Raw genomic sequence first — 230686 nt, forward strand, 5'->3', positions numbered from 1 at the left:
ACATCATCGCACTCTTCTCTGTCACTGAATGCCGAAACTTCTTCAAAGCCGCAGGATATGAGGCTGAATAAATGCGATGCGCTTTTAGCCCTGCATATGACGCCGCGATCTGGCAGTCATTGCCTCCCCTGTTCGCAGCAGGTGGCCCGGACGGTGGAGTTTGTCCGGGCCCTGAACCGGAGTCTTTCGATTACCAGTTGGTCACCGATCCGTCCCGTCGCTTCAGGTGCGGGGCCTCCCAATATTCGAATTCCTGCCGGGCAAGCAGTTCCTCGTTGACCTCGATGCCGAGGCCGGGGGCGTCGGAGACGGGATAGAAGGCTCCTTCGAGCCGGGGCTGAACCGGGAAGAAGTCGGAGTTGTCGAACCCGAGATGGGTTTCCGCCGGACTACTGCGCGTCTCGAGCCAGGAGAAATTCGCCACGGCCGCGCAGAAATGTACGGTGGCTGCGGTGCAGACGGGCCCGAGCGGATTGTGCGGCATCATGTCGACGTAATGCGTCTCGCTCCAGGCCGCCACCTTCATGGATTCCGTCAGGCCGCCGACATTGCACACGTCAAGCCGGTTGAACTGGTGGATGTCGCGCTCGATATAGGGCTGGAACTGCCATTTCGAGGCGAACTCCTCGCCGATCGCGAAGGGAATGTCTGTCATCCGCCGCAGCGCTTCGTAGGCGCCGGGGCTTTCGTCCCGGATCGGCTCCTCGAGGAAATCGAGCGTGCCCTTCGGCATCTTCTGGCAGAAGCTGGCGGCCTCCGCCACGCTGAGGCGATGGTGGTAATCGATGCCGAGCACGATGTCGTCGCCGAGCGTTTCCCGCGCCTTCACCAGCCATTTCGCCGTCGTGGCGATGTGTTCGCGCGGCTCGTAGATCTCCTTTTCCTCGTGACCGGCCGGCGACAGGCGCATCGCCGTCCAGCCATGCTCGACAAGCATCTGCGCCTGCTCGATCATGGCCGGGCCGGGTTCCGCAAAGGTTGTCGCAAAGGTCGGGATGCGGTCGCGCTGCTTGCCGCCGAGCAGATCGTAGACGGGAACGCCGAGCGCCTTGCCCTTGATGTCATGGAGCGCGATGTCGATGGCGGAGATGGCCGCCTGCAGAACGCGTCCGCCTTCGAAATACTGGCTGCGGTACATTTCCTGCCAGAGCGAGCCGATCTTGAACGGGTCGCGGCCCTTGAGGAATTCGGCGTAATGGTCGAGTGCCCCGGCCACCGCCTTCTCGCGACCGGACAGGCCGCTTTCGCCCCATCCGAAAATGCCGTCATCGGTTTCCACCTTGACGAGGAGCTGGTTGCGGATGCCGACCTTCACGGCATAGGTCTTGATCGCTGTGATCTTCATGGCTGTTCCTCCCTTTGCCGCTCGTCTACCAATGCCACAGGGTGCCGTCTTCCAGGCGGTTCACCGGAAGATAGGCGCGCTGATAGGGATATTTGGCCGCCAGCTCCTCATCGATATCGACCCCGTGGCCGATGGCATCGCCCGGATGCAGATAGCCGTCGGTGAGGCTCCAGGCGCCGGGGAAGACGTCGAGGATTTCCGGCAGGTAGCCGGAATATTCCTGAATGCCGAAATTGGGGGCCCACAGGTCGAGATGCAGGTTGGCGCCGAGGCAGATCGGCGACATGTCCATGGCGCCATGGCAGGCGGTGCGGACATTGTAGACGCCGGCAAAATCCATGATCCGGCGCAGCGCCGTCACGCCGCCCGCATGCACGCAGGTGGTGCGGATATAGTCGATCAGCTGCTCTTCCATCAGAAGGCGCGCGTCCCAGATGGTGTTGAACACTTCGCCGACGGCGAGCGGCGTCGTCGTGTGCTTGCGGATCAGGCGAAAGCCTTCCTGGTGTTCGGCAGCAACCGTATCTTCCAGCCAGAACAGCCGGGCAAATTCCAGATCCTTGCCGACACGCGCGGCTTCGATCGGCGTCAGCCGGTGATGGGCATCGTGCAGCAGTTCGACGTCAAAGCCGTAGGCCTCGCGCACCGCCTGAAACAGTTTCGGGATATGGCGCATGTATTTGGATGTCGACCAGACCTCCTCATGCGGCACGGCATCGTCTGCGGCATTGTTGGTGATGGACTTGGCGCCGGTGCCGTAGACATCGGGCAGGCCCGGAATGCCGACCTGCACCCGCACGGCCTTGTAACCCTCTTCGATCCGGCGGCCGACGGCATCCACCGCTTCGGCGATCGTGGTGCCTTGCGCATGGGTGTAGCACAGCACCTTTTCGCGGCTTGCACCGCCCAGCAGCTGGTAGAGCGGCATGTTGGCGGCCTTGGCCTTGATGTCCCAGAGCGCCGTGTCGATGCCGGCGATCGCCGCCATCGTCACCGGGCCGCGGCGCCAGTAGGCACCCTTGTAGAAATACTGCCAGATATCCTCGATGCGGCCTGGATCGCGGCCGATGAGAAGCGGCGCGATATGCTCCTCCAGATAGGCGACCACGGCCTTCTCGCGCCCGTTCAGCGTCGCATCGCCGACCCCTGTCAGGCCCTCGTCCGTGAAGATCTTGACCGTGACGAAATTTCGGCCGGGAGAGCAGACAATGACTTTTACATCGGTGATTTTCATCGACTTATCCGTTTGCTGGAACTGTGGGCGCGACATACCGGAAACGGTTCTGGATGCGGCGGTCGCGGGGATCGGGATGGGGAATGGCGGACAGAAGCGCCCGCGTGTAGTCATGGGTCGGCCGGTTGACGACCTGGTCGGTGTCGCCGGCTTCCACGATGCGGCCGCGATACATCACCGCCACGCGGTCGCACATGTAGCGGATGACCGACATGTCGTGGCTGATGAAGACATAGGAGAGGCCAAGCTCGTCCTGCAGCTTCATCATCAGGTCGAGCACCTGCGAGCGCAGCGATACGTCGAGCGCCGAGGTCGCCTCGTCGGCGACGATCAGCCGCGGCTTGACGGCAATCGCCCGGGCAATGCCGATGCGCTGGCGCTGGCCGCCGGAAAAGGCATGAGGATAGCGTTCGCGCCAGGCGGGTTCCAGCCCCACCTGCTGCATCAGTTCGGCAACCCGGTCGTCAAGCTCGGCGCCGCGCATGCCCGCCAGTTTCAGCGGCTCGGCAATGATCTGGCCGACCGTCTTGCGCGGGCTCAGCGATCCGACCGGGTCCTGAAAGATCATCCGCACCTCGCGGCGCAGTTCCTTCAACTGCGGCTTGTCGGCAAGACGCAGATCGATGCTGCTGCCATCGGCGCGGCGATAGTTGATCTCGCCCGCCTGCGGATCGTAGATGCGCAGGAGGCAGCGCCCCATCGTCGTCTTGCCGGAGCCGCTTTCGCCGACGATGCCGAGCGTTTCACCCGGACGGACGATGAGCGACACGTCGTCCACCGCCTTCAGGCCGGATGGAAAGGTCAGCGACAGGTTGCGCACATCGAGCAGCGGTGGCGCATCGGCGGCGATGTCTGCCCGTTTCAGCCGGATCTCGGCCTTGTGTTCCAGCCGCACGACCGAGCCGATCAGCCGCTTGGTATAGTCGTCCTTTGGCGCGTGAAAAACCGCGTCGACGCTGCCATGCTCCATCACCCGGCCGCGATACATCACCAGCACCTCGTCGGCGATTTCGGCAACCACGCCCATGTCGTGGGTAATGAAGAGCACGGCCATGCCGTGGCTCTGCTGCAGCCGCTTGATGAGGTCGAGGATTTCCGCCTGCGTCGTCACGTCGAGCGCCGTCGTCGGCTCGTCGGCGATCAGAACCTGCGGATTGCAGGCGAGCGCCATGGCGATCATCACCCGCTGGCGCATGCCGCCGGAAAACTCGAAGGTATAGCGGTCGATGGCGGTTTCGGGCCGCGGAATTTCCACCTGGCGCAGAAGGTCCAGTACCCGTTCGCGGCGCTCGGCCTTCGGCGTGCCGAAATGGATGCGCAGCGCCTCGCCGATCTGCTCGCCGATGCGATGCACCGGTGACAGCGAACTCATCGGCTCCTGGAAGATCATGGCGATCTCGCGGCCGCGCACCCGGCGGATTTCTTCGCCGCGCGGATTAAGCTTTGCGAGATCGACCGTGGTGCCGTCCGCCCGGTTGAGCCAGATCGCGCCGCCCGCGATCTTTCCGGGCTTGTCGACGATCTGCAGGATCGAGCGGGCGGTCACCGACTTGCCCGAGCCGCTTTCGCCGACGACGCAGAGCGTCTTGCCCCGCTGCAGGTCAAACGACACGCCGTCGACGGCCTTGAAAAGCCCGGTGCGGGTCTTGAAGAAGGTCTGCAGATTTTCGACCTTCAGAATGGTATCGCGGGTCATGCTCATCAGACGGACTCATACGGGTCGGCGGCGTCGCGCAGTCCGTCGCCGAGGAAGTTGAGGGAAAGCACGGCAATCACGATGGCGGCCGCCGGCGTGAACAGCAGCCAGGGCGCCTGCGCCACGGCGCGGATGTTCTGCGCCTCCTGCAGCAGCACGCCCCAGGAGATGATCGGTGGCTGCAGGCCGATGCCGAGGAAGGACAGCGCCGTCTCAGCCAAGATCATCGTTGGGATGGCGAGCGTGACGGTTGCGATGATGTGGCTCATGAAGGACGGCACGAGATGGTTGAAGATGATGCCGATCTCGCTCATGCCATCGAGGCGTGCGGCGGTGACGAAATCCTCGCCGCGCAGCGAGAGAAATTTTCCGCGCACTTCGCGTGCGAGGTTCGTCCAGCCAAGCAGCGAGACGATGAGGGTGATGACGAAATAGGTGCGAAGCGGCGGCCAGCCGACCGGGATCGCGGCTGCAAGCCCCATCCACAACGGGATCGTCGGGATCGACCGCAAAAGCTCGATCACACGCTGGATCGCCAGATCGACCCAGCCACCGAAGAAGCCGGAAATGCCGCCGATGGTCACGCCGAGCAGAAGGCTCATCAGCACGCCGACAAGGCCGATGGAGAGCGAGATGCGTGCGCCATGGACGACGCGCGAAAAGATGTCGCGGCCGAGCCGGTCGGCGCCGAGCACGTAGAGGCTGTCGCCGGGCTTTGCATTGACGAGCCCGAACAGCTTGGTCTCCATCGGGATGAAGCCGAGCATGTTGTAGGGCGCCGAGGGAACGAGAAAGCCGACGGCGAGCGGCTTTGCCGGATCCGGTTCGAATTCGCGTCGCATGCTTTCTGTATTCAGTGTCATCTTCAGCTGATTGACGTGCGGCATGAAGCTGCCCTCGTGCATCAGCGACAGCCCCTGCGGCGGCGCATAGGTGAAGCGCGCATTGGTGGCATTGGGATCGAGCGGCGCGATGAAATCGGCAAAGGCGGCGATCAGATACATGCAGCAGATCACCACGAGACTGACGAGGGCGATCTTGTGCTTCTTGAACTTCAGCCAGAACAGGCGCCACTGGCCGGCAACGGCGATATTGCTGTCGCGCAGGTCGATGTCGGTTTCGGTCGCGGGAGGGAGCTGGGCAATGTCGGTCATGTCAGTCGAATCCGCGGATCGGTCATGGCAAGCAGGATGTCGGAAATCAGCGTGCCGATGATGGTGAGAACGGAGATGAGGAGGATCAGCGAGCCGGCGAGATACATGTCCTGCGCCAGAAGCGCGCGCAGAAGAAGCGGCCCTGTCGTCGGCAGGCTCATCACCACTGAAACGATGATCTCGCCGGAGATGACGGCCGGCAGGATCCAGCCGAGCGTCGAGATGAGCGGATTGAGCGCCAGCCGGACCGGATAGCGGATGAGCAGCTCGAACTCGGACATGCCCTTGGCGCGGGCGGTGGTGACATAGGGCTTCGACAACTCGTCCAGCAGGTTGGCCCGCATGATGCGCACGAGGGCGGCAAGCGAGCCGAGGCCAATGACGATGACCGGCAGCCAGACGTGGTTGGCAAGATCCAGAAGCTTGGCGAAGCTCCAGGGAGCATCGACATAATCCGGCGAGAACAGTCCGCCGACACTCTGGCCGAACCAGACCGACATCACATACATGGCGCCAAGCGCCATCAGGAAGTCGGGCACGGCGAGGAAGAAGAAGGCAAGGAAGGTCGCTGCGTAATCCGAGATGGAATACTGGCGCACGGCCGACAGGATGCCGATCGGGATGGCGACCGCCCAGACGAAGCAGAGCGTCAGCAGGGACAGCATCAGCGAGAAGCCGAGGCGGCTCCAGATCAGTTCGGTCACCGGCTTGCCGAGTTCGAACGAAATGCCGAAATCGCCGTGCAGCAGAATGCCGGCCATCCATTTGTAGTACTGGAAGTACATCGGCTGATCGAGACCGTAGCGCTCGCGCATGGCGGCGACAGTGCCCGCCTCGACAGCGCCGCCCTGGCTTGCCCAGTCGGCCATCAGCGTCGTCAGGTAGTCGCCCGGCGGCAGCTGGATGATGATGAAGGCGATGATCGAAACGGCAAGCAGTGTCGGGATGGCAAACACCAGCCGCCTTGCGATATAGCGAAGCATGTCAATGACCGTTGATTGGAAGGAGGTCCGGCCGGAGGCATTCGCGCCCCCGGCGTCGGGAGGAGCCTTATTTCGCGGTGTCGAAATACCACTGCGAGAGCGTTGGTGCCGGGTGCCAGAGATTGCCGGTGATCGGAATGCCGTCGACGACATTCTTCAGGCGCTTCGACACCATCATGTATTTCGGCATGGGCCGCGAAATGCCGATATTGAGGAAGTTGTCCGCCGAGGCGGTCAGGAATTCCTTCATCTTGGCCTTGCGATCCTCGTCGGTGACGGCAGCGTTCACCTTGTCATAGGCTGCCATCAGCGCCTTGATGTTTTCCGGCGGCTCTTCGCCCGTCTCATGGTTGGCGTACCATTCCGCCCAGCGCACGGCAAAGAAGATGTCCGCCTTCTGGAACGGCATGTAGCAGCGCGGATCGGTGTAGACCTCGGAAAGCCCGCCGACGCAGTTCCAGATATAGGCGTCCTGTTCGTTGGCGCTCCACATCGTGTTGAGGCGCGCCCGGTCGGTCGTGCGGATCTGGATGTCGATGCCGACGTCCTTGGCATATTGCTGCACCATCTGCATGACGTCCGGATAGGACAGGCCGAAGACATCGGCGACCATGAAGTTGATGGTGAAGCGCTTGCCGGTCTCATCGAGGCGGAAGCCTTCGGCGTCCTTTTTCGGCATCAGCTTGTCGAGTTCGGCATTGGCAGCGGCCGGATCGTATTCGGTATACTGCGTTGCCTCCTTCTCGTTGAACAGCTCATGCTCCGGCTGCACCGCCACCTGTGCCGGCGCGCCCTGCCCCACATAGACGAGATCGATGATCTCCTGCCGGTTGATCGCGCGGCTGAGCGCGATGCGGAAATCCTTGTTCTGGAAGACCTTCTTCTTCACCGGATCGGTGGAGTTGAGGTTGAGCAGGATGACCGCGTCATTGGCCGGCAGGTCCTTGACGTCGATGAAGCGGTACTTGCCGCTTTCCTGACCATCGAAGAGCACGGATTTGAAGGTGGAGTTGTTGATATGGCGGAAGGCGAAGTCGAATTCGCCCGAGGTCATCTTCAGCGCCATCAACTGCGGATCGTCGAGCTTTGCCCAGGTGACGTTGTCGATATAGGGCAGCTGGTTGCCGGCCGTGTCGACCTTCCAGTAGAACGGATTGCGCTTTGCCACGACCCGCTCGCCATCGGCATAGGGAACGGTCAGCACCCAGGGGTTCATGGTCGGCAGATCGAGATTCTGCCAATAGGCGGGCTGGAAGGTCATCGAGACCTTCGAGTTGAACAGCGCCACCCAATCGCCGGCGGCCGGATTGGCTTTCAAGAGCGCGGGAATGCCGTCCTTGTTATACTTCTCGTGGAACTGGCTGAGGTAATGCTTCGGGTAGATCACCGGCAGGTGGCCCTGGCCATAGGCGAGCTGCTGCAGGAACAGGCCGTAAGGCGCGTCGAACTTGAACTCAACCGTCTGCTCGTCGACCTTGCGCACCTTCACCGGCTTGCCGGCGACGGTGAAGGTCGGGTTCTTCGCCGGCGACAGCGCCGGGTTCATGAACACGTCCTCGTACCAGAACATGATGTCGTCCACGGTGAACGGCTGGCCGTCGCTCCACTTCAGTCCCTTGCGCAGGGTGAACGTGTAGGTGGTGGCGTCGTCGGATGCGGTGAACTTTTCAGCCAGCGACGGCTCGACCTTGCTCCACTTCGGGTCCCAGCGCACCAGAAGCTCGTTGGCGATGGTGCGGGTGAGGTTGTACTGGTCGCCATTGGCGAGAATCGTGGTCCGCAGCGTGCCGCCGTATTTGCCAACGCCGTCGACCATGGTTTCAACGAAAGGCTGCTGCGGCAGGCGTTCGGTGACCGCCGGCAGCTTGCCTGCCTTGACCTGTTCATCGAGTGCCGGAGCCTGGTGATAGTCCTGCGCGAAGGACGCGCCGGCCAGTCCGAAGACAAACACCCCAATCAGCCCCGTCGACGCAACGAGGTTACGCAGCTTGTGCTGGTAGCACATATGAAATCCTCCACTTGGTAAGCGCCCGCTCCTCAGGCGCGTCCAGTCGTCCCAGCCAACCGGATGCACGGAAACTTTCAGATCGTACATTATTTGTCAACAACGGTGTGCAAAGTGATGTATTTTGCACTTGGCAGATGGCGGGGCCATCCGCTAGAAATAGCGCATGAACACGATCGTCCCCCTCCTGCAGGTTGAAGAGACCGACCACGCCGAAGCCTCGATCTACGAGCGCATTCGCGACGACATCATCCAGGGGCGCCTTGCTGCCAACGAGCGGCTGAAGGTGGCGGAACTTGCCGAGCGCATGGGCACATCCACCAACCCGGTTCGCGAGGCCCTGCAGCAGCTGCGCGGCGAAGGTTTCGTTGTGATGATGCCGAACCGCGGCGCGCGCGTGCGACCGATCGACGAAACCTTCGTGCGCGATATTTTCGAGATCGAGGTGCTGATCGAGCCGGCGCTGACCCGCTGGTTCGTCGGCCTTGCCACCAAGGCGGATCTTGACCGCCTGGAGGAACTGCAGGGGCAGATGGAGGCGCTGAACTTTGCCGATCCACATGCCCATTCGAAGCTCGACATGACGTTCCACCAGGTCATGTACGACCGGCACTACAATCGCCACGCCGTCGATCTGTGGTGGCGCCACCGCGAGATCCTGTCGGCGATCAGCCGCAACTTCCAGACATCGCTCAGCCGCCAGACGAGCGTGCTCAACGAACATCGCGAACTGCTGCGCTGCATTGCCGCGCAGGATGCCGACGGTGCCGCCCGGATCATCGCCCAGCATGTCGAAGGCTCAGGACGCCACATCATCGAACACCTCCGGCTGATCAAGAACCGGCGCGACAGCGGGCGCCGGTCCTGAAGGACTGACGTTCGTCAGGTGACGGTCGGCACGTAAACGCGGGATGCCAGCCCCTTGCGGATGACGGCCGATCGGTGGTCGATCCGGCAGGCAAACCGCTCCGGCGGCAGCGCATTCTGTGCGTTATAATCAAAACATCTAGAAACTGTCGTCTGATTGTCATGGAGGAGACGCATACGGTGCGCCGCAAAGGAGCGCCGCATGCAGCCGCAATCGCTAGAACTTCAGGGTGTCGAAAAAAGCTTCGGGGCGGACAACGTTCTGAAATCGATCGACCTTTCCATTCGCCCCGGCGAATTCCTGTCGCTGGTCGGCATGTCCGGCTGTGGAAAATCCACGCTCTTGCGGATTATCGCCGGTCTTGAGACGCCCGATCGGGGCACGGTCTCGATCAGCGACCGGGACGTGACGGACGTCGATCCGAGCGAGCGCAACCTGGCCATGGTGTTCCAGTCCTACGCGCTCTATCCGCACATGACGGTGCGCGAGAACATTGCAACGCCGCTGCGCATGCGCCGCCTGTCCTTTGCCGCCCGGTTGCCGTTGATCGGCCGGATGATTGCCCCCGCCGAGACGCTTCAGGAGATTGCGGCATCGGTCAAGGAGGCGGCGGACACCCTGCAGATCGGCCATCTCCTGGACCGCAAGCCGGCGCAACTGTCCGGCGGCCAGCGCCAGCGCGTCGCCCTTGCCCGCGCCCTGGTGCGCCAGCCGGCCGCCTTCCTCATGGACGAGCCGCTGTCCAACCTCGATGCCAAGCTGCGCGCCCATATGCGCGAGGAACTGACCGGCCTTCACCGCCGCCTCGGCGCCACCTTCATCTATGTCACCCATGACCAGATCGAGGCGATGACCATGTCCGACCGCATCGCGCTGATGTCGGACGGCGGCATCGAGCAGCTTGGCACGCCGGACGAACTTTATCAGCGCCCGGCATCCTTGACCGTTGCCCGGTTCATCGGCACGCCGACGATCAATCTCCTGCCCGTGGAAATCGGCAAGACCGGCCGCATCTCCGCTTTTGGCCAGGAATTCGGCCTTGAAGCGGCAGCACAGGCGGCTGGCCCCGCAACGCTTGGCATTCGTGCCGAAGATCTTCGCCCGGCCGCAGAGGGCCTTGCCGCCCGCGTCGTGCGCAGCGAGACCTATGGGGCCGATCGCTTCGTCACCTGCGAACTCGTCCAGGACCCGGCGGTCCGGATCGTCATGCGCCAGCATGCCGGCGAAGGCCTGCCGGGCGGTGCCGACGCCACGCTGCGGCTCGGCTTTGATGCACAGCGCGCCCATCTCTTCGGCGCCGATGGCCGGCGCCTCGACGTTTCTGCCCGCGCACGGGTGCCAGCATGACGCTTGTCGATGCAACGCTTGCCAAACCTGAGGCAGCGGCCCGCGCCAAACGCTCGCCGGCCGAGCGCCGGATGGCGCGGCTGGGCCTCCTGTTTGCCGCTCCCTCTGCCATCCTGCTTGCGGCCTTCTACATCATCCCGATCGTCGTTCTCTGCGTCTTCTCGCTCACCGATTATCAGCTCGGCGCGCTGTCGATGCGTTTCGTCGGGCTCGACAATTTCGCAAAAGCCTTCAGCGATCCGGTGTTTCTGCGCTCGCTGTGGAATACCGTCCTCTATGCGGTGATCGTCATCCCGTTCGGCGTTCTTCTGGCGCTTGGCGTGGCGCTTCTGGTCTATAACCGCAAGAAAAGCCGCGCCTTCTGGGAAATCGCCTATTTCCTGCCGGTCACGGCGACGCTCGTGGCCATGGCAACGGTCTGGCAGTTCCTGCTGCATCCGTCGCTCGGGCCGGTCAATGCCGCCATCAAGGCCTTCGGCTTCGAGCCCGTGGCCTTCCTGTCCAACCCCACCCTGCTGATCCCGACCATGGCGCTGATCGGCATCTGGCAGGTTCTGGGCTTCAACATGGTGCTGTTTCTGGCCGGTCTCACCGCCATTCCGAAGGATCTGCACGAGGCCGCCCGCCTCGATGGCGCAAAACATCCGATCGACCGTTTCCTCACCGTCACCTGGCCGATGCTCGGGCCAACCACGCTGTTCGTCGTCGTCACCACCTCGATTTCCGCCTTCAAGGTGTTCGAGACGGTAGCCGTTCTGACCAAGGGCCGGTTCGGGTCCGAAACCCTGCTGTTCGAGCTTTATCTCGAAGGCTTCGAATATTCCAACACCGGCTATGCGGCAGCGCTCACCCTGCTGTTCCTCGTGATCGTGCTCATCCTGTCGATCGGCCAGATGGTGCATATGGACCGGAAGGTGCATTACTGATGGCCGTCTTGCGCAAATATCTGCCGCATCTGGTGCTGGCACTCGGCGCCGTGCCGATGCTTCTGCCCTTCTACTGGATGTTCCTCACCTCGATCCGCTCGCCGTCGGAAATTTTTGACGTCTCGCTCTGGCCGATCCCGCAGCATCTGGATGCGGCGCAAAATTACGCACGCGCGGCCTCGCAGGTGCCGATGCTGCGCTTCATGCTGAACGGCGTCATCGTCTGCGGCGGCATCCTCATCGTCCAGGTGCTGACGGCCGTGCCGGCCGCCTATGCGCTGGCAAAGCTCAAATTTCCCGCCCGCCGGCTGATGATGACGCTGATCATCGCGGCGCTTTGCGTGCCGATGCAGGCGCTGGCGCTGCCGCTGTTCGTCGGGCTTGCCAAGACGAACCTGCTCAACACCTATTTTGCCATGATGGCACCGTTCTTTCTCTCGGTGTTTGCGATCTTCCTGTTTCACCAGTCCTTCCGCAGCTATCCGGACGAGGTGATCGAAGCCGCCCGCATGGACGGATTTTCCGAAATGGAAATCTGCTGGCGGCTGGTGCTGCGCGGGTCCTTGCCGTCGCTTGCCGCCTTTGCCGTCTTCTCGCTGGTGGCGCACTGGAACGATCTCTACTGGCCGATGATCGTCGTCACCGACACAAATCTCGCGCCGCCGCCGCTCGGCATGCTGTTCTTCGCCGATGTCGAATCCGGCGCGAACTACGGCGCCCTGATGGCCGGTGCCGCCATCATCACCGCGCCGATGGTCATCTGCTTCCTCTTTGCCCGCAGGCATTTCATCGCCGGCATCACGATGACGGGGGTCAAGTGACCGCGCCCCGGTCAACGCCCCTCCTCCCTTCCCTTCTCCTCCCCCTCCTCCTCCTCCCCGCCACAATCCTCATGGAGACCGATCATGAACATCACCCGACGCACCGCCACCGGCGGGCTTGTGCTCTCCCTTGCGCTTGCCGGCCTTGCCAAGCCCGGCTTTGCCGCCGACGTCACGCTGGAAGTTCTCTACAACCTTCCCGGCTTCACGAAATTCCATCAGCCGCTCGCCGATGAGTTCATGAAGAAGAACCCGGATATCAAGATCAACTTCCTCGCCCCTGCCCCCGGCTATAACGAAGGCCAGCAGCAGGTGCTGCGGTCGGCCGTGACAGGAAACCTGCCGGACGTGTATTTCTCCGGCTATAACCTGACGGCCGAACTCGTCCACACGCTCGCTCCCCGCAAGCAGATCACCGACCTTGGCCCGTTCATTCAGGCCGAAGGCGGCCAGGCCTTTCTCGACAAGAACTACAGCCCGAAAATGGCAGCGCTCGGCCAGGTCGACGGCAAGCAGTACGGCCTGCCGGTCAATGCCTCCTCGCCGATCCTCTACGTCAATGCCGACCTCGTGAAGAAGGCCGGCGGCGATCCGGAAAATATGCCGAAGACTTTCAAGGAACTGGTGGCGCTCGCCGCCAAGATCCATGCGCTCGATCCGAAGATCGCCGGCATGGGCTATGACATCAACGGCTGGCCGGACGACTGGCTGTGGCAGTCGCTGATCTTCCAGCAGGGCGGCACGCTGGTCGATACGGCCACCAAGAAGGTGGCCTTCGACAACGAGATCGGCCTTAACGCGCTGAAGCTTGCCCGCCAGTTCGTCACCGAAGGCGGCCAGACCCTGCTCGACTGGGACCAGTCGCGCCAGCAGTTCGGCGCAGGTCTCACCGGCTTCATCTTCTCCACGCCCGCCCATGTGCAGACGATCGAAAGCCTCGTCGGCGATCGCTTCAAGCTTGTCACCGCGACCTTCCCGCTCGACAACAAGGAAAAGGGCGGCGTGCCGACCGGCGGCAACTCGGCCGTGATCCTCACGCAGGACAAGGCCAAGCAGGACGCAGCCTGGAAATACCTGAAGTGGATCACCGGGCCGGAAGCGCAGAACGTCATCGTGCGCATCACCGGCTACCTGCCCACCAACAAGCTTGCCACCGGTCCGGATTTCCTGGCGCCCTATTACGCCGAGCATCCGAACGTCAAGACGGCCTCGCTGCAGGCCGATCGTTCGCTGCCGTGGGCCGGCTATCCGGGCGGTGACTCCGTTCGCATCTGGCGCACCCAGCGCGACATCATCGGTACCGTCATGCGCGGCGAAGTCACGCCGGAAGCCGGTCTGAAGCAGATCGTCGAGCAGACGAACGCCCTGATGTCGAAGTAAGCGGGATCATCCCTCTGTCAAAGGCTGCGGGGGAAACATCCCCGCAGCCGCACTCTTGTTCTGCAGAAAGACCGTCATGAAAATCATTCAGCTGACCGACACCCACCTGATGCCCTCGGGTATTGTGGTGAACGGCGTCGACCCGGAAAAGCAGCTGCGCGCTGCCATTGCCGACATCATCGAAAAACATGCCGATGCCGACCTTCTGGTGATGACGGGCGATTTGTGCAACCACGGCGATCCGGCGGCCTATGCGCTGCTGAAGGACATTCTGGCGCCGGTGCCGTTTCCGACGCGCCTCATGCTCGGCAATCACGACGACCGCCCGAATTTCATCGACGCCTTTCCGGGCCAGCCGCGTGACGAAAACGGCTTCATCCAGTCGTTCCTCGACACCGATGCCGGCAGTCTCCTCTTTCTCGACAGCCACGAGGCCGGCGTGATCGGCGGCATCTATGGCGATGACCGCATGGTCTGGCTCGACCAGGCGCTGGAAGGCGCCGGCGATCTTCCCGTCACCGTCTTCATCCATCACCCGCCGATGGACACGAAGATTGCCCACTTCGAAAAAATCGGCATGCACGATGGCGGTGCCGTCATGAAGCGCCTCGCCCGTCATGCGCCGGGCGTGCGCCACATCATCTTCGGCCATATCCATATTCCACTTTCCGGCACGAGTGCCGAAGGCATCGCCTACAGTTCCGGCCAGGCCTGCGCGCATCGTTTCATCACCGATGTCGATACGCCGAACCCGCTGTGGACCGGCGGTAATCCCTGCTACCGGATCATCGACCTCGATCAGCAGGGTCTTCGCGCCTACAGCGCCGAGGTGGGCGAGATCGCCACCGACCGCGCCCCGATCTGCGAAGGCCCGTGAGAACGCTGGCTTAACGGGGTTCTCCAAGCGGCACCCCAACGGACATTGTCATCAATCAAAAACGGCGCCCCTGAAGGCGCCGTTTCTGCATGTCTCAACCATGGGCCTCGGTGGCCTGCGGGATCTCGTCATCCTTGTTGCGCGGGATGCGGAACCAGGCGACGTAGAGGGCCGGCAGGAAGAGCAGCGTCAACACCGTTCCGACCACGATCCCGCCCATCATGGCATAGGCCATCGGGCCCCAGAAGACTTCGCGGGAGATCGGGATGAGCGCGAGCGTCGCGGCGGCCGCGGTGAGAAGAATGGGCCGCATGCGGTGTTCCGTCGCCTCGATCACCGCCCGCCACGGCGGCACGCCCTCGCTGCGCAGATGCTCGATCTGCACCACGAGGATGACCGAGTTTCGGATGAGGATGCCGATGAGCGCGAGGATGCCGAGGATGGCAACGAAGCCCATTGGCGCGTTGCTGAGCAGAAGCGCTGCCACGACCCCGATGAGGGCAAGCGGGGCCACCGCAAACACCAGGAAGAGCCGGCTGAAGCTTTGCAGCTGGATCATCAGGATGGTCGCCATGACGAACAGCATCATCGGGGCGACGGCGGCGATCGGGCCCTGCGAATCCGCGCTCGATTCAACCGAACCACCCACCTTGACGAAATAGCCGGGCGGCAGCGTGGCGGTGAATTTTTCGACCTCGGGCGCAAGCTGCGACACGATCGTCGCCGGCTGCGTTGTTCCGGTTACCGCGGCTTTCACGATGATTGTCGGAATACGGTCGCGGCGGCCGATCTTCGGCTGTTCCAGTTCGTACCGGAACTTGGCGACGGCCGAGAGCGGCACCGACTTGCCGCTGCTGCTCGGAAGCTGGAGGTTCTTCAGCGTTTCGATGGCGCCGCGCTCGCTGTCCTGCGCCCTACCGATCACGTCGATCAGATAGATGGAATCGCGCACCTTGGTGGTGGAAGAACCCTCGACGATGCCGTTGAGGCGGGTTGCGATATCCTGCGAGGAAATGCCGAGCTGGCGCGCCTTGTCCTGCAGCACATCCACCTTCACGACGCGCGACGGTTCGTTCCAGTCGTAGGTCATGTTGGTCAGAAGCGGGTTCTGGTTGACGATGCCGCCCAGTTGCTGCGCCAGCTGGCGGACCTTCTGGATATCTGGACCGCTGATGCGATACTGCACGGGCTTGCCGACCGGCGGGCCGATGTCGAGCAGCTTCACGAAGGCATCCGTGCCCGGGAAGGTCTTGTTGACATAGGCCTGCAGCTGGGCGCGCAGACGGTTTCTCGCCTCCAGGTTCTTGGTGACGATGACGATCTGGCCGAACCAGGCCGCCGGCGTCTGGACATCGTAGGACAGGATGAAGCGCGGCGCGCCCTGACCCACATAGGTCGACCAGTGGTCGATATCCGGGCTGCCGGCGAGCTGTTCCTTCTCGATCTGCGCCATCTGCCGGTTCGTCTCGGCAATGGTGCTGTTGTTGGGCATGTTCCAGTCGATGATGAGTTCGACGCGGTCTGACGAGGGGAAGAACTGCTGCTGCACAAGCCCCATGCCGCCGACGGAGGCGACAAAGGCAAGCACGGTCAACAGGATCGTTGCCCAGCGCCAGCGCATGGCAAGGCGCAGGATAGAGGCAAAGCCGCGCGTCACGCGTCCCTTGTTCTCGTGGTGCGATTTCATCGTCTTGGGCAGGATGGTCACCCCGAGAAGCGGCGTAAACAGCACCGCCACGATCCAGGAGACGAGCAGCGAGACGGCAATGACGACGAAGAGCGTGAAGGTGAATTCGCCGGCGGCGCTGTTGTTGAGGCCGATCGGGATGAAGCCGGCAACCGTCACCAGCGTGCCTGTCAGCATCGGAAACGCGGTCGAGGTGTAGACATGGGTTGCGGCCTTGCGCAGCGTATCACCCGCCTCCAGCCGCGACACCATCATCTCGACGGCGATCATGGCGTCATCGACCAGAAGGCCGAGCGCGATGATGAGCGCGCCGAGCGAAATGCGCTGCAGCGAGATGCCGCTATATTCCATGACGACGAAGGTGATGGCGAGCACAAGCGGAATGGAAACCGCAACCACCATGCCGGCGCGCACGCCAAGGCTGATGAAGCTGATGGCAAGAACGATGACGATGGCCTCGAAAAGCGCCCGTGTAAAACCGGAGACGGCCTCATCGACCACCGCCGGCTGATCGGAGACACGCTCCACATCCACGCCGATCGGCAGGTCGGAGACGACCCGCTTCATCTGCGCATCCAGCTGTTCGCCGAACTTCAGGAGATTGGAGCCGGTCTTCATGCCGATGGCAAGGCCGATGGCAGGCTCGCCCTTGAAGCGGAAGAGCGCCGAGGGCGGGTCGACATAGCCGCGCCGGATGGTGGCGATATCGGTCAGCGGAAAATAGCGGTCGTTGATGCGCAGGTTGATGGCGCGAAGGCTCTCTTCCGAGGTGAACTGGCCGCTGACGCGCAGCGCAATCCGCTCGGAACCGGCTTCGACCACGCCCGATTGCGTGACCGCATTCTGCGCCTGCAGGGTATCGATGACCGCCTGCTGGTCGATGCCGAGCGCTGCGATCTTGCGGGTGGAGAATTCCAGATAGATCGCCTCGTCTTGGGCGCCGATGATGTCGATCTTGCCGACATTGGGAACCGTCAGCAGCTTGGCGCGGGCATCCTCGACGAGGTCGCGCATCTGGCGCTGCGTCAGGCCATCCGAGAGAAAGGCATAGATATTGCCATACACGTCGCCGAAGGAATCGTTGAAGGCGGGGCCGACAACGCCGCTTGGGAAATCGCTCTGGATATCGGCGATCATGTTGCGGATGCGGATCCAGTTGCCCGGCACGTCCTTGGCCTTGGTGGTGGGCAGAAGTTCAACGAAGATCGTCGTCTGGCCGGCCGTGGTTTCGCTGCGGGTATAATCGAGCGCGTCGAGTTCCTCGAGCTTCTTCTCGATGCGGTCGGTCACCTGGCGCGTCATGTCCTCGGCAGAAGCGCCGGGCCATTGCGCATTGATGATCATCGTCTTGATGGTGAAGGCCGGGTCTTCCTCACGCCCGAGATTGGCGTAGGAAAAGGCGCCGACAGCCAGGAAGACGATCATGAAATACCAGACGAGCGAGCGGTGCTCGAGGGCCCAGTCGGAGAGGTTGAAGGATTTCACTTGGTCATCTCCTGATCGAGGCGGACAGTCTGGCCTTCCTGAAGTTTGTGAACGCCGGCGGTGACGATGCGCTCACCCGGCTTTAAGCCCTCGGCGACCGTGACCATGCCCCCGGGCTGTGGCGGACTGGCGAGCGTGACCGCCCGCGATGTCACCTTCTTTTCGGCTTCCGACACGACCCAGACGAGGGCGCGCGTTCCGTCCATCTTGATGGCGGAGGACGGAAGGCGGATGGACGCCCCATCCTTGTCGAGAGCGGTGGCGGTGATGACCGAGCCGAGGCGCAAGGCCGCCGGCGGATCGGTGAGGCTGAGCTTGGTGCGGCGCGTGCGCGTGGCATCGTCCGCCTCCGGCGCAATCTCGCGCACGACGCCCTTGGCGTGCACGCTCGGATCGAGCTGCAGCGCGACGTCGAAGGCCGATCCCGGCCGCACCTTGTCAGCGACGGTTTCCGGCACGTCGATGACGGCATCCTTGATGTCGGGGCGGGCAACGGTTGCCACGGTCTGGCCGGCAGAGACGACCTGGCCCACTTCGGCGGCGGTGCTGGTCACCACGCCGTCGAATTCGGCCAGAAGGCGGGCATAGCTCAGCTGTTCCTTCGCCTTGTCGAGATTGGCCTGGGCCTTGTCGACGGAGGCTTCGGCCGTCTTGCGGTCAAGCTCCGCCGTCTCGAATGCGGACTTGGCGCCCGATTGTTTTTCGTAGAGCGTCTTCTGTCTCTGCTCGGTGGTCAGCGCATTGGCAAGCTGGGCCTGGCTGTTGACGAGATCCGACTGCGAACTCTTGACGGCAAGCTCCAGCGCCAGCGGATCGATGGCGGCAAGGACATCGCCTTTCTTGACGAGATCGCCCACATGGACATTGCGCGCCACGATGCGGCCAAGGACGCGGAAACTGAAATCGGTGGTGATGCGGGCTTCGACGGTTCCGGGAAGCGCAAGCTCGGCGGCCGGCTGCTCCTCAGCCACCACCGACAGGACCGGACGCGGCGGTTCGGGCTGGCTTGCTTCCTCTTTCTGGCAGCCCGTCAGGAAGGTCGCGGCCAGAAGCAGCGCCGAAAGGCTTGAGGGGGCGGTCTTCATTGTGCGGTTCCTTCGATAGCCACGACTTCTCCCTGGTTCAGGAAATTGGCGCCGGTCGCCACCACGATCTCACCCGGCTTGACGCCCGAGCGGATGGAGAAGCGGTCGCTGTGATAGGTGATGACATCGACCGGCCGGATCGACACGGCGTGGCTGGCCGGATCGACCACCCAGACCGCCGGCTTGCCGTTCAGGGATGCCATCGACGACCAGGGCAGTTCGATTGCGGTCTGCGGCTTGAACGAGGCGGTGGCGACAACCGGGCTTCCAAGCTTGGCCTGCGGCACATCCTCAAGACCAAGCTTGACGCGGATGGTGGCCGAGCTCGAATCGATCGTCGGCGACACTTCGCGCACCTCGGCCTTGATCGGGGCGCCGCCCGACAGAAGGCGCACCTCGATGTCATCGGCCAGTTCACGGCCGAGAAGAAGCGATTCATCGACATTGACCACGGCATCGCGGGGACCGTCATGGGCAAGCGTGAAGATCACCTGGGCGGCCTGGGCCACCTGCCCCACTTCGGCATTGCGCGCCGTAATGACCCCGTCGGCATCGGCGGTCAGGTCTGTCTGCGCGAGCGTGTCGCGGGCGGTGTCGAGTTGGGCCTGCTCGGATTCCACCGTCGCCTGCGCGCGCAGCAGCGTTTCACGCGCCGAATCCAGATCGGCCCGCGTGGTCACGCCCGTGCTGAACAGGCTCTGCTGGCGATCGAAGGCCTGCTGTGCCTGGGTTTGCTGGGCCTCCGCGGAGGCAAGCGTTGCCACGGCCACCTGCAGGTCGGCCTTCTGCTCCTGCGCATCGATGCGGGCGAGCACCTGCCCTGCCTTCACCCGGTCTCCCACCTCGACGAAGCGATCTGTGATGCGGCCGCTGACCCGGAACGACAGATCCGACTGGACGCGGGCACTGATTTCCCCGGTCGTGGAAATCCTTTCCGCGACCTGCGCTTCAGCCACGGTGACCGTGCCGACATATCGCGGCGCCTTCGGGGGCGTTTCCTCCTGCGGCGCACAGCCTGCAAGCGTTACGAATGAAAACGCCAGAAGTGCGTTTGTAGCTAGTCGTCGCATGGTTGCCCCTTGAACAATTGCCAGACTACGGTAATTTTGAATGACTGGTTAGTCAATGAGTTTGTAGACGAGGAGAATGCGCATGGCGATTGACGGTGAAAGGAAGCTGAACAGGGCTGAACAGAAGGCTCTGCGGCCCATCCAGATTCTCGATGCGGCATTCGAGGAATTCATCGCCCACGGGTATGGCATGACCCGCGTGGAGGATATCGCCGAGCGTATCGGCGTCACCAAAGGCACGATCTATGTCTACTTCCCGACGAAGGAAAACCTCTTCTCGGCTATGATTGCACATATTGCCACCCCTCTTGAAGAGCTGCTGCGGGGCGTCGGAGACCTGTCCGGCAATTGCGCGGAGCGTCTTGAAGCACTGCTTCTGATGTCTTACGAGAAAGTCCTTAAAAACAGGCATACGCGGGAACTCATCCGTCTCGTCGTATCCGAGGGCTCGCGCTTTCCCGAGATCATCAAGAGGCATCAGGAGGAGTTGATCGACCCCCTGTTCAACCACGTCCAGGCCTTGCTCGATGAAGGCATTGCGGCGGGCGAATTTCGCGCAGGCCCGGCTGCCCTTGCATCGGTCATCGTCGGGCCGGTGATTGCCCTTGTCGTGGACCACCTGGTGTTCGGCGAAACGCCGCAGGAGGAGTGCGACGCCTATATCCGCGCCCATCTCGATCTTATCACGCGCGGGCTTGCCGTGGCGGACCAGTAAGTTTCAAAAAGCAGCCGCCGGGCACACCAGACTTCACTGAACGGCAAGCACGGCAAGCGACAGCGCGAGCGCCGGGATCATCACCACGACACCGAGCTTCAGGAAGGCGAAGACACCGATCTGAAGCCCTTCGCGACGCAGCGCCGACAGCCAGAGGATCGTCGCAAGCGACCCGGTGACGGAAAGGTTCGGCCCCAGATCGACGCCGATCAGCACGGCGGCTGCGATCTTGTCCGGCACATGTGCCGCCTGGACGGCGCTGCCGGCGACAAGGCCCGCGGGCAGATTGTTGACGAGGTTGGAGACGAAGGCGACCACGGTGCCGGCAAGCGCTGCCGTCTGGGCCGGATGGCTCTCGGCGCCGGAAGACAGCCAGCGCGCCAGCGTATCGGCAAGTCCGGTGCCGTTCAGCGCCTCGACCACGACGAAGAGGCCAGCCACCAGCGGCAGCACGCTCCACGACACGCCCTTCAACGTCGCAACCGGGCTCTGCCGGGTCACCGCCATGATGATGGCGGTGGTAAGACCGCCGGCGAGAAAGGTCGGCAGGCCGAGATCGAGGTCGAGAGCGGAGGCGACAAGCAGGAGAAGGGCCGTCAGCACCAGGCCTGCCCCGGCAAGCCGGGCGCTGTGCGACAGGGGCATCTGCTCGACCTCGCGGCTGATCGTATCGGCAGCCAGCGCCTGACGCTGCGTCAGGTAGAGCGCGGCAAAGGTTGCCGCGATCGCCACGATCGAGGGCAGCGTGAAGGTCGAAAGCCAATGGCCGAGCGGCGGCATCTCGCCACCGCCGAAAATCACCAGATTGGCCGGATTGGAGATCGGCAGGACAAAGCTTGCCGCATTGGCGATGAAGGCGCAGATCAGCAGATAGGGCATGGGATCGCGCACGCGCGCCGCCCGGCACGCCGCATAGACGGCAGGGGTGAGCACGACCGCCGTCGCATCGTTGGACAGGAAGGCCGTGACGACAATGCCGACGCCGAAGATGAGGGCAAAGAGCCGGCGCGGTGACCCCTTGGCATGGGCGGTCGCCACCGAGGCCAGCCAGTCGAACAGACCCTCCCGGCGGGCGAGTTCCGACAGAAGCATCATGCCGATCAGAAACAGATAGACGTCGAGCCCCTTGGAGACGCCGAGCCAGGCATCGGACACGCCGATCAGCCCGAGCGCGACGAGAAGGACGGCGCCGATAACGGCCCAGATCGCCTCCGGCCAGCCGAAGGGGCGGGTGATCACGCCGAGCGCCGTGAGGCCCGCTATCGTCCACGTCATCGTCAATGCCTGCATGGTCATCTGCTTTTCAAGGGTTGGAAGAGGCGTCCGGCAAGCTTGCTACTGTGGAATCGGACGGGGCGCCAGTCTCTTCGTGATGCGGCGGGGCGATGGATGTACGCCCGGCAAGAAACGCTGCAACCGCAAGCAGCGCCACGCCACCATGGACGAAATAGGCGAGCGAATAGCCGCCGAGATCGGTGAGCCAGCCGGCCACGACGTTGCTCAGCGACGCGCCGATGCCCTGCACCGTCATCACCGCGGCAAAGCCGACATTGAAGCGGCCGGTGCCGGACAAGATCCGTTCGGCTGCGATCGGCGTTGCGATGCCGATCAGGCCGGCCGCCACCCCGTCAAGGATCTGCACCGGATAGATGGCGGCAAAGCTTGTGAACGAACCGGCAATCGCGCCGCGCAGCGGCAGTGACAGAAGCGCGATCAGAAAGACGGTCGAAAGCCCGAAGCGCCGCAGCAGGAAAGGCGTGGCGAGCGCCACGACAATCATCGACAGCTGCGAGACGCCGGTGGTGATCGCTGTGGTGCGGAAGGGCGTGCCGAGCTGGATCGAAAAGTTCTGGGCGATCAGACGGCTGATCGGCGCATTGCCGAAATGGAAGATCATCAGCGTCACGGCAAGCAGGATGAGCCCCCGGCTGCCGACGAGCACCTTGTAGCCGGAAGGGCCCGGCGCGCCATCGTCATGGGAAAGCCCGCGCGCCACCTGGTGGTCGATCTCGCGCGGGTTGATGGCAAGCGTTGCCACGATGGTGGCGATGGCTGTTGCGATCATCAGCCCGACAATGCCGCTCACGCCGAAATAGAGGGTCGCGACATAGATCCCGGCGAGGGAGACGACATTGCCGGCGTGGTTCCAGAATTCGTTGCGTGACACCTGGCGGGAAAAGGCGCGTTCGCCGACCAGACCGAGCGTGAGGCCCATCAGCGCCGGACCGACCACCGCGCCGACCACCGCCGTCATCGACAGGCCACCGAAGACAGCGGCATTGCCGGGGCTTGCAAGCGTCCATAGCGCACTTGCCGTCACCAGGATCACGGGCACGATGATCAGCATGCGCTTGCGCGTGGAGGCATCCACATAGGCGCCAAGCAGCGGCGTCGAGACCATCCCCAGCACGCCGCCGAGCGTTGCGACGATGCCGAGCGTCATCGGCGACCAGCCATGGGTCGCCAGAAAGCCGTCGAGAAACGGCCCCAGCCCGTCGCGCGCATCGGCGAGGAAGAAATTGAGAACGGCAAGGGCCGCAAGCGAGCGGCCGCTGAGATGCTTGGGCAAAGGCTGTGACATGCCGGTCATCCTTGTTCCGCGGCGCGTTCGTGGCGGGCGGAAACGACGTCCTGCAGCATTTGTTCCAGGCGCCCGAAAACAAATAATCCGGCCGATCCAGCCGACATTGCGCGGGTAAAAACCTGCAGCTGCGCCGCCCGGCAAGGCTCAACTCACGGCTTTCAACCGCACGATGGCGCCGGCCGGCGCCTCGCTTTGCCGCGCCACATCTCCTGCGCGAGGCATCAAGGGCACGTGCGCCCGGAAAGGTGGCGGGCTTTCTGCATCCTGCGGCACAAGGTTCTGGTCAGCGCCGTCGGAAACGTGCAGAAGGGCGTCATCATGGTGCTGCCCGGTCAGCGGTTCGGATGACGCCGACCCTGCCTTCGGAACGCGCCCGGGAGAGCTGCGGTCGCTCTGCCCTCGCCCACCTCGATCGCCGCCACCGATCATCGCTCTGGAGCAGACATGTCAGCATCCCCTTCCCGCCGCAGCGCACCGGCCAAAGTCTTTGCCGGGCCTGCCATCATGCTCTTCGGCATGCTGTTGTTTTCGCTGAACGACGCCATGGGCAAGTGGCTGATGGGAAGCTACGGGCTTGGCCAGGTCATCCTCATCCGCTCGATTGCCGCGCTCATCATTCTGGCCCCCTTCCTATGGATTTCCGGCCGCAAGCCGATCCTGGAGGTGGAGCGGCCGGGCCTGCAGGCGGCGCGCGTCGTCTTTTCGACGCTCGAACTCTTCTGCTTCTATTATGCAGTAATGTCGCTGCCGCTTGCCGACGTGATGACCTACTGGCTGGCAGCGCCGATCTATGTGGCCGCCGCCGCCCCCTTTCTTCTGGGGGAAAAGGTCGGCTGGCGGCGCTGGACGGCGATCGGCATCGGCTTTGTCGGCGTCATCGTGACGCTTGAGCCGTCGAGTGCCATGTTTACCCTGCCGGCGCTGATCTCGGTTGTCGGCACGGCCGCTTTTGCCTTCATGCTGCTGTCGGGCCGCAGCCTGCGCGCCACGCCGGACAAGACGCTGGTTCTTTTCCAGATGCTGGGAACGGCGATTGCGGGCCTCGTTTCGGCTCCCTTCGACTGGGTACCGCTGGCATCGGCCACGGAACTCCTGGCGCTCGGCCTCCTCGGTATCGTTGCCATGAGCGCCCATATGCTGGTCAATCGGGCGCTCAAGATTTCCGACGCGGCATCGGTTGCGCCGCTGCAATATACGCTGCTTGTCTGGGCGATCGTCTTCGGCTGGTGGTTCTTCGGCGAGGTGCCGCGCACTAGCATGGTGATCGGGGCGACGCTCATCGTCGGGTCCGGCCTGTTCATCTTCTTCCGCGAAAAACAGCTGAAGACGCGCGACACGGTGCTGCCGGCCATTCCGGAATAGCGGCACGCCGCGAGCGGCGAAGCCGGCGTCCGCTCGGACGCCGGTACGCTTTTTGGAGTTAGACTGCCTTAGAGAAGACCGCGACGGGCGAGGTTTTCAAACAGCGCCCGCGTGCCAAAGGTCCATTCCGGGCAGGCATCGCAGCGGTCGACGATATTGACCAGGCGACCGAGCTTCGGGGTGGAGATCTCCACCCGGTCACCGATCTCATGGGTAAAGCCGAGGCCGACGCCACGACGATCCTTGACCGGCGCAAACATCGTGCCGAGAAACAGAACGGCGCCATCGGGATACTGGTGATTGCGGTTGCGCAATTGCGCTGCGAGATTTTCCGGCGTGCGGCTGATTGCCTCCATCGGGCTTTCGCCGGTCATCTCGAAATCGTCCTCGCCGCGCACCAGAAGCGAGACGCGCACCTTGCGAAGGACGTCGAGCGTGAAATCGCCGTCGAAGAGGCGGATGAACGGGCCGATGGCGCAGGAGGCGTTGTTGTCCTTGGCCTTGCCGAGCAGAAGCGCCGAGCGGCCCTCGACATCGCGCAGGTTGACGTCGTTGCCAAGCGTTGCCCCGACGATCGTGCCATCGGAGCGCACGGCCAGCACCACTTCAGGTTCCGGGTTGTTCCACTGCGAAATCGGGTGGATGCCCACACGGTCGCCGCAGCCGACCGACGACATGGGCTGCGCCTTGGTGAAGATTTCCGCATCCGGCCCAATGCCGACTTCCAGATATTGCGACCAGAGGCCCATGTCCTGCAGCAGCGTCTTGACCTTGGCGGCCTGTTCTGACCCGGCAACCAGACCGCGCAGGCTGTCGCCGAGAACCGGTGCGAGCTTGCCGCGGATTTCCTGCGCCCGCCCCGCATCGCCCTTGGCCTGTTCCTCGATCACCCGCTCCAGCATGCTGTCGGCGAAGGTGACGCCGGCGGCCTTGACCGCCTGCAGGTCGACCGGCGCCAGAAGATGGCCTGCCTCGCCCGACAGATAGGCGTCAAGGCTGCCGAGATCGGCAAGATCGGTTGCTGCGGCGAGTTGCTCTGCAAGCCCCTCGATCTCCAGAAGGCCGGACATGGTGGGCGAAAGGCTGCTGAGGTCGAACACGCGACCGGCCTTCACAAGAACCGGGCACGGGCCTGCGGCCGCATTCGACCAGACACGCCCGACGAGCAGCGCCTTGTCGGCGTCTTCCGGCAGGATTTCCACGGATTTCAGGCTGTTTTGCAAGGCCACGACGGCTATTCCCTTCTCCTCCGGGCCGGGACGCGTTGCGCTCACCAAGCCCTATTGTCATGATGTCTGACAACCTCCGGTCCGTTACATAGGGACAGTTTTAGAAGCTGTCCACCCTGTGGCGGGTATCGCAATCCGGCGATTACAGATGTGTCCAGTCTCTCCCATCTGGCAGCGAAACCGCCAAGAGCCCCGCGCGCCCGGCGCTCTGTCTTACGGCCACTGGGCACCGGTCGTCGTGACGTAGATAGCGTAAAGCGAGGTCGTCGCCGTGATGTAGAGCCGGTTGCGCCTCTCCCCGCCGAAGGTCAGATTGGCGACCGTCTGCGGCACGAGGATCTTGCCAAGGAGCGTGCCGTCGGGCGCAAAGCAGTGCACGCCGTCTGCCGCACTCGTCCACAGATTGCCGGCAAGATCGAGGCGGAACCCGTCCGGTAGCCCCTTGTCGATTTCGGCAAACACGCGCCCGTTGGCAAGCCTGCCCTCCTCCGTTACGTCGAAGACGCGGATATGGCTCGGCCAGGTCTCGTCATGGCTCGAGGCGGAATCGGCCACATAAAGCCGCTTCTCGTCTGGCGAGAAGGCAAGTCCGTTCGGCTGGCCGAAATCATCGACGACCACCGACAGCTCTCCTGTTGCCGGATCGAGCCGGAAGACATTGTGCGTGTCGAGCTCGGGCTCTGCCTGGTAGCCCTCGTAGTCGGAGAGGATGCCGTAGGTCGGATCGGTAAACCAGATGCTGCCATCGGATCTGACCACGACATCATTGGGGGCATTGAGGCGCTTGCCCTCGAAGCGGTCGGCAAGCACCGTGATGCGTCCGTCGGCCTCGGTGCGCGTCACCCGCCGCCCGCCATGCTCGCAGGTGATCAGCCGGCCGGCGCGGTCGCGGGTATTGCCATTGGCGAAATTGGAGGGGCTGCGGAAGGTCGAGACGCCGGCACCCGGCACATAGCGCAGCATCCGCTGGTTCGGGATATCGCTGAAGATCAGGCAATTGTGGTCGCCGAACCAGACCGGGCCTTCGGCCCAGCGGCAGCCGCTGTAAAGTTCCTCGAGGGCAGCGCTCGAGACGATCAGGTTGCGGAAGCGGGGATCGTGGATCTCGTAGATCCCGGTGCGGGCGTGCGACATGGGCTATCCGGTTGGCTGGTGTGAGTGTCTGAAGGTCAGCGCGCCGACCCGGCAGGTCGGCTTGCCGCCACGATGACGCAGATGATGATGAGGCCGGTCATGATGAGCCGCACGCCAGCCCCGAAGCCATAGGTGTTGAGCATGGAAACGACGAGGAACATGAAGAGCGATGCCCCCCAGATGCCCGGCACGTTGGAATTGCCGCCCGCCACCGCCGAGCCGCCGATGACGACGACGGCAATCGACATCAGCAGATATTCGGCGCCCATGTTGAGCGCGGCGCCGCCGGAAAAGCTTGCCAGAAGATAGCCGCAGACCGAGGCCAGTACCGCGCAGAGCACATAGGTCGCAAGCCGGCAGCCATCGACGGCGATGCCGGCCATGCGGGCGGAAAAGGCATTCTGGCCGATGGCCGAGATCCAGCGTCCGAAGATTGCCCGGTCGAGCAGCCACCAGACGGCAAGCGACAGAAGGAGGGCGACAAGCGCCGTGTTCGGCACGCCGAAGGTGGAAGAGGTGGTAAAGCTTGCCAGCGCCTCCGGCGGCTTCACGCGCAGGCCGCGATTATACCAGATCGCCGTGGACTGGACGAGAAAGCTCATCGACAGCGTGGCGATGATCGGCGGAATGCGCAGGAACTTGATCATCGCGTAGTTGACGATGCCGATGGCAAGACCGATGGCGATGGAGACGGCAAGGCCCGCCAGGATCATGCCGTCCTGCCCGTCCATCAGCTTCAGCGCCACCGTTCCCGACAGCGTGATGGTGGCCGGCACCGACAGATCGACATTGCCCGGCCCGAGCGTGATGACCAGCATCTGGCCAAGACCGACGATCACCGAAAAGGCGGCAAAGGTGAGCGTCGCCTGCGTGAGGCTTGCGGTGCTGGCGCCGCCGGTAAACAGGATCGTCACGACCCAGGTGGCAAGCGCTGCGACGAAGGACCAGGTCCAGGGTTTGCGGGAAAGAAGGCTCAGGCGGTTCATGATGTCTTCTCCTGCGGGCTGCGGCGGTTGATCACGAGCCGCAGGGCCAGCACGATGATGAGAATGCCGCCCTGCGCGCCGATCTGCCAGTCGGGCGAGATGCGCAGGAAGGACAGGAAGGAGCCGGCAAGCGTCAGCGTCAGCGCGCCGATGACCGCGCCGATGGGCGACACCTTGCCGCCGACGAATTCACCGCCGCCCAGAATGACGCCGGCAATCGACAGAAGCGTATAGCGCAGCGCGATATTGGCATCCGCAGAGGTGGTGAGCCCGACCAGCGCCATGCCGGACAGCACCGCAAACACGCCGGCCGTGGCATAGGCGGCGCCTTTGAGCGTCAGAACCGACCAGCCGGCGCGCGCCACCGACCGGCTGTTGCCGCCGACGCCGCGCAGAAGCACACCAAAGGTGGAGCGCATGATGAGGAGATGCGCCAGAACCGCAATCACCACGCTGGCAACGATCGCCATCGGCACGAGCGGCGGCTTCGACACCATCAGCGCGCGCAGCCAGACCGGTGCCTGCCCGCCGGGGGCCGGAAGGATCAGCACCGCAAGCCCGCCCCAGACGAAACTCATGCCGAGCGTGACGACGATGGATGGCAGGTCGCGCAGCGTGATGACAATGCCGAGCAGCGCATAGATGCCGACGGCACCGGCCAGAATGAGGATCGCGACGGCCGGCTGGTTCGGCATGTAGACGGCCGTCACGCAGGCGGCAAAGCTTACGAAGGTGCCGATCGACAGATCGAGATCGTTGACCGCCATGATGATCATCTGCGCAATGGTCGCAAGCGCGATGGGCACGGCAAGGTTGAACAGCAGATTGAGCCCCGTATAGCTCATGGCGCGCGGCTGCATGTAGAAGACGGCGGCGAGAAGCACGGCAAGCGAGACGGCCGGGATGAGGATCGGCAGCAGGTTGGAGACGGTCTTTCTCATGCCGCTTCTCCCGAAAAGGAGGCCGCCAGAATATTTTCCTCGCTCACCGCATCGCCGGAGAGTTCGGCAACGATGGCGCCGTCGCGGAAGACATAGACGCGGTCGCAGAGCCGCACCTCGTCCATTTCGGTCGAATACCAGATGAAGGTGCGCCCGGCAGACGCCTCGCGCCGCAGCGTCGCATAGACCTCTTGCTTGGTGCCGATATCGACGCCGCGCATCGGATCGTCCATCAGGACGATGGTGGCGTCGCTCGCCAGCGCGCGGGCAAACAGCACCTTCTGCTGGTTGCCGCCGGAAAGCGACAGGATGGGATTGTTCATGTCCGGTGTGCGGATCCCCATGCGGGCTTTCCAGTCTTCGCCATGCGCGGTTTCGCGGGCTGTGTGGACCGCAGCAAGCCGCGCAAGCTGCGGCAGGTTGCCGATCGAGAGGTTGCGCAGGATGCTCCACTGCGAAAACGTGCCGTTCAGCGCGCGGTCGCCCGCCACGAAGGCCATCCGCTTGGCGGCGGTCGGAAACCACTTGCTGCTGCTCTCGGCAAAGAGGTCGAGCAGCATGCGCGTCTGGCCATGGCCGCCAAGGCCGGCAAGACCGATGATCTCGCCTCTTGCGGCATGAAACGGCGTCGCCGAGCCGCCTTGCGGCGCAAGCGCGATGACCTTTTCGGCAGACGCCGTGCCTGACGAGGCCGTGCGCGCGGTTTCCTTCACCACGCTTCCCATCGCCTCCACCAGGGTTTTCACGGAAAATTCGCCCGCCGGGCGCGAGGTGACGACGCGACCGTCCTTCATCACCACGATGCGGCTGGAGGTGGACAGGATCTCGCCCAGAATGTGCGAGATGAGCAGAACTGAGCCGCCCTCTCTCACGAAACGGCGCACATAGGTCATCAGCTGCTCGGCAAGGCTTGCATCGAGCGAAGAGGTCGGCTCGTCGAGGATGACGAGCTTGGGATCTTCGGTGACGGTCAGGAAGTTGATGGCGATCTCCACCATCTGGCGCTCGGCAATCGACAGCGATCCGACGGTTGCGAGCGGATCGATGCCATGGCCGGGAAAGACTTCGTCCATGCGGGCGCGGATGAGGGTTGCCGCCCTCTTTCGCCAGCCGAGACCCTTCAGGCCCGCATGCATGAGGCGGGTGTTTTCCACCACGGTCAGATTGGGGCAGAGCGACAGTTCCTGGAAGACGCAGCGCACGCCATGCGCTCGCGCCCTGGAAATTCCGCCGCCGGGCTCGCCTTCATAGAGGATCTCGCCCTGATGCGGCGACAGCCCGCCATTGATGACATTGACGATCGTCGACTTGCCGGCGCCGTTATGGCCGACCAGGCCGACCGCCTCGCCGGGACGCACCTCGAAATCCACGCCATCCAGCGCCTTCACCGCACCGAATTCGACGCGCACCTGACGGATGGACACCACCGCTTCGGTTTCTGACACTTCAGTCATTCCACACTTGCCCACGCTGCCGGCTTATCAGTTCAAACCACGATAGATGGCTGCTCCACCCGGAAAACCGGTTCCCGGATGAAGCTGCGGGAGGAACGCCTTGTCGGCGATCACGTTTGCCTTGCGTTACTTCGCCGAAGCGATGACGGCCTTGGCGTCTTCGAGCGAATACTCGACATTGGCAACGCCGCCCTTCTGCGTCGTCTCGAGGTTCTTTTCGAGATTAGCCTGGTCGATGCGCAGGAAGGGAACGGTCAAATCCTTCTTCACCTGCTTGCCGTCCAGGATCTGCTGGGCCACCCAGAAGGCGAGCGTCGAGACGCCGGGTGCGATCGAGACAGACATGGTCTCGTAGCCGCTGGCATCCTTCTGCTTCTTCCACCACTGCAGCTCGTCCTCACGGTTGCCCATGACGATGACGGGTGTCGGACGCTTGGCCGCTTCGAAGGCCTGGGCGGCACCATAGCCGTCACCGCCCTGGGTCACCACGGCTGCGATCTCGGGAAGGCTCGGCAGGAGGCCTGCCACCGCGCGCTGGGCGACATCCTGCGCCCAGTCGCCATGCACGGAGCCGACGATCTTGAACTGCGGGTATTTCTCGACACCGGCATGGATGCCGGCGGAAATCTCGTCATCGACGAAGACCCCGGCGAGGCCGCGGATTTCGAGAAGATTGCCGCCCTTCGGCAATTTCTTCGCCAGATATTCGATCTGGCTTGCGCCCATTTCCTTGAAGTTGACGGCGATGCGCCAGGCGCAGGGTTCCGTCACGATGCCGTCGAACGACACCACGGTAATGCCGGCATCGCAGGCTTCCTTGATCGCGCCGTTCAGCGCCGTCGGCGAGGCCGCGTTGATGACGATCGCATCATAGCCCTGCAGGATCATGTTCTGGATCTGGGCTGCCTGCTCGGTCGCCTGGTTTTCCGCCGTGGTGAACGGATCGGCGGCCGCCACGATGCCGGATTTCACCGCTTCCTTGGTCACCTTGTCCCAGCTGGTCAGCATGGCCTGACGCCAGGAATTGCCGGCGTAGTTGTTGGACAGGGCAATTTTCTTCGAAGACGTTTCGGCATGGGCCGAAAACGCAACGGTGCTCAGCATCGCGGCAGCGGTTGCCGCAAGAACGAATTTCATGGTCATGTCTCTCTCCCTCGATGCCGGGTCCTGCCGGCCACTTTCAGCGCCGCTCCTCAACGACGTGCCCCGAAAGCTTTTCCCTGGAGCAGTTCTCCAGTAGCTGTGATGATGCGGCAATTGTGAAATGCTGTACAGGCGGATTGGAGCAAACCACCTGCGGGTTACCGCAGATCAGGTGCGGGTTCCCGCAGGACACACGATCTGCCATGAGGAAAGAATAGAAAGAAGCGATGCGCCGTCCGGGAGGGGATTTCGCGCATCCGGGAGGAAGACATGCTTGAAGATGCATCCGCCTCGTCGTTCAGGCAGTATCTGACGATTGCGCGCCTGCTTGCCGGCCAGCTGGATTTCCGCTCGGCCATCCGGGCGGTGGCCAAGGAGATCGCGCTGATCATTCCGCACGATCACATGGATGTCTGCATCATCACGCCCGGCAGCACCTTCCATACGGCCTATGAGAGCGGGCTGGAAACCGACTGGAGCAAGCGGCCGCCGGCGCTCATTGAGCACAGTCCCATCCGCGCCCTCCTCGTCGGCGAGACCGACAGCTACATCACGCCGGATGCCTCGCGCGATCCGCGCTTTCACTTCGAGGGCTCGTTTTCCGATCCCATCCGTGCGCACGGGCTGAAAAGCCGGCTGCATGTGGCGCTGAAAGTGCATGGCGAAACGATCGGCGCGCTGTCCTTTTCGAGCCTGTCGACGGATTTCTACACCCCCCGCGATCTGTCGCATGCGCAGTCGATCGGCGATCTGCTGGCCCCCTATTTCTTCGCCATCCGGGCGGCCGAACAGGCCAAGCAATCGGCCATCGTGGAGGAGGCGGCACGCGTGCGCGAGGAGGCGCTGCGCCAGGGGGCGGCCCGGCTGACCGAGCTTCTGGAGGCCGAGCGCCAGCGCATCGGCATGGACCTGCACGACCAGACGCTGGGCGATCTCACCCGGTTTGCAAGGCGTCTGGAACGCTTGAGCCTGATGGACAGCGTGCCGGGCGACAAGCTGGAGCCGCTGTTTCGCAGCCTGCAGCAATCCATGCAGGACCTTCGCCAGATCATCGAGCAGGCGCGCCCTTCCGTGCTGCAGCTGTTCGGGCTGGTGGATGCGATCGAAAACCACCTGGAACGTTCGATCCGCGACAGCGGGCTTGTGATTGCCGCAGAGCTTGCCGACGACAGTTGCGGGGCAAGCGGCAGGCTGTCTCCCAATGTCGCCATCACCCTCTTTCGCATTGCCCAGGAGGCGATCAACAATGCCGTGCGCCACGCGCAGGCAAGCCGCATCACCGTTGCCTTTTCCCGCAAGAGCGACAGGCTTCTGCTGGAAATTTCTGACGACGGCATCGGCATGGGCAAGGCGGAAAAATCCGGCGGCAGCGGGCTCGACAACATGCGCGTGCGCGCCCGCCTGATCGGCGGACGGTTTTCCTGCGGAACCGAAGACGGCCGGACCTTCGTGCGGGTGAGCTTGCGCATGGACGAGACGGGAGACGGCCGATGAAGGTTCTGATCGTTGAGGACGACCCCCTGCACCGCTCCTACCTTCACGAGGCGGTGCGGGCAGCCCTTCCCGAATGCGATCTCGTGCTGGAGGCCGGCGACGGCGCCATGGGCGAGAAGCTCGCGCGCGACCATCGCTTCGAATCGATCGTGATGGATCTGCAGATGAGCCCGCGCAACGGCATCGAGGCGGCCCGCACCATCTGGCGGGAGCGACCGGACACGCGCATCCTGTTCTGGTCCAACTATGCCGACGAGGCCAATGTGCGCGGCATTTCGCGCATCGTGCCGGATGGCGCCGCCTATGGCTATGTCTTGAAATCGGCCTCCGACGAGCGGCTTCGGCTGGCGCTGCGGGCGATCTTCATCGAGGCGCAATGCGTGATCGACCGCGAGGTGCGCGGCATGCAGCAAAAGAGCCTCGGACACCTGCAGGGGTTCAGCGAGACCGAATACGAAGTGCTTGTCGATATCGCGCTTGGCCTCACCGACAGGCTCATCGCAAAGCGGCGGAACCTCTCGCTGCGCAGCGTGCAGAACCGCCTGCAACAGATCTACGAGAAGCTCGGCGTTTATGATCGCACCCAAAGCGACGGCGAGGCGCGCTACAATTTCCGCTCGCGCGCCGTCACCGAAGCCTTCCTGCGCAAGCTGCTCAACCAGGCAACGCTGGAACGCGCCGAACAGGACCTGCAGGAATGGCTTCGCCGCCATGCGCGGTTGACCGGCAGCGCGTGAGCCGTGCCGCGGCCTGTTGCTACACGGGTCTTGCCGTTCGGCTCAGCCCGTTTGCTCGTTCGGCTGCCACGGTCACGGAAAGACGTGGGCCGGTCCGTTGATCTCGATTGAGACGCGGTTGCCTTTTTCGAGGAGGTGCCGGCTTGCCATGGCAAGGCGGACGGTGAAATCCGGCGCGGCATCCGGCACGATGGCAAGCTCCGAACTTGGCCCGCAGAAATCGAGGTCGACCACGGTGCCGGTGACGGTGCTTTCGCCGGTCCCCTCAGCGGGCAGGATCGAAAACTGTTCGGGGCGCAGCAGGATCCGCACCGAACCGGAGCGTTCATTCGCGTTGACGGCGATGTCGCCCAAAATTGTGGTGGCGCGTCCGTCCTTCAGCGTGGCGTCGAGCACGATGGCGTCGCCGAGAAAGGCTGCCGTTTCGGCATCGTTCGGACGCATATAGACCTCGCGCGGCGTGCCGACCTGCGCAAAACGCCCGGCGCGCATGACCACAACCTGATCGGCAAAGGCGAGCGCTTCGGCCTGGTCATGCGTGACGAGAACCGTCGTGATGCCGGCCGCCGACAGAACGGACCCGACCGCCTTTCTCGTTGCGACGCGAAGCCCGGTGTCGAGTGCCGAAAACGGCTCGTCGAGCAGGATGACGCGCGGACGCCGGGCAAGCGCACGCGCCAGCGCCACGCGCTGCTGCTGGCCGCCGGACAGCTGGTCCGGGCGGCGCGTCAGCATGGCGCGGTCGAGTTCCACCATGTCCATCAGGGTCTCGATGCGCGTCTTGCGGTCTTCCCCGTCGTCCTTCAGGCCAAAGCCGATATTCTGCTCGACGCTCAAATGCGGAAACAGCGCGCCGTCCTGCGAGACGATGCCGACGCCGCGCTTGTGCGCCGGGATCTGCGCGCGCGCATCGGCGATCAACCCGCCATCGAAGCGGATCGTGCCGCCATCGGGCGCCTCGAAACCGGCAATCAGCCGCAACAGCGTGGTCTTGCCGCAGCCGGAGGGACCGACGATGGCCGTGCGGCTGCCGCTTTCAATCGCAAGGCTGACGCCATCGACGGCATTGACCGGCCCGTAATGCTTCTTGAGCGTCGAGATCTCGAGCAGTGTCATCGTCCGGCGATCTTCTTTGACTGTTGATAGAGGAGCCAGGTGAGCGGCAGCGAAAACACCACCATGAGGACGGCATAGGGCGCCGCACCGGCATAGTCGATTTCGCCGGTCAGCGCCCAGAAGGCCATGGCGAGCGTGCGCGTGCCGTTTGGCGCCAGCATCTGGGTTGCCGTCAGCTCGTTCATGATGCCGAGCGAGGAGAGCGCAAGGCCGGCGGCGGCACCGGGTGCCGCAAGCCTGACCGTGGTGGCGAGAAGTGCCTGCGCCGGCGAGCGGCCGAGGCTTTCGGCCGCCTGTTCCAGTTCCTTCGGCACCTGCGCGATACTGGCGCGCAGGCTCACCAGCGCGCGCGGCAGAAACATGATCACATAGGCAAAGGTGATCGTGGCAAGCGTCTGGTAGAGGGTGGCAACCTTGACCGTCATGGTGACGAGCGCGAGCGCCACGACCACGCCCGGCATGGCGCTCGCGAGATAATAGCAGCCCTCGACCAGGCGGTTCTGCCGGCTCGGGCGGCGCACCGACAGCCAGGCGATGGGAATGGCGGCCGCCGTGGTGGCCAGTCCGCCGATGAGGCAGATGCGCAGCGTCTGCCAGAGGGCAAGGCCAATGGCATCGAAGCGCCAGATCGCAGCACCGCCCGCCACCAGCCAGTGACCGAGGGTGAGTGCCGGAATGCCGAGCGAGAAGGCGCAGGTGACAATAGGCAGAAGAAGGGCCGGATAGCGCAGGGCCCCGAGCCGCGTCACGGTTGCCCGCCGCGCGACGCCCGATCCCAGCCGTGCATAGCGGCGCCTGCCGCGAATGGCGGCATCCAGCCCGAGGAAGACGAGGCAGCACAAGACCAGCACCACTGCCAGCATATTGGCCGCCACGCCATTATAGGTCGACTGGAACTGATCGATGATCGCGGTGGTGAAGGTGTCGAAGCGGATCATCGCAAAGAGACCGTATTCCGAGAGCAGATGCAGCGAAATCAGAAGCGCGCCGCCCAGGATCGCCAGCCGCAGCTGCGGCAGGACCACACGGAAGAAGACGGAAAGCGGCGAAAGCCCAAGCGATGCCGCCTGATCCTCGAGCCCCGGATCGAGAAGCCTGAGTGCGGCTGCGACCGGCAGGTAGAGAAACGGGAAATAGGCGACGATCGAGATCGGCACGCCGGCCGAAAGACCGTTGAGGCCCGGCCAGACGCCGATCCAGGCATAGCTGTGAACGAAGGCCGGCACGGCAAGGGGGGCGACGCACAGCCAGGCAAACAGCCGTGCGCCGGGAAGGTCCGTGCGCTCCGTCAGAAAGGCAAGCGCGACGGCAAGCACCGCACAGGCCGGCACGGTCAGCAGGATGAGAAAGACGGTGTTGAGCAGAAGGCCGGCGACGCGAGGCCGAAAGATCAGCGCGACCGCCGTCTCATATCCCGTGGCAAGCGTTGCCCAGAGCACGAAACAGAGCGGCACCAGCGCCAGGCAGGCAAAGAACACGGCAATGACGGACACCCAGGACAGGCAAAACGACCGCAGCGGTCGCGGTTGCGTGAGGGAGGCTGTCGCGCTGATCGGGGTCATTCTGTGCTCGAAATCGTCAAACGCCGCAGATACGCGCTGCGGCGCCGTGAAGCAACCGGATTGCCGGCTAAAATCAGAGGATTCCGGCCGCCGTCATCAGATCCGTGACCTTGGCATTGTTGAGATGCGCCGGATCGACCTTGGGGGCATTGAGATCGGCAAGTGGCACCAGCGCCTTGTTGGAGGCTGCGTCGCGACCCACGGCATATTCGAAGGAGGTGCCGGTGCGCAGGATGTCCTGGCCGCCCTTCGCCGTCAGCCACTTCAGGAAGGCCTGGGCCTGCTGCTTGTGCTTGCTGGAGGCCAGAATTCCGCCGCCCGATACGCTGACGAAGGCGCCCGGATCCTGATTGCGGAAATAATGCAGGGCGACGTTCTTGCTGTTTTCGCCGGTGCGGGCCTGATCACCGAAATAATAGTAGTGATAGATCAGCGCGCCTTCGACCTGACCGGCATTGACGGCCTTCATGGCGGTGGAATTGCCGCGGTAGGGGGCGAAGTTTTCCTTCATGCCCTTCAGCCATGCGGCCGTTGCCGCTTCGCCCTTCAGCTCCAGGAAGGCGCCAACGATGGCCTGGAAATCGGCGCCCGATGGCGAGGCGGCCCAGCGGCCCTTCCAGGCCGGCTCGGCAAGCTCGGCCATGGTCTTCGGCAGCTTGTCTTCGGAAAGCTTCGTCTTGTCATAGGCAAAGACGGTGGAGCGGGCGGCAATGCCGACCCAATGGCCGTTGGAGGGCTTGAAGCCGTCCGGCACCTGCGCAAGCGTTGCCGCATCCACCGGTTCGAACAGCCCTGCCCCGTCCACCAGGGTCATGGCCGGGGAATTTTCGGTGAGGAAGAGGTCTGCCGGCGAATTGGCGCCTTCCTGCACGATCTGGTTGGCAAACTCCATGTCCGATCCGTTGCGCACGGTCACCGCAATGCCCGTCTCTTCGGTAAACGCCTTCACCCATTCCTGGGTCAGGCCCTCGTGCTGCGCATTGTAGATGGTGAGGCTGTCTGCCACCTGCGCATGCCCGACCGTTGCGATCGAGGACAGGGACAGCGCAAGCGCGATGCGGCTCATGGCGTTTCGATAGGAAATCAAGTTTGCCTCCATGGCGGGTCTCATCAGGATGTCGGATGAGCGTTATATAAAGCGGATAGTGACAGTCAACATTGATCGGCTTTGCCCCCGCACGATTGCGTGATCGAAAGAGCCATCAATACAAGGAGTTGCAGGCGCGTTTGCTGACACGTTGGCGGCCTGTGTCACAAAACTCTCATCACTGCGGGTTTAAGGAGTGCGCCATCCCGTGCCACCCGCATGGACCCCCAGGAGAGCTTAGCCATGAGCGGCGCATCAAATGCGATTGTCGATGAAGAAACCCTTTTTGCAGAACCACTTAAGCCTTTCCTTGCGGCGGATGTGAAAGCCCTGTCCTCACGCCGCAACCCGGCAATTCTGACGATTGCCCATCGCGGCTTCTGGCGGGAAACGGCGGAAAATTCGCTGGCTTCCGTGCGTGCCGCCATCGCAGCCGGCGTCGACATGATCGAGATCGACACGCAGGCGACGCTTGATGGCCGGCTGGTGGTGATCCACGATGCGACGCTTGACCGCACCACGACTGGCACCGGCACCGTCGCCCAATTGCCGTTCGAGACGGTGCGCCGCGCCATGCTGAAGACCGGCGCCGGCGGCGCGGATGCCGCTCTCACTCAGGAAGGCGTGCCGACGCTCGAAGAGATTCTGGAAGAGGCGCGCGGAAAAATCACCGTCAACATCGACACGAAATTTGCCCGCGACCTGCCCCAGGTGATGGAGACGGTGCTGCGCCTGGGCATCGCCGATCAGGTGCTGGTGAAGACCGATATCGATCTTGATGCGCAGCATTTTGACATTCTCGACGCCGACTGGTTTGGCAGGATCCCGCATATGCCGATGTTTGCCGTTCGCCCCGGCCGGTTCGCCGAGGATCTTGCCCGCATCGCGCCGCTTTCAGCCCCGATGATCGAGGTGAAGTTCAAGGACATCGCCGATCTTGAGACGGGCCATGCGGAACTCGAGCGCCAGAACATCCGCCTCTGGATCAACACGCTTGACGTTTCCCATTGTCTCGATTTCAACGATACGCGGGCTCTGGCCGAGCCGGATGCGGTATGGGGTGCGCTGGTCGATGCCGGCGTCGGCGCCATCCAGACGGACGAGGTCGCAGCTTTCAGGACATGGCTCAACGGGCGCTTTGGCGCAGAAGGCAAGTGATGACGATTTCCCATGAACGGCTGGAGCGTGCCTCCAAGGTGATTGCAGAGGCCATGGAACTGGCGCTCAGGTTTCACAGGGACCGCACCAGCATTGCCACCCGCGCCAAGGGGTTCCAGGATTTCGTCTCCGAGGCCGATACGGCCGTCGAGCAGCTGGTGCGCGACCGGTTGGCAGAGGCTTTTCCGGGCGAAACGGTGCTCGGCGAGGAAATGGGCGGCGTTGCCGACGACGCCTACTGGATCGTCGATCCGATCGACGGCACGACGAATTTCCTGCGCGGCTCGCCGCTCTGGGGCATTTCGCTCGGCTTCGTGCGCCATGGCAGGCCGGAACTCGGCGTCGTTGCCATGCCGGCGATGGGCGAGATCTATGCGGCGGCCGATGGCACCGGCCTCTTCCTCAACGGAACGCCTTTCGTGCGCGATACCACCTTTGAAGACGTGCGCATGATGTCGCTCGGCGACAGTGCTGCCGCCGAGGCCGAAGGCGTGGCGGCGCTGACGGTCGGCCTTCGCCATGCCGGCTGGGTGGTGCAGTCGATCCGCTCCACCTCGATGGGCCTCGTGTTTTCCGCCCGTGGCACCTATGACGGCCACCTGCAGAAGTACACGACCATGTGGGACATTGCCGGCGGCGCGGTTCTGGCGCGCGAGGCAGGCCTTGACGTGCGCATCGGCACCCGCGACGGCATTCCCTATATCGCCGCGGCAACGCCGGCCCTCATGGCAGCCACCGAGCCCTTCTGGCCGGAGCTCCGTGAGCCGGAACTGCTTGCCGCAGCCGGTTGAGATCCCCACGCTTCACGCCGCAGACATCAGCGAGCGGCGGAAGCGCAGGAGCGCCAGGGCAAAGAAACCGCAGCCGACGACGGCGAGCGCCAGCATCTGCGGCCAGACGATGAAAAAGTCTGCGCCGCGATAGAGGATCGCCTGCGACAGGGCGACGAAATGCGTCGAGGGCGAGATCTGCATGACGGTCTGCAGGAAGACCGGCATGCTTTCCATCGGCGTCGTGCTGCCCGACAGAAGGTTCATCGCGATCAGCACCGGGATTGCGATGAGGCCGAACTGCGCCATGGAAGTGGAGGCGGTGGCAATCAGGATGCCGAGCGAGGTCACCGAGAACTGGTAGAGTACGGCGGATGCGATGAAGAGACCGAGCGAGCCGGCAATGGGGACATGCAGCACCCGCTCCACCACCACCACGAGCGACAGCACGGCGGCCACGACGATCACCAGCCCGTTCGCCCAGATCTTCGACAGCATGATCTCGCCGGGCGTCACCGGCATCACCAGAAGATGCTCGATTGTGCCATGTTCGCGCTCGCGGATGAGGGCGGCTCCCGTGAGGATCACCGACAGCATGGTGACATTGTTGATGACCTGCATCACCGCGTTGAACCATGTCGACATCAGGTTGGGGTTGAAGCGGGCGCTGATGACGAGGTTGATCGGGGAGGCTGTGACCTGTTTCGGCAGGGCGGCGGCGACTTCCTGGCGAATGATGCTCTGGATATAGGTGGCGCCGGTGCCGGCAAGCGACATGGCGGTGGCATCGACGGCGATCTGCACCGAAGGCCGTCTGCCGGCGATGACGTCGCGTTCGAAATTCGGCGGAATTTCCAGGACGAAGGTGTAGGTGCCGCCATCCATGGCCGGATCGACATCCGGCGCCTCGATCAGCACCGGCGTCTGGAAGAAGGGTTGCATCAGCCCGTCGCGCAGTCGCGCCGACAGCATGGAGCGGTCTTCGTCAACCACTGCAACGGAGGCGTTTTCCACCTCCGACTTTGCCCCTGTCGCCACCGTATAGATGGCGATGGTGAAGGCATAGAGGATGAGGATTATCATCACCGGATCGGCCTTCAGGCTGTACAGCTCCTTGATGCCGAGACGCATGATGCGGGCAAGCTTCTGTTTCATCTCAGGCACTCCGCTTGCGCAGCGCCACAAGCGCGATCAGGATGTAAAGGACGGCGAAACCCGCCAGCACCAGAATGTTCGTCCACAGTTGCGCAAGCCCCAGCCCCTTGGTGATGACGCCGACGGTGATCGGCTGGTACCAGGCAGAGGGAAAACTGAAACCCATCAGCCGCCCGCCCCCCGACAGAGACGACACCGGCACCAGAAGGCCTGAAAAATTGACCGCCGGGATCATGGCAACGATGGCGGTCGCAAAGATCGCCGCCACCTGGCTGCGCACGAAACTCGACACCACGAGACCAAACCCCGTGGCGGCGCTGACATAGAGCAGCGACCCCACCATCAGCACCGGCAGCGACCCCTTGATCGGCACCGCAAAGACAAAGCGCGTGAGAAGGATGAGGATGAGGAAGCTGACGAAGGCGATGGCGACATAGGGCAATTGCTTGCCGAGCAGAAACTCAAGCCGCGTGACCGGTGTCGCCTGGAAATTGGCGATCGATCCTGTCTCCTTTTCCTTGACGATGCCGAGCGCCGTCATGATGGCGGGAATGAGAATGAGAACCAGAACGAGCACGCTCGGCACGATGGCATTGGTGCTCTTGAAGGACTGGTTGTAGCGAAAGCGGGTTTCCAGATTGACCGTCTCGGTCGCATTCGTCCGGCCCGTCTGGCGGGCTTTCGCATCGGCAATCGACCCGGCCACCAGGCCGTTGACGTAGCCGCGCGCGGTCTCGGCGCGAAACGGCATGGCGCCATCGAGCCAGACGGAAACTTCCGGCGTCAGCTGCCGCTGCAGGTCGCGGCCGAAATTTGGCGGGATTTCCACCGCAACGGCAAGTTCCCCGGTGCGCAGGCGCCTCTGCAGCGCGTCTTGCGACACGATGGCGGCGCGCTCCTCGAAATAACGCGAGCCCTGAAAGCTTTCGACCAGCTGCCGGCTCTCGGCCGACTGGTCCTGGTCATAGATGGCAAAGGGCAGGTTTTCCACGTCGAACGAGATGCCGTAACCAAAGGTGACGAGCAGCAGCGCCGGGCCGACCAGCGCAAAGATCAGGCGCGCCCGATCCCTCAGCACTTCCAGTGTCTCGCGCCGCGCATAGGCGAAAAGCCGCCCGACATCGAAACGGCGGATGCGCTCCCGGGACGGGCCTTGCGCATCGACGCCTGCTGTTTCGGCCGGCCGGGAGGTCGCATCGGCTGCATCCGGCGCTTCGCTGAGCGTGCCCATGCCGGCCTCGCTCAAGACATCGATGAAGGTTTCCTCAAGCGTCGCCTTCCCACGTTCGGCACAGAGCGCCTTCGGAGCGCCGACGGCAAGCACCCGTCCCTGGTGCATCAGCGAAATGCGGTCGCAGCGCTCCGCTTCGTTCATGAAATGCGTCGACAGGAAGATCGTCACGCCCCCTTTGCGCGACAGCGAGATCAGCGAGCGCCAGAAGGCATCGCGGGCAACCGGATCGACGCCGGACGTCGGTTCATCGAGAATGAGGATTTCCGGGCGGTGCAGCACGGCGGCGGCCAGCTGCAGGCGCTGGCGGATGCCAAGCGGCAGCGCGTCCGGCGCCTTGTCGGCCACCTCCGTCAGATCGTATTCGGACAGCATGACTTCGACGCGCGGAGCAATCTCGTCGGCCGGAAGCCCGAACAGGCGCGCATGCAGCTCAAGGTTCTGGCGCACGCTGAGCTCGCCATAGAGCGAGAAGGCCTGCGACATGTAGCCGACGCGCTTGCGGGTTTCGATGTCGCGCGACAGAAGCGGCTGGCCGAACAGCCTTGCCACCCCTTCGGTTGCGGGCAGGAGACCGGTCAACATCTTCATCGTGGTGCTCTTGCCCGAGCCATTGGAGCCGAGAAAGCCGAAGATCTCGCCTTTCGGAATGCGGAAACTGACGTGATCGACGGCGGTGAAATCGCCGAAACGGCAGGTCAGTCCTTCCGCCTCGATGGCTGGTGGGCCATCCGTCACGATGCGGGGGGAGAGCGTCAGGGGCGCGAGAACCTTGCCCTCCGCCGATGGCATCAGCGCGGCAAAGGCCTCGTCCAGCGTCGGCTTTGCCGTCTGCGCAAGAATTTCGGCGGGTCTTCCGGTCGCAATCACGCGGCCTGCATGCAGTGCTGCCAGCCATTCAAAACCTTCCGCCTCTTCCATGTAGGCGGTGGCGACGATGACGCTCATGCTCGGGCGCCGGGCGCGGATGCGCTCGATCAGCTGCCAGAACTGCCGGCGTGACAGCGGATCGATGCCGGTCGTCGGCTCGTCAAGGATCAGGAGGTCCGGATCGTGCAGCAGCGAGGCGCAGATGCCGAGCTTCTGCTTCATGCCGCCAGACAGCTTGCCGGCGGGGCGGTCGCGGTAGGGCAGAAGCCCGGTCACGGCAAGCAGCTCGTCCATGTGGCGCCGCCGCTCGTCGGCCTTCAGGCGAAACAGCCGGCCGAAGAAATCGAGGTTTTCCGCAACGCTCAGCGTCGGATAGAGATTGCGGCCGAGCCCCTGCGGCATGAAGGCAAGGCGCATGCAGACGGCGCGCCGGTGGGCGGCCTCGTCCATATCGCCGGCGAGCACGCTGATGTGGCCGGTCTGCAGCCGGGTAACGCCCGCGACGAGGCCGAGCAGCGTCGACTTGCCAACGCCATCCGGTCCGATCAGCCCCACCATGCAGCCGGCGGGAATGTCGAGCGTCACGTCATCGAGTGCGGCCACCTCGCCATAGCGATGCGTGACGGACTGAAGCTGCACGACGGGCTCGCTCATTGCGGAAGCTTCGTCTGGAGCGCGTCCGGCCAGGCCGCACCGGCATGGCTGCGCACATAGCCGATGCCGCGAATGCCGGTCTTGACGCGGCTTTCATACTCTTTCAGCAGGTCGGGCGCGATCTTCAGCTTGACGCGGAACATCAGCTTTTCGCGTTCCTCGGCGGTCTCCACCGTCTTCGGCGTGAACTGCGCCTCGGAGGCGACGAAGGAAATGCTGGCCGGCATGACATATTGCGGAGCGGCATCGAGAATGATGCGCGCCTCGTCGCCGATGGCAAGCTCGGCTGCCACCCGGGCGGGCACGAAAATCGTCATGGTGACATCGGCCAGATCGAGCATGGTGGCAATCGGCGCGCCGGCGGCCACCACCTCGCCCTTCTGCACGAGCTTGTATTCGATGCGTCCGCGCGTCGGCGCCTTCAGCACCGCATCATCGAGCTGCGACTGGATGCGGGCAATTTCGGCTTCTTCCGCTTCGGAGGACGCGGCGGCCTCCTCCCGGGCGGCATTGGCGGCGCGAAGGGAGGCTTCGGCGACCTGCAGCTGGCTTTCGCGCATGTCGCGCTGCTGCACCGTGCCGCTGCCCTTTTCGCTCATGGTGCGGGCGCGGTCATATTCCTGGCGGGCCAGAACCAGCTCGCTCTGACGCTGCGCAATGGCGGCCTCCGCCTCCACTTCCGCCGTGGCGCTGCGGCGGGCCTTGGCGCGGGCGCCGGCCATTTCCGCCTCGAGATCCGCCGTGTCCATGCGCGCCAGCACCGTGCCGGCATCGACGATGGTGCCCTCGGTCGCCAGAACCTCGGCAAGCCGCCCGGCAAGCTTTGTCGAAACGAGGATCTGCTGCGCCTCGATGCGGCCATTGGAGGTGGCAATGCCCGGCATCGTATCCTTGCCCGTCAGGCGGTTCCACAGCGCCTCGAAGCGGGTCTTCAACGCCGCCGGATTGTTGGTGTCTGCCGCCGCAACAGGTTGCGTCAATGCCAGCGCTAGCAGAGTGGTCTGGCTCAAAGCCGCCCATCGTCTCATCAGGAAAACCTCCGTCCAAACCGTCGTGCCTGAAGGCATCGGCCAGCGGATGGTTACGCCTCAGCGGCAGGCGCTCCTTGATTTATGTCATCGTCCGGCAAAAGGGGCTGCCGCGTTGGCCATTGAAGGAGCGGATGCGTGGGGATCAAAGGCGGTGCCAAACGGCTGGGGCCGGAGACGCGTCTGCGTCCCCGGCCCCAAGCTTTCGTGTATCAGGACGGTGTGAGCCATCCCTGCGGATCAGCTGCGCACCACGCCCTTTTTCAGAATGATATTGCCATAGAGGCGGGATTCGCCGGTCTGGACGATGGCAAAGCAGCCCTTGGCGCGCTCATAAAAGGCAAAGCGCTCCAGCGTGCCGCACTGGCCGCGATCGCCGACGACGGCGCGCAGTTCGGCAACGGCCGGCGGCACTTCGTCGGGATTGCCGACCACTTCCATGGTGACGACCGGCACATCGACGAACTCGTCGAGCGGCATGACGCTGACAACGGCCTGCGTTGCCCGCGTTACCGAAACGCCATCGAGGCGGATGAGACGTTTTGCGGTGCTGGTGCCTGGAAAATTGGCGTCGACCACGGCGATTTCATCGCCATGACCCATGGCCCGCAGCGTGTGCAGAAGGTCCGGCGACAGAAGCGGGTCGATATTGATGAGCATGTGTTGTCCTCCCTGAAGGCGTGTTCGCAGCGCAAGCCGCTCTGCGTTCAAAAACCGCTGCGACGGCTTTAAGACGTTTCGGAGGCGTGCACAATTTGCCGTCGCCGCAGCGCACGCATTTTTGGTGCCCTGTTGCCATTGCATCAGCCGCGGCGAAGCGGCCCCGCTCAGTCCCGGCCAAGGGCGCGGATGTTGGACAGAAGCTCGTGCGCCCGCCGCAGCGACGCGCCGGTTGCAACCGCCATCAGTGGCAGAAGCATCCATTCAAGCGTCCAGGCAGCGCCCGAACGTTCCTGCTCATGCACCATGGCGTGATGCATGCCCGACAGCTGCACGGCGTTGAAGCGGGCAAGCGAGACCAGAACTTCGGCCGCCACCGGGTTCTGCTTGTGGGCCATGGCAGACGAGCCGCCACCGCCGGCAAGCGTCATCTCGCCCCCCATTTCGGCAAGAAGCGCGATGTCCTGCCCGAATTTTCCAAGACTTCCGGAGATCAGCGCAAAGAGATCGCAGATCTCCACCAGCCGGTCACGCTGGCTCTGCCACTGGATCACGTCGGCAAGGCCGAGTTCTTTGGCAAGACGGGCGCGCACGGCGCCGGCCTTGTCGCCCAGCGCATCGAGCGTTCCGGCAGCGCCGCCGAACTGTACCGGCAGGCCAGCTTGCGAAAGCCCCTTCAGGCGCTCCGCATGGCGCGCAAGCGGTTCCGCCCAGCTGCGGATACGGTCCGAGACGGTGATCGGGATTGCTGCCTGCATGCGCGTATGGCCCATCAGGGCGCGTTTTCCGTGGGCCTTGTCCAGGGCGGCAAAGGCCTTGAGAAGCAGGTCGAGCCGCTTGGAAAACAGCGCAAGGACGCCGGAGAGCCTCAGCATCAGGCTGGTGTCGATGACATCCTGGCTGGTGGCGCCCTTGTGGACGAAGGGGGCGTCATCGGGGCTCACGGTCGCGCGCAGCTGGCGCACGAGATCGGCCACCACCACGCCATCGCGGCTCACGCCGGCGCGAAGGGCTGCAATATCCGGCTCGAACGTCAAAACAGCCGCGGCGATGCGCTGTGCGGCGTCCATGGGAATGACACCCGCCTGCCCTTCGGACAGTGCAAGCGCCCGCTCGAAGGACAGCATGGCGGCGATATCGGCCGCGGTTTCAAAAAAGGCTCCGGTCTCCTCGTCACCGAGGAGACCGGACAGGATGGGATGATCGAATGCGGAAATGCTCAACGATCTGCCTCAGATGTCGAAGAAGATGGTTTCGTTTTCGCCCTGCAGGTGGATGTCGAAGGTGACGACATCACCCTCCCGCTTGCCGATGAGGGTTGGCACACGCACGCGATGCTCGATGCGGGCCAGTACCGGATCCTTTGCATTGGCCTCTTCCTCGTCGGAGAAATACATGCGGGTCTGCAGGCCGATATTGATGCCGCGCGCCACGATCCACAAGGTCACATGCGGTGCCATCGGCCGGCCGTCGTTGAAGGGCACGGATCCGGGCTTGATCGTCTCGAAGGAAAACTCGCCCGTTACCATGTCGGCCGGGCAGCGGCCCCAGCCGAAGAAGTTCGGATCGGCCGTGCCGCGCGTCTCCGACGGGCTGTTGTAGAAGCCGTCGGCATCGGCCTGCCAGATCTCGATCATCGCATCGCGCAGCGGCGTGCCGGAGCCGTCGATGACGCGGCCCTTGATAGTGATGCGCTCGCCGCGCGTCTTGTCGCTCGCCATCGGGCCGGAGCCGAGATCGGTGTCATAGACGCCGGTAATGCCGGTGAAATTCGGCGTGCAGCCGATATGCACGTAGGGCCCGGCGGTCTGCGACGGCGATTCCTTCAGGTAATTCAGCGGCTGGACCATGTCAGTTGCCCTCCTTGCGGTTTTCAAAGAAGGTGGAGCGGCGGCCGCGCAGAACAATGTCAAACTTGTAGGCGCGCATGTCCATGGGAACGGTGTTGTTCATGTCGAGCGGTGCCACAAGGCGCTTGATGGCCTCCTCGTCCGGGATCGTCTTGACGATCGGGCAGATCCAGATCAGGGGATCGCCCTCGAAATACATCTGGGTGATCAGGCGCTGGGCAAAGCCATGGCCGAAGATGGAGAAATGGATATGCGCCGGGCGCCAGTCGTTGACGCCGTTCGGCCAGGGATAGGCGCCGGGCTTGATGGTGCGGAAGGCATAATAACCGTTCTCATCGGTGATGCAGCGGCCAAAGCCGCCGAAATTCGGATCGATGGCGGCGAGATAGGTTTCCTTCTTGTGGCGATAGCGGCCGCCGGCATTGGCCTGCCAGAATTCGACCAGCGCGCCGGCGACGCCCACGCCCCGCTCGTCCAGCACCCGGCCATGCACCATGATGCGCTGGCCGATCGCCATCTCGCCGGGCTTTGCGTAATTGACGATGAGATCATTGTCGAACTCGCCGATCATGTTGTGGCCAAAGACCGGGCCGGTGATCTCGCTCTTGGTCCCTTCCAGGGAGATCAGGGCGCGCTGGGGGGCGCGCAGCACCGATGTCTTGTAACCCGGCGTATAGGCTGGCGGATGGATCTCCCGGTCGCGGGCAAAAAATCCACCTGTTTCAGGCACTGTATTCTTCATCTCGTCTCCTCCTCGGCGTGGTTCACCGCTTGCCCTTCGGCATAGACTGATTTTGCGATCTTGAAGGCATGGTTGGCTGCCGGTACGCCGGCATAGATGGCAACATGGAGGAGCGCCTCGCGGATATCCTCTTCAGTTGCCCCGGTATTCGCCGTGGCACGAATATGCATCGCCACCTCCTCGTCCTGTCCGAGGGCGGCCAGAAGCGCGATGGTAACGATCGACCGCTCGCGCTTGGTAAAATGGGGTCTCGACCAGACGGTGCCCCAGGCACCTTCGGTGATCAGCTCCTGAAACGGCTGGTCGAACGGCGTTTCCTGGGCGCTTGCCCGGTCGACATGGGCATTGCCGAGCACGGCGCGGCGCGTCGCCATGCCCTGGCGGTAACGGTCGGTGCGGGGCGTCTGGTCGGCCATGAAGTCAGTCTCCGGGAAGATCCGCGACAAAGCCGCGAAGAAGGGCAAGGAAAAGTTCGGGCGTTTCGACGCACGGAATGTGCGCCGCGCCGGGAATGATTTCGAACCGTGCGCCGGGGACAAGATCGGCAAGCGAGCGCACTACGTCCGGCGGCGTCGAGCCATCCTCTTCGCCGACCACGCAGAGGGCTGGCACGGCGATGGTTCGGGCAACCGCGGTAAAATCGGCATCACGGATGGCCGCACAGGTCCCGGCATAGCCTTCGGGCGGCTGGCGCAGCAGCATGGTGCAATAGCCGCGGTAATCGGCATTGTCGGCCACGCGATAGGGCGCTGTGAACCAGCGCGTCATGACCGGTTCCAGAATGCTGGCAATGCCGTTTTGCCGCACCGCATTGATGCGGGCTGCCCAGAATTCGGCCGTGCCGATCTTGTGGGCCGTATCGGCAAAGACGATGGCGCGCACGAGATCCGGGCGCGTGTCGTAGAGCGACAGGGCAATCAGCCCGCCGACCGACAGCCCGCAGACGATGACGTTGGAAAGCCCGTAATGATCGATGAGGCCTGCCAGATCGGCGGAAAAATCCTCGATCCGATAGGGCGGTTCCCCAAGGTCCGACAGGCCATGGCCACGCTTGTCGAAGGTGAGGATGGTGAAATCGCCGGCAAGCTCTGCAACGACCCTGTCCCAGATACGACGGTCGGTGCCCAGCGAATTGATGAAGACGAGTGCCGGCTTGCCGCTGCCGAGGCCATGCACGTCATGGCTCAGAACCAGATCGCCGATCCGCATAAATTTCATGATCGCATCCTCCGCAGGTTTTATTGCATCCGACAAATGGTTAGGTAAAATGACATTTATACCCCCTAACCCTAACCTGTGAGTTATGAATTGATCGGATCGCGCGTCAAGTATCGCCATCTGCATACGTTCGTGGAAGTCGCCCGGCTGAAAAGCGTGGTCAAGGCGGCAGACAGCCTCAACATCAGCCAGCCGGCGGTCACGAAAACCATCCGGGAACTCGAGGAATTGCTGGGGGTGGCGCTGTTCGAGCGCGACGGGCGCGGCATCCGCATCACGCGGCCGGGAGACGTGTTCCTGCGCCATGCGGCCGCCTCCCTGACCGCTCTTCGCCAGGGCGTTGATTCGGTCTCGCAGGAGCTTCTCGACAATGTGCCACCGGTGCGCATCGGCGCACTGCCGACGGTTTCGACCCGCATCATGCCGCGCGCCATGACGCTGTTTCTGGAGGAGCGGACGGCAAGCCGCATCAAGATCGTCACCGGCGAAAACGCCGTCCTGCTGGAGCAATTGCGTGTCGGCGAACTGGATCTCGTCGTCGGGAGGCTGGCGGCGCCGGAAAAGATGGCCGGTTTTTCCTTCGAGCACCTCTATTCCGAGCAGGTGCTGTTTACGGTGCGTGCCGGCCATCCGCTGCTCGGCGGCGGCTCGGTCTTTGCCGGGCTTGCCGCCTATCCCGTGCTGATGCCGACGCGCGGCTCGATCATCCGGCCGGTCGTTGAGCAGTTCCTCATTGCAAACGGCGTGGCGGCGCTGCCGACGCAGGTGGAAACCGTGTCGGATGCCTTTGGCCGCGCCTTCGTGCGACAAAGCGATGCGATCTGGATCATTTCCAGCGGCGTGGTGGCGGGCGATATCGCAGCCGGCATGCTGGCATCGCTTCCCATCGATACCAGCGAGACGAAGGGTCCGGTCGGGCTGACGCTGCGCACCGACGCGCCTCCATCGCTGCCGCTCTCCATCCTCATCCAGACCATACGACAGGCCGCCGGCGAGGTTCTGCCTGTGTGATGCAGCGTCTGGTCCGGTCCTCCGCCTTCGCTTTTGCGCCTGCCGGTATCGCAAACCGATGCGCATGGGGCTTCGCCATGGTTTAGGGGTGGGAACCGTCTTCCGCCCTTCAAGGCTTGATATCTGGCCCATCTTGGCTATTGCGGCAGACAGAGATTTTGAAGGGCAGCGGGCGCCACGGTTCGCACCGCCCACACAGGACAGACGGCCCCAAAAGGCCCAAACGGAGAACGATGACGATGAAGAGCTATGTGCTGACCGTTTCCTGCCCCACCTCGCGCGGCATCGTCGCGGCGCTGTCCGGCTATCTCGCCGAAAAGGGCTGCAATATCGTCGATTCGTCGCAGTTCGATGATTTCGACACGCAAAAATTCTTCATGCGCATCTCGTTCATTTCCGAAGAAGGCGAAAGCCGTGAGGCGCTTCTCTCAGGCCTTGCGCCGATCATCGCGAAATTCTCGATGGAGGCCGACATTTTCGATGCCGCCGAGCGCATGAAAGTGCTGCTGATGGTGTCGCGCTTCGGCCATTGCCTGAACGACCTTCTCTATCGCTGGAAGATCGGCGCGCTGCCCATCGATATCGTCGGCGTCGTCTCCAACCATTTCGATTACCAGAAGGTCATCGTCAACCACGACATCCCCTTCCACCACATCAAGGTGACGAAGGAAAACAAGCCGGAAGCGGAAGCCCGGCTGATGGACGTGGTGGAGCAGACCGGCACGGAACTGATCGTGCTTGCCCGCTATATGCAGGTTTTGTCGGACCCGCTCTGCCAGAAGATGTCGGGCCGCATCATCAACATCCACCACTCCTTCCTGCCAAGCTTCAAGGGTGCAAACCCCTACAAGCAGGCTTACGAGCGCGGCGTAAAGCTGATCGGCGCAACCGCCCATTACGTGACGGCAGACCTCGACGAAGGTCCGATCATCGAGCAGGATACGGTGCGCGTGACCCATGCGCAAAGCCCGGAAGACTATGTCTCGATGGGTCGCGACGTGGAAGCGCAGGTGCTCGCCCGCGCCGTCCACGCCCATATCCATCACCGCACCTTCATCAACGGCAACCGCACCATCGTATTTCCGCCAAGCCCGGGAAGCTATGCCTCGGAACGGATGGGGTGAGAGGGCGACGGCGGTCGGCCAGTCACTGATCCTTTGATACGATCTTGAGATTTTCCACGTTCAGCGTGCCGACGGAAAGCCTGTCGATCCGTGCGTGACGGATCCTCAGACGTCCGATGGCAAGCGCACCGATGGCAAGCGCTCCAATAGCAAGTGCGCCCATGGCAACCGCACCAAGCGCCACGGCCGGCGAGGCCTGCGCTCGGCTGGCCTTTGACGGCTGCCCTGCCTCAATGTGCTGAATGGGCGCATTGGAATGCGTCATAGCTGGCCTCCCCTTCGTCACCGGGTCGTCAACATAGGCGACAAGGCTCGGTTCCATCAACGCAATTTGTGAAGTCGGTTCCCAGAGGTCAAACAAAAAAAGCCGCGAACTCCTTGCGGAATTCGCGGCTCGATCAGGTCGCAATGCTTGGGAGGATCAACGACGCTGGTTGTAGACGTCCACGCAGACGGCGCCGAGCAGAACCAGGCCCTTGATGACCTGCTGGTAATCGATGCCGATGCCGAGAATGGACATGCCGTTGTTCATGACACCCATCAGGAAGGCGCCGATGACGGCACCCGTGACCTTGCCGACGCCGCCGTAGGCCGAGGCGCCGCCGATGAAGCAGGCTGCAATCACGTCCAGCTCGAAGCCGGCGCCGGCCTTCGGCGTGGCGCTGTTGAGGCGTGCGGCAACCACGAGGCCGCCGAGCGCTGCCAGAACGCCCATGTTGACGAAGGTGAAGAAGGTCAGACGGGCGGTCTTGATGCCCGACAGTTCGGCCGCGCGGATGTTACCGCCGACGGCATAGATCTGGCGACCGATGATCGTGCGGTTGGTGAAGAAACCGTAGCCGGCCACCAGAAGCGCCATGATGATCAGTACGTTCGGCATGCCGCGATGCGACGAGATCAGGTAGGCGATGTAGCCGATGGCAGCGAGAACCAGGATGTTCTTGCCGACGAAGAAGCCGAAGGGCTCGCTCTCGACACCATGCGACTGGCGACGGGCGCGGCTGCGGATGTTCTGCCAGACGAGCAGCAGCGCAAGCGCAAGGCCCAGGATCATCGAGGTGATGTAGAGGCCGCCTTCCGAGGAGAAGAATTCCGGGATGAAGCCGGAGGACAGCTTCTGGAAGGTCGGGTCGAACGGGCCGATGGAGCGGCCGCTCAGCACCGCGATCATGAAGCCGCGGAAGACAAGCATGCCGGCCAGCGTCACGATGAAGGACGGGATCTTGAAATAGGCAACGAAATAACCCTGCACCGCGCCGATCACGCCGCCGATGATGAGGCAGACGATGCTCGCCGTGACGAAGTCGAAATTATACTGCACCATCATCATCGCCGCGACCGCGCCGACGAAGCCGGCGACCGAGCCGACCGACAGGTCGATATGGCCGGCGACGATGATCATCAGCATGCCGAGCGCCATGATGACGATATAGCTGTTCTGCAGGATGATGTTCGTGAGGTTCAGCGGCTTCAGAAGAATGCCGCCGGTGGCGAACTGGAAGAACAGGACGATCACCACGAGCGACAGCAGCATGCCGTAATCGCGCAGGTTATCTTTCAGGAACGCTGCGGCGGACTGCCGAACGGCGGGGGCTGTGGTTTCGGGCGTGCTCATTCTTCTCTCCCCTTGCGGCGCATGATGGCGCGCATGATGTTCTCCTGGGTGGCGCCTTCGCCGGCGACTTCGCCGACAAATTCGCCCTCATGCATGACCATGATGCGATCGCAGATGCCGATCAGCTCGGGCATTTCGGAGGAGATCACCACGACCGCTTTTCCAGCGTCCGCGAGTTCGTTGATGATGGAATAGATTTCGTACTTGGCGCCGACATCGATGCCGCGGGTCGGCTCGTCGAGGATCAGCAGATCTGGATTGGTAAACAGCCATTTCGACAGGACAACCTTCTGCTGGTTGCCGCCCGAAAGCTTTCCCGTTTCCTGATAGACATTGTGGCTGCGGATGCGCATGCGGGCGCGAAATTCCTGCGCCACCTTCATCTCGGAAATATCGTCGATGACATTGCGGCGCGACACGCCCGGAAGGTTGGCAAGCGAGATATTCTTGCGAATGTCTTCGGCAAGGATGAGGCCGAGATGCTTGCGGTCTTCCGTCACATAGGCAAGGCCCGCGTCGATGGCGCGGTTGACGTTCGAGACATCGACGTCCTTGCCGTGCATGCGCACGGTGCCGGTGATGTTGCGGCCCCAGGAGCGGCCGAAGACACTCATGGCGAATTCGGTGCGTCCGGCGCCCATCAGGCCCGAAATGCCCACCACTTCGCCGGCACGCACCGACATGGAGACATTCTTGACGACGCGACGGCCCACATGCTGGGGATGATCGACGCACCAGTTCTCCACCTCGAAGATGACCTCGCCGATCTTCGGCTCGCGCTTGGGGTAGCGGCTTTCCAGATCGCGGTCGACCATCTTGCGGATGATCTCGTCTTCCTCGATGACGCCGGCATGGCAATCCATCGTATCGACGGTGCGGCCGTCGCGCAGCACCGTGATGCGGTCGGCGACTTCCGAAATTTCGTTCAGCTTGTGGCTGATGAGGATCGAAGTGATGCCCTGGCGGCGGAACTCCTTGAGGAGTTCGAGAAGGGCGGCACTGTCGGTTTCGTTGAGCGAGGCGGTCGGCTCGTCGAGGATCAGCAGGCGCACGTCCTTCGACAGCGCCTTGGCGATTTCCACCAGCTGCTGCTTGCCGACGCCCAGATTGGTGATCAGCTGATCGGGTGCCTCGCGCGAAAGGCCGACCTTGGCCAGAAGCGCCTTGGTGCGCTCATGCACGGCCGAACGGTCGATGACGCCGAAACGCGACGGCGCATTGGCAAGAAAGATGTTCTCGGCAATCGACATCAGCGGGATGAGCGCAAGCTCCTGGTGAATGATGATGATGCCAAGTGCTTCGGTATCGTTGATATTGCGGAAATTGCGTTCCACGCCATCATAAAGAATGGAGCCTTCGTAGGAGCCGTGCGGATAAACGCCGGACAGCACCTTCATGAGGGTCGACTTGCCGGCGCCATTTTCGCCGACCAGCGCGTGGATTTCGCCTTCGCGCACGGTAAAACTGACGTCTGACAGCGCCTTGACCGCGCCGAAGGACTTGGAGATGCCGCGCATTTCCAAAATCGGGGTGCGTTCGGCCGCAGGGACGGGATCGAGCATGCCATCTTCTCCGATGGGGAACGGAAGAGTGCGGCGGCTTTCACCGCCGCACCGGTGCAGACTTACTTGATCTGGGCTTCGGTGTAGTAACCGGAACCGATCAGGACTTCCTTCCAGTTGGTCTTGTCGACGGCAACCGGCTTCAGCAGGTAGGACGGAACGACCTTCTTGCCGTTGTCATAGGTCTTGGTGTCGTTGACGGTCGGCTCCTTGCCGGTCATGACGGCATCAACCATGTCGACGGTGACCTTGGCCAGTTCGCGCGTATCCTTGAAGATCGTCGAATACTGTTCGCCGGCAATGATCGACTTGACGGACGGCACTTCGGCGTCCTGACCCGATACGAACGGCATGGCCTGGCCGCCGGAACCGTAGCCGACGCCCTTCAGCGACGACAGGATGCCGATGGAGATACCGTCATAGGGCGACAGAACAGCGTTCAGCTTCTTGTCGTTGTAGTAAGCCGACAGGATGGCGTCCATACGAGCCTGGGCGGTTGCACCGTCCCAGCGCAGCGTGGAAACCTTGTCCATGCCAACCTGGCCGGAACCGACCTTCAGCACGCCCTTGTCGATGAGCGGCTGCAGAACGCTCATGGCGCCGTTGTAGAAGAAGAAGGCGTTGTTGTCGTCCGGCGAACCGCCGAACAGTTCGATGTTGAACGGGCCCTTCTCGGTGTCGGCCTTCAGAGCCTTGACGAGCGTGGTGGCCTGCAGAACGCCGACCTGGAAGTTGTCGAAGGTCGCATAGTAGCTGACATTCGGCGTGTCGCGGATCAGGCGGTCATAGGCGATGACCTTGATCTTCTGGTCGGCAGCCTGCTGGAGAACGTCCGACAGGGTGGTGCCGTCGATGGCAGCGATGACCAGGACCTTGGCGCCCTTGGTGATCATGTTCTCGATCTGGGAGAGCTGGTTCGGAATGTCGTCTTCCGCATACTGCAGATCGACGGTATAGCCGCGTTCCTTCAGAACCTTGACCATGTTGTCGCCGTCGGCGATCCAGCGGGCCGAAGACTTGGTCGGCATGGCAACGCCGACAGTGCCCTTGTCGGCAGCGCCGGCCGGAGCTGCGATGGCCATGGCTGCGAACATGGCAGCCGTGGTGAGGTACTTCATCAGTTTCATAAGTTACTCCTCCTGAACGACGGGTCTCCCTTCGAGCCCGCCAAGACCCCCGCGGGCGACGCGTGCCGCCGCCCACACGTTTTTCGAAAATGCGTTCCACAGGTCTGCCGGACAAATCCGGGACTGCCAGGGGTGGGCCGCGTCAGACGCAATGCCCGCCTTGCTGCAACAGCGTCAGCCCGACGCAGACCGGGCCTTATGCCTTGCGGCTTGCCCGATCTTCGCGAGGAACAGCGTGTCCTCAGTGGTTGTCGCGCGGAATACCTTCCGTCTGCGCGATCCGCTGATACTTGACGGCCGGTTCGAGAACCGCGCCGGTTTCCATCTGACCGACGATGCCGCGCTGGATTTCCTGCCACGGCGTCTGGTGCTTGGGATATTTGTAGCCGCCCGAGGCTTGAAGCTCGGCCTGGCGGGCCGCCAGCTCCTCGGGCGAAATCAGGATGTCTGCCTTGCCCTGGCCCACGTCGATGCGCACGCGGTCACCGGTCTTCAGGATGGCAAGGCCACCACCGGCTGCCGCTTCCGGCGAAGCGTTGAGGATCGACGGGCTGCCGGACGTGCCGGACTGGCGGCCGTCACCGATGCAGGGAAGCGAGGTGACGCCCTTGTTGAGCAGGTAGTTCGGCGCACGCATGTTGACGACTTCGGCCGCACCCGGATAGCCGATCGGGCCGGCACCGCGCATGAAGAGAACCGTGTTCTCGTCGATTTCCAGCGACGGATCGTCGATGCGGTGGTGGTAGTCCTCCGGACCGTCGAACACCACGGCACGGCCCTCGAAGGCTTCCGGATCGTTCGGGTTCGAGAGGTAACGGTCGCGGAACTCCTTGGAGATCACGCTCGTCTTCATGATGGCCGAGGAGAAGAGGTTGCCGCGCAGCACGCGGAAGCCGGCATGGGCCTTCAGCGGCTGGTCGTAAGGCCGGATGACCTTTTCGTCCTCGATGATGGCGCCACGGCAGTTCTCGCCGATGGTCTTGCCGTTCACCGTCAGGGCGTCCTCATGGATGAGGCCCTTCGACATCAGCTGGTTGACGACAGCGGGAACGCCGCCGGCATGGTAATAGTCTTCGCCGAGATATTCGCCGGCCGGCTGCAGGTTGACGAGAAGCGGGATTTCCTCGCCATAGGTCTGCCAGTCATCGACGGTCAACTCGACGCCCAGATGGCGGGCAAGGCCGTTCAGGTGGATCGGCGCATTGGTGGAGCCGCCGATCGCGGAATTGACGCGGATGGCGTTGATGAAGGCTTCCTTCGTCATGATGTCGGACGGCTTCAGGTCTTCCTTGACCATGTCGACGATGCGAAGGCCGGTGAGGTAGGAAATTTCCTGGCGATCACGATACGGGGCCGGAATGGCGGCCGAGCCCGGAAGCTGCATGCCGAGCGCTTCGGCAAGCGAATTCATCGTGGTGGCCGTGCCCATGGTGTTGCAGTAACCGGTGGAGGGCGCCGAGGAGGCAACCAGCTTGACGAAGCCGGCATAGTCGATCTCGCCCTTCGCCAGCAGTTCGCGGGCCTTCCAGACGATGGTGCCGGAGCCGGTGCGCTCGCCGCGGAACCAGCCGTTCAGCATCGGGCCGACCGACAGCGCGATCGCCGGGATGTTGACGGTGGCTGCGGCCATCAGACAGGCCGGCGTCGTCTTGTCACAGCCGATGGTGAGCACGACGCCATCGAGCGGATAGCCGTAGAGCACTTCCACGAGGCCGAGATAGGCGAGGTTGCGGTCAAGGCCCGCCGTCGGGCGCTTGCCGGTTTCCTGGATCGGATGCACCGGGAATTCGATGGCGATGCCGCCGGCTTCGCGAATGCCTTCACGCAGGCGGTTGGCGAGTTCCAGATGGTGGCGGTTGCACGGAGAAAGGTCCGAACCGGTCTGGGCAATGCCGATGATCGGGCGATCGGACTGCAGCTCGGCCTGGCTGAGGCCGAAGTTCATGTAGCGCTCCAGATACAGCGCCGTCATGTCCGCATTGTCGGGATTGTCGAACCAGGCGCGCGAGCGAAGCTTGCGGTTTTCGCCGGCCTTGGCGACGGCGGTGGCGATCGGGTTGTCCGAATTGCTCATGATCTTCTTCTTCTGCGAAAGGCGTTAAAAGGTGCGGCCGGCCTTGCGGTCAGTCTTCGAAAGCATCCACCACATGGCGGCGGCCCAGCATGAAGGCGTCGGCCACATGGACGAGAGGCGAGAAATCCGTATCCGACTGGCCCGTTTTTACCAGAGCCACGAAATGCCTGTAAAGATTGCGGTACTCGCGATCTTCCTCGACGATCTGGGCCTCGCCGTCGACGAGCAGGCGGCTGCCGCCATGCGTCAGAACGACAGGACCCTCTTGCGTCTCCACGCGGATGTCCCAGGTCTGCGGGCCGGTCTGGCGCCAGTCGAACTCGGCCGTCAGCGCAAGGCCGCTTGCCGACTTGAAGGCGAGATTGGCCGCAATCGGGGCGGCGCGGTTTGCCGGGAAGGAAAGATCCGAGGCTTCCAGATGGAAGGGCTCCGGCATGATTCGGGTGACGATCGAGAGCGCATTGATGCCCGGATCGAAGACGCCGAGCCCGCCCGGCTCCCAGATCCAGTCCTGGCCCGGATGCCAATGGCGCACGTCTTCCTTCCACTCCACATGCACAGAGCGCAGCGTGCGCTCGGCCAGAAGCTTGCGCGCCGGCTCGACGGCGGCTGCTTCGCGCGAATGCCAGGTGGCATACAGCGTCACGCCCTGCTTCTTGGCCAGTTCATCCAGCGCAAAGACTTCGGCAATCGTGGCGCCCGGCGGCTTTTCCAGCATCACGTGCTTGCCGGCCAGAAGCGCGGCGCGCGCCTGGGCGAAACGCCCCTGCGGCGGCGTGCAGAGCGAAATCGCATCCACGTCGATACCGGACGCCAGAAGCGCATCGATATCGGCAAAACAGTGGATGTTCTCAAGCTTGGCATTGCGGCTGGCAACGGCCACCAGATCGATGCCGTCAGTCGCCGCGATGGCACCCAGATGCTGGTCGCGGGCGATCTTTCCAAGGCCGACAATGGCAAGGCGGATAGAGGACATGCGCACGACCCTTACAGCTTGGCGATGCTGACCGGCGCCTCGGCGGCGACAGCAAGGCGGTTGACAAGCGTCAACTTGAAGGGGGCAGCCGAAATCTCGAACTGGTCGCCGGGTTCGGTCTTGATGCCGTCGGAGAAGGACAGCGTCGCCGTGCCGAAGAAGTGCACATGCAGGTCGCCCGGACGGCGGAACAGGTCATACTTGAAGTTATGATGCTCGAGGTTGGCAATCGTGTGCGACATGTTCGCTTCGCCGGACAGGAACGGCTTTTCGAAGATCACCTCGTCGCCACGGCGCACCAGCGAGGTGCCCTCGACGTGGTCCGGCAGGTCGCCGACCAGGAGTTCCGGACCAAGCGCTGCTTCGCGCAGCTTGGAATGGGCAAGCCAGAGGTAATTGCCCTTTTCCGTCACGTGGTCGGAAAATTCGTTGGCAAGGCAGAAACCGAGGCGGAAGGGCGTGCCGTCGGGGCCGATCAGGTAAATGCCGGCAAGCTCCGGCTCCTCACCGCCATCGAGCGCAAAGGCGGGCGAGACGAGATCCTCGCCGGTTGCCTTCAGCTGCGAGCCGTCGCCCTTGTAGAACCATTCCGGCTGGACGCCCGTTTCGCCATCCTTCGGCTTGCCGCCTTCGACGCCCATCAGGAACATGCGCATCGAATCGGTCGGCTTTTCTTCCGACTGGGCGGCCTTGTGCATCTTGTCGCGGCCGGAGGCGGAACCGAGATGGGTCAGGCCCGTGCCGGCAACGATCAGGTGGGCGGGGTCTGCATGGGTGATCGGCAGGCCAAGGCGCTTTTCGGCAACGGCGGCATCCAGATCCACCACGGCGCCCTTTTCGAGGCCGGCAAGCGCCTGCTCGAAGGTCTGCCCGGCGGCAATGGCCTTTTCAGCCAGTTCATAGGTCGAGGACACGCCTTCGACGATCCGGGCCTCGCCTTCGCCATCCCAAGCAACAACGCGCAACTGCCCACCAACGGTGACCTGCAAAAGTCTCAACATATTCTTACGCACCTATTTCAAGCCTGACATGGCAAGTGGCCATGCCCTCCTCCCGCGCCCGTGACGCGGCTGTGTGAATAATATGACTATTTAACCGCAATGCCTGTTGTCAAGCAGCCAACTGCGGTTTCCCCGCGCCGCACAACAACAATGCACTGCAATAATTTGAGGCGGGCTGCACCAATTAAATCGTTGTAATTGGCGGGTGTGTCACATTTTTTTGCGTTACCGTTAAAATTGCGCTTTTCAAAAGTATTATAATATGATCAGTTCGCGTCGTTCATAACTGGCATCATCTCTGGGAGGATATAGATGAGACAGGTACTTGCGACGATCGCCGTCGCCTTCACTCTCTCTTTGGCATCGAGCGTTTCGGCGCAATCTCTGACGGTCGGCTTCTCGCAGATCGGTTCGGAATCCGGCTGGCGTGCCGCTGAGACGACCGTGACCAAGCAGGAGGCTGAAAAGCGTGGCATCACGCTGAAATTCGCCGATGCGCAGCAGAAGCAGGAAAACCAGATCAAGGCCGTTCGCGGCTTTATCGCGCAGGGTGTCAGTGCCATCCTGATCGCGCCGGTCGTCGCCACCGGCTGGGATGCGGTGCTGAAGGAGGCCAAGGAAGAAAAGATCCCGGTCATTCTGCTCGACCGCCAGATCGATGCGCCCGACAGCCTTTATCTCACCGCCGTCACCTCCGACCAGGTGCACGAAGGCAAGGTTGCCGGCGACTGGCTGGTGAAGGATGTCGGCTCCAAGGACTGCAAGGTGGTCGAGCTTCAGGGCACCACCGGCTCCTCGCCGGCCATCAACCGCAAGAAGGGCTTCGAAGAAGCCATCGCTTCGCACGCCAATATCAAGATCGTGCGCTCGCAGACGGGTGATTTCACCCGCACCAAGGGCAAGGAAGTGATGGAAAGCTTCATCAAGGCCGAAGGCGGCGGCAAGGGAATCTGTGCCGTATACGCCCACAACGACGACATGGCCGTCGGCGCCATCCAGGCGATCAAGGAAGCCGGCCTGAAGCCGGGCACCGACATCAAGGTCGTCTCCATCGACGCCGTACCGGATATCTTCAAGGCCATGGCCGCCGGCGAAGCCAATGCCACCGTGGAACTGACACCGAACATGGCCGGTCCCGCCTTCGACATCCTTGCGGCCTACCTCAAGGACAAGAAGGAACCCAAGAAGTGGGTCCAGACCGAATCGAAGCTCTACACGGCCAAGGATGACCCGATGAAGGTCTACGAAGCCAAGAAGGGCCTCGGCTACTAAGCCTTAAAAAGCCGGCGCGGTCGAACAGGCCGCGCCGCAGGCTCAAGGCCATGGCCGCGCCGGAAACGGTGCGCCTCGGCCCCTCCCGGACGTTGTGAGACGCCGCCCGCGCCACCGTCCGCTCTCTCCCCGTAAAGCTTCCGGAAGCCCGTATCGTCCGGAGCGCAAGCGTCGCGGAACCTTAGCCATGTCCAGCCAGATCCCCCTTCTCGAAGCCCGCAATATCGGCAAGAGCTTCCTTGGCATCGCAGCCCTTGACGGGGTCGATTTCACCCTCGAGCGCGGCGAGATCCACGCGCTTCTCGGCGAAAACGGTGCGGGAAAATCCACGCTGATCAAGATCCTCACCGGCGTTTACCGGCGCGACCGCGGCAGCATCCAGCTGGAAGGCACCGAAATCCTTCCCGAAACGGTGGCCGACGCCCAGGCGCTCGGCATCGGCACCGTCTATCAGGAGGTGAACCTTCTCGAAAACCTCACCGTTGCTGAAAACCTCTATCTCGGCCGCCAGCCGCGCCGCTTCGGTCTTCTCGACCGCAAGGCGATGACCGCCGGCGCCCGCGCGCTTCTGGCGCGCTACGGGCTCGACATCGACGTGAATGCGCTTCTCTCCAGCTATTCGGTGGCCATTTGCCAGATCGTGGCGATCGCGCGCGCCGTCGATCTCTCCGGCAAGGTGCTTATACTCGACGAGCCGACGGCAAGCCTGGACGGCCAGGAGGTCGAGATGCTGTTTCAGGTGCTGCGTCAGCTGAAGGCAGAAGGGCTCGGCATCGTCATCATCACGCATTTTCTGGCGCAGGTTTATGCGGTCGCCGACCGCGCCACCGTGCTGCGCAATGGACGCCTCGTCGGCACCCGCGCGCTGTCCGGCCTGCCGCGCATGGAACTGATCTCCATGATGCTCGGCCGCGAGCTTCTGGAAATCGAAAGCGAGCATGCGAGTGACCGTGCATCCGCAGGTTCTGCGGGCGAAGCACCGATTCGCTTTGAGAATTACGGTCGCCGCGGCAGCATTGCGCCCTTCGATCTATCGATCCAGCCCGGTGAAGTGGTGGGCATTGCGGGCCTTCTCGGCTCCGGCCGCACCGAAACCGCCTTCCTGATGTTCGGTATCGACCGTCCCGACAGCGGTGAGGCCAAGATCGACGGACGGGCGGTGGCGCTCAATTCGCCGCAGGCGGCGATTGCGAACGGCTTTGGCTTCTGCCCGGAAGAGCGCAAGACCGATGGCATTATCGGCGAGTTTTCGGTTGCCGAAAACATCGCCCTTGCGCTTCAGGCCCGCGACGGCTGGGCGCGCCCGATCTCCGCAAAGGCGCAGAGGGCGCTCGCGCAGGAGTTCATCCGCTCCCTCGATATCCGCCCGCCGGATCCCGACCGGCCGATCAAGTTCCTGTCCGGCGGCAATCAGCAGAAGGCGATCCTTGCCCGCTGGCTGGTCACCGGACCGCGCCTCCTCATCCTCGACGAGCCGACACGCGGCATCGATATCGGTGCGCATGCGGAAATCCTGAAGATGATCGAGAAGCTCTGCGCCGATGGCATGGCGCTGGTGGTAATCTCGTCTGAACTGGAAGAACTGACCGCCGTTGCCCACCGCGTCATCGTGCTTTCCGACCGCGCCCATGTGGCCGAACTAAAGGGCGCCGAGGTGACGGCCGACAACATCATGCGCGCCATTGCCGCGCCCGCAACGACGGAGGCCGCGTGATGCAGACCACGCCGATTTCAGCCGCCCTCACCCGCAAGCTGCGCCGCCTTGGGCCCCAGCTTGCCGCGCTTTTCGCCATCCTTGCGCTGATCACCCTGATCTCCCCTGGCTTCCTCAGCATCACCGTGCAGAACGGCCGTCTCTACGGCAGCCTCATCGATGTTCTGGTGCGCGCCGCGCCGGTGGCGCTTCTGACCATCGGCATGACGCTGGTGATTGCGACACGCGGCATTGACCTTTCGATCGGCGCCGTCATCGCCATCTGCGGGGCGGTTGCCGCAAGCCTTGTGGCGGATGGTTATCCGCTGGTGGCCGTGCTTGTCGCCGTCACCGCCGTCGGTCTCGTCTGCGGCCTGTGGAACGCCGTGCTCGTCGCCTTTCTCGATATCCAGCCGATCATTGCGACCCTTATCCTGATGGTGGCCGGGCGCGGCATTGCCCAGCTCATCACCGAAGGCGTGATCCTTACCTTCAACAATGATGATTTTGCCGATATCGGCTCGGGCGCGCTGTTTGGCATTCCGGTGCCGGTGCTGCTCTGGCTTGCCGCCGGCCTTCTCGTCGGACTTCTGGTGCGCCGCACGGCGCTTGGCTTTCTCATCGAAGCCACCGGCATCAACCGGCGCGCCGCCATGCTCGCCGGCGTCCAGGCGCGCTTCCTGCTGATCTTCGTCTATGCGGTCTCCGGCGTCATGGCCGCGATTGCCGGCCTGATCATCACCGCCGATATCCGCGGGGCAGACGCCAACAATGCCGGCCTCTGGCTGGAACTCGATGCCATCCTCGCGGTCGTCATCGGTGGCACGTCGCTGAACGGCGGGCGCTTTTCCATTACCGCCTCGCTCATCGGTGCCTTGATCATCCAGTCGATCAATACCGGCATTCTCGTGTCCGGCTTTCCGCCGGAATTCAACCTCATCATCAAGGCGAGCATCATCATCGTCGTTCTGACGCTGCAATCGCCGGCGCTTGGCTTTATCGGCGGCTTCTTCCGTCCGCCGGGAAATGCCGGGCAGAAGATCGGCCGGCAGATCGGCAAGCCATCTGGTGAGACCCGCGCGGCCGACAAGACGGGCTCGACCCGCACCGACCGCGCGTCGACGACCCTCTCCACGCAAGAGCGCACCTCATGAAAAACGCCCGTAACCTGCCATTCCTGGCGACGCTGATCGTCTTCCTGATTGCCTATGCGCTCTGCACGCTGCAGTTTCCCAACATGCTGTCGACGCGCGTGGTGGCAAACCTGCTCTCCGACAATGCCTTTCTCGGCATTGCAGCGGTCGGCATGACGTTCGTCATCCTGTCGGGCGGCATCGATCTGTCGGTCGGCTCCGTGATCGCCTTTACCAGCGTCTTCGTGGCGGTTCTGGTCGGCTCGGCCGGCCTGCATCCGATGACGGCCTTTACGCTGTCGCTCGTGCTGTCGACGCTGTTTGGCGCCGGCATGGGGCTGATGATCCGCTATCTTGCCATTCCGCCCTTCGTCGTCACCCTTGCCGGCATGTTTCTGGCGCGCGGCGCGGCCTATCTCGTCTCCACCCAGTCGGTTCCGATCACGCATCCCTTCTTTGAAACCATCCAGACGGTATCGGTGCGTCTTCCGGGCGGCGGACGGCTGACGGCGATCGCCATGCTGATGCTTCTGGTGTTTGCGATAGGCGCCCTGGTCGCCAGCCGCACCCGCTTCGGCGCCAATGTCTATGCCCTTGGCGGCAATGAACAATCGGCCGCGCTGATGGGCGTACCGGTCGGGCGCACGATTATCGGAATTTATGCCCTTTCCGGCTTTCTGTCGGGCTTGTCAGGTATTGCCTACACGATCTACACGTCATCGGGCTATTCGCTCGCGACCGTCGGCATCGAGCTCGACGCGATTGCCGCCGTGGTGATCGGCGGCACGCTGTTGACCGGTGGCACCGGGCTTGTGGCAGGAACGCTGGTCGGCATTCTCATCCAGGGGCTGATCCAGACCTATATCGTCTTCGACGGCACGCTGTCGTCGTGGTGGACCAAGATCGTGATCGGCATCCTGCTGTTTGCCTTCATCGCGCTGCAGCGTGCCATCATCTGGTATTCAAACAGGCGCCTGGCCGATGGCGCTGCAAGAGGAGAATTGCGTGGGGCTGCTTGAGACGACGATCACCGGCAAGAAGCGCGGCAGCAGCCATGCGCATGTGGTGGCGGAACTGGGCAGCGCAATCGTTTCGGGCGCCATCGCAGAAGGCGAGATCCTGCCCGGCGATGCCGATCTGTCCCTGCGATTCGGCGTCTCGCGCACCGTCTTGCGCGAGGCGATGAAGACGCTGTCGGCCAAGCGGCTGATCGAGCCGAAGGCCAAGGTCGGAACCCGCGTGCTGCCGCGATCCAACTGGAATTTCTTTGATCCCGATGTGCTCGGCTGGCGCTGCGATGCGGGCATGGATCTCACCTTCATCGAATATCTGGCAGAAATGCGCATGGCGCTGGAGCCGGCGGCAGCCGCCGCCGCCGCCGAACGGGCGACCAGCGACGATATCGTGGCGCTTTATGCCATCGCGGCGAAGTTCGATGATCTCAATCACACGCCCGAAACCATCGCCAAGGTGGACCTGGAATTCCACCTCGCCATCGCGCGCATCTCGGGCAATCCGTTCATGCGCTCGGCAAGCGCGCTGATCGAAGCCGCCCTTGCCATTTCCTTCCGCCTCTCCTCGCCGGCCTCGTCGCCGGAAATGATCGACGAGGTAGCGACGAACCACCTGCGCATCGCCCATGCGATTGCCTCGCGCGATCCGGAAAAGGCCATTGCCGCCATGCGCCACGTCATCGATGTCGGCCGCGGCCGCATCCAGAAGTCTTTTGACGGCTAAAGGCCGGAAGCGACCGCCTGACCGCGCCCTTGGCCCCTGCCGCACAGGCCAGACGCGCGCCGCCCCAACGGAGGACGCTCGCGGAACATTCCCCTCTCCTGCCGGTTGCGTGCAAAGGGTCGCCACGACGCGGCACGTGTCACAAGGAGAGTACGGCCATGGACGCAGAAAATCACCGCCTACAGGACCAGCCTTCCGAAGGCGATCGCGACACGGTGGAGCGCGAACTGAAACGCCAGGACGACAAGCTCAAGCAGGAAAAAGCCGCCAAGGCCGCCAAGGATCAGGCAAAGCCCGCCTGACCAGCGGTGCCATTGAAGCCGGCACGGCCACGACCGCTGGGCGAAAAGGCGTGAGGTAAAGCTATGAGGTTTACTTTCACGCCTGTTGTGTCGTACCGCGAGGGCAACTGGCAAAATATCAAGTATATATCCCGGACGCACTGGTATTTCTGGATACGTAAATTTCGGTAAGTATAAATTTTCCCATCGCGATTTTTAATAATGAATATCTCGGCAAATATATAGTTATCAACTGAATACCCCTTGATATAATACTCGTTTCCCGTCACTCTGCCAAGATGAAGGCAGGGGGGCGCGGCGATGCATCTTTGTGTGTTCAGTGACGGGACGTGGAACACGCCCGACCAGATGGATGCCGGCCTGCCGGCGCCGACCAATGTCGTCAAACTGCGCAATGCGCTGGCCGAAAAAGGCACGGACGGCGCAGAGCAGCGGGTCTATTATCATCCGGGCGTCGGCACCGATGGAAGCTGGTGGAACCGGGTGGTCGGCGGCGGCCTTGGCGAGGGGCTCGATCGCAATATCATGAGCGCCTATGCCTGGCTCTGCCGCAATTACCAGAGGGAGGCCCGCATCTGGTTGTTTGGCTTCAGCCGCGGCGCCTATACGGCGCGCAGTCTTGGCGGCATGATTTCACGCTGCGGGCTGATCGATCCCGAAGCATCCGAGCTTGACGATGCCGCACTGTGGAGCGCCGTCAAGGAGACCTTCGGCCATTATCGCACACCTGCCGACCAGGTGCCGGACCTCGTGGCGAGCGACGAGCTGCATTTCCATGGCGTCGCCACCGGCTCTTCCACACGCCACAGCATCAGGATCCACTTCATCGGCGTGTGGGATACGGTGGGTGCGCTGGGCGTGCCCGATGACATGGGCCTCCTCAACCTCATCGACAATCCCGACAACTTCCGGTTCCACGATACCGATCTGAGCCCTGTGGTGCAGAACGCACGCCATGCCCTCGCGATTGACGAGATGCGGCAAAGTTTTACCCCGACGCTGTGGACGAATGTTGAGGATGATCCGCGGGTGAAGCAGGTCTGGTTTCCCGGCGTCCATGCGGATGTGGGCGGCGGTTATGGCCGGTGCGAGCTGAGCGACGGAGCGCTCGGTTGGATGATGGATGAGGCGCATCCGCTTGGTCTTGGCCTCCGCCCGACCGTTCGCGCCAAACTTGCGCCCCCGAAAGGGCAGGGCTTCCTGCATGATTCCGCCACCGGCATCTTCCAGTCGTTAAAGACACGGCCGCGCGATGTGCCCCTGTTTGACACCGTCAGTCGGAACCTGCATGTTTCGGCCCTTGCGCGTCATGACGATCCGCCGCTGTCGCAGGGGCCCTATTGGAAAACCCGATTGGTGGTGGCCGGCGCGTCCGAAAGCGTCGATATTTTCGCCCGGCCGCACTGGAATTTTACCGGCCTATATCTCGAAGCCGGGGTGCCTTACACCTTTTCCGCGCAGGGACAGTGGCTCGATTCCAGCCTGAAAAGCGGACCGGCCGGCACGCAGGACGGCCAGTTTCACCTCGGCGAAATTGCCCATGTCGCCTCCTCGCTGATCGGCAAGGGCGAGGCACTGTTTGCCCGCCTCTCCGGCAACCCACAGGTGGATTTCTGGTATACGAAACGCCAGGAAGCGATGCCGTGGTTCGCCTTGATCGGCTTGGTGGCAAATGGCGTCCACGTGCCGCCGGCCGGCACGAAGGTTCCTGACTTTCCGACCCACGAGGTCTTCCTCATCGGCAATGCGGCGCAATTTACGCCCTCGCGCAGCGGCTATCTCTATGCCTTCGCCAATGATGCCTGGCAGGCCTATGACAACAATGCCGGCAGTGTGAGGCTCACCGTCAGCCGATAGCGTGCCCACCTGTTGCCCCGGCCGGGCCCTTGCCCGACTCGGTCCGTTTTGCGCGCCGAGCGGCGGGCCTTCAGCCGGCCGGCTTGGGCTCCTCCTGCGGTTCGGCCATCTTGCGATGGGCCTTGGCCAGCGCGGCGGCCGGGGTGACATTGGCAAGGGAGGATTGCAGTTTGTTTTTCCAGCCGGTCACCACATCGCCGTCGCCCTCCAGCATTGCCTTGTAGCCCAGCTCGGCAACCATGGCGGGATCGTCCTTCTTCATCTGGCCAATCCGCGTGTCCTAGAGTTCGGCGTGGTCGAAGAATTCGGTATCCGTGGGGCCCGGCATCAGGCAGGTCACGGTGACGCCTGTATCCTTTATCTCCTCGCGCAGCGCAAAGGAGAAGCTGTTGATGAAGGCCTTGCTGGCATTGTAGACCGCCTGGAAACTGCCGGGCATGAAGCCGGCAATCGGGCCCGTGAGCAAGATGCGGCCTTCCTCTTCGATGTCACCGCTGCGGGTGTCGGATCCGCGCTTACGGCTTCAGCACCACCTTGATGCAGCCGTCCTTCTTGTCGCGGAACGTCTTGTAGAGGTCCGGGCCGTCTTCCAGTGTTCCGCGGTGGGTGATGACGAAGGACGGATCTATCTGGCCTTCCAGGATGCGCTGCATCAGCTCCGGCAGGTAACGCTGCACCGGCGTCTGGGCCATGCGGAAGGTGAGGCCGCGGTTGATAGCCGAGCCCATCGGCATCTTGTCGACAAAGCCGCCATACACGCCGACGATCGAGACGCTGCCGAAATTTCGGCAGCAATGCACCGCCTGGCGCAGCACATGCGGGCGGTCCGTGCCCATGAAGGCGGCCACCTTGATGCGGTCCCAGCGGCTATCCCAGCTCGCCGATGCATCCGCTTCTGTGCCCACCGCATCGATACAGGCGTCGGCGCCACGCCCGCCGGTGAGCTCCATGATCTCTTCATAGATGTCGTCTTCGAGGAAATCGAGTGTCTGGGCGCCGGAGGCCTGCGCCATGGTGAGCCGTTCCGGCACGGTATCGATGGCAATCACCCGCTCGGCCCCCAGCATGAAGGCCGATTTGATCGCCATCTGCCCGACCGGCCCGCATCCCCAGATGGCGATCGTATCGCCCGGCTGGATGTTGCAGAAGTCAGCTGCCATGTAGCCGGTCGGAAAGATGTCGGAGAGAAACAGAACCTGTTCGTCGGAAAGGCCATCCGGCACCTTGATCGGGCCGACATCGGCATAGGGCACGCGCAGATACTCCGCCTGGCCGCCGGCATAGCCGCCGAGCAGGTGCGAATAGCCGAACAGGCCTGCCGGCGAATTGCCCCAGAGCTTGGAGACCTTGTCACGGTCCGGGTTCGAGCGCTCGCAACCGGAAAAGAAGCCGCGCTTGCAGAAGAAGCACTCGCCGCAGGAAATGGTAAAGGGCACGACCACCCTGTCGCCAACCTTCAGCGCCTTGTTGTCTGCCCCCACTTCCACCACTTCGCCCATGGTTTCATGGCCCATCACGTCGCATTTGTGCATCTCGGGCATGACGCCGTCATACAGATGCAGGTCCGAACCGCAGATGGCGCAGGCCGTCACCTTGATGATGGCATCGCGACCATCGAGGATCTTGGGGTCATCGACACTTTCGCAGCGGATATCGTGCTTTCCATGCCAGGTGAGTGCTTTCATGGGGGCGGCTCCTTGTTGATCTCGAGAGTGGATCGAACAGGGGGCAGGAGGGATTGTTCCGAGAAAGATGGCGCGGGATTTTTTCGGGCGTGCGCGGGAATGGTCATGGCGCGCGCCGCATCTGCGTGCAGACAGCACCGTCTGGCGCCGCAGCTGACAAGAAATCTTAAGGACCGGGCTGGTCGAGAAAATGCAGCCCGAGTTCCGTCAGCTCCCGGCGCGCCACCCGGCACTCGCGCCGCGTACCATCGCCAAACAGCAAGGTGAGCGTATCGGGCACGTTGAGCGAGTTCTCCACGCTCACCCGCGCCCCTGTCTGCGAAATGTCCCGCAGCAGGCCATTCATCGTGCTGCGCCCTGCATTGAAGGCCAGCCGAACCCCCTTGAGGACGCGCCGGCGCGGCGCGGGCATCTGCTCTTCGTGCATTTCGGGTCCGTTCGGGCTCTGCATCGGGCCTTTCTAGCGCTGGCAGTTGTCATTGGCCAGAACGATAGGAAACCACGCTTTACCGAAGCTTAATTGGCGAGGGCAGCCAAGGGCGGCGGATCAAACCAATGCGGGCAAGGACTTATCCCGGCGCAGGGTCTCGGGTGCCCCCGGGGATCACAGCAGGCCCTCGGCGATCTTGACCAACTGGGCAACCGATGTGGCCTTCATCTTTCGCATCATGTGGCCGCGGTGGAGCTTCACCGTCGGCTCGGCAAGATGAAGTTCTGCGGCGATCTGCTTGTTCAGTTTGCCGGCGATCACCAGGGCCATGATCTGCCGTTCTCGCTCCGTCAGCGTCAGATAGCGCGATTGGGTGAGGCCCTTGGCGGTTCGTTCCTCCCGGCGCGCCGCATCGCTTGCGATCGCCCGGTTGACGGCTTCCAAAAGGTCCTGTTCCCGGACCGGCTTGCTCAGGACATCGATGGCGCCGGCCTTCATGGCCCGCACGGCCATCGGCACGTCGACATGCGCGCTGATCAGCACGACGGACCTTGGGCTGTTGCTTCTGGCCAGCACTTCCTGAAATTCCAGCCCACTCTGGCCCGGCAGCCGGATGTCGAGAACGATGCATCCGGCCTTTTCCGGATCGTCCGCGGCGATGAACTCTTTGACCGAGCCATGGGTCTCGGCGCTCAACCCCACCGATTCGAACAATCCCTTCAGCGCCTCGCGCACGCTTTGATCGTCATCGATGACGATCACCGTCGGCCGCCTGTTCTTCCTGTCATCAATCAACGGCCATGTCCTTCAAGGTCGAGAGGGTGAAATGGATCGAGGTTCCGCAAGGCTGGTTGGCCGCAACCCAGATACGGCCGCCATGCGCTTCGACGATGGAGCGGCAGATGGAAAGGCCCATGCCCATTCCATCCGATTTCGTCGTGTAGAAGGGCTCAAAGACCCGGTCTGCCTGTTCGGCCGGGATCCCGTGCCCCATATCGGATACGCTGATCTCGATGTCGCCGGTGGGACCATACGCGCAGCGGACGGTGATGATCGCCTGCGCATCATGCCCGCTCGCCTCGGCGCTGTTCATGATGAGATTGAGAAGAACCTGCTGGAGCTGCGTGCGATCCCCCAGAACCTCGACCGGTTCCGGCGTCAGGTCGGTGACGACCTGCACGCCACGCGTCTGCATCTCTGCCTGGAGAAGAAAGAGCACGTCGCGAAGTGCCTTTTTGACATCTGTTCTCTCCATCTGGAGCGGCGATCTCTGGGCCATGGCGCGAATGCTCGAGACGATGTCGCCGGCGCGGTGGCCGTCCTGCACGACGCGCTCGGCGGCGAGGCGAGCCTGCTCCAGATCGAGATTGCCGTCCTTCAGCCAGCGCAGGCATGTTCCGGCATTGGTCACGATGGCCATGAGTGGCTGGTTGATCTCATGCGCGATGGAGACCGCAAGCTCGCCAATGGTCGTCAGACGCGTCACCTGCGCCAGCTGGCTGCGGCTCTGGCGCAGGGATTCCTCGGCGCGTTTGCGATCCTCGATATCGACAACAACGCCATACCAGCGAACGACATTGCCGTCTGCGTCCAGAAGCGGGCTTTGCTGGAGATTGAACCATCGGTATTCGCCATCGTGCCGTCTGATCCGGGCATCCACCGGATTCGGCCGTTTGGTGATGACGATCTCCTCCCAGGTCACGCGCATTCGCTCGACGTCGTCGGGATGAAACACCCGGTAAAAGCCAAACCCTTCGATGTCTTTTATCTTGAGGCCGACGAAGTCGATCAGGTTCTTGTTCCAGTATTCCAGCTGCCCGTCGGGGGTGCAGGACCAGGCCATCGCAGGGATCGTGTTGATGATGAGGTTCAGTCTCTGCTCGCTGGCTCTAAGTTCCGCCTCGCTTGCCCGCAGCCGGTTTTCGGCCCGCTGCAGGTTTTCGATATCGATATTGCAGCCAAACCAGCGGACCACGCCATGGGCGTCGGTGAGCTTGCGACCGGAAAAGTAGAACCAGCGATAGTTTCCATCCGCCCCGCGAATGCGGCCCTTCAGCTGGGTATGGTCGGAGTGTTCGAGATCGCGCTTCCAGGTCTCGACCATCTCCGGGATGTCGTCGGGATGATACAGGTCCAGAAACCCCCATTCGAGGATCCGCTCGGCGGGCAGGCCGACGTAATCGAGCCAGCTCTGGTTGACGAAATCCGCGGCTCCATCGGGGCGCGCCGACCAGACGAGCACGGGAAGCGAATTGATGATGAGCCTTATATTTTCCTCGCTTGCCGCAAGAGCCGACTTCGTCTTCCTGAGCGCCTGCTCGGCCTGCTTGCGGTCTTCGATGTCGAGGACGATCCCGTACCATTTGAGCACATTGCCCGCCTCATCCATCTGCGGCTTTTGCCGCAGGGTGCACCAGCGATACTCGCCATCGGCGCGCCTGATCCTGCCGTCGACCTCCCGTCCCGTCTTGGAGGCCATGATGATCCGCCATTCGCACCCCAGATACTCCACGTCGTCCGGATGGAAGAGACGGTAGAAGTTTTCGCCGGCAATGTCGCAGAGGGAAAGGCCGATATAGTCCAGAAAGTGCTGGTTGGCGAAATCGAGCATTCCATCGGACGTTGTGGACCATGCCATGGCCGGGATGAGGTCGATGATGGCGTCGGAATTTCGCTGCTGTTCCAAGTCGATCCGCCTCCGCTCCCTGTCTGTGAAACGGTCCTAGAATTACGCCTTTTCGCGGCCGGGCGTTAGCCAAGATTGCTAGACCAAGGTCTATTCGAGCAGTTCCTTCGTCTAGATCGGCGGCACCTAGATCGCAATTGAGCGCAAGCGCAAACCGCCTTACCCATGATGATGAAGCCAGGGGTTGAGTGCCGGGGTGGCCCTGAAGACGCTCCGGACCCGGCCGATACGTTCACCAGCACCCTCATCATCGACCCATCGGGAGGAAACGATCATGCCGCAACTTTCACGTCGTGCCTTTACCGGCGCCCTGCCGCTTGGCCTCCTCGGAGGCGGCCTTTTCACAACGGCGCTCACCGCAGCGACCCCTGCAACAGCTGCGGTGCAGCCGGCCGCCGCCGCGCCGGCCGGGATCACGCCGCTTGCGCAGATCCGCATTGGCCGCTTCACCGTGACGGCCTTGACGGACGGCTATGCCGATATGCCCTACGACTACTTTCCGGGGCGCAGCCCGGCCGAGGTGGAAAAGGCCGCCACCGCGCAGTTTACCGCCCGTAAGAGCGGCGTGCGGTTCCTCTTCAACCAGTATCTGGTCGAGGATGGGGAACGCCGTATCCTGATCGATGCCGGTGCTGCGGGCTCGATCGGACAGACCGGAAAGTTGCCACAGGCACTGCAAAGCCTCGGCCTCACGCCGGACAAGATCGATGCCGTCATCGTCACCCACCTGCATCAGGACCACATGGGTGGCCTGATCCTCGGCGGCAAGACCATCTATCCCACGGCGGAGCTCTACATCGATCGCCGGGACGTGAAGCACTGGACCGATCCGGCCAAGCGCAGTGGCGCCCCCGATTATCTGCAGACCAGTTTCAAGATGGCGGAAGACGTGGTGCGGCTTTATCCGCGGCTGCAGGCGATCGACGGCGAGCGCGAGATCATCCGTGGCGTATCGATCGTCGACCTCACCGGCCATACGCCGGGCCATATCGGCGTGCGTGTCGAGGATGGTGGGGAGAGCCTGATCATGGTGTCGGACATGATCTTTCCGGTCGTCCATCCCGGCGCAACCGACGTGTTCTTCCTCTTCGAACAGGATCCGGCTGCCGCCAAGGCGATGCGTGACCGCTTCTTCCCCCGCGCTGCCTCCGAAGGTGCGCTGATCGCCGCCACGCACATGCCTTTCCCAGGGCTCGGGCGCGTCGTCAAGGACCGGGGAGACCTGCGCTGGCAGGTCGCGGACTGGGCGCTTCAGGAATAGGGCCTGCCTTCGACCGCCACGGATGTTTTAGCCAGCGCGTGCAAAGCGGACTGGACGGGGCCGGGCTTGCATTGCACTGTGGTGCAAGCCGCCGGCAAGGGAGATCGGACATGCCTTATCATTTTCTCGAGGTCGCCGTGACACCGAGCGTCAGGGCCGCGCAGGCGGAGATGGGGGTCGAGCAAATCTGGCTGGGCCCGCATGACCGCCCCTCCGACGCGCTGACGGATGCCGAGGTGGCCTTCATCGCGTCGCGGGACAGTTTCTACATGGCGTCCGTCTCCGAAACCGGCTGGCCCTATGTGCAACACCGCGGAGGAAAGGCCGGCTTTCTGAAGGTGGTCGATAAGCAAACCCTCGCCTTTGCCGATTACCGCGGCAACCGTCAGTATATCAGCGCCGGCAATATTGCCGCCAATGACCGGGCATGCCTGTTTCTGATGGATTATCCCCGGCGCGCCCGGCTCAAGATCTATGCGCATGTCGAGCGACTGACACTCGATGCCGACGAGGCGCTGACGGATCTAGTATCCGACGAGACCTACAAAGGCCGGGCAGAGCGCATCTTCAAGCTTCGGCTCGAAGCCTTCGACTGGAATTGCCCGCAGCACATCACCCCGCGTTACACTGAGGATGAGGTCGAGCGCGCGATCGTTCCGCTTCGCCAGCGTCTGGCGGAACTGGAAGCAGACAATGCGGCCTTGCGTGCACGGCTGGGGGAACAGGTTCATGACGGAAGCTGACGCCGGATCGATGGGCATCACAGCTCGTCGAGGCTGTCGTTCAGGAATTCGATGCGGCTGAGGCGCCTGCGACCTTGGGCGCCGGCCTTTTCGATGCAGCGGGTGATGAGGAGATGCGTGAGCGCCATGACGGCGGTGTGGTTGAACAGCGGTCCCGGCGCCTGCGTGTAGCAGGACAGATGCCAGGTGGCGCGCTTGTCGAACGGGGCGCCTTCGTCGCTGATATAAAGAAGCGCCGCCTTTGCGCGCACGATCTGCTCGACCAGCGGCTCGAAACTGGTGGTCCGGCGGCGCAGGCCAAACAGGATCACCACGTCCTCGGGTCTCAGGCTTGCCAGATGTTCGCCCATCGTTTCGCCGCTTCCCGGAATGGCGCGGATGTCTTCGATCACCTGCGTCAGCTGCCATTGCAGATAGGCGGCAAACGGGTGGCTGCTGCGAAAGCCGATGACCCAGACCTTGCGGGCTTTCAGTAGCGCCTGCGCAATGAGATCGACCTGTGCGTCGCTGATGGCACGGAAGGTTTCCTCGATATTGCGCTGACCCTGTGCGGCATGGGCACTCACCGAGCGGCGCAGGCCGGCATCCTGTGCGGTGTCGAGAAAGAGCCGTGAGCCGGTCTGGCCTTCCATCCGTGCATGGCGGCGCGCGGCCTCGTAATTCTCATAGCCCAGCCGTTGCACGAAGCGCGAGACGGTGGCCTTGGAGACATGCGCAAGGGCTGCCAGCTCCTGGGCCGAATAGCTCGCAAGCTCGCCTGGAAAATCGGCGATCAGTTCACCGAGCCGCCGCTCGGCCGGATGAAGCTCCGGCAGCAGCTGGCGCACCCGCGTCAGAAATGATTTCTCCCTCGGCACATCCCCCTCCCCGTCTGCAGCCGGCCGGCCACTCCTCGGTGCCCACCGTCCTCAAGCGCCCGTACAAGCAACAAGCGCTGCCATCCGTTCCGCCGCGGCGCGAAGCGGCGCAATGACCGGACGCGCGAAGCGGGCCGACAGCGCTTCGGCCGCCTGCCCGAGCGGCCCTCCCCCGATGATGACCGCATCGGCCTGATCAAGATCGAAGCACTCACGCACGGCCTGTTCCAGAGCCTGTTGCAAGACATGCGGGTCGGATGCAAGCCTCCTTGGGTCGCCTGAGGTCAGGCGCGTGCCGAGATAGCGGTCGGATAGGCCAAGTTCCGCGGCCTTTGCGGCAAAATCATTGACCAGATCGGGCGTGACGGTGGCAATGGCAAAGCGCCGGCCGCCGGCCGTCGCCGCCTGCATGCCCGCTTCGCAGAGCCCGAGGACCGGAACATTCACAATGGCGCGAAGCTCTTTTACGCCCGGATCGCCGAAGGCTGCAACGAGGAAGCCCTGGGCCGTGGCGGAACATTCGATTGCCAGCTCCACGACGCCCGCGGCCGAATCCTTCAGTTCCCGGCTGTTGACGATCATCGGCACTCCTTGCCGTGCCGTCTTTGGCAGAAGCGCCAGAGAGGCCGGAAGGGAGGCGCGCACGATGCTCGCCATCATCTGCGTCGTGGCGGCGGACGTGTTGGGATTGATGAGCACGATCTCAGTCATCCGGCAGAAGCCGCCGCGATGCGCACGGCCTGCATCCGCCTTGCCGATCGTCTCTGCGCCACTCTAGGCATAGTGCAGGCAGGCCACCTGGCCTGTCTCTCCCTTGCCGATGAGCGGCGGCACGGTGTTTCCACAGACATCCATCACCCGGACGCAGCGCGGCGCAAAGGCGCAGCCCTTCGGCATGTCGGTAAGATCCGGCGGAGCGCCCGGAATGGTCACCAGCCGGTCGCGCTCGCCGGCAAGCTCGACGCGCGCACCGAGCAGGCCTTGCGTATAGGGGTGTTTCGGATCGCGGATGATGTCGGCCACAGCCCCCTCTTCGACGATCCGTCCCGCATACATCACCGCGATACGGTCGGCGACTTCGGCCGCAACGCCGATATCATGGGTGACGAAGATGACGGAGAGCCCGTATTCGGCCTGCAGTTCGCGGATCAGAAGCAGGATCTGGATCTGGACGGTCGCATCGAGCGCCGTGGTCGGTTCGTCGGCCAGAAGTACTTTCGGATTGCAGGCAAGCGCCATGGCAATCATTGCCCGCTGCAGCATGCCGCCGGACATTTCATGCGGATAGGTTTTGAGGCGCCGTTCCGGCGAGGGAATGCGTACCTTCTCAAACAGCTTCAGCGCCCGTTCGAACGCCGCCTGCCGACCGATCTTCTCATGGCGCATGATCGTCTCGGTGATCTGCTGTCCGAGCGTATAGACCGGATCGAGCGCAAGCCGCGGCTCCTGGAACACCATGGAGGTGACGGCGCCGCGAAAATCGGCGATCTGGCGCGCCGACAGCTCCGTCACGTCCTGGCCCGCCACCCGCATGCGGCCGGTAATCGTCGTGCCCTTCGGGTGAAGGCGCAGGAGCGAGCGCATTGTGACGCTTTTTCCCGAACCGGATTCGCCGAGAAGCGCCACCACCTCGCCGGCCTTGACCTTGAGGCTGACGCCGTTCACCGCCTTCACCGGCTTGCGGCCCCGGTTGAAGGTAACGCTCAGATTGTCGATATCGATCATCGGGTCTGCCACGATCAGGCCTCCTCAAGGGCTGGGGCGCGGCTGTGCAGCGCGCCCGGGTCTCGCATGAGACAGGCTGCGGCGTGCTGACGCTGCCCGGTTCCGAGCCCTGTGACGAGCCTTGGGGTTACCCGCGTACAGATGTCCTCGGAAAAGCTGCAGCGCGGATGGAAGCGACAGCCCTGCGGCGGGTCGATGGGATTGGGCGGATCGCCCGACAGCGGCGGCACCAGGGTGCGCTCGCTGGGGTCCATCTTGGGCATGGAGGCGAGAAGCGCCGCCGTATAGGGATGGCCCGGCGCGTCGAAGATCGCATCGCGCGGGCCGATCTCGCAGACTTTTCCGAGATACATCACCATGACGCGGTCGCACATGAAGCGCACGACGTTCAGATCATGCGAGATGAACATATAGGTGAGGCCGAAATCGCGTTTGAGGTCGAGCAGCAGGTTGAGCACCTGCGCTTCCACCGATTTGTCGAGCGCCGACACTGCCTCGTCGAGGATGACAAGCCGCGGCTCGAGCGCGAGAGCCCGGGCAATATTGATGCGCTGGCGCTGGCCGCCGGAGAGCTCATGCGGATAACGCCCGGCAAAACGGCCGGGCTCCAGTCCGACGCGGTGCAGTAGATCATGGGCGCGCCCGATCGCCACCTTGGCCGACACACCGTGCACGCGCGGACCGAAGGCAATGGAATCCTCGATGGTGAGACGCGGGTTCAAGGAGGCGTAGCTGTCCTGGAACACCATCTGCACCTGGCGGCGATATTCGCGCAGCGGCAGCGTCTCGCCGACGCTTTCGCCGTCGAACAGCAGTTCGCCGCGGTCGGGCCGCATGAGTTGCATCAGAAGCCGGGCCGTGGTCGACTTGCCGCAGCCGCTTTCGCCGACGACGCCGAGCGTTTCGCCCTTCAGGATATCGAAATCCACGCCGTCGACGGCGGAGACCACCTTCTTCGGCTTCAGGAAGCCGCTGCCCTTGACGGGGAAATGCCGCACGAGACCTCTCACGGAGACCAGCGGCTGGGCGGGGCCGCCGCGATCGCGCGGGTCGTCCGGCGCAAGCGGCAGGGGTGTGGCAGCATCCATCATGATTTCACATCCATGGCTGAGCGGAGACCGTCGGAAAACAGGTTGAAGCAGATCGAGGTGAGGAAGATCATCACGCCCGGAAGCGCCGCGACCAGCGGATTGACGTAGATCGCGGTGCGCAGCGTGTTCAGCATCAGCCCCCATTCCGCATCCGGCGGGCGAACGCCAAGGCCCAGAAAAGACAGGCCGGACGCCAGGATCATCGACACGGAAATCAGGCTGGTGGCAAAGACGAAGATCGGCCCCAGAACATTGCCCAGCACATGGACGAGGATGATCGTGTGGCCTTTCGCACCCGAAGCGCGGGCGGCATCGACGTAATCGAGGCGGCGCACCTGGGTCGTGACACTTTCGGCAACGCGGGCGATCTGCGGAATGAAAACCACCGTCAGCGATACGAGCGCATTGCCAAGCCCTGACCCCAGCGTGCCCGACAGGGCCACGGCCAGAAGGACGGAGGGAAAGGCATAGAACACATCCACCGTGCGCATGATCAGCGTGTTGGTGATGCCGCCGAGATAGCCGGCGATGATGCCGATGGCCGAGCCGATGACGAAGGCGATCGGCACCGGGACGACGCCCATGATGAGCGACAGGCGCGCGCCATAAATGAGGCGCGAGAGCATGTCGCGGCCGAGTTCGTCTGTGCCGAGGAGGTAACCGGGCGTGCCGACGGGCTTCAGCCTGCGGATCATGCTCGCCTTGGTCGGATCGTAGGGGGCGAGATATGGCGCAAGGATGGCCATCGCCACCAGAAGCACGATGAGGCCAAGGGCGATGAGGGCGACGGGATCGCGCGACAGGCGGCGCGCGACGCCGCTCCAGTAGCCCGGCGAGCGTGCGATGCTGGCGCGGGGAAGTGCCGTTTCCTGCGTGATGATGGCGGCCATCGGTTCAGCTCCTCTGGATGCGCGGATCGATGGTGCCCTGCACGACATCGACGATGAGGTTGACCAGGACGAAGAACATGGCAAGCACCAGGATCGTGCCCTGCAGCACCGGCAGGTCGCGGGTGAAGATGGCGCCGTTCAGCAGAAAGCCGGTGCCCGGCCAGGAAAACACCGTCTCGATGAGGATCGAGCCGCCGAGCAGGTAGCCGAGCTGCAGGCCCATGACGGAAATCGCGGTCGGCGCGGCATTGCGGATGACGTGGCGCAGGATCTGGCGCGTCATCAGGCCCTTGGCGGCGAGCGCCTGGGTAAAGTCCTGCGACAGGATATCGGCGACCAGCGAGCGGATGGTGCGGGCAATGATGCCCATCGGAATGACCGACATGGTGATCGCCGGCAGCACGAGGTAGCGGATATAGTCCCAGCCGACGGCACGGCCGTCCGAGCCGCCCGGCCCACCGCCCATGGCCGGCAGCCAGCCGAGATGGACGGAAAAGACGATGACGAGCACCATGCCCAGCCAGTAATGCGGCACGCTGACGCCGAGCATGGAAAGGCCCGAGGCGATGCGGTCGATGAACCCGCCGCGAAAAATGCCGGCGAGGAAGCCGAGGAGCGAACCGAGCGTGAAGCCGATGAGGGTGGCTGCGAGCGCAAGGATGATCGAATTGAGCGAGGCTGCGGCAATCTCGCCGCTGACGGACCGGCCGGTTGCGATGGAGACCCCGAGATCGCCGTGCAGCGCCCGCCAGATCCAGAGCCCGTATTGCACCACGAGCGGACGGTCGAGCCCGTAGAAGCTGCGCATCTGCGCCTGCAGTTCGGCAGAGGCATCCGAGGGAAGGATCGCCGCCAGCGGATCTCCGGGCGCGATATGGATCAGCATGAAACAGACGACGCTGACCCCGAAGGCGACGGGAATGACGTGCAGCAGTCGCTTCAGGCCATAAACGAGCATGGGTGTCTATCCGTTCCGGTGATTGAGGATGGCGGTTGGACGCCTGCGCCGGACAATCCGGCGCAGGCATTGTGTTAGGAGGAACGTTCCGGATCAGGGATCCATGGTGATCTGCGAAAAGTCCTGGAACCAGTTTTGCGCCTGGACATAGCCCTTGACCTTCGCCGACATGGCGCGCGGAGCAACGTCATGGGTGACCATCAGGAACAGCGCGTCGTTGACGTATTTCTCGTGGATCGCTTGCAGAACCTTGTCCTGTTCGGCGGCATCAAAAGTGTTGCGCACCTTGTCGAACAGCGCGTCCATGTCCGGATCGCAGTAATAGCCCCAGTTGGTGCCGGCCGGCGGTGCGAGGTTGCACTGCAGGTGACGGATGAGGCCGGTAAAGGGATCCTGGATGAAATAGGAATAGTTGATGGCCGTCGCACCCTTGGCGCTCGCATCCTTGGCACCGGCGCGCCAGATGTTGATCACCGTGTTCCAGTCGGCCACCTCATACTCCACGTCGATGCCGATTTCGGCGAGCGTCTGCTGGATATATTCGTTCATGGCAAGCGGCAGCATCTGGCCCGAACCGGACGAGGAGATGATGACCTTCGTCTTCATGCGCTTGTCCGGCCCGTAGCCGGCTTCCGCCATCAGCTTCTTTGCGGCCTCGATATTGTAGTCGAGCTTGAAGGCCGGCTTGCCGAACCACTGGTGGCCGGGCGGCAAAAAACCTTCGGCGGGAATGGACAGGCCGCCGAGCAGCTCGTTGATGCCCTGGCGATCGACGGCGAGGTTGGCGGCCTTGCGCACGCGGATATCGTTCCACGGCGAGCCTTCGACCCGTGAAAAATGCCAGGTCCAGTTATGCGGATAGGCATTGGTGACGATGTTGAAGCCGGCTTCCTTCAGCGAGGCGACCGAATCCGGCGCCGGCGCCTCGATCCAGTCGACCTGGCCGGACCGCAGCGCCGCGACGCGCGTGTTCGGCTCCGGCAGCGGAATGAGGACGAGCTTGTCGAGCTTGGGCACGCGTTTGGTGTCCCAATAGGCCTTGTTCGGCGTCATCTCGACGCGTTCGCGCGGGGTAAAGCCGCTTTCGATCATCCAGGGGCCGGTGCCCGACGGCTTCTGCGCCACCGCATCCCAGTTCTTGCCCTGGGCTTCCCAATTGGCCTGCGAGGACATGAGGATCCAGCTCAGCTGGTAGGGCAGCGTCGCGTCGGGAACCTTGGTGACGATTTCGACCGTCAGCGGATCGATCGCCTTGTAGCTGGCAACGGCGGGAATACGGGACTTGCCCTGCGCCGACTGGCGCTTGTCGAACTGCGGCGCGTCCTGCTTCAGAAGCTTGTCGAGGTTCCACACCACCGATTCGGCATTGAAGGCGCTGCCATCGTGGAATTTCACGCCGTCGCGCAGCTTGAAGGTCCATTTCGTCTTGTCCGTGGCATCCACCGCCCAGGACGTGGCAAGGCCCGGAACGAGGCCGGAGGGCTTGTCGGCGCTGGTGAGGTCCCATTCCACGAGCGCGTCATAGACCGTATAGCCCATGAAGCGCTGCCCCTCGCCGCCCTGGTCGGTCTGGCCGGTTGTCAGAGGAATGTCGGATGCGGTCATGCCGATGCGCAGCGTTCCGGCGGCAAGCGCTGTGCCGACGCTCAAGGCTGCCAGTGTGAATGCCGTTGCCCCGATGCGCAGTGTCCGCTTCAGGCGCGGCACGGCACCCTTCCATGGAAACACCTGTTTTGAAGTCGCAGTCATCTCGTTCCCTCTTCTGGATGCTGCTGGGTTGATCCCAGTCGCAGGAAGAGACGCAGATTTCGTGCCAGTTTTGGTGAAACTGAAATTTCACAAGGAAACTAGCCGCCACAGGCTCCATCTGCCCACGCCGACTGCATTCTTGCGCATTGTCAAGACATTTCAGCCCGCAGGGAGGTCAGTTTTTATGCATTCGGAGGGGCAGGTGCGTTCCGCAAGCCCCCTCCAGCGAATCGCGCGCAACCGCAGGTCTTGCAAGTGCGAAAGGCATTCGGCGGGAGGCCAAGGGTGCATCCCCCAGGTGTAGCGTAGACAAGCTGAAGCAGTATCTTCCCTCGACCGGGCATCAAAACTCCCGCGTCCGGAGATTGTGGCCGTGGGTCGGGTTGTTTTTGTGCAACGGGGCAAAGGAATTAAATAACAGACGCTTGAACGCTGTTGATGTGGCAGGTTGCATTTGTTAGCCCGGTGCAAACGGAATGTAATACAATTTCCGATTTTGGAATATGAATTACACTATATAAAATGGGAGAGGACCTTGGGGAGCATGCCTAAGTTAAACGCGAAATATGCCCGGTGCACAGTATCGTCGCTCGTGCTGGCGGTGATGTGGAGTGGCGATGCTTTTGCCGCATCGTTGGAAATCAATGAGCTGGGCGGCTTGAGCGGCGATGGCTCCGCCTATCTGGTGTATGACAGCGGGTATGACTACGCCAGGACCGATGGCCCTATCCCTGCCAGCATCCGTCTGGTGTCCACCATCACTGGTGAGGTGATCGAGATCCCGCTGCCAGAGACTGCCTATAGCGCTTCTGCGCGTCTGAGCGACGACGGCAAGACCGTTGCCGGCGAATATTACGACCAGGAGGTAGATAAACACTACGTTTTCAGCTGGACCGCCCAAGGTGGCATGGTCAAGTACGAAACGGAGAACAGTGCGTCGATTGTGGGTGTCAGTGATAATGGCATCGTTGCGGGAACCCATCACAACGATGCATTGTCCGCGTCTTTCGCATCCACATGGACAACTGCGGGTCAAACGGAATCGCCCTTGGACGCGGGGTACATTTCAAGCCGCGCGGGGGCCATCAGTCGGGATGGGTCGACCGTAGTCGGGGCCGTGTACGACATCGACTATATTGCCCACGCCATGGTTTGGGACCTGGCGAGCAACCAGGTTCAGGATATCAACTCGATTTACAACGGGTCCTTTGCGACGCATGTCAGCGCCGATGGCTCCGTTGTTGCGGGATATTCGATTTCGGAGTTGACGGATAATGTCTTCCGTTGGACATCGGCCGGCGGAATGAAGGACATCGGGCACCTCAGCGTCAATGGCAACACATATCTCGGGGCCATGTCGGACGATGGCAATGTCCTGGTCGGTAGCAGCGAGGTCCGTGTCGGCGAGTATCACGCCTATCGTTATGTTGCGTCTGCGGCGACGGACAATATGACGGATCTCGGCGTTCTGTCCGGCGATGTTAGATCCCAGGCGCTGAATGTCAGCGCCGATGGTCGCTACGTGGTTGGCATCTCTCAAAACGCTGACTATGTCGATCACGGTTTCCGCTGGTCGCAAGAAACCGGCATGCTGTCGATCGAGGCCTGGCTTGCAGAAGGCGGCGTGACGGCGGATTATACCACGACATCGGCTGAATATATCTCCGATGATGGCTCCGTGGTGATCGGAAAGACCGACGACGATGCTGTCTACGTCGCACGCGCCGGCGGCATCATCAAGGAAGAAGAATTCTATCCGACCCTTGTCCAGGTTGGGAGCAACACCGTGCAGAACAGTGTGTCGAGCGCCAACACCATCATGTTTGGCGCGCAGGGCAATCCGATGCGCAACCTGCTCGGCGTCGGCGAGCGCTCCGCCTGGGGCACGGTGGACAGCGGCTATGACAATGGCGATACGGCAAAGGGTGGTCTGGCGCTTGGCGAGTTCGGCCTTGCCTATGGCATTGCCGATGGCGTCACCGCCCGCTTCTCCGTCGGCGGCACCTATTCCAATCAGGATCTCGATGCCGGCGGCTCGGTCCGGCAGACGGGCTATTACCTGTCGCCGGAAGTGTCGGCCAATATGGGCTCCAACCTCTACCTCACCGTCGGCGGCTATTTCAGCCACGCCAGCATCGATACGGCGCGCGGCTATCTCAACGGGTCTGCCCAGGATTACTCCAATGGCAGCACCAATGCCGATACCTGGGGCGCCAAGATCCGTGTCGACTGGCTGAACGCCGCAACGCTCGCCGAGACCGACATCACGCCTTATGCGGGCCTCTCCTACGCGCGCACCAAGGTCGATGCCTATACGGAAGAGAACGGATCCTTCCCGGTGAGCTATGACGCCACGAGCGATCATTCGACGATCCTGCGCCTGGGTGCCGATTTCGTTCGCCCGATGAGCGATACGGTTCGCCTTCTGGCCAAGAGCGAAGTGAGCTACCAGTTCGAGGATCACGCCGCTGCCACCAGCGGCACGCTGATCGGTGTCAGCGACTTTTCCATTGATGGCCAGGACCTGAAGCAGCTTTGGGTTCGCGGCGGCATCGGCGCCGAATTCGACGTTGCCGGCGGCACCGCCTCCTTCATGGTCAATGCGACCACGCAGGGCCAGGACCCGACGGTCTGGCTGCGGTCGAACTTCACCGTGAAGTTCTGATCCACACAAATTTCCTTGGACCCAAAAAAGAGCCGCCGGACCCAAAAGTTCGGCGGCTTGTTTTTTGACGGGTCGACGTGAACCGTAACCGGCTCTTATTCCACGCTTCGGATTGGATCCTTCGGCGCCGGGTTGAAGCCGACGAGGTCCGTGGTGATCTTGGCGTAGGTGCCGTCTGCGACGATTTCGGCGAGCGTCTTGTTGATGGCCTTGACCAGTTCCGGCTTGCCCTTCTTGATGGCAAAACCCTTTTGAACGTGGCTCACATACTCCGGCAGCATTTCGAAGGGCAGTTTCGACTGCTTGATGGCATAGCCGGCGGCAATGGCATCCGTGATGACGAGGTCGAGATTGCCGTTCGCCATGTCCTGCAGCGCGTCGGATTCGGCCTTGTAGCCCTTCACGACGGCGCCCTTGTCTTCACCGATCTTGGCGAAGGTGGACGAGACCAGCGCACCGGCGCGCTTGCCCTTCACGTCATCGACGGACTTGATGGTCGAGCCCTTCGGCACCAGGATGACGCCGCCCGATTCCAGCCAGCCATCGGCGAAGGTCACCTTCTTCTGGCGCTCTGCCGTGATGTCCATGGAATCGCTCGTCATGTCGTACTGGTCGGCCTGAAGACCGATCAGAAGCGAATCCCACTTGATGAGCACCGGCTCGTATTTCAGGCCGAGGCGCTTGCAGATCTCGGTCATCAGCCGGATTTCCAGCCCGTCAAGCTCGCCATTGGGGGCGCGCATGTTGAACGGCGGGAACGTGCCCTCCGTTGCCACCATGAGCTTTCCCGGATGAAGCAATTCCAGCTCGGCGGCCGATGCCGGAACATGTGTGACCAGCGTGGCAAATGCCGCGAAAGCCAGACCCAAAAAACTGCTGCGTTTCATTGTCAGTTCCCTTTGTTATGAGAGTGTATTGCCTGCCCGTTAAGGCCGGAATGGACGGGTGGAGGTGCAGTCCTTGAGTGGTTTCCTGTCAGGATTGCATCTTGTAGTGGCGCTCCAGCCAGGAGGCCAATTGGGTAAGCACGGTCGTCAGCGCGAGATAGATCAGCGCAACCGCGATGTAGAAGTCGAAGGGCCGGAACGTCATGGCGATCAGCGTCTGCGCATAGAGCGTCAGCTCGACCACGGTGATGGCGGAGAGAAGCGAGGTGTTCTTCAGCGTCGAGATCGCCTCGTTGGTGAGCGAGGGCAGAATGATCCGCACCACCTGGGGCAGGATGATGCTGCGCATGGTTTCTCCCGGGCTGAAGCCGAGGGCGAGCGCGGATTCTGCCTGGCCCTTCGGAATGGCCGACAGACCGCTTCGGATGATTTCGGCGATATAGGCGCCGCTGTTGATGCCAAGCGCCAGAACGCCGGCGGTGAAGGGCGAGAGCCGGATGCCGATCTGCGGCAGGCCGAAATAGATGATGAACACCTGGATCAGCAGGGGCGTACCGCGGATGAACCAGATGTAGAAGGCGGACGTGGCCCGCACGGCCCGCCATTTCGACCTTTGCCCGAGCGCGGCCAAAAGGCCGCAGATCCAGCTGACGACGATCGTCAGGATCGTCAGCCCGAAGACGGTCAGGGCCGCGTCCCAGAAGCCGGGTCCGTAGGTTTGCAGATCCTCGAGAAACCCGTTCATTGCGTCAAACCTTTGCTGTCGCTTTCGCCCGAGCGGGGAAGTTCGTCGTGAAGAATGCGGTGGAGAAACTGGCGCAAGCGATCGCTTTCGGGGTGCCGCAGAATATCCGGCGAGCCGGTTTCAGCCATCACACCCTTGTCGAAGAAGACGACGCGGGACGAGACGTCGCGGGCAAAGGCAATCTCGTGCGTGACCAGCAGCATGGTCATCCCATCGGCGGCAAGCGAGGCCATCAGAACCAGCACCTCATGCACCAGCTCCGGGTCGAGCGCCGAGGTGACTTCATCAAACAGCATGAGCCGCGGCTTCATGGCGAGCGCGCGGATGATGGCGACGCGCTGCTGCTGGCCGCCGGAAAGCCTGCCCGGATAGCTGTGGCGCTTTTCGAACAGGCCGATGCGCGCCAGAAGCGCCTCCGCCTCCTCGATGGCCTGGGCGCGCGGGATTTTGAGGAGCTTGACCGGCGCGTGCACGACGTTTTCGAGCACTGTCATGTGCGGCCAGAGATTATAGCTCTGGAACACCATGCCGACGCGCGCCCGCAGCGCCTGCAACTGCGCCTGGCTGGGGAAGAAGCGCGATTCCGGGCGGAAGTCGAAGGACATGTCCTCGAAATCCATGAAACCCGACTGCGGCATTTCGAGCGCATTGATCGAGCGCAGGAAGGTGCTCTTGCCCGAGCCGCTGGCGCCGATGATCGAGACCACCTCGCCGGCCGTCACGTCGAGCGAAACGCCCTTCAGCACCTCGTTGTCGCCGAAACTCTTGCGGATCTCCCGCAAGCTCAGAAGCGGTGCGCTCATCGGGCATGTTCCTCATCATAGGCGTCTGTGATGACGACCGCGACATCCTTCGGGGTGCGGGCGGCGCCATTGATCGGGGTGAGGTCCTGCGGGCAGGCCGACAGAACCAGCGTAAGGTCCATCTCGGCGCGCAGGACGACCATGTCGCCTGCCGTCGTTGCCGGCGGCAGGCGGTCCACGGTGCCATCAGCCTCGACCGGTACGTTCATGAAGAGATTGAGGGAGGCGGGCGTGAACGGCACGGCAAGATCGAGCTCCGCCAGCGCCTCATGGAAATTGTCGGTGCAGCTGCGGTGCGGCTCCGTGCAGCCGAGCTGCTCGTAGAGTTCGCGGCTGCAGGGGCACAGAAGCGTATCGTGCCGCGCGCCGGCGCTGTCTGCCACCATCGTGAGCATTGGCCGGCGGCGCGAGGACATGATGCGCATGCCTTGCGTCACGAAGATATTGCTGTTCACCGAGCGCGTATGATCCATCGCCGAGGTCTCGGTGACATCGTTTTCGGCCACCGCCCAGGTGTCGACCACCTGGTTGCCATGCGTGTTGACGATCCGGGCATATTGCCCCGCCTTCATCGGAAAGGCCCGCCCATGGCTTGCAGCGACAGTCTTTGTATCGAGATCCATATCCATCGTCTTCCTGGTGCCGGGCGCCGAATGGTCGGCGTCTGCACGTCAAAAGCTCCGTCATCAATTTCGGTACACCAAGCCTATTCAGTATACCACTGGAGTTCAAGTAGCATTTTCAACAAATTAACGGTCAAATAATGGACGAAGAGCGCAGGGATTAAACACCGGAAGCCTAAATTTTAAGCGAAAAGGCCGTCGCGCGCTTTCCGTGACAGAAACTGCGTTGGGGCGGTGCCAATCGCGATTGACGGAAGGATACAGCCGGTGTACCGAAATACGAAGTGCGTCCACCCCTTCAATAAGCCAAGCTGCAGGGGCGCGGGCGCGATCCACGAGGCAACGCCTTGGCCAGCATCCTGGCCGGGCTGAAGCCCGCCATCAGGCCGCATTCGGAGTGACGCATGCAACCCTATTTTCCCCTTGAAGAGTATGAAACGCGCTGGGCCCGGGTCCAGGAGGAGATCGAACGGCGCGGCTTCGAGACGGCCGTGGTGTTCGGTCGCGGTGGCGGCACCACGGACAATTGCGGCGACGTTCTCTATCTCTCCAATCACTATGCGATCAGCGGCGGAATGGATTCGCTGATCTGGACCGCCCGCTCCTTCGCCGGCGTCATCCTGCAGCCGGGCCGCGCGCCGCAGCTGCATATCGACGAGCCGGAAGTCCGCCATGACCTCGTTGCCATCGAGGATGTGGTGACGAGCAACCATCCCTTCGAAAGCGTGGCAAAAGCGCTTGTCGCACGCGGTGTCACGGGCCGCGTGGCGCTGGTCGGCACGAATTTCATCCCGGTCAAGTATTACCGGCAGCTGGAAGCCATCGCGCCGGGGATCGAATGGATACCGGCCGACGACCTCGTGCGCAGCGTGCGCCGCATCAAGAGCACGCGCGAGCTGGACTGTTATCGCTATGCCGGCGAGACCGCGACGCTCGGCATCAATGCGCTGATGGAGGGCTTGGTCGGCGGCTTGTCGGAGCGCGAGGCGGCCGGCGAAGCGGCCCGCGTCGTTGTCGCCCGCGGCGGACGCATCCAGATGATCGGCACCAATCACGGCGACACGCTGGGCTTCGACCAGCGGTTTCCGCTGGCCGGCTATAGCGAGGACGTGCCGGCCATGGGCGACATGGTGACCGGCACGCTGCATGGTCCGCTCTACCAGGGCTATTACCTCGATCCCGGCCGCACCGGTGTCAGGGGGCCGGCCAATGGCGAGCAGAAGCGGTTGATCGAGGCGGCAAGCGGCATCGTGCACCGCCTGTCGGACATGCTGCGCCCCGGCGCAAGGCTGCTCGACGTTGCCGCCGAAGGCGACCGGATGACTGCAGCCTTTGGCGGGTCGATTTCGCCGATCATGAAGAATTTCCCGTTTTACGGCCACGGGGTCGGCCTCGGTTTCGAGCTGCCGCGCATTTCCACCACCATGTCCCTGGCCGACGACGTGGTTGAGGAAAACATGGTCTTCGGCGTCGAGGCCTTCCTGTCGCTCGACGGCGTCGGAGCGGCCTTCTACGAGGACATCATCATCATCGGCGACAAGGGCAACGAGCTCATCACCACCTCGCCCTCAATGTTCTGAAAGCTGAAAAATCCTCTGAGCGTCCAGATGGGCTGCGCGTTTCCCCGGTGCCCCTTCGCCCCGTGTTGACGGGGAGAAGGTCGCGGCAGCGGGATGAGGGGAAAATGCACTTTCGTTATCAATGATTTAGAGCCCCTCACCCCAGCCCTCTCCCCGCAGGCGGGGAGAGGGGGAAGGAGCGCCGAGGATGACGTCTTGCTGGGCGCTTTGCCGCCTCAGCGGGCAAACACGCCGTCGAAATCCTTAAAACCCTTGACCTCGATTGGGTTGCCGCTCGGATCGAAGAAGAACATGGTGCGCTGTTCGCCCGGCTCGCCTTCAAAGCGTACGACCGGCGGGATGTCGAAGGCGATGCCGCCCTTTTCGAGACGCTCGGCCAGCGAAAACCAGTCGTCGAGCGGCAGGATGACGCCGAGATGCGGCATCATCACCATATGGTCGCCAACCTTGCCGGTGCGGGTAACCTCGAAGGGCTTGCCCAGATGCAGCGAGATCTGGTGGCCGAAGAAATCGAAATCGACCCAGGTGTCGGTCGAGCGGCCTTCCTCGCAGCCGAGGATGTCGCCGTAGAAGCGGCGTGACGCATCGAGATCCGTCACATGGTAGGCAAGGTGAAAGAGGGAACGCATGGCATGCTCCGTTTGTCGGGGTGGATGGAAAATCAGCGAATGGTGAGGTGGCGCGGCAGGGTGGAGAGCGGTTCGGCGCCGGTTTCGGTCACGATGACCGTTTCGGAGGCGCCGACGGTCCAGTGCCCGTAGCTGCGCAAGGTGGCCGGCAGGTGGAAGACCATGCCCGGTTCGATGATGCGGGTGACGTTGGAAAACAGGCTGAGGATTGCCCCCTCGCCCCAGTCGGGCGCAAAGGCAACGCCCATCGAATAGCCGATGCGCTTGCGAAAGGCGGCCGTATAGCCGGCAGCGTCGATCACCGCCTGCGCCGTATCGTGAATGTGGGCGCAGGTCGCCCCCGGCCTGATCTTGGCAATCGCCGCATCCAGTGCCCGGAGCGAACAATCCATCATGCGCTGCGCCTCGTCGGGGGCTGAGCCCATCCAGACGGTGCGCATGAGCGCCGCATGATAGCGCGCATGACTGCCGGCAAGTTCAAGGAAGATCGGATCGCCCGCCTGCAGGACCCGGCGGCGCCAGGTCATGTGCGGCAGGCCGCTGCGCGGTCCCGACGACACGAGCGGCTCCATGGCCATCACTTCCGAGCCGGCGCGGGTCGCCGCCTGCAGCATGTCGGCGGCGATGGCATTTTCATCGGCGCCAAGCGCACAGGCTTCGATGCCGGCGATCATGCCCGCCTGCGCATAGCGCGCCGCGTGGCGGATCGCCTCAAGTTCGGCCGGCGACTTGATCATCCGCAGTGGCGGCAGGATCTGCGAGCCGTCGGCAAGGGCCGCAACGCCCAGCCGCTCGGCAATCTCGCCGGCAAGTTTGGGCGACAGGAACCAGCCGGAAAGCTCGATGGCCGGATGTGCGATGCCGCGCCGCTCTAGCAGCGAAACCAGCGCTTCGGCCGGATTGTCGGCATCCTGGTAGGTCACGATATCGGGGAGGAACGTATTGGCAAGCGTGCCGAACAGTTCGAGCTGGCGCACCAGCAGCACCGGCTCGCCGACCGCCGGTAGGACGAGCGCCTGAAAGGCGAAATAGCCGGCCGTCTGGCGGCCCGTCAGCCAGTAGATGGTTTCCGGGCCGATGACGATGAGCGCCTCGTGACCGCTTTCCGCGATGGCGGCGCGGGCGCGCGCCTGCCTTTCGGCAAACTCTTCGGCCGGAAACGCCGCCTCGATGCCGCGCTCTGCGGTTTCGATGTCGAATGTCGGGTGGAGTGTCATGCGATCAAAATCTCAATTGCGCGTCAGCCAGCCGAGAAAGCGGGTCCTGACGCTGTCGAAATGCACCTCGACAGCCGCGCGGGCGGCCGCGCCGTCCCGCGCCTCGATGGCATCGATGATGGCGATATGTTCCAGCGCCTGCTGGTCGAAGCGATCGTGGGTGCGGGTGATGGTGCAGCGGCGCGCGATACTGCGCATCTCGGTCAGCATGGTGGCGAGAAGCGGCATGTCGGCGGCATGGGCAAGCGCATTGTGAAAGGCGTCGTCGTCGATCCAGAAGAGGTCGAATTCGATATTGTCGCCGCTCACGAATTCGCGCATCCGCGCCCGCGATCGTGCAAGTTCCTCGGTAAACGGCAGGCTTGCCGCCTTTTCGGCAGCAGCACCCTCGAGAAGCCGGCGCACCTGCACGATCTCCAGCAATTGCTCGATGGTGACGGGGCGCACCATCAGCGCGCCGTTGGGCAGGCGCGAGATGACGTTTTCCTTCTCAAGCCGCGAGATGGCCGCGCGCAGCGGCGTGCGCGAAATGCCCGATTCCAGGGCAAGTGTACGTTCCGTCAGCACTTCGTCCGAAGACAGCTGTCCTTCGAGGATGCGCTGCTTGAGGTCGCGATAGACCTGCTGTGCAAGGGTTTCCCTGTCGCTCAATGACCGCCTCCTTTGCCGCCATCGCGGATCGCTGCGTGAAGCACCTCGACGGCTGCGGCAAGATCGGCCGGATCCATGCCCTCGTCGGGATTGTGACTGCCGTTCCAGTTGCGCAGGAACACCATGACGCTGTCCCAGCCGGCCTGGGCAAAGGCTGCCGCATCATGGCCGCCGCCCGACAGCATCCGGCGCGGGCTGTAGCCGAGCCTTGCCGCGCCGGCCGCGATCTGGTCGCCGAGCGCGACCGACAGTTTCGTCGGCTGGCTGCGCGATTGCGGGCCGAGATCGAAACGCACGCCGCGCGCTGCCTCGATGCCTACAATCTGCGCCTTGAACAGGCCATCCAGTTCGTCGAGAACGCCGACGGTGTCGCTTCTCAGATCAACGCAGAAATCCACTCGGCCCGGCACCTTGGCGAAGGCATGTTCCGACGAGGCCGCATCGACACGGCCGAAGGTGACGGCAAGATCCTGCCCGCGGTCGAGCGCGTCCTGCCACTCTTTGTCCATGCCGACGATGAGGTCGGCGAGCGCAAAGACCGCATCGGACCGCTCCGAGCGTGCCGGCCCGCCGGAATGGGCCCAGGTGCCATCGATCCGCGCCTCGCGGTACCGCAACCCGCCGCGCACGCCCGTGACGATGCCGAAGGGTTCCTTGGCATTGTCGAGCACATTGCCCTGTTCGATATGCAGCTCGATGAAGCGGGCGGGCGCAAGGGCGGGCCCGGACAGGATATCGTCCGGCCGGCCGCCCTCTTCGAGGATATGGTCATAGAGCGTGCGGCCGGTGTCGGAACGCTTTGCCTGCAGTTCTGCCGCCGTCAGCCGGCCAAGGGCTGCGCGCGCGCCTGCATAGGAGACCGGAAACCAGACGCTTTCTTCGGCGCGCGTCACTGTCACGACAAGGTCGACAGGCGGCGGCTCGCCGCTTTCGACGAAGGCTGCGGCGAGCGCCATGGCGCCCGCCACACCGGCCTGGCCGTCATAGGCGCCGCCCATGGCAACCGTATCGAGATGGGAGCCCATATGGATGGCTGGTGCGTCGCGGTCGCGGCCCGGCAGGCGGGCAAAGAGGTTGAGGCCGGCATCGCGCGTCACGGCAAGGCCAAGCGCGTGGGCTTCTTCGGCAATCACCGCATGCGCCTGGCTTTCCAGCGGGCTGTAGGACGGGCGGGTGAAGCCCGGGCCGACATCGCTGATGGCGTTGATGCGCTGGAGCAGTCTGTCGATCGTATCCCTGATGACGGTGCTCATGCGCTCACCCCTTCCATCGCTTGCAATTCTATAGTCGTTTCTGGCCGGCGGCCGGACAGCGCCGTCAGCACATGGGAGGCGGCGGCGACCGCCACGCGCTCCAGCGCTTCCCCGGTCGTGCCGCCGAGATGCGGCGTGAAGATCACGCGGCCGCTTTCCCCGAGCGGGCCTTGCGCAGCACCCGGCGAATAGACGTCGAGGCCGGCGCCGAAAATGGTTCCACTGGCGATGGCGGCGGCAAGGGCTGCCTCTTCGATGAGGCCGGCGCGGGCCGTATTGACGAGGATCGCGCCGCGTTTGACCGCGCCAAACGCGGCCGCGTCGAACAGGTTGCGGGTTTCCTCGCGAAGCGGCGTGTGGATGGAAACGAGATCGGCGGCCGCAAGCCCCTCGTGAAGCGTCGTCACACGCTCATAGGGCAGTTCACCGCGGCTGCGGGGCGAATGAACGAGAATGCGCATGCCGAAGGCAATATCGAGCATCCGCGCCAGATCTCTCGCAATCGCGCCCCAGCCGACGACGAGCGCCGTCTTGCCGAACAGCTCGCGGAAATTGGCCGTCTCGCGAAAGCCCGGCGTGCCGGAGCGCACCGCCCGATCGGCGGCCGGGATCAACCGGGCAACGGAGAGCGCAAGCCCGAGCGCCAGTTCACTCACCGAGCGCGCATTGGCGCCGGGCGTGTTGCAGACGAGAATGCCGCGTCGGCCCGCCGCCACCTTGTCGATGGAATCGTGACCGGCGCCATGCGAGACGATCACCTTCAACGGACCGGCCGCAGCAATCGCTTCACCGCCAAGGCCCGCATCGCGAGTGATGACCGCCTGACAGTCGCCGATCAACCGCTTCACCGTTTCAAGGCTGCTGTCGGGGCACAGGACGGCGTCGATGCCGGCCTGTTCTAGAAGGGCGATGCCGGCTTTATGAATGGGCTGGACGATCAGGCATTTCATCGGGATGGTCTCTGTAAAGGCGCGGCAAGGCGGGCGAGAATCGCGTCGCGGGCATGCGCGATATGTGCCGCCATCAGCAGGCCTGCCTCTTCGCCTTCGCCGGCGCGAAGGGCGGCAAGGATGTCCAAATGTTCCTGGCAGCTCACCGTAAAGCGGGCCGGAACCTGGGTGTGGTCGAACATGCAGGTGCGCCGGCGCAGATCTCCGATGGCGCGCACCATCATCTGGTTGCCCGCCGCCCGCGCCAGCGCATGATGCAGGTCGTCATCGAGACTGCGCTGTTCATCCTCGTCGCCCGGCCCCTCCTTCTGCAGGATCAGGACGCGACGTTCCAGATCATCCAGGATGTGGGAGGAGATGCCGGTCGCATGGCGCGCGCAATGGCTTTCCAGCTGCTGGCGCAGGAAGAAGATTTCCTCGACTTCGGGGATGGTCAGCGTCCTCACCTTGAGGAAGCGGCCTTCCTGAACGGCAAGCCCTTCCGCCTCAATGCGCTTGATCGCCTCGCGCACCGGCGTGCGCGACATGGCAAGCTCGTCGCCGAGCTTGGCTTCCTGCAGGAGGTCGCCGGGTTTCAGCGCCCCGGCAAGGATCATTTCGATAATCTTGCCATAGGCCTGCTTGGCGAGCGGCTTGTTCAAGGCATGCCTCCTTCACTGATCGTGGCACCGGCCTCATGATCGAGGCTCGTGAGAACCTCGTCGAGCGCGCGGGTGTGAGCGATCCACAGATCTTCCGCATGGTCCCGGCTGACAAGCTTGAAGCGGATCTGGCAACCGGTCAGCGCCTGTGCGAGCCGCGGCAGATCGACGGAGGCGACGGTTGCGATCTTCGCATAGCCGCCGCTCGTCTGGCGCTCGGCCATCAGGACGATCGGGCGCCCGGAGGCGGGCACCTGGATCGATCCCATCACCGTTCCGTCGGAGACGACGTCATGGCCGGCGACAGCCGTAATTTTGGGGCCGTCGAGCATCTGCGCCATGCGGTCGCGGCTGGCGGAGACGGTGAAGGGCCCGCGCAGGAACTGCTGCCAGGCGGCCTCATCGAAATGCCCGGCCTGCGGCCCCTCGATCACCCGGATCGGCCCCGCCGAGCGGGACAGCGGCTTGCGCAGGATTTTGCGCGGGGCTGAAAGCGCCGTCTCATCCGTTGCGCCAAGCGGCAGCACGTCGCCGGCCGAAAGGCGCCGGCCTTCGAGCCCGCCGATTGCCGAGCGCAGATGCGTCGAACGCGCGCCAAGCACCGGTTCGGTGCGGATGCCGCCGGACAATGCCAGATAGCCCCAGACGGCATTGGTAAGCGCGCCGATCCGCAGCGTCTGGCCGGGATCCAGCCGGTAGCTCTCCCAGGTGGCGACGGGTGTCCCGTCGATGGTGACGGACACGGCGCCGCCGGTGACGGCAAGGAGCACGGGCTCGCTTACCTCGAACTGGCCGCCGACATGGGCAAACTCGATCAGCGCATCGCCCTCGTCATTGCCGACGAGGCGATTGGCGATCCGCATGGCGGTGACATCCATCGGTCCGCAGCCCGAAACCCCCATCTGCAGGAGGCCGCTTCGGCCGCGATCCTGCACCGACATCATCGGGCCGGCCTGTTTGACGATCAGGCGTGTCATGCCTCCTCCCATTCGATCGGTGGCGCACCGTCCGCGACGGCCGCATCGAGTGCTGCGGCTTCGTCCGCCTCGATGGCGCGAAAGCGGACATGGTCGCCTGCTCTCAAGAGAAAGGGGTCCTTGCGGGCGGGATCGAAAACGCGGATCGGCGTGCGGCCGATAAAGCGCCAGCCGCTCGGCCCCGGCACGGAATTGATGCTGGCCTGCTTGCCGCCGATGCCGATGACGCTCGCCTCGATCCTCTGGCGCGGTGCCGGAAGCCGCGGCGTATGCAATTTTTCCGGCAGGCCGCCGAGATAGGCAAAGCCCGGCGCAAAGCCGATCATGTGGACACGGTAATCCGCCGATCCGTGCAGCGCGACGAGGTCTGCAACACTCATGTCCTTCATCTCGGCCAGTTCCGACAGATCCATGCCGGCATCGCCGCCATACAGCACCGGCACGACAAGCCGGCGGGAGCCGGCCGCGTCGATACGGATCGTCGACAGCCGCTCGAGGAGACGGATAGAGAGATCGCGCCCTCGCACGATCAGAGGATCGTAGCACACCAGCAGAGACCGGTAGGTCGGCACGGTCTCGACGATACCGTCGATCGGATCGGCGTCCAGGGCCGCTGCAAGCGCCACGACACGCCTGTTCGTTTCGTCGCAGATCTGGTCGGACAGTTCGACGACAACCGCACGGTCGCCGCTTGCGGCGATGCGCGGATAGGTCAGGTGCGCGTGATCGGGCACGGTCATTCTTCGTTCCAATTCCGCCGGCACCCTTGGCCTGTCTGCAATCAAAGCGAGCGGCGTTACACCTTGTGTCTTGTCTTCTCATCTGTTCAGTCTGCGCAAATTCGCAGAGCAAACAACGTCCTTGTCATTTCAGTACACCGACTGTATGTCAAGACTGCCGCGCGATTAAGGTTGGCGATATCGCCCTTGGCGACGCGATTGCCGACGACAGGATAAGGATGGGCCGCATGCCTCAGATCGACCTCAACTGCGACATGGGTGAAAGTTTTGGCGCCTACACGATCGGCGACGATGCGGCGATGATGGACATCATCACCACGGCAAACATCGCCTGCGGCTTTCATGCCGGCGATCCGAGCGTCATGCGCGATACCATTCTTTCGGCGCGGGAAAAGGGCGTGGCGATCGGCGCCCACCCCTCTTTCATGGATCTTTACGGCTTTGGCCGGCGCCGCATCTATGGTGAGCGGCCGGAGGATGTCGAGGCGCAGATCATCTACCAGATCGCCGCGATCCAGGGCATGGCGGCGGCACTCGGCTGGCCGATCACCCATGTGAAGACCCATGGTTCGCTCGGCAATATTGCCGCCGAAGACGAAACGCTGGCGCGTGTCTGCGTGAACGCCATCAAGGCGGTCGATCCGCGCCTCGTCTTCATCACCCTCCCCTATTCGCAGACGATGCGCGCGGCGGAAGCCGCCGGCCTTGCCGTTGCCTGCGAAGTCTATGCGGACCGCCGATACCTCGAAAACGGCATGCTGGCGCCGCGCCAGATGGAGGGCTCGGTGATCCACGATCTTTCGCAAAGCGTCGATCAGGTCCTCTCCATGGTCTGCGAGAACCGGATCCCGACGCTGAACGGCGGCCATCTCGCCGTCGAAGCGGCGACCGTCTGCATTCACGGCGACACGCCGGGCGCGCCAGTGACCGCACGGGCGCTGCGCGACAAGCTCACCGACGCCGGCATCACCATTGCCCCCTTTACCAAACCCGCACCCTGAAAGGCTCCTCCCTTGTCTCGTATTGTCTATCTCAACGGCGCGTGGTTGCCGGAAGCGGATGCCAAGGTCTCGATCTTCGATCGCGGCTTTCTCTTTGCCGATGCGATCTATGAGGTCACCGGCGTCGTCGGCGGCAAGCTGCTCGAATATGAAGGCCATGCGGCCCGCCTGCAGCGCTCCATGACGGAACTCGGCATCACCTGCCCGCTGTCGCCGGACGATCTGCTCGAGGTCCATCGCGAGATCGTTCGCCGCAACGCTCTCAACGAAGGCCTGATCTACCTGCAGATCTCGCGCGGCACGGCCGACCGCGATTTCGCCTACCCCAAGGATCCCACGCCGACGCTGACGCTCTTTACCCAGGCAAAGCCGGTACTCGACAATCCGAAGGTCGCGACCGGCATTTCGGTGGCCCTGCTGCCGGATCAGCGCTGGGCGCGCCGCGACATCAAGACCGTGCAGCTGCTTTATCCGTCCATGGCCAAGATGGAAGCGGCCTCCAGGGGCGCCGACGACGCCTGGCTGGTGGAAGACGGTTTCGTGACCGAGGCAAGCTCGGCAACCGCGCATATCATCAGCAAGGACGGCAGGCTGATCACCCGGCCGCTGTCGCATGCGATCCTGCACGGCATTACCCGTGCAAGCGTTCTCGACATCGCCGAAGAGGCGGGCATCGCTTTTGAAGAGCGCGCCTTTACGCCCGATGAAGCTAAGGATGCGGCCGAAGCCTTCATCACCTCGGCCACCAATTTTGTGCTGCCGGTGGTGTCGATCGACGGCCAGCCGGTCGGCGATGGTAAGCCCGGTCCGCTGACGCTGAAGTTGCGCGCGCTTTACATCGCCCGCAAGACGGCAAGCGCCATCTGAACGCAGCGGTGCTTTGCCTGGTCCTCCCCTCTGCCTATTTCGCGTGAGGGGAGCCCGAACTAGGTCCGGGGCGGGAGGCATGCTGCTTTCCCTTCAAAAAATTTGCCGCAGAGCCTGTTCTGCGGCCTTGTTGAGGTCTACCGGGCAGTGTTTTAAGGGGGAATGGCTTTCACATTCCGCCAGCTGCAGTTCTTCATCGCCGTCGCCGAACAGGGCTCGATCACCCGTGCGGCGCAGAACCTCTCCATCTCGCAATCCTCCGTTACCGAAGCGATCAAGGAGCTGGAGGCCGATCTTGGGGTGGAACTGTTCGAGCGCCATCCGCGCGGGCTGACGATGACGCATAACGGCCATCAGTTCCTGCGTCATGCCACGAAAATCCATGCCAGCGTCTCGGATGCCCGCAACGCCTTTTCCGGCGCAACGCAGATCGAGGGCGGAACGCTGAACATCGGCGTCACCTCCCTCGTGGCCGGCTATGTCCTCTCCGACCTTCTGGCGCGGTATCGGCGCGCCTGCCCCGGTGTCGAGGTTTCGGCGGTCGAGGACAACGGCTCCTATCTGGAACATCTGCTGGTCGGCGGGGAACTGGATGTGGCGGTGATGGTGATCTCCAACCTGCGTGACCGCATGGCGCTGCAGGCGGAAATCCTGGAGACTTCGCCGTACCGACTGTGGCTTCCCATGGGCCATCCGCTGGTCTCGGCCGACATCATTACGCCGACCGACGTGGCGCGCGAGCCGCTGATCATGCTGACGGTGGATGAAATCGAGGAAAATACCGGCAAACTTCTCTCGGCGCTCGGCGCGCGCCCTCATGTGGCGTTTCGCACCCGCTCGGTGGAAGCGGTGCGCAGCCTGGTGGCGACCGGCGCCGGCATCGCGCTTCTGCCGGATCTGGTCTATCGCCCCTGGTCGCTGGAAGGCGACCGCATCGAAAGCCGCGATGTCTCCGGCTCGCTGCCGGTGGTGCAGGTGGGCATGGTCTGGCGCAAGGGGTCGAGCCTGCCCCAGTCGGCGCGCGATTTCATCGGCATTGCCGAGGCCATGCGCAGCGGACGCGGGCGTTAGGCTTCAGGTATCGGAAAATCCGATATCGACGTTCTGCCAAATGAATTTGCGAAGGCTCGCATTTCGTCGCAGGTTTCGTTCGGGAACAAAAGTCGAAAAATCGACATCGAACGGGAGCCTTCCATGACATCCTTCCTGAAGACGTGCACGACCCTTTCCGTATTCCTGAGCTTTACCACCGCATCGATTGCGCAAGAGCCGCTGAAGGCCGTCGGCGCCGGCGAAGGCGCGCTCTCCATCGTCGCCTGGGCCGGCTATATCGAGCGCGGCGATACCGACAAGAACTATGACTGGGTGACGAAATTCGAAACAGAGACGGGCTGCAAGGTGTCCGTGAAGACCGCAGCCACCTCGGATGAAATGGTGTCGCTGATGAACGAAGGCGGCTTCGACCTCGTCACCGCCTCGGGCGACGCTTCATTGCGCCTCATCGCTGGCAAGCGCGTACAGCCGATCAACACCGCCCTCATCCCCAGCTGGAAGACGCTGGACGAGCGTCTGCAGAATGCGCCGTGGCATACGGTGAAGGGCGTTCATTACGGCGTCCCCTATGTCTGGGGTCCCAATGTCCTCATGTACAATACCGATGCCTTCAAGGGCGAAGCGCCGAAAAGCTGGAAGGTCGTCTTCGAGGAAATGACCCTGCCGGACGGCAAGTCCAACAAGGGCCGCGTTCAGGCCTATGACGGCCCGATCTATGTGGCCGATGCCGCGCTGTATCTGAAGGCGCACAAGCCGGACCTCGGCATCAAGGATCCCTACGAGCTCAACGAAGACCAGTACAAGGCGGCCCTCGAACTCCTGCGCGGCCAGCGCAAGCTGGTCGGCCGCTACTGGCACGATGCCATGATCCAGACCGACGATTTCAAGAATGAAGGCGTCGTCGCCTCCGGGTCCTGGCCGTTCCAGGTGAACCTCCTGCAGGCGGAAAAGGCAAAGATCGCTTCCACCTTCCCGGAGGAGGGAACCACCGGCTGGGCCGATACGACCATGCTGCATGCCGACGCCGCGCACCCCAACTGCGCCTATAAATGGATGGAACACTCGCTGTCGGCCAAGGTGCAGGGCGATGTGTCGGCCTGGTTCGGCGCCAATCCCTCCGTTCCCGCCGCCTGCAAGGGCAATGCGCTGCTGACCGACGAAGGCTGCGCGACCAATGGCTACGACAATTTTGCCAAAATCAGCTTCTGGAAGACGCCGATCAGCAAATGCGAAAGCCAGGGCGAGTGCGTGCCCTATCACCGCTGGGTGTCCGATTATATCGGCGTGATCGGCGGCCGCTGAGGCATTGCCCGCGGGTGCAATGCCCGCCAGCCTCTTCCCGTCAACGGGAGGAGGCACCCTGCCCTGACGCCTCCGCGCCCGATGTCGACGCTGAGCGCCGCTGGAGAGGCCGGCGCGCAACGCCGTCTCTTCGTCGGGGGGCGGACGGCGGCGGAGGTCGGGCAAAGGATCCGCAAACAGAACTGGAGCTTCCATGACCGCAGCCGTTTCCTTTTCCGGCGTCTCGCGCCATTTCGGCAAGGTCCAGGCCGTCGATCGGGTGGATCTTGTCGTCGAGCCGGGCGAGTTCTTCGCCATGCTCGGCCCGTCCGGTTCCGGCAAGACCACCTGTCTGCGCCTGATTGCCGGTTTCGAGCAGCCCGATAGCGGCCATATCGAGATTTTTGACGAGACCGCCGAGGGCGTGCCGCCCTATCGCCGCAACGTCAACACCGTCTTCCAGGACTATGCGCTGTTTCCGCACTTCAGCATTCTCGACAATGTCGCCTATGGCCTGATGGTCAAGGGCATCGGCAAGGCCGAGCGTCACCGGCAGGCTGAGGAGGCGCTGGAACTGGTGAAACTGCCGGATTACGGGGCGAGAAAGCCCGGCCAGCTCTCCGGCGGCCAGCGCCAGCGCGTCGCCCTTGCCCGCGCGCTCGTCAACCGTCCGCGCGTTCTCCTCCTCGATGAACCGCTCGGCGCGCTGGACCTCAAGCTGCGCGAAAGCATGCAGGAGGAGCTGAAAAGCCTGCAGCGCAGCCTGGGCATTACCTTCATCTTCGTCACGCATGACCAGGGGGAAGCGCTGTCCATGGCCGACCGCGTGGCGGTGTTCAACAAGGGCCGGATCGTCCAGGCCGGCACGCCGCAGGAGATCTACAATCGTCCGAAGACGCGTTTCGTGGCGGATTTCGTCGGCTCCTCCAATGTCATCGATCCGGACGTCATGCGGCACTTCGGCGGCGAGGCGCGCTGTGCAAGCCTGCGCCCGGAAGCCATATCTCTGGTGCGCGAGGGGGGCGTCCGTGCCCATGTGCGCTCGGCCGCCTTTCTCGGCGCCGCGACCCGCCTTGGCGTCACGGCAGGTGATGTCAGCCTCAGCGTGATGCTGCCGGCCGGCCAGCCGGTGCCGGAACAAGGCACGGAAGTCGGGCTCACCTGGGCGCCCGGCGATGTGCATTACATGGACGATGCGGCATGACCGAAGCGTTTTCTCAAGGCGTCATCAGCGCGCGGCGCGCGGGCCTCTCGCGCCGCCTTTCGGATCTCTTCTGGCGGCGGCCGCAGCTTCTGCTCATCCTGATGCTGACCCCGCCGCTTCTCTGGCTCGGCATCATCTATGTCGGATCGCTTCTGGCGCTTCTGGCGCAGAGCTTCTTTGCCATCGACGATTTTTCCGGTCTGGTGACCTATGAGCTGACGCTGGACACCTATCGGCAGCTGCTGAACCCGGCCAATCTCGACATCATCCTGCGCACGCTCGTGATGGCGGTCGCGGTCACGGTGGCCTCGGCCTTCATCGCCTTCCCGATCGCCTATTACGCGGCGCGTTATGCGAAGGGCCGCTGGAAAGCCTTCTTCTATCTCGGCGTGATGATGCCGCTCTGGTCGAGCTATCTGGTCAAGGTCTATGCCTGGAAGCTGATTCTGGCCAAGGAAGGCATCCTCACCTGGATCTTTGCCAGGCTACACCTCTCCTCTCTTCTGGACAGCGTGCTGGCACTGCCGGTGATCGGCGGCAATTCGCTCTCGGTCAGCTACATCGGCACCTTCATCGTCTTCGTCTATATCTGGCTGCCCTACATGATCCTGCCGACGCAGGCGGCACTCGAGCGGGTGCCGAAGACGCTGGTGGAAGCCTCTGGCGACCTCGGTGCCACGCCGCGCCAGACGTTTTTCACCGTCCTTCTGCCGCTTGCGCTGCCGGGACTGGTGGCCGGATCGATCTTCACCTTCTCGCTGACGCTTGGCGATTACATCATTCCGCAGATCATCGGATCGTCGCGCCTGTTCATCGGCCAGGCCGTCTATGCGCAGCAGGGAACGGCCGGCAATGTGCCGCTGGCGGCGGCCTTTTCCGTGGTGCCCATCGTCATCATGGGCATCTATCTGGCGATAGCCAAACGCATGGGAGCTTTCGATGCGCTCTGATACAGAAGCCACGGCAAGCTGGCCGCTGAAGATTGCCGCCGGCGCCGGCATCGCCTTCCTGCATCTGCCGATCCTGCTCATCTTCGTCTATGCCTTCACCACGGAAGAAAAAAGCTTCCAGTGGCCGCCGCCGGGCCTGACGCTCAACTGGTTTTCGGTGGCCTGGAACCGGCCCGACGTGTGGCAGGCGCTTTCCCTTTCGGTGAAGGTCGCAAGCGTTGCGACCGCGATTGCACTTCTCCTCGGCACGCTTGCCGCAGCGGCCGTCTCGCAGACCCGTTTCTTTGGCCGCGAGGCGATTTCGCTCCTGGTCATCCTGCCGATTGCGCTTCCCGGCATCATCACCGGCATTGCGCTGCGGTCGGCCTTTTCGCTGGCCGATATTCCCTATTCGCTCTGGACGATCATTCTCGGCCACGGCACCTTTTGCGTCGTGGTCGTCTACAACAATGCAGTCGCCCGGTTCCGGCGCACATCCGGCTCGCTGATCGAGGCCTCGATGGATCTGGGCGCCGACGGGTTCCAGACCTTCCGCCACATCATCCTGCCCAATATCGCAACGGCGCTTCTGGCCGGCGGCATGCTGGCCTTTGCGCTCTCCTTCGATGAGGTGATCGTGACGACCTTTACCGGCGGCCAGCAAGCCACCCTGCCGATCTGGATGCTGCAGGAACTGATCCGCCCGCGCCAGCGCCCGGTGACCAATGTGGTGGCCGTCGTGGTGGTGCTGGTCACCTTCCTGCCCATCCTTGCCGCCTATTACCTGACCCGCGACACCGACGAGATTGCCGGCAGCGGGAAATGACGGGACAGTCTGCGTCACTATCAACACCATACAAAAAGGGAGCGCATCATGAACACGGACATGCTGATCGGGGCATCCTTCGTCGCAGGCACGGAGGTGGAGGAAAAGATCCTCAACCCGCGCACCGGGCAAACCATTCTGGAGCTGCCGGAGGCCTCGCTGACGCAGATCGATGCGGCTGTCGATGCGGCCGAAAAGGCCTTCGATCGCTTTGCCACCACGACGCCTGCCGAGCGTTCGGCCTATCTTCTGGCCATCGCCGACGCCATCGAGCGGGATGCCGACGCCTTTGCAGCGCTTGAAGCGCTCAATTGCGGCAAGCCGATCCATGCGGTGCGCAATGACGAAATTCCAGCGGTGGTGGATTGCTACCGTTTCTTTGCCGGCGCGATCCGCACGCTGCAGGCGCCGGTCTCGGGCGAATATCTGCCGGGGCACACGTCGATGATCCGCCGCGATCCGGTCGGCATCATCGGCTCGATCGCGCCATGGAACTATCCGCTGATGATGATGGCCTGGAAGCTGGCACCGGCTCTTGCCGGTGGCAATACGGTGGTGTTCAAGCCCTCCGAACAGACGCCGCTGACCGCGCTCAAAATGGCAAAACTTCTGGCCGAGATTCTTCCGGAAGGCGTGGTGAACGTTGTTCTGGGACGGGGAGAAAGTGCCGGCAACGCGCTGATCAACCACCCGAAGATCAACATGGTGTCGATCACCGGCGATATTGCGACGGGCAAGAAAGTGCTGGTCGCAGCCTCGAAGACCGTCAAGCGCACGCATCTGGAACTCGGCGGCAAGGCGCCGGTCATCATCTATGACGATGCCGACATCGAGGCCGCCGTCGCAGCCATCCGCACCTTCGGCTACTACAATGCCGGCCAGGACTGCACGGCTGCCTGCCGCATCTATGCCGCCGACAAGATTTACGACAAGTTCGTCGCCGATCTCTCAAGCGCGGTTTCCACCATCCGCTACAATCTGGGCGATGACACCCAGAACGAGATCGGCCCGCTGATTTCCAAGCGCCAGCGCGACCGGGTGGAAAGTTTTGTGGCGCGTGCGGCCGAACACAGCCATATCGAGGTGGTGACCGGCGGGACGGTGGCGAGCGAGAACGGCTTCTACTATGCGCCGACCGTGGTGGCCGGCGCCACGCAGGACGATGAAATCGTGCGCCGGGAAGTGTTTGGCCCGGTCGTGTCCGTCACCCGCTTCAAGGAGCAGGAGGAGGCGGTCAGATGGGCCAATGACAGCGATTACGGCCTTGCCTCATCCGTCTGGACCAAGGACATTTCCCGCGCCATGACCACTGCCACGCGGCTGCGCTACGGCTGCACCTGGATCAACACGCATTTCATGCTGTGCAACGAGATGCCCCATGGCGGCTTGAAGCAGTCCGGCTACGGCAAGGATCTCTCGCTCTACGCGCTTGAAGATTATACGGCCGTCCGCCATCTGATGATTGCGCACTGAGCCACAGCGCTGAAGGATGTCGCCCGGTGGGCGGCATCCCCGGATGATCGACCAACCCAGGCCGATGGCAATCGCCAGGGGTCAGCCCCGGCGATTTCCCCGTTGTTCCAGCAGGAACAGCACCACGCCCAGTACCCCGAGCAGGCTGCCGAAGGCGGCGGTGCCGGTCCAGCCGGCGGCGTGATAGGTGAGCGTGCCGAGCGTCGAGCCGATGGCGCCGCCGATGAAGGCAGAGGTCATGTAGATGGCGTTGAGGCGGCCGCGCTTTTCCGGCGCGATGGCAAAGATGATGCGCTGGCTGACGATCTGGTTGGCCTGTACGCCGGCATCGATGAGGACGGCGCAGACCCCGAGAAGAACCAGGGCACCGGCGGCGACTGCATAGCCGCTGGCTGCAAAGAAGGCGGCAAGTCCGACCATGGCCGTCAGCGACAGAAGCCGTCCGAGGCCGCGATCGGCAAGCCGCCCGACGATGGGGGCGGCAAGCGCGCCGCCGGCGCCGGCAAGCGCAAAGAGGCCGATCTGGTGCTGGCCAAGGCCGAAGCGCTCGGACAGCGCAAACGGAATGGCCGTCCAGAACAGGTTGAAGGCGCAGAACACGATGGCCTGGTAGAGCGAGCGCCAGCGCAGAACCGGCGTCTCCCGGATGAGGCTTCCCATGGAGCCCAGGATCTGCGGATAGGTCATGCCGCTTTGCGGCTGCTGGCGCGGCATCATGCGGGCAAGCGACAGGCCGATCACCGCCATGAGGGCGGCTGATACGAAGAAAATGGCGCGCCAGCCAAAGCTTGCGGCGACAAACAGCGAAACCGGCCGCGCCAGCATGATGCCGGTGAGGACCGCTGCCATGACATTGCCAACGACGCGGCCGCGCCGCGCAATCGGCACCCGGTGGGCGATGAAGGGGATCAGCACCTGCGCGCCAGTGGAGCAGACACCGATGAGGAAGGAGGCCAGCACGAAGGGCAGAACGGTGTTTGAGAGCCCCATGGCGACAAGGCCGAGCATGGTGATGGTCAGCGTGATCAGCACCAGCCGCTTGTTTTCGACGAGATCGGCAAGCGACACGAGGAAGAACAGGCCGACGCCATAGCCGATCTGGGTGACGGAGGTAAGCGCGCCGGCAAGATCGGCATTGATGCCGAGATCGGCGGCAATCTCGCTCACCAGCGGCTGGGCGTAATAGATATTGGCGACGAGCGAGCCCGCCGCCAATCCGATGACGGAGATCAACGCCGCCGAAGGGGCCTCGGGCTCCGCCTCCACCGTTTTGGGGCGGGGCGACATCCCGTTCAAACCTTCGGAGCGTTGGTCCATCATCTGTTTCAGGCCTTCGGCAGCGTTGCCATGTCGATCACGAAGCGGTAGCGCACGTCGCTCTTGATGACGCGCTCATAGGCTTCGTTGATGTCCTTGATGTCGATCAGTTCGATTTCCGGCAAGATGTCGTGCTTTCCGCAAAAGTCTAGCATCTCCTGCGTTTCCTTGATCGAGCCGATCATGGAGCCGGCAAGTGTGCGACGCCCACCGATCAGCGCGAAGGCATGAACCGGCACCGGATTTTCCGGAACGCCGAGCAGGACCATCGTGCCATCGACCTTCAGGAGCGACAGATAGGCGTTCCAGTCGATCCCGGCACTGACGGTGCACAGGATGAGATCGAAGGTGCCGGCCAAAGTCTTGAAGGTTTCGGCGTCCGAGGTCGCGTAATAGGCCTTGGCGCCAAAGGCAAGGCCGTCATCCTTCTTCGACAGGCTCTGCGAGAGCACGGTGACATCGGCGCCCATGGCCGCACCGATCTTGACGCCCATATGGCCAAGGCCGCCCATGCCGATGACGGCGACCTTCTTGCCGGGGCCGGCCTTCCAGTGGGCAAGCGGCGAATAGAGCGTAATGCCGGCGCACAGCAGCGGCGCTGCCCGATCCAGCGGCAGGTTGTCCGGGATGGACAGGACATAGCCTTCCTTGACCACCATGCTATCGGAGTAACCGCCATAGGTCGGCGTCGTGCCGTCGGCTTCATAGGCATTGTAAGTGCCGACAAGACCCGGCTGATACTGTTCGGTGTCCAGGTCGCGGCTGGCGCAATGGACGCAGGAATCGACAAAGCAGCCGACGCCGACGTGATCGCCGACCTTGAAGCGGGTAACGCCCGAGCCAACCGCGGTCACGATGCCGGCGACCTCATGGCCCGGAACCATCGGATAGATCGAGCCGCCCCATTCGTTGCGGGCCTGGTGGATATCCGAGTGGCAGACACCGCAATATTTGATGGAGATGACGACATCGTCCTCGCGTGGCTCGCGGCGTTCGAAGGTGAACGGTTCGAGCGGCTTGGACGCATCCGTTGCCGCATAGCCTCGTGCAATAGCCATGGTGATGACCTTTCGGTAGAAGTGATCTCAGTCGTTGAAACGACAACGGCTCCACAGGGCGGGAGCCGTTGTCCTTCATAACGCCCGGGCGCGTCATTCGGTTTGTTTGATCCACCGGAATTCTTGCACGATCCTCCGGCAGTCGTGCCACCGTCCCCTCAGTAGGGCAGGCCGACGTAATTTTCCGCCATGGCGGTGGAGGCGGCCGTGGAATGGGTAAGATAATCCAGCTCTGCCTCCTGGATCTTCTGGCCGAATTCCAGGGTGTCGGGAAAGCGGTGCATCAGCGTCGTCATCGACCAGGAGAAGCGCACGGACTTCCATACCCGCTTCAGCGCGCGCTTAGAATAGACATCGATGCCGGCGGATGATCCTTCGCCATAGTGTTCGCGCAGGCCTTCAAACAGATAGAAGACGTCGCTCGCGGCAAGGTTCAGCCCCTTGGCGCCGGTCGGTGGCACGATATGGGCGGCATCGCCGACGAGGAACAGGCGCCCGAAGCGCATCGGTTCGGCGACGAAGGAGCGCAGCGGCGCGATCGACTTTTCAAACGACGGGCCCGTTACCATCGCCTCGGCATGTTCCGCCGGAAGCCGGCGGCGCAACTCGTCGAAGAAGCGTTCGTCCGACCAGTTCTCGACCTTGTCGGTCAGTTCGCATTGCACATAATACCGGCTGCGGGTGGGCGAGCGCATGGAGCAGAGCGCAAAGCCGCGCGGATGGTTGGCATAGATCAGCTCATGGCTGACGGGCGGAATTTCGGCGAGAACGCCGAGCCAGCCAAAGGGGTAGATTTTCTCGAAATTCTGGATGGCATTCTCCGGCACGGCCTTGCGGCTTGCGCCATGAAAGCCGTCGCAACCGGCGATGAAGTCGCAGTCGATGCGATGGGTCACGCCATCCATCTCATAGGTGACGTAAGGGGCGGCGCCATCAAAATCGTGTGGCTGGACATTATGCGCGTCGTAGAGGGTGACGGCGCCTGAGGCCTCGCGTGCCTCCATGAGGTCACGCGTCACTTCCGTCTGGCCATAGACCATGACCTTCTTGCCGGTGAGGCCGTAAAGGTCGATGCGATGATCGCGCCCGTCAAAGGCGAGCGAGAAACCATCATGCGGCAGGCCTTCGGCATGCATGCGCCGGCCGGCGCCCGCCTCGTCGATCAGCCCGACCGTTCCCCATTCCAGAACGCCGGCGCGCACGCGGCCCAGGATATAATCCTTGCCCACCCGGTCGAGGATGATGTTGTCGATGCCGGCCTTCGTCAGAAGCTGTCCGAGCAGAAGACCGGAGGGTCCGGAGCCGATGATGAGAACCTGAGTACGCATTGCTGAATTCCTCCCGAATTTGCATTTGTCAGGAGAATTGCCCGCGCAAGGGCCCTCAAACAATGGACATTCCCGGCGCGTTCTGGAACAAATCGAACATTGCGAGGGGAGGTGCAAGCGCGTGTCCACGATCCCGACCTACCGGCTCTATGGCGAGCAGCCCGCCGATCCGCGCGAGTTTTGGGTGCATTGCGAAACGATCGTCTCGCGCAGCAGCGGATATCGCTTCGAAATCGGCCTTCATCGGCATGAGAGTTTTCTGCAGTTCTTGTACATTCGAAACGGGTCCGGCGATGCCCTCCTGCCCTCGGGCACGGTAGTGCTGAAGCCGCCCTGCGTGATTGCCGTGCCGCCCGGCCCGGTTCACGGCTTCCGCTTTTCGCAGGATATCGACGGGCTGGTTCTGACGCTGGTGCCGGAGCGCATGGGCGCGGATCTGGCGGGCCCGCAGAACCCGCTGTCGGATGCCATGGTGATTGCGCTTTCGCCGGAAAGCGCCGATACGGCCTATCTGGAAGCCACCTTTTTTCGCATCGCCGCCGAATACGAGGCGCAGCGCCCGGCCCGGGACGAACTCCTGGAAGCCCATGTCGCAACCGTCATCCTGATGCTGGGGCGGCTGCTTGCGCCATCGCCGCGCGATTCGGTGCCGGATCTTGCCTTGAGACGGGTGCGGGCGCTGAAGGAGCTGATCCTGTCGCATCACCGCGAGCAACTGACTGTCGAGACCTATGCGCGCATGCTCGGCATTACCTCCACCCATCTCAACCGCGTGGTGAAGGAGGTGACCGGCAAGACGGCGCATGACCTGATCATGGACCGGTCGATCGAAGAGGCGCGTCGTGCGCTGGTCTTTACCGGCCACAGCATCCAGCACATCGCTGAAAGTCTCGGCTATTCCGATCCCGCCTACTTTTCCCGCTGCTTTCGTCGCTGCACCGGGCAGACGCCGCGCGGCTTTCGCGACGAGGAACGCCAGCGCCTAAGGAACAAAGACGAGCACGCTTCGGTTTAAGCTGCAGATCCCTTTGACCGAAACGGAGAATGTCCGATGAGCGAACACCTACAGGAAGCCTCCAGCAACGGAACGCTGGAAGTCGGCGGCGGCCAGTCGAATGTCGGCTACAAGCTTGTCGCCACCCGAGAGCATGATGAGGCCGTGCGCGTGAAGATTTCCGTCATGGCGCCGCGCGACTGGCTGCTGAAGCAGGGCTTCAAGCATGACGCGACGCTGGTGCGCAAGGGCGGTGCAAGGCTTCCAATCATCTTCGACGGCACGCTCGACGTGGGCGACAATATTTCCGTCGAGCTCGACGCCAGCGATACCATCTGCCCGTCGATCGATGAGGCGCGCAAGACATTTCCCGAGCTTGGCCTGATGGCCGGCTGAGCCTCAGGGCTCGGCAAAACCCGTCGGCCGGACCGTCAGCGTTCCGGCGGCGGGATCGCCTTCAAACAGCAGCCCGCCTTTGGTGCTGGAATGGGCCGGCGCATAATCGAACGTCACGTCCGACCTCTCCGGCTCCGCCCCTTCGCGCCGCAAAACACCTTCCACTCTGACGGCGGCGGCGGTGGAATCCGAGCGGTTGGCCAGTTCGAAATCGACGCGGAAATAGCGCCCGGCCTTTTCGATGCCCGTGATCTCGATGTCTAGCTGCGGCGGCGGGCTTTCCTGCATGATCGCCTCGCGCGCCATCCAGGCGATCAGGACGACGATCAGGAGGGCCGAGACGAGCCCGACCAGCCATTCGATGGCGCCGGGCGTCTGCTGTTCGCGGTGGCTGTGATCCTTGCGGCTGGTAATGGTCACGTGGTCGCTTCCTTATAAAACCAGCCGGGCCGATGCGGCGCCAACGGCGCCCGGGAAATTGAGCACGACCATCGACATCATCACCTGGGTCCAGCCCGTGTCGTCGAGACGGCCGAACGTCCACAGCACGTAGAGGCTGATCAGTGACGTTACGACATAGCCCGGCAGCGTGAAGCGCACGAGCGCATGCCAGTTCGGCGTCTTCTCATCCAGCTGGTGCGTTCCGCGAAAGGCGACCGCATAGACGAAGCCGTGCATGAGCGCGATGGAGACGAGAATGGCGGCCAGGCTGTGCCATGGGGTCATCTTGTAGGAAATGAGAATGATTTCTTCCGTCGGCGCCACGTTGAGGCCGAGAAACAACGCTCCGATGCCCATCATGAAGAGCTCGCCGAAATAGCCCGTGGTAAGCTCGGGTTCCGGCTCCTCGTCCCCTTCCTCGTCTTCATCCGGATCCGATCCACCGAGCTGCGAGCGGCCGAGCATGGCGCCGATGCTCGCCGGCACCGATTGCAGCGCCACCTTGCCCAGCCACTCATTGGCCGGCATGTCGACCGTGAGGATGCCGAGAAGCGACAGCACGGCCGCGCTGGTGACGATGCCGAGCCCATAGGCGATAGTTGCATCGCGCACGGCCTCGCGCAGGGTAAAGGTGCGTTCAAAGCCGATGCGATGCGCAAGCACCACGAGAAGCGGGATATTGACGAGAAGCAGAAGCAGAAGTCGCTGGCGCGACATGCTGAAGCCCAGGAACCAGAGTTCCATGGTCATCAGCATGGGAATGCCGAAAATCAGTGCGCCCGCAGCACCCCGCAGCAGGCCGATGGTAAATTTCTGCGTGGGCGATCCGGACACGGACAGTTGCATAAGGGCTCACTGGGTCGATGGGATGAGCGGCGCTGGCTCCACGGCGTAATGTCGGTCAGATTTTTGTAAAAGGTAGACCTCCCGTTCCGGATGTTCGACGATTTTAAATCCCGACGAGCGCAGCATCGCCTCCATGGCGGCTGTATTGGGAATGAACCAGTTGCTCGGATCGCCGGCATAGCGCTCTTCCACGAAGAACAGCTTTGGAAAATCCGGCCTGTCGAACACGCCCCATTCGCTGAAGTCGTAATTTTCCGCAAGATCCGGAACGCGCTCGTCGCCGCGCTGCAGGCACTGAAACAGCATCTGGTCGCCAACTGCATGCTCCCATAAGAGATCGAGCGCCAGAAGCGGATGGCGCAAATGGTAGAAGACGCCCATGAAGATCACGAGATCGAAACGCTGTCCGAGACGTGCCACGTCATAGACCGACATCTGCTGGAATTGAATGTCGAGGCCCGACTGTTCCGCGGCAAAGCGCGCCTGCGCCAGATAGTGCGGATCGCTGTCGACACCTACGACGCGGCCGGCATTGCGCCGTTTCATTTCCAGCGAATAGAAGCCGGCATTGCAGCCGACGTCCAGCACGCTGCGCCCCTCCAGATCCTCCGGCAGAACATGGGAAAAACCCTTCCACTTGAAGGCCGGGTAATCGCCGAGAAAATGGTCCGGCGCCGTCTTGATGCCGCCGATCTCCATGTTGTGGAACCACGGCCCCAGTTCTTCGATCCGCCGGCGGATTTCCGCCGACGGCGCGCGTCTTGCATCCATCGGTCAGGCTCCAAGGCTCAAGGGTGCATCTGTCCGCGGCCGTGATGGGACGATCGGCGGCAGTCCGGCGCGGCGGCGGATCTCCGGAGGCATGGTGGAGGAAAACCAGTCCACCGTCTGGCGCAGGCCCTCTGCCAGTGCCACGCGCGGCTCCCAGCCGAGCAGTTCCTTGGCCCGGTCGATATCGGGACGCCGGCGCTGCGGATCATCCATCGGCAGCGGGTGGTGAACGATGCGCGAGCGCGTCGGCACCATGGCCAACACCATGTCGGCCAGTTCGTTGATGGTGAACTCGCCGGGATTGCCGATATTGACCGGCTGGCCGGGATTGGGGTTCACCTCCATCAGCTTGACGAGGCCCGCCACCAGATCACTCACGAAGCAGAAGGAGCGGGTCTGCTCGCCTGTGCCATAGATGGTGAGCGGCTCGCCCGAGAGCGCCTGCACGACGAGGTTGGAGACGATGCGGCCATCGTCTGGCGCCATGCGCGGGCCATAGGTGTTGAAGATGCGCACGACCCGCGCATCGACGCGGCCGGCGCGCAGCATGTCGAAGCACAGGGCTTCGGCGGCGCGCTTGCCCTCGTCATAGCAGGCGCGCGGGCCGGTGCAGCTGACATTGCCGCGATAATCCTCGCGCTGAGGATGCTCTTCCGGATCGCCGTAGACCTCGCTGGTCGAGGCCTGCAGGAAGGAGGCGCCGTTCGCCTGCGCAATCGCCAGAAGATTGCCGGTGCCCACCACGCAGGTCATCATGGTGTGGACGGGATCGGCCTGATAGGCCGGCGGAGAGGCGGCGCAGGCGAGATTGTAGATCTCCTCCACCGGCTCATCGATCACCTTCAGGTCACAGATATCCTTCTCGATCATCCGGAAATTCGGATGGTTCTTCAGCGGCCGGATATTGGCCTCCGAGCCGGTCAGATAGCAGTCGACGGCGATCACCCGGCACCCCTTGGCCAGCAGCGCATCGCAAAGATGGGAACCGACAAAGCCGGCACCTCCAGCCACCAGGACCGTCTTCGATTGTCCGCGTTCTGTTCGTTGCAGCATTCTGGTTTCCTCTCTCCTCATGCCGAAATTTTTTCTGGCGCACGATCAGCGCTCGACCTCGTGGACGCAGGCAGTGCCCGCAGCGCGGCTGCGAGTTCGCGCGCGCGCGCAACACCGGTGTGGCCTTCCAGAACCCGGGTCCGGGCAGCCTCTGCAATGGCAAGGCGCCGGCCCTCGTCCATGCCGGACAGGGCTGCGATGACATCCTCGCTGTCGCGGGCAATCAGCAGCGCCTCGCCATCCGGCAAAAGATCCGAAAGCCCCGGCCATTCGTCGCTGATGATGGGCGAAGCGCAGGCTGCTGCCTCAAACAGCCGCACGCTCGGCGACCAGCCGGCCGCAACCATGTCGGCGCGGGTGACGTTCAGCGTAAACCGCTGGCGGCTGTAGAACGAGGCATGTTCGGTCGGCGGCAGATGGTCGATGCGCTCGACATTGTCCGGCCACTCTATGGTGTCGGGATATTGCGGGCCGGCGACGACAAACCGCATCTGCGGCAAGCGCCGGGCCGGCTCGATCAGCAGTTTTTCAAGCGTCGGCTGCCGGTCGGGGCTATAGGTGCCGAGATAGCCGAGATCCCAGACGGGTGCCTCGCGGGTCGGGCCATAGCGGTCGGCGTCCACCGAGCAATACAGCGGCAGCGCCTTCTTCGCCCCGAACCGCCGTTCCAGCTGGGTAAGTATCGGGCCACCGGTAAAGGAAAAATAGGCGTCGAACAGCGGGATCTGCCGTTTTGCCAGAAATTCCTCCTCGCCGCGCTCCAGCATGGAAAGCGTAACGGGCGTGTCGATGTCATAGAAGCCGAGGAGTTTCGGCTGGAGCGCCACGACCTTGTCGATCAGTTCCCGGCCGGAGGGGACATAGGAGCCGATGATCACGGCATCGGCTTTTCTGATGCGCGCGCCGTACTGCGCAAGCATGGCGTCGATATCGCTGTAATAGATGAGCTCGCAGAAGTCGGGCTCGGGCAGGTCGCGGTGGTCCGCATACCAGGGCACGTCGCGCTCCAGAAACAGCACCCGGTGGCCTTCTGCGCCAAGCCCGCGCAACAGGGCACGGTAGGTGGTGGCGTGGCCATTGCCCCAGGAGGAGGAGAACGCAAGGCCGAGAATGACGATATCCAGCGGTTTCGTGCTCATTCGGCAGCCTCCAGTCGTGCGGCATGGCGCTTGAAGATGCGGTCGGCATCTTCGGCGCGGTGGCTATAGGTGTGTTCGGCCAGAACGCGCGCCAGCGCGGCGCGGCCGATGGCGGTGGCCCGTTCCGGCGTGAGAGCGGCCATGATCTCGGCGACATCCTGTCCGTCGCGGGCGACCAGCACTTCCGCATCCGGTTTCAGGAAGAGATCGATGCCCTCCCAGTGATCGGTGATCAGGCAGGCGCCGGCGCCGGCTGCCTCAAACACGCGGGTCGCCGGTGAAAATCCGTTCTGCGCCATGCTCTCGCGCGAAATGTTGAGCACTGCCTTCGGCGTCACGTTGAAGGCGTTGTGGTCGCGCGTCGGCACATGGCCGACGGCGCGGATATTGCCGGCCATCGGCTTTCCCTCCCAGCCGGAGCCGCCGAGCAGAAAGCGCTCGCGCGGCAAACCGGAGGCTGGCTCCAGGAAGAAATGCTCGACACGGGCTTCCCGGTCCGGCAGGCGGTTGCCGAGAAAGCCGAGATCGGCGGCAAAGCGCGGATCGGGCGCCACCGGATGATGGGTGTCCGGGTCAAGCGCGTTGTAGATCGGCACGCAGTCTTTCGCGCCAAGAGCGCGATAGGCCGACACGACCGGATCGCCGCCGCCGTAGGTCAGCACCATGTCGAGGTTCGCAAGCGCGGCATGCAGCGGATGCGACGGGTCGGCCTTCAACTCGCCAAGCGTTGCCGGGGCATCCACATCCCAGAAGATCTTGAGCGCGTCGGGCCGGGCATGACGCAGGATTTCAGACAGGAGAAGATTGTCCTCAAAGCCGACGCCGCTTGCCTTGACGACGATATCGGCCTTACCCGCCTCTGCCGTCACCCGTTTCAGCGCCTCCACGGTTCCGTCATAGACGACGACGCGGGCCCAGTCCGGCGGGTCCATGTCGCGGTTCTTCTGGCGGTCATAGACGTCTGGCTCGTAAAAGGTGATGTCGTAGCCCTTGAGCGAGAGCGCCCGCAGCAGGCCGCGATAATAGGTGGCGGCGCCGTTCCAGTAGGCGGAAACGAGGCTTGATCCGTAAAAGGCGATTTTCATGCGGCGGTCTCCTGGGTCTTGAGCGCGGCGCGGACATCGGTGGTGCCGTGGTCGGCAAGGATGATGAGGAGTTCATCGACGCGGTGGCGGCAGGTGTGGCGCGCCGTGATCGTCTCAAGGCCCGCCGCCACCAGTTCTTCGGCGAGATCCGGATCGGTGAGAACTTGGCGCATCGCCGCCTTCATCTCATTGCCATCGGCCACGGTCAGAAAATCACGGCCCGGACGAAACAGCTGCTCGGCATCGTCCCAAGGTGCGGAAATCAGCGGGATGCCGCAGGAGAGCGCCTCGAACACCCGGATCGTCGGGATGCCGGGCAGGCTTTCGACGTAAGGGCGGCGCGGGATATGCACTGTCATGCGGTGGCGGGCGAATGCCTGCGGTGCATCGGCATTGGCGATCCAGCCGCCATAGGCGATGCCGGCCGCCTTCAATTCGGCAAGCGCGTGATCGGGATATCGCACGCCGCGCACGGTGGCGGAGAGCTTCAGGTCACGGGCCGGGGCGATCAGGAATTCGGAAATTTCCGCGGACCGCTCGCCATCGCCCCAATTGCCGACCCAGATCAGGTCGCCGGTCTTTTCCACTTCCGGCATGGGGCGAAAGATCGTGTCATCGGCGGCCTCATGCCAGGTAAACACCTGCTCGCCCCAACCGGCCTTCAGATAGCGTTCCCGCAGCGTCTCGCCAAACGCCAGCACCAGATCGTAATTGCCAAGGCTCAAGCCGGCGATATCGCCGGCTGCCGACACGGCACGGTGGTGCGTGTCATGGAAGATCAGCGTGAAGCGTCCGCCACGGCGGCGGGCCTTGCCGATCCGCTCGACAAGAGCCGGATCCGTCCATTCGTGAACCACCACCACGTCGGCACCGTCGACGGCGGTCTCATGGTCGAAATCCTCGCCATAAACCTCGGATGTGAGATCGGGAAAAGTCTCGTGGAAAGCGGCAATCGGTGCCTCGCCCTGGTCCCTCACGAGGTTTTCACGGCTCCAGGAGGCTTCCGGCTCGAGAGCCCGCGTGTCGTGTCCGCGCCGTTTGAGATCGCGCATGACGCCGCGCAGAAAATGCGCATTGCCATGGTTCCAGTCGGAGACGAGAGAATGGGTGTAAAACAGAAACTTCATGTCTACTCCGCAGTGGCGGCCAGGGGGACTGAGAGGGGTGTCGCAAGACCCGCATCGCCATAGATGCGGCTCATGGCGTCCACCTGCCGTTCAAGGGTGAAATGACGCGAAAGTTCGCGGGCATGACGGGAAAGGGATGAGCGCAGATCCGGTTCCGCAATCAGCCGGTTGATCCCACGGGCAAAGCCTTGCGCATCGCCCGGATCGGCAAATAGCGCCGCACCATCCCAGAGCTCGCGATAGGTCGGGATATCGGAGAGGACGAGTGCTGCCCCAAGACGTGCCGCCTCCAGCGCCGCCAGCCCAAATGGCTCGTAGATGGACGGAGAGACGAAAATGGCGGCCCGGCTTATCTCATCCATGGTGGCGGCATGGCCCAGTTCATCGAGGGCGTCGGCATGGGTGAGTGTAATGCCGTCGCCGCCTGGCGACCGGGTGGCGCCGGCCATCCGCACCGGCCAGTGCACGGTCTTTGCCGCCTCGTTGAGAACGCTGCCGTTCTTGCCCTCGTCCCACCAGCGGCCGGCAGCAAATACGACGTCTTGCCGGGGCTCGGCGCGCGGCTGAAGGTCACTGCCGTTATAGACCACCGACAGCTTCGTCATCACGCCATAGGCGCGGTCCAGCATGTGGCCCTGCGCGCGGCTCGGAACCACCACCGCATCGGCTGCGGCATAGCCTTGCGCATTCAGCCGGCGATGAAACTGCCAGTCGGCCGGCACGTCGGATCCACGCACGGCGGCAAACCAGGTGACGACGCAGGAATGCGACACGACGACCACCGGCACATCCGTGGCAAGCCCGGCCGCCTGCGAGGGCAGGTTGAGATGAAGGAGATCGACGCCATGGCGATCGGCGAGTTCCCCGATGAGGCGCGGCACGGCACCAAGCTCGGCCTCGCTCGTCGCCATCCAGTCGAGCGGTGCATTAAGCCAGACCAGCTGCCCGATGCCTGCCGCTTCCCTTTGCCTGTCGTCACCGGGCGGTGGGCCGAAACCCGCCAGAACGACCTCGATCCCCTGTTCTGAAAGTCCCTTCGCCAGGTCCATGCCATAGCGCCAGACGCCGCCGACGGCATCGATGGTCATCAGGATTTTACGCGGCGCGGCTGTCCTCATGCTCTCACCCGCAAATCGCGAAGCGCGGAGGACTCGTCTGTGAAGCGATGGGTCCGCAGCCAGTCGGCCAGATGCTGAAGCCCGCTTCTCCAGCGCATCCGTGCCTGCCAGCCCAGGCGATCGGCGAGCTTGCGGGTATCGGCCACGAAAAACAGCTGGTCGCCGGCGCGCCACTCGCCAAAGCCCGTCTCCAGGGGGCGGCCGGTGAGCTTTTCGATCTCGCGCAGAACGGCCAGAATGCTGACGCAGTTCTGCGGGCCGCCGCCGAGGTTGAACACTTCGCCCTTCACCCGTCCGATGGCCGCATGCACGGCCCGGTAGGCGCCGACCGCATCGTCCACATGCAGGATGTCGCGCACCTGGCGTCCGTCGCCATAGATCGAGACGCCCTCGCCTTTCAGCGCCTGGATGAGGAAATGCGCGACCCAGCCCTGGTCCTCCGTGCCGAACTGGCGCGGCCCGTAAATGCAGCTCATGCGCAGCACGGCTGTCGGGATGTCGAAGGATTTGGCGTAATCGAGCACATACTGGTCGGCCACGCCCTTGGAGCAGCCATAGGGGGTGCAGAAGGAGAGCGGCCGATCCTCGCCGATGCCGAATTCTCGCACGCCTGCGTCCGCCGGCACATAGCGATCGTCCATCGGCAGCATTTCAAGATCTTCCAGCGCGCCATAAACCTTGTTGGTGCTGGCGAAGATGACCGGCGCCTTGCGGCCCGCCTTGCGTACAGCCTCCAGAACGTTGATCGTGCCGCGGGCATTGGCTTCGAAATCATCGAGCGGCGATACGAGGCTCGTCGTCACGGCCGTCTGGGCAGCGAGGTGAAAGACGGCCTTGGCATCGGCAAAGGCCGCCTCGATGCCTCGCAGATCGCGCACGTCGGCGAGGACCGGATGCACTTTGGCGCCATGGTGCTGTTTCAGCCATTCGAGGTTCTGGTCGACGCCGGCGCGGGCGAGATTGTCGAGAACGATGACATCCTCGCCGTCAGCCAGAAAACTCTCGGCAAGATTGGAGCCGATAAAGCCGCTGCCGCCGGTAATCACGATCGGTGCGGCCCCGGAGGCCAGGTTGGGGCTTGCGAGCCTTGCCACATCCTGCAGCCGCTCGATGCCACCCTCCATCAGCAGGCGAGCGAGAAGCTTTGGCTGGTTCTCGTGGGTCACCATGCCCAGATGATAATGGCGCGGATCAAACCACAGGCCTTCCTGCACCGCGACGTTCGGGGGCACGTCGGCGAAGGAATACCAGTAGAGCCGGTCGGCCGGCACCTGCAGCGCCTTCATGAAGCGGCGCGCCTGTTCCATCTCGTCATTGCGCCAGGTGGAATAGCCCGTTTCGGTAATCCAGATCTGCGCATCCGGGTTGTGCCGGTTAAGGATCGAGCGCATTTCGCCCAGATGCATGTCCCAGCCGCCCCAGCTGCCTTCCTCGCTGTCCCAGGTGCCGGGAAAGCCGTGGAAGCCGACGGCATCGACCACGGAGAGCACGCCGCGCTCGCCCATCAGATCGAGCCACATCGGATCGAAAGGGCACGGGCCGCCGAGCACCGGTTTCCAGCCGCGCTGCTTTGCCCAATAGGCGGCGCCGCCCACCATTTCGCAGAACAGATTGAAATCGGCGTCTTCGCGCCAGTCCCAGTCGAGCAGGTTATTGGGTTCGTTCCACAGCTCGACATGCCGGAAGTGCCGGCCGTAGCGCGTCAGCACATGATCGACGAAATCGGCATAGTCCTTCAGCACCACCGGCGCGCCGTTCGAACGGCCCGTGCGCGACAGTGACGGCGGCGTGTAGTGAAGGCACGGGAGGAGGTCGATTTCCTCTCCGAGCTTCGGGATCAGCCAGTCGAACCATTCCTCGCCGCCCGGCGCGAGGTATTCGGCCCAGGAGAGATGGGTGCGCAGGTAGCTCGCGCCGCTTTTCAGGATATCGGGCAGCAGGCGTTCGGTCCGCTCGAACTCACCCGGGCGGAACCATTCGACGAAGCCGAACTCCCCCGTGGCAGACTTAGCCGCTGTTGACGTCATGATACCAGCCCCCGCTGTTCGAGCTGGCGCTTCATTTCCGCGCCGCGGTCGATGGCGCCGGTTACGCGCACCCATTCGGCAAGCTCGCCGAGCGTGCTTTCCAGCCTGTGTTCCGGCTCAAAGCCCAGAAGCTCGCGCGCCTTGGAAATATCGGCAAAGCAATTGCGGATATCACCGGAGCGGGCCTTGTTCATGATATCCGGCTGAAGCTCGGGCGCGCCCATCGCCTCGGCCAGCAGGGAGGCGACCTCCGCCACCGAGTAGGATTGGCCGCTGCCGACATTGATCACATGGCCGGCGGCGGACTGCTTTTCGAGGGCGAGCCGGAAGGCGCGCGCCACATCGCGCACATGGACGAAATCGCGCCTTTGCTGGCCGTCCTCGAAAATCATCGGCGACTGGCCATTGGCGATGCGCGAGGCGAAATTGGCAAGCACGCCCGTATAGGGGTTGGACAAGGCCTGGCCGGGGCCGAACACGTTGAACAGGCGGAGCGCCACCGCATCGACCCCGTAGGCCTCGCCCCAGATCAGCACGGCGCGTTCCTGCACATATTTCGTCAGTGCGTAGATGGAGGCCAGATCGACGGGCTTCTCCTCGTCCGTCGGCGCCGGCGTCAGCGCCTCGCCGTTCGGCCCCTGCGCTTCCCACTGGCCGGCCTTGATACGGGCTGCCTTGCGGCGCACCTGTCCAAGCCGCGTTCCATCCGCGGTGCGGTAGAGGCCTTCGCCGTAAACGCTCATGGAGGAGGCAACGACGATGCGCCGCACGGGGCCACCGATCATGGCCTCCAGAAGAACGGCGGTGCCGAGATCGTTGCCACCCACATAGCGGGCGATTTCGTACATCGACTGGCCGACGCCCACTTCGGCGGCGAGATGCAGCACCGCATCGACACCGGCAAGCGCCGCGTCCACCGTCTGTCGGTCGCAGACATTGCCTTCGATGAACTCAACGCCGTCCGGAACTGCCACGCTTCCATCGCCATGCACCTGGTCGATCAGGGCATCGAGGATGCGGACCTGATAGCCGGACGCCAACAATTCCTGGGTAACATAGCGGCCGATGAAGCCGCAGCCGCCGGTGATGAGGACCTTCTGAGACACGGAGTTTTCACCTGATCGTTAGAGGGTTGATGCTGCTGCTTTCGAGGGCTGAACAAGCGGAACATGCGATAGTTCCAACGCTAAATTTCCCTTTTGTGCGAGGGTGCTAGGCGGCATCATCTTCAGCTGTCACTTCAATGACTTCATCAATGTCATCTTCTTCAGGAACCCTCACGCCCCTTCCTTGTTAGCCGTTGCGAGCAGGTTTCGTGATCGTGCGGGACGACAGGAAGAAGGGATCGGTATGGACATTTCCAACGCTCGAACAGGCACTGAAACAGCCACCATGCAGGCTGCCGTCGTGACAGGCGCCGGTCAGATGAGGGTTGAGCGCGTGCCGCAGCCGTTGCCCGGGCGCGGCGAGATCCGCATTCGGCTGGAAGGCTGCGGTGTCTGCGCCTCCAACCTCACCCCCTGGGCGGGACCGGACTGGATGGAGTTTCCGACAGAGCCCGGCGGGCTCGGCCACGAGGGCTGGGGGGTGATCGACGCGCTGGGCGAGGGCGTGACGGATCTTGCCGTGGGCGACCGCGTGGCCGCCCTCTCCTACCACGCCTATGCCACGCATGACGTGGCAAGCGCCGATGCCGCGGTAAAACTGCCGGCAGCGCTGGCCGGCAAGCCTTTTCCCGCAGAGCCGCTCGGCTGCGCCATGAACATCTTCCGCCGCAGCGATATTTCCGAAGGTCAAACCGTTGCGATTATCGGCATCGGATTCCTCGGCGCACTGCTGACGCAGCTGGCCAAAAATGCTGGCGCGCGGGTGATCGCCATTTCGCGCCGTCGCTTCTCGCTCGATCTCGCCCAGAAGATGGGGGCGGATGCGGTGATCGAAATGCGTGACCACTGGGAGATCATCGAGGAGGTGCGCCGGCTCACCGACGGCGTGTTCTGCGACCGGGTGATCGAAGCCGTCGGCAAGCAGTGGCCGCTCGATCTGGCGGGCGAACTGACCCGCGAGCGTGGCCGCCTGATCATCGCCGGCTACCACCAGGATGGCCCGCGCCAGGTCAACATGCAGCAGTGGAACTGGCGGGGGCTCGATGTGATCAACGCCCATGAGCGCGATCCCAAAATCTATCTCAAGGGAATGCGCGAGGCGGTGGCAGCCGTTGCCGAGGGCAGGCTCGATCCCTCCCCCCTCTACACGCACAACTATCCGCTGGAAGGGCTCGGCGAAGCGCTGAACGCCACGCGCGACCGTCCGGACGGCTTCCTCAAGGCCCTGGTGACCTACCCATGAACCAGTTCACGACGCAAACAGATTTCACCGGCGCCCTTGCCGCCACACCGGATGCGGCCGCCGACCCTCGCGGAGCGAGCGAACTACGCCCCCTGCGCCTGGGCTTTCTCGGCACCGGCTGGATCGGCCGCCATCGCATGCAGAAAATCCTGGAGACGGGTGTCGCCGAGGCAGTCGTCGTCTCCGATCCGTCCGAGGACATGGCGCGGGAGGCGCTGGCGCTCGCACCGGACGCGCGCCGCGTTGAGCGGCTGGACGAGATGCTGTCCATGAATCTCGATGGCGTGGTGATTGCCACACCAAGCGCGCAGCATGCAGAGCAATCGATCCGCGTGCTTCAGGCCGGCAAGGCCGTGTTCTGCCAGAAGCCGCTTGGACGAACGGCCGGCGAAGTTCAGGCCGTGGTGGATGCCGCGCGCGCTGCCGACCGGCTGTTGTCGGTGGATTTCTCCTACCGTTTTACGAATGGCATGCGCCAGATCCGTGATCTGATCCGCGGCGGGGCGCTTGGCTCGGTGTTTGCCGCGGACCTCGTGTTTCACAATGCCTACGGGCCGGACAAGCCGTGGTTCTATGACAAGGCGCAGTCGGGCGGCGGCTGCGTGATCGATCTCGGGGTGCATCTGGTGGATGCCGCGCTGTGGTCGCTCGGCTTTCCGGCGGTGTCGCGCGTCGCAAGCCGGCTGATGAGCGGCGGCCAGCTGATTTCCGGCGACAGCGACCGCATCGAGGACTACGCCATCGCAACGCTTGATCTGGAAAGCGGCGCAACGGTTCGGCTTGCCTGCTCCTGGCGCCTGCCGGCAGGGCAGGACGCGGTGATTTCCGCCAGCTTTTATGGCAGCGGCGGCGGAGCGAGCCTCTCCAATGTCGATGGCTCCTTCTATGACTTCAAGACCGAGCGCTTTTCCGGAACGACCCGCGAACCCCTCTCATCGCCGCCGGAAGACTGGGGCGGCCGGGCGGCGGCCGACTGGGCGCAACGTCTCCATACGGGCGAAGGCTACGATCCGGAGGCCGATCGGCTGGTGGACGTCGCCGATATTCTCGACCGTATCTATGCCCGTCACCGCGACTGAGACCCGTGGACGGCCGTGCGAAACGCATGAGCCGTCCACCTAGACAGTAGCGGGTGCCCTGCGCAGGCCTTCGGCGGCCCCGCGCACCACGTCCGCCACCTGCATCAGCTGGCGGGCGATGGGGCTGGTCTTTCGCCAGACCATGCCGATGGTGCGCGACGGTTGCGGATCCTCGAAACGCGCGATGGAGACCGGTGCCGAGCGGGTCTCCACCGCAACGGCGATTTCCGGGATCAGCGTAATGCCGATGCCCGCCCCCACCATCTGGACGAGCGTCGAGAGCGAACTGCCATCCAGAAGCTCGCGGGGCTTGGGCGAACCGGCGCTGATGTTGCAGAAGGAGAGCGCCTGTTCGCGAAAGCAGTGCCCCTCTTCCAGCAGCAGAAGCCGCATTTCGCGCAGCCGCTCGCGGTTCGGCACCGGCTTTGCGGCATCTTCGGCCGGACGCACCAGAAGGAAATTCTCCTCAAACAGCGCAATTTCCGTCAGCGACTCCTCCGAGACCGGCAGCGCGACGATGGCCGTGTCGAGCCGACCCTCCGACAATTCCTGCAGAAGCTTCGGCGTCACGGTTTCGCGCAGGTGAATGTCGAGGCCTGCATTGTCGCGGGTCAGCTGCGAGATCATCGCCGGCAGCAGATAGGGTGCGATCGTCGGGATGATGCCGATGCGAAGCCTTCCGGCGAGCTGGCTTTGTGCGGCGCGCGCCAGATCCCCCAGCTCATCGACCGCCCGCAGGATCTCGCGCACCCGCACGACGAATTCCTCGCCGAAGCTCGTCAGCCTGATCTGGCGGACGCTGCGTTCCAGAAGCGTCACGCCCAGCATTTCCTCAAGCTCCTTCACCTGCACCGAAAGCGCTGGCTGCGAGATGGCGCAGGCATCCGCGGCACGGCCGAAATGGCCAAAGCGGGCCAGCGCCTCGAAATAGCGCAGCTGTCTGAGTGTCGGACTGATCATAACCCTAGCCTATCGAAACTATCATTTATTCCTAATTACATTAATCGATCCGCCTTGGTAAGGTTGTTGATGAAGATGATGAAGCGGTCGGGACGAACTGCTTTGTCGCACCTTCTTGAAGGTGTCGCACAGGACATCGATCATCGGGCACATCACAACAACCACTCTCGGAGGGATGGAAAATGGACGTTACCAAGCAGGGCACGGGCGGCAAATGTCCCGTTGCGCACGGCGCGACCAGCCAGAGCATGCGCAGCAACCGCGACTGGTGGCCGAACCAGCTGAACCTGAAGATGCTGCACCAGAACACGGCGCTGTCGAACCCGATGGGCCCGGCCTTCAACTATGCGGAAAAATTCAAGGCGCTGGATCTCAACGCCCTGAAGCAGGATCTCTATGCCCTGATGACAGACAGCCAGGACTGGTGGCCGGCGGATTATGGCCATTACGGCCCCTTCTTCATCCGCATGGCCTGGCACAGCGCCGGTACCTATCGCACCGGCGATGGCCGCGGGGGCTCCACCTCGGGCACGCAGCGCTTTGCGCCGCTCAACAGTTTCCCGGATAACGCCAATCTCGACAAGGCGCGCCGCCTGCTGTGGCCGATCAAGCAGAAGTATGGCAACGCCATCTCCTGGGCCGACCTGATGATCCTCACCGGCAATTGCGCGCTCGAATCCATGGGTTTCAAGACCTTCGGCTTCGGCGGCGGCCGCGTCGACATCTGGGAACCGGAAGAAGACATCTACTGGGGTCCCGAAGTCGAGTGGATGACCACCAGCGACAAGGACCACAGCCGCTACACCGGTGACCGCGTGCTGGAAAACCCGCTGGCCGCCGTGCAGATGGGCCTCATCTACGTCAACCCGGAAGGCCCGGACGGGCATCCCGATCCGCTGGCATCGGCCCGCGACATCCGCGACACATTCGGCCGCATGGCGATGAACGACGAGGAAACCGTGGCGCTGGTGGCCGGCGGCCACACCTTCGGCAAGACCCATGGCGCCGGCGACGCCGCCCATGTCGGCCCCGAGCCGGAAGGTGCAGCGCTTGCCGAGCAGGGCCTTGGCTGGATGAGCACATACAAGAGCGGCAAGGGCTCCGACACCATCACCTCCGGCCTCGAAGGTGCCTGGACGGCCAACCCGACGCAGTGGGACATGGGCTATTTCGACGTTCTCTTCGGCTATGAATGGGAACTGGTGAAGAGCCCGGCCGGCGCCTATCAGTGGCACGCCAAGAACCTTGCCGAAAAGGATATGGCGCCGGATGCCGGCGATCCGTCGAAAAAGGTGCCGATCATGATGTCCACCGCCGACATGGCGATGCGCATGGATCCGGCCTATGAAGCCATTTCGCGCCGGTACCACCAGAACCCGGAGGAATTTGCCGATGCCTTTGCGCGGGCCTGGTTCAAGCTCACCCATCGCGACATGGGGCCGAAGGTTCTCTATCTCGGCCCGGAAGTGCCCTCCGAGGAGCTGATCTGGCAGGATCCGGTTCCCGCCGTTGACCATCAGCTTGTCGATCCGGCCGATGTCGCGGCGCTCAAGGCCGAAATTCTGTCGTCGGGCCTCACCCGCACGGAGCTGATCCAGACCGCCTGGGCCTCCGCCTCCACCTTCCGTGTCTCCGACAAGCGCGGCGGCGCCAATGGCGCCCGCATCCGGCTTGCCCCGCAGAAGGATTGGGCGGTCAACCAGCCGGAACAGCTCGCCCGCGTTCTGTCGACGCTTGAAGCCATCCAGTCGGCCTTCAACGCCGCCCAGGGTGGCGCAAAGAAGGTTTCGCTCGCGGACCTCATCGTGCTCGGCGGCTCGGCGGCCGTGGAAGAGGCCGCCCGTGCCGGCGGCCATGCCATCGAGGTGCCCTTCACGCCCGGCCGCACCGACGCGACGGCCGAGCAGACGGACGTCGATTCCTTTGCGGTTCTGGAACCCGTGGCAGACGGTTTCCGCAACTATCAGAAGGCGGAGTTCACGATCTCGCCGGAAGAACTGCTCATCGACAAGGCCCAGCTTCTGACGCTGACCGCACCGGAAATGACGGTTCTCGTGGGTGGCCTGCGCGTTCTTGGCGCTAATTACGGCGGAACGCCGCACGGCGTCTTCACCACCCGTCCGGGAGAGTTGACGAACGATTTCTTCGTCAACCTTCTCGACATGGGCGCCAGCTGGAAGCCGCTGTCTCCAGCCGAAACCCTCTTTGAGGCTCGCGACCGCAAGACCGGCGAGGTCAAGTGGACCGCAACCCGCGTCGATCTCGTCTTCGGTTCGAACTCGCAGCTGCGCGCGCTTGCCGAAGTCTACGCGCAGAGCGACAACGGCGAAAAATTCGTACGCGACTTCGTCTCCGCCTGGGTGAAGGTGATGAACGCCGACCGCTTCGATCTGACGGCCTGACGGCCGCTCCTGCTCCGTTCGACGAGCCCCCGGCGCAAACCGGGGGATCAGCTTGCTGACAAACCTTCTTCACCTCAAGATTTGGAGTGACGGGCGGCTGCAAGGACCCTTCGCCCCGTCTTGACGGGGAAGGTCTCGGCAGCCGGATGAGGGGCTAATTCGCGAACCCTATCAATAATTTGAGCCCCTCACCCCAGCCCTCTCCCCGCAGGCGGGGCGAGGGGGCAAAGACTTCGTCGATGCCGATCCCGGCGCCCTGGCGCCCCGCCATGCCCGCGCGTCAATAAAGGGTGCACTTCGTGCTGGGCGTCGTGTGATAGGTTATCGTCGTTTCGATGCGGCCGGCATAATGCCTTGACGTTTCGGGGCTTGTTTCCGTCTTGCGTGCATTGAGGCGGAATGACTTCAAGGTGCATTTCTTGCCCGAGACGACCACCACAATGCTCTGCTCGTTGGACACGGAATAGCTCGTGGCGTAATCGGGCGCGCTGTTCATCGTATAGGTGCCCTCTTGAACCACCTTGCCCGACAATTCGAGAGTGCCCCCCTCAAATCGCCCCGTCCCCGTCACTCTGGTCCTGAAGCTGCCGCGCGAAAACTCGTCCTTGATCGTGCAGTTGAAGGATTCGTTCTGATTGCCTCCAATCTTGTAGGCAAAGCTCGGGCTCTGGAACGCGCCGTCGCGCTTGCAGGATGCTGAGAGGAAGGTGCTGGAGGTGATCAGTGTCCCGCGCTCAAACACCTGGAAACTGACGGTCAGGTTCTTGCTCCTGCTGCTGTTGCGGGTCGCTCCCACGTTGGGATTTCCCGCCGAATAATAGGTATAGTCCTGCGACAGATTGGTGATCATCAGGCCGTTGAAGCCGACGGGCTCCGCCCGGGCGCTGCCGCAGGCTGCGCCCAGCAGGATCAGGAGAGACAGCCCGGCGGGGCGTGCGTGCAGCATGGTCATGAGAATGGTCCTATTGGCAGCGCATGACGCCGTTGACGGTCGCGCAATACGAATCGGTCGGGATGACGTCCTTGGCTTTGCCCGACTTGACCGCCTGGCGTGCCAGTTTGTCGTGATGGTTTTGCAATTCCTTGACGAGGCGCTGATCTCCGACCGTTCCAGCCGCAACGATCGCCTGATGATAGGCCTTGCTGGCCGTTGAAACGTCGCCGTCGGTTTCGGCTCTGACAGCCGTCTGCAGGTGCTCGTGGGCCACCGCGATCGCCCAGTTCTTGTCGTTCTCGTCGGCCTCCTTCCAGTTCTGCGCCTTGCGCGCGCTTTCGGCCGCCAACTTGAACGACGTTGCAGCCCGGCGGAAATTGCCCTGCTGCATGTTCTGGAAGCCGCTTCTGTTCATCGCGCGGCTCGCATTTCCCGCTTCGTTGAGGTCCACCTCCGCGCGCCCCACATTGTCCGTGGGGGTCAGTTGCCCTGCCAGCGCTGCGATGACGCCGAGAACCCCCGAGGCCACGCCGACCATGGCCGCCGCATTGTTGGAGGAGCCTCCGTTCGAACTCACGCGGGGCCGATTTTGCTTGGGGATACACGCCCACGCATTCGGCGCCAGCTCCCTGCCAGGGCCGCAGATGCTCTCGGCATGAAGCGAGACCGGGGCGACCAGGGACGCGACAACGGCAAGGGCTGCCCCTCGATAACGGATTGACCTTAAACGCACCTCATCCCCCTGAAGACAGTTTCAACGGCATGAACCGGACCCGCCGCCACGTGCTCCAGAGGGCAAAGGTCGACGCTTGTGACACGTCGCACGCCATCGGATGCAAGCGCGGCCATATCGGCACCTCTCTACCCCACGCTCTCACGGTATCTCCCGGCGCGTTAATGCACTCACGAACGTATCCGGATCAGCTGGCAGCAGGCCCCGCCTGGTCAGGCTGGCCTTGGCCTTTCTGACGGCTGCCAGGGCATGACGGAACCCCGCCGGAAAGACCGGGACAATCCTGTTGTCCCGGATGTACTCCGCAACCGCGTCCATATCTTCTCGGTCGTCCATCATCTGATCCGACAGGCACAGCGAATCGGCCAGTTCCGTCTCACCGTGCGGGGCATGCCCGCAGGCGCGACATGGAGTCCAGCAGCCATGCTTCACCTCTCCGCACCGAATACAGATCGCGCGTGTCATCGTATCGGCGCCCCCCCTCCTCCTGATGGTCAACTGACACCCCCGTCAGCTGCACGAAATGTCAAGCGAACATTGTGTAAGTAATGCCCAATGCAACGCGGAACTTAAATCCGAATTTCAAATCTTACCTACAGCGATATAATGCGGATGAGGCGAAGTAATTGGAATGGGTAATTCAACCGCAGTTCCACATTACGACAATTAATATTGCCATAAAAATCATTAGGTATGCTTCATGGCGCGTCAGAACACGGCATTGATATTCAATCATGAATTGATGGTGTTTTCAACAGGACATAGCCAAGAGAAAGAGCCCTTCCCCTCACGCCGCCTCTGGATAAAAGATCGCGCGGGCGGGGTCGAAGGCGTAGCTTCCGGAAAACTCACTGGCATCGAAGGCAAGCGCGCTGACGCTTTTGAGGATGTAATCCACCTTGTCCTCGCTCAAAAGCACGGAAAAGTTCAGCCGGGTGAAGCCGGGCTTTTCCATTTCGTGGCCAGCAAGGATGGCGGTGCGCAGGAGTGCGGACTGGCTTTCGCTGATCTCGAGCAGCCGATGCACATAAGGGCCGGCGCAGGCGCAGCCGCCCCGGGCCTGGATGCCGAAGCGGTCCGACAGCATGCGGGTGACCAGCTGCTGGTGCAGGAAGCCGTCCCTGCCATCGCGGATGCGGAACGACAGGATCGGCAGCCGGTCTGCCGAGAGGTTGCCAAGAAGCTCGATGCGCGGGTGATCCTTCCAGGCCTCCAGCGCCCGTTGGGTGAGAGCCCGGTTGCGCTCCGTCATGAGGCTTTCGCCGATCGCGTCCTTGACCAGGAAGGCAAGGCCGGCGCGAATATCGCCGATGACGTTCGGCGTGCCGGCTTCCTCGCGCGCTTCAAGGCTTTCTGAATAGTCGTGGCCGGTGGACGAGACGAATTTCACCGTGCCGCCGCCGCTCCAGCTCGGCTTGTCGATGACGACGGCTTCGCGCCGGACGATCAGCACGCCGGAGGCGCCCGGCCCGCCGATGAACTTGTGCGGCGAGACGACAATCGCGTCGATCTCGGCGCCCTTTTCCGGCGTCATGGCAATCGGCAGGTAGGGGCCGGCGCCGGCGTAATCCCAAATGATCTTGGCGCCCGCCTGCTTTGCCCGCCGGGTGACGGCGGCCACATCGGTGACGATGCCGGTCACATTCGAGGCGGCAGAGAAGGAACAGATCACCTGCGAAAAATCGTGCGAGGCGGCAAGAACCGCATCCAGTTCCTCAAGATCCGGACCACCCTCTTCAGCCTCCGACAGTTCCACGATGTCGGCGCCGCTTTCGCGCCAGGGCAGGATGTTGGAATGGTGCTCATAGGGTCCGATGATGACGCGCGTGCGCGGTAACGTTGCGCCAAAGAGCGCGACCAGCCGGTTGAGGCCGGCGGTGGCGCCGGAGCCGGCAAAGATCACCGCATGCTCCTCAGTCGCGCCGCAGAGCTTCGCGATCGTCGCCCGCGCCTCGCGCCGCATCCGGGTCATCATGCCGCCGCAGAAGGAGGCTTCGGTGTGGCTGTTGGCGTAAAACGGCAGGACGTCTTCCAGGATGAAGCGTTCCACCGGCATCAGCGCCCGCCCGGAGGCGACGTAATCGGCATAGACCAGCGGCTTTGGACCGAACGGGCCGTCGATCATGGCATCGCGGCCGATCAGCCCGTCGCGCAGCATCTCCAGGCTGTCGCCATGGCCGAGCGTGTCCCGAAACCGTTGAAGCCTGTCCGTCGTCTGTCCTGCTGCCTGCGCCATCACCTGATCCCCGTTCTTTCTGATTTGTTGAGGATAGCTATTGCGCGGCGATGGTTTCATCTCCTATCTTTGCTGAATTTCGAAAATTGGTGGGTCATATGATCGAAGAAAATCAGAAAATCGACGCAATCGATCGGCGCATCCTGACCTTCCTGCAGCGCGACGGTTCGCTGTCGCAGCGTGAGCTCGCGGAAAAGGTCGGGCTGTCGCAAAACGCCTGCTGGCGGCGCCTGCAGCGGCTCGAGGAGGCAGGCGTGCTGAAGGGCGCGCAGGCGGCGGTGGATCTGCCGGCGCTGGGGCTCGATCTCACCGTGTTTGTGATGATCCGCACCCGTCACCATTCGAAGGAATGGTCGGAAAGCTTTCGCCGCCACGTGGAAAAACTGCCCGAGGTGGTGGATTTCTACCGTATCGGCGGCGACTGGGATTATCTGCTGAAGGTCGTTGCCCCCGGCATGCGCGGCTATGATGCCTTCTATCAGAAGCTGATCACGGATTTCGATTTTTCCACCGTCACCGGTTTCTTTTCCATGGAAGCCATTCTGCAGAACCGCCCGACGGATCTGACACGGCTATGACATCCTGCAATACCGTCATGCAGGAACATCGCTTGAAGCTCTGACGGTGCGCGTCCATCTGTTGTGCATTGCACAATGGAGAATGACGATACCATGACGACGAAGCCGGACGACCTTTCCGATGGTCCCAAGGGCGACCTGACACTGCGCACCCTTGCCATGCCCGCCGATGCCAATCCGGCCGGCGATATCTTTGGCGGCTGGGTGATGGCGCAGATGGATGCCGCTGCCGGCATTGCCTCCTCCGAGCGCGCACGCGGGCGCACCGTAACGGCCGCCGTGCGTGAAATGATCTTTCGCCAGCCGGTGAAGGTGGGCGATACGCTCTGCATCTATACGACTGTCACCCATGTCGGGCGCACCTCCATGACGCTGTCGGTGGAATGCTGGGTTCGCCGGCAGTTCTCCGAAACCCGCCAGAAGGTGACGGAGGCGAGTTTCGTCATGGTGGCGCTGGACGAAAGCGGCCGCCCGCGCCCCGTGGATCGCTAGCACCCCTTGCCCCTCGCGGCGAGTTGATCGAATATCAGCCATCCTTTTCGTCCGAAATGACGTAACCTTCCCCGACAGGACCTGAGGGTCATGGAAGAGGGGGAGGCGCTGATGACACGGACCGGGCGAGAGATGCGCTATCCGGCGCCGATGCGCGTGATGCACTGGCTGGTGGCGGCCCTCGTGGCCGTTGTCTGGCCGCTCGGCATGGTGATCAAGTTTACCCGCGAGGATGTGAAGCTCGACTTCTACCTGCTGCATGAAAGCCTCGGCTTCATCGTGCTGTGGCTGATGCTGGTGCGCGTGGGCACGCGGCTCACCGCCTCGTCGCCCCTCCCCTCGCCTGCCGCCGGTCTGGAAGGATGCGCGAGCCGGCTCGTGCACGGCCTCCTGTATTGCGCTCTGGTGGTCATGCCGCTCAGCGGATTTCTGGCAACCAATGCGCATGGCTTTCCGCTGCGCTGGTTCAACATCGTGCCGATCTGGAGCCCGATCGGCAAAGCGCCTGCCATCGCGCCCTGGTTTTCCGCCATCCACAGCGTCAGCGCATGGATCCTTTTCGGTCTCATCGCGTTGCATCTCGGGGCGGTTTTATTCCATCATATCATCCGCCGCGACGACACGCTCACCCGTATTCTGTGACCCATCAAGCCGGCGGACACTTCAAAGACATGCGCAGCATCAAGATGACCGAACCGCTCTGGACACGCCTGCTCGGCCTCAGCGACGGCCGACATCGTCCGACCCCGTTCGAGGAACCCGGCCTGCAGCTCTATGGCCCGATTGCCGCTGCCCGCGGCCGTTTTGTGCTGGCGCAGGTCGGCCAGTCGCTCGATGGGCGGGTGGCAACGATTTCAGGCGATGCGCGCGATATTTCCGGTCCCGACGGCCTTGCCCATCTCCACCGCTGCCGCGCGCTGGTGGAGGCGGTCATCGTTGGTGTTGGTACGGTGAAGGCGGATAATCCGCGGCTTTCCGTGCGCGAGGTGAAGGGTCCTGATCCGGTGCGTGTCGTCATCGACTGCCGGGCCGAGCTATCGGGGGAGGAAGGCCTGTTTCATGACGGCGGCGCCCCCGTCATTCTGATCCAGTCGAAGGAGGCGCCGGAGCGTCGCTACCGCGCGCAGGTGATCCGGCTTGCGCAATCGCCGGCAGGGCTTTGCCCGCATGCCATCCTCGATGCGCTGTCGGCGCGCGGGTTGGAGCGCATCTTGGTCGAAGGCGGCGCACGCACCATCTCGCGTTTCATCGATCAGGGGCTGGTCGACCGGCTGCATGTGTCGATTGCCCCGCTCATCATCGGCTCCGGCCCGTCGGGTATATCGCTGCCGCCGATCGATGCGCTCTCGCAGGCGCAGCGACCGGCCGCCCGAGTATTCAGCCTCGGCAGCGATATCCTGTTCGATTGCGAACTGACGCCGCGCTCAAGGGAGACTTCAGTCTCGCGGCAGCGCCAGAAGGTCGTGGTGGCCGACCTCACATCCGCCCCGCTCTCCCCGGACATAGGCTAGTCTGAACGCCATCCATTCGCCGATTTCCTCCGGCTGCAGCGCGCCGATCTCCAGCACCGGATCGACCAGACCGCGCAGGAACGCGATGTGCAGGTCCGCCTCGTCGCGGCCGATCCGCCAGACGCTTGGCGCAATCGAAACGTCATAGGAAAGAGCATCGAGCTTTGTCCGCAGGTGCTCGGTCGCGTTCGGCCCAAGCGCCGGCCCCAGGCCCTTGTCCGTCAACTGGTGGTGATTGAAATCGGCCACCACGCGCTGATCGAGCGGATGCGGGCGCTGCCATTCCACGCGCCCGTCGTAGTTCAAGGCCGCATAGAGCCCGATGCGCCGCGCCGCAAGCACGTCGAGAAGCCGGTCGCAGAAGGCTGCGGAGCCGAGATCGAAGAAGGCGGAGGCGGTGACGATCGACACGCCATCGAGCGGCATGCCGTCCGGCTGGTTGAGGTCGTGGCGGACAAATTCGATCCCCTTCGTCCCCAGCTGCTTTTCGGCGGCCGCAAGCAGGGAAGGATCATAATCCAGAAGGCGCCAGTTCGTACCTGCGGGCAGATGCTGCGACAGGCTGCGATAGGTGGAACCGGTGCCGCAGCCGATATCGAGCACGGTTGCCGGCGGCGCACGGTCTGCGACGTAACGGCTGAAGGCATCGACCAGCGCTACGTCGCGCGCCAGACCATCGACAGGCTCGCGCAGGCGAAGCCATTTCGCATCGAAGCCGCTCATGGAGTTCCTTTCAGGAAAGGCGGTGGAGGGCAGAAGAGACAATTGCGGCCGTATCTGGCCAGCCCGGCAAATTTAAGCCCGCAATGAAGGCCGCATCGGCAAATTTTCGCCGTTCGGCAGAAGAGGTCAGAAGCCGGCGCAGGGCGGCGGCAAAAGCCTCCACATCATCCACCGCCACCAGAAGCCCTGTCGATTTCGGCACGACGTCGGGAATGGCACCCGCATGACAGGCAACCACCGGCAGCCCTTGCGACAGCGCCTCGGCAAACACCATGCCATAGCCCTCGTAGCGGCTGGCAAGCGCGAAGATATCGGCCTCACTCATCGTCAGCCGCACATCCGCCCGCTCGCCGGCAAAGGTCACGCGGTCGGTGAGCTTCAGCTGGTGGCGCAGCATTTCCAATTCGGCGGTGGTGACCGGGTCAAGATCGCGGCTGCCGACAATGGTGGCCCGCCAGGCGAGATCGCGCACGCGGTCGAGCGCCTTCAAGAGAACGTCATGCCCCTTGCGGCGGGTGAGCGTGCCGACCGTCAGAATGTGCGGCGGCACATTATTGCCCTTGGCAACCGGCGCCCGCTCGGTGCCGGGAAGCGCCACCGTGATCTTCTCCGCGTCCACGCCGTAATGCGAGGTGAGCCCGCGCGCGGTTACGGGAGATGTGACGACGATATGGCGGACATGGGACAGCGCGCGCATTTCCACCTGCTGGAAAGTCGCCTGCTGCACCGGTGTCAGGCCCGTTTCAAGCGCCAGCGGATGATGCACCAGCGCCACCACCCGCAACCGTGCAGCAGAGCGTTCAGCCCACCGATCCATGACGCCGAAGGCGAGCCCATCGATCATCACCAGTGTCTCGTCTGGCAAGGCATTGAGCCGGGCTTCCGCTTCCTGAAGCTGTTCCGCGGACGGGTTCGGAAAGCCGTCGCCGAGACCCAGCGTCTCGACGGTCCATCCGGCGCAGCGCAGCCCCTCGATCAGGCGGCGGTCATAGGCATAGCCGCCGGTGCTGGTTTCCAGCCGGCCGGGATAGGCAAGGACGAGGCGCCCGCTCAAAGATCGGCCTCGTACCAGCCGCGCGCCATATGGCTCTCATTGAGCAACACGCGAAGGCGGCAAATGCGGGCGCTGCCGGGGCCGAGCTTCTTGTCCGCAACCGCCTGCTTCAAGGCATCGAAGATATGCTTGGCAATCACTTCGGTGGTCGAAATGCGGCCCTTGAACACCTCCAGCTCATCGAGATTCTGGTAGTTGAGCGGCTTCAGCACCTCCGACAGAACCTGTGTTGCAAGACCGATATCGACAGCCAGCCCGTCCTCGTCGACGTCCTTGGTGAAGAAGGCGGCATCCACCACGAAGGTTGCGCCATGCATGCCCTGGGCGGGGCCGAAAACCGGCCGCTTCAGGCTGTGGGCGATCATGATGTGGTCTCTGACTTCGACTGCGAACATGAAACTCTTGGTCCTTCCTTCGGGCTCTATGGGGTAAAGGCGTGCGGGTGAAAGCGTTTAGGTGTAGCGGACGCGGTGGCAGAGCGTATCGGTTGCATCCAGGATACGCGGATAGGCCGCCTGCAGATCATCAAAGGCGGTTTCGCCGGAGATCAGCGCGTCTAGCCGTGCATCCTTAAGGAGGTCCATGGCCTTCTCAAGCCGACGCTTGAAGCTCCAGCGGGCGCGGCGATGCGGCGGAACGCTGCCGACCTGCGAGGAGACGATGGACAACCGACGCGAATGAAAGGCGCCGCCAAGCGGCACGGTGACCGGCCGCTCGCCATACCAGCTGGCCTCGACGATGCGGGCCTCGAGGCCGGCAAGCGCGATTGCTTGCGCCAGTGCAGCCGGTGCGCCGGACGCATTGATCAGCACATCGAACTCGCCTGCAACGCCATCGCCGGGCGCAAAATCCAGCCCGAGCGCACCGGCAAGCGCTGCCCGCTCTGGATCGCGGTCGATCAGTAGCGTTTCTGTGCCGGCAATCCGGCTGCTCAAATAGGCGGCAAGCGTTCCGACGACGCCTGCCCCGAAGACGGCGACCCGGTCTCCGGGCTGGATCAGCGCATCCCAGACGATGTTGAGCGCGGTTTCCATATTGGCCGTCAGCACCGCCCGCTCCGCCGGTAGGCCCGGCGGAAGCGGTGTCACCATGGTGGCATCGATGTTGAACCGATCCTGATGCGGATAGAGCGCAAAGACGGTTCTGCCGGCAAGCGTTTCCGGCCCCTCTTGCACAAGGCCCACCAGGGCGTATCCATATTTGACCGGAAACGGAAACTCGCCGCCCATATGGGGACCGCGCATGCGCTCGCGCTCGCTGTCCGGCACGAGGCCCTTGAAGACGGTGGATTCGGTGCCGCGGCTGATGCCGCTGAAGAGCGCCTTCACCCGAGCCTCATGGCCTTGCGTTGGCGGAAGCGGCTCCTCGCGCACGGCACAGCGACCGGGCGCCTCGAACCAGAGCGCTCGTGCCGTGTCGTTACACTCCCGGCCGGCGCCTGCTGTCGAAAGGCCCATTCCGATGTTCTCCTGCGCTGTGCCACATTCTGCCTGTATCTAAGGCAGGTTTTCGAAAAGGCGCGCGCGAGATGCATCAATTTTAATTTATAATAGCCGGCGATCCGTTGTCTTTTGAGGGGCGTAGCGCCACCTAACGACACAAGGAGGCCAGCATGACCGCAGAGAGCCCATTCTCGAAACACTTTTCCAATCCCGCCATCGCCGTTGAGCGCGCCGTCTCGGAATTGCGTTATGGCCGGCCTGTTCTGTTTTCGGATGACCACCGCAAGCTTGCCGTGCTGGCGCTGGATGCGGCCTCGCCTGCCGTCTACGACCAGTTTGCCGCAACCGTGCACAATGCGCACGACCTGCTGCTGACCCGTGAGCGCGCCCGCCGGCTGGGCTTGAAAACCAATCATGATGTGGCCGTGCCGCTTGCCGGCCTGAATTTCGAGCAGGCCTCCCGCCTTTCCTATGCGCTCGATGCCGAGGTGCCGCGCACCTGCCGTCCGGCCGATGCGCTGTTGTCGCAGTCGGCTGAGCTTGCAAGCGTGGCCCTTCTCCTTCCGGCGATGATCTGCGCCGACGTGACCGGACTTGAAGACCGTTTCGACGGCTGCTGCGGTCTTCATGCGTCCGAGCTTTCGCATCTGCGTCCGGCGCGCGAAACCTTCCAGAAGGTGGCGCGCACCCGCGTGCCGCTCAAGGATTTCGGCGATGCCGATTTCGTCGTGTTTCGCGGTGGCGTGGCGCAGAAGGATCAGGTGGCGATCGTCGTCGGCAAGCCGGATGTTTCAAAGCCCGTGCCGATCCGCATCCATTCCTCCTGCATCACCGGGGATCTCTGCGGCTCGCTGAAATGCGATTGCGGCGACCAGCTGCGCAACGGTCTTGAGCTTTTGCAGCAGGCCGGCGGCGGCGTGCTGGTCTATCTCGACCAGGAAGGCCGCGGCACAGGCATCGGCGCCAAGATGCGCGCCTATGGCTACCAGCATCTCGGCCTCGACACGATCGATGCCGATGCGGAACTGGGTTTCGGGCAGGATCACCGCCGCTATGAGGCGGCCGTTGCCATGCTGCGGCTTCTCGGCATCGGCGAGGTGGTGGTCTACACCAACAATCCGACGAAGATCGCAGCCCTTCAGGCCGGCGGCATCACCGTTCATGCCCGCACGCCCGTTCTCGGCCGCGTAACAGTGGAAAACCAAAACTACCTGCGCACAAAGACCCTGCGTGCCGGGCATATGCTGGACCTCGAAACGCTGGTTGCCGCAGAATAAGGCGCAAGGCGGGAGGCTTGTCATGTCCATCCACGATGAAAGGCACGGCGCAGGCTTTGCGTCGCGCCTGCGGCCGGCTTTCTTCAGCCACGATCCGCTGCTTCTCAACACCTTGAAAGTGCTCTGCGTCGTCTATCTGGCTTCGATTGCCAGCTGGGCGATGGCGGCAAGCCACCTGCCGCTGGAGATCCATGTGCCGATCATTGCCGGCATTCTTCTCGCCGGCATCTTCGCCGCTGTCGTGCATGGCCTGCCGTTCCACCGTCATCTTCGGTTCGGCTACGCCAATCTCGTCACGGCCTTGCGCGCCGGTATCGTGAGCTTTGTTGCGGCAACGGTTCTATTTTCTCAAAGTTTTGGGGGTCCTCATCTCGATGCCATGATCTGGTGGATGGTGGCTGCCGTCCTCTCTGCGCTGGCGCTCGATGGTGTCGATGGCTATCTGGCGCGCCGGTTCCGCCAGCAATCGGCACTGGGCGCCCGCTTCGACATGGAGGTGGATGCCGCCCTTATCCTCATCCTGTCGGTTGCGGCCCTTGTGCTCGGCAAGGCCGGCGCCTGGGTCGTCCTGATCGGGCTGATGCGCTACCTGTTTGTGCTGGCGCAGTGGTTTTTGCCGGCGCTGCGCGCCGAGCTTTCGCCGTCGCTGCGCCGAAAGACGGTCTGTGTGGTGCAGGGAGCGGCCCTTTGCCTGGTGCTGGTGCCGCAGGTGACAGCGCCGCTGTCGGCCTGGATCTGCGGCGGGGCGCTGGCGGCGCTGACCTATTCCTTCGGCGTCGATGTTCTGGCGCTGATGCGACGCAAGGCGGACGCGACGTGAGACAGGCGGTCATGCCGCCGTCAGCCGGATTTTTCGACGGCTTTTCCACCGCGTCGCGAAAAGGCCATGACCAGAAAGCCCGGAGAGGCGCCGGCCATGGCAAGCGCGCCGTAAACGAGACTTGCCGAAACGCCGTCTGCACTTGCAAGACCGATCAGCGGCCAGAGGGCTGCCGCTGTCGCCTCGCGCGTGCCCCAGCCACCAAGCCCGGTCGGGATCAGCATGGCCGCCAGACAGAGCGGAATGACGGTGAAGGCACCGGCCAGCGGCAGGGGCGTCCCCACCGCATCAGCCGCGAGCAGGAACAGCGCCACATAGCCGAGAACCACGAGCAGGCTGAGGCCGCCCTGTACGACAAAGGCGCCGCGGGCCAGAAACACCTGGTCGAACTCTGCCGCCAGCCCCTTGAACCGGCGCATCAACAAAATCACGCCGACGCAAAGCCCGGCGAACGCTGCGCCCGCCACCAGCAGTCCTTTGCCGGTCATCAGGTTGCCGCCGATCAACAGCGGCCAGAACACCAGCCCCGGCAGGCAAATCACGATGAAGGCGAACTGCCCCGACAGCCGCTCGAAGAAGACGGCCTTTGCCGAACGCTGCCAGCCGCCGGCCTCGCCATCTGCGCTGCGATAGGCGCGCAGCACATCGCCCGCCATGCCGCCCGGGGCGACCTGATTGACGGCGCTTGCCACGTAATATTCGCCGATCGCATGGGAAAGCGTCATCTCCTGCCCGAGCCTGCCGGCCGTGAACCGCCAGCGCAGGCCAGACAGGATGATCTGCCCCTCCACCAGCAAGAGCCCGACAATCACATGCAGGAGAGAGACATTCGACAGTGCCGCCAGAATGTCCTGCGGCTTCAGCCACCAGACGAGAAGCGCAAGACAGGCGAGCGCCACCGGCGTTGCAAGGGTCCGCAGAAGGTTCAAGCGCCAGCCTTTCCTGGTTGGGGGCAAAATCTCTCCTACCCGCTTTTCAGCCGGCACGCCATTTTCGGCAGAGGCCCGGATCGCACATCTTTGCGCGCCCCTCGCTCGCTGCCTGTTCCATCCTATCGCACGCCTGTCTCGATCAAGCGCGGGGCGATGCCGTGTCCGTTGCTACGGAGAGGCTTTGCGTCCGGATTGCCGTCATGACCCAGCCCTCCTCTCCCCCGCCGCTTGTTCCTACTGCGTCACCTTCCGCGCCCTTCCCTCCCCCGGCCCGTCTCAGAAAGGCGGTCGTTGCCGGATTCATCTTCTGCGCCATCACGCTTGTCGTGCTGAACATGCCCGATCACCCGGATGCCATGACGCCGGCCGCCTTTCTGCGGCTGCCGCTGGAAGTGCCGGCCCTTCTTGCTGTACTGATCGTGGCGCGCGATCGGCTGAACCGGCTGCTGGCCTTTCTCCTGACGCTCATCTGCGGCGTGATGCTGTTCCTGAAGCTTGCCGATATCGGCACCCAGGCCGCCTTTCAGCGGCCGTTCAACCCCTATCTCGACGTGAAGATGCTGGGCGACGGCTGGAACATCGCCTCCGGCAACCTTGGCTTCCTTGCCGCATGTCTCTCATTGCTCGGGATCGTCCTTCTCCTCGCCGGTGTGCTCGGGCTCACTTTTTCCGCGATCCGCCGATTGGCCCCTGTCGGCCGGATGACCGGCCGGCGGGCCGGGCTCTCGGCGGGCCTCCTTGCCGTCAGCGCGCTTCTCCTTGCCACAACGAGCCTCCGTCCCGGGAACCTGCTGGTGACGGCGGATGCGGGACGCTATCTTGGCGCGCGTGTGACGCTTGGCATTGCGGCGGCCCGTGACCTCCGGCTTTTCGAACAGCAATTGGCGGACGGTGAAAAGCAAGGCCACGCATCTGCGGGAAATAGCCAGCTGTTTCAGGCGGTCGCCGGGCGCGATGTCATCCTCGTCTTTGTCGAATCCTATGGTCGCAGTGCTGTGGAGGATCCGCGCTATGCACACGTCACTGCTCCGCGCCTTGCCGCGATGGAGAAAGAACTCGGCCGCGCCGGCTTTCAGTCTGCCAGCCGCTGGATCACCTCGCCCACTGTTGGCGGCCTCAGCTGGCTTGCCCATGGCACGTTTCTGTCCGGCCTGCAGGTGGACAGCCTGGCGCGCTATGACCGGCTGTTGGCAAGCGAGCGCCCCAGCCTCAACCGGCTGTTTGCCGATGCCGGCTGGGAGGCCGTGGCGGTGATGCCGGCCATTACCATGGACTGGCCGGAGGCCGCCTATTACGGCTATGACCGGATCCTCGCCGCCAAGGATCTCGGCTACCGCGGAAAGCCATTCAACTGGATCACCATGCCCGACCAGTACACGCTGTCGGCGCTGCAGACCATGGTGCGGGCGAAAAAGCCGAGAAAGCCGGTAATGGTGGAAATGGCGCTCATCTCCTCGCACGCGCCCTGGACGCCGGTCGCCTCGATGATCGACTGGGACGCGATTGGCGACGGGAGCGTGTTTGATGCGCAGGCGACCGGAGGCGATCCGCCGGCCGTTGTCTGGGCCAATCCCGAGCGGGTGCGCCGGCAATATATCGAAACCATCGATTACAGCCTGCAGGCGCTGTCGAGCTATATTGCGCGCTACGGCGAGGATGCGGTGTTTCTCGTCATCGGCGATCATCAGCCGGCAGCCATCGTCACCGGGCCGGACGCCTCGCGCGCGGTGCCCTTTTCCGTGATCAGCCGCGATGGCGCGCTGATCGACCGCTTTCAGGCTGCAGGATTTGACGCAGGCCTGACGCCGAAACAGAATGCGGAGCAGCCGATGAGCGGCCTATATAACCAGTTGATCGACCTTTTGCGCTGAAAGCCCCTCCCCTCGCCGATCAGTCGCCCTCACCGATCAGCGGCGTGAATCAATCAAGCCCAATCGATTCCAAACATGCGTTGGACGCTCTTCATCGTGTCCGCCACAATTGCGGCCATGACAGAACAACGATTTCACGCGCATCTGGCCCATCGCATTGACCCGTCCCGCAACATGGCACGGTTCTATCATGTTGCAATCGATGTCGATCTGTTCGGCGAAATCTGCCTCACCCGCAGCTGGGGTCGCATCGGTACGCTCGGGCGTGACCGCCAGCAGGTTTTTGATGATTGGACCGCGGCGGCAGAGGCCATGGATCAGCTGGTTTCCGCCAAGCGCCGGCGCGGTTACCGGTCGACAGCGTAAGTCATTGCCGACACTCCCTCTCCCCGGCGCATGCCAGTGAGAGAGAGCCGCGAGGGTATCAGGCCCGTTCCAGAAGCACGGCGATGCCCTGCCCTACGCCGATGCACATGGTCGACAGCGCGTAGCGGCCGCCGGTTTCCTGAAGTTCGAGCGCTGCCGTGCCGGTGATGCGGGCGCCCGACATGCCAAGCGGGTGGCCAAGGGCAATGGCGCCGCCATTGCGGTTGACGCGGGCATCATCATCGGCAATGCCCAGCTGACGAAGCGTGGCAAGGCCCTGGCTTGCAAAGGCCTCGTTGAGCTCGATCACCTCGAGCTGGTCATGGGTCAGACCCAACCGGTCGAGCAGTTTCTGGCTGGCAGGCGCCGGGCCAATGCCCATGATGCGCGGCGGAACACCGGCCGTTGCGCCGCCGAGGATGCGGGCAATCGGTGTCAGGCCATATTTTTTCGCAGCCGCTGCGGAGGCAATGATGAGCGCTGCCGCGCCGTCGTTGACGCCGGATGCATTGCCGGCCGTCACCGTGCCGCCTTCCTTGCGAAATGGCGTGGGGAGCTTGGCGAGCGTCTCGATGGTGGTGGCGCGGGGATGCTCGTCCTTCTCCACGACAACCGGATCGCCCTTGCGCTGCGGAATCGTTACGGAGACGATTTCCTTGGCAAGGCGACCATTGGCCTGCGCCGCCGATGCCTTGTTCTGGCTGCGCACGGCAAAGGCGTCCTGATCCTCGCGGCTCACATGAAAATCGGCCGCGACATTCTCGCCCGTCTCCGGCATCGAATCCACGCCATACTGTTTCTTCATCAGCGGATTGATGAAGCGCCAGCCGATCGTCGTGTCATAGATTTCGGCCGCGCGCGAAAAGGCGGTCTCGGCCTTCGGCATGACGAAGGGCGCGCGGCTCATGCTTTCCACGCCGCCGGCAATCATCAGCTCTGCTTCGCCGGCCTTGATGGCGCGGGCCGCGGCAATGACGGCGTCCATGCCCGAACCGCACAGCCGGTTGATGGTGGTGCCGGTGACCGAGACCGGCAGGCCGGCGAGCAGGAGAGACATGCGCGCGACATTGCGGTTGTCCTCGCCCGCCTGGTTGGCGCAGCCATAGATCACGTCATCCACAGCTTCCCAGTCGACGGAACTGTTGCGCTCCATGAGCGCCTTCAGCGGCACCGCGCCGAGATCATCGGCGCGCACGGACGACAGGGCACCGCCGAAGCGGCCGATGGGGGTGCGGATGTAATCGCAGATATAGGCGTCAGTCATGTCTATCTCCCTCAGGCATGGCGTGCCGAGCCGCAGCGCGGTTCGCCCCTTGCTGATATGCTTAAAGCATAAAACAATTTCGGCCAGCGGCGATTTTGCCGCGGGCGCTCAGAGTGTCGGCACGATCAGGTCGGCCACATCGCCATCGGTATGCAGCGGCGCGCCGGTCATCGCCTGCAGTTCATCCAGCGTCATGCCCTGGCGCATCTCGCGCAGGACGAAATGCCCGGCGCGGATATCGATCACCGCATGGCTGGTATAGACGCGGGTGATGCAGCCGACCCCCGTCAGCGGAAAGGTGCAAGTCTCCACCAGCTTGGGCTTGCCGTCCTTCGTCATATGCTCCGTGATGACGAAGACCTGCTTTGCGCCATGCACCAGATCCATGGCGCCACCGACGGCGGGTACGCCCTTGGAGCCGACGCGCCAATTGGCGAGATCGCCGTTCTGCGCCACCTGATAGGCGCCGAGAATGGCGACATCCAGATGGCCGCCGCGGACCATGGCAAAACTGTCGGCGTGGTGGAAGAAGGAAGCACCCGGCTTCAGCGTCACCGCCTTCTTGCCGGCATTGATGAGGTTCCAGTCCTCCTCCCCTTCCGGTGGCGGCTCGCCAAAATTCAGAATGCCGTTTTCGGTGTGGAAGATCGCCTCGCGACCCGGCGGCTGGTAGCGCGCCACCATTTCGGGAAAGCCGATGCCGAGGTTCACATAGGCGCCATCGGCAATGTCCTGCGCTGCGCGCCAGGCGATCTGGGCGTTGGTGAGCTTCAGGTCGTCACGAGTGTTGAGCGTGCTGCTATCGGTCATGCGTAGGCCACTCCGGCGCGGATGAGAACTTCTTCCTGTTGCGGGTCGGCGACTTCCACGACGCCGTTCACGAAAATGCCGGGTGTGATGACGGCTTCCGGATCGATGCCGCCGGGGGGCAGGATTGTCGTCACCTGGGCAATGGTGGTCTTGGCGGCCATGCACATCAGCGGATTAAAATTGCGGCCGGCCTTGTTGTAGGTGAGGTTGCCGTGGGTATCGCCAAGTTCCGCCTTGACGATGGCGAAATCGGCTTTCAGCCAGCGCTCCTGCACATAGGGCCGGCCGTCGAATTCGGCGATCACCTTCCCGTTGGCAAGTTCGGTTCCGTAAGCGGTTGGCGTATAGAAGGCCGGAATGCCCGCGCCGCCGGCACGGATGCGTTCGGCAAGCGTCCCCTGCGGCACCAGTTCCAGTTCGATTTCGCCGGCGAGATAACGATCGGTGAAGGCGCGCGGATCGGAAGAGCGCGGGAAGGAGCAGATCATCTTTTTGACCATGCCCGCATCGATCATGGCGGCAATGCCGATGCGGCCATTGCCGGCATTGTTGTTGATGACAGTGAGGTTTTTCACGCCTCGGTCGATCAGTGCGTGGATGAGTTCGATCGGCGCGCCCGATCCACCGAAGCCGCCGATCATGATGGTTGCGCCATCGAAAATGCCGGAGACGGCTTCAGCCGTGCTTCCGATTGTCTTGTCCATAGGGGCTCTCTCCCGGAGTTTTTCCTGAGGTGTAGTTAGCGCCCGCCGGTTGCCAGCCGTCAACTTTTTTGTGCGGTATTTGACTTTTGTTCAGATAACGCACAAATTGGGCGGCGACGGGAGTTGGGTATGCGGGAAACGGATTTCATCGGCAGCTTTGCCAAGGGCTTGAAGGTCATCGAAGCCTTCGGCGATGCGAGCCCTCGCCTCTCCATCGCGGATGTCGCGCGCCTGACCGGGCTTGATCGGGCAACGGCGCGGCGCTGTCTGCTGACCCTGCACGAGCTTGGCTATGCCGATTACGACGGGAAATTCTTTTCGCTGACGCCGCGCATCCTGCGCCTCGGCCATGCCTATCTCTCCGCCACGCCGCTTCCGCAGATCATCCAGCCCTTCCTCGATCGCCTGTCGGAAGAGGTGGGGCAGAGCGCTTCCGCAAGCGTGCTGGACGGGGCGGAAGTGGTCTATGTGGCGCGCGCCTCGCAGCGGCGGGTGATGTCGGTCAACCTCATGCCAGGCAGTCGCCTTCCCGCCTATTGCGCCTCCATGGGCCGCGTTCTGCTGGCCGCCCTTGCTGGCGATGAAGCCCGCCAACTGATCGAGGCGAGCGACCGGCGCGCCTACACCCCCTTCACCCGCACAGAGCCTGACGTGCTCATGGACGAGATTGAGCGGGTGCGACGCCAGGGCTTTGCCGTGATCGACCAGGAGCTGGAGCTCGGGTTGCGCTCCATCGCCGTGCCGCTTGCCAATGCGCGTGGCAAGGTGGTCGCGGCGCTGAACATCGGCGCGCCGGCAGCCCAGGTCACACCGGAGACGATGGCGGAACGCTATCTGCCGCCGCTGCAAGCGATCGCGCAACAGCTGCGTCCGCTCCTCCCTTGAGGCTGTCGCGACTCGGTTTCCGTGGTGACGACCCAGACCCGTTGACAGCTGTCAACTGATTCCCTTGCTGTCACTGCCGGGGCAAAAGTGCAGGGGAGCGGCCGCACGGCAAGCCGGTTTTCGTGCCATCGGGCTTGCATGGCCCGCCAAAAAATCCGAGCATCTGCTGTCCGTATTTTTCCCCATGCCTGGATGTTTTTATGACCAGACCTTTGACGATCCGCACCGCCGCCGCAGCGCTTGATGCCGGCACCACGACAGCCAGTACTCTGGCCGATGAAGCTATGTCCCGCATCAGCGATCCAGCCGGCGAGGGCGCCCGTGTCTTCATTCGCCGCAACGATCAGCGCGCCCGCCACCTCGCGGCCGCCTCGGAGAGGACCCGCGCGGCAGGCTTTTCGCGCTCGCCGCTGGAGGGTGTGCCGATCTCGGTGAAGGACCTTTTCGATATCACCGGCGAGACGACGTTGGCCGGCTCGGTTGCGCTGACGGGTAAGCCGGTTGCCACAGAAAATGCCCCGGTTGTCTCCCGCCTGATTGCCGCCGGCGCCGTCATCACCGGCACCACCAATATGAGCGAGTTTGCCTTTTCCGGCATCGGCATCAATCCGCATTACGGCACGCCGAAAAATCCCTACGACCGCGCCACCGGCCGCGTGCCCGGCGGCTCCTCGTCCGGTGCTGCCGTGTCGGTGACGGACGGCATGGCGGTGGCGGCCATCGGCACGGATACCGGCGGCTCCATCCGCATTCCGTCTGCCCTTTGCGGCCTGACCGGCTTCAAGCCAACTGCGCGCCGCGTCTCGGCAAAGGGCGTCGTGCCGCTCTCCACCTCGCTCGATTCCATCGGTCCACTCGCGGCCAGCGTCACCTGCTGCGCCATCATCGACGCCATCATTTCGGCAAGTGGTGAGGGCGTGCCGGAGGCCGCGCCCATCCGCGGTCTACGCCTCGCCGTGCCGCAGACCGTAGTGTTGGACGGCATGGACAAGACGGTTGCCGCCGCGTTCCAGCGAACGCTCTCGGCCCTCTCCGCCGCGGGCGCCGTCATCACCGAAATCGAGATCCCGGAGTTCGAAACGTTGTCCGGTATCTATGGGCGCGGCGGGCTGGTGGCGCCGGAAGCCTGGCACTGGCACCGCGCCCTGCTGGAGGAAGCGGGCGACACCTATGACCCGCGCGTCAAGACGCGCATCCTGCGCGGGCGGGATTTGAGTGCTGCCGATTATCTCGATGCGCTGGCGGCGCGTGCCGCATGGACGGCTGGCGTGACCGAGCGTGTGCGCGGTTATGATGCGGTGATCCTGCCAACCGTTCCGATCATCGCACCGGAGATTGCGCCGCTCGTGGCAGACGATACGGCCTTCTTTGCCGCCAACGGCCTCGTCCTGCGCAATCCGACCTTCTTCAACTTCCTGGATGGCTGCGGGCTTTCCGTGCCCTGCCACCGGCCGGACGAGGCGCCTGTCGGCCTGATGATTGCCGGAACCGCAATGCAGGACCGACACATCCTGTCCGTCGGCCTTGCCATCGAAGCGGTGCTGAACGCGGTCCGCGGCGAATGATCGAGGAGGGGAGGGGGTGCCCCTCCCGTCACTCTCGGGGGAGGCCGCTTGCCGCGACCACCACCGCTCCCTCTTTGGCTCGGCGGTTCGCCCGGTCGGCTGAGGTTCAAGAAAATTGGCTTTTTTCTTTCCCCGTGTCCGAAGGGCGTGTTATAAATCAACGCATGCAAAGCATCGGCCCGTTTGGCCGCCCTGCCGCATAACCTTCACCCCGCGGAAAAATTATCGGACATGAATCATGGTCGCGAGGCCGTGCGGTTAACCCGCCGTTTACCATGATTTCCGCACGGATCATTCGGCGGCCAGAACCTGCAAACTCTCAACGATGCGGCGGATTTCCGGCCGGCAGGAGCCGCAATTGGTGCCGGCCGACAGCGCCCCGCCGACCGCCTCCACCGAGCAGCACCCGGCTCTCACTGCGCCCGCGATCTGGTTTGCGCCGATATTGAAGCAGGAACAGACGAGCGCGCCGGGATCCGGCCGATCCAGGGCGGGGCGGCCGGCAAGAAGCGCCTGGCGCTCGACCGGATCAAGCTGTGGTTGGCCCAGTTGCGAGACGATCCAGGCGCGCGAGACCTCGACCGGAGAGGGGCTGACGAAGAGCGCACCCACCAGCCGGTCCCCGGCGAAGAAGGCAAGCCGCGTCCTTTTTTCATGGCGGTCCAGAGCGCCGCTGGCGGTCGCCTCCGTGCCGATGCCAAGGCTATGCCTTGCCCACGCCTCCCAGTCCTCGATTGGTTGGTCGAAGGCAAGTTCGATCCGGTAGCCCGCCTCGGTCCTGGCGAGCGCCCGGTAAGACGCGCCCTGCGGCTGCGGCTTCTGGTGCGAAACGGCAAAGGCATAGGCAGCCTGCGCGGCGCGCTTCACAGAAACGGCGCCGTGTTTCAGCGCCGGCTGGCCCGAAACCGGATCGGTGCATGGTGAAACCAGCGCGTTGATGCGGGCAGGGGATGCCGTCTCCTCCGTCCAGTGCATGGCGACGAAGACGGCGCCGCGGCGCTGCCGCTCCGTGATGAGCGCGCGCACGGTGACGCGCCCTCCGCCGGAGGCGGCAATGTCCACGAGATCTGCATCGTTGATGCCGCGCGTCTTTGCATCCAGCGGATGGATCTCGCAAAAAGGCTCGCCGATATGGGCGGAGAGGCGGGCGCTTTTTCCGGTTCGCGTCATCGTGTGCCAGTGATCGCGGATGCGACCGGTGTTGAGCACCAGCGGAAAATCGACCTCCACCCGTTGCGGTACGGCAGACGGCGTGGGCACGAAGCGGGCCCGGCCATCGGCATGGAAAAAGCCGCCATCGGCAAAGAAGCGCCGGTCGATGGCCGGCTGCCCCCGGCGCTGCGGCCATTGGAATGGCGTAAGCTCACTATAGGCTTCGGCGCCGATGTCGGCGTGGGCGCCGATGTCGAAATCGCGCTCGCCGTCGTTGTCGAAGGCGGACAGCGCTGCATGTTCGGCAAAGATAGCGGCCGCGCTATCGTAAGCAAAGGCTTTCGCAAATCCCATCCGCTGCGCCACCGCCTGAAGCTGCCACCAGTCCGGCCGTGCCTCGCCGGGGGAGGGGAGGAATGGCCGCTGGCGCGAAATCCGCCGTTCCGAATTGGTGACCGTGCCGGATTTTTCACCCCAGCCCGTTGCCGGCAACAGCACATGGGCAAAGCGCGTCGTATCGGTGGTCCGCTCGATATCGGAGACGACCACAAAGGGGCAGGCGGCAAGGGCGGCCTTCACCTGGTCGGCATCCGGCATGGAGACGACGGGGTTGGTGGACATGATCCAGAGCGCCTTGATGCGCCCGTCTGCCACCGCCTCGAACATCTCGACGGCCTTCAGCCCGGGTTTCTGCGCCATCCTCGGTGCGCTCCAGAAGCGCTGGACCCGCTCCCGGTGCTCAGCGTTCTCGATCGCCATATGGGCGGCCAGCATATTGGCAAGCCCGCCGACCTCGCGCCCGCCCATGGCATTCGGCTGGCCCGTCAGCGAAAACGGCCCCATGCCGGGGCGCCCGATGCGGCCGGTAGCCAGATGACAGTTGATGATGGCGTTCACCTTGTCGGTGCCGACCGAAGACTGGTTGACGCCCTGGCTATAGCAGGTCACCACCTTTTCGCTTCGGGCGAAAAGCTCGAAAAACTGCCGGATCTGCAGGGCAGGAAGCCCGGTTGCGGTGATAAGATCGGCCATGGAAAGATCGGCGGCGGCAAGCGCCTGCGCAAAACCGTGCGTATGGGCGCTGACGTAATTTTCGTCGACGGCACCGGTGCGGGCAAGATGGGTAAGGAGCCCGTTGAACAGCGCCACGTCGCCATCGGCTTGGATGGAAAGGTGCAGATCGGCAATATCGGACGTCGCCGTGCGGCGCGGATCGATGACCACCACCCTCATTCCCGGCCTTGCCGCCTTGGCGGCGGCGATGCGCTGGAAAAGCACCGGATGGCACCAGGCCATGTTGGAGCCGACCAGCACGACGAGATCGGCAAGCTCCAGATCTTCGTAAGTACCGGGCACCGTATCGGACCCGAAGGCACGGCGATGGCCGGCAACGGAGGAGGCCATGCAGAGGCGCGAATTGGTATCGATATTGGCCGAGCCGATAAAACCCTTCATCAGCTTGTTGGCGACATAATAATCTTCGGTCAGCAACTGCCCTGAAACGTAGAATGCCACCGCATCCGGGCCATGCTCGGCAATCACGGCCGAAAATCGCTCCGCCACGCGGGCAAGTGCGGCATCCCAGGAGGTAGGCTTCCCGTCCATCTCCGGTTGAATCAGCCGCCCCTCCAGCCCGATCGTCTCGGCCAGCGCCGATCCCTTCGAACACAGTTTGCCGAAATTGGCCGGATGATCCGGATCGCCGCGTACGCTGACGCCACCATCGTCTTCCACTCTTGCAATGACCCCGCAGCCGACGCCGCAATAGGGACAGGTGGTGCGCGTTTCATTAGACATCCTGGTTGTGCCTTGCGAGTGTTGAAAGCTCAGGGCGATGCTGGTCTCGACACAGACCTTGCCGGAAAGCTCGTGGATGTGTATATAATTGCGCACTGGGTTGATCGATGACCGAACGCGACAGCCGAAAGATCATCCAGCGTCTCAAGGACGAAGGATTTGTCGTCGTGTCGGTGCGCGGCTCACACCACAAGCTGCGCAAGGCTGAGCGGACGGTCATCGTTCCGCACCCGAAGAAGGATCTTCCGCTCGGCACGGCCCGCTCCATCGCGCGCCAGGCCGGCTGGATCGAGGAAGGATAGACCAGATGCGCCATTACATTGCCCTCGTCCACAAAGAAGCCGACAGCGCCTTCGGCGTGAGCTTTCCGGATCTGCCCGGCGTGTTTTCGGCAGCAGACGCGGAAAGCGATCTGGTTTCCAATGCCGTCGAAGCACTGCGTCTGTGGGCTGAGGATGAGACGCTTCCCGATCCCACTCCGATAGAGGTGCTGCTGGCGCGAGATGATATCCGCGCGGAGCTTGGTCTCGGGGCTGTGCTCATTCGTATCCCGCTCATTGAAGACGACAGCCGCGTGGTGCGCGCCAACGTGACATTCGAGGCCGGCACGTTGAAGGCAATTGATGCCGAAGCCGCCAGACGTGGCCTGACCCGCTCGGCGTTTCTGGCTAGTTGCGCGCGCAAGGAAATCGAAACCCGCGGGTAGGGAAGGGCAGGCGGCCCGACGAGAATTTCGCCACGGCGCATCGGCGCCAGCATCCGCGTCATTCCGCGGCCACCATCAGCGGCTGTTCCAGCCTGATCGACAGCTGGCCGTCGAGGTTGCGCAACGGAATGGTTTTCACCGCCCCTTCGTCAGCTCCCTGCGCCTGTCCGGTTTCCAGCGAGATCACCCAGTTGTGCAGCGGGCAGGTGACGGCCTTGCCGTGGACGATGCCCTGGGAGAGCGGCCCGCCCTTGTGCGGGCAGTGGTCCTCGATGGCAAAGACCTCGTTTTCGGCGGTGCGGAACACGGCGATCTTGCCGTTTGGTGTTTTCACGCAGCGCGCGCCGCGAAGGGGGATGTCGTCGATATGGCCGATGTCGATGAAGGTCATGCGATGCTTCTCCTGGTTGAAGTCCCCTCCCCAACCCCTCCCCACAAGGGGGAGGGGCTCACAGTGCCGAACCGTCACGCGGAAAACGAAGCGGTGCTGCAACGAGTCTCCCCCCTCGTGGGGGAGATGGCCGGCAGGCCAGAGAGGGTATTGCTTTGCCTATTCCGCCGCCTCGCCATAGCCCACGGTCGCCATAGGCTTGAACTCGTGCTTGTCCTTGCCGGACACGCGTTCCGACCACGGGTCCACCTGCGCGAATTTCTGCGAAAACACGAAACGCTCGTAATAGGCGCGGCGGCGGTCGGGATCCTGCAGGATCTGGCGGCGGATCTCGTCATGGCCGATGCGCTTTGCCCATTTGTAGATGCGCTCGAGATAACGCCCCTGTTCGCGGTACATCTGGGTGAGCGCCACGATATGCTCCAGCGCCTCGTCCTCGGTCTTCACCAGCCCCAGAACGTCGGTGCCCTTGATGTCGAGACCGGCGGCACCGGCGAAATGGATCTCGAAGCCCGAATCCACGCAGATGACGCCGATATCCTTGCAGGTGGCTTCGGCGCAGTTGCGCGGACAGCCCGAGACCGCAAGCTTCAGCTTGGCCGGCGTCCACGAGCCCCACATGAACTTTTCGATGCGGATGCCAAGGCCGGTCGAATCCTGCGTGCCGAACCGGCACCAGTCGGACCCGACGCAGGTTTTGACGGTGCGCAACCCCTTGGCATAGGCCTGACCCGAGATGAAACCGGCCTTGCCAAGATCGGCCCAGACTGCCGGCAGGTCTTCCTTCTCAATGCCGAGAAGATCGATGCGCTGGCCGCCGGTGACCTTCACCATGGGGATTTCGAACTTGTCGACGACATCGGCGATGGCGCGCAGTTCGGCAGCATTCGTGACCCCGCCCCACATGCGCGGCACGACGGAATAGGTGCCGTCCTTCTGGATATTGGCGTGGACACGCTCGTTGATATAGCGCGACTGGTAATCGTCGGCATATTCGTCCGGCCAGTCGGACACGAGGTAGTAGTTGAGCGCCGGGCGGCATTTAGCGCAGCCGCAGGAGGTTTTCCACTCCAGTTCCTGCATTACGGCCGGAATGGTTTTCAAGGTCTTCGCCTTGATCAGCCGGCGCACTTCGTCATGGCCCAGCTCAGTGCAGGTACACATGGGCGTGACGGCAGCCGGGTTATAGGCATCACCCAGCGTCAGCGCCATCAGCTGCTCGACAAGGCCGGTGCAATTGCCGCAGGAAGCGGAGGCTTTCGTGTGGGCGCGCACGCCATCCAGCGTCGTAAGCCCTTTGCCCGTAATCGCGCCTGTGATCTTGCCCTTGCAGACGCCGTTGCAGCCGCAGATTTCCGCATCATCCGGCAAGGCTGCAACGGCCGCCATAGGGTCCAGCGGAGACCCTCCCTGGTAGGACTGGCCAAAAATCAGGGTGTCGCGCATTTGGGAAATGTCGGTGCCCTTCTTCAGAAGATCGAAGAACCACGAGCCATCCGCCGTCTCGCCGTAGAGCACCGCCCCAATGATGCGGTTATCCTTCAGGACGAGGCGCTTGTAGATGCCGGCGGAGGCATCGCGCAGAACGATTTCCTCGCGGTCAGGCGCTTCGGCAAAATCACCGGCGGAAAACAGGTTGATGCCGGTGACCTTGAGCTTGGTGTTGACGACCGACCCCTGATACTCGGCCGAACCACCCGTTAGCCGGTCGGCCAGCACGCGCGCACTTTCATACAGCGGCGCCACCAGCCCGTAACAGATGCCGCGATGTTCGGCGCATTCGCCAAGCGCGAAAATCGAGGCATCCGAGGTCATCATGCCATCGTCCACCACGATGCCGCGGTTGACCGCAAGCCCCGCCTCCTTGGCAAGGCCTGAAGCCGGGCGGATGCCGACGGCCATGACCACCATGTCGCCGAAGATCACCCGGCCGTCTTCCAGCTCGATGCCCTCGACCTTCTCCGTTCCGAGAATCCGCTTGGTATTCGCCTTGGTGATGATCTCGATGCCGCGCTCGGAGAGCGCCTTTTCCAAGAGATAGGCGGCGGGCGGATCGAGCTGGCGTTCCATAATCGTCGGGTTGAGGTGAATGACCGTCACCTCCATGCCCTGCCGCTTCAATCCGTAAGCCGCCTCCAACCCCAGAAGACCGGCGCCGATGACGATGGCACGGCCTTTTGCCGAGGCAATCTCGACCATCTTTTCCACGTCATCGAGATCGCGATAGGCGAGAACGCCGGGCAGTTGATGACCGGGCACCGGGATGATGAAGGGCAGCGAACCGGTGGCGATCACCAGCTTGTCGTAAGCGACCGTGATGCCATTGGCGGAGGTAACGGTTTTTGCCTGCCGGTCGATGCCGGTGACTTTTGCGCCCTTGTGCAGCGTCACGCCATGCGCTGCGTACCACGCGTCATCATGGATGACGATGTCCCCATATGCCTTTTCGCCTGAAAGCACCGGCGAGAGCATGATGCGGTCATAGTTGACGCGCGGTTCGGCGTTGAAGATCGTCACGTCGAAAAGGCCGGGCGCCTTTTCGAACAGTTCTTCCAGCATGCGCCCCGGCGCCATGCCATTGCCGATGATAACCAGTTTCTGCGTCATGGTGCTCACTCCGCGGCTTCCACGAAGCGGTGACGTTCGTAGAGGAACTTCAACACGGCTTCGCGGGATTTGAGGTAGGTGCGATCGGAGGCAAGCGCGATGCGGTCGCGCCCGCGCGGGATCGGCACCTCCAGCACTTCGCCGATCCTGGCCGCCGGCCCATTGGTCATCATCACGATGCGATCAGAGAGGAGCACGGCCTCGTCCACATCATGGGTGATCATGATCATCGTGTTGCCGAGCCGCGAGTGAATCTCCATCACGGCATCCTGAAGATGGGCGCGGGTCAAGGCATCGAGTGCGCCAAAGGGTTCATCGAGCAGCAGGATCTTTGGCTCCATGGCGAGCGCGCGCGCAATGCCGACGCGCTGTTTCATGCCGCCGGAGATTTCCGACGGGCGCTTGTCCTTGGCATGGGCCATCTGCACGAGATCGAGATTGCGCATCACCCAGTCGTGCTTTTCGGCGCGCGTCTTCTTGCCGGCAAAAACCTTGGAGACGGCGAGATTGACGTTTTCATAGACGGTCAGCCAGGGCAGCAGGGAATGGTTCTGGAACACCACGGCGCGTTCCGGGCCGGGGGAATTGACCTCGGCATTGTCAAGCAGCACCGCGCCGGCCGAGACGCGGGTGAGTCCGGCAATGAGGTTCAACAGCGTGGACTTGCCACAGCCGGAATGGCCGATGATGGAGACGAACTCACCCTTGTCGATGGTGAGCGAAATATCCTTCAGCACTTCGGTCTTCGTGCCGGCCCGCTCGAAGCTCTTGTCGACGTGATCGATTTTCAGATAGGCGCTCATGGGGTCTCTCCTCAGTTCCGGGCCGTGCCGCGGGTGACGACGGAGCCGATCAGAGCCACCAGCTTGTCGAGGACAAAGCCGGTGACGCCGATATAGGCGAGCGCCACGATGATGTCGGTGAGGCGCGAGGAATTCCACGCATCCCAGATGAAGAAGCCGATGCCGACGCCGCCAGTCAGCATTTCGGCGGCAACGATGGCAAGCCACGACAGGCCCACCCCGATGCGAAGGCCGGTGAAGATGTAAGGGGCAGCCGCCGGCACCATGATGCGGACAAAAAATTCCAGCGGATTGAGGCGCAGCACGCGGGCGATGTTGCGATAGTCATCGGGAATATTGCGGACACCGACAGCGGTGTTGATGATGACCGGCCAGATCGAGGTGATGAAGATCACGAAGATGGCCGACGGATTGGAATTCTGGAAGGCGGCGAGCGACAGCGGCAGCCAGGCGAGCGGCGGTACCGTGCGCAGCACCTGGAAGATCGGGTCAAGCCCGCGCATCGCCCAGACGGATTGCCCGACGACGGCGCCCAAAAGCACGCCGGCCACGGCTGCAAGACCAAAGCCCATCGCCACACGCTCCAGCGAGATCAGCACGCGCCAGGCAAGGCCGATATCCTGCGGGCCATTGTTGAAGAAGGGGGAGGCGATGAGATCGTAGCTGTCGATCCACACCTGCGACGGCGGTGGAAGATTGGCGCCGGGGCCGGAACAGGCAATCTGCCAGATGCCGAGCAGCGCCAGAAGCACCACGAGCGGCGGCACGACATTGCGCAGCAGCGCCATCGCTAAGGGCTTCAGGTTGAGTTTCGGCACCGGACGGCGCGACAGCGCAACGACGGTGCCGCTTGTGCCGGCCGTTGCCTTTGCGATGGTCTTCGCCGTCATCTCAGTCTCGGCCTTGCGGGCTGTTGCGGTCATTGTGTGGTCCTCTCGGGCGCAGTTATCAGGATCAATCACAGGTCACGGGGTTCGGGCGCCCCGCATACGCTGCCGGAGTTGCCGACCGAAGGCAGAGAGCACAGGGACGCCCCTCATCCCCCTGCCGGGACCTTCTCCCCGCATGCGGGGAGAAGGGGTTTTGCATCGGGCAGGAACGCCCCTCCCAAACCCTCCCCACAAGGGGGAGGGCTTAACCCGGCGCCCGCTCTACGGCAGGAACCGAACACCTGCCGCGTTGGGTCTCCCCCCTTGTGGGGGAGATGGCCGGCAGGCCAGAGGGGGTCTCCTTAGAAGGGCGGCAGCCTGGTGAGGGGCAGCCTCAGGCGCTTGCCTTGATCGAAAGGCTGTCGAGATACGCTTTCGGATTTTCCGGATCGAAAACCTTGCCGTCGAAGAAGGTTTCCTTCCCGCGCGAGGAACTGGCCGGGATGTCGGCGGCAGCGACACCGAGATCCTTGGCGGCGGCGCGCCAGATGTCTTCGCGGTTCACCTTGTCGACCAGCGCCTTGATGTCGGTATCCGGCGCGAACTTGCCCCAGCGGATGTTTTCGGTGAGGAACCAGGCGTCGTGGCTCTTGAAGGGATAGGAGGCATGGTCCTTCCAGAACTTCATCTCGAGACCGGACTTTTCCACTACACGGTCATTGCCGTAATTGATGGTGCCCTTCAGGCGCCCGGCCACATCCTTCGGCGGCACGTTGAACCACTGGCGCTTGCCCAGGATGGCGGCCATTTCTTCCTTGTTGTCCATGCTGTCGGCCCAGATCTGGGCTTCCATCACGGCCATCATCAGGGCGCGGGCGGCATTCGGGTTCTTCTCGATCCAGTCCGAGCGCAGTCCGAGCGCCTTTTCCGGATGGCCCTTCCACAGCTCGCCGGTGGTGCAGGCGGTAAAGCCGATGCCCTGGTTGACCAGTTGCTCGTTCCACGGCTCGCCCACACAGAAGGCATCCATGTTGCCAACCTTCATGTTCGCTACCATCTGCGGCGGCGGCACGACGATGGTGGAGACGTCCTTGTCCGGATCGATGCCGCCGGCGGCGAGCCAATAGCGGATCCAGAGATCATGCGTGCCGCCCGGGAAGGTCATCGCCACCTTGATTTCGTTGCCGGCGGCCTTCTTGGCGGCAAAGGCCGCCTTCAGCTTGGAGGCATCCAGCTGCACGCCGGTCGATGCATATTCCTTGGCAACCGAAATGCCCTGGCTGTCGAGGTTGAGGCGGGCCAGGATCGACATCGGCACGGCGACATTGTTCTGCGTCACCTTGCCGGTGGACATCAGATAGGGCAGGGGCGTCAGGATATGGGCGCCATCGATGCCGTTGGCGGCGCCGCCGAGCACGAGATTGTCGCGCGTCGCCCCCCAGGAGGCCTGCTTCAGCACTTCGACATCCGGCATGCCATGCTTGGCAAACAGGCCCTTTTCCTGCGCGATGATCAAGGGTGCCGCATCGGTCAGCGCGATAAAGCCGAGCTTGACGCCCTTCACTTCCGGGCCGGCTCCTGCGGCAAAGGCACCGGAGGGAAAGGCCATGCGGACCGCGCCGATCAAGCCTGCGGCTGCGGTCGTCTTCAAAATTCCGCGGCGGCTAAAGCCTGCGCCTGTCGTCTTCGTCATATGCTGTTCCCCTTTTTTGGTGACGGAGATGCGGAAAAACAAAAAACGCCGCCCGGTATGATGCGCGCCACGGGCAAAATCCCATGGGTTGCAAAAACCAAGCGACGTCGGTGTCTCTGGTGAACGCGGTATAGGCGCTCTTTGTCTCCGGTCGCCGTTGACCGGATGCGTTTAGAAATGCAAAGGCCGTGCCAGTTGCATCGGGCGCGGGCTATGTGGCTGAAAGAGCTTGTTCTTGTGGAGAATATGCCTCGACTATCTGCTGCAGCATGCGCGTCAGGCCTGCATAAATTGCGGGCACATGCTGCAATTGCCTAAAACATGCCGCACGGGAAATGGGCAGTGGGAGGGGCGGCGCAGATGGATTTGGGCGAGTGGCGAGCGGGGCTGGTGACGTTGCATGTGCCGTTTTACCCCCTCTGCCCTGCCGGGCATCTCCCCCACAAGGGGGGAGATCAGACTGGGTTCACGCCGCAGTCACTATTGGGCAGGGGCGCCGCATGTGCCGTCTACCCCCCCTCTGTCCTCCCGGACATCTCCCACTCAAGGGGGGAGAACCGACGTGACAAGCGTCCCGTTCCCAGCATCAAACGGTGCGGCCGGGTTAAGCCCTCCCCCTTGTGGGGAGGGTTTGGGAGGGGACTTTCTCCATATGCGATAGCCCTTGCACATGGGGGAGATCAGCGCGGGGTTTATGCCGCAGTCCCAATGTACACGTCTTGCCGCCGCCGGTTGGGCGGGCGCCGAAACGCGGATTGCTGCCTGTTCGGCAGACACTTTGGTGTCTGGGGATCGAGACCCCCGTTTCCAGCTGATCTCCCCCCGTGTGGGGGAGATGTCCGGCAGGACAGAGGGGGGTGAACCGCAGGTGCGACGTCGACCCTCAAAAATCCTGCGGATCACTCCCCGCAGCTCCGCCGCTTTTCACGGCAAAGCCCGCGACGTATTCCTGCATTCGCGCCGGATCGAAAACATGACCGTCCATGAAACGGTCGTTGTCCGCGACACCCTCAAGACCTTCGCCGCCATCAACCGGCGCAGCATCAGCTCCGAGCGCCGAGCGATAGAGATCCGGGCGAAACGCGCTTTTTGCCTTGGCAAGCGCTTGCTCGCCATAGCCGGTCTGGCCCCAGCGGATCATCTGGCTGAAAATCCACAGCGCCTGGTTTTCGCGCGGCAGGTTGGCGCTTTGCCGGTGGAACTGGAAGTAATCGGGGATCACCCGGCGGTTGCCCTTGGCATCCAGGCTGAACTCGCCGGCGAGCACATGGCGGATGATGTCCTTGGAGGCTGCAATATACCGCGGCCCCGCCAGCATGTCGGCGAGTGTGTCGTGGTTATCGGCGTCGTCGCACCAGCGTGCGGCGGCATCGAGCGCCACGATCAGCCGCGATACGGTGTCTGCATTCGCCTCGGCCCAGTCGGGCCGCATGCCGATGACCTTTTCCGGTGCCGAGGGCCAGATATCCTGTTTGGCCGCGACGATGCGCCCAACACCACGCTCGCAGGCCACCATGTTCCACGGCGCGCCGACGCAGAAGCCGTCGATGGCGCCTGCGGCCAGTGCATCGGAGGTGAGGGGAGGGGGAACCACGACCAGCTTCACGTCGCGATCCGGATCGATGCCGCCGGCCGCCAGCCAATAACGAAATTCGTAATTGTGCGAGGAGAAGGGATAGGTCATGCCAAGCGTCGGCGGCTGTTCGCGCCGCTCGCGCATATCCTGAACGACGGCGGAAAGCGCCCGCGCATTTTCCAGCGCCGAGGCCTGCTCGCCAAGCCCGGTCAGCGCCTGCATGCGGGAGAAGAGCCGGGTGGAGAGCGTGATCGCATTGCCGCCGCGCCCCAGCGAAAACGGCGTGATGGTGGGCGAGGGGTTGGAGCCGAGGCCCAGCATGGAGGCAACCGGCATGGGCGAGAGCATATGGGCGATGTCGAACTGGCGAAAGGCCAGCCGGTCGCGCACATTGGCCCAGGAGACATCGCGCACCAGATCGAGCGTCAGTCCTTCACGTTCGGCAAGACCCGTCTCGAGCGCGGCAATCAGGATGGAGGCATCCATCAGCGGAATGAAGCCGGCGCGCAGCACGCGCTGCTCGCGCCCGGCAAGGATGGCCGGGCCAGCCGGTGCGCCGATGTCTTCCACCTTCGTTGCCATGTCACCCGCTCCCGCATGTCCCGATCGTTCAATCACAGCAGCAACCCCGCTGCCGTCACCACGCTCTGGGCGATGTCGGCCAGTTTCTTCTTCTCGTTCATCGCCGTCTGGCGCAGAAGCGCAAATGCTTCTTCTTCCGACAGGCCACGCATCTTCATCAGGATACCCTTGGCACGCTCGATCACCTTGCGCTCGCCGAGCTGGCTGCGCGCTTCGGCCAGTTCCCGCTGCAGGCGGCTGAAGGCGTTGAAACGGCTGACGGCCATGTCGAGGATGGGCTTCACTCGCTCCTTGCGCAGCCCGTCGACGATATAGGCAGACACGCCCGCATCCACTGCCGCCTCGATGGAGGCCGTATCGGAGCGATCGACAAACATGGCGATCGGGCGCGAGACGGTGCGCGTCAGCTGGAACAGGTGTTCCATCATGTCGCGATTGGGGTTTTCGATATCGATGATGATCACATCGGGCGACAGCGTCTCGATGGTACGGGCAATGCCGGTCATCTCATGGGCGACGGTGACGCGCAGATGCCCCGCCTCGCGCAAGCCTTCCTCGATGATGGCCGCGCGCACGGCATTTTCATCGATCACAAGAATGGTGAGGTCGGGGGCTCGCATAGAGAAGTGATGCCGCAGCGCAGCATGCTTGGCAAGCCTGTTTCCCCGCAAAAGGTGCGGTCTCCCATTGTCTTGCAGCTGCCCGGCTCATGGTCCGTTGTGAGTTCGCATGAAGCCGTTGCTCAGCTGCTGCGGGGCGCAAGCCTGCCATAGGCGCCGAGGATGAACCGTTCGGCCTGGTTGAGATAGGTCTCCATGCTGTCTGCGGCCTTTGCCGCCTGTCCCTCCTCGAATTCTGTGAGGATCTTCAGGTTCTGGTCAATGAAGGGGGCGTGCAGGAATTCGGGATCGCGCAAGAGGCCGAAGACGAGGCGCAGTTCCAGCGAGACTTCGAAGAAGAAGGCCGACAGGCGCGGGCTGTCGGCCAGTTCCACCACGGCGGCATGAAAGGCGATGTCGGCGCTGCCGACACCGAGCCAGTCTTGCGTGCTGCGGCAGGTTCGGGCCGCATCGACAGCGGCGCGCATCTTCTTGGCGCTCGGGTGGCTGGGATGCGCCTGTGAAAGGGCCGGACATTCGATCATCCGGCGCACCCGGTAGATGTCCATGATCGTTGCCATGCTGGGGGTGGCGACGAAGACGCCGCGATTGGCCTCGTGGCGCAGAAGCCCCTCTTTGGTCAGCAGGCGAAACACCTCGCGAAGCGTGTTGCGCGACACCTGCATTTCTTCGCTGAGCGCCAGTTCCGACAGGTGGCTGCCGGGCGTCAGGCGGCCGGACACCACCTGTTCACGGATCCGGTCCGCCACCGTTTCGGCAAGCGTCTGGACAATGGTCGATTGCGCCTCATTTGCCGCGTTGTGTGCCGCGTTGAGTATTTTCATCTCGTCCCGATCCGCCCTGACCTGACTTGCGCTGCCCTGGTCCGTCTTCAACTGCCCCGTCCCCGTCTATCCCCGCCAGGCTCTTCCGCCTGCTGGAATCGGCATGTTCCACAGCCATAGGCGCGAACGGGAGGCCACATCAACAGGAAAGCGCCTGCGCCTTGTGATGCACTGCACAACAGAATGGCATTTGATTACATGTAGGGCAATGTGTAAATATTGTTCAACACTATGGACATGATTGTTCTCCTTTGCTAGCGTTCCCTGGTCTTGGCCCGGGGGAGCTTCACATGCGCACAATCGATCTCAACAGCGATCTCGGCGAGAGTTTCGGGGCCTGGACGATGGGCGACGATGCGGCCATGCTGGACGTGGTAACGAGCGCTAATATTGCCTGCGGCTTTCACGCCGGCGATCCGGCCGGCATCCTGAAGACCGTGAAGGCAGCGGCCGCCCGCCAAGTCGCCATCGGCGCCCATGTCGGCTATCGGGATCTGGCAGGCTTTGGCCGCCGCAACATGGATCCCTCAAGCGAAGAGCTGGTCGGCGACGTGATCTACCAGATCGGCGCGCTGCAGGGACTTGCACGCGCTGCCGGCACCCGCGTCACCTATGTGAAGCCGCATGGCGCGCTCTACAACACCATCGCCGTGGATGCCCGTCAGGCGGAAGACGTGATCACCGCCATCAAGGCGGTCAACCCGGATCTCGTTCTGATGGCGCTTGCCGGTTCGCCGCTCGTCGAGCAGGCGCGGGCGGCCGGCCTCCGGGTCGTCGCGGAAGCCTTTGCCGACCGCGCCTATACGGCAGATGGCCAGCTGCTGTCGCGTCGCCTGCCCGGTGCCGTGCTGCACGATCCCGAAGAGGTGGCCGAGCGGATGATCGCTCTGGTGCGCGACGGCACGATCCTCTCCATTGATGGAACGCTGACCACCATTGAGGCCGACAGCATCTGCGTCCATGGCGACAGCCCCGGCGCGGTCGAGATCGCGCGCCGTCTTCGGCTTCGTCTGACCGAGGCAGGTCTTGCCATTGCCGCCTTTGCGGATGCCGCATGAGCGTGTGTCCGGCCCTGGAAACGTCAGCGGAGAGCGTGGGCGCATGGCGCATCCTGCCGATGCGCCATGGCGCGGTGCTGCTGGAGCTTGCCGATCTGAAGCAGACGCTTGCGCTTTACGATGCGCTTTGCCGTCAAAACCTGGCCGGCATCCGCGAGATCATTCCGGCAGCCCGCACGGTGATGATCGAGTTCGATCCGGCCCTGCTGTCACTTGAAACCCTTGCAACCACCCTCCGCGGGCTCGACACGGCCGAGACAGCTTCCCAAGCAGGCGCCTGCATCGAGATCCCGGTGCGCTATGACGGCGAGGATCTCTCGGACGTCGCAGAGGTTTTGAACATGTCTCCCGAGGAGGTCGTGCGCCGGCATACGGGTCATGACTATCTGGTGGCATTTACCGGTTTTGCGCCGGGCTTTGCCTATCTTGCCGAGGGCGATCCGCGCCTTGTCGTGCCGCGCCGGAAATCGCCGCGCACGCTGGTGCCGGCAGGCTCGGTGGGGCTCGCCGGTGCCTTCAGCGGCATCTATCCGAAGGCAAGCCCGGGCGGATGGCAGCTGATCGGCACCACGCCGCTTGCCCTCTTCGATATCGACCGCCAGCCGGCGGCACTCCTGCAGCCGGGCCAGCGGGTGCGTTTCGTCGATATGGCGAAGGACGCCGCCTACGCCGTCCAGGGGGACGGGCGCGAAACTTCGTTCTCGAAGCGCGCGACAGCGCCGGGTGCCCAGCCCGGGAACGCCATCGAAGTTCTGAGCGTCGGGCTTCCGGTTCTGTTTCAGGATCTTGGCCGCGCGGGGCTCGTCGCCCAGGGCATCAGCCGCTCCGGCGCTGCCGACCGGGAAAGCCTCAAGGCGGCAAACCGTCTCGTCGGCAATCCGGCAGAGACCGCGGCGCTTGAAATCACGCTTGGTGGCTTTTCCTTCCGCATGCGCGGGCAGGGTGTCATGGCCGTTGCTGGCGCCCTGGTGGAGATCACCATCACCACGGCCGCCGGCGGTGTCATCAAGGCACCGCATCACGCCGCCGTGGCGCTGGAGGAGGGCGACAGCGTCACCCTCTCGAGCGCCACCGTCGGCCTTCGCGCCTATCTTGCCCTGCGCGGCGGCTTCGATATCGCCCCGGTTCTTGCCAGCCGATCGACCGACATGCTGGCGCAGATCGGTCCTGAACCCTTGAAGGCAGGCGAGGTGGTCGCCATTGCCAATGCCCCATCCGGCAGCCCCGTTGCCCTTGCCGAAACCCCTGCCTTCGTCATGCCGCGCGCGGGCGAGGTGGTCACGCTCGATATCGTGTTCGGGCCACGGACCGACTGGTTCACTGAAGCCTCTGTTACGCGCTTCCTGTCGCAGGAATGGGCTGTATCGGCGCAATCGAGCCGCGTCGGCATCCGTCTTGAAGGCGAGGCGCTGGAGCGCAAGGTGACCGGCGAACTGCCGAGCGAGGCAACGCTGCGCGGCGCCATCCAGGTGCCGGCGAGCGGCCAGCCGGTGCTCTTCCTCGTCGATCATCCACTGACCGGCGGCTATCCCGTGATCGGCAATGTGGCCGGCCATCATCTGGATCTTGCCGGCCAGATCCCGCCTGGCGCGCGCATCCGCTTTCGCGCTGCCGCCCCCTTTGCTCCCCATTTCCTGCAAGGACAGCCGTGATGAAAAAGGTGCTGATTGCCAATCGCGGTGAAATCGCCGTGCGCATCATCCGGGCCTGCCGCGATTACGGGCTGACAAGCGTCGCCGTTTATGCCGATGTCGATGCCGATGCGCTTTTCGTGACGCTGGCCGACGAGGCTTATGCGCTCGACGGCAACAGCCCGAAAGACAGCTATCTCGACATCGACAAGCTGATCGCCATTGCCAAACGTGCCGGCGCCGATGCGGTGCATCCGGGCTATGGGTTCCTGTCGGAAAATGCCGGCTTTGCCAGCGCTGTCATGGCCGCCGGCCTCACCTGGATCGGACCCGACCCGGATGTCATCGAGGCGCTCGGCGACAAGCTGAAGGCGCGCGAGATTGCCCGAAAGGTCGGCGCGCCGCTGGTGGCCGGCAGCGATGGAGCGATCTCAAGCTCAGTTGAAGCGCTGGCCTTTGCCAGAGAATTCGGCCTGCCAATTGCCATAAAGGCCGCCCATGGCGGCGGCGGGCGCGGCATGAAGATCGCCCGCCATCTGGACGAGGTGGAAGACCTGTTCAACTCCGCTACCCGCGAGGCGCTGACCGCATTCGGGCGTGGCGAATGCTATGTCGAACAGTTCCTCGACCGCCCGCGCCATATCGAGGCGCAGGTGCTGGCAGACAGGCACGGCTCGGTCCTGGTCGTCGGCACGCGCGATTGCTCGCTGCAACGGCGCAACCAGAAACTGGTGGAAGAAGCGCCGGCACCCTTCCTGTCGCCGGAGCAGCGCCACCTCATCCACACCGCCGCGCACGATATCTGCAAGGCGGCCGGTTATGTCGGCGCGGGCACCGTGGAATTCCTCTTGAGCGCCGATGGCCTCATCTCCTTCCTCGAAGTCAACACGCGGCTGCAGGTGGAGCATCCGGTGAGCGAGGAGACGACGGGGCTCGATCTCGTCATCGAACAGTTCCGGATTGCAGAGGGTGAGCCGCTGACGGCGACGCAGATGCCGGAGCCGCGCGGCCACGCCATCGAGTTTCGCATCAATATCGAGGATCCTGCCCGCGGCTTCCTGCCCTTTGCCGGAAAGATCAAGGTGTTTAGCCCCCCCTCCGGCCCCGGCGTGCGGCTGGATGCCGGCGTTGCAAGCGGATCCGATGTCGCTCCGATGTTCGATTCGCTGGTGGCAAAACTCATCGTCTGGGGGCCGGATCGCGCCACGGCGATTGCGCGTGCGCGCCGGGCGCTGGCCGAGTTTCAGATCGACGGCGTGCCCTCCGTTCTGCCCTTCCACCGCGCAGTGCTTGCCCATCCGGATTTTGCCGGCAGCGCGTTCAACGTTCACACCCGCTGGATCGAGACCGATTTTGCCAGTGAACTGGAAACCCAGCACCGGCCGGAACCGCAGGACGAGGAGGCCATGCTCTCCGGGCATGTCGAGATCGACGGCAAGCGGGTGGCGCTTCGCCTGCCTCAGAGCTTGCTTGCGCGCTTCGGGGGAGGGGGTGTTGCAACGGCCGCAAAGCCTGCATCGGCCCGGCCCGACGAGACGGCGCTTCTCGCCCCCGTGCCCGGCAATCTCGTGCACTGGACCGTGTCTGACGGGCAGGCGGTGGAAAAGGGAACGGTGGTTGCCATGATGGATGCGATGAAGATGGAGACGGCCGTCTCCGCCCCTCAGGCCGGCATTCTCTCCATCTCTGCCGCCGCCGGGTCCTTCCAGCAGGCCGGTGCCGTTCTCGGCCATATCCGGCCGCCCGCTTCTTCTTCCACCCCCATGGCTGACGTCCAGCCGGAGGCGCTGACATGACACCGATGAACGAGACCGCAGCGACGCCGCTGATTGCGATAGAAAACCTCAGCGTCGAATTTTCCGGCAACCGGGTGGTGGATGATCTCTCCTTTTCCGTGGCGCCCGGCCGCACGGTGGCGGTCGTTGGCGAATCCGGCTCAGGCAAATCGGTCACATCGCTCTCCGTCATGCGGCTTGCCGACATGATGGGGGCGAAATTTGCGCAAGGGCGCATCCGGTTTGGCGGGCAGGATATTCTCACCCTGTCGCAAAAGGCGATGCGTAGCATTCGAGGCAAGGAGATCGCCATGATCTTCCAGGAGCCGATGACCTCGCTCAACCCGGTCTTCACCATCGGCGACCAGATCTGCGAAGTGCTGCTGCTGCATGAAAACATCGGCAAGGCAGAGGCGGAGGCCGAAGCGCGCCGCCTGCTCGACATGGTGCGCCTGCCGGATTCGGCCACGCTGCTGAAGCGCTATCCGCATCAGCTCTCCGGCGGCATGCGCCAGCGGGTGATGATTGCCATGGCGCTTGCCTGCCGGCCAAAGCTGCTGATTGCCGACGAGCCGACGACGGCGCTCGATGTCACCATCCAGGCACAGATCCTCACCATCCTGCGCGATCTGCAGGCCGAGCTTGGCATGGGCATGATCTTCATCACCCATGACATGGGTGTGGTGGCGGAAATGGCTGATGACGTCGTTGTCATGTGGAAGGGCAAAAAGGTTGAGGAAGGCCCCGTTGCCGAGATCTTCGCCAACCCGAAGCATCCCTATACGCGCACGCTGCTGGCCGCCGTGCCCCGTCTCGGCAGCATGGCGGGCGAGCCGTTTCCGAAGCGCATGCCGCTCACCGTCCTCCAGGATGGCGCACCGGTTCTGGTCGGCGAAGAGCGCGTACAGGACACGGCCCGCTACGACGAAAAGCCGCTGCTCACGGTAAAGGACCTCTCCGTCACCTTCGATATCCGCCGCACCCTCTTCGGCACGGTCACGCACCGGCTGAGCGCGGTATCCAAGGTCAGCTTCGACATCCATCCCGGCGAAACGCTGGCGCTGGTCGGTGAAAGCGGCTCGGGCAAATCGACGATCGGACGCACCATCCAGCAATTGCAGACGAGCCGCTCGGGCGACATCGCCTTTCAGGGCAAGCTCTTGTCGAAAATGTCGGCGGCGGAACGGTTTCACCTGCGCCGCGATGTGCAATACATCTTTCAGGATCCGTTTGCCTCGCTCGATCCGCGAAAGACAGTGGGTTTTTCGATTGCCGAGCCGATCCACACTCATGCCATTCTCTCCGGCAAGGCCGTGCGCCGCCGTGTTGATGAGCTTCTGGAGCGGGTGGGCCTCACCTCGGCCCATGCAGACCGCTACCCGCACGAATTTTCCGGCGGCCAGCGCCAGCGCGTTGCCATTGCCCGCGCTCTGGCGGGCGATCCGAAGCTGATCATCGCCGATGAGGCGCTCTCGGCGCTCGATGTGTCGATCCAGGCGCAGATCATCGCGCTGTTCATGGATCTGCAGGCCGAACGCGGCCTCTCCTATCTGTTCATCAGCCATGACATGGCCGTGGTGGAAGAGATCAGTCATCGGGTGGCGGTGCTTTATCTCGGACAGATCATGGAAATGGGCAGCCGCGCCCAGGTGTTCGAGACCCCGCAGCACGATTACACCCGCCGCCTTCTGTCGGCCGTGCCGGTCGCCGATCCGACCCGCGCACGTCGCGGTGCGCTGATCGAAGGAGACATTCCCAACCCGGTCCACAAGGTCGGCGAGGAACCCGCCATTCTCCTTCACGAGGAGATCGAGACAGGCCATTTCGTCGCAAGACGCGCCTGAACACTGCGAGACAATCGCAAAGCCTGAAGAAAAGGAACAGCAGAATGCACAGTGTCACCCGCGGCCTTGCCGCAAGCTTCCTCGCGCTCGCCCTGTCGGGCACCGCCTTTTACGCCGGCCCCGCCGCGGCTGCCGGCAAGATGACGATTTCGAGCCCGCAGGATCCGGGCAGCTGGGATCCGATCGATACCTTCCTCGTGCAATGGGCCGCCGTTGCCACCAACATCTTCGATGGCCTGACCTATCGTGGCCCGGACCTGAAGATCGTGCCCGGCCTTGCCGAAAGCTGGGAAGAGCTGGATGGCGGCAAGCGCATCCGCTTCAAGCTGCGCCAGAACGTCAAGTTCCATGATGGCGAGCCCTTCAATGCGGCGGCCGTCAAGTTTACCTTCGAGCGTCTGCTCGGTGAACAGGGCGCCAAGGGCCCGCAGCGGTCCAACTACACCGCCATCGAGAGCGTAGAAGTCATTGACGACTACACGGTCGACATGAAGCTGAAGGCGCCCGATCCGGTGCTGCTGACGAAGCTTGCCGGTTATGGCGCCATGATCGTTCCGCCGAAATACATCACCGAAAAGGGTGAGGACAATTTCAATACGAACCCGGTTGGCACCGGCCCGTTCAAGTTCGTGTCCTACCAGCCGAAGGTCAATATCAAGCTGGAAGCCAACCCGGATTACTGGGGCGGCGCACCAAAGCTGTCGGAACTGGAATACCGCTTCATTTCCGAGCCTGCGACCGCCGTTGCCGAACTGCAGGCTGGCCGCGTGGATCTCGTCATTCCGCCGACCATCCCGATCGGCATGATCCCGGTCATCGCGGGCGACAGCAAGCTTGAAGTCGTCAGCGTTCCAGGCCCGACGGTCGATGCCCTGCGTTTCAACACCCGCGACGGCCTGACCGCCGATCCGAAGGTGCGCAAGGCCATCATCATGGCCGTCGATCGCGCCACCATCGTCAAGTCGATCCTCGCCGGCCAGGCCACCGAAATCGTCAGCTTCCAGGGCGCGCTGTCCTTCGGCTACGACAAGGACCTGAAGGGCCTGCCCTATGATCCGGCCGGCGCCAAGAAGCTGCTGGCGGAAGCCGGCGTCAAGCCCGGCGCGACGCTGCAGATCGACATCCGCGGCAATGACGCGACGATGAACGAAGTGGCGCAGGTGATCGCAAGCTACCTGCAGATGGTCGGCCTCACCGCCACCATCAAGCCATATGAAACCAACGTGCTCCTCAACGACATCATCCCGCAGGGCAAGACCGGCGCGATGTTCCAGCAGAAGTGGGGCGGCTGGACCTTCGATTTCGACAACACGGCCTATGCCATGTACCACTCCGGCGAGAAGTGGAATCCCTATGACAAGGACGAGACGCTGGACAAGCTTCTGGAATCGCAGCGCCCGCTCACCGACAGGGCAGAGCGCGAAAAGATCCTGAAGGACGTTGCCAAATACGCAGCCGATCGGGCTCTCGAACTGCCGCTCTACAATTCGAAGTCGATCTACGGCATCTCCAAGCGCGTGAAGGGCTTTGTCGCACCGCCCGACAACCGCCTGAAGCTGACCGACGTCACCGTCGAGTGACCTGACCCGTCCGGTGCCGCCGACCTTGTGCGGCGGCACCGCTTTTTCCGATCCCGCCTGATCCTGAAGGACTGCAACACGTGGCCGGTTTTCTCATCAAGCGATTGCTGCAAGCGATCTTCGTCGTCATTGCCATTACCCTTGTCGTCTCGTTTGCCATTCGCCTCACCGGCGATCCGGCCCTGATGATGTTCCAGGGCGGCGGCAGCATGACGGAGGAGGATCTGGCGCGCATCCGCGTGGCGCTTGGCACCGACCAGCCCTTCATCGTGCAGTATCTGAATTTCCTCAAGGGCATGGTGACGCTCGATTTCGGCAAGAGCTTTACCGGGGGAACGCCCGTTTCGCTGCTGATCGGCAATGCGCTGCCGGCAACGCTGCTGCTCGCCTTCATCTCCATGGCCGTGTCGATCGTTCTCTCCATTCCGCTTGGCATCAAGGCGGCGACCGCCAAGGGCAAGGCGGCCGATCAGGCAATCCGCATCTTTTCGCTCATTGGCCTGTCGTTTCCCAATTTCTGGCTTGCGACCATGCTGGTGCTGCTCTTTGCCATCACGCTCGGCTGGCTGCCGCCAAGTGGCATGTCGGGGGCGGAAAGTTATGTGATGCCCGCCATCACCATGGGAATTATCCTCACCGCCACCAATGTGCGTCTCGTGCGCAGCTCGATGCTGGAAACGCTGCAGTCGCAATATGTGATGGTGGCCCGCGCCAAGGGTTTGAGCGAAACCAAGGTTCTCTACAAGCATGCGCTGCGCAACTGCGCCATTCCGCTCATCACCTATTTCGGCCTGCAATTCGGTGGGCTTCTTGGCGGCATCGTCGTCATCGAGCGGGTGTTCAACTGGCCGGGCATGGGTTCGCTCGCCTTCGATGCGGTGGCAGGCCGCGATTATCCCGTTCTGCAGGCCGTCATCACCGTTTTGTCGCTGATGATCGTCGGCATCAATCTTCTGGTCGATATCGCCTATGGGCTTGTCGATCCGCGCATCCGGACGGAGTGATAGACATGGCCACCACGACCACACGCCGCTCGCGTTTTGCAAGCCTCGAATTCATCCTCGGCGCCACGCTCACCACCGTCATCTGCCTGGCCGTCATCTTTTCCGACGTGCTGTTTCCCGGCGGCGCCGACAAGATTGACCTGATGGCGCGCCTGGCAAAGCCCTTTGCCAGCGCCGCCCACCCCTTCGGCACCGATCCGCTCGGGCGCGATGTGCTCGCCCGCGTCGTGGCCGGCGGCAAGATCTCGCTGCTCGTCGGCTTCACCTCCGTCATCGGCGCCGTCATTTTTGGCGTCCTGATGGGGCTGATCGCCGGTTATTATCGCGGCTTCTGGGATATGGTTGTGATGCGGTTTGCCGATATCCAGCTCGCCATGCCGTTCATCCTGCTTGCCATCACCTTTATCGCCATCGTTGGCGGCAGCCTGACCAACACCATCATCCTGCTCATCGTGTCGCAATGGGTGCAATATGCCCGCCTCGTGCGCGGATCGGTGCTGACGCTACGGGAACGCGAATTCATCCTGTCAGCGCGTGCCATCGGCGTGGCCGACTGGCGCATCATCCTCCAGCACCTGCTGCCGAACCTCATCGGCCCGGTCATCGTGCTGATGACCCTCAACGTCGCCAACAATATCCTGCTTGAAAGCAGCCTGACCTTCCTGGGCCTCGGCGTTGATCCGACCATTCCGAGCTGGGGCGGGATGCTCGCCGATGGCCGCACCTATCTGCAGACCGCCTGGTGGGTCAGCGTCTTTCCGGGTCTCGGCATCCTCTTGACGGTGCTTGGCCTCAACCTTCTCGGCGACTGGCTGCGCGACAGCCTCGACCCGACCGGCAGAACCACGAGGTAATCCATGACCGAGATCTTCGCAAAAACCTTCGAGCGCACGCTGGATCGGCTGGTGGCCGACGCAAAACCGGGAGACAGCATCGAGGCCTGGACCTTCGATGACCGGAAAAGCCGCGAAGAGGCCGAACAGGCGCTGAAGCAAAAGGGTGTCACCGCCCGCATCCGCAGCGCCTACAAGCCGCTCCTCTCCTTCTTCCTGGAGGAGGCGGATCTGAACGGCGTCGAGAGTATCGACATTCGTTATCCGGTGCATGCCGCAGCGCCCGAAAACCGCTTCCGGCTGGAGGCCTATCCGCTCGCCGGCCTGGTGTCCCCCGCCCGCATCACCTTTCTGGCGCGCAGCGACGACGCGATGTTCTACGAGGTGACGCTTCGTCGCAACGGCAAGCGCGAAACCCACCTGGTTCTTGCCCCGAACCGCGTCCATCAGGATGCCGTCGGCGAAACGAACCTGTCGCCCACCGGCTGGCTCAAGCGGGCAGGGGAGGCGGGCGATCGTCTGGAAACCGATTACGAAATGCTGTTCGACGCGGCCGTTTCAGCCATTGCCGGCCATGCCTGGGGAGCCGAAGAGCCCTATTTCGAGGAGCTGAACATCCATGTGAGCCATCCCGCCGCAGACGAACCGCTGCCGCTGGGCGACGAGGTTGTCAGCCTGCGCGAGGCGCTGCACGAGGATTTTTACTTCTCCCTGCTTGAGTATTTCCAGAAGAAATCCGGCCGTCCGCTCGGCGACCGGGGGCTGAAGCCCGGCCAGATCGTGCCGGAGATCGTCAAAAGCACGGGCGAGATTTCCGTGCGCATCGCCACGCGCGCGCTGGAGACCGGTTTTCTCGATGGCGCCGACCAGGATCTCGATACCGCGCGGGAGCCGATCGCCACCCGTGAGGTCGCAGCGGTCCTCGACAGCATCGGCGGCGAGGCCTTCGAGGCGCGCGCGCGGTCCGGCCGCGTGCTCTCCGCCCGCTATGTCCGCGGCACGGACTTGCCCGTGATGATCAGCGGCGGCCAGCATCCGAACGAAACCACCGGCATTGTCGGCGCGCTTCGGGCAGCCACGATCCTGAAGGCTCGGGATGGGGCGCATTTCACAGTGTCGCCGCTCGAAAATCCGGATGGCTATGCGATCCATCAGCGTCTTCGTCGGGACAACCCCCGCCACATGCACCACGCCGCCCGCTACACGGCACTCGGCGATGATCTGGAATATCGCACGGCGGAAAATGCCGGCAGCCACCTCAACGAGAAAGAGATCCGCCTTGCGGCGCAGAAGCTCAGCGGCGCAGAGCTGCACATCAACCTGCACGGTTATCCAAGCCACGAATGGACACGCCCGCTTTCGGGCTATGTGCCGCGCGGCTTTGGCATGTGGACGCTGCCGAAAGGCTTTTTCCTCATCATGCGCCACCATCCGAATTTCGAGGGACATGCGGAGGCGCTGCTTGACCGCGTCACCCGCCATCTCGGCAAGATCCCCGGCCTGCTCGCCTATAACGACCGCCAGATCGCGCTTTACGAGATCCATGCCGGCGAAACCGGCTTTCGCATCATCAACGGCTTTCCATGCCTCTCCTCGGTGGATGACCGCCATACCGTGCCGATGACGCTGATCACCGAATATCCGGACGAAACCATCTATGGCGAGGCCTTCATCGCCGGCCACACGGCGCAGATGGAAACGGTTCTGTCGGCCTATGAGGCCTGGCAGGATATCGGCGCAGAACAGGTTTCGTAAGCGACGGTTACGCCGCACGCACGTCCCGGTCGCTGGAGCGGCGACCGGAGGATCGGCTCAGCGGACGGGAGGGGTCGCGCCTTGCGTCCGGAACGTCTGCACAATCAGCGCATCCAGCGCGTCCGGGTTCCACGGCTTCGGCATCAACGGAACATCGCCCACGCGGGCCTTGAGTTCTGGAAGTTCGGCATAGCCGCTGCACACGATGACCGGAATTGCCCGTTCCTTCAGACATTCGATAACCGGAAAGGAAAGCTCGCCATTGAGGTTCAGATCGACAATGGCACCCATCAGGTTCAGCCGGGGAATATCGGCAAGGGCCTGGGCGACGCGGCTATAGGGACCGCTGATCCGGTGGCCACGGTCGAGGAGATGATCCTCCATATCCATGGCCAGAAGCATGTCATCTTCCAGCACCAGGATGGAAGGTCGAGTTTGGCGAGAAGGCGTATCCACGCAAAATTCACTTTTCTGCATCACGTCGTCCGACGCGATACATGCGGCAGCATCTCTCCTTTTCAAGGGTTTAACACACAAGGTTCTGCGGATTTTCGCCACTTCACGGCTTGAAGAGACGTCGTTGCACCAGCGAACCGGTGCTGCGGCTTGATTTCGGTCAAGGCATCGCCATCATCTCCCGCTAGGTTTTGCCCCGGGAGGACTTTTGATGAAACGCCAGGACGCAAGGCCATGCTTGAAGACCGTATCAGACGCCCCTCCCTCATGGACAAGATCGTCAGCCCCGCGGCTGCGGCCAGTCTGATCCGTGACGGCATGATCATCGGCATGAGCGGGTTTACACGGGCCGGTGACGCAAAGGCGGTGCCGATTGCGATGGCCGAGCGGGCCAAGACCGATCCCTTCCAGATCACGCTTCTGACCGGCGCTTCGCTTGGCCACGATATCGACCGCATGCTGACGGAAGCGCATGTGCTCGCCCGCCGCATGCCCTTCCAGACGGATGCGACCCTGCGCGCCGCCATCAATCGCGGCGAGGTGATGTTCATCGACCAGCACCTGTCGGAAACGGTGGAACACCTGCGCTCCAACCAGCTCGGGCCGATCGATTACGCGATCATTGAGGCCGCCGCGATCCGCGAGGATGGCGGCATCATTCCCTCCACCTCGATCGGCAATTCGGCAAGCTTTGCCATTCTGGCCAAGAAGGTGATCGTTGAGATCAACCTGTCGCAGTCGCTCGACCTGGAGGGCCTGCACGACATCTACATTCCGACGAAGCGCCCTACGCGCGAGGCCATTCCGGTCATCGCCTGCGATACGCGCGCAGGCCTGCCCTATATCCCGATCGACCCGGACAAGATCGCCGCCATCGTCATCACCAAGGAGCAGGACAGCTTTTCCACCATCGAGCCCGCCGATGCCGAAACCCAGGCGATTGCCGATCACCTGATCGGCTTCTTCGAGCAGGAGGTTGCGCTTGGCCGGCTGGATCTGACGCTGAACCCCTTGCAGGCCGGCATCGGCACGATTGCCAATTCCGTGCTGGCGGGTCTTTCCGACGGGCCGTTCCACCACCTTCGCCTCTATAGCGAAGTGCTCCAGGACAGCACCTTCGATCTCTTCGATGCCGGTAAGCTCTCCTTTGCCTCGGGCTCGTCGATCACGCTCTCATCAGCCTGCAGCGCCCGCGTCTATGGTGATTTCGAGCGCTACAAGGACCGGCTCGTGCTGCGCCCGCAGGAAATCAGCAATCATCCGGAAGTCATCCGCCGCCTCGGCGTCATCGGCATCAACACAGCGCTGGAAGTGGATATCTACGGCAATGTGAACTCCACCCATGTCAATGGCACGCACATGATGAACGGCATCGGCGGTTCGGGCGATTTTGCCCGCAACGCCTATCTGTCGATCTTCGTGACGAAATCGCTGGCCAAGGGCGGGCGGATTTCCTCGATCGTGCCGATGGTGGCGCATGTCGATCACACCGAACACGACGTCGATATCATCGTGACGGAAAATGGACTTGCGGACCTGCGCGAACTTGCGCCGCGCGAGCGGGCGGCCAAGGTGATTGCGCATTGCGCCCACCCAAGCTACCGGGATGCGCTTCAGGATTACTTCGATCGCGCGTCAAGCCGGGGCGGTCACACGCCGCATCTGCTCGAGGAGGCCTTTTCCTGGCACCTGCGAAGCCGCGACAGCGGCGACATGCGAAAGCCCGTGGCACGCGCCGCCGCCGAATAGGCAGATTGCCGTTTTTCGGGGATGACGTTCGGGAACTTGCTTCTAAATAATGGAGGACACAGAAGGAGAAGCCCATGCAGGATGTGACGCATCATTTGCCGCAAGCCGGTGTTTTGCCACGCAAATGGTGGCACTCGGCCACCGTCTACCAGATCTATCCGCGCAGTTTTGCCGATAGCAATGGTGACGGGATCGGCGATCTTGGTGGGATCATCGGCAAGCTCGATTATCTGGAAAAGCTCGGCATCGACGTGATCTGGCTGTCACCGATCTTTCGCTCGCCCATGGACGACAACGGCTACGACATTTCCGATTATCAGGACATCGCTCCGGAATTCGGCACGCTGGAGGAGTTCGACCGGCTGGTGCGGGCCGCCAAGGATCGCGGCATCGGCATCCTTCTGGATCTTGTCGTCAACCACACCTCGGATGATCATCCGTGGTTTGTTGAGGCGCGCGCCTCCCGCGACAATCCCTATCGCGACTTCTACATCTGGCGCGATCCGGCGCCGGATGGCGGGGTGCCAAGCGCGCTGCAATCCAATTTCGGCGGGCCGGCCTGGACGCTCGATCCGGCCACCGGCCAGTATTACCTGCACCTGTTTTCGCGTCGCCAGCCGGATCTGAACTGGGAAAACCCGAACGTCCGCGCCGAGATCTACCGCATGATGAACTGGTGGCTGGATCGCGGCATTGCCGGTTTTCGCATGGATGTGATCGACCTTATCGGCAAGCAGGTGGATGCCGGCATCCTGAGCGACGGGGCGCATCTTCACGACTATCTCCAGGAAATGCACCGCGAAACTTTTGGCCCGCGCGATGTGCTGACGGTTGGCGAAACCTGGAGCGCGACGCCGGGTTCGGCGCTTCTCTATTGCGGGCGCGACCGCGGCGAGCTGTCGATGATCTTCCAGTTCGAGCATGTGACGCAGCGCTGGGACGAAAGTTTTGGTAAATGGCGCTCGAAACCGTTTGATCTCGTGGCGCTCAAGGCCTCGTTTTCCAAATGGCAGCAGGCGCTTGCCGCAGATGGATGGAATTCGCTGTTCTGGGGCAATCACGATCTGCCGCGGGCGGTTTCCCGCTATGGCGACGATCGCCGTTTTCCCGTTCAATCGGCAAAGACGCTGGCAACCGTGCTACACCTCATGAAGGGCACGCCCTATATTTATCAGGGCGAGGAGATCGGCATGACCAATGTGCCTTTCGAGCGGATCAGCGAATACCGCGATATCGAGACGCTGAACATGCATCGGCTGAGCCTTGAGGCCGGGCTTGCTGAGGACGCATTCATCAAGGGCGCCAATGAAAACAGCCGCGACAATGCGCGCACGCCCATGCAGTGGTCGGCCGCTCCGCAGGCCGGGTTTACAAGCGGCACGCCATGGATTGCGGTGAACCCGAATTATCGCCAGATCAACGCGGATGCGGCGGTTCGGAACGAACACTCGGTCTTCCACCACCATGCCAGGCTCATTGCGCTGCGCAAGAGCCACGATGTCATCGTCTACGGCAGCTACCAGTCCTTCCTCGACCAGCATCCCGACGTCTTCGTCTATACGCGCGTGCTGGAGGGTGAGCGGGTGACGGTGATTGCAAGCTTCAGCGGCACGCCGCTCGAGCTGGAACTGCCGGGGGAACTGCAGACCGCAGGCGAGGCCCTCATCTGGAATTATAGTCCGGTGTCCGAGGTGCGGGGCAGAATGACGCTGCAGCCTTACGAATCTTTCGCGGTGCTGACCCGCGGCTAACAGAATTTTTCGGCTTTTTGGCAGAGCACGGCAGGCCGATCTCGGCCTTTGCCGTGCTCTGCACCTGTGTGTCAGTGGCTGCTTTCGTTGTATGCAATGCGGATGGATATGAACATAAAATAATCATGTCGAAAATTATGATGAATATTTAGCCGCATTGCGGGAGGTGCTCTTAATCCGCCGCTTCGAAGGATTTCAAGCACTTGATTGCCCAATTGCGCGTGGCACGCCCTTTGCATCGTTCTTTGCGGAGACCCGGACGGGGTTGAAGCAAAAACAAGGGGAGTGCCAATGTCTCGATACGAACTGTCCCGCCGCGCGCTGATCAAGGCCGGCCTTGCCGGTGCCGCTGCAACAACCCTGCCGATGCGATCTGCCAGCGCCACGGGCGCCGTGACCGTCGGCATCGTCTATGTCGGCCCGCGTGATGATTTCGGCTGGAACCAGGCTCATGCCGTGGCCGCCGCCGCGCTGAAGCAGGTGTCGGGCGTCACCGTCATCGAAGAGGAAAACGTGCCGGAAACGGATGCGGTCGCCAAGTCGATCGAATCCATGATCAATCTCGACGGCGCAAACCTTATCCTCGCCACCTCCTTCGGCTATTATAATCCCTTCGTCGTCGATCTGGCGAAGAAATATCCGGCCGTCGAATTCCGCCATGCCGCGCCGCTCTGGTCGAAGGACAAGGACCCGAAGAATGCCGGCTCCTACTTCCCCTACCTCAACCAGGCGCATTATGTGAACGGCGTGGCGGCCGGCCTGTCGTCGCCGACGGGCAAGATCGGCTTTGTCGCGGCAAAGCCTATTCCGTCGGTGCTGTCCAACATCAACTCAGTGCTGCTCGGCGCCCGTTCGGTCAATCCGGCCGCTACTGTCCGTGTCATCTTCACCGGCGACTGGTCGCTGCCGGTGCGCGAGGCGGAAGCGGCAAACGCGCTGGTCGATGCCGGCTGCGATGTCATCACCTGCCATGTCGACAGCCCGAAAGTGGTGATCGAAACGGCGGAAGCGCGCGGCGTAAAATCGCTCGGCCACAATGCCTCGCAGGCCCCGCTTGCGCCGAAGGGCTTCATCACCGGCGCCGAATACAAGTGGGAGACGATCTACAAGTCGTTCGCTGCCGATATCGGCGCCAAGAAGACCTTGCCGAACTTCCTCGTCGGCGGCTATGACAAGGATATGCTGCGCTCCACGCCTTACGGCGCCGGCGCAACCGATGCGGCCAAGAAGGCAGCCGATGCGGCCGTTGCCGCCCTCAAAGGTGGCGCGCCGATCTACAAGGGCACGCTGAAGGACAACCAGGGCAAGGTCGTGGTCGACAAGACCTATGACAATTACGACCCCTATCTCGACGGCATGAACTGGCTGCTGGAAGGCGTGCAGGGTTCGATCACCTGAGACCGCCTGGAGACGGGCACGGGCGACTATCGGTGGAGCACCCCTCCCCAACCCCTCCCCACAAGGGGGGAGGGGCTAACCCAGCCGACACGGGACTGCCCCATCTGGGCACCACGGCGCGGCAGGTCTTCTCCCCCCTTGTGGGGGAGATGGCTGGCAAGCCAGAGGGGGTTTCGACGCACGCACCCTCGTTCAACGGATAGGAGACGTCGCCTCCGGCCGATGGTCGCCTGCATCCGTCCGGTCAAAAGGTTCACCCTGCGGCATCGGCCGCTCCAGCAGAAATGGCCCTCGGGAAGACAGGTTCGCCCAGCATCCGGGCAGATCTCCGGTGAGAGGAGAATGCAAGTGGCAGACATGACGGTTCAACCTCTTTCGGTGGCGGCGGTGAAGCGCCGTCCGAGCGTCGGCACGCTCAAACTTGCCGAATCCATCTTCATACCGCTGGCGGCGCTCATCGTGTCTGCGGCGCTGTTTTCGATTTTCCTGCTATGCCTTGGCAAATCGCCGCTAATGTTCTTCCAGCTGATCTGGGTCGGCGGCTTCGGGTCGAGCTTCTCGTTCCAGAACTCGCTGCAGCGCGCCGCACCGCTGATCCTTACCGGCCTTGCCTTTGCCATTCCCGCCCGCATCGGGCTCACCATGATCGGCGGCGAGGGGGCGCTGGTGTTGGGTGGGCTTGCCGCCGCCGCCATCGCCATTCCGCTGGTCTCCTCCGGCGTGGCGCCTTTTCTCACCCTGCCGGTGATGGCGCTTGCCGCCATTCTTGCAGGCGGGGTCTGGATCGGCTTTGCCGGCTGGCTGCGCTATTATCGCGGCGTCAACGAAACCATTTCCTCGCTGCTCCTCTCCTATATCGCCATCGCCACGATGAATTTCTTCGTGGAAGGGGCGCTGCGCGATCCGGCCTCGGCCAACAAGCCCTCTACCATGCCGATCGGCGATGCCTATCGCATCGGTGCCATTCCGGGCACGCAGGTGCATTGGGGGCTGGCCGCCGGCCTTCTGCTGGCTGTCATCCTGCATGTGGCGATGACGCGCACCACCTTCGGTTTTGCCGCCCGCGTTACCGGCGGCAATGCGCGCGCCGCCCTTGCGCAGGGGTTGCCGGTCGGGAAACTTATCGTCATCTGCTGCATGCTGGCGGGCGGCTGTGCCGGTCTTGCCGGCTTCTACGAGGTCGCCGCGGTTCATGGGCAGGCGAATGCCTCGCTGGTCGCGGGCTATGGCTTCACCGGCATTCTGGTTGCCTTTCTCGCCCGCCAGGTGCCGCTCGCGGTGGTGCCGGTCGCGGTTCTCTTCGGAGCGCTTGCGGCGGCGGGCGGCGTCATCCAGCGGCGCATGGGCATGCCGGATGCCACGGTTCTGGTGCTGCAGGGCCTCATTTTCGTGGTGCTTCTGACCAGCGAGACCTTTTACGGCCGCATTCCCTTTTTCCAGCCGAAAAGCGCGGAGGACCGCACATGAATGCCACCATCAGCGACGGCGCAATGGTGACCGCCCTCATTGCCATGCTCGGTGGCGCCATCCGCGTCTCCACGCCCTTCATGTTCGTGGCGCTCGGCGAATGTCTGACGGAAAAGTCGGGCCGCATCAATCTGGGGCTGGAGGGGAGCCTGGTGCTCGGCGCCATGGTGGCCTATGCCGCCTCCTATCTGACCGGAAGCCCCTGGACAGGCGTGCTCTTTGCCGGCTGCGCCGGCCTTGTGCTCGGCGCCCTGCACGGCTTCATCTGCAAGCTGCCGAAGGTCAACGATATCGCCGTCGGCATTGCCTTCATGAGCTTCGGCACCGGCCTCGCCTTCTTTTTCGGAAAACCGTATATCCAGCCGCAGGCGCCGCGGCTCGAGGCCATCCATCTCGGCGACTGGACGGGCGATCCGCGCCTTGCCCAGGCGCTGGAGGTGAACCCGCTGTTCTTCGTCGGCGTCGGCCTTGCGCTTTTCATGGCCTGGGCGTTTCGCAACACGCGCTTTGGCCTCATCATCCGCATGACCGGCGACAGCGCCGCTGCCGCCAAGGCCATGGGCGTCTCCGTCGATCTGGTGCGCTTCATCGCAACGGCGGTCGGCGGCTTTCTGGCCGGCATCGGCGGCGCCTTCCTGTCGCTCTATTATCCGGGCTCATGGAACCAGGGCCTGTCCTCCGGTCAGGGGCTGATGGCGGTGGCGCTCGTCATCTTTGCCCGCTGGGGGCCGCTGCGCTGCATTCTGGCAGCCCTTCTCTTCGGGGCCGCCGGCGCGCTCGGGCCCTCGCTGCAATCGGTCGGCATTTCGCAAGGCTATTATTTCTTCAACGCCGCTCCCTACATCCTCACGCTCTTCATCATGGTCGCGTCCGCCCGCTCGAAGGCGGCCGCCCGTGAGGCTCCGGGCGAACTTTCGATTACCAAGTGAGGTCCCCCATGAACACGCTCGACGAACGCATTGCCAAGGCCCTGGTGCCGGGTGGAAAAACGCTGGCGGCCGATCCCTATCCCTGGCCCTTCGACGGCGACTGGGGGCCGCACAACACGGCGCTGATCGTCATCGACATGCAGATCGATTTCTGTGCGCCGGGTGGCTATGTCGACAGCATGGGCTATGACATCTCGCTGACGCGGGCGCCGATCGAGCCGATTTCCCGCGTGCTGACTGCCCTTCGCGCAAAAGGCTATCCGATCATCCACACGCGGGAAGGCCACAAGCCGGATCTGTCGGATCTTCCCGCCAACAAGCGCTGGCGCTCGCAGCGCATCGGCGCCGGCATCGGCGATCAGGGGCCGTGCGGGCGCATTCTGGTGCGCGGCGAACCGGGCTGGGAAATCATTCCCGAACTGCAGCCGGAACCGGGCGAGGCGATCATCGACAAGCCCGGCAAGGGCTCGTTTCTGGCCACCGACCTTGAGCTGGTGCTGCAGACGAAGCGCATCCGCAATATCGTGCTGACCGGTGTAACCACCGATGTCTGCGTCCACACCACCATGCGCGATGCCAATGACCGCGGCTATGAATGCCTGTTGCTGGAGGATTGCTGTGCTGCCACCAAGCGCGAAAACCATCTTGCTGCCATCGACATGATCAAGATGCAGGGCGGCGTGTTCGGCGCCGTCTCCAATTCGGCCGATTTCATCGCGGCGCTGCCGGAGGAACGCGGATGAGTGCACTGCCTCTCGAAACCCCCTCTGCCAAAATGGCGCCGTCACTCTCGGCCCATGGCATGACGAAGACGTTTGGCGCGTTTACGGCCCTCGGCGACGTCTCGATCGACGTGGCGGCCGGTTCCTTCCACGCGCTGCTCGGTGAAAACGGTGCCGGCAAGTCGACGCTCGTCAAATGCATCATGGGCTTTTATTCGCCCGACAAGGGGCAGGTGACACTGGATGGCAAGGCGATTTCCATCCGCTCGCCGCGCGATGCGCGCGCCCATGGCATCGGCATGGTCTATCAGCATTTTACGCTTGTGCCCTGCCTGACGGCTGCGGAAAATCTCGTCATTTCCCGCGCCGATACTCCCTCCGTCATCAACTGGGCGAAGGAGCGCCGGGCGCTCGATGCCTTCATGGAAACCATGCCGTTCCGCGTGCCGCTGGATGCGCAGGTTTCCGCGCTCTCTGCCGGTGAAAAGCAGAAGCTCGAAATTTTAAAACTGCTCTACCTCGACCAGCGCTTCATGATCCTCGACGAGCCGACCTCGGTGCTGACGCCGGGCGAGGCCGACGAGATGCTCGGCCTTCTCCACGGCATGTGCGAGCGCGGCGAGATCACCGTGCTGATGATTTCCCACAAATTCCGCGAGGTGAAGAGTTTCTGCGACCGCTTCTCCGTGCTCCGGCGCGGACGCCTGACGGGGGAGGGGGATGCCAAGACGGCAAGCGTCGAAGAGATGAGCCGCATGATGATCGGCGACACGCAGGTGCGCGAGCGCGCCACGCGCGCCGTTCTGCCTGAGCAGCCGATGGTGCTGGAGCTTGCGGGTCTCTGCGCCGAAGACGATGCGGGGCTTCCCGCTATCCAGGGGGTCAACCTCAAGATCCGCGGCGGCGAGATCGTCGGTGTCGCCGGCGTCTCGGGCAACGGGCAGAGCGCGCTGGTGGAGGCGCTGGCCGGCCAGCGGCCGCTCACCGATGGCGAAATGACCATTCGCGGCGAGGTGTTTACGCCCAAGCGCGGCAATTTCGACCGGTTTCGCGTCTTCGGGCTGCCCGAGGAGCCGTTGAAGAACGCCACGGTGCCGCGCATGAGCGTGGCGGAAAACATTGCCTTCCGCTCCTTCGACAAACCGCCGATCGCAAGCCTTGGCTGGTGGATGTCGAAAGCGCCGATGCGCGCCAAGGCCGAGGACCTGATTGCCCGCTACCGGGTAAAGACCACCTCGCCGGATGCGCCGATCGAAACGCTCTCGGGCGGCAATGTGCAGCGCGCGGTTCTGGCACGCGAACTCTCGGGCGATGTCGATGTGCTGATCGTCGCCAATCCCTGTTTCGGACTGGATTTCGCCTCCGTCGCCGATATCCGCAGCCAGATCATGGAAGCCCGCAACCGAGGGGCAGCCGTGCTGCTGGTCTCGGAGGATCTCGACGAAATCCTTGAACTGGCAGACCGGGTCGCGGTGATGTCCGGCGGCACGATCACCTATATCGCCGCAACCGAAGCGACGGACCGCAACACGATTGGCCAGCACATGGCCGGACATTGAGGGCAGACCGATCATGACCACGCCGACGACGATCCCCGTTCCCGCACGGCCCTATCCCTATCCGTTCATTCCCGGCCGGACCGCCCTTGTCGTCATCGACATGCAGCGCGATTTCATCGAGAAGGGCGGCTTTGGCGATGCGCTGGGCAATGACGTTCAGCGGCTGGAGGCGATCGTGCCCACCATTGCAAAGCTGCTTGAACTCTTTCGCCGCAAGCGCTGGCCGGTCATCCATACGCGCGAGGCGCATCTGCCGGATCTTTCCGATTGCCCGCCCTCCAAGATCGCGCGGGGGAACGCACCGCTGAGAATCGGTGAAACGGGATCGATGGGCCGGCTCTTGGTGCGCGGAGAACCGGGCAACCAGATCATCGAGGCGCTGAAGCCGGTGGCCGGCGAAGTGGTCATCGACAAGCCCGGCAAGGGCATGTTCTTTGGCACCGACATCCAGTCCATCCTCGACAACAAGGGCATCACGCATCTGCTCTTCACCGGCGTCACCACCGAGGTCTGCGTGCAGACTTCCATGCGCGAGGCCAATGATCGCGGCTATGAATGCCTGCTCATCGAAGATGGCACGGAAAGTTATTTCCCGGCCTTCAAGCAGGCGGCCATCGAGATGATGGTGGCGCAGGGCGGCATCGTCGGATGGGCGGCCCCCTCCGTGGCACTTGAGGCCGCCTTTGCAGAGGCGCCGATCCATGCCTGATGTCGCAGGCCGCGGCCGATGGGCCGGACGCAATACGGGGAAAGACCGTGTGCGCAACCGCATCTGGGCCGCACTTGAAGAAAGGGGCGTCGCCATCGGCCCCGCCTGGAGCATGATCCCGAATTTCGTCGGCGCCGATCGCGCCGCCTATCTTCTGTCGCAGACACCGGCATGGCGGGCGGCGCGCACGGTGAAAACCAATCCGGATGCGCCGCAGATCCCGATCCGCCTGCGCGCGCTCTATGAAGGCAAGACGGTCTATGCGCCGGTGCCCTACCTCACCCGGGAGTTCCCCTATCTGCGGCTCGATCCGCAAAAGCTGACGGATAAGGGCATTTCCTTCGAACTGGCTGCGGTGTCGCAAGGCTTTGTCGAGCATGGCGAGCGGATCGGCTTTGAGGAGATCGAGCCGCTGGATTTCTGCGTCGTCGGCTCCGTTGCCGTGTCGCGCGAGGGTGGACGCACCGGCAAGGGGGCGGGCTTTGCCGATCTGGAAACGGCCATCTTTCGCGAAATGGGCATTATCGGCGATGAGACGCCGCTCGCGACCACCGTGCATTCGGTGCAGCTGGTGGAGGCCAAAGACGTGGTGATCGAAAGCCATGATTCCCCGCTCGATCTGGTGGCGACGGAAGGCGAACTGATCGTTACCGGCAACCGCCAGCCGCGTCCGCCGGGTGTCGACTGGGACCGGGTGCGCCCGGACCAGTTTGAAAACATTCCGTTTCTCACCGAATTGAAATCGCGCATGATGAAAAGCAGGAAGGCCTGATGATGGAGATCAACCATCCCGAAACGCGGGCGGAGGTAGAGGAGATCTTTGCCCGGTACGAGACGGCCCTTCTGGCCAATGACAACGAGACGCTGCTGTCGCTGTTTCTCGATAGCCCCGTGACGGTGCGCTATGGTGTGTCCGAAGTGCAGCACGGCTTTGAGGAGGTGAAGGGGTTTCGCGCCGTGCAGGCGCCGTTCACGCGAAAGCTGGAGCGGACGGTGATCACCACCTACGGGCGGGATTTCGCCACCGCTTCCACGCTGTTTCACCGGCCGGATTTTGAGGGGGCGATCGGGCGGCAGATGCAGACCTGGGTGCGCACGCCGCACGGCTGGAAGGTGGCGGCGGCGCATGTCAGCATGATGCCCGCGTGATGCCGGATTGATATCGGCATGATGTCCCGCTTTTCCGCTGCATTGCGCGCGCGAATCCGGCACAAGCGCAAGGACGAGAGAAGACAGGACATGACGGGGATAGTGAGCAGGCCGTGCTAGAAAAGACACCGCGCACATCGAGCGAGGATATCCGCCGGCAGCTGGCCGAGCGGATCATCACCAGCGAGCTTGCCCCCGGAACCGTGCTCGATGAAACGCAGCTTGCGGCGGAATTTGCCGTGTCACGCACGCCGGTGCGCGAGGCGCTGAAGCTTCTGGCGGCAAGCGGCCTTGTCGAACAGCGGCCGCATACGCGCACCGTGGTGGCACGGCCCGATGACGAGAAGCTTGCCGGCATGTTCGAGCTGATGGGGCATCTGGAAGCGCTCTGTGCCGGCTTGAGTGCGCAGCGCATGACGGCCGCCGAACGCGACCAGCTGGATGTGATGCATGGCGAAATGGCCCTGATTGTCTCGGCCGGCGATCGCGTCGCTTATATCCATGCCAATGAGCGGTTCCACAGCGCCATCTATCGCGGCAGCCACAATCCCTATCTCGATGAGATCACCCATTCGACGCGCCAGCGCCTGCAGCCGTTTCGCCGTGCGCAGTTCTCGACACTCGGGCGCCTTGCGCGCTCGCACGCCGAGCACGGGCTGATCGCCGAGGCCATCCTGCGCGGCAATCAGGCGCAGGCCGAAGACATGATGCGCCAGCATATCACCAAGGTGGAGGATGCCTATCACAGGCTGATCGGCGGCTGACGGCGCGGTGGGTGGGGACTATCGGCGGGTGGACAGATAGGCGCGCCAGCTGCCATGCTCGCTGATATCGGTTGCCGCCTCGACGGCGGCGGCATCGACGAGGCAGCCCTTGGCTTCCGTGCCATCGGCCAGCGCCACGGTGCCCATGGTGCAGGGCCTTGGCAGATTGGCGCAGAAGTCCCCGAAGGCCGCGGGCTCGAGCGACCAGACTTCGGCCTCGATGCCAAACCCTTGCCCCGGCGCGACCGGCAGCAGGCCGGGCCGCGGCGGCACGGTTCCGGGAATGGCAAACAGCCGGTAGTCGGCTCGGGTGCGCGTGGCGCGCAGAAAATTCGCGCCCATGGCCTTCAGTTCGGCATTGCGCGGCAGGCCGGAGAGGAGGGGGCCGAAGATGGCAATCTCGATGCGGCCACGCACGGCGCGCGGTGGATTGGCGGGACGCTGATGGGCGCCGGCCATGCGGGCCATGGCGGCCAGCGCCCCGTCGCTTCCGGCCGGTCCGATGAAGGTGAGGCTGGAGGGCAGGTTGTCCTCGCGCAGGCCGACCGGCACGGTGATCGCCGCAAGATCCAGAAGATTGACGAAGTTGGTGTAGACGCCGAGGTTGGAATTGAACACCACCGGCTCGCGGGCAAGATCAGACATGGTGTAGAAGCGCGGAATGGTCGGCACAGCCAGGCAATCGAGCCCCTCCAGCACCAGTTCGCTGTGACGCTTGAGATCGGCTAGCTGATAGAAGGCCTCAAAGGCTTCGATGGCGCCGAGATTGCGCGCCTGGCTGATGATGCTCAAGGTGACCGGCAGCAGCGCGGAAGGGTTCTGCTCGATCAGGTCCTTGATCGCCACATAGCGTTCGGCAAGCCAGGGGCCTTCGTAGAGCAGGCGGGCTGCGGCATGAAACGGCTCGAAATCGATCTCGACAATCTCCGCGCCCAGACCCTTCAGGCTTTCAAGATCCGCCTCATAAGCCTTCTCCGATGCCTCGTCGCCAAAAAACTGCCGCTGCGCGGTGATCGGCACGCCGATGCGCGGGCGCGGGGGCACCGCGCCGATGGACGGCTCCGGCAGGCGCTTGGAGAACGGGTCCTGCGGGTCGAAGCCGGCGCAGACGCTCATCACCTGAAAGGCCAGATCCACGTCGCGGGCAAAGACGGAGATGCTTTCGAGCGTCCGACAGGCGGGCACGACGCCTGTCGATGGCAAAAGGCCAAGCGTGGGCTTCAGCCCGACGATGCCATTCATGCCCGCCGGCACGCGCCCGGCGCCGGCCGCGTCCGTTCCCAGCGCAAAATCGACGTAACCGCGTGCCACGGCGACCGCCGAGCCGGAGCTTGAGCCTCCCGGAATGAGATCGGCCCGCAGCGCATTCTGGGGAATGCCGAAGGGCGAGCGCACGCCGACGAGCCCGGTGGCGAACTGGTCCATGTTCGTCTTGCCGACGAGAATGGCGCCGGCCGCCTCCAGCCGCTCAACGACGGTTGCCGAGCGCTTGGCCGCATAGGAGAAGGCGGAACAGCCGGCCGTCGTCGGCATGCCGGCGACATCGATATTGTCCTTGACGGCAAACAGCATGCCATAGAGCGGCTTGCTGCTGCCATCGCCGTCTTCGAGGCTTTGTGCTTCGGCAAGCGCCATTTCCCGCTTCTTCAGCGAGATGAAGACCGAACGGTCCCGCAACGCCTCCAGCGAATCGTAAAACCCGGCAACGACTTGGCTCACGGCAAAATACGACGACCGGACGGCTAAACGCATGGATAATCCCGTTTAAGATCTGGCAAATGCTGATTTGCGGCCGATCCTAGCGGATTCCTAAAACAGTTGCAGTTATTTTAGCGGTTTCCATCGGATTTTTGCCGGCTGATACTTCAACTAGACATGGCTGTAGCGCGACAGGGCGGCGGAAAATACCTCCGGATCGACATTGCCGCCGGTGCAGACGGCAATCACGCTGTCGCCCTCGATCTCTTCCTTTCGAAAGAGAGCAGCCGCCAGCGCCACGACACCACCCGGCTCCACCACGATCTTCAGCCGGTTATGGGCAAGGATCATGGCCTGCAGCGCTTCCTCCTCGCTGACCGCAAGGCCGGGGCCGCAGAGGCGCGCATTGATGGGGAAGGTGATGTTACCGGGTTGCGGCGTCACGATCGCATCGCAGACCGAACCGCCGAGGCGCGCGTTGCGCTCGATCCGGCCGCTTTGGAGCGACCGGGCCGTATCGTCAAAACCTTCCGGCTCGGCAGGGCGGGCTCGAAGACCCGGGGCATGTGCCTCAAGCGCCAGTGCCACGCCGGCGATCAGCCCGCCACCGCCGCAGCAGACGATGACATCCGCCGTCTCGATGCCCTCCTGCCTTGCCTGTGCGGCGATTTCCAGCCCGACCGTGCCCTGGCCGGCAATTACCTGCGGGTCGTCGAAGGGCCGGATCAGCGTCAGCCCGCGGGTCGTTGCCAGATGCGCGCCGATCTCGTCGCGATCTTCGTTTTCGCGGTCGTAAAGCACCACTTCGGCGCCGAAGGCGCGGGTGTTCTCGATCTTTAATTTCGGTGCATCCGCCGGCATGATGATGACGGCGGCAATGCCATGCATGCGCGCGGCAAGGGCAACCCCTTGCGCATGGTTGCCGGAGGAAAAGGCGATGACGCCGCGCGCGCGCACCTCAGGCGCAAGTGCAGACACCGCCGACCAGGCGCCGCGGAACTTGAACGAGCCGGTGTGCTGCAGGCATTCCGGCTTCACGAAGACCTTTCGTCCGGCGATCTCATCCAGGAACGGCGAGGAGAGAAGCGGCGTTGCGCGCGCGCGGTTGCCGATGCGGGCCCGTGCCGCCTCGATCATCGTGATATCTGTCATGTCCGTTCCTGCGTGATGCGAATTCAGCTCTTGCCCGCTTTGGCGGACGCAGCAAGGATTACGGGCCGATGAACCGTTCGGCAAGGCGGATCGTTCTGGAAATGGCGGGCAGGTATGGCGGCAGTCCGTCGCGCCGGTACGGGTGGCGTAAAATAATACGGGAGAGACGCCGGAACGTCTCTCCCGTTGCCGCATCTCCCTGGGAGAAGGGGGATGATCTCCAAAAATAACGAGGCATTCAAGGCCATGCGCGCGCGTCTGAAACCAGACCACCGCGATCGTCCAACGCCTCAACACAACCTGCAAAATCACTTGAAAGTGAAAGTGTGTCACAAGCCGCAAAAGGCAACAACTGTAAAATATTATTTTTGGCCGAGGGTCGTTCCCGTGCCGCCCCGGGGTCAGGAGGACGGCGCCCCGAACACCGACCAGCCGGTTTTCGTGGCCAGCATTTCGAGCGCCAGCGACCCGATCAGCGAATTTCCATTGCCATTCAGGCCCGGGGACCAGACGGCAACCGAGGCGCGGCCGGGGGCGACCGCCAGAATGCCGCCGCCGACACCGCTCTTTCCCGGCAGGCCGACATGATAGGCGAAATCGCCGGACCCGTCATAATGGCCGCAGGTCAGCATCAGCGCATTGATGCGCCGTGCGCGCTGGCTGGACACGACCGTGTGGCCCGACAGTGGGTTCTTGCCGTTTGCCGCCAGAAACAGTCCGGCGCGGGCGAGCTGCACGCAGCTCATGGCGAGCGCGCATTGGTGAAAATAGACGCCCAGCACATGATCGACCGGATGGGTGAGCTTGCCGAAGGACTTCATGAAATTGGCAAGCGCGATATTGCGAAAGCCCGTCGAGGCTTCCGAACGTGCCACGGCCGGATCGATGGCGATCGTCGTGTCATCGGCGAGATACTGCACGAAGCGGACGATCTCGCCGATCGCCTCGCGCGGCGTATGGCCGGCCATCACGAGGTCGGAAATGGCAATGGCGCCGGCATTGATGAAGGGATTGCGCGGCTTGCCGTTCTCGTGTTCGAGCTGGACGATGGAATTGAACGCCGAGCCGGACGGTTCGCGCCCGACGCGGTTCCAGGTGGTCTCGCCGTGCTTGCCGAGCGCCAGCGTCAGCGTAAACACCTTGGATATGCTCTGGATGGAGAAGGCCTCGTCGCAATCGCCCACCTTGAACACGCGGCCCTCAAGGTCAATGATGGCAATGCCGAATTTCTTCGGATCGACATTGGCAAGTTCGGGGATGTAGTCGGCCGCCTTGCCTTCGCCGGTGCGCGGCACAAGCGCTCTATGGATGTCCTCGATGATGGCCTGGAGGTCGGTCGTCACGGTTTGGCGTCTCCCTGGGGCATGGTCTGGAACGGGTCCGCGGCGCATCGCGCAGCGATCACCTGCCGGGCAGGGACAGCGGCGATGGGCTCTTTATCCTGTATTGTCCATCCTCCCTTGCTTCGCAAGGGCAGCATGGACGCGCTTCAAGGGTCGGCAGGGCCCGAGAGGTGGTTTGCGGCAGAGGTCTTGACGCGGCCGATATCCTGCCAGAGGGCTGCAATCATCGCCTCGTCCACATCGCCCATCAGGTCGCGTAGCCAGCCTTCATGCGCCTCGGCCATGGCGGAAAAGGTTGCCATGCCCGCCTCGGTCAGCCGGGCAACGGTGACGCGCCGGTCGTCGGTCGGGGTTTCGCGGATCACCAGTCCATCGGCTTCCAGCCGCTCGACAAGGCCGGTGATATTGCCGTTGGTCACCATCGTGCGGCGCGACAGCTCGCCCAGCCGCAAGCCTTCCTTTTCGCGGTAGAGCTGCGCCATGAGATCGAACTGCGGCAGCGTCGCGCCGAATTCGGCGCGCAGGCGCTTGCGGATTTCGGTGGAGATCAGCTTGGTCGTGGACAGCATGCGCAGCCACAGCCGCGTCTCCGGCTTGGAGCGGGCATGCGTGGTGATTTCGAGATCCATGCTGGTGTCATCCGGTTCCGTCATGCGCAGGCGTCCCCTCGGCGCTTTTGTGACCAAAAGCTGTACGGAGAGGTATTTTAATTGTCAAAGGTCTGCGGGCGCAAGATCGGCAGGGGCCGAGACAGGGTGCGTGTGACAGGCTGCGGCGGGGCGGGTGATTTATCGACAAAAAGAGAATGGATTTGCAAGCTTGGACGTTTTGCCGCAACAGACTCTCTCGTCTGCCGTAAAAATCAGCCTATCTTGAGCGCAACCTGTTTTCACGCTCATGGAGGATTTCCCTTGTCTCTGCGCATCAACGACATCGCCCCGGACTTCACCGCCGAGACCACGGTCGGCCCGCTCAATTTCCACGAATGGATCGGCAATGGCTGGGCGGTTCTCTTCTCGCATCCGAAGAATTTCACGCCCGTCTGCACCACCGAGCTTGGCACCATGGCCGGCCTTGAAGGCGAGTTCCAGAAGCGCGGCGTCAAGATCATTGGCATTTCGGTCGATCCGGTCGAAAGCCACGGCAAGTGGAAGGACGATATTCGCACGGCAACCGGCTATGACGTGGAATATCCGCTGATCGGCGACAAGGACCTGAAGGTCGCCAAGCTTTACGACATGCTGCCGGCGGGTGCGGGCGAAAGCTCGGAAGGCCGCACGCCGGCCGACAATGCCACCGTGCGTTCCGTCTATGTCATCGGCCCGGACAAGAAGATCAAGCTGATCCTTACCTATCCGATGACCACCGGCCGCAACTTCCACGAGATCCTGCGCGCCATCGATTCCATCCAGCTGACGGCCAAGCATCAGGTGGCAACGCCTGCCAACTGGCAGCCGGGCGAGGACGTCATCATCACGGCCGCCGTTTCCAACGAGGATGCGATTGCCCGCTTCGGCGCCTTCGATACGGTTCTGCCCTATCTGCGCAAGACCAAGCAGCCGGCCGCCTGATAACATTGCAAACATGCCGGGGGAGGGGACACCTGCCCCGGCCTTGAGATGAGCGCTTGATGAGGCTGGATCAGCGCCTCATTCGGCCGCCATCCGCCGCGCCGGAGCAAAGCGGATCGAGCAGGTGCCGCCCTCTGCGGCCTCCACCACTGCCTCCACGTCGAACACATCCCGGATGAGCCGTGTCGTGAGCACCTCCGCCGGACGGCCAAGGGCGACAAGTCGGCCGGCCTTCATCACGGCAATCCGGTCGCAGAACATGGCCGCATGGTTGAGGTCGTGGAGGGCGGCGATCACCGTCAGATCCAGATGACGCACGAGATCGAGCAGGCCGATTTGGTGGCCGATATCGAGATGGTTCGTCGGCTCGTCCAGCACCAGCACTTTCGGCGACTGGGCAAGTGCCCGGGCAATATGCAGCCGCTGGCGCTCGCCGCCCGACAGCGTATGCCACTGGCGCCCCGAAAGATGCGCCATGCCGACATTTCCCATTGCCGCATCGACGATGGCGTCGTCCAGTCCTGACCAGGGCGAAGACAGCCCGAGATAGGGCGTGCGGCCAAGCTCCACCGCCTGGCGGGCCGTCATGCGCTCGGAGGTGTCGGCCTGCTGTTCCACCAGAGCCAGACGGCGGGCAAGCGCGCGCCGGGCAAGGCCGGCAAGCGGCTCTCCATCCAGCGAAACGGTGCCCGTGCGCGGCTTGCGCAGCCCGCAGAGCATGGAGATAAGGCTCGTCTTGCCCGATCCGTTCGGCCCGATAATGCCGAAGAATTCGCCGGATGCGACCGTGAAGGAGACGTCGCGCACCAGCATGTGGCCGCTGCTTGCAAGCGACAGGTTGTCGGCGTCCACCCTCACAGACTTGCCCTCCGCTGGCTCATGATCAGGGCAAAGGCGGGCGCACCGAAGAGCGCGGTCACCACGCCGATGGGCAGGACCTGTCCCGGGACCAGAATACGCGACAGGACATCCGCCGCAATCATGAAGATGGCGCCGACAATGGCGGCGGCCGGCAGGAGAACCCCGTGGCGCACACCGACCAGCATGCGCGTCGCATGGGGAATGACCAGGCCGACAAAGCCGATGGAGCCGACAAGCGACACCATGACGGCGGTCATCATGGCCGTCGTGGCAATGAGGATGACCATGACCCGCCGCACGGGAATGCCGAGCGAGGCGGCCGATTCCTTGCCGAAGGCAAAGGCATCGAGCGCGCGCGCCTGGGCAAGGCAGACGACGAGGCCCACGAGCGCCACCGGCAGCGCCAGCGTCACATCCGGCCAGCGCACGCCCGACAGATTGCCGAGCAGCCAGAACATGATGCCGCGCGCCTGTTCGGCATTGGCGGCTTTCGTGACGACAAAGGAGGTGAGCGCATGAAAGAGCTGGGAGCCCGCAACACCGGCCAGAATGATTGCCGCCGAGCCGCGCCCGGCGCGTAGGGCAAGCAGGCTCACCAGCACGAAGGCGATGACGGCGCCGGCAAAGGCGCCCAGCGGCAGGCCGATCATGCCGCCGCCAAGGCCCAGGATCGCAACCGAGACCGCGCCGGTGGAGGCGCCGGCGGAAATGCCGAGCACGTAAGGATCGGCCAGCGGATTGCGCAGGAGCGACTGCAGCACGACGCCCGATAGCGACAGCGCCGCCCCGCAGCAGGCCGCAACGACGACGCGCGACAGCCGGTAGCTCCAGACGATGCCTTCGTCGATCGCCGCCAGAGGGTATCCTGCGCCAAACAGGCGGTTGGCGGCGGTTTTTGCCACCACATCGAAGGGAATGGCGGTTTCGCCGATCGCTGCGCCGAACCAGAGCGCCAGAAGAAGGGCGGCAAGGGCGCCAAGGGCTGCCCCCGCCGCCAGACGGATGCGGCTGTGCTTCACCGCGAAAGGCCCGCCTTTTCAATCGCATCCGCCAACTGTTCGATGCCGTCGATGGTGCGAATGGTCGGGTTCATCGTCTGCGCATCCATCTCCACCACATGGCCGGCCTTCACCGCCGGCATCAGGCTGACGACCGGATCCTTCTGGAGGAAGGCGGCCTTGACGGCACTGTCGTCGGCCGGATAGCGGCGGCGCTCCATGCGGGCGGCCACGATGATCGAGGGGTTGGCGCGCGCGATCGTTTCCCAGCCGACGGTTGGCCATTCCTCGTCGCTGTCGATGACATTCGTGATCCCGAGCGCCTTCATGATATAGCCGGGCGCGCCATTCCTGCCCGCCACATAGGGATCTGCGGCAAGCGTTGCGCTGGAAAACCAGAAGACGGCCGACAGCGTCGATTTTGCACCGGCCACCTTGGCGCGGGCGGCCTTTTCGCGCGCCATGAGATCGGCCACCACCTGCTCGCCACGATCCTGAACATTGAAGATCCGGGCAAGATCACGGATCTCTTCGTAGATCAGGTCCATGCTGAAGGCCTCTGCCCGCACGCCGTCGCCGCCGGAGGAATTGTCCTTGCCGATGCAATCGGACGGCGAGGTGTAGACCGGAACCCCGAGATCCTCGAACTGGGCAATCGTGCCGACGGTACCTTTCGGGCCGACATGCCACTGGAACTGCACGGTCACGATATCCGGCCTTGTGGCGATGACGCTTTCGAAGCTCGGATCGTTATCGGCAAGCCGCGGCACGGAAGCATTGGCCTCCTCGTAGCCCTTGAGCACCGGGCCGATCCAGACGGCGGTGCCGACGACCTGCTTGGAAAGCCCGAGCAGATAGAGAATTTCCGTGGTGCTCTGCCCAAGCGACACCGCCCGCTGCGGAGGCTTTGAAAAGGTGATCTGGCGTCCGCAATTCTGCAGTGTCAGCGGATAGGTGGTTTCTGCGGCAAAGGCACCGGAAGCGGGAAGCACTGCTCCGGCAACAATCAGCCCGGCCGCAAAGGCCTGGCGCAACGCGTGCGTCATACGAATAAACATGTGGTCGAACCCTGGTGGCTATGGGGGGCCTTCAGCCCCTGCGATAAAAGCATCTCAGCTGCAATCAGCCCTGATGGACGGATGTCAGGCGTTTGGGGCGCTTGAGGGTTCGACAACCGGTGCTCGCAAAGCGAGAAATAGTCATGTCAGCTCCTGTTCCGGGCATCCCCGCCCGTGACGTTGGACTTCAGTGCGATGGCAGGTCTCCTGGCTCACGGTTGGCGCCTCTCATCTGCCTTCCCGCACAAAATTTCGTGCAGTGGCATGGTGCCTGGTCGGCACCACGAGGATGATTGGCATCCGCTTACAGTTGCGGGGGCAGCCACGGCATTGGGACCCTGATGGAGGTTCCGCACCGTGTTCCCTATTAATCCCCTTCTCCGGCGAACCGGCTTGGGGAACCATCAACCGCCAGTTAAGCCGGGCAATGGCACCGCGTCAAGGCAGGCGACCGCGGTCGAGAGATCCTGTCGTCGTTCGTTATGTAATATCATTACAATTGGATTCGCAAAATCCGTTTGTAAAGTCGCCCCGGCGGATTTTGCGATACGCGGGTAGCGAGGCTGGGCGCGTTAAGATCGCTGCTGGTGTTCGTCCTTTTTCGCAGCCGTTGACGTCCGGCGCTCCCTGGAGCATCGGCCAGCGCCGGATGTGCGGCTGGTTCCAGTCGTGTGGTGCCGTCGGCGACACACCATTTTCTGCGCCAGCCTGATGCCGGTTTCACCGTCTCAGAATGGGGCGCGAGGGAATTTCACCCAAAGATACCTGTCTATTTTGGCACATGACGGTCCTCAGGTGGCATTGGTGGTTGATCGTCCGTTTCATTTTGGCGCGTTCCGCGATCTATAATACTGGCGCGTCCCGGAGTTATTCTCTGACGTCGCCCGCTTATTTTCCAATTGGGAGCAAATTTGCCTTTTTCTCGTCTCATTCGGGGCGAATGCTTGACTTCACGCGGTTGAAAAATACACGTATTGCGTGTTTTTGCGCGGGCAGCAGCGGGAATGTCGGTCCGGTGCGCCATCTGCGGCATTGAGGATTGTCTGCCCCGGATGTGTGGCTTGAACAGTCGTTTCAGGCATATTTATTCGCAGTTACGAATATAAATGAATTTTCTTTTCATTTGCAGATCAGTGCGCTAGACGGCCTTTCGCATTGATTTGCCTGCTTCGGCCGGCGGATCCGGCACAACCTCCTTCAGCCGTCGTGAGACGGCTCGGGATCAATGGCGACGGATCCGGAAGGCGAGGCGCGATCGGGTGGCGACTCTCCGGAAGGATAAATTCGCAGACGGCATAGGGTTTTACGTGGGCAGGACGATTCAAGATTGAAAAGCCTTGTTTTTCGACTTGAAGAGCTTAACCTAATCGCTGACCGCTTCGCAAAGGGCGCGCAAAATGCTTCTGCGAACTAAAAGTGTTACTATTGACAATAAGATGAGAAGCCGAGTAAAAATAAGTTTCTGATTTCACTCGGTTGAATGCCCGTAAAGCATTGAAAATTTTAACGGCTTATTAGTACAAATCACCGTCGGAAAAAGGGTTCCCTTCATGCAGGGTGAAATCAGCTATGATGGCTGTGAACCGGGGTATGGCGAAGCAGATGGTTGCACGTCCGCTCGCTCTTCGGTCCGGGATGGTCTCGATTTCGTTGTTTCTTCCAACGGTGTCTTCAAACCATTTCTCAACGAGACCGGCGGCGCATCCTGTTATGCCGGCGGCGTTGCGGGTCGCGTCTACATGATCAGCTGGGGAGCACTGTCATGAATGCCACGGCTGCCATGTGCATTACGATCGATAATCTCGGAGATATTTCGACCTATTTCGGCGAGGGTGTCGCCGGCCGCGTCCTGGCGGAAGTCGCCCGCCGGCTGGAGCGGTCGCTGCAGGTGCCCTTCACCATTGAAAGCTGGGGTGTGGCGGCGTCGCCCTTCCAGCTCGAGGATGGCCTGCCGGTCTGGTCGCGCGTCGATGAGGCGCTTTGTGCGGCAGCCGCCCTGCCGATCCCGGTTGGCAACAACCGCATCGTCGTGGCGCTGAGCTGCCGCAACACCGTGCCGGACGCGCAAGGGCTCCACACCGCCTCGCAGAACAGCGCGCAGGATTATCGCATCGACATGAGCGCCGCGGCGCTGGCCTATGAGGCGCTGTTCAACGCCCGCTTCACGCTGGTCGAACAGCCGGTCTGCAGTGCGTCCGAGCCCGCGTCGGTTCTTTACAGCGAATGCGTCGTGCGCCTGTCGGATGAGGATGGCCGCGTGGTCATGCCCGGCGTCTACATGCCAGCGCTGGAACGCCTCGGCCTCACCCAGGTATTTGATCGCCGCATTGCGCAGTCGGTGGTCGAAGAGCTGGTGCGTCGCCCGGATGTCGTTCTGGGCTGCAACATGTCGGCGCTGTCGGCCTCGGTCGATCTCTGGTGGCGGCTGGTGTTTCCCCGTCTCGTGCGCGAGGCCGGCGTCGGCCAGCGCATGGTCATCGAGATTTCGGAATCGGCGCGTCCCTACAGTTTCGAAGCGGTGGCGGAATTCGTCTCGCACATCCAGCAGGCCGGCTGCCGCGTGGCGCTCGATGATTTCGGCACCGGTTTCAGCTCCATCGGCTATGCCCGCCACACGCGCTTCGACGTCATCAAGATCGATGCCGGACGCATCCGCACCCGCGGCTCGGATGCACCGCAGCTGCTCGGCCATCTGATTTCACTGGCCCGCCATGTTGCCAACGAGGTCGTGGTCGGGTCGGTTGAGAGTGAGGCGGACCTTCTGATTGCGCATGCCGCCGGCGCCCGCTGGGTTCAGGGCTTCCTGTTCGGCCATCCGCAAAGCTTGGCCCCGCAGCTTGCCCGTCAGGCGCAGGTCGCCTCGCTGGATGCCCGCCGGCCCGCCGCCCGCGCCGGAGGCGCCCGATGAAACCAGGAACGGCCGCACTTCTTCTGATCGCGGCCATCCTGCAGGCCAGCCTCTCCACGGCCCTTGTCACGGAGCATTATGCGCTTGCGCTGGAAATCGGCCTGTTCGGCTGTCTGCTGATCTGGGCCGTTCTGGCGTTTTTTGCCCGGGATCTTCTGTCATCCGGTCGCGAGCCCCTGCCGCCGCGGCTCCTGAAAGCCGTCGAGGAGCGTTATGCCCGCTACGGCGTCTATGCCATGCCGGTCGCTAACGACCTCTTCTCCGATCGACATGTTCGGGTGGCAGGCCGCAGGATCTCGGTGGATTTCCTGCCACTGCTGGTCGCCACGCTGTCTGCCGCAACCGTTGTCGGGTCTTCCTTCGGCTTTGCTTTGTCCGGTGACATGGCCATGGCGGCGGCGATCACCGGATCTGCCGGCCTTGGCGCGCTCGTGCTGTATTGCTGCCACACGCCACCGGCAACAGATAATGTTCAGGTGGCGGATCTGAAGCGGCGCGCTGGCCGCCGCTGAGCGGCACTCCACTTGATCCCCTGTCTCGGCGCTATTTATCACGCCGGCTTGCGGTGCAATCGACCGGCTGCTGCATCGCGCCATCTCCTCCTGACGCGGCTTGCGCATAGGCCGAAGTTTTTCGGCAAAAATCCCCATCAGATCTTATGGATTTCATGGCGTTACCGGGTTTGGTGGCCAAGGGGGAACTTGCCAAGTGCGCCGCAACTCAGCAAGCTGGCGCCATGAAGGATCAGAACCGATATGCGCCACCGATCAGCGGTCAGCGCCCGATCAAGCGGCGCGGGCTGCTTCTTGGCCTGCACCGTTCCGGTCTTCGCCGGCTGACGACGATCATCGGTTCGGCCGGCTATGGCAAGACCTCGCTTGCGGCGCAGTGGCATGAAATGCTGGTGGCCGATGAGGTGCGTTGCCTCTGGATATCGCTGGAACAGGAGCATTGCGACCAGCGGCAGTTCCTGCTGACCCTGCTCGATGCCTTGCAGCCGCTTCTGGCCGATGACACCGGCGGTCTCGATGCGGCAAGCATGCCGGTCGCTTCGCTTCTGTCCATTCTGGCAACGCGCCTGCGCCGCATCGAGCAGCCGCTGGTCCTGTTCCTCGACGATTACCATCTGGCGCAGACCGATGCGACCGAGGCGCTGATGGCAAAAATTCTGGCCGATCGTGGCCTCGATCACCTGAAGCTGGTGCTGATCTCGCGAAGCCCGCCGCGCTTCCCGCTGTCGGCGCTACGCCTGCACGGCGAGTTGAAGCAGATCGGCGTGGCGGATCTCGGCTTTTCCGATGACGAGGCGCTGGAATTCTTCTCCGACGACAGGCTGGGATTGAACCCTGAGCAGATCGGCGCGCTCAACCGGCGCACGGAGGGCTGGGCCGTTGCGCTGCAGATGGTGCGCCTGCTGGTTCACGACAATCCGCAGCGCGAGGCGGTGCTGGCCTCGTTCGACGGCAGCAATGTCGAAATGGGTAACTACCTGTCGGAACAGGTGTTTGCGCAGCTGCCGGACGATATCCAGCAGTTCCTCCTGAAGACGGCGGCGCTTCCGGCCTTCAGCCGCGATCTGGTGGCCGCGCTCTTCGAGGGCGAGGCGAGCGCTCTTCTGATGGATCGCCTCGCCGACCATGCGCTGCCGATCACGCTGCTGGCGGGGGAGGGCGGCTGGATGCGCTCCCACCCGGTCTTCAATGCGTTTCTGCGCCAGAAGGCGCTGCGCCAGGGGTTTGATACGCAGTCGGCGGTGAGGCGCGCGGCGCGCTGGTTCGAGGTGCAGGGCGATTTCGACCAGGCGGTGCGCCACGCGCTCTCAGGCGGCAGCGCCGATCTGGCCGCCCGCATCGTCGAACGGGCCGGCGGCTGGCGGCGCGTCTATGCCACCACGCGCGGCGGCACCATGCTGTTCCAGATGATTTCCGCGCGCGCCGCCGGCATCGATCTCGATGGCTTTCCGTTGACGACGCTTGGGCTTTCGGTGGTCAGCGCCAAGGCCGGCCAGCTGGAAGCGGCCAATCACTACCTGTCGATTGCCGAACGGGCGGTCGGCACCTTGAAGGCCTATGCGGCGGATCTGCGCGTGGTGAAGGTGCTGCTGTCGCTCTACCTCGATCACTGGGCAACATCTGCGGATCTTGCCGCGCTGGAAGACGATCTTTTGAAGCCGGAGGGCATGGAGCTGATCCACCGGGCGCTGGCGCTCAACATGCTCTCCTACAATTACCTGATCCGCAGCGATCTGGAGCGCGCCCGCCATTACGGACATCTGGCCATCCGCACCTTCCGCGATGGCGGGGCGGATTTCGGCGCCATGCACCTTTATACCCATATCGGTCAGGCGGCCTTCTTCAGCGGCGATGCGGCGGGCGCTGAGGAAGCCTATGACCACCTGATCAGCGAGGCGCAGGCCAATATCGGACCGGGAAGCGATCTCGATGCCGTGGGCCAGGTGCTGAAGGCCGAACTCCAGTCGATGCGCGGCGATCTTTCTGCGGCGGCAGCACCGCTCTCCTGGGCGCTGCCGCATCTGGAGCGCCATGATACCTGGTTTGATCTTCTGGCCGCGGGCGTGATGGGCCAGCAGCGCGTGCTGCGGCTGGGCGGCGATGTCGTCGGTGCGCATGCCTCCATCGACCGCGTGCGCTCGACCGCCAAGCGGCGCGGTTTTGATCGCCTGATCCGCCTCATCGATGGCGAATGCTGCGGGCTGCTGATCTCGACGGGCGATATCGAGCATGCCATCCGCCATGCGGAGCTGTCGGGCTTTGGCCGCAGCGTCATCCAGTCCGACCGCCTCAACACGCTGCAGACCCATCTGCGCGGCACAACGCCCGCCTTGTTGTGGACGCGGATCTTTCTGGCTGAGGGCAAGCCGGAGCGCGCGCGCGACACGCTGGACTGGCTGATGACGCGCCAGTCGGAGCGGCCGCATCTCGTGCGCTCCATCGAGCTGCAACTGCTGGAAATCCGCATTCTGGCGGCCGAGGGGCGCAAGGATGCGGCATCCGCCTGCCTCTGCGATCTGCTGATGACGATGCCGCTTGCCGATTATGCATCGCTGCTGCAGCTGGAGGCGGCCGATGTTCCGGATCTCCTGCGGGAGCTGTCCACCTGCAGCCAGTTTCCCGCCGTGGCGCGCCAGCGGCTGTTGCAATGCCTCGATCGGGTCCGCCCGGCAGATCCGGCACACGTGCCACCCTTTGCCGAGATGGTCGCCCCCGGCGCGGACCTCACGGAGCGCGAGCGCAGCGTGCTCTCCCTGTTGAGCGCCGGCCTCAGCAACAAGGAGATCGGCCGCCGGCTTGATCTCAGCGACAATACGATCAAGTTTCACCTGCGCAACATTTTCACCAAGCTGAATGTTTCCACCCGCACGGCCGCCGTGACGACCGCCCGCGACAAGGGCGTGCTGCAGCGGTGAGCACCTACCCGAACGGGTAGGTACGCGCGCCTGCCTGCCTACCCTTTTGGCAGGCTGTCGCCCTTTTGCGACCCGCCATATCTTCACCGGACAGGGAACGGGCAGAGGGCAGGTCAAGACATGCAGGCAGCCGGTGGTCGGATCGATGCCGTCACGCAGGAGATCATCGAGGGAAAGCTGCTGGCCACCGTCGACGAGATGGGCATCGTCATGGCCCGCACCAGCATGAGCCCTGTCATCTATGAGGTTCTGGATTTTGCCTGCGGCGTGCTGACGGCCGAAGGCGAATTGGTGGCGCAGATGAACGGCATCACGCTGTTTACCGGCACGTTCGGGGCGCAGGTGAAGGCGCTGATCGCCCGCTTCGGCGGCAATCTGGCCGATGGCGATATTCTTTTGACCAACGATCCTTATGCCGGCGGCACCCATGCCTGCGATTTCGCCATCGTCAAGCCGATCTTCTTTGACGGCGCGCTCATCGCCTATGCGATTAATGTGGCCCATTATCTCGATGTCGGCGGTTCCGTTCCGGGAAGTCTTGCACCGGATGCCACCTCGGTGTTCCAGGAAGGGCTTCGCCTGCCGGGCGTGAAAATTGCCCGCGCTGATGCCTTCTGCGACGATATCCTGCACATCATCCGCGAAAACGTCCGCCTGCCGGATGTGGCGCTGGGCGATCTCACGGCGCAGGTCGCAACAGTCCGGGTGGCGGCCCGCCGCATGGGCGAGATCGCGGAAAAATACGGCGCCTCCACCGTACGCGGCGCCTTTACCCAGTTGCTGTCGACCAGCGAGCGGCTGAGCCGGGCGGCGATTGCGGCACTTCCCGATGGCATCTACCGCGCCGATGACGTGATCGACGGCGATGGCGTCAGTGCCGCGGCCATCCCCGTCACGGTCGCCGTCACCATCGACGGCGATCGCATCACTGCCGATTTCACCGGTTGCCCGCCGGCCGTTGCCGGGCCTATCAACTGCGCGCGCGGCGCCCTCGAATCGGCCGTGCGAACCATCGTCAAGGCGCTGGTCGGGCCGCAGGCGCCCTCCAACGAGGGCTGGTTCCGGCCGCTTTCGGTCATCGCGCCCCCCGGCACGATCTTTACGGCTGAAAAGCCCTCGCCCACCGGCTGGTATTACGAAGGCTCCGTGCATGCCTCGGAACTGGTGTGGAAGGCGCTCGCACCGCTGATGCCGGCACGCTTTTCTGCCGGCTCCTATTCCAGCCTCTGCGTCGTCTATATTTCCGGCCGTGACGATCAGGGTGCGCCCTTCATCCATATCGAGCCGCAGCATGGCGGATGGGGTGCGAGCGAAGGGCGCGACGGCGCCAATGCGCTGATCGCGCTCACCGACGGCGATACCTATAACTACTCCGTCGAGGCGATCGAGGCGCGGTTTCCGCTGATCGTCAGGCGCTATGCGCTGAACGTCGAGGGCGGCGTCGGCGCCGGGCGCCGGCGCGGCGGCTTTGGCATTATCCGCGAATATGAAATCCGCGCCGAGGGTGCTGAGGCCTATTGCAGCTTCGGCCGCACGGCGACAAAGCCCTGGGGCATGGCGGGAGGGCTTTCCGGCACGGCAAACAGCCTGCAGGTTCGCTGCGGCGCCAGCGGTCACACCCGGGAATTCGGTCGCGCGCCGCATATCCCGCTTTCCACCGGCGACGTGTTGCGCATCGTGACCGGCGGCGGTGGTGGCTGGGGCACGCCCACCGAGCGCGAAAAACATCTCATCGAACAGGATCTGACCGACGGGCTGCTCAGCGAAGCGGCCGCGCGGGACACCTATGGATACCAGAAGGAACTCAACCCATGATCAGGCTTGCAACCGATGTCGGTGGCACGTTTACCGATCTTGTCGGCTATGACGAAGTGACCGGCGAAGTCTTCACCGCCAAAAGCCTCACCACTGTCGATGATCAGTCGCGCGGCGTGCTGCAGGCGATTGCTGAGGCCGAGGATCGCGATGGACTGCGCCGGCGCGACGTGACGTTTTTTGCCCATGGCGGCACCACGGTGATCAACGCCATTACCGAGCGCAAGGGCGTCAAGACGGCACTCGTGACCACCGCCGGCTTTCGCGACGTGCTGGAAATCGGTCGTGGCAACCGGCCGGATCTCTACAATCTGCAATTCCACAGCCCCGAGCCCTTCGTGCCGCGCCATCTGCGCTTTGAAGTGCGCGAGCGCATCGATGCCAGAGGCAAGGTGCTGACCCGGCTGGAGCTGGACGACCTGAAGCCGATCATCAAGACCTGCCTGGCAGAGGGTGTCGAGGCGGTCGCCATCCTCTTCCTGCACAGCTATGCGAATGCCGAGCACGAGGCGCTGTGCGCCGATATCCTGGCCGATGCACTCCCCTGTGCCACCATTTGCGCAAGCCATGAAGTGTCGCGCCAGTGGCGCGAATACGAGCGCTCCAACACGGTGGTGCTGAACGCCTATGTGCAGCCGATCATCGAATATTATTTCGAGCGGCTGGAAGAGGCGCTGACCGAAACCGATCTCACCTGCCCCTATTATGCCATGCAATCGAACGGCGGCATCGCGACCTTCGATCAGGTGGTGAAAAGTCCGCTGACGCTGGTGGAATCGGGCCCTGCCGGCGGTGTTGCGGGGGCAGCGCGCATCGGAGCGCTGCTGTGCGAAAGCGAGGTCCTGTCGCTTGATGTCGGCGGAACCACGGCCAAATGCTCGCTCATCAAGAACAGCCGCCCGACGCTCGACAGCGAATACCGGCTGGAGCGCAGCCGTATCAACCCCGGTTACGCCGTGCAGGTGCCGGTGGTGGATATCGTTGAAATCGGCGCCGGCGGCGGCTCGATTGCCCGCATCGATCAGCGCGGCACGCTGTCGGTCGGCCCGGAAAGCGCAGGCTCCCTGCCAGGACCGGCCTGCTATGGCCGCGGCGGCAGCCGGCCGACGATCTCCGACGCGCTGCTGACAGTCGGCATCTTCGACCCCGACACCTTTGCCAACGGCACGATGCCGCTTCATCTTGATAAGGCGCGGGCCGCCATCGAAACGATTGCCGTGCCGCTCGGCATGTCGATCGAGGATGCGGCCCTTGCCGTCATCGACATTGCCCATGCCAACATGATCAACGCCCTGAAGCTCGTCACTGTGCAGCGCGGTCATGATCCGCGGGATGCAGCCTTCGTGATCAGCGGGGGCGCGGGGCCGGCGCTTGCGGCGCGGCTGGGGCGTGACCTCAACGTCAAATCGACCGTCGTGCCGCTGCATCCTGGCATTTTTTCCGCCTGGGGCATGCTGGCGGCCGAACCCCGCGCCGATTTCCGCTCCACCTGGTTCTCGCCGCTCTCGCCGGAAGCGCTTGCGACGGCAGCAACGCGCTTTACTGCTCTTGAACAGGACGCGGTGGAGTATTTTGCGAAGGGCGCCGAGGTGGAGATCCGCTTCGCCTACAGCATCGAGGCGCGTTACCGTGGTCAGGAACACGGTGTCTTCACCCGTTTCGAACGCGCTGATACCGAGGCGGATTTTGCCGAACGGTTCCATGCCGCCCATGAGAAGGCCTATTCTTTCCGTCTGCCGCATTCGGCCATCGAGATTACCATGCTGCATCTGGAGGCCATCCTGAGCGGCCCGGTGATTGCCATTCCGAAGATGAACGGCGATCTTCTGTCGAGGGACGCGACGATCAGCGGCCACCGTGATGTCTATTTCGGAGGGGACGAAGGCTGGCTGTCCTGCCCGGTCTACCAGCGGGCAAACCTTTGCCCGCAGATGAGGCTTTCCGGCCCATTGATTGTCGAGGAGCCAACGGCCACAACTCTTGTGCTGGCAGGCCAGCAGCTGGCGTTGACCGAGGAGGGCATCATGATCATCACCGAGCAGGCCGCAGAGCGGGCGGGCGAGGCAGGCTAGCATGGCGATTGCGATCGGGATCGAGGCTGTCACGCGTGAATTCGGCCCTGTCCGGGCCGTGGACGATGTGACGCTCTCCATCGGGGCGGGCGAGTTCTTCACCCTCTTGGGCTCGTCCGGTTGCGGGAAAAGCACGCTGTTGAAGCTGATCGGCGGCTTCGACCAGCCGACCGCCGGCCGCATCACATTTGATGGACGCGACATGGCGGGCATCCCGGCCAACCGGCGTCCGGTCAATACCGTGTTCCAGGGGCTCGGCCTTTTTCCGCACATGAGTGTTGCGAAAAATGTCGGCTACGGGCTTTCCCTGCGCGGCCTCTCCGGCAAGGCGCTGGCCGTCAAGGTCGAGGATGCGCTTGATCTGGTGGAGCTTTCCGGCTTCGGACCGCGCGACGTGAACCTCTTGTCCGGCGGCCAGCGGCAGCGCGTGGCGCTCGCGCGTGCGCTGGTGATGGAGCCCGGCATCCTTCTCCTCGACGAGCCACTGACGGGGCTCGACGAGCGCCTGCGCCAGCAGATGCGCGATGAATTTGCCCGGCTCCACAAGCGCACCGGCGCGACCTTCATCCTCGTCACCCACAATCAGGACGAGGCGCTCAGCCTCTCTGACCGCATGGCCGTGATGCATCAGGGCAGACTGCAGCAGATCGATCGGCCGGCGCTCTTTTTCGATCAACCGGCCAATGCCTTCGTCGCCCGCTTCGTCGGCATCGACATTCAACTGAAACACCAGGGTGTTACCGGGCACGGGGAGGCCGCATACGCCCTGATATGCGGACAGAAAGTGCCGGTCCGGATCGGCGGACCCGTGGCGCCCTCGCAAACGGTGGTGGCGCTGCGCCCGGACCGGCTCTTTTTGCAATCTGAAGACGAAATCTCTTTACAGGAACACGCCGACCGGATGATGCTGACCATGGTGGAGAGCCGTTTTCGCGGCCTGCATCACGACGTGACGCTGGCCTTTGCCGACGGGCAGACGGTGGTGGTCACGCAGGCGGCGGACCGCCCGGTGCCGGAGCCGGGCCAAACCGTTGCCGTGACAATCGCAGCCGGTGGCGCGATGCTTATTCCAACCGCCGATCCCTGATCGGCGCCGCATGACTGAAGACTGACTGTGTTCACCAAGGTTTTTCAAAAGAAAAGGGGATGACATGACAGGGGACAGACAATCGGCTTCGGCCGCAGCAAGCAATTTCAAGCGCCGCCAGTTGTTGCAGTTGATGGCAGGTGGCGGGGCGGCATTTTCCATGGCGGGCTTGGGCGCCATGCCGCGGGCGATGGCGCAAAGCCCGGCAAGCGTCGCCTTCTGGGCGACCGCCACGCTCGATATCGGGGAAAAATGGGCGCAGTTTGCAAGCCAGGTGGGCGTTGCGCCCGAATTCACCGATAACGGCAACGATGTCGGGCCGGTGCTTGCCCGCCTTGCCGCCGGCAATGCCAACGAGCTTTTCGATGTCGGCGGCTTTCAGGGCGGTGCCGAAAAGGAAATGGCGCGCCAGGGCGTCATCATCCCCTGGGATCTCTCCAAGATCCCCAATTACGACAGCATCTGGCAGTGGGCCAAGGATATTCCCTATCTGCGCCAGAACGGCAAGCAATACAGCATCCCGACCGTCGTCAACGCCGATTCGATCATCTACCGCCCCGACAAGCTCGGCAAGGTCGACAGCTACGGCGTGATCTTCGACAAGAAGCTCAAGGGCCGGGTCGCCATGGAAGATGCCTGGATCAACAGCGCCATCTTCACCGCCATGTATCTGAAGGAATCGGAAAACAAGCCGATCAAGGATCCCGGCAACCTGTCCGAGTCCGAACTTGGCCTCGTCATGGAATTCCTCATCAAGCACAAGAAGGATGGGCAGTTCCGCACCTTCTGGAACGGCTGGGAACAGGGCGTGCAACTGGTGGCCGATCAGGAAGTCGACGCCATGACCGGCTGGGAACCGATCGTCTACGAGGGCCGCAAGCGCGGGCTTCAGGTGGACTATGCCGCCCCCGTCGAAGGCTATGAGGGCTGGGGCAACAACACGGTGCTCCTCAAGGGCGCCGGCGATCGCGGCGTCACCGACGCTGCCCACACCTTCGTCAACGGTCTGCTGGCCGGGCTCTATGGCTGCGAACTCGGCAAGTCGCGCGGCTATCTGGTGCCGACCGACAACAATGTCGCCTATGCCAAGAAGAACCCGTCGGAATACAAGCCGGAAGAGGTGCAGGCGCTCGGCGACCACGTCAAAGCCAAATTCGCCGGCAAGGTCTACTGGCAGAACTGCCGCCCGGACAATTTCCAGCTTTACGAGGAATGGTGGCAGAAGCTGCGCAACGCGTGAGGGTCGGGTTTTCGGGAGGTTGAGGGAGGCGTGGTGCGTGCCTTCCCCCTCTGGCCTGCCGGCCATCTCCCCACAAGGGGGGAGACCTGCAGAACGGTTAATCCCTCAAGCCGACTGGAAAGCTTTGTGCATCAGCAAAGACTGGCGCGAGGCCAGACAGGATTGATCTCCCCCCTTGTGGGGGAGATGGCCGGCAGGCCAGAGGGGGAAGGCACGGCACCCCCTTAACCACCGCAGAACCGCCAGCCTAAAACCCATCCGCAAAACCAGGGAATTCCATGACCCGCCGCCTCCCACCGCTTTCGCCCTGATGAGGCTTCCGTTTCATCGAAGCGGCCATGATCTTGCTGATCTCCCCCCTTGTGGGGGAGATGGCCGGCAGGCCAGGGGGGATAAAGCCACGTCACACCCTTAACCACCGCAGAACCGACAGCCTGAAACCCATCCGCCGAACCCAGGGAACCCCATGAACCGCCGCCTCCCGCCAGCCTTTGCCCTCATGGCGCTGCCGCTTCTGGCCATTCTCGTGCTCGGCTTCCTGCCGCTAATGGTAGTGGTGGTATGGAGTGTCTGGACCTGGGATCCCTTGACTTACTGGATCCGGCCGGATTTCAACCTCGGCTCCTACGCGGCGATCCTGGAAGCCGGGCGCTGGATGGTGATCGTCTCGACGCTTGGAAAGGCGCTTCTGACGGCGCTGATCTGTCTTCTCATCGGCTGGCCCACCGCCTATGCGGTGCATTTTCTCGCCGGACGGCGCCTCTCTCTTATCCTTCTGGCGCTGATGACGGTGCCCTTCTTTACCTCCTACCTCATCCGCTCCTTCTCGTGGCGGCTGGTGCTGGGGCGAACCGGGGTGGTCAATGACCTCTTGATCCATCTGGGCCTTGTATCGGCGCCGCTCGACTGGCTGCTGTTTTCCAACTTCGCGGTCCTCGTCGGGCTTGTGGCCTCCTGCCTGCCCTTTGCCACCTTTCCGCTGCTGCTGTCGATGCGCAGGGTCGATCCGGTGCTTCTGGTTGCCGCAGAGGATCTGGGCGCCGGCTTCTGGACACGGCTTTCGACGATTGTCGTGCCGCTGACCATGCCCGGCATTTTTGCCGGCTTTCTCTTCGTCTTCGTCATGGTGGTAGGCTCCTCCACCGAGGTGCAGATGCTGGGCGGCGCCGGTGCCAGCATCGTCTCCGTCATGATCAACGACGTGATGCGGGTGGCCAATTATCCGCTGGCCTTTGCCATCTCGTCGGTGGTGCTTATCGTCATCTTTTCCGTGGTGCTTGCCGGCAATGCCCGCTTCGGGCTGGCGCGGCTGTTCGGGGAGGGGCAGTCATGATGGGAAGCGAAGGCACGCTGTCGCGCGCGCTGATCTGGACGATCACCTGTTTCGGTCTTGCCGTCATCTACGCGCCGCCGCTCTATCTGCTCGGGGTCTCGTTCAATCCGGCGCTGCAGCCGGCGCTGCCGCATGTCGCAGACGTGACGTTGAAATGGTATCTGGCGCTTGCAGGCGAAAAGCAGCTGATCGCAGCGCTCGAGCAATCGCTGCTGATTGCGACCGCCACGGCCTTTGCCGCAACGCTTCTCTCCCTCATGGCCGCACTTGCCTATGTGGAACTGCATGCGCGCCGCGCCGCCTGGTTTCTGACGGTGCTGTTGCCGATGTTCGTGCCGGGCGTCATCCAGGGACTGGCGCTCTCGGCCGTCTTCCAGCGCGCCGGTATCAAGGCCGGCCTCCTGACGGTGATCGGCGGGCACCTGCTCTGGGCGCTGCCCTTTGCCTTCATCGTCATTCTCACAAGTTTTGGCGTGGTGCGCCGGTCCTATCTGATGGCGGCGGCCGATCTGGGGGCGAACCGCTGGCAGCAGTTTCGGGATGTCACCCTGCCGCTCATCCGCCCGGGCCTTGTCAGCGCCTTCATCTTCTCGTTTCTTCTGTCGCTCAACGAGTTTACCCGCGCCTTTTATCTGGCCGGCCGGCAGAACACGCTGCCGGTGGTTCTGTTCGGCAAGATGAATTCCGGCGCATCGCCCACCATCTATGCCATGTCTGGCGCGATCTTCCTGCTGTCGGTCTTCTGCGTCGGGCTGGTGCTCGCCAATGTGCTGCTGAGACGCCGCCAGCCGGCCTGAGCGTTCTCAGCGGGCCGCAACCGCTTCTGCCGGTTGCGGCTGCGCCAGATCGATGCGGGCAACGACAGACATGCCGGGCACCAGCCGGTCCTTCAACGGCTGGTCCGGATCGATGGCGATGCGCACGGGAATGCGCTGGGCGATCTTGGTAAAATTGCCCGTCGCGTTATCCGACTTGATGACGCTGAATTCCGAGCCGGTGGCCGGCGCAAAGCGCTCGATACGGCCCTTGAGCGTCTGGTGGCCGAGCGCGTCCACGGTAAAGGTCACCGCCTGGCCGGCCTGCATGCCGGCAAGCTGGGTTTCCTTGAAATTGGCGACAACCCAGATCCGCTCCGGCACCAGCGATGCGATCTGCGTGCCGACCGAGACATACTGCCCGATGCGAGCCGATATTTCGCCGAGCGTGCCATCCTGCGGCGCGGTAATGCGGGTGTTCTGCAGGTCGATTTCGGCAAGTGCCACAGCGGCGCGGGCGCTGTCGACGGCAGCTTCCAGCGACCGGCGCGAGACGATGGTGGTGTTCAGGTCCTGTTCGGCCACAAGTTCCGCCGCTTCCGCCTGATGGAGCGCTGCCTGCGCCTGATCGAGTGCGGCGCGGTTCTTCTCCGATTCGCTCTGGGTGGAAATATTGCGCTCCAGAAGCGCCTGCGTGCGCTCATAGGTGGTGCGCGCCGCCGTAAGGCTCGCATTGGCGCTTTCGATGGCGGCCTTGGCCGAGACGATCTTGGCCTCGTTGGATTTGCGCGCCTGCTCGGAATTGGCAAGCGCTGCCTCCTCCTTGGCAAGTGCGGCCTTGGCCTGCGCAAGCTTCTGCACGTAGATGCGGTCGTCGATCTGCGCGATCAGGTCGCCGGTCTTGACGGTTTGATAGTCCTTGCGCGGCACATCCACCACATAGCCGGCAAGCTGCGGGCTGATCAGCGTCACCTGGCCGCGCACATAGGCATCATTTGTGGTTTCGACGCTGCCGTGGAAGGGCGGCAGGTTGAAGACGAAAAGGACGATGATCACGCCGGCGGCGCCAATGGCAAGCGCGACATAGGTGGCGATGGAGCGAAAGAACTGGGTCATGGCAGGTTGTTCCGAAGGGGGCAAAAGGGGGCAAACGAGAGATCAGGCCGTGGCGTCGGCTGGGGCCTCAGCCGGCCGGCCGGGCAGCCACCGATCTCTGTGGCGAATGAGGAGATGGAGAACGAGAACGACAAGGGCGGCGCACGAAAGCAGGGCCGTCATCAGGAAGGCGTCGTTATAGGCGAGCACATAGGCCTGCTGCTGCACCTGCTTGGAAAACAGGCTTGCGCCCTGCGCATTGCGCAACACGGGATCGGTCGTGACCCGGGCATAGGCGCCGACATATTGCTGCAGGCGGGCGGCCACCAGCGGATCGGAGCCGGCAAGCCGGGACACAATGCGGAACGAGTGAAACTGTTCGCGCCATTGCACGAAGGTTCCGTAAAGCGCGCTGCCGAGATAACCGCCGACCTTCTGGGTGGTGAGGAAAACGATGATGAAGCTGAGGATATAGTTTGGCCCGCGCTTCAATGCCGCCGAAAAGCCGATTGCCAAGGCCGGCGGCAGGAAAAGCCCGCTCGCAAAGCTGATCAGCATCTGGCTCAAATAGACCTGTTCCGGCCGCGTGAGCACGGTCGATCCGCTGTCCATGTAGCTGCCGATGGCGAGCATGACCAGCGCTGCGGCATGGATGGCGGGCTCGCGGCCGGGCTTCATCAAGAGAGCGCAGAGAAGGCCCGAGACGACGCTTGCGGCAAGGATGACGAGGTATAGGCCCTGCATCTGGTCGCTGAGCAGGCCCATGGTGCGGAACATGCCGATCGCCCCGCTCGACTGTTCCGAGAGGATCAGCCGGAAGACGAGCAGCACGCCGGTGAAATGCACGATCTCGCGTGAAGTCAGCCAGCGGATGTCGAGAAGCTGGTTGCGGCGGTTGAGCTCGATCAGGGCCATCACGGTCAGGCTTGCAAAGCCGATGACCAGCAGCCAGCCGATCCATGGCGCTTCCACCCACCAGTAGAGCCGCCCGACGGTGAGCACGACGGCCACGGCGCCAAGCCCGATGGCCAGAAATCCGTAACTTACGACATCGAGAAGACTGATCACCTTGGCGCGCGGCGGGGAGTTCAGCGGCAGCCGGTAGATGAAGGCAAGGCAGACGAGCGCCAGCCCGAGTTCGAGCAGGTAAAATGCATGCCAGCCGCCGAGATCGAGCAGCGTCGGCGACAGAAGACCGGCAACCGGCGTCGGCAGCGCAAGCGCCGTCAGCGCCAGACACAGGCCAAGGTTCAGCTTGCGCGCCGGCGGCACGGTTTCCAGCATGTAAAGAAAGGCGAGCGACGACATGGGCGCGGCGGCCGCCCCGGCAAAGAAGCGCAGCACCAGCGCGCTTTCAAAACTTCCGGCCCAGAGATGACCAAGACTGATGACGGCATAGGTCACGATGGAAATTTCGGCAAATTTGCGCAGGCCGAACTGGGCCCGAAGCTTGAACAGCATCAGCGTCAGGCTGGCATTGGGGATCATGTAGGCGGCAATCAGCCAGGTGGCTTCCACCTGCGTGACTTCGAGCGGGCCTGCCACCTGCTGGATATTGTTGGACAGAAGGCTAAGCCCAAGTCCCTGCGTCAGAGCAATCAGCGTGGCCGCCAGCATGTAGGCTGCCATCAGCGCCGGCGGGCGCGGCTGAAACGGTGCCGGTGCCGGCATCGGTTCCTGGCCGGGGCGCTTTTGCACATCTTGCGGCAGAAGCTTTTGATCAGGCTCGTCATTAGGGTGCGACATCAAAAATCTCCAGATCGGCCACACGCTCGGAAAGCAGTTCCAGAACGTTGATCGACGTGCTGAGTTGCTCAGGGTCGAGACCTTCGAAAATCCGCTCGCGCAGACGCGCGCCGATGGCTTGCACGAAGGCTGCCTGTTCGCGCCCATGGGCCGTCAGCGCCACCTGCTTGACCCGGCGGTCGGAGAGATCCGGTCGCCGCTCGATGATGCCGTTTTCTTCCATGCGATCGAGAAGACGAACGAGTGTCGCCTGTTCGAGTTCCAGTTCCAGCGCCAGTTCGCTCTGCGTCATGCATTCGCGCCGCGACAGCCGAAGCAGTGCGCGCGCGCGCGGATAGGTCAGGCCGTTCGCCGTCACCTGCTGGTTGAAGGCAGTGCGGATCTTGCGGCTGGCCTTGGTCAGCGATTCGAGAAAGTCGGCGGTCAGCTTGCGGTCGTTTTCCATGGGGCACTTAAGGTTAGTGTGCTAAGGAAAAATAGATAGTGCGCTAACTTTCCTTTTCAAGACCCCTCGCGCCTTGTCCGAGGAAACCGCATCTCATCCCCGCGCCGTCGGGGACGGGTGCCGCGCTGCCCGGATCAGGAACCATTTGCGGCGTCTTCCCGTTCGCCCGCCAGACCGCAGGGACGCAAGAGAAAGGACAGGTTCATGGATCTCACATCGAAAGTTGCTCTCGTCACCGGCGCCGGGTCCGGCATTGGCCATGCGGCCGCGCGTGCGCTGGCAAGGCAGGGTGCCAAGGTTGCGCTTCTCGGCCATACCGAAAGCGAACTCGAAAAAGCCGCAGACGCGCTGCGTGCCGAGGGTGGCGATGCGCTGGCCATTACCGCCGACGTCTCCAGCGACAGCGAGATGAAGGCCGCCCTGCAGACGCTGATCGACCATTACGGCCGTCTCGACCTGGTGGTGGCGAATGCCGGGATCAACGGCGTCTGGGCACCGATCGACGACCTGAAGCCGGAGGAGTTCGACAAGACGATTGCGGTCAACCTGCGCGGCACCTATCTCACCCTGCATCATGCCGTGCCGCATCTGAAGAAACAGGGCGGCGCCATTGTCGTCGTCTCGTCCATCAACGGCAACCGCACCTTCACCTCGCCCGGCGCCACCGCCTATACGGCCACGAAAGCGGCGCAGGTGGCGATCGTCAAGCAGCTGGCGCTGGAACTCGGCCGCCACCACATCCGTGTCAATGCCGTCTGCCCCGGCCAGATCGAGACGCAGATCGACGACAACACCGACAAGCGCCATGTCGAGGAAACGAAGATCCCGGCTGAATTCCCGGCCGGCGAAATTCCGCTGCGCGACGGCAAACCCGGTGCGAGCGCCGATGTTGCCGAGGTCATCGTCTTCCTTGCCTCGGACGCCTCGCGCCACGTGACCGGCACGGAGATCTATGTGGATGGCGGGCAGGGGCTCCTGCGCTAGGGTCATCCGCCTTACGGATCGAAAAACTCGCGCCATTGCTGCTCGCCCAACAGACAATCGGTCGTTGCCGGGCGGGCGGCGGTTGCGATGCGGTGAACTTTGGCGGGCATGAGGCCGCTTACTTCCATCACCAGCTTGCGGCGGATGGCGACGGCAAAATCCTCTGCATTGTGCACCGGCAGCACGAAGGAGCCGGGCCCGCCGATGACGCAGTCGCCATAATATTTGTCGAGACCGCCCATGGTGGCGGAGGGGCGCAGCATGATGGCGAGCCCGTTGATGATGACGCCGGCCTCCACCGCCTTGTCTCGCATCGGCGCCACCGGCTCCCCGATATTGTTCGGCCCGTCGCCGGACACGTCGATCACCTGGCGCATGCCGCGATAGCGGTTGGAGACGAGGCTTGTCGTGCCATAGGCAATGGCGGCGGAGATCGAGGTGCGCCGCTGCGTGGCAATCGGCCGGGCGGCAAGCTTTGCCGCAAAGGCTGCCGCATCTTCCGGCGTTTCGATCACCTGCCAGTCGATGACCGAAGACGGATCGACCTCTCCGGCCCATTCGAAATAGGAAATGGCAATCCTGCCGAGGAGGCCGCCGCGCACCGCGGTGATGAACTCGCCGTGCTGGAGGGCGCTGATATAGCCCTCGCGCTGCACGCGCATCTCGTCGTAATCCATCGAGCGGGAGGTATCGACGGCGAGCACCAGTTCCACATCGACATCCCCGCCGCCTGCGCCGGGGGCTGTTCCGGCTGCGCGAAGGCCCGGCGCGGTCGCGGCAACAGGCGTGGCCGTTGGGTGTCTGTCGGGCAGGTCCGCCGGCGGCGCACCTGCACTTAGGGTCAGAAGCATGGCAAGTGTGGCAAGCATCGCAACCTCGTCACAACCGGGCGTCAGTGCCGAAGTCTAGCACACCGGTAAAGGACGGCTATGGGATTTGCGGGCACGTTTCAGTGATTGCTTACGGGTAAGAAATCGGAGGCTCGTGCGAAGTTGAGAAGAAGATTAAAAAATAGGCATTGTGAGGGCGATTGTATGCAATAAACGTTGTCAGTCGGTGTCGGTGTCCCGCAATTGCGGCATTTCGGGTTGGCATGTCGATTGCTGCGAGGTTTTGAATGAAGCTTTCTGTTCTGGAGGAAATGAGATGATCCCCGCCATTCTCGATCTTGCTGCGCTGAAGGCGCTTTATGCCGAAGGATTGTCTCCGCTCGATCTCGTGGAAGAGGTGATCGCCCGCCGCAAGGCCTCGGACGATCCGGCCGTGTTCATCACCGAGACGCCGGACGAGGATCTGCGTGGCGCGGCGCGCGAGTTGCTCGCCTCCCACCCGCAGCCAAACAGCCTGCCGCTTTGGGGTATTCCCTTTGCGGTGAAGGACAATATCGATGTGGCGGGCCTGCCGACGACGGCGGCCTGCCCGGCTTTTGCCTACGCGGCACAACAGGATGCAACCGTCGTGGCGCGCCTGAAGGCTGCGGGCGCCCTCGTGATCGGCAAGACCAATCTCGACCAGTTCGCAACGGGCCTTAACGGCACCCGCTCGCCCTATGGCGCGCCGCGCTCGGTCTTCGACAAGGCCTATGTGTCGGGCGGCTCTTCCTCCGGCTCGGCCGTTGCGGTGGCATCGGGTCTTGCAAGCTTTGCGCTCGGCACGGATACGGCAGGCTCCGGCCGCGTGCCGGCCGCCTTCAACAATCTTGTCGGCATCAAGCCGACGCCGGGGCTGGTGCCGAATGTCGGCGTCGTACCGGCCTGCCGCAGCGTCGATGTGGTGACCGTCTTTGCCGCGACCGTCGGCGATGGCGCAGCCATCCGCCGGGTGATGGAGGGCTATGACGCGGGGGATCCCTATTCCCGCAAATCCACGCCTGTCGCACTTCCGGCCAGTGGCCTGCGCATCGGCGTGCTGGACGGGGCGGAGCGCGAATTCTTCGGCAATGCCGCCGTCGAGGCGCTCTATGATGCGGCAATTGCCCGGGCACAATCCCTGGGCGCCGCCATCGTGCCCTTCGATTATGCGCCGTTTCGTCAGGCGGCCGAACTGCTCTACAATGGCCCCTGGGTTGCCGAGCGGCTGGCGGCGGTCAAGGATTTCTTCGCGACGAACGTCGATGATTTCGACCCGACGGTGCGCAAGATCATCGAGGGCGCGAAGGCCTATGATGCCGTCGATGCCTTCGAGGGACAGTATAGGCTCGGGCACCTGCGCCAGAAAGCGCTTGCCGAATGGGAAAAGCTCGACCTGCTGATGCTGCCGACGTCGCCCACCACCTATACGGTAGAGGCGATGCTGGCCGATCCGATCGTCAGGAACAGCCATTTCGGCCGTTATACCAACTTTGCCAACCTCTTCGGCCATGCGGCCATTGCCGTTCCCGGCGGTTTTGGCGCGGATGGCCTGCCAAGCGGCGTGACCCTCTTCGGCCCCTCCTTTTCCGACGATGCGCTGGCGCCGTTTGCCGATGCCCTCCACCGCGCCGCCTCCTGCGGCATGGGCAAGGACAAGGTGGCAGTCCTGCCGGAGGCCTCGAAAGTAGCCGCAGCCGATGACGGCCTCGTCACCATCATGGTGGTCGGCGCGCATCTGACGGGCATGCCGCTGAACCACGAACTGACCGGGCCCGGCGGCACGCTGTTCAAAACCTGCCGCACGGCCGGGGATTACCGGCTTTACGTGCTGCCCAACACCACGCCGCCGAAGCCCGGCCTCATCCGCGACCCCGGTTTTGAGGGGCAAGGGCTCGAGGTCGAGGTGTGGAAGGTGGCACCCGCCGCCTTCGGGCGCTTCGTGCAGAACATTCCGGCGCCGCTTGGCATCGGCAAGGTGACGCTGGAGGATGGCAGCCAGGTTTCCGGCTTCCTCTGCGAACCCTATGCCATTGAAGGTGCGCAGGAGGTGACGGCGCTTGGCGGCTGGCGCGCCTATATCGCGTCGCGCAAATCCTCCTAGCGGCAAAAGGACGGAGGCCGGCCTAATCAGGCCAGCCCATCGCTCTCATTGTCTCAGGCGTCCGGTTCGCCAAATTGCACGGTCGCGTGAAATACGTGGTCGCGGCCGTTGCGGCTCCTGCAGGACAGGACGAGGCTTGCGCCCATCTGCGTCACCAGCCGGTCGGCGATCGCAAGGCCGAGGCCAGAGCCGGGGGCGCGGTCATTGCCGCGGGCAAAGCGCTGGCGCAGCTGCGAAAGCTCGGCATCGGAGAGTGCCGGCGAGGCATTGCTGACGCGCACCGATTGCCCGTCCTCGACAAAGACGTCTATGGGCGCCTCGCCAAGCCCGTGCAGGCCGGCATTTTCGATGAGATTACGCAGCACGATGGCAAAGGCGTCCGGATCCGCCGGCCAGTGCAGATGGTCGTCCGTGCCGCGGTGGTAGCGGAGGCGGCCCTTCAGTGGCCCGGAGCGGTTGAACTCATCGACCATCATGTCGACGATCGGCATGAGATCACTGGTTTCCCGGCCGGCGCCGATGCCGGCCTCGGCGCGTGACAGCTGCAGCAGCTTTTCGTTGAGCGCCGCCAGCCGGCGAAGCGCGCCGTCGGCCCGCTTGGCGTGTTCGCGGGCGCTGCCTTCCGGCAATTGTTCGAGCAGCACTTCCACCTGCGCCCGCGCGCCGGCAATCGGCGTGCGAAGCTCGTGGGCGCTGTTGGCCGTCAGTTCCCGTTCCGCCTCGAGCGCGAGCGTGAGGCGCTGCAGAAGCACGTTGACAGACTGGCTGATCGGCTGGATTTCCTGCGGCAGGTCATCCAGCTCGACGGGGGAGAGGTTGCCGCTGTCCTTCATGGCAATTTCGGCCCGCAGCCGGTCGACGGGCAAAAGAGCGCGCCGGACGATCCACCAGATCGCCGCAATGCTGATCGGCAGCAGCACCAGGATCGGCATGAGAAGCGCCGTCATGCCTTCCAGCGCCGCCTCCTGGCGATGATCGAGCGAATCGGCCACCTGCACGAACAGCGAACTGCTGACGGCGGACACCGTGAAGATGCGCCGGCTCTCATCCTCCCAGAAGCCCGGCGTGAGCGGCGCCGGATAGGGATCGGGCGTCACATTGTGGGAATGCATGAGGACGCGGCCATCGGCATCGCGCACCTGATAGGTGAGATATTCATCCGGCACGCTGCCGCGCAGCGCCGTCAGCTTGCGCGGCGTCGTTGTATCCTCGCGCAGGTAAAGATCGTCGACGACCAGCGGCACCAGCCGCTCGGCGGTCTCCTGCAGCGAGCTGTCGAAGATTTCGCCGAACTCCTCGCGCATCACCGACACGCCAAGCCCGACCGCCAGGAGCCAGAACAGGAACAGGGCGCCTGACAGCCAGAGGATCAGCTGTTTTGCAATGCTGCGGTTCTTAACGCTCATCGCTCACCATCCGGTACCCGATGCCGCGCACCGTTTCGATCGTGGCGCGTCCGAGCTTGCGGCGCAGCCGGCTCACATAGACTTCCACCGTATTGCTTTCGATTTCGGCGCCGAAGGAATAGAGCGCCTCTTCGATCTGGCTCTTGCCGACAATGGCGTTGCGCCGCACCGACAGCATTTCGAGAACCGCCCATTCGCGCGCCGAAAGCGCCAGCTGCTCGCCATTGGTGCGGGTGACCCGCCGCTCCGAGGGAAAGATCTGCAGGTCGCCGATCTCGATCATCGGCACCTGGTGGGCGCCGTAGCGGCGGGCAACGGCGTGGATGCGTGCTTCCAGCTCGCCCAAATCGAAGGGTTTGACCAGATAATCGTCGGCGCCGGCATTCAGGCCCTCGATGCGGTCCGACACCTGGTCATGGGCGGTGAGGATGATCACCGGCGTCTTGTCGCGTCTTGCCCGCAGGGCTTTCAGGATATTCAGCCCGTGCCCGTCGGGAAGGCGCAGGTCCAGAAGGATGAGGCCATATTGCACGGCAGCGAGACAGGCCTCTGCATTGTCCTGATCCTTGGCCCAGTCCACCGCATGGCCCTGGCGAACCGCATGCGTCTTGACTGCGTCGCCCAGCGTCTGGTCGTCTTCCACCAGAAGAATTCTCAAAGGCTCGTCTCCCCCCAGTTCGTCACTACCGCCTTCACGCTCCGCCATCAGCCTTCGTCCTGCCCCGGTTGTTCATGCCGGCGCTGTGGCGCACCAGGCTGACGGGGGCCTGAAGAGGATGGCGTCGTTTGCCTTATTCTGGCCCTTCAGGTCCATGTCAGCAAGCGGTTCCACCTTGCAGCTTGTCATCAACGCATGGAGAAACCAATGAGATTCTTGATCACCGTAACGGCGGGCGCGCTTGGCGCGGTGCTGGCGTTTGCCGGCGTGGCCGCCGCCAAGGACAAATGCAATGTGCCGGTGGCCGAGTGGCAGCCGCGCGCAGCACTCCAGAGCAAGCTGGAGGCCGAAGGCTGGAAGATCCGCTCCATCAAGACCGAAGACGGTTGCTACGAGGCCTATGCCATCGATGCCAAGGGCCAGAAGGTCGAAGCCTATTTCGACCCGAAGACGCTTGCCTCCGTCGACATGAAGACCGGTAACTGAGATGCCGGCGATGGTCAGGGTCTGGGACCCTTATGTGCGGGTGTTCCATTGGGGACTGGTGACGAGCTTTGCCGTTGCCTGGTTTTCGGCGGAAGACCTGCGACACGTGCATGAATTTGCCGGATATACCGCCGGTGGGCTGATTGCCGCGCGCCTCGTCATGGGCATTGCAGGCTCGCGTTACGCGCGTTTTTCCCAGTTCGTTCGTCGTCCCACCCGCGTGATCGCCTATGCCAGCGACGTGGTGGCGCATCGCGAGCGGCGCTATCTCGGCCATAATCCGCTGGGCGGGCTGATGGTGTTAGCGCTGATCATTCTGGTCGCGTCGGTTGCCTTTACCGGCTGGCTGCAGACCACCGATGCCTATTGGGGCATCGAATGGGTGGAAGACCTGCACCGGCGGCTGGTCAATGTGATGATCGGCTGCGTCATCCTGCATCTTGCCGGCGTTCTCGTGGCAAGCCTCAGGCACAGTGAAAACCTCGTTCGTGCCATGGTCACCGGCGTCAAGCGCCCGCCCGCTCCCGGCGACGTGATCTGAGACAAGAGACATCACCGCAGATGATAGGCGAGGCGCCGTGGTTCTTCCCACGGCGCCTCGCGGCGGTTTCAGAGCCCGGGCAAAAGCCCGAGCTGCGTCGCAAGCGTTGCAACGATGAGCAGCGCCCAGGCGACAAGGCCGCAATAGACGGCCAGCGAGCCCAGATCCTTGGCATGCCTGCCGGTCAGCGATTGCTCCGGCGAGATGCGGTCGATGATTTCCTCGATCGCGGTATTGATCGCCTCCACCGCCACCACCAGCAGAAACAGCATGACCAGCGCCACGTAGCTCAGCGCCTGGGCGCCGATTGCGGCAAAGAACATCAGCGAAGCGGCAAGGGCTGCCACTTCATGGCGAAAGGCCGTTTCCTGCCACAGCCGCCCAAGCCCGTTCAGCGAGTAGCGCTGGGCGGCGGCCAGGTGCTTCAGGCCGCCGATCTTGTGCGATGGTTCCGCGCTCAACTGTTGGCCGCCTGGCAGACGCTCATGAGGTCGAGCTTCGGATTGCGCACCTCGGTGTCCACCTGCATCATGCCGAGGACCGTGTGGAACAGGTTGTCATGCGATTGCGGCAGCGAGACCTGCTTGGCCCAGCAGGCGGGATTGGTGCGGCGTTTCGCCTCCTCGCCCAGCCACAGCACGAAGGGGATATGGGTCTGCTGCGCCGGTGCCACCACCCAGGGTGCGCCGTGCAGGAAGAGACCCTTTTCCCCCAGCGATTCGCCATGGTCGGACATGTAGATCATCGAGGGCGAAATCCGCCCTTGCTGCGCGTTCAACATGTCGATCACGCTGGCAAGGATATGGTCGGTGTAGGCGATCGAATTGTCATAGGCATTGACGATATCGTCGCGGTGGCACTTGGAAAATTCCGACGAGCGGCAATCGGGCGTGAACAGGCGGTATTCGTCGGGATAGCGGGCGTAGTAGGCCGGGCCATGACTGCCGAGCTGGTGCAGGACCAGCACGCTGTCGCCGGTCACCGAGTTCAGCCACGCATTCAGCTGGTCGAGCAGGATGGCGTCCTTGCATTCGCCATTTTCGCAGAAGCGCGGGTCATCCGAGCGGTAAAGCTCCTTGTAGGGAATGCGCTCTGCCATGCCCTTGCTGCCGGTATTGTTGTCCCACCATTCGGTGCGGATGCCGGCATGCACCAGCACATCCATGAGGTTTTCGCGCGCCAGACCCTTGCCATGCGAATAGCTGCCGCGGCCGAGGCCGGAGAACATGCAGGGCACCGAGACGGCTGTTGCCGTGCCACAGGAGGATGTATCGGTGAAATACAGGATATCGCGCTTGGACAGTTCCGGGTTCGTCGCACGGGCATAGCCGCCGAGCTGAAAACTGTCGGCACGCGCCGTTTCGCCCACCACGACAATGGTGACGCGTGGCTTGCGGTTGGAAGCCGTCGCGGCATCGCGGACCTTGGCATCGGTGCCGATCGGTTGCGCGACGATATCGCGCTCCTTGGCGGAACCCGCCAGATAGCGTCCGGCGCTCACCATCGGGAAGATCGGATTGAGGGTGTCGAACCAGTCGCGGTGCTGGCGCGTGGCAAAGGCAAAAATGCCGGCCTGCGCCAGTCCCGCGCCGAGGAGGAGCGCGAGGCAGGGGACGATGATCGCCATGTTATAGGCGAATTTCCTAGGAAAATTGCGATGACGGATCCGCGCCCAGGCAACCAGCGCCGACGGCAGGAGGCCGTAGAGCACCATATGCACGACAAAGCCTGCCGTAATCAGGTGGTTTGCTTCCGGCATGGAGGTTTCGGCCGCGTTGCGGATCATATCGAGATCCACGATCACGCCGAACTGATCCATGAACCAGGCCGTGGCGGCGGCAGTAAGGATGAAGAGGATCAGGACCGGCTTCATCAGGTACTTGACCGACACCGTCACAAACAGCGCGACATAGCCGCCGGAAAGGCCGACCATCAGGCACGCGAGCGCCAGGTTCTGCCCGGACAGATAAGTGAAGGTCTTGCCCCAGAAGGACTGGTTCAACGCGAACAGCACATAGAGTGCCGTTACGATCGCAAGCGTGACACTGCCAATGCGCGGCCGGCGGGCCAACAATGCCTCAAGTTTCAATGCGATGTCCTTCCCGAGGCATTGGCTGGACCGACGTCCAGGGTTGATGTCTGTTCATGAGGCAGTGGGAAAAATTCCTGACAGCAGCCTGAACGCGGCGTTACAGCCGGCTCGGCGCTTGGTCGCAGCAGCGCGTCATGTCGCTCTGCGCCATCGGGCGGCGCACCGCATCAACAGCCCGGAACTTCCGCCCTTCTCGACCATTGTCAGGGTCTGGTGGGAAATAACGGCGCAGAGATCGGCATCACTCAAGATTGTGGCTCGTGTATAGGTGGTACGGTTTATTTTATGCAAGACCTGATACTCTTGTCGCGCGGTCTTCTAAAATAAAACGGCGCGACTTTCCACAAGAATTCGAAGAACGATACTTGGCGTCATGAAGCGGGAGTAAGGCATTGGCGAGGCAAACGTTCTGGAAAGGTCATTTGCGGCTTTCGCTTGTCACGGCCGCCGTTTCGCTGACGCCGGCGGTGTCGCAAAGCGGCAAGATCCGCTTCCACGTTCTCAACCGGCAGACCGGAAACCGGGTCGAAAGCCGCTATGTCGACAGCGTGACCCACAAGCCGGTATCGGACCGCAACCAGGTTCATGGTTTCCCCAAGGAGGACGGCGAGTTCGTTCTTCTGGATGATGAGGAGATCGATGCGGTGGCGCTGGAAAGCACGCGCATCATCGATATCGAGACCTTTGTGCCGGCCGGTTCCATCGACTGGATCTGGTACGACCGGCCGCATTTCCTCAAACCCGAGGACAAGATCGGCGCAGAGGCTTTTGGCGTCATTCGCGAGGCGATGAAGGCAAACGGTGTCGTGGGTATTGCGCGGCTCGTTCTTTACAAGCGCGAACACGCGGTGCTGCTGGAGCCGTCGGGCAAGGGCATCATCCTGTGGACGCTGCATTATGCGGAAGAAATGCGCGAGGCCGTCGATACTGTTGAGCGTAAGAGCGGGATCGACAAGACGCTGGTTGCGGATCTCGGCAAGCGCATCAGGTCAAAGAAAGCCGACTGGACGCCATCGCTGGTTCAGGATCCGATCCAGAAGGCGATCAAGCGCCTGTTGACGAAGAAGACGAAGGATAAGCCGGCTGCGAGCGCGAAGAAGACGCAAGGTGCTGCGAAAACCGGCGGCAATGTCGTCAACATCATGGATGCGTTGAAAAAGAGCCTGCAGGCGGAGCGCAAGTAATACCAAGTGTCGGTGATAGGAACCTATAGGATGGGTCACGACCGGTTTCTGGCTAGGCGCGGTGCGCAGCGCGATGCTGGCGCATCGGGCAAGCGCCGCAACGACGGCAGGGGCCGGTCGTGATCCACCGTCGGCAGGCTTATCGAGCCTTCTGGCGTTGTCGAGGTTCTTGACCGATGCGAAAGCATCGCTCTTCAAACCCCTCCTAGCCAGAAAACTCGATAAACCTGTCCTATAGGTTTCTATCATCGACGCTTGGTATAGAACGCGCCGCCCGGCCGGGGGCTTTCTTACCGCTTGCCTTTAGGAAGCGGCCTTGCGGCGGCGAAAAAGCCGTCCCACGGATCGGCAGATAGCGCGTGCAGCCGCTTTGCCATCGTTGCAACGGTAAAATAGTCGGGTCCGATGGCCGGCGTCAGCTCCGACCAGTCGATGGGGGTGGAGATCGCAGCGCCCGGCCGTGCGCGGGTGGAATAGGCCGCAACCGCCGTATTGCCGCGGCCATTGCGCAGATAGTCGACGAAAATGCGTCCGCGGCGCTTGGCCTTGATGGCGACGGCGAGATATTTGTCCGGCTCGGATTTCGCCATGTCGCCGGCCAGCGTCTTGGTAAAGGCCTTCACCTCGGCCCAGGTGGCCGCAGGCTTGAGCGGCGTCACCACGTGAAGTCCCTTGCCGCCGGAGGTTTTGACGAAGGCTGCGAGCCCCATCTCCTCCAGGCGCCGCTTCAGCTCCAGCGCGCCCTCGATCACCGCCGGCCAGCCGACATCCCCGGCCGGATCGAGATCCATGGTGATCATATCCGGCTTCTCGAAGGAGCGGGTCGTGGCGCCCCAGGGATGGATTTCGAGCGTTGCCGATTGCACGAGCGCCATCAACCCGTCGAAATCGGTGATGCGGATCAGCGGTTCGCCGCCCTTGTCCTTCGGGTCGGCGATCTGGCCGATGGTCTTGCTCATGCCGCGCCAGGCATGTTTCTGGAAGAAGCGCTGGCCATCGATGCCCGACGGGCAGCGCAGCAGCGACAGTGGCCGGTCGACGATGAAGGGCGCGATATGGCGCCAGACGCTGGCATAGTAATCGGCAAGCCCCTCCTTGGTCACCCCGTCCTTCGGCCAGTAGAGCCGGTCGGGATGGGTGAAGCGGATCGAGGAGGTTTTCGGCTTTTCCTGAGGCACGGTCTCATCCTCCCGGTGGATCTCGTCTGCCGGCTTGTCTTCGCGAAGGCCGCGGAAGGAGGCATGGCGCAGGTTGCCATCGCCGGACCAGCCGCGAAACTCCACTTCCGCCACCGCGATGGGCGTGACGTAATGAAGGTCACGCCGGGCAAGGGCGGATAGCTTTTCGGAAAACGGGCTGTCCTTGGTGGTCGTCTGCTCGAGGCGTTTGAACAGCATTTCAGCCACGGATGCAGTAAAGCCCGTGCCGACACGCCCGACATGGGACAGCTTGCCCTCCTTGTAGACGCCGAGCGCCAGCGAGCCGATCGCCTGGTCGGATGTGGAGGAGAGCGTATAGCCGCCGATGACAAATTCCTGCCGAAGCGAGCATTTCGACTTCACCCACTCTCCGCTGCGGCCTGAGGCATAGCGGCTGGCGCGCTGCTTGGAAATGACGCCTTCGAGGCTGAGCCTGCAGGCATGATCCAGCACAAGATCGCCGTTCTCATTAAAATGCTCGCTGTAGCGCAGGGCGTCGTCGCCGGAGGGCAGAAGCTTTTCCAGAAGCGCCTTGCGCTCCACAAGCGCTGAGTTCCTGAGGTCCATGCCATCGAGGTGAAGAAGATCGAAGGCGTAATAGACAAAGCGGTCGCTGCGGCCTTCGCTCAGATCCTGTTGCAGGGCGGAGAAATCCGAGGCGCCGTTGTCGCGCTGCACGACGATTTCGCCATCGATCAGCGCCTTGCGTGCGGGAAGGGCGGCGATGGCTGCGGGCACGGCCGTGCCGAATTTTTCCGTCCAGTCTAGGCCGCTCCGGGTCAGCAGTTTCACCACGCCGTCTTGAAGATGCGCCTGCAGCCGGTATCCATCGAACTTGATCTCGTGCAGCCAGCGCTCGCCGCGCGGCGGTTTCGGCTTCAGCGTGGCAAGCGCGGGCGCGATGAAATCGGGCAGTTTCGCCTTCTTCGATCCTTTGGGAAAGGCATGCGCCTGTTCCTCGCCGGCCGAAGCCTTGCGCGCCTTGGCAGACAGCGGCTTTGAGTTCCAGGTATCGTCCGGCTTTTTCGCCACCTCCTCGATGCTGCGGCCGGTCTTTACCGATAGCGGCAGTTCGTCCAGAAGATCGGCGCCGCTGCCGGGGCGCGCCACCTCATCCTCCACCTTGATCAGCAACCAGTTTTCACGCTTTTCCTCGGGCTTTCCATGCATGCGCACCAGATGCCAGCGCCCGGAGAGCTTTTCGCCATCCAGTTCAAATTCCACATGCCCCTTGCGGTAACCGGCCCTGGCATCGCCCACCGGCTGCCAGGTGCCGCGATCCCAGACGATCACCGTGCCGCCGCCATATTGTCCGCGCGGGATGACGCCTTCGAAATCGCCGTAGCTGAGGGGGTGATCTTCCACATGAACGGCAAGCCGCTTTTCGCCCGGATCAAGGCTTGGACCGCGTGTCACCGCCCAGCTTTTGAGGACGCCATCCATTTCCAGCCGGAAATCGTAATGCAGGCGGCGCGCGGCATGTTTCTGGATGACGAAGCTTGCCCCTTCCGAAGCAGCGCCCTTGTTCGCCGCCTCGTCGCCGCTCGGCTCAGGCGTGGCATCGAAGCGGCGTTTGGCCTTGTAGCGCTGCAAGCCCATGGATCAGCCCACCTTCTTGCTCTTGCTATTGCGTGGAGCGCTTGCCTTTTTCGCGCTCGGCTTGGATGTCTTGGGGGCTACGGCACCCGCACTTTCGCGCAGCGCCTGCCTGAGGTCGATGACATTATCCCGCTTTTCAGGAGCGCGCTTCTCAATGGGGCGGCCCTCGATCTTGGCTTTCACCAGTTCCCCCAGCGCATCATTGTAGCGATCCGTATAGGCGCTCGGATCGAAGGTGCCGGAGCGCTTGGCGATGATATGGCCGGCGAGTTCCAGCATCTCGTCGTCGAACGAAACGTCCGGAATGCCCTTGAACACGGTTGCCTTGGCGCGCACCTCGTAATCGTAGTTCAAGGTGGTGGCGACCAGCGCATCGGCCTGCGGGCGGATGAGCAGAATGCGGTTGCGGCGAAACAGCACCGCTTCGCCAAGCGCTGCCACGCCTTCCTTTTTCATCGCGCGGGCAAACACAGCGAGGCCTTCGTCATCTGCCGGCGAGGACGGGCTCAGATAATAGGGGCGGTCGAAATAGAGCTTGTCGATCTCGTCGCAATCGAGAAAGCCGGTGATGCGGATCACCTTGTCATTGTCGGGCATCAGCTGCGAAAGCTCGTCGCCCTCGATGATCAGGTGCTCGCCGTTTTCCAGCTCATAGCCTTTGACCTGATCGTCCCTGTCCACCGCGTCACCGGTGTCGCTATCGACATATTGCCGTTCGACACGATTGCCGGTGCGGCGGTTGACGATGTTGAAGGATATCTTTTCCGTCGAGGTCAGCGCCGAATAGAGCCCGACGTCACAGACAAGGTCACCGAACTTCAGATGACCTCTCCAACTCGCCCGCCGCGTCATGGGGTGTCTCCTTGAGGGGCATGATCATCGCTTGCAGCGCGCTCGCGAGCAAGAAGCCGCTCGACGGCGGCCACATCCACATCGGTGATGACGGGCACGGGATCGCCGGCCATTGCCGCCAGAACCTCGCTGGAGAGCCCGCCGTTTCGGGCGGCCCATTCGATGGCTTCGCGCGTTTCCCGCTCGGCTTTCAGCTGCGCGTAAAGCGCAAGGATCAGCCGGTCGCGCCCATCGGCACCTTGTCCAGTTGGCCGGGGCGAGGGGGAACGGGTCGAGGTTGAAAGGGGCGTGCGCTCGTGATCTGCCATTCCCCTTCAAGTGGCAAAGGGGTGCGAAAGTTCCCGCCCCTTCGTGTGGAATCTGAAGGCGGCGAAAAATTCAGTTGCCGGCCTTTCCGACCTCGTAAAAGGCGCGGGCATCCTCGAACATCGCGCGGCGGTCGTCGTCACGGGTGTAGAACATGTGTCCGCCGCGATAGAGCTTCAGGCTGGCGCGGTCTGTGACGAGATCCGCCGGCAGGTGGTTCAGCACATAGCGGCTCATGCCATAGGGTGTGAGGATATCGCTATAGCCATGCGCCACCATCAGCCTGAAGGAGGGGATGACGGAGAAGAGATCGCGCAGATCGGTGGAAATGCCGGCCGTGACGCGGTTGTTTTCGCTGCCGCGACCGCCGTTCCATTCCCACTTGCGGTTTATCTCTTCGTTCAGCAGCGTGTAGGTCATGTCGGTGCGAAAGCCCAAAATCTCGCGGGCGTAGGCGGCGAAGGCCGAACCGTAGGCGCGCGTGTACCCTTCCAGAACCGGATCGTCATTGCGCCCGTAGGGTGCTTCCGGATAGGCGTCGGGAAGTGCAATGCCGGCGTCATAGGGGCTGACAATGTGCCCCGCACCGGCGGCCTGCTTGGCATAGACATTGCCGACGAAGCCGCGCGTGCGTGCCGCGACGTCCGCCGGCACGCCGGTCAGCTGCGCAATCCTGCCGTAGAAGCCTTTTGCCCGCTCGCCCTGCGGCTCGGCGCCGGCAAGGGTGGTGAGGTATTCACCCATGGCAAAGCTTTCGGCATCGGCGAGGCTTTTCACGTCGAATTGCCCCTTCCGCTCCAGTTCGGCCGCACCAAGCGAGGGGAGTTGCAGGGCAGCCGCCAGCGGATCGTCGTCGGCGCCGAACAGGAAGCGGCCCTCCATCAGCGGCGAGACCATGATGATGCCGGACGGGATCATGTTCTGGCTATTCTTCAGCGCAATCGCAACTTTGGCGGCGCGAAAGCCGCCATAGCTTTCGCCGAGAAGATATTTGGGCGCTGACAGAAGATCGTTGGCCTGAACGTAGAGCGTGACAGCCTTCGCAAGGCTTTCGGCATCCTGGCGCACGCCATAGAAACGGGAAGCCGCCTCTTCGTTTGCAGCCCGGCTCCAGCCGGTGCCGACCGGGTCGATCAGCACGAGATCGGTAAAGGCAAGCCAGCTTTCGGGATTGTCCTTCAGAACCGGCTGCGTGCCGTCGGCATTGTCGCCGGAAAACGGCAGGATTTTGGGGCCGACGAGGCCGAGATGCAGATAGGCAGAGGCGGCCCCCGGTCCACCGTTGAAGGCAAAGGTGATGGGCCGGCCCGGCGCCCGGTCGCGGGCGCGGTAGGCGGTATAGAAGATCTTTGCGGTCACCTTGCCGTCTTGTCCGCGCAACGACAGCGTGCCGGCGGTCGCCGTATAGGCAAGCGGCCCGGCTTTCGTTTGCAGCACATGATCGGTGGTGACATCGGCCGGCAGGAGGCTGAAAATGCCGGCGGCATCCTCCTTTGCCGGCTCTTGTGTGTTGCGTTCAGCCTGCGCCTGCTCCGGGGGCTGGTTGCCACTGCCCTCGCCCTCGGCAGGCGCCTGCGCCAATGCCGGGGCGGTCAGGAGGCACAGGGTGAAGAGCGGCAGAAAGGGGATCAGTCGCACACGGTCGTCCTTCTTCATCGTCGTCATCCGGCAAACACCCGGCGGCAAGCACTGTAGGGCGAATTGGCGTGAGGCAAACTCAACTCGGCTTGATCGACGACCGGGCGGGGCCCGTTACTTCCGCACGATCACCCAGATGGCATGGATGATGCCGGGGATATAGCCGCAGAGCGTCAAGAGGATGTTCAGCCAGAAATGCAGGCCGAGACCCACCTGCAGGAAGACGCCGACGGGCGGGAGCAGGATGGCGAAGAGAATACGGATGACGTCCACGGGAATTCCCCCTTTTGTTCCAACAGAGGACCCACAACGCGGCAAGGACGAATTGGTTCACGGCAGATGTCGGGAGGCAAGATGCCCGAGCGCCATGCCATATTTCCCGTCGATAAACTTGCGGACACATTCCAGTGAGCGCATGCACGCGAACCGGGCCTTCGATGCCCTGTAAAGATTGCATTCAGCTTTTGCCGGTAAAACTCTGTTAGCGATAAATGCGGGGACCCATGGCGGTGCCTCGTCCGGCCCGTTCGTGTACAGAGTATCCGGTTTCATGCGTATTTCTGCCCTATCGACGATCCTCCTCGCGAGCCTGGCAATTGCCGGCTGCCGATCCAGCACGACGGAAGACGTGCTGTCGATCGCGCCCTCGCAGGAAACCACCGGCGCCATTCTGGCGCCCGTGCCGCCGGCTTCCCTTGGCAGCAATGAAGCGCCTCGCGCCATGGCGAAGACGGCCCGCGCGCAGCGCCCGCCGGCGGCCGTGCCGGCCGACCGGCCCTACGTCGTCGACCAGCCGATGGCCGATATCGGCGCCGCCCGTCCCGTCGTTGCTCCTCCCCGGGCCGCGCAACCGGACGCCCCGCATCCCGACGCCCTGGCCTGGGCCGGCGACAACGGCCGGCCGCAGCAGCTGGAAGAGGTCGCCTTTGCGGCCGGCGCGCCGCTTCCGATGGAGCGGCCGGCGATTGCCCCGGCCCTGCGGGAGCCGTCGGGCGCTCGTTCGCGCATCTATCGCCACCGTTTCGGCGATGCCAAGCCGATCAATTTCGGCCGCGTGTCGCCGCGCAACCACGCCGTCCACGGCGTCGATGTCTCGCGCTGGCAGGGCGATATCGACTGGGCGAAACTCAGGTCGCAGGGCGCCAACTTCGTCTATATCAAGGCGACAGACGGCGGCGATCATCTCGACCCGATGTTCAGGCAGAACTGGCGCGGCGCCGATGCCGCCGGCATCAAGCGCGGCGCCTATCACTTCTTCTACTGGTGCCGGGTCGCCAGCGAACAGGCCGCCTGGTTCATCCGCAACGTGCCGCGCGATCCGAACGCCCTGCCGCCGGTCATCGACGTGGAATATAACGGCGATTCCAGCTGCAAGCGCCGCCTGTCGCCGGAAAAGGTGCGCGAGAAGATGCAGGTCTTCATGGATCTCCTGGAGCGCCATTATGGCAAGCGCCCGGTCATCTATACCGCCCCCGACTTCTATGCCGACAACCTGCGCGGCGCCTTCCAGGATTATCCCTTCTGGCTGCGGGCGGTGGCCCAGCATCCGTCAAAGGTCTATCCGGGCCGCCGCTGGCTGTTCTGGCAATATTCCGGCTCCGGCCTGTCGCAGGGCGTCTCGGGCAAGATCGACCTCAATGTCTTCCATGGCAGCGAGGAGGAATGGCATCGCTGGTCGGGCGGGCGTTCCGGCGGAGCGATCGCCGCGCGCTGATTGTCAAACACTTAGCGGTCCGCCTCCGCGCGCGCGTTCGCCGATTGCTGCCGTCGCGATCCGGGGCGGAGGACCGATGTGTCTCACTGCGCAGCGTTTGGCAGGCGCTGCTTGCATTGAGCCGATGATGCGCCTATCTTGAGCACCATAAGATCAGATCATGCTCAGGAGATGCGCCTTGTCTGCGCTCATGTTCGAAAAGGCTGCCATGTCCTTTGGCGATCCGCAATCGCCCTTCCTGTCGCCGCGTCGGGTGTCGGAGCTTCTCGGCCTGACGCAGGTGGAGCTTGCGCGCATGATCGGGGTTGCCCGCAACACGCTGTCGGCCAAGGCCGGCCAGCGCAAGGTGGATCAGGCGTTGAGCCCCGTCGTGCGGATCCTCGCGATGGTGGCCGAGATGGCCGGCGACGAGCAGCGCGCGGCGATCTGGTTCAAGCATCAGCCGATTCCCGGCTGGGCCGGCAAGACGGCCTATGATCTGGTGTGCGAAGGCAAGGCGGAAAAAGTTCTCCAGTATCTCGAAGCGGTCCGGTCCGGCGTCTATGCCTGACATGATTTTATGGCGGGCCTATGTGCCGCAATGGGCGCACGCGCCGCTTTCGGGCGAGGGGGCTGCCCGGTTCGGCGGGCGCTGGAACCCGGTCGGCCAGCCGACCATCTATGCCGCACGCGAGCTTTCCACCGCCTGGGCGGAATACAATCAGGGATTTGCGCAGCACCCGGCGCTGATTGCGCAGCTGACGCTGTCCGGTGCGCGGCTGGCAGACCTCACGGATGCGAAGCAGTGTGCCGCGCTTGGCATATCCCCAGCCATCCACAGCTGCGAATGGCGGGCCGATCTCGATGCCGGGCTCTTGCCCGAAACCCACGCGACGCAGGCGCGGCTGAGGGCGGTCGGCTTCCATGGCGTGATCTATCCGTCCTTCATGTCGCCCGGCGGCAGTTGCGTGGCGCTCTGGCGCTGGAACTGGCCCAGCGCTCCGACGCTGTCCGTCATCGATCCCGACGGCCGCCTGCCGAAGACCGCCGCCTCCTGGCTCTAGCCATTCAGACCCGCGTGATACGTTCCGGCACGAATGTGACATCTCGTCATGTCGGGTTAATCTCCGGTTAACCACGATTTTGCACGTTGCGATTGTCAAGACACATCGCCCCCACATGATTCTGCGGGGCCTTCTGCCGAGGTTTCCGTGACATCCATCCTGACCAATACCGGCGCGATTTCCGCGCTGCAGACGCTGCGCGCCGTCAATGCGCAGCTCAGCCAGACGCAAGGGGAGGTCGCCTCCGGCCTGCGGATTGCCGACGCCGCCGACAATGCCGCCTACTGGTCGATCGCCACGACCATGCGCTCGGATAGTCAGGCGATCTCGGCCGTCGGCGATGCGCTGAACCTGGGCTCGGCCACCGTCGGCGTGGCCTATGCCGGGCTCGATTCGGCCGTATCCGTGCTCGACGAGTTCAAGGCAAAGCTGGTGGCGGCAAGCGAACCGGGTGTCGATCGCCGAAAGGTGCAGAAGGAGCTTGACCAGCTGAACGGCCAGATCGAAAGCATTGCCGCCTCTGCCAGCTTCAACGGCCAGAACTGGTTGAAGACGACCTACACGGACAATCTCCTCGACACCACGCAGAACCTGAAGACCGAACTCGTGGCCTCGTTTGCCCGCACAGGCGGCAGCGTCGAGATCTCCACCATGGCGGTCGATCTAGGAAAGACCAGCCTGCTCAACACCGGCGGCGGCGGCATTCTGCAGAAGGAGCCGTGGGCGCTGGGCGACATCGGCGGTTTCCGCGACGTCTCGATCAACAGCTTTGCCCATAACGGCCACGAGGACCATAATTTCACCGGACCCGCGACGCTCTCGCCAACCGATTCGATCAGTTTCGACATCACGGTGGATTCCGGCACCCATTCGCCGGGCGTGACGGCGACGGTGACGCTGACCAAGGCCGATGTCGATGCAGCGCTTGGCACCACAACCGGCACGATCCAGACGGCGGAGGATTACCGCCGGGTTCTCGAAACCTATTTCCAGGCCAACAGCATTCCGGCCACCGCCTATTCGAACTGGTCGCATGGGGTCAACGGCATCGAAATCGGCAGCAAGGAGACGTCGGGCGAGCCGGGATCGAGCATCTTTCTCTCCAACTTTTCCTCAACGCTTGCAGGCAACACGGCGCTTGGGCTCGAGAACCCGGCCGGGCTTGACCATGATAATATGTATCCGTCGGGTTCCCTGTCGTTTTCCGGCGCCTTCCAGGTGCATCGCACCGCCTCCATCTCCTTCGATGTGGCAATCGGCCCGCATGCTGTCAGCACCGTCACCATCGACCGCGATACGGTAAATACGGCGCTGGGCATCACCAATGGCACGGTCTCGACGGCTGCAGATCTCGCAACCGTCATCAATTTTGCCGCATCCGGCACCGACCTCTTTGCGAGCGCCACCGGCAATTTCGTACAGTTCGGCGCCGACCAGACCGTGTTTCCCGATGCCGGCAATCGCGCCGCCCATGTCTATCTCGGCAATGTGCGCGACAATCTCGGCTATGCGCTCGATTTCGATCTGGCCGAGGTCGACATCACCACGCCGAAGGCCGATATCGCCCATTATCTAGAGGGTGTCGACTTCA

204 protein-coding genes, 1 pseudogene and 1 riboswitch (1 of these 206 cut by a window edge) are annotated in these 230686 nt (G+C 63.2%); of the genes and pseudogenes, 89 read left to right on the forward strand and 116 right to left on the reverse strand.

Translation table 11 applies throughout. The features are described 5' to 3' along the window. Window positions 1-190: 190 nt before the first annotated feature. From ACEXP3_RS14955 to ACEXP3_RS14980, 6 genes are all read right to left on the reverse strand, one after another. Complete coding sequence (locus ACEXP3_RS14955) at window positions 191-1345, reverse strand: mandelate racemase/muconate lactonizing enzyme family protein (protein ID WP_377298003.1); 1155 nt, start codon at window positions 1343-1345, stop codon at window positions 191-193. Between the two features lie 25 nt (window positions 1346-1370). Then, window positions 1371-2579: a D-mannonate dehydratase ManD gene (manD, locus tag ACEXP3_RS14960; RefSeq protein ID WP_377298004.1), complete on the reverse strand. Its 1209-nt coding sequence runs from the start codon at window positions 2577-2579 to the stop codon at window positions 1371-1373. Between the two features lie 4 nt (window positions 2580-2583). Next, the gene (locus ACEXP3_RS14965; RefSeq protein WP_377298005.1) at window positions 2584-4281 is read right to left on the reverse strand and encodes an ABC transporter ATP-binding protein; all 1698 of its coding nucleotides are present in this window, start codon (window positions 4279-4281) and stop codon (window positions 2584-2586) included. Further along, window positions 4281-5429 carry an ABC transporter permease gene (locus ACEXP3_RS14970; RefSeq protein WP_377298006.1) on the reverse strand — a complete coding sequence of 383 codons (1149 nt, stop codon included), beginning with the start codon at window positions 5427-5429 and terminating at the stop codon, window positions 4281-4283. The genes ACEXP3_RS14965 and ACEXP3_RS14970 overlap by 1 nt, the downstream gene beginning before the upstream one ends. Then, window positions 5426-6412: an ABC transporter permease gene (locus ACEXP3_RS14975; RefSeq protein WP_210106281.1), complete on the reverse strand. Its 987-nt coding sequence runs from the start codon at window positions 6410-6412 to the stop codon at window positions 5426-5428. Before ACEXP3_RS14975 ends, ACEXP3_RS14970 begins: the two co-directional genes overlap by 4 nt. A gap of 67 nt (window positions 6413-6479) precedes the next feature. Beyond that, entirely contained in the window at window positions 6480-8417 is a 1938-nt protein-coding gene (locus ACEXP3_RS14980) for an ABC transporter substrate-binding protein (protein ID WP_377298007.1), read from the reverse strand. 166 nt (window positions 8418-8583) lie between these two features. Here ACEXP3_RS14980 and ACEXP3_RS14985 point away from each other — a divergent pair, with 166 nt between their 5' ends. The 6 genes from ACEXP3_RS14985 (at window position 8584) to ACEXP3_RS15010 (ending at window position 14636) form a co-directional block, all read left to right on the forward strand. Then, complete coding sequence (locus tag ACEXP3_RS14985) at window positions 8584-9285, forward strand: GntR family transcriptional regulator (RefSeq protein ID WP_377298008.1); 702 nt, start codon at window positions 8584-8586, stop codon at window positions 9283-9285. A 201-nt stretch (window positions 9286-9486) separates the two neighbouring features. Beyond that, the gene (locus tag ACEXP3_RS14990) at window positions 9487-10632 is read left to right on the forward strand and encodes an ABC transporter ATP-binding protein (RefSeq protein WP_377298009.1); all 1146 of its coding nucleotides are present in this window, start codon (window positions 9487-9489) and stop codon (window positions 10630-10632) included. Next, window positions 10629-11558 (forward strand): carbohydrate ABC transporter permease, encoded by a 930-nt coding sequence (locus ACEXP3_RS14995; RefSeq protein WP_377298010.1) that lies wholly within the window; start codon window positions 10629-10631, stop codon window positions 11556-11558. Before ACEXP3_RS14990 ends, ACEXP3_RS14995 begins: the two co-directional genes overlap by 4 nt. Beyond that, complete coding sequence (locus ACEXP3_RS15000) at window positions 11558-12379, forward strand: carbohydrate ABC transporter permease (RefSeq protein WP_210106276.1); 822 nt, start codon at window positions 11558-11560, stop codon at window positions 12377-12379. Before ACEXP3_RS14995 ends, ACEXP3_RS15000 begins: the two co-directional genes overlap by 1 nt. An 84-nt stretch (window positions 12380-12463) precedes the next feature. Further along, window positions 12464-13759: an ABC transporter substrate-binding protein gene (locus tag ACEXP3_RS15005; protein WP_377298011.1), complete on the forward strand. Its 1296-nt coding sequence runs from the start codon at window positions 12464-12466 to the stop codon at window positions 13757-13759. Window positions 13760-13835: 76 nt separating this feature from the next. After that, window positions 13836-14636 carry a phosphodiesterase gene (locus ACEXP3_RS15010; protein ID WP_377298012.1) on the forward strand — a complete coding sequence of 267 codons (801 nt, stop codon included), beginning with the start codon at window positions 13836-13838 and terminating at the stop codon, window positions 14634-14636. Between the two features lie 94 nt (window positions 14637-14730). On the opposite strand, the gene ACEXP3_RS15015 is transcribed toward ACEXP3_RS15010, so the two are convergent. The 3 genes from ACEXP3_RS15015 to ACEXP3_RS15025 are packed head-to-tail and all read right to left on the reverse strand — an operon-like array spanning window position 14731 to window position 19963. Next, on the reverse strand, window positions 14731-17808 hold the full coding sequence (locus ACEXP3_RS15015) for an efflux RND transporter permease subunit (RefSeq protein ID WP_377298013.1): 3078 nt from the start codon (window positions 17806-17808) through the stop codon (window positions 14731-14733). Continuing rightward, entirely contained in the window at window positions 17805-18893 is a 1089-nt protein-coding gene (locus tag ACEXP3_RS15020) for an efflux RND transporter periplasmic adaptor subunit (RefSeq protein ID WP_377298014.1), read from the reverse strand. The genes ACEXP3_RS15015 and ACEXP3_RS15020 overlap by 4 nt, the downstream gene beginning before the upstream one ends. Continuing rightward, on the reverse strand, window positions 18890-19963 hold the full coding sequence (locus ACEXP3_RS15025) for an efflux RND transporter periplasmic adaptor subunit (protein ID WP_210106271.1): 1074 nt from the start codon (window positions 19961-19963) through the stop codon (window positions 18890-18892). Before ACEXP3_RS15025 ends, ACEXP3_RS15020 begins: the two co-directional genes overlap by 4 nt. 82 nt (window positions 19964-20045) lie before the next feature. On the opposite strand from ACEXP3_RS15025, the gene ACEXP3_RS15030 reads away from it, so the two are divergent. After that, entirely contained in the window at window positions 20046-20678 is a 633-nt protein-coding gene (locus ACEXP3_RS15030; protein ID WP_377298015.1) for a TetR/AcrR family transcriptional regulator, read from the forward strand. Window positions 20679-20711: 33 nt separating this feature from the next. On the opposite strand, the gene ACEXP3_RS15035 is transcribed toward ACEXP3_RS15030, so the two are convergent. Beyond that, window positions 20712-21968 (reverse strand): arsenic transporter, encoded by a 1257-nt coding sequence (locus ACEXP3_RS15035; RefSeq protein ID WP_377298016.1) that lies wholly within the window; start codon window positions 21966-21968, stop codon window positions 20712-20714. 13 nt (window positions 21969-21981) lie between these two features. Then, on the reverse strand, window positions 21982-23259 hold the full coding sequence (locus ACEXP3_RS15040; RefSeq protein WP_377298017.1) for an MFS transporter: 1278 nt from the start codon (window positions 23257-23259) through the stop codon (window positions 21982-21984). Window positions 23260-23706: 447 nt separating this feature from the next. On the opposite strand from ACEXP3_RS15040, the gene ACEXP3_RS15045 reads away from it, so the two are divergent. After that, window positions 23707-24624, forward strand: coding sequence for a DMT family transporter (locus tag ACEXP3_RS15045; RefSeq protein WP_377298018.1), 918 nt, complete (start codon window positions 23707-23709; stop codon window positions 24622-24624). Between the two features lie 68 nt (window positions 24625-24692). Here the strand turns inward: ACEXP3_RS15045 and ACEXP3_RS15050 are convergent, their stop codons facing one another. The 6 genes from ACEXP3_RS15050 to ACEXP3_RS15075 form a co-directional block, all read right to left on the reverse strand. Next, a complete protein-coding gene (locus ACEXP3_RS15050) occupies window positions 24693-25853 on the reverse strand; it encodes a fumarylacetoacetate hydrolase family protein (protein WP_377298019.1) in 1161 nt (386 codons plus the stop codon). Between the two features lie 213 nt (window positions 25854-26066). Then, window positions 26067-26987, reverse strand: a complete 921-nt coding sequence (locus ACEXP3_RS15055) for an SMP-30/gluconolactonase/LRE family protein (protein ID WP_377298020.1) — start codon at window positions 26985-26987, stop codon at window positions 26067-26069. Window positions 26988-27022: 35 nt separating this feature from the next. Continuing rightward, entirely contained in the window at window positions 27023-27973 is a 951-nt protein-coding gene (locus tag ACEXP3_RS15060) for an ABC transporter permease (protein WP_377298021.1), read from the reverse strand. Beyond that, a complete protein-coding gene (locus ACEXP3_RS15065) occupies window positions 27970-28914 on the reverse strand; it encodes an ABC transporter permease (RefSeq protein ID WP_377298022.1) in 945 nt (314 codons plus the stop codon). The genes ACEXP3_RS15060 and ACEXP3_RS15065 overlap by 4 nt, the downstream gene beginning before the upstream one ends. Next, the gene (locus ACEXP3_RS15070; RefSeq protein WP_377298023.1) at window positions 28911-30368 is read right to left on the reverse strand and encodes a sugar ABC transporter ATP-binding protein; all 1458 of its coding nucleotides are present in this window, start codon (window positions 30366-30368) and stop codon (window positions 28911-28913) included. The genes ACEXP3_RS15065 and ACEXP3_RS15070 overlap by 4 nt, the downstream gene beginning before the upstream one ends. A 126-nt stretch (window positions 30369-30494) precedes the next feature. Further along, entirely contained in the window at window positions 30495-31505 is a 1011-nt protein-coding gene (locus ACEXP3_RS15075) for an ABC transporter substrate-binding protein (protein ID WP_377298183.1), read from the reverse strand. A gap of 276 nt (window positions 31506-31781) precedes the next feature. Here ACEXP3_RS15075 and ACEXP3_RS15080 point away from each other — a divergent pair, with 276 nt between their 5' ends. Beyond that, on the forward strand, window positions 31782-33005 hold the full coding sequence (locus tag ACEXP3_RS15080; protein WP_377298024.1) for a GAF domain-containing sensor histidine kinase: 1224 nt from the start codon (window positions 31782-31784) through the stop codon (window positions 33003-33005). Beyond that, window positions 33002-33742 (forward strand): response regulator transcription factor, encoded by a 741-nt coding sequence (locus tag ACEXP3_RS15085; RefSeq protein WP_377298025.1) that lies wholly within the window; start codon window positions 33002-33004, stop codon window positions 33740-33742. The genes ACEXP3_RS15080 and ACEXP3_RS15085 overlap by 4 nt, the downstream gene beginning before the upstream one ends. Before the next feature lie 72 nt (window positions 33743-33814). Here ACEXP3_RS15085 and ACEXP3_RS15090 read toward each other — a convergent pair whose 3' ends face one another. The 3 genes from ACEXP3_RS15090 to ACEXP3_RS15100 form a co-directional block, all read right to left on the reverse strand. Then, window positions 33815-34858, reverse strand: a complete 1044-nt coding sequence (locus tag ACEXP3_RS15090; protein WP_377298026.1) for an ABC transporter ATP-binding protein — start codon at window positions 34856-34858, stop codon at window positions 33815-33817. Beyond that, a complete protein-coding gene (locus ACEXP3_RS15095; RefSeq protein WP_377298027.1) occupies window positions 34855-36420 on the reverse strand; it encodes an ABC transporter permease in 1566 nt (521 codons plus the stop codon). Before ACEXP3_RS15095 ends, ACEXP3_RS15090 begins: the two co-directional genes overlap by 4 nt. A 73-nt stretch (window positions 36421-36493) precedes the next feature. Then, a complete protein-coding gene (locus ACEXP3_RS15100) occupies window positions 36494-37486 on the reverse strand; it encodes an iron ABC transporter substrate-binding protein (RefSeq protein ID WP_377298184.1) in 993 nt (330 codons plus the stop codon). 264 nt (window positions 37487-37750) lie between these two features. Here ACEXP3_RS15100 and ACEXP3_RS15105 point away from each other — a divergent pair, with 264 nt between their 5' ends. Further along, window positions 37751-38665: a glycerophosphodiester phosphodiesterase family protein gene (locus tag ACEXP3_RS15105; protein ID WP_377298028.1), complete on the forward strand. Its 915-nt coding sequence runs from the start codon at window positions 37751-37753 to the stop codon at window positions 38663-38665. Beyond that, on the forward strand, window positions 38665-39456 hold the full coding sequence (locus ACEXP3_RS15110) for an inositol monophosphatase family protein (RefSeq protein WP_377298029.1): 792 nt from the start codon (window positions 38665-38667) through the stop codon (window positions 39454-39456). The genes ACEXP3_RS15105 and ACEXP3_RS15110 overlap by 1 nt, the downstream gene beginning before the upstream one ends. A gap of 12 nt (window positions 39457-39468) precedes the next feature. On the opposite strand, the gene ACEXP3_RS15115 is transcribed toward ACEXP3_RS15110, so the two are convergent. The 9 genes from ACEXP3_RS15115 to pcaD form a co-directional block, all read right to left on the reverse strand. Beyond that, window positions 39469-40590 (reverse strand): ABC transporter permease, encoded by a 1122-nt coding sequence (locus ACEXP3_RS15115; protein ID WP_377298030.1) that lies wholly within the window; start codon window positions 40588-40590, stop codon window positions 39469-39471. A 1-nt stretch (window position 40591) separates the two neighbouring features. Beyond that, window positions 40592-43345, reverse strand: coding sequence for a ribosome-associated ATPase/putative transporter RbbA (gene rbbA, locus ACEXP3_RS15120; RefSeq protein WP_377298031.1), 2754 nt, complete (start codon window positions 43343-43345; stop codon window positions 40592-40594). Next, entirely contained in the window at window positions 43342-44373 is a 1032-nt protein-coding gene (locus tag ACEXP3_RS15125; RefSeq protein WP_377298032.1) for an HlyD family secretion protein, read from the reverse strand. Before ACEXP3_RS15125 ends, rbbA begins: the two co-directional genes overlap by 4 nt. A gap of 240 nt (window positions 44374-44613) precedes the next feature. Beyond that, complete coding sequence (locus tag ACEXP3_RS15130; RefSeq protein WP_210106251.1) at window positions 44614-45033, reverse strand: RbsD/FucU family protein; 420 nt, start codon at window positions 45031-45033, stop codon at window positions 44614-44616. A gap of 167 nt (window positions 45034-45200) precedes the next feature. Next, the gene (locus ACEXP3_RS15135) at window positions 45201-46256 is read right to left on the reverse strand and encodes a 3-carboxy-cis,cis-muconate cycloisomerase (protein WP_377298033.1); all 1056 of its coding nucleotides are present in this window, start codon (window positions 46254-46256) and stop codon (window positions 45201-45203) included. Between the two features lie 9 nt (window positions 46257-46265). Further along, window positions 46266-46883 (reverse strand): protocatechuate 3,4-dioxygenase subunit alpha, encoded by a 618-nt coding sequence (gene pcaG, locus ACEXP3_RS15140; protein ID WP_377298034.1) that lies wholly within the window; start codon window positions 46881-46883, stop codon window positions 46266-46268. Window position 46884: 1 nt separating this feature from the next. Further along, window positions 46885-47625, reverse strand: coding sequence for a protocatechuate 3,4-dioxygenase subunit beta (gene pcaH, locus ACEXP3_RS15145; protein WP_210106248.1), 741 nt, complete (start codon window positions 47623-47625; stop codon window positions 46885-46887). Further along, window positions 47622-48041: a 4-carboxymuconolactone decarboxylase gene (pcaC, locus tag ACEXP3_RS15150; RefSeq protein ID WP_210106247.1), complete on the reverse strand. Its 420-nt coding sequence runs from the start codon at window positions 48039-48041 to the stop codon at window positions 47622-47624. Before pcaC ends, pcaH begins: the two co-directional genes overlap by 4 nt. 4 nt (window positions 48042-48045) lie before the next feature. Beyond that, a complete protein-coding gene (gene pcaD, locus ACEXP3_RS15155; RefSeq protein WP_377298035.1) occupies window positions 48046-48843 on the reverse strand; it encodes a 3-oxoadipate enol-lactonase in 798 nt (265 codons plus the stop codon). Between the two features lie 90 nt (window positions 48844-48933). Between pcaD and pcaQ the strand changes: the two genes are divergently transcribed. Both pcaQ and purU read left to right on the forward strand, forming a co-directional pair. Continuing rightward, complete coding sequence (gene pcaQ / locus ACEXP3_RS15160; protein ID WP_377298036.1) at window positions 48934-49854, forward strand: pca operon transcription factor PcaQ; 921 nt, start codon at window positions 48934-48936, stop codon at window positions 49852-49854. A gap of 239 nt (window positions 49855-50093) precedes the next feature. Then, a complete protein-coding gene (purU, locus tag ACEXP3_RS15165; RefSeq protein WP_210106345.1) occupies window positions 50094-50978 on the forward strand; it encodes a formyltetrahydrofolate deformylase in 885 nt (294 codons plus the stop codon). A gap of 22 nt (window positions 50979-51000) precedes the next feature. Here purU and ACEXP3_RS15170 read toward each other — a convergent pair whose 3' ends face one another. From ACEXP3_RS15170 to araD1, 7 genes are all read right to left on the reverse strand, one after another. Then, window positions 51001-51243, reverse strand: a complete 243-nt coding sequence (locus ACEXP3_RS15170) for a hypothetical protein (protein ID WP_210106244.1) — start codon at window positions 51241-51243, stop codon at window positions 51001-51003. A 156-nt stretch (window positions 51244-51399) separates the two neighbouring features. Beyond that, the gene (mmsB, locus tag ACEXP3_RS15175; protein ID WP_210106243.1) at window positions 51400-52593 is read right to left on the reverse strand and encodes a multiple monosaccharide ABC transporter permease; all 1194 of its coding nucleotides are present in this window, start codon (window positions 52591-52593) and stop codon (window positions 51400-51402) included. Further along, window positions 52590-54155, reverse strand: coding sequence for a multiple monosaccharide ABC transporter ATP-binding protein (gene mmsA, locus ACEXP3_RS15180; RefSeq protein ID WP_210106242.1), 1566 nt, complete (start codon window positions 54153-54155; stop codon window positions 52590-52592). The genes mmsB and mmsA overlap by 4 nt, the downstream gene beginning before the upstream one ends. Before the next feature lie 62 nt (window positions 54156-54217). Then, a complete protein-coding gene (gene chvE, locus ACEXP3_RS15185; protein WP_377298185.1) occupies window positions 54218-55273 on the reverse strand; it encodes a multiple monosaccharide ABC transporter substrate-binding protein in 1056 nt (351 codons plus the stop codon). Between the two features lie 250 nt (window positions 55274-55523). After that, window positions 55524-57356: an IlvD/Edd family dehydratase gene (locus ACEXP3_RS15190; RefSeq protein WP_377298037.1), complete on the reverse strand. Its 1833-nt coding sequence runs from the start codon at window positions 57354-57356 to the stop codon at window positions 55524-55526. A 49-nt stretch (window positions 57357-57405) separates the two neighbouring features. After that, window positions 57406-58332, reverse strand: coding sequence for a Gfo/Idh/MocA family protein (locus tag ACEXP3_RS15195; RefSeq protein ID WP_377298038.1), 927 nt, complete (start codon window positions 58330-58332; stop codon window positions 57406-57408). Between the two features lie 11 nt (window positions 58333-58343). After that, entirely contained in the window at window positions 58344-59333 is a 990-nt protein-coding gene (gene araD1 / locus ACEXP3_RS15200) for an AraD1 family protein (protein WP_210106238.1), read from the reverse strand. A 312-nt stretch (window positions 59334-59645) separates the two neighbouring features. On the opposite strand from araD1, the gene ytfQ reads away from it, so the two are divergent. From ytfQ to ACEXP3_RS15235, 7 genes are all read left to right on the forward strand, one after another. After that, window positions 59646-60605 (forward strand): galactofuranose ABC transporter, galactofuranose-binding protein YtfQ, encoded by a 960-nt coding sequence (ytfQ, locus tag ACEXP3_RS15205; RefSeq protein WP_210106237.1) that lies wholly within the window; start codon window positions 59646-59648, stop codon window positions 60603-60605. 187 nt (window positions 60606-60792) lie between these two features. Continuing rightward, the gene (locus ACEXP3_RS15210) at window positions 60793-62319 is read left to right on the forward strand and encodes a sugar ABC transporter ATP-binding protein (RefSeq protein WP_377298039.1); all 1527 of its coding nucleotides are present in this window, start codon (window positions 60793-60795) and stop codon (window positions 62317-62319) included. Next, the gene (locus tag ACEXP3_RS15215) at window positions 62319-63452 is read left to right on the forward strand and encodes an ABC transporter permease (protein WP_377298040.1); all 1134 of its coding nucleotides are present in this window, start codon (window positions 62319-62321) and stop codon (window positions 63450-63452) included. The genes ACEXP3_RS15210 and ACEXP3_RS15215 overlap by 1 nt, the downstream gene beginning before the upstream one ends. After that, the gene (gene yjfF / locus ACEXP3_RS15220) at window positions 63449-64450 is read left to right on the forward strand and encodes a galactofuranose ABC transporter, permease protein YjfF (protein ID WP_377298041.1); all 1002 of its coding nucleotides are present in this window, start codon (window positions 63449-63451) and stop codon (window positions 64448-64450) included. Before ACEXP3_RS15215 ends, yjfF begins: the two co-directional genes overlap by 4 nt. After that, window positions 64437-65168: a FadR/GntR family transcriptional regulator gene (locus ACEXP3_RS15225; RefSeq protein ID WP_210106233.1), complete on the forward strand. Its 732-nt coding sequence runs from the start codon at window positions 64437-64439 to the stop codon at window positions 65166-65168. Before yjfF ends, ACEXP3_RS15225 begins: the two co-directional genes overlap by 14 nt. Before the next feature lie 158 nt (window positions 65169-65326). Continuing rightward, window positions 65327-65470: a hypothetical protein gene (locus ACEXP3_RS15230; protein WP_377298042.1), complete on the forward strand. Its 144-nt coding sequence runs from the start codon at window positions 65327-65329 to the stop codon at window positions 65468-65470. Between the two features lie 300 nt (window positions 65471-65770). After that, complete coding sequence (locus ACEXP3_RS15235; RefSeq protein WP_377298043.1) at window positions 65771-67327, forward strand: T6SS phospholipase effector Tle1-like catalytic domain-containing protein; 1557 nt, start codon at window positions 65771-65773, stop codon at window positions 67325-67327. A gap of 70 nt (window positions 67328-67397) precedes the next feature. On the opposite strand, the pseudogene ACEXP3_RS15240 reads toward ACEXP3_RS15235, so the two are convergent. From ACEXP3_RS15240 to ACEXP3_RS15260, 5 genes and pseudogenes are all read right to left on the reverse strand, one after another. Next, a pseudogene (locus ACEXP3_RS15240) lies at window positions 67398-67805 on the reverse strand (SDR family NAD(P)-dependent oxidoreductase); the annotation flags it as partial. Window positions 67806-67842: 37 nt separating this feature from the next. After that, entirely contained in the window at window positions 67843-69012 is a 1170-nt protein-coding gene (locus ACEXP3_RS15245; RefSeq protein ID WP_377298044.1) for a zinc-dependent alcohol dehydrogenase, read from the reverse strand. A 166-nt stretch (window positions 69013-69178) separates the two neighbouring features. Next, window positions 69179-69463 (reverse strand): PilZ domain-containing protein, encoded by a 285-nt coding sequence (locus ACEXP3_RS15250; RefSeq protein ID WP_377298045.1) that lies wholly within the window; start codon window positions 69461-69463, stop codon window positions 69179-69181. Between the two features lie 153 nt (window positions 69464-69616). Further along, complete coding sequence (locus ACEXP3_RS15255) at window positions 69617-70237, reverse strand: response regulator transcription factor (protein ID WP_210106228.1); 621 nt, start codon at window positions 70235-70237, stop codon at window positions 69617-69619. Continuing rightward, window positions 70230-72128 (reverse strand): PAS domain-containing sensor histidine kinase, encoded by a 1899-nt coding sequence (locus ACEXP3_RS15260; RefSeq protein ID WP_377298046.1) that lies wholly within the window; start codon window positions 72126-72128, stop codon window positions 70230-70232. Before ACEXP3_RS15260 ends, ACEXP3_RS15255 begins: the two co-directional genes overlap by 8 nt. 274 nt (window positions 72129-72402) lie before the next feature. Between ACEXP3_RS15260 and ACEXP3_RS15265 the strand changes: the two genes are divergently transcribed. Next, on the forward strand, window positions 72403-73389 hold the full coding sequence (locus ACEXP3_RS15265) for an MBL fold metallo-hydrolase (RefSeq protein ID WP_377298047.1): 987 nt from the start codon (window positions 72403-72405) through the stop codon (window positions 73387-73389). A 110-nt stretch (window positions 73390-73499) separates the two neighbouring features. After that, a complete protein-coding gene (locus ACEXP3_RS15270) occupies window positions 73500-74132 on the forward strand; it encodes a pyridoxamine 5'-phosphate oxidase family protein (protein ID WP_377298048.1) in 633 nt (210 codons plus the stop codon). A 17-nt stretch (window positions 74133-74149) separates the two neighbouring features. On the opposite strand, the gene ACEXP3_RS15275 is transcribed toward ACEXP3_RS15270, so the two are convergent. From ACEXP3_RS15275 to ACEXP3_RS15305, 7 genes are all read right to left on the reverse strand, one after another. After that, on the reverse strand, window positions 74150-74989 hold the full coding sequence (locus tag ACEXP3_RS15275) for a MurR/RpiR family transcriptional regulator (protein WP_377298049.1): 840 nt from the start codon (window positions 74987-74989) through the stop codon (window positions 74150-74152). Between the two features lie 51 nt (window positions 74990-75040). Then, entirely contained in the window at window positions 75041-75700 is a 660-nt protein-coding gene (locus ACEXP3_RS15280; RefSeq protein ID WP_377298050.1) for an aspartate/glutamate racemase family protein, read from the reverse strand. Between the two features lie 63 nt (window positions 75701-75763). Further along, window positions 75764-76714, reverse strand: a complete 951-nt coding sequence (locus tag ACEXP3_RS15285) for an ABC transporter ATP-binding protein (protein WP_377298186.1) — start codon at window positions 76712-76714, stop codon at window positions 75764-75766. 14 nt (window positions 76715-76728) lie between these two features. Beyond that, the gene (locus ACEXP3_RS15290) at window positions 76729-77802 is read right to left on the reverse strand and encodes an ABC transporter ATP-binding protein (RefSeq protein ID WP_377298187.1); all 1074 of its coding nucleotides are present in this window, start codon (window positions 77800-77802) and stop codon (window positions 76729-76731) included. Beyond that, the gene (locus ACEXP3_RS15295; RefSeq protein WP_377298051.1) at window positions 77802-78695 is read right to left on the reverse strand and encodes an ABC transporter permease; all 894 of its coding nucleotides are present in this window, start codon (window positions 78693-78695) and stop codon (window positions 77802-77804) included. Before ACEXP3_RS15295 ends, ACEXP3_RS15290 begins: the two co-directional genes overlap by 1 nt. A gap of 4 nt (window positions 78696-78699) precedes the next feature. After that, entirely contained in the window at window positions 78700-79653 is a 954-nt protein-coding gene (locus ACEXP3_RS15300; protein ID WP_377298052.1) for an ABC transporter permease, read from the reverse strand. 93 nt (window positions 79654-79746) lie between these two features. After that, entirely contained in the window at window positions 79747-81402 is a 1656-nt protein-coding gene (locus tag ACEXP3_RS15305; protein ID WP_377298053.1) for an ABC transporter substrate-binding protein, read from the reverse strand. A gap of 544 nt (window positions 81403-81946) precedes the next feature. Between ACEXP3_RS15305 and ACEXP3_RS15310 the strand changes: the two genes are divergently transcribed. Beyond that, window positions 81947-84067, forward strand: a complete 2121-nt coding sequence (locus ACEXP3_RS15310; protein ID WP_377298054.1) for an autotransporter domain-containing protein — start codon at window positions 81947-81949, stop codon at window positions 84065-84067. Window positions 84068-84162: 95 nt separating this feature from the next. Here the strand turns inward: ACEXP3_RS15310 and ACEXP3_RS15315 are convergent, their stop codons facing one another. The 4 genes from ACEXP3_RS15315 to ACEXP3_RS15330 form a co-directional block, all read right to left on the reverse strand. Next, window positions 84163-84954: a transporter substrate-binding domain-containing protein gene (locus ACEXP3_RS15315; protein ID WP_210106218.1), complete on the reverse strand. Its 792-nt coding sequence runs from the start codon at window positions 84952-84954 to the stop codon at window positions 84163-84165. An 88-nt stretch (window positions 84955-85042) separates the two neighbouring features. Continuing rightward, window positions 85043-85699: an amino acid ABC transporter permease gene (locus ACEXP3_RS15320; protein ID WP_210106217.1), complete on the reverse strand. Its 657-nt coding sequence runs from the start codon at window positions 85697-85699 to the stop codon at window positions 85043-85045. Further along, window positions 85696-86502, reverse strand: a complete 807-nt coding sequence (locus tag ACEXP3_RS15325; protein ID WP_377298055.1) for an amino acid ABC transporter ATP-binding protein — start codon at window positions 86500-86502, stop codon at window positions 85696-85698. Before ACEXP3_RS15325 ends, ACEXP3_RS15320 begins: the two co-directional genes overlap by 4 nt. Next, window positions 86499-87125, reverse strand: coding sequence for a DUF1989 domain-containing protein (locus tag ACEXP3_RS15330; RefSeq protein ID WP_377298056.1), 627 nt, complete (start codon window positions 87123-87125; stop codon window positions 86499-86501). The genes ACEXP3_RS15325 and ACEXP3_RS15330 overlap by 4 nt, the downstream gene beginning before the upstream one ends. Before the next feature lie 404 nt (window positions 87126-87529). Between ACEXP3_RS15330 and ACEXP3_RS15335 the strand changes: the two genes are divergently transcribed. Then, complete coding sequence (locus tag ACEXP3_RS15335) at window positions 87530-88705, forward strand: M24 family metallopeptidase (protein WP_377298057.1); 1176 nt, start codon at window positions 87530-87532, stop codon at window positions 88703-88705. A gap of 215 nt (window positions 88706-88920) precedes the next feature. Here the strand turns inward: ACEXP3_RS15335 and ACEXP3_RS15340 are convergent, their stop codons facing one another. The 8 genes from ACEXP3_RS15340 to pxpB (ACEXP3_RS15375) are packed head-to-tail and all read right to left on the reverse strand — an operon-like array spanning window position 88921 to window position 95763. After that, window positions 88921-89334 carry a VOC family protein gene (locus tag ACEXP3_RS15340; protein ID WP_210106213.1) on the reverse strand — a complete coding sequence of 138 codons (414 nt, stop codon included), beginning with the start codon at window positions 89332-89334 and terminating at the stop codon, window positions 88921-88923. Between the two features lie 32 nt (window positions 89335-89366). Then, on the reverse strand, window positions 89367-90551 hold the full coding sequence (locus ACEXP3_RS15345) for a M24 family metallopeptidase (RefSeq protein ID WP_377298058.1): 1185 nt from the start codon (window positions 90549-90551) through the stop codon (window positions 89367-89369). 12 nt (window positions 90552-90563) lie between these two features. After that, window positions 90564-91202: a GntR family transcriptional regulator gene (locus ACEXP3_RS15350; protein WP_210106211.1), complete on the reverse strand. Its 639-nt coding sequence runs from the start codon at window positions 91200-91202 to the stop codon at window positions 90564-90566. Then, window positions 91199-92455: a hydantoinase/carbamoylase family amidase gene (locus ACEXP3_RS15355; protein WP_377298059.1), complete on the reverse strand. Its 1257-nt coding sequence runs from the start codon at window positions 92453-92455 to the stop codon at window positions 91199-91201. The genes ACEXP3_RS15350 and ACEXP3_RS15355 overlap by 4 nt, the downstream gene beginning before the upstream one ends. Further along, window positions 92452-93405, reverse strand: a complete 954-nt coding sequence (locus tag ACEXP3_RS15360) for an NAD(P)-dependent oxidoreductase (protein WP_377298060.1) — start codon at window positions 93403-93405, stop codon at window positions 92452-92454. Before ACEXP3_RS15360 ends, ACEXP3_RS15355 begins: the two co-directional genes overlap by 4 nt. Further along, on the reverse strand, window positions 93402-94046 hold the full coding sequence (locus ACEXP3_RS15365) for a GntR family transcriptional regulator (protein ID WP_377298061.1): 645 nt from the start codon (window positions 94044-94046) through the stop codon (window positions 93402-93404). Before ACEXP3_RS15365 ends, ACEXP3_RS15360 begins: the two co-directional genes overlap by 4 nt. Continuing rightward, complete coding sequence (locus tag ACEXP3_RS15370; protein ID WP_377298062.1) at window positions 94043-95023, reverse strand: 5-oxoprolinase subunit C family protein; 981 nt, start codon at window positions 95021-95023, stop codon at window positions 94043-94045. The genes ACEXP3_RS15365 and ACEXP3_RS15370 overlap by 4 nt, the downstream gene beginning before the upstream one ends. Next, entirely contained in the window at window positions 95020-95763 is a 744-nt protein-coding gene (gene pxpB, locus ACEXP3_RS15375) for a 5-oxoprolinase subunit PxpB (RefSeq protein ID WP_377298063.1), read from the reverse strand. Before pxpB (ACEXP3_RS15375) ends, ACEXP3_RS15370 begins: the two co-directional genes overlap by 4 nt. 227 nt (window positions 95764-95990) lie before the next feature. Here pxpB (ACEXP3_RS15375) and ACEXP3_RS15380 point away from each other — a divergent pair, with 227 nt between their 5' ends. From ACEXP3_RS15380 to ACEXP3_RS15415, 8 genes are all read left to right on the forward strand, one after another. Further along, complete coding sequence (locus ACEXP3_RS15380; RefSeq protein WP_377298064.1) at window positions 95991-96764, forward strand: LamB/YcsF family protein; 774 nt, start codon at window positions 95991-95993, stop codon at window positions 96762-96764. 12 nt (window positions 96765-96776) lie between these two features. Then, window positions 96777-97631: a D-amino-acid transaminase gene (locus ACEXP3_RS15385; protein WP_377298065.1), complete on the forward strand. Its 855-nt coding sequence runs from the start codon at window positions 96777-96779 to the stop codon at window positions 97629-97631. A 162-nt stretch (window positions 97632-97793) separates the two neighbouring features. After that, entirely contained in the window at window positions 97794-98702 is a 909-nt protein-coding gene (locus tag ACEXP3_RS15390; RefSeq protein ID WP_377298066.1) for a LysR family transcriptional regulator, read from the forward strand. Window positions 98703-98825: 123 nt separating this feature from the next. Further along, window positions 98826-99986 carry an ABC transporter substrate-binding protein gene (locus ACEXP3_RS15395; RefSeq protein ID WP_377298067.1) on the forward strand — a complete coding sequence of 387 codons (1161 nt, stop codon included), beginning with the start codon at window positions 98826-98828 and terminating at the stop codon, window positions 99984-99986. 193 nt (window positions 99987-100179) lie between these two features. Next, window positions 100180-101169: an ABC transporter ATP-binding protein gene (locus tag ACEXP3_RS15400; protein WP_377298068.1), complete on the forward strand. Its 990-nt coding sequence runs from the start codon at window positions 100180-100182 to the stop codon at window positions 101167-101169. Further along, a complete protein-coding gene (locus tag ACEXP3_RS15405; RefSeq protein ID WP_377298069.1) occupies window positions 101166-102119 on the forward strand; it encodes an ABC transporter permease in 954 nt (317 codons plus the stop codon). Before ACEXP3_RS15400 ends, ACEXP3_RS15405 begins: the two co-directional genes overlap by 4 nt. Then, window positions 102109-102924 (forward strand): ABC transporter permease, encoded by an 816-nt coding sequence (locus ACEXP3_RS15410; RefSeq protein ID WP_377298070.1) that lies wholly within the window; start codon window positions 102109-102111, stop codon window positions 102922-102924. Before ACEXP3_RS15405 ends, ACEXP3_RS15410 begins: the two co-directional genes overlap by 11 nt. Before the next feature lie 48 nt (window positions 102925-102972). Further along, on the forward strand, window positions 102973-104397 hold the full coding sequence (locus ACEXP3_RS15415; protein ID WP_377298071.1) for a gamma-aminobutyraldehyde dehydrogenase: 1425 nt from the start codon (window positions 102973-102975) through the stop codon (window positions 104395-104397). Between the two features lie 81 nt (window positions 104398-104478). Here the strand turns inward: ACEXP3_RS15415 and ACEXP3_RS15420 are convergent, their stop codons facing one another. The 3 genes from ACEXP3_RS15420 to pobA all read right to left on the reverse strand — a co-directional run bounded on the left by ACEXP3_RS15420 (window position 104479) and on the right by pobA (window position 108100). Next, window positions 104479-105714 carry an MFS transporter gene (locus tag ACEXP3_RS15420; protein WP_377298072.1) on the reverse strand — a complete coding sequence of 412 codons (1236 nt, stop codon included), beginning with the start codon at window positions 105712-105714 and terminating at the stop codon, window positions 104479-104481. An 8-nt stretch (window positions 105715-105722) separates the two neighbouring features. Continuing rightward, window positions 105723-106772: an NAD(P)-dependent alcohol dehydrogenase gene (locus ACEXP3_RS15425; RefSeq protein WP_377298073.1), complete on the reverse strand. Its 1050-nt coding sequence runs from the start codon at window positions 106770-106772 to the stop codon at window positions 105723-105725. 158 nt (window positions 106773-106930) lie between these two features. Further along, complete coding sequence (gene pobA, locus ACEXP3_RS15430; RefSeq protein WP_377298074.1) at window positions 106931-108100, reverse strand: 4-hydroxybenzoate 3-monooxygenase; 1170 nt, start codon at window positions 108098-108100, stop codon at window positions 106931-106933. A 121-nt stretch (window positions 108101-108221) separates the two neighbouring features. Here pobA and ACEXP3_RS15435 point away from each other — a divergent pair, with 121 nt between their 5' ends. Continuing rightward, a complete protein-coding gene (locus ACEXP3_RS15435) occupies window positions 108222-109115 on the forward strand; it encodes a helix-turn-helix domain-containing protein (RefSeq protein WP_377298075.1) in 894 nt (297 codons plus the stop codon). 36 nt (window positions 109116-109151) lie between these two features. Beyond that, window positions 109152-109490, forward strand: coding sequence for a hypothetical protein (locus ACEXP3_RS15440; protein ID WP_377298076.1), 339 nt, complete (start codon window positions 109152-109154; stop codon window positions 109488-109490). Between the two features lie 3 nt (window positions 109491-109493). Here the strand turns inward: ACEXP3_RS15440 and ACEXP3_RS15445 are convergent, their stop codons facing one another. The 10 genes from ACEXP3_RS15445 to ACEXP3_RS15490 are packed head-to-tail and all read right to left on the reverse strand — an operon-like array spanning window position 109494 to window position 120203. Then, complete coding sequence (locus tag ACEXP3_RS15445) at window positions 109494-109910, reverse strand: hypothetical protein (protein ID WP_377298077.1); 417 nt, start codon at window positions 109908-109910, stop codon at window positions 109494-109496. 12 nt (window positions 109911-109922) lie between these two features. After that, on the reverse strand, window positions 109923-110777 hold the full coding sequence (locus ACEXP3_RS15450; protein ID WP_377298078.1) for a TIGR02587 family membrane protein: 855 nt from the start codon (window positions 110775-110777) through the stop codon (window positions 109923-109925). A 6-nt stretch (window positions 110778-110783) separates the two neighbouring features. Beyond that, window positions 110784-111548: a TIGR04290 family methyltransferase gene (locus ACEXP3_RS15455; RefSeq protein ID WP_377298079.1), complete on the reverse strand. Its 765-nt coding sequence runs from the start codon at window positions 111546-111548 to the stop codon at window positions 110784-110786. Window positions 111549-111551: 3 nt separating this feature from the next. Then, a complete protein-coding gene (locus ACEXP3_RS15460) occupies window positions 111552-112601 on the reverse strand; it encodes a UDP-glucuronic acid decarboxylase family protein (protein WP_377298080.1) in 1050 nt (349 codons plus the stop codon). Window positions 112602-112618: 17 nt separating this feature from the next. Beyond that, window positions 112619-113740: a CgeB family protein gene (locus tag ACEXP3_RS15465; protein WP_377298081.1), complete on the reverse strand. Its 1122-nt coding sequence runs from the start codon at window positions 113738-113740 to the stop codon at window positions 112619-112621. Beyond that, a complete protein-coding gene (locus ACEXP3_RS15470; protein ID WP_377298082.1) occupies window positions 113737-114825 on the reverse strand; it encodes a CgeB family protein in 1089 nt (362 codons plus the stop codon). The genes ACEXP3_RS15465 and ACEXP3_RS15470 overlap by 4 nt, the downstream gene beginning before the upstream one ends. Then, on the reverse strand, window positions 114822-115952 hold the full coding sequence (locus ACEXP3_RS15475) for a CgeB family protein (RefSeq protein ID WP_377298083.1): 1131 nt from the start codon (window positions 115950-115952) through the stop codon (window positions 114822-114824). The genes ACEXP3_RS15470 and ACEXP3_RS15475 overlap by 4 nt, the downstream gene beginning before the upstream one ends. Before the next feature lie 2 nt (window positions 115953-115954). Continuing rightward, complete coding sequence (locus ACEXP3_RS15480; RefSeq protein ID WP_377298084.1) at window positions 115955-117070, reverse strand: glycosyltransferase family 4 protein; 1116 nt, start codon at window positions 117068-117070, stop codon at window positions 115955-115957. Beyond that, window positions 117067-119097 carry an NAD-dependent epimerase/dehydratase family protein gene (locus ACEXP3_RS15485; protein WP_377298085.1) on the reverse strand — a complete coding sequence of 677 codons (2031 nt, stop codon included), beginning with the start codon at window positions 119095-119097 and terminating at the stop codon, window positions 117067-117069. The genes ACEXP3_RS15480 and ACEXP3_RS15485 overlap by 4 nt, the downstream gene beginning before the upstream one ends. Further along, the gene (locus ACEXP3_RS15490; RefSeq protein WP_377298086.1) at window positions 119094-120203 is read right to left on the reverse strand and encodes an NAD-dependent epimerase/dehydratase family protein; all 1110 of its coding nucleotides are present in this window, start codon (window positions 120201-120203) and stop codon (window positions 119094-119096) included. Before ACEXP3_RS15490 ends, ACEXP3_RS15485 begins: the two co-directional genes overlap by 4 nt. Before the next feature lie 244 nt (window positions 120204-120447). Between ACEXP3_RS15490 and ACEXP3_RS15495 the strand changes: the two genes are divergently transcribed. Both ACEXP3_RS15495 and ACEXP3_RS15500 read left to right on the forward strand, forming a co-directional pair. Then, window positions 120448-121446, forward strand: a complete 999-nt coding sequence (locus ACEXP3_RS15495) for an MDR/zinc-dependent alcohol dehydrogenase-like family protein (protein WP_377298087.1) — start codon at window positions 120448-120450, stop codon at window positions 121444-121446. Next, window positions 121443-122525 carry a Gfo/Idh/MocA family protein gene (locus ACEXP3_RS15500; RefSeq protein WP_377298088.1) on the forward strand — a complete coding sequence of 361 codons (1083 nt, stop codon included), beginning with the start codon at window positions 121443-121445 and terminating at the stop codon, window positions 122523-122525. Before ACEXP3_RS15495 ends, ACEXP3_RS15500 begins: the two co-directional genes overlap by 4 nt. Window positions 122526-122564: 39 nt before the next feature. Here the strand turns inward: ACEXP3_RS15500 and ACEXP3_RS15505 are convergent, their stop codons facing one another. Then, on the reverse strand, window positions 122565-123485 hold the full coding sequence (locus ACEXP3_RS15505; protein WP_377298089.1) for a LysR substrate-binding domain-containing protein: 921 nt from the start codon (window positions 123483-123485) through the stop codon (window positions 122565-122567). A 182-nt stretch (window positions 123486-123667) separates the two neighbouring features. Here ACEXP3_RS15505 and katG point away from each other — a divergent pair, with 182 nt between their 5' ends. Beyond that, window positions 123668-125887: a catalase/peroxidase HPI gene (gene katG / locus ACEXP3_RS15510; RefSeq protein ID WP_377298090.1), complete on the forward strand. Its 2220-nt coding sequence runs from the start codon at window positions 123668-123670 to the stop codon at window positions 125885-125887. Window positions 125888-126167: 280 nt separating this feature from the next. On the opposite strand, the gene ACEXP3_RS15515 is transcribed toward katG, so the two are convergent. The 4 genes from ACEXP3_RS15515 to ACEXP3_RS15530 form a co-directional block, all read right to left on the reverse strand. After that, complete coding sequence (locus ACEXP3_RS15515) at window positions 126168-126839, reverse strand: hypothetical protein (protein ID WP_377298091.1); 672 nt, start codon at window positions 126837-126839, stop codon at window positions 126168-126170. A gap of 10 nt (window positions 126840-126849) precedes the next feature. After that, window positions 126850-127359 (reverse strand): hypothetical protein, encoded by a 510-nt coding sequence (locus tag ACEXP3_RS15520; protein WP_210106177.1) that lies wholly within the window; start codon window positions 127357-127359, stop codon window positions 126850-126852. Between the two features lie 336 nt (window positions 127360-127695). Next, window positions 127696-128019 (reverse strand): hypothetical protein, encoded by a 324-nt coding sequence (locus ACEXP3_RS15525; protein ID WP_377298092.1) that lies wholly within the window; start codon window positions 128017-128019, stop codon window positions 127696-127698. 322 nt (window positions 128020-128341) lie between these two features. Then, window positions 128342-129790 carry an aminotransferase class V-fold PLP-dependent enzyme gene (locus tag ACEXP3_RS15530; protein WP_377298093.1) on the reverse strand — a complete coding sequence of 483 codons (1449 nt, stop codon included), beginning with the start codon at window positions 129788-129790 and terminating at the stop codon, window positions 128342-128344. A gap of 98 nt (window positions 129791-129888) precedes the next feature. Between ACEXP3_RS15530 and ACEXP3_RS15535 the strand changes: the two genes are divergently transcribed. The 4 genes from ACEXP3_RS15535 (at window position 129889) to ACEXP3_RS15550 (ending at window position 132371) form a co-directional block, all read left to right on the forward strand. Next, window positions 129889-130368, forward strand: coding sequence for an Lrp/AsnC family transcriptional regulator (locus tag ACEXP3_RS15535; protein ID WP_210106168.1), 480 nt, complete (start codon window positions 129889-129891; stop codon window positions 130366-130368). A 93-nt stretch (window positions 130369-130461) separates the two neighbouring features. Next, a complete protein-coding gene (locus ACEXP3_RS15540) occupies window positions 130462-130860 on the forward strand; it encodes an acyl-CoA thioesterase (protein WP_377298094.1) in 399 nt (132 codons plus the stop codon). 111 nt (window positions 130861-130971) lie between these two features. Then, complete coding sequence (locus ACEXP3_RS15545) at window positions 130972-131502, forward strand: cytochrome b (protein ID WP_377298095.1); 531 nt, start codon at window positions 130972-130974, stop codon at window positions 131500-131502. Between the two features lie 29 nt (window positions 131503-131531). Continuing rightward, complete coding sequence (locus ACEXP3_RS15550; protein WP_377298096.1) at window positions 131532-132371, forward strand: RibD family protein; 840 nt, start codon at window positions 131532-131534, stop codon at window positions 132369-132371. Here the strand turns inward: ACEXP3_RS15550 and ACEXP3_RS15555 are convergent. From ACEXP3_RS15555 to ACEXP3_RS15570, 4 genes are read right to left on the reverse strand one after another with little or no spacing between them, the layout of a single operon-like run. Then, on the reverse strand, window positions 132297-133094 hold the full coding sequence (locus ACEXP3_RS15555; RefSeq protein ID WP_377298097.1) for a class I SAM-dependent methyltransferase: 798 nt from the start codon (window positions 133092-133094) through the stop codon (window positions 132297-132299). The two genes, ACEXP3_RS15550 and ACEXP3_RS15555, sit on opposite strands and share 75 nt — an antisense overlap. Window positions 133095-133104: 10 nt before the next feature. Beyond that, window positions 133105-134148, reverse strand: a complete 1044-nt coding sequence (locus tag ACEXP3_RS15560) for a glycosyltransferase family 4 protein (RefSeq protein ID WP_377298098.1) — start codon at window positions 134146-134148, stop codon at window positions 133105-133107. Further along, window positions 134145-134543, reverse strand: coding sequence for a 6-pyruvoyl trahydropterin synthase family protein (locus ACEXP3_RS15565; protein WP_377298099.1), 399 nt, complete (start codon window positions 134541-134543; stop codon window positions 134145-134147). The genes ACEXP3_RS15560 and ACEXP3_RS15565 overlap by 4 nt, the downstream gene beginning before the upstream one ends. A gap of 57 nt (window positions 134544-134600) precedes the next feature. Further along, window positions 134601-135605: a zinc-dependent alcohol dehydrogenase gene (locus ACEXP3_RS15570; RefSeq protein WP_377298100.1), complete on the reverse strand. Its 1005-nt coding sequence runs from the start codon at window positions 135603-135605 to the stop codon at window positions 134601-134603. A 155-nt stretch (window positions 135606-135760) separates the two neighbouring features. Here ACEXP3_RS15570 and ribA point away from each other — a divergent pair, with 155 nt between their 5' ends. Beyond that, window positions 135761-136867 carry a GTP cyclohydrolase II RibA gene (gene ribA / locus ACEXP3_RS15575; protein ID WP_377298101.1) on the forward strand — a complete coding sequence of 369 codons (1107 nt, stop codon included), beginning with the start codon at window positions 135761-135763 and terminating at the stop codon, window positions 136865-136867. A gap of 22 nt (window positions 136868-136889) precedes the next feature. Beyond that, window positions 136890-137687 (forward strand): CDP-alcohol phosphatidyltransferase family protein, encoded by a 798-nt coding sequence (locus ACEXP3_RS15580; RefSeq protein ID WP_377298102.1) that lies wholly within the window; start codon window positions 136890-136892, stop codon window positions 137685-137687. Window positions 137688-137707: 20 nt separating this feature from the next. Here ACEXP3_RS15580 and ACEXP3_RS15585 read toward each other — a convergent pair whose 3' ends face one another. Continuing rightward, window positions 137708-138616 carry a lysylphosphatidylglycerol synthase transmembrane domain-containing protein gene (locus ACEXP3_RS15585; RefSeq protein WP_377298103.1) on the reverse strand — a complete coding sequence of 303 codons (909 nt, stop codon included), beginning with the start codon at window positions 138614-138616 and terminating at the stop codon, window positions 137708-137710. 203 nt (window positions 138617-138819) lie between these two features. On the opposite strand from ACEXP3_RS15585, the gene ACEXP3_RS15590 reads away from it, so the two are divergent. Continuing rightward, complete coding sequence (locus tag ACEXP3_RS15590; protein ID WP_377298104.1) at window positions 138820-140490, forward strand: alkaline phosphatase family protein; 1671 nt, start codon at window positions 138820-138822, stop codon at window positions 140488-140490. A gap of 117 nt (window positions 140491-140607) precedes the next feature. Beyond that, on the forward strand, window positions 140608-140856 hold the full coding sequence (locus ACEXP3_RS15595; RefSeq protein WP_377298105.1) for a WGR domain-containing protein: 249 nt from the start codon (window positions 140608-140610) through the stop codon (window positions 140854-140856). Window positions 140857-140914: 58 nt separating this feature from the next. On the opposite strand, the gene pcaF is transcribed toward ACEXP3_RS15595, so the two are convergent. The 3 genes from pcaF to ACEXP3_RS15610 all read right to left on the reverse strand — a co-directional run bounded on the left by pcaF (window position 140915) and on the right by ACEXP3_RS15610 (window position 143634). Further along, complete coding sequence (gene pcaF, locus ACEXP3_RS15600; RefSeq protein ID WP_377298106.1) at window positions 140915-142120, reverse strand: 3-oxoadipyl-CoA thiolase; 1206 nt, start codon at window positions 142118-142120, stop codon at window positions 140915-140917. A 108-nt stretch (window positions 142121-142228) separates the two neighbouring features. Beyond that, window positions 142229-142930, reverse strand: a complete 702-nt coding sequence (locus tag ACEXP3_RS15605; RefSeq protein WP_377298107.1) for a CoA transferase subunit B — start codon at window positions 142928-142930, stop codon at window positions 142229-142231. Then, a complete protein-coding gene (locus ACEXP3_RS15610) occupies window positions 142927-143634 on the reverse strand; it encodes a 3-oxoacid CoA-transferase subunit A (RefSeq protein WP_210106154.1) in 708 nt (235 codons plus the stop codon). Before ACEXP3_RS15610 ends, ACEXP3_RS15605 begins: the two co-directional genes overlap by 4 nt. Before the next feature lie 129 nt (window positions 143635-143763). On the opposite strand from ACEXP3_RS15610, the gene ACEXP3_RS15615 reads away from it, so the two are divergent. Both ACEXP3_RS15615 and ACEXP3_RS15620 read left to right on the forward strand, forming a co-directional pair. Next, on the forward strand, window positions 143764-144519 hold the full coding sequence (locus ACEXP3_RS15615; RefSeq protein WP_377298108.1) for an IclR family transcriptional regulator: 756 nt from the start codon (window positions 143764-143766) through the stop codon (window positions 144517-144519). 200 nt (window positions 144520-144719) lie between these two features. Beyond that, the gene (locus ACEXP3_RS15620) at window positions 144720-146084 is read left to right on the forward strand and encodes an amidase (protein WP_377298109.1); all 1365 of its coding nucleotides are present in this window, start codon (window positions 144720-144722) and stop codon (window positions 146082-146084) included. A 291-nt stretch (window positions 146085-146375) separates the two neighbouring features. Here the strand turns inward: ACEXP3_RS15620 and ACEXP3_RS15625 are convergent, their stop codons facing one another. Continuing rightward, window positions 146376-149033, reverse strand: a complete 2658-nt coding sequence (locus tag ACEXP3_RS15625; RefSeq protein WP_377298110.1) for a nitrate reductase — start codon at window positions 149031-149033, stop codon at window positions 146376-146378. A 107-nt stretch (window positions 149034-149140) separates the two neighbouring features. Between ACEXP3_RS15625 and ACEXP3_RS15630 the strand changes: the two genes are divergently transcribed. Both ACEXP3_RS15630 and ACEXP3_RS15635 read left to right on the forward strand, forming a co-directional pair. Then, window positions 149141-149335 (forward strand): type II toxin-antitoxin system HicA family toxin, encoded by a 195-nt coding sequence (locus tag ACEXP3_RS15630; RefSeq protein ID WP_210106150.1) that lies wholly within the window; start codon window positions 149141-149143, stop codon window positions 149333-149335. A gap of 5 nt (window positions 149336-149340) precedes the next feature. Beyond that, the gene (locus ACEXP3_RS15635; protein WP_377298111.1) at window positions 149341-149739 is read left to right on the forward strand and encodes a type II toxin-antitoxin system HicB family antitoxin; all 399 of its coding nucleotides are present in this window, start codon (window positions 149341-149343) and stop codon (window positions 149737-149739) included. A 58-nt stretch (window positions 149740-149797) separates the two neighbouring features. Here the strand turns inward: ACEXP3_RS15635 and nirD are convergent, their stop codons facing one another. The 8 genes from nirD to ACEXP3_RS15675 all read right to left on the reverse strand — a co-directional run bounded on the left by nirD (window position 149798) and on the right by ACEXP3_RS15675 (window position 159704). After that, on the reverse strand, window positions 149798-150130 hold the full coding sequence (gene nirD, locus ACEXP3_RS15640) for a nitrite reductase small subunit NirD (protein WP_377298112.1): 333 nt from the start codon (window positions 150128-150130) through the stop codon (window positions 149798-149800). Window positions 150131-150289: 159 nt separating this feature from the next. Further along, window positions 150290-152737: a nitrite reductase large subunit NirB gene (nirB, locus tag ACEXP3_RS15645; RefSeq protein ID WP_377298113.1), complete on the reverse strand. Its 2448-nt coding sequence runs from the start codon at window positions 152735-152737 to the stop codon at window positions 150290-150292. A gap of 5 nt (window positions 152738-152742) precedes the next feature. Further along, on the reverse strand, window positions 152743-153540 hold the full coding sequence (locus ACEXP3_RS15650; protein ID WP_377298114.1) for an ABC transporter ATP-binding protein: 798 nt from the start codon (window positions 153538-153540) through the stop codon (window positions 152743-152745). 11 nt (window positions 153541-153551) lie between these two features. Further along, complete coding sequence (gene ntrB, locus ACEXP3_RS15655) at window positions 153552-154463, reverse strand: nitrate ABC transporter permease (protein ID WP_377298115.1); 912 nt, start codon at window positions 154461-154463, stop codon at window positions 153552-153554. Between the two features lie 340 nt (window positions 154464-154803). Beyond that, complete coding sequence (locus tag ACEXP3_RS15660; RefSeq protein ID WP_377298116.1) at window positions 154804-156102, reverse strand: CmpA/NrtA family ABC transporter substrate-binding protein; 1299 nt, start codon at window positions 156100-156102, stop codon at window positions 154804-154806. An 883-nt stretch (window positions 156103-156985) separates the two neighbouring features. After that, window positions 156986-158260, reverse strand: coding sequence for a CmpA/NrtA family ABC transporter substrate-binding protein (locus tag ACEXP3_RS15665; protein WP_377298117.1), 1275 nt, complete (start codon window positions 158258-158260; stop codon window positions 156986-156988). A 32-nt stretch (window positions 158261-158292) separates the two neighbouring features. Next, window positions 158293-158880, reverse strand: a complete 588-nt coding sequence (locus ACEXP3_RS15670) for an ANTAR domain-containing response regulator (protein WP_210106142.1) — start codon at window positions 158878-158880, stop codon at window positions 158293-158295. 122 nt (window positions 158881-159002) lie between these two features. Next, entirely contained in the window at window positions 159003-159704 is a 702-nt protein-coding gene (locus ACEXP3_RS15675; RefSeq protein ID WP_210106141.1) for a GntR family transcriptional regulator, read from the reverse strand. A 290-nt stretch (window positions 159705-159994) separates the two neighbouring features. On the opposite strand from ACEXP3_RS15675, the gene ACEXP3_RS15680 reads away from it, so the two are divergent. The 8 genes from ACEXP3_RS15680 (at window position 159995) to ACEXP3_RS15715 (ending at window position 171184) form a co-directional block, all read left to right on the forward strand. After that, on the forward strand, window positions 159995-160762 hold the full coding sequence (locus tag ACEXP3_RS15680; RefSeq protein WP_377298118.1) for a LamB/YcsF family protein: 768 nt from the start codon (window positions 159995-159997) through the stop codon (window positions 160760-160762). Continuing rightward, complete coding sequence (gene pxpB / locus ACEXP3_RS15685; RefSeq protein WP_377298119.1) at window positions 160759-162414, forward strand: 5-oxoprolinase subunit PxpB; 1656 nt, start codon at window positions 160759-160761, stop codon at window positions 162412-162414. Before ACEXP3_RS15680 ends, pxpB (ACEXP3_RS15685) begins: the two co-directional genes overlap by 4 nt. Next, a complete protein-coding gene (locus tag ACEXP3_RS15690) occupies window positions 162414-164189 on the forward strand; it encodes an acetyl/propionyl/methylcrotonyl-CoA carboxylase subunit alpha (protein ID WP_377298120.1) in 1776 nt (591 codons plus the stop codon). Before pxpB (ACEXP3_RS15685) ends, ACEXP3_RS15690 begins: the two co-directional genes overlap by 1 nt. Before the next feature lie 5 nt (window positions 164190-164194). Then, window positions 164195-166012: an ABC transporter ATP-binding protein gene (locus ACEXP3_RS15695; protein WP_377298188.1), complete on the forward strand. Its 1818-nt coding sequence runs from the start codon at window positions 164195-164197 to the stop codon at window positions 166010-166012. 44 nt (window positions 166013-166056) lie between these two features. Continuing rightward, a complete protein-coding gene (locus tag ACEXP3_RS15700) occupies window positions 166057-167592 on the forward strand; it encodes an ABC transporter substrate-binding protein (protein ID WP_377298121.1) in 1536 nt (511 codons plus the stop codon). Window positions 167593-167672: 80 nt separating this feature from the next. After that, a complete protein-coding gene (locus tag ACEXP3_RS15705) occupies window positions 167673-168596 on the forward strand; it encodes an ABC transporter permease (protein ID WP_377298122.1) in 924 nt (307 codons plus the stop codon). Window positions 168597-168601: 5 nt separating this feature from the next. Continuing rightward, window positions 168602-169450, forward strand: a complete 849-nt coding sequence (locus ACEXP3_RS15710) for an ABC transporter permease (protein WP_377298123.1) — start codon at window positions 168602-168604, stop codon at window positions 169448-169450. 3 nt (window positions 169451-169453) lie between these two features. Further along, window positions 169454-171184 carry a M14 family metallopeptidase gene (locus tag ACEXP3_RS15715; protein ID WP_377298124.1) on the forward strand — a complete coding sequence of 577 codons (1731 nt, stop codon included), beginning with the start codon at window positions 169454-169456 and terminating at the stop codon, window positions 171182-171184. Window positions 171185-171241: 57 nt separating this feature from the next. Here ACEXP3_RS15715 and ACEXP3_RS15720 read toward each other — a convergent pair whose 3' ends face one another. Beyond that, on the reverse strand, window positions 171242-171742 hold the full coding sequence (locus ACEXP3_RS15720) for a response regulator (RefSeq protein ID WP_377298125.1): 501 nt from the start codon (window positions 171740-171742) through the stop codon (window positions 171242-171244). Window positions 171743-171874: 132 nt separating this feature from the next. Here ACEXP3_RS15720 and scpC point away from each other — a divergent pair, with 132 nt between their 5' ends. From scpC to ACEXP3_RS15775, 11 genes are all read left to right on the forward strand, one after another. After that, window positions 171875-173389 carry a succinyl-CoA:acetate CoA-transferase ScpC gene (gene scpC, locus ACEXP3_RS15725; protein WP_377298126.1) on the forward strand — a complete coding sequence of 505 codons (1515 nt, stop codon included), beginning with the start codon at window positions 171875-171877 and terminating at the stop codon, window positions 173387-173389. 74 nt (window positions 173390-173463) lie between these two features. Continuing rightward, window positions 173464-175140, forward strand: coding sequence for a glycoside hydrolase family 13 protein (locus ACEXP3_RS15730; RefSeq protein ID WP_377298127.1), 1677 nt, complete (start codon window positions 173464-173466; stop codon window positions 175138-175140). Window positions 175141-175431: 291 nt separating this feature from the next. Beyond that, complete coding sequence (locus ACEXP3_RS15735) at window positions 175432-176538, forward strand: BMP family ABC transporter substrate-binding protein (protein WP_210106131.1); 1107 nt, start codon at window positions 175432-175434, stop codon at window positions 176536-176538. A 357-nt stretch (window positions 176539-176895) separates the two neighbouring features. Beyond that, window positions 176896-178005 (forward strand): ABC transporter permease, encoded by a 1110-nt coding sequence (locus tag ACEXP3_RS15740; protein WP_377298128.1) that lies wholly within the window; start codon window positions 176896-176898, stop codon window positions 178003-178005. Next, window positions 178002-178934: an ABC transporter permease gene (locus ACEXP3_RS15745; protein WP_245366523.1), complete on the forward strand. Its 933-nt coding sequence runs from the start codon at window positions 178002-178004 to the stop codon at window positions 178932-178934. Before ACEXP3_RS15740 ends, ACEXP3_RS15745 begins: the two co-directional genes overlap by 4 nt. Before the next feature lie 8 nt (window positions 178935-178942). Beyond that, window positions 178943-179677, forward strand: coding sequence for a biuret amidohydrolase (gene biuH / locus ACEXP3_RS15750; protein ID WP_210106129.1), 735 nt, complete (start codon window positions 178943-178945; stop codon window positions 179675-179677). Beyond that, entirely contained in the window at window positions 179674-181215 is a 1542-nt protein-coding gene (locus ACEXP3_RS15755) for an ABC transporter ATP-binding protein (RefSeq protein WP_377298129.1), read from the forward strand. Before biuH ends, ACEXP3_RS15755 begins: the two co-directional genes overlap by 4 nt. 13 nt (window positions 181216-181228) lie before the next feature. Next, window positions 181229-181924 carry a cysteine hydrolase family protein gene (locus ACEXP3_RS15760; protein ID WP_377298130.1) on the forward strand — a complete coding sequence of 232 codons (696 nt, stop codon included), beginning with the start codon at window positions 181229-181231 and terminating at the stop codon, window positions 181922-181924. Next, window positions 181917-182696 (forward strand): 5-formyltetrahydrofolate cyclo-ligase, encoded by a 780-nt coding sequence (locus ACEXP3_RS15765; RefSeq protein WP_377298131.1) that lies wholly within the window; start codon window positions 181917-181919, stop codon window positions 182694-182696. The genes ACEXP3_RS15760 and ACEXP3_RS15765 overlap by 8 nt, the downstream gene beginning before the upstream one ends. Next, window positions 182696-183073, forward strand: coding sequence for an oxalurate catabolism protein HpxZ (gene hpxZ / locus ACEXP3_RS15770; RefSeq protein WP_377298132.1), 378 nt, complete (start codon window positions 182696-182698; stop codon window positions 183071-183073). Before ACEXP3_RS15765 ends, hpxZ begins: the two co-directional genes overlap by 1 nt. A gap of 113 nt (window positions 183074-183186) precedes the next feature. Then, window positions 183187-183837, forward strand: a complete 651-nt coding sequence (locus ACEXP3_RS15775; RefSeq protein ID WP_377298133.1) for a GntR family transcriptional regulator — start codon at window positions 183187-183189, stop codon at window positions 183835-183837. A gap of 18 nt (window positions 183838-183855) precedes the next feature. Here the strand turns inward: ACEXP3_RS15775 and atzF (ACEXP3_RS15780) are convergent, their stop codons facing one another. The 4 genes from atzF (ACEXP3_RS15780) to ACEXP3_RS15795 all read right to left on the reverse strand — a co-directional run bounded on the left by atzF (ACEXP3_RS15780) (window position 183856) and on the right by ACEXP3_RS15795 (window position 188683). Beyond that, complete coding sequence (gene atzF, locus ACEXP3_RS15780; RefSeq protein WP_377298134.1) at window positions 183856-185589, reverse strand: allophanate hydrolase; 1734 nt, start codon at window positions 185587-185589, stop codon at window positions 183856-183858. 117 nt (window positions 185590-185706) lie between these two features. Next, complete coding sequence (locus tag ACEXP3_RS15785; protein WP_377298135.1) at window positions 185707-186687, reverse strand: threonine ammonia-lyase; 981 nt, start codon at window positions 186685-186687, stop codon at window positions 185707-185709. Between the two features lie 401 nt (window positions 186688-187088). Then, a complete protein-coding gene (locus ACEXP3_RS15790) occupies window positions 187089-188078 on the reverse strand; it encodes a glutaminase (protein WP_210106123.1) in 990 nt (329 codons plus the stop codon). A 98-nt stretch (window positions 188079-188176) separates the two neighbouring features. Then, window positions 188177-188683, reverse strand: coding sequence for a MarR family winged helix-turn-helix transcriptional regulator (locus ACEXP3_RS15795; RefSeq protein WP_377298136.1), 507 nt, complete (start codon window positions 188681-188683; stop codon window positions 188177-188179). A 258-nt stretch (window positions 188684-188941) separates the two neighbouring features. Between ACEXP3_RS15795 and ACEXP3_RS15800 the strand changes: the two genes are divergently transcribed. After that, entirely contained in the window at window positions 188942-189601 is a 660-nt protein-coding gene (locus ACEXP3_RS15800) for a peroxiredoxin (protein WP_210106121.1), read from the forward strand. Between the two features lie 78 nt (window positions 189602-189679). Here the strand turns inward: ACEXP3_RS15800 and ACEXP3_RS15805 are convergent, their stop codons facing one another. The 3 genes from ACEXP3_RS15805 to ACEXP3_RS15815 are packed head-to-tail and all read right to left on the reverse strand — an operon-like array spanning window position 189680 to window position 192518. Next, on the reverse strand, window positions 189680-190414 hold the full coding sequence (locus ACEXP3_RS15805; protein WP_377298189.1) for an ABC transporter ATP-binding protein: 735 nt from the start codon (window positions 190412-190414) through the stop codon (window positions 189680-189682). A 41-nt stretch (window positions 190415-190455) separates the two neighbouring features. Beyond that, a complete protein-coding gene (locus ACEXP3_RS15810) occupies window positions 190456-191481 on the reverse strand; it encodes a FecCD family ABC transporter permease (protein WP_377298137.1) in 1026 nt (341 codons plus the stop codon). Next, complete coding sequence (locus tag ACEXP3_RS15815; protein ID WP_377298138.1) at window positions 191478-192518, reverse strand: ABC transporter substrate-binding protein; 1041 nt, start codon at window positions 192516-192518, stop codon at window positions 191478-191480. Before ACEXP3_RS15815 ends, ACEXP3_RS15810 begins: the two co-directional genes overlap by 4 nt. A gap of 180 nt (window positions 192519-192698) precedes the next feature. Then, a riboswitch (cobalamin riboswitch) is annotated at window positions 192699-192939 on the reverse strand. Window positions 192940-194068: 1129 nt separating this feature from the next. On the opposite strand from ACEXP3_RS15815, the gene ACEXP3_RS15820 reads away from it, so the two are divergent. From ACEXP3_RS15820 to ACEXP3_RS15865, 10 genes are all read left to right on the forward strand, one after another. Continuing rightward, complete coding sequence (locus tag ACEXP3_RS15820; protein ID WP_210106120.1) at window positions 194069-194284, forward strand: hypothetical protein; 216 nt, start codon at window positions 194069-194071, stop codon at window positions 194282-194284. Beyond that, complete coding sequence (locus tag ACEXP3_RS15825; RefSeq protein WP_377298139.1) at window positions 194281-195426, forward strand: EAL domain-containing protein; 1146 nt, start codon at window positions 194281-194283, stop codon at window positions 195424-195426. The genes ACEXP3_RS15820 and ACEXP3_RS15825 overlap by 4 nt, the downstream gene beginning before the upstream one ends. Beyond that, window positions 195423-195938 (forward strand): hypothetical protein, encoded by a 516-nt coding sequence (locus ACEXP3_RS15830; RefSeq protein ID WP_377298140.1) that lies wholly within the window; start codon window positions 195423-195425, stop codon window positions 195936-195938. Before ACEXP3_RS15825 ends, ACEXP3_RS15830 begins: the two co-directional genes overlap by 4 nt. 224 nt (window positions 195939-196162) lie before the next feature. Next, window positions 196163-198853, forward strand: coding sequence for a LuxR C-terminal-related transcriptional regulator (locus ACEXP3_RS15835; protein WP_377298141.1), 2691 nt, complete (start codon window positions 196163-196165; stop codon window positions 198851-198853). Between the two features lie 120 nt (window positions 198854-198973). Then, window positions 198974-200668, forward strand: coding sequence for a hydantoinase B/oxoprolinase family protein (locus ACEXP3_RS15840; RefSeq protein WP_377298142.1), 1695 nt, complete (start codon window positions 198974-198976; stop codon window positions 200666-200668). Beyond that, window positions 200665-202740 (forward strand): hydantoinase/oxoprolinase family protein, encoded by a 2076-nt coding sequence (locus ACEXP3_RS15845; protein ID WP_377298143.1) that lies wholly within the window; start codon window positions 200665-200667, stop codon window positions 202738-202740. The genes ACEXP3_RS15840 and ACEXP3_RS15845 overlap by 4 nt, the downstream gene beginning before the upstream one ends. 1 nt (window position 202741) lies before the next feature. Continuing rightward, the gene (locus ACEXP3_RS15850; RefSeq protein ID WP_377298144.1) at window positions 202742-203827 is read left to right on the forward strand and encodes an ABC transporter ATP-binding protein; all 1086 of its coding nucleotides are present in this window, start codon (window positions 202742-202744) and stop codon (window positions 203825-203827) included. Window positions 203828-203891: 64 nt separating this feature from the next. Beyond that, window positions 203892-205067 carry an ABC transporter substrate-binding protein gene (locus ACEXP3_RS15855; protein WP_377298145.1) on the forward strand — a complete coding sequence of 392 codons (1176 nt, stop codon included), beginning with the start codon at window positions 203892-203894 and terminating at the stop codon, window positions 205065-205067. Window positions 205068-205533: 466 nt separating this feature from the next. Continuing rightward, window positions 205534-206400, forward strand: a complete 867-nt coding sequence (locus ACEXP3_RS15860) for an ABC transporter permease (RefSeq protein WP_377298146.1) — start codon at window positions 205534-205536, stop codon at window positions 206398-206400. Further along, window positions 206397-207197, forward strand: a complete 801-nt coding sequence (locus ACEXP3_RS15865; RefSeq protein WP_377298147.1) for an ABC transporter permease — start codon at window positions 206397-206399, stop codon at window positions 207195-207197. The genes ACEXP3_RS15860 and ACEXP3_RS15865 overlap by 4 nt, the downstream gene beginning before the upstream one ends. Window positions 207198-207203: 6 nt before the next feature. Here the strand turns inward: ACEXP3_RS15865 and ACEXP3_RS15870 are convergent, their stop codons facing one another. From ACEXP3_RS15870 to ACEXP3_RS15880, 3 genes are all read right to left on the reverse strand, one after another. Further along, window positions 207204-208271 carry an HlyD family secretion protein gene (locus ACEXP3_RS15870; protein ID WP_377298148.1) on the reverse strand — a complete coding sequence of 356 codons (1068 nt, stop codon included), beginning with the start codon at window positions 208269-208271 and terminating at the stop codon, window positions 207204-207206. A 42-nt stretch (window positions 208272-208313) separates the two neighbouring features. Continuing rightward, a complete protein-coding gene (locus tag ACEXP3_RS15875) occupies window positions 208314-209921 on the reverse strand; it encodes an MFS transporter (RefSeq protein ID WP_377298190.1) in 1608 nt (535 codons plus the stop codon). Between the two features lie 61 nt (window positions 209922-209982). Then, a complete protein-coding gene (locus tag ACEXP3_RS15880) occupies window positions 209983-210441 on the reverse strand; it encodes a MarR family winged helix-turn-helix transcriptional regulator (protein ID WP_377298149.1) in 459 nt (152 codons plus the stop codon). 204 nt (window positions 210442-210645) lie between these two features. Here ACEXP3_RS15880 and ACEXP3_RS15885 point away from each other — a divergent pair, with 204 nt between their 5' ends. Then, window positions 210646-211425 carry an SDR family oxidoreductase gene (locus ACEXP3_RS15885; protein ID WP_377298150.1) on the forward strand — a complete coding sequence of 260 codons (780 nt, stop codon included), beginning with the start codon at window positions 210646-210648 and terminating at the stop codon, window positions 211423-211425. Between the two features lie 11 nt (window positions 211426-211436). Here the strand turns inward: ACEXP3_RS15885 and ACEXP3_RS15890 are convergent, their stop codons facing one another. Beyond that, window positions 211437-212294, reverse strand: coding sequence for a DUF1194 domain-containing protein (locus tag ACEXP3_RS15890; protein WP_377298151.1), 858 nt, complete (start codon window positions 212292-212294; stop codon window positions 211437-211439). Between the two features lie 277 nt (window positions 212295-212571). Between ACEXP3_RS15890 and atzF (ACEXP3_RS15895) the strand changes: the two genes are divergently transcribed. Continuing rightward, window positions 212572-214377, forward strand: a complete 1806-nt coding sequence (gene atzF / locus ACEXP3_RS15895; protein WP_377298152.1) for an allophanate hydrolase — start codon at window positions 212572-212574, stop codon at window positions 214375-214377. 53 nt (window positions 214378-214430) lie between these two features. Here atzF (ACEXP3_RS15895) and ACEXP3_RS15900 read toward each other — a convergent pair whose 3' ends face one another. Together ACEXP3_RS15900 and ACEXP3_RS15905 are read right to left on the reverse strand one after the other, a co-directional pair. Beyond that, complete coding sequence (locus ACEXP3_RS15900; protein ID WP_377298153.1) at window positions 214431-215783, reverse strand: histidine kinase dimerization/phospho-acceptor domain-containing protein; 1353 nt, start codon at window positions 215781-215783, stop codon at window positions 214431-214433. Next, on the reverse strand, window positions 215773-216441 hold the full coding sequence (locus ACEXP3_RS15905) for a response regulator transcription factor (RefSeq protein WP_377298191.1): 669 nt from the start codon (window positions 216439-216441) through the stop codon (window positions 215773-215775). The genes ACEXP3_RS15900 and ACEXP3_RS15905 overlap by 11 nt, the downstream gene beginning before the upstream one ends. A 207-nt stretch (window positions 216442-216648) precedes the next feature. On the opposite strand from ACEXP3_RS15905, the gene ACEXP3_RS15910 reads away from it, so the two are divergent. Continuing rightward, window positions 216649-216927: a PepSY domain-containing protein gene (locus tag ACEXP3_RS15910; protein WP_210106104.1), complete on the forward strand. Its 279-nt coding sequence runs from the start codon at window positions 216649-216651 to the stop codon at window positions 216925-216927. A gap of 10 nt (window positions 216928-216937) precedes the next feature. After that, entirely contained in the window at window positions 216938-217468 is a 531-nt protein-coding gene (locus ACEXP3_RS15915; protein ID WP_377298154.1) for a cytochrome b/b6 domain-containing protein, read from the forward strand. Window positions 217469-217536: 68 nt separating this feature from the next. On the opposite strand, the gene ACEXP3_RS15920 is transcribed toward ACEXP3_RS15915, so the two are convergent. Both ACEXP3_RS15920 and ACEXP3_RS15925 read right to left on the reverse strand, forming a co-directional pair. Next, entirely contained in the window at window positions 217537-217929 is a 393-nt protein-coding gene (locus ACEXP3_RS15920) for a diacylglycerol kinase (protein ID WP_377298155.1), read from the reverse strand. Beyond that, a complete protein-coding gene (locus ACEXP3_RS15925; RefSeq protein WP_377298156.1) occupies window positions 217926-219557 on the reverse strand; it encodes a phosphoethanolamine transferase in 1632 nt (543 codons plus the stop codon). Before ACEXP3_RS15925 ends, ACEXP3_RS15920 begins: the two co-directional genes overlap by 4 nt. A gap of 395 nt (window positions 219558-219952) precedes the next feature. Here ACEXP3_RS15925 and ku (ACEXP3_RS15930) point away from each other — a divergent pair, with 395 nt between their 5' ends. Further along, window positions 219953-220744: a non-homologous end joining protein Ku gene (gene ku, locus ACEXP3_RS15930; RefSeq protein WP_377298157.1), complete on the forward strand. Its 792-nt coding sequence runs from the start codon at window positions 219953-219955 to the stop codon at window positions 220742-220744. A gap of 290 nt (window positions 220745-221034) precedes the next feature. On the opposite strand, the gene ligD is transcribed toward ku (ACEXP3_RS15930), so the two are convergent. The 5 genes from ligD to ACEXP3_RS15955 all read right to left on the reverse strand — a co-directional run bounded on the left by ligD (window position 221035) and on the right by ACEXP3_RS15955 (window position 226611). Further along, window positions 221035-223542, reverse strand: a complete 2508-nt coding sequence (gene ligD, locus ACEXP3_RS15935; RefSeq protein ID WP_377298158.1) for a DNA ligase D — start codon at window positions 223540-223542, stop codon at window positions 221035-221037. Window positions 223543-223545: 3 nt separating this feature from the next. Then, complete coding sequence (gene ku / locus ACEXP3_RS15940; RefSeq protein WP_377298159.1) at window positions 223546-224394, reverse strand: non-homologous end joining protein Ku; 849 nt, start codon at window positions 224392-224394, stop codon at window positions 223546-223548. After that, window positions 224391-224702 (reverse strand): hypothetical protein, encoded by a 312-nt coding sequence (locus tag ACEXP3_RS15945; protein ID WP_377298160.1) that lies wholly within the window; start codon window positions 224700-224702, stop codon window positions 224391-224393. The genes ku (ACEXP3_RS15940) and ACEXP3_RS15945 overlap by 4 nt, the downstream gene beginning before the upstream one ends. Window positions 224703-224772: 70 nt before the next feature. Beyond that, window positions 224773-226356 carry a S10 family peptidase gene (locus tag ACEXP3_RS15950; protein WP_377298161.1) on the reverse strand — a complete coding sequence of 528 codons (1584 nt, stop codon included), beginning with the start codon at window positions 226354-226356 and terminating at the stop codon, window positions 224773-224775. Window positions 226357-226452: 96 nt separating this feature from the next. Further along, window positions 226453-226611 (reverse strand): YqaE/Pmp3 family membrane protein, encoded by a 159-nt coding sequence (locus ACEXP3_RS15955; protein ID WP_210106098.1) that lies wholly within the window; start codon window positions 226609-226611, stop codon window positions 226453-226455. Between the two features lie 277 nt (window positions 226612-226888). Here ACEXP3_RS15955 and ACEXP3_RS15960 point away from each other — a divergent pair, with 277 nt between their 5' ends. From ACEXP3_RS15960 to ACEXP3_RS15975, 4 genes are all read left to right on the forward strand, one after another. Then, a complete protein-coding gene (locus ACEXP3_RS15960; RefSeq protein WP_377298162.1) occupies window positions 226889-228052 on the forward strand; it encodes a GH25 family lysozyme in 1164 nt (387 codons plus the stop codon). Between the two features lie 190 nt (window positions 228053-228242). Beyond that, window positions 228243-228602: an antitoxin Xre/MbcA/ParS toxin-binding domain-containing protein gene (locus ACEXP3_RS15965; protein WP_377298192.1), complete on the forward strand. Its 360-nt coding sequence runs from the start codon at window positions 228243-228245 to the stop codon at window positions 228600-228602. Next, a complete protein-coding gene (locus tag ACEXP3_RS15970; RefSeq protein WP_377298193.1) occupies window positions 228568-229095 on the forward strand; it encodes an RES family NAD+ phosphorylase in 528 nt (175 codons plus the stop codon). The genes ACEXP3_RS15965 and ACEXP3_RS15970 overlap by 35 nt, the downstream gene beginning before the upstream one ends. 147 nt (window positions 229096-229242) lie before the next feature. After that, on the forward strand, window positions 229243-230686 hold the 5' portion of the coding sequence (locus tag ACEXP3_RS15975; RefSeq protein WP_377298163.1) for a flagellin N-terminal helical domain-containing protein. It continues 245 nt past the right edge of the window; 1444 of the gene's 1689 nt are visible here — the first part of the coding sequence; it begins with the start codon at window positions 229243-229245; its stop codon lies off the right edge, out of view.

Origin of the sequence: Neorhizobium fuzhouense (genome assembly GCF_042611105.1) — a bacterium.
In the GTDB taxonomy this organism is placed as follows: Bacteria; Pseudomonadota; Alphaproteobacteria; order Rhizobiales; family Rhizobiaceae; genus Neorhizobium; species Neorhizobium galegae_A.

Coding starts and splice junctions, on each gene's coding strand:
- ACEXP3_RS15055 (WP_377298020.1), bottom strand. CDS start 26,987: ATGTCGCACGCCCGCACCGGGATCTACGAGATCCACGATCCCCGCTTC.
- pobA (WP_377298074.1), bottom strand. CDS start 108,100: ATGCGTACTCAGGTTCTCATCATCGGCTCCGGACCCTCCGGTCTTCTG.
- ACEXP3_RS15005 (WP_377298011.1), top strand. CDS start 12,464: ATGAACATCACCCGACGCACCGCCACCGGCGGGCTTGTGCTCTCCCTT.
- pxpB (WP_377298063.1), bottom strand. CDS start 95,763: ATGACCGTGCCCGATCACGCGCACCTGACCTATCCGCGCATCGCCGCA.
- ACEXP3_RS15025 (WP_210106271.1), bottom strand. CDS start 19,963: ATGCGACGACTAGCTACAAACGCACTTCTGGCGTTTTCATTCGTAACG.
- ACEXP3_RS15910 (WP_210106104.1), top strand. CDS start 216,649: ATGAGATTCTTGATCACCGTAACGGCGGGCGCGCTTGGCGCGGTGCTG.
- ACEXP3_RS15235 (WP_377298043.1), top strand. CDS start 65,771: ATGCATCTTTGTGTGTTCAGTGACGGGACGTGGAACACGCCCGACCAG.
- ACEXP3_RS15870 (WP_377298148.1), bottom strand. CDS start 208,271: ATGACCCAGTTCTTTCGCTCCATCGCCACCTATGTCGCGCTTGCCATT.
- ACEXP3_RS15380 (WP_377298064.1), top strand. CDS start 95,991: ATGCCTCAGATCGACCTCAACTGCGACATGGGTGAAAGTTTTGGCGCC.
- purU (WP_210106345.1), top strand. CDS start 50,094: ATGAAGAGCTATGTGCTGACCGTTTCCTGCCCCACCTCGCGCGGCATC.
- ACEXP3_RS15580 (WP_377298102.1), top strand. CDS start 136,890: ATGTCCATCCACGATGAAAGGCACGGCGCAGGCTTTGCGTCGCGCCTG.
- ACEXP3_RS15680 (WP_377298118.1), top strand. CDS start 159,995: ATGCGCACAATCGATCTCAACAGCGATCTCGGCGAGAGTTTCGGGGCC.
- ACEXP3_RS15030 (WP_377298015.1), top strand. CDS start 20,046: ATGGCGATTGACGGTGAAAGGAAGCTGAACAGGGCTGAACAGAAGGCT.
- ACEXP3_RS15370 (WP_377298062.1), bottom strand. CDS start 95,023: ATGACACGCCTGATCGTCAAACAGGCCGGCCCGATGATGTCGGTGCAG.
- ACEXP3_RS15890 (WP_377298151.1), bottom strand. CDS start 212,294: ATGCTTGCCACACTTGCCATGCTTCTGACCCTAAGTGCAGGTGCGCCG.
- ACEXP3_RS15080 (WP_377298024.1), top strand. CDS start 31,782: ATGCTTGAAGATGCATCCGCCTCGTCGTTCAGGCAGTATCTGACGATT.
- ACEXP3_RS15865 (WP_377298147.1), top strand. CDS start 206,397: ATGATGGGAAGCGAAGGCACGCTGTCGCGCGCGCTGATCTGGACGATC.
- ACEXP3_RS15635 (WP_377298111.1), top strand. CDS start 149,341: ATGCGCCATTACATTGCCCTCGTCCACAAAGAAGCCGACAGCGCCTTC.
- ACEXP3_RS15095 (WP_377298027.1), bottom strand. CDS start 36,420: ATGACCCCGATCAGCGCGACAGCCTCCCTCACGCAACCGCGACCGCTG.
- biuH (WP_210106129.1), top strand. CDS start 178,943: ATGAACACGCTCGACGAACGCATTGCCAAGGCCCTGGTGCCGGGTGGA.
- ACEXP3_RS15820 (WP_210106120.1), top strand. CDS start 194,069: ATGCAGGGTGAAATCAGCTATGATGGCTGTGAACCGGGGTATGGCGAA.
- pcaH (WP_210106248.1), bottom strand. CDS start 47,625: ATGAAGAATACAGTGCCTGAAACAGGTGGATTTTTTGCCCGCGACCGG.
- ACEXP3_RS15950 (WP_377298161.1), bottom strand. CDS start 226,356: ATGAAGAAGGACGACCGTGTGCGACTGATCCCCTTTCTGCCGCTCTTC.
- ACEXP3_RS15230 (WP_377298042.1), top strand. CDS start 65,327: ATGGACGCAGAAAATCACCGCCTACAGGACCAGCCTTCCGAAGGCGAT.
- ACEXP3_RS15075 (WP_377298183.1), bottom strand. CDS start 31,505: ATGAAATTCGTTCTTGCGGCAACCGCTGCCGCGATGCTGAGCACCGTT.
- ACEXP3_RS15545 (WP_377298095.1), top strand. CDS start 130,972: ATGACACGGACCGGGCGAGAGATGCGCTATCCGGCGCCGATGCGCGTG.
- ACEXP3_RS15700 (WP_377298121.1), top strand. CDS start 166,057: ATGCACAGTGTCACCCGCGGCCTTGCCGCAAGCTTCCTCGCGCTCGCC.
- ACEXP3_RS15875 (WP_377298190.1), bottom strand. CDS start 209,921: ATGCCGGCACCGGCACCGTTTCAGCCGCGCCCGCCGGCGCTGATGGCA.
- ACEXP3_RS15850 (WP_377298144.1), top strand. CDS start 202,742: ATGGCGATTGCGATCGGGATCGAGGCTGTCACGCGTGAATTCGGCCCT.
- nirB (WP_377298113.1), bottom strand. CDS start 152,737: ATGACGCAGAAACTGGTTATCATCGGCAATGGCATGGCGCCGGGGCGC.
- ACEXP3_RS15885 (WP_377298150.1), top strand. CDS start 210,646: ATGGATCTCACATCGAAAGTTGCTCTCGTCACCGGCGCCGGGTCCGGC.
- ACEXP3_RS15305 (WP_377298053.1), bottom strand. CDS start 81,402: ATGACTGCGACTTCAAAACAGGTGTTTCCATGGAAGGGTGCCGTGCCG.
- ACEXP3_RS15530 (WP_377298093.1), bottom strand. CDS start 129,790: ATGGCGCAGGCAGCAGGACAGACGACGGACAGGCTTCAACGGTTTCGG.
- ACEXP3_RS15730 (WP_377298127.1), top strand. CDS start 173,464: ATGCAGGATGTGACGCATCATTTGCCGCAAGCCGGTGTTTTGCCACGC.
- atzF (WP_377298152.1), top strand. CDS start 212,572: ATGATCCCCGCCATTCTCGATCTTGCTGCGCTGAAGGCGCTTTATGCC.
- ACEXP3_RS15195 (WP_377298038.1), bottom strand. CDS start 58,332: ATGTCCTCTATCCGCCTTGCCATTGTCGGCCTTGGAAAGATCGCCCGC.
- ACEXP3_RS15945 (WP_377298160.1), bottom strand. CDS start 224,702: ATGGCAGATCACGAGCGCACGCCCCTTTCAACCTCGACCCGTTCCCCC.
- atzF (WP_377298134.1), bottom strand. CDS start 185,589: ATGCGTTTAGCCGTCCGGTCGTCGTATTTTGCCGTGAGCCAAGTCGTT.
- ACEXP3_RS15190 (WP_377298037.1), bottom strand. CDS start 57,356: ATGAGCAATTCGGACAACCCGATCGCCACCGCCGTCGCCAAGGCCGGC.
- ACEXP3_RS15840 (WP_377298142.1), top strand. CDS start 198,974: ATGCAGGCAGCCGGTGGTCGGATCGATGCCGTCACGCAGGAGATCATC.
- ACEXP3_RS15125 (WP_377298032.1), bottom strand. CDS start 44,373: ATGAGACGATGGGCGGCTTTGAGCCAGACCACTCTGCTAGCGCTGGCA.
- ACEXP3_RS15520 (WP_210106177.1), bottom strand. CDS start 127,359: ATGGTCGGCGTGGCCTCGGGGGTTCTCGGCGTCATCGCAGCGCTGGCA.
- ACEXP3_RS15470 (WP_377298082.1), bottom strand. CDS start 114,825: ATGAAAATCGCCTTTTACGGATCAAGCCTCGTTTCCGCCTACTGGAAC.
- ACEXP3_RS15795 (WP_377298136.1), bottom strand. CDS start 188,683: ATGACGGAACCGGATGACACCAGCATGGATCTCGAAATCACCACGCAT.
- ACEXP3_RS15615 (WP_377298108.1), top strand. CDS start 143,764: ATGCGGGAAACGGATTTCATCGGCAGCTTTGCCAAGGGCTTGAAGGTC.
- ACEXP3_RS15815 (WP_377298138.1), bottom strand. CDS start 192,518: ATGTTTATTCGTATGACGCACGCGTTGCGCCAGGCCTTTGCGGCCGGG.
- ACEXP3_RS15665 (WP_377298117.1), bottom strand. CDS start 158,260: ATGGCAACGAAGGTGGAAGACATCGGCGCACCGGCTGGCCCGGCCATC.
- ACEXP3_RS15065 (WP_377298022.1), bottom strand. CDS start 28,914: ATGAGAAAGACCGTCTCCAACCTGCTGCCGATCCTCATCCCGGCCGTC.
- ACEXP3_RS15325 (WP_377298055.1), bottom strand. CDS start 86,502: ATGAGCGCACCGCTTCTGAGCTTGCGGGAGATCCGCAAGAGTTTCGGC.
- ACEXP3_RS15100 (WP_377298184.1), bottom strand. CDS start 37,486: ATGAGCCGCATCGCGCTTGCGCTGTCCCTGTCCTCGATCGCAACGGTC.
- ACEXP3_RS15440 (WP_377298076.1), top strand. CDS start 109,152: ATGAGCGAACACCTACAGGAAGCCTCCAGCAACGGAACGCTGGAAGTC.
- ACEXP3_RS15790 (WP_210106123.1), bottom strand. CDS start 188,078: ATGCGCCGCGGACCCGTTCCAGACCATGCCCCAGGGAGACGCCAAACC.
- ACEXP3_RS15475 (WP_377298083.1), bottom strand. CDS start 115,952: ATGAAGTTTCTGTTTTACACCCATTCTCTCGTCTCCGACTGGAACCAT.
- rbbA (WP_377298031.1), bottom strand. CDS start 43,345: ATGAGCGAGCCCGTCGTGCAGCTTCAGTCCGTCACGCATCGCTATGGC.
- ACEXP3_RS15605 (WP_377298107.1), bottom strand. CDS start 142,930: ATGACCGATAGCAGCACGCTCAACACTCGTGACGACCTGAAGCTCACC.
- ACEXP3_RS15295 (WP_377298051.1), bottom strand. CDS start 78,695: ATGGCCGCCATCATCACGCAGGAAACGGCACTTCCCCGCGCCAGCATC.
- katG (WP_377298090.1), top strand. CDS start 123,668: ATGGACGTTACCAAGCAGGGCACGGGCGGCAAATGTCCCGTTGCGCAC.
- ACEXP3_RS15245 (WP_377298044.1), bottom strand. CDS start 69,012: ATGAAAGCACTCACCTGGCATGGAAAGCACGATATCCGCTGCGAAAGT.
- ACEXP3_RS15735 (WP_210106131.1), top strand. CDS start 175,432: ATGTCTCGATACGAACTGTCCCGCCGCGCGCTGATCAAGGCCGGCCTT.
- ACEXP3_RS15690 (WP_377298120.1), top strand. CDS start 162,414: ATGAAAAAGGTGCTGATTGCCAATCGCGGTGAAATCGCCGTGCGCATC.
- ACEXP3_RS15760 (WP_377298130.1), top strand. CDS start 181,229: ATGACCACGCCGACGACGATCCCCGTTCCCGCACGGCCCTATCCCTAT.
- ACEXP3_RS15130 (WP_210106251.1), bottom strand. CDS start 45,033: ATGCTCATCAATATCGACCCGCTTCTGTCGCCGGACCTTCTGCACACG.
- ACEXP3_RS15695 (WP_377298188.1), top strand. CDS start 164,195: ATGAACGAGACCGCAGCGACGCCGCTGATTGCGATAGAAAACCTCAGC.
- ACEXP3_RS15420 (WP_377298072.1), bottom strand. CDS start 105,714: ATGGACCAACGCTCCGAAGGTTTGAACGGGATGTCGCCCCGCCCCAAA.
- ACEXP3_RS15915 (WP_377298154.1), top strand. CDS start 216,938: ATGGTCAGGGTCTGGGACCCTTATGTGCGGGTGTTCCATTGGGGACTG.
- scpC (WP_377298126.1), top strand. CDS start 171,875: ATGCTTGAAGACCGTATCAGACGCCCCTCCCTCATGGACAAGATCGTC.
- ACEXP3_RS15390 (WP_377298066.1), top strand. CDS start 97,794: ATGGCTTTCACATTCCGCCAGCTGCAGTTCTTCATCGCCGTCGCCGAA.
- ACEXP3_RS15880 (WP_377298149.1), bottom strand. CDS start 210,441: ATGGAAAACGACCGCAAGCTGACCGCCGACTTTCTCGAATCGCTGACC.
- ACEXP3_RS15310 (WP_377298054.1), top strand. CDS start 81,947: ATGCCTAAGTTAAACGCGAAATATGCCCGGTGCACAGTATCGTCGCTC.
- ACEXP3_RS15495 (WP_377298087.1), top strand. CDS start 120,448: ATGGACATTTCCAACGCTCGAACAGGCACTGAAACAGCCACCATGCAG.
- hpxZ (WP_377298132.1), top strand. CDS start 182,696: ATGATGGAGATCAACCATCCCGAAACGCGGGCGGAGGTAGAGGAGATC.
- mmsA (WP_210106242.1), bottom strand. CDS start 54,155: ATGCTCGATCCCGTCCCTGCGGCCGAACGCACCCCGATTTTGGAAATG.
- pcaC (WP_210106247.1), bottom strand. CDS start 48,041: ATGGCCGACCAGACGCCCCGCACCGACCGTTACCGCCAGGGCATGGCG.
- ACEXP3_RS15660 (WP_377298116.1), bottom strand. CDS start 156,102: ATGACGAAGACGACAGGCGCAGGCTTTAGCCGCCGCGGAATTTTGAAG.
- ACEXP3_RS15500 (WP_377298088.1), top strand. CDS start 121,443: ATGAACCAGTTCACGACGCAAACAGATTTCACCGGCGCCCTTGCCGCC.
- ribA (WP_377298101.1), top strand. CDS start 135,761: ATGACCGCAGAGAGCCCATTCTCGAAACACTTTTCCAATCCCGCCATC.
- ACEXP3_RS15355 (WP_377298059.1), bottom strand. CDS start 92,455: ATGAGCACCGTCATCAGGGATACGATCGACAGACTGCTCCAGCGCATC.
- ACEXP3_RS15625 (WP_377298110.1), bottom strand. CDS start 149,033: ATGTCTAATGAAACGCGCACCACCTGTCCCTATTGCGGCGTCGGCTGC.
- ACEXP3_RS15280 (WP_377298050.1), bottom strand. CDS start 75,700: ATGACTGAGATCGTGCTCATCAATCCCAACACGTCCGCCGCCACGACG.
- ACEXP3_RS15340 (WP_210106213.1), bottom strand. CDS start 89,334: ATGCGTTCCCTCTTTCACCTTGCCTACCATGTGACGGATCTCGATGCG.
- ACEXP3_RS15085 (WP_377298025.1), top strand. CDS start 33,002: ATGAAGGTTCTGATCGTTGAGGACGACCCCCTGCACCGCTCCTACCTT.
- ACEXP3_RS15465 (WP_377298081.1), bottom strand. CDS start 113,740: ATGAGCACGAAACCGCTGGATATCGTCATTCTCGGCCTTGCGTTCTCC.
- pcaF (WP_377298106.1), bottom strand. CDS start 142,120: ATGACTGACGCCTATATCTGCGATTACATCCGCACCCCCATCGGCCGC.
- yjfF (WP_377298041.1), top strand. CDS start 63,449: ATGAAAAACGCCCGTAACCTGCCATTCCTGGCGACGCTGATCGTCTTC.
- ACEXP3_RS15265 (WP_377298047.1), top strand. CDS start 72,403: ATGCCGCAACTTTCACGTCGTGCCTTTACCGGCGCCCTGCCGCTTGGC.
- ACEXP3_RS15320 (WP_210106217.1), bottom strand. CDS start 85,699: ATGAACGGGTTTCTCGAGGATCTGCAAACCTACGGACCCGGCTTCTGG.
- ACEXP3_RS15765 (WP_377298131.1), top strand. CDS start 181,917: ATGCCTGATGTCGCAGGCCGCGGCCGATGGGCCGGACGCAATACGGGG.
- ACEXP3_RS15485 (WP_377298085.1), bottom strand. CDS start 119,097: ATGACGTCAACAGCGGCTAAGTCTGCCACGGGGGAGTTCGGCTTCGTC.
- mmsB (WP_210106243.1), bottom strand. CDS start 52,593: ATGAGCACGCCCGAAACCACAGCCCCCGCCGTTCGGCAGTCCGCCGCA.
- ACEXP3_RS15505 (WP_377298089.1), bottom strand. CDS start 123,485: ATGATCAGTCCGACACTCAGACAGCTGCGCTATTTCGAGGCGCTGGCC.
- manD (WP_377298004.1), bottom strand. CDS start 2,579: ATGAAAATCACCGATGTAAAAGTCATTGTCTGCTCTCCCGGCCGAAAT.
- ACEXP3_RS15270 (WP_377298048.1), top strand. CDS start 73,500: ATGCCTTATCATTTTCTCGAGGTCGCCGTGACACCGAGCGTCAGGGCC.
- ACEXP3_RS14955 (WP_377298003.1), bottom strand. CDS start 1,345: ATGAAGATCACAGCGATCAAGACCTATGCCGTGAAGGTCGGCATCCGC.
- ACEXP3_RS15105 (WP_377298028.1), top strand. CDS start 37,751: ATGAGCGGCGCATCAAATGCGATTGTCGATGAAGAAACCCTTTTTGCA.
- ACEXP3_RS15515 (WP_377298091.1), bottom strand. CDS start 126,839: ATGACCATGCTGCACGCACGCCCCGCCGGGCTGTCTCTCCTGATCCTG.
- ACEXP3_RS15900 (WP_377298153.1), bottom strand. CDS start 215,783: ATGAGCGTTAAGAACCGCAGCATTGCAAAACAGCTGATCCTCTGGCTG.
- ACEXP3_RS14965 (WP_377298005.1), bottom strand. CDS start 4,281: ATGAGCATGACCCGCGATACCATTCTGAAGGTCGAAAATCTGCAGACC.
- ACEXP3_RS15250 (WP_377298045.1), bottom strand. CDS start 69,463: ATGCAGAGCCCGAACGGACCCGAAATGCACGAAGAGCAGATGCCCGCG.
- nirD (WP_377298112.1), bottom strand. CDS start 150,130: ATGACCTTCATCGACATCGGCCATATCGACGACATCCCCCTTCGCGGC.
- ACEXP3_RS15285 (WP_377298186.1), bottom strand. CDS start 76,714: ATGATCGATATCGACAATCTGAGCGTTACCTTCAACCGGGGCCGCAAG.
- ACEXP3_RS14995 (WP_377298010.1), top strand. CDS start 10,629: ATGACGCTTGTCGATGCAACGCTTGCCAAACCTGAGGCAGCGGCCCGC.
- chvE (WP_377298185.1), bottom strand. CDS start 55,273: ATGAAGTACCTCACCACGGCTGCCATGTTCGCAGCCATGGCCATCGCA.
- ACEXP3_RS15620 (WP_377298109.1), top strand. CDS start 144,720: ATGACCAGACCTTTGACGATCCGCACCGCCGCCGCAGCGCTTGATGCC.
- pcaG (WP_377298034.1), bottom strand. CDS start 46,883: ATGGTCCAGCCGCTGAATTACCTGAAGGAATCGCCGTCGCAGACCGCC.
- ACEXP3_RS15020 (WP_377298014.1), bottom strand. CDS start 18,893: ATGAAGACCGCCCCCTCAAGCCTTTCGGCGCTGCTTCTGGCCGCGACC.
- ACEXP3_RS15825 (WP_377298139.1), top strand. CDS start 194,281: ATGAATGCCACGGCTGCCATGTGCATTACGATCGATAATCTCGGAGAT.
- ACEXP3_RS15405 (WP_377298069.1), top strand. CDS start 101,166: ATGACCGAAGCGTTTTCTCAAGGCGTCATCAGCGCGCGGCGCGCGGGC.
- ACEXP3_RS15345 (WP_377298058.1), bottom strand. CDS start 90,551: ATGACACTCCACCCGACATTCGACATCGAAACCGCAGAGCGCGGCATC.
- ACEXP3_RS15300 (WP_377298052.1), bottom strand. CDS start 79,653: ATGCTCGTTTATGGCCTGAAGCGACTGCTGCACGTCATTCCCGTCGCC.
- araD1 (WP_210106238.1), bottom strand. CDS start 59,333: ATGTTGAGACTTTTGCAGGTCACCGTTGGTGGGCAGTTGCGCGTTGTT.
- ACEXP3_RS15540 (WP_377298094.1), top strand. CDS start 130,462: ATGACGACGAAGCCGGACGACCTTTCCGATGGTCCCAAGGGCGACCTG.
- ACEXP3_RS15630 (WP_210106150.1), top strand. CDS start 149,141: ATGACCGAACGCGACAGCCGAAAGATCATCCAGCGTCTCAAGGACGAA.
- ACEXP3_RS15565 (WP_377298099.1), bottom strand. CDS start 134,543: ATGTTCGCAGTCGAAGTCAGAGACCACATCATGATCGCCCACAGCCTG.
- ACEXP3_RS15555 (WP_377298097.1), bottom strand. CDS start 133,094: ATGAGCGGCTTCGATGCGAAATGGCTTCGCCTGCGCGAGCCTGTCGAT.
- ACEXP3_RS14980 (WP_377298007.1), bottom strand. CDS start 8,417: ATGTGCTACCAGCACAAGCTGCGTAACCTCGTTGCGTCGACGGGGCTG.
- ACEXP3_RS15755 (WP_377298129.1), top strand. CDS start 179,674: ATGAGTGCACTGCCTCTCGAAACCCCCTCTGCCAAAATGGCGCCGTCA.
- ACEXP3_RS15590 (WP_377298104.1), top strand. CDS start 138,820: ATGACCCAGCCCTCCTCTCCCCCGCCGCTTGTTCCTACTGCGTCACCT.
- ACEXP3_RS15115 (WP_377298030.1), bottom strand. CDS start 40,590: ATGAAACAGAAGCTTGCCCGCATCATGCGTCTCGGCATCAAGGAGCTG.
- ACEXP3_RS15740 (WP_377298128.1), top strand. CDS start 176,896: ATGACGGTTCAACCTCTTTCGGTGGCGGCGGTGAAGCGCCGTCCGAGC.
- ACEXP3_RS15715 (WP_377298124.1), top strand. CDS start 169,454: ATGACCGAGATCTTCGCAAAAACCTTCGAGCGCACGCTGGATCGGCTG.
- ACEXP3_RS15170 (WP_210106244.1), bottom strand. CDS start 51,243: ATGACGCATTCCAATGCGCCCATTCAGCACATTGAGGCAGGGCAGCCG.
- ACEXP3_RS15835 (WP_377298141.1), top strand. CDS start 196,163: ATGAAGGATCAGAACCGATATGCGCCACCGATCAGCGGTCAGCGCCCG.
- ACEXP3_RS14990 (WP_377298009.1), top strand. CDS start 9,487: ATGCAGCCGCAATCGCTAGAACTTCAGGGTGTCGAAAAAAGCTTCGGG.
- ACEXP3_RS14985 (WP_377298008.1), top strand. CDS start 8,584: ATGAACACGATCGTCCCCCTCCTGCAGGTTGAAGAGACCGACCACGCC.
- ACEXP3_RS15425 (WP_377298073.1), bottom strand. CDS start 106,772: ATGGCTATTGCACGAGGCTATGCGGCAACGGATGCGTCCAAGCCGCTC.
- ACEXP3_RS15040 (WP_377298017.1), bottom strand. CDS start 23,259: ATGTCACAGCCTTTGCCCAAGCATCTCAGCGGCCGCTCGCTTGCGGCC.
- ACEXP3_RS15035 (WP_377298016.1), bottom strand. CDS start 21,968: ATGCAGGCATTGACGATGACGTGGACGATAGCGGGCCTCACGGCGCTC.
- ACEXP3_RS15060 (WP_377298021.1), bottom strand. CDS start 27,973: ATGAACCGCCTGAGCCTTCTTTCCCGCAAACCCTGGACCTGGTCCTTC.
- ACEXP3_RS15965 (WP_377298192.1), top strand. CDS start 228,243: ATGTTCGAAAAGGCTGCCATGTCCTTTGGCGATCCGCAATCGCCCTTC.
- pxpB (WP_377298119.1), top strand. CDS start 160,759: ATGAGCGTGTGTCCGGCCCTGGAAACGTCAGCGGAGAGCGTGGGCGCA.
- ACEXP3_RS15410 (WP_377298070.1), top strand. CDS start 102,109: ATGCGCTCTGATACAGAAGCCACGGCAAGCTGGCCGCTGAAGATTGCC.
- ytfQ (WP_210106237.1), top strand. CDS start 59,646: ATGAGACAGGTACTTGCGACGATCGCCGTCGCCTTCACTCTCTCTTTG.
- pcaD (WP_377298035.1), bottom strand. CDS start 48,843: ATGAAATTTATGCGGATCGGCGATCTGGTTCTGAGCCATGACGTGCAT.
- ACEXP3_RS15535 (WP_210106168.1), top strand. CDS start 129,889: ATGATCGAAGAAAATCAGAAAATCGACGCAATCGATCGGCGCATCCTG.
- ACEXP3_RS15610 (WP_210106154.1), bottom strand. CDS start 143,634: ATGGACAAGACAATCGGAAGCACGGCTGAAGCCGTCTCCGGCATTTTC.
- ACEXP3_RS15090 (WP_377298026.1), bottom strand. CDS start 34,858: ATGACACTGCTCGAGATCTCGACGCTCAAGAAGCATTACGGGCCGGTC.
- ACEXP3_RS15070 (WP_377298023.1), bottom strand. CDS start 30,368: ATGACTGAAGTGTCAGAAACCGAAGCGGTGGTGTCCATCCGTCAGGTG.
- ACEXP3_RS15675 (WP_210106141.1), bottom strand. CDS start 159,704: ATGAAAATACTCAACGCGGCACACAACGCGGCAAATGAGGCGCAATCG.
- ACEXP3_RS15570 (WP_377298100.1), bottom strand. CDS start 135,605: ATGGGCCTTTCGACAGCAGGCGCCGGCCGGGAGTGTAACGACACGGCA.
- ACEXP3_RS15525 (WP_377298092.1), bottom strand. CDS start 128,019: ATGACACGCGCGATCTGTATTCGGTGCGGAGAGGTGAAGCATGGCTGC.
- ACEXP3_RS15460 (WP_377298080.1), bottom strand. CDS start 112,601: ATGCTGCAACGAACAGAACGCGGACAATCGAAGACGGTCCTGGTGGCT.
- ACEXP3_RS15855 (WP_377298145.1), top strand. CDS start 203,892: ATGACAGGGGACAGACAATCGGCTTCGGCCGCAGCAAGCAATTTCAAG.
- ACEXP3_RS15000 (WP_210106276.1), top strand. CDS start 11,558: ATGGCCGTCTTGCGCAAATATCTGCCGCATCTGGTGCTGGCACTCGGC.
- ACEXP3_RS15360 (WP_377298060.1), bottom strand. CDS start 93,405: ATGAAATGCCTGATCGTCCAGCCCATTCATAAAGCCGGCATCGCCCTT.
- ACEXP3_RS15670 (WP_210106142.1), bottom strand. CDS start 158,880: ATGCGAGCCCCCGACCTCACCATTCTTGTGATCGATGAAAATGCCGTG.
- ACEXP3_RS15400 (WP_377298068.1), top strand. CDS start 100,180: ATGACCGCAGCCGTTTCCTTTTCCGGCGTCTCGCGCCATTTCGGCAAG.
- ACEXP3_RS15745 (WP_245366523.1), top strand. CDS start 178,002: ATGAATGCCACCATCAGCGACGGCGCAATGGTGACCGCCCTCATTGCC.
- ACEXP3_RS14970 (WP_377298006.1), bottom strand. CDS start 5,429: ATGACCGACATTGCCCAGCTCCCTCCCGCGACCGAAACCGACATCGAC.
- ACEXP3_RS15830 (WP_377298140.1), top strand. CDS start 195,423: ATGAAACCAGGAACGGCCGCACTTCTTCTGATCGCGGCCATCCTGCAG.
- ACEXP3_RS15110 (WP_377298029.1), top strand. CDS start 38,665: ATGACGATTTCCCATGAACGGCTGGAGCGTGCCTCCAAGGTGATTGCA.
- ACEXP3_RS15395 (WP_377298067.1), top strand. CDS start 98,826: ATGACATCCTTCCTGAAGACGTGCACGACCCTTTCCGTATTCCTGAGC.
- ACEXP3_RS15550 (WP_377298096.1), top strand. CDS start 131,532: ATGCGCAGCATCAAGATGACCGAACCGCTCTGGACACGCCTGCTCGGC.
- ku (WP_377298159.1), bottom strand. CDS start 224,394: ATGACGCGGCGGGCGAGTTGGAGAGGTCATCTGAAGTTCGGTGACCTT.
- ACEXP3_RS15335 (WP_377298057.1), top strand. CDS start 87,530: ATGCAACCCTATTTTCCCCTTGAAGAGTATGAAACGCGCTGGGCCCGG.
- ACEXP3_RS15450 (WP_377298078.1), bottom strand. CDS start 110,777: ATGCAACTGTCCGTGTCCGGATCGCCCACGCAGAAATTTACCATCGGC.
- ACEXP3_RS14975 (WP_210106281.1), bottom strand. CDS start 6,412: ATGCTTCGCTATATCGCAAGGCGGCTGGTGTTTGCCATCCCGACACTG.
- ACEXP3_RS15215 (WP_377298040.1), top strand. CDS start 62,319: ATGCAGACCACGCCGATTTCAGCCGCCCTCACCCGCAAGCTGCGCCGC.
- ACEXP3_RS15210 (WP_377298039.1), top strand. CDS start 60,793: ATGTCCAGCCAGATCCCCCTTCTCGAAGCCCGCAATATCGGCAAGAGC.
- ACEXP3_RS15805 (WP_377298189.1), bottom strand. CDS start 190,414: ATGCTGGTGCGCGACGTCTCCTTCACGGTCGCATCCGGCGAATTCTTC.
- ACEXP3_RS15330 (WP_377298056.1), bottom strand. CDS start 87,125: ATGGATCTCGATACAAAGACTGTCGCTGCAAGCCATGGGCGGGCCTTT.
- ACEXP3_RS15455 (WP_377298079.1), bottom strand. CDS start 111,548: ATGGATGCAAGACGCGCGCCGTCGGCGGAAATCCGCCGGCGGATCGAA.
- ACEXP3_RS15480 (WP_377298084.1), bottom strand. CDS start 117,070: ATGAGGACAGCCGCGCCGCGTAAAATCCTGATGACCATCGATGCCGTC.
- ACEXP3_RS15045 (WP_377298018.1), top strand. CDS start 23,707: ATGTCAGCATCCCCTTCCCGCCGCAGCGCACCGGCCAAAGTCTTTGCC.
- ACEXP3_RS15650 (WP_377298114.1), bottom strand. CDS start 153,540: ATGAGCGCCTATCTGAAAATCGATCACGTCGACAAGAGCTTCGAGCGG.
- ACEXP3_RS15595 (WP_377298105.1), top strand. CDS start 140,608: ATGACAGAACAACGATTTCACGCGCATCTGGCCCATCGCATTGACCCG.
- ACEXP3_RS15785 (WP_377298135.1), bottom strand. CDS start 186,687: ATGACAGATATCACGATGATCGAGGCGGCACGGGCCCGCATCGGCAAC.
- ACEXP3_RS15415 (WP_377298071.1), top strand. CDS start 102,973: ATGAACACGGACATGCTGATCGGGGCATCCTTCGTCGCAGGCACGGAG.
- ACEXP3_RS15315 (WP_210106218.1), bottom strand. CDS start 84,954: ATGAAACGCAGCAGTTTTTTGGGTCTGGCTTTCGCGGCATTTGCCACG.
- ACEXP3_RS15010 (WP_377298012.1), top strand. CDS start 13,836: ATGAAAATCATTCAGCTGACCGACACCCACCTGATGCCCTCGGGTATT.
- ACEXP3_RS15860 (WP_377298146.1), top strand. CDS start 205,534: ATGAACCGCCGCCTCCCGCCAGCCTTTGCCCTCATGGCGCTGCCGCTT.
- ACEXP3_RS15290 (WP_377298187.1), bottom strand. CDS start 77,802: ATGGATGCTGCCACACCCCTGCCGCTTGCGCCGGACGACCCGCGCGAT.
- ACEXP3_RS15960 (WP_377298162.1), top strand. CDS start 226,889: ATGCGTATTTCTGCCCTATCGACGATCCTCCTCGCGAGCCTGGCAATT.
- ntrB (WP_377298115.1), bottom strand. CDS start 154,463: ATGACCGCAACAGCCCGCAAGGCCGAGACTGAGATGACGGCGAAGACC.
- ligD (WP_377298158.1), bottom strand. CDS start 223,542: ATGGGCTTGCAGCGCTACAAGGCCAAACGCCGCTTCGATGCCACGCCT.
- ACEXP3_RS15845 (WP_377298143.1), top strand. CDS start 200,665: ATGATCAGGCTTGCAACCGATGTCGGTGGCACGTTTACCGATCTTGTC.
- ACEXP3_RS15710 (WP_377298123.1), top strand. CDS start 168,602: ATGGCCACCACGACCACACGCCGCTCGCGTTTTGCAAGCCTCGAATTC.